This window comes from Mariniphaga anaerophila (assembly GCF_900129025.1).
GTDB lineage: Bacteria > Bacteroidota > Bacteroidia > Bacteroidales > Prolixibacteraceae > Mariniphaga > Mariniphaga anaerophila.
Genome location: NZ_FQUM01000002.1, coordinates 115,343 through 346,028 on the forward strand (window position 1 = coordinate 115,343; position 230,686 = coordinate 346,028).

Consider the following 230,686-nt stretch of genomic DNA (forward strand, 5'->3'; position numbering starts at 1 on the left):
GGTTGGTAAAATGAAACTTATCGGCAACCAGAAATATTTTTTGATGCGGAAGGTTGAGCTGTACTGTTGCCTTTTTCCCTGCATTGGTGTGTCTAAAGCTTTTTGTTACTTCTTCAAAAAAATGTTCGAGTTCGATTTTTTCCAGGTTCAGAAATACTTTGCTTTTTTCCAGAGAAGCCAGGTTCAATACTTTTTCTACATTTTTGGACATGCGGGCGTTCTGATCCTGGATTATCCGGGCGTATTCAAAAAGTCGTTTTGGGGTTTTCAGAATTTGCTCATCGGAAATTACTTTGGCCGAAAGTGCAATGGAAGAAATTGGCGTTTTGAGCTCGTGTGTTAAATTATTGATGAAATTTTTTTGAATTTGAGACAGTTGCCGCTGGCGGATAATTACCGAAAGGGTGTACCCGAAAAACAGGATGACAACAACCAGCAATCCTGTAAAAAGGTACCACACCGAAAGCCTGGAATGGAAATACGGAGAACGGTCGGGAAAGTGAACCGCGAAATAGAAAGTGTCCGGGTTTTTTCCTTCCGGAAATGTGTAGTTCGAAGGTTGTTCTTCCCCCCGCGCGGTAATCAGTGTTTTTTGTTCCAGGTGTCCGGTAACCGGGTTGTTTACGGCAAATTCAAAATCGGTATAAATCTGATGTTTTTTCAGCTCTTCCATCAGGTGGAATTTGAGCAATTCAAAATCAATCAGCGCATCGGTGGTAACCACATAATAGCTGTTGGTAATCAGCTCTACCGGCGCAATACTATCGAAATTAGCCACAGCACCGTTGGCCGCCAGTAGCTGCCAGGCAACCTCTTTCAGGGCAATGGTTGTGCTTTCCCTGAATTGTTTTTCCGAATTGTCGTAAGAGTTCCGCAGGAAAAAAAACTGCAGCGCCAGCACCCCTGCCACAGTAATTGTTGCAAGAAGAACAATATATTTTAAGGTTTTTCCTTTCATGGATGCTTCGATTTCCGGTTAGAAATATTGCGGTTACTCAGCTTTTTTGAAGCAATTAACACTTCGTTAACAAAATATTAAGCCTGATTAACACCGCAGCGGCCAATGCTTGCTTACATTTGCTCAACAAAATAAGCGATTAATTCCATAATATTAAAAATAAACAAATATGAAACAGATGTTACGCCTGATTTTCGCATTTGGTTTCGTTGCTCTGACTTTGTCTGTCATGGCACAAAAACCGCAAATAGTTTTTGAAAATCTGGAGCACGATTTCGGGTCGTTTAAAGAAGCTGATGGCGTTCAGACCACCACCTTTAAGTTTACAAATAAGGGCGATGTTCCGTTGGTTTTAAGCAATGTAAGGGCTTCGTGCGGATGCACTACTCCGAAATGGACACGCGAGCCGGTTGCTCCAAACGGTACCGGACAAATTGATGTCAGCTACAATCCAAAAAACAGGCCCGGTTCATTTAACAAAACAGTAATGGTAAGTTCCAATGCCGAAAACGGAACTACTGTTTTGCGTATTACCGGTCGTGTTGAAGAACGCGAAAGAACACTTGCCGAATTGTATCCGCGTGAAGTTGGAAGCCTTCGGGTAAAAACCAACCACATTTCGTTTGCCCGGATAAAAGAAAATGAAGAAAAAACACAGGATCTGGAGTTGGTGAACGATACCGACAAACCAATAAAGGTTGGTTTCCGTACCGTGCCACCTCACCTTACCGCTAAAGTTGAGCCCGAAACAATTCCGGCACACAGTAAAGGGAAACTTTTTGTAACATATGATGCAAAAAAAGCCGGCACCTACGGATTTGCATCACATCGTCTTTACCTGACTTTGGACGGAAGTAACGACTACAGGGCTTCTATTGGTGTTAGTGCAACCATCGAAGAAGATTTCTCTGCCCTTTCTGCAGACCAGCTTGCAAAAGCGCCGGTGGCAAAATTTTCAGAATCATCACACGATTTTGGAGAAATGAAACAAGGAGATAAAAAGGATCATACCTTTACTTTAACCAACGACGGTAAAACGGATCTGATTATTCGTAACGTTCGTTCCTCATGCGGTTGTACTGCGGTTGCCCCAAGTAAAAAAGTTATTGCACCCGGAGAATCTGCTCCAATTAAAGTAACTTTTGACTCACGGGGAAAACGTGGCCGCCAGAGCAAATCGGTTACTGTAATTACAAACGACCCAAAAACACCTACCAGTATGTTGCGTATTTCCTGCAATATTACAACCTGATTCGAAAGTTATAAATGTCAATAATAGAAAGTGTCGCAGGTTGTACTTGCGGCACTTTTTTTTGCCCCAAACAGAATAAATATGATACTTTTGTGAGAAATCTCTACAAGCAGAAAAAATGGCAAACCAAGATAAACATATTGAAAATAGCCCAGAATTTAAAGGATTGAAGGTAAATGAAGGGATCGCGCATCCCGGAGCATACAGCGACAATTCAGTCCGGCGTTTTTTGCAGAAGAAAAGAAAGCTTTTATCGGTAGACGAATATGTAGATGGAATCCTTTCTGGTAATATTACCCTGTTAAGTAAAGCCGTTACTTTGGTAGAGAGCGCCAAGCCCGAACACATGGAAATTGCCCAGGAAATTATTGTGAGATGTCTTCCTCACAGCGGAAACTCCATCAGAATTGGAATAACCGGTGTTCCAGGAGTTGGAAAAAGTACATTTATTGAAGCACTCGGAAGTTATATAACAGGGCGCGGAAATAAGCTCGCCGTGCTGGCAATCGACCCAAGCAGCGAGCGTTCCAAAGGCAGTATTTTAGGCGATAAAACCCGCATGGAAGAACTTTCGGGGAATAAGAACGCATACATCAGACCAAGTCCCTCAGCCGGTTCTCTGGGCGGAGTGGCGCGAAAAACCCGCGAAACCATAATATTGTGCGAAGCCGCCGGGTTCGATCATGTTTTTATTGAAACAGTTGGCGTGGGACAAAGTGAAACCGCAGTTCATTCCATGTCCGATTTTTTCCTTTTACTCATGCTTGCCGGCGCGGGCGACGAGCTTCAGGGAATTAAACGGGGTATTATGGAAATGGCAGATTTGATTGCCATTAACAAAGCCGACGGAAGTAATCGCGAAAAAGCACAAATGGCAAGAGTACAGTACCGAAACGCATTGCACCTTTTTCCACAAAAAGATTCAGGCTGGGATCCCGAGGTGCTTACCTGTTCTGCAATCAGCAAAACAGGAGTGACAGAAATCTGGGATAAAATTGAAACGTACAGAAACCTGACGGTTGAAAACGGATATTTCGCCAGACGACGGAGTGCCCAGTCAACATTTTGGATGCACGAAACAATTCAGGAACAACTGAAACAGAAGTTTTATAATCATCCCGAAATGAAGGGACAGATAAAGGATTTTGAACAACTGGTGCTAAACAATAAGATGAGTTCTTTTGTGGCTGCCGGCAAGTTGCTCGAAAACTATTCGAAATTGAAATAAAAGATTCATTAATTTTGGAAGATTAATCTTTGAAAACTTTTCAGGCACAGCCCTGTTTAAATTAGATTAAAATCAACATTAAAAATAATAGTATGGATTACGATGTATTAGTTATAGGGAGTGGTCCGGGAGGATATGTTGCCGCTATCAGAGCATCGCAGCTTGGCTTGAAATCAGCTGTGGTCGAAAAAGAAAACGTTGGCGGAATATGTTTGAACTGGGGATGTATCCCAACAAAATCACTTTTAAAAAGTGCACAGGCTTACGAATATGCAAAACATGCTGCCGATTACGGTGTGGCCATCAACGGTGAAGTAAAGGCTGATTATCCGGCCATGGTAAAACGCAGTCGCGACGTGGCAGCCGGAATGAGCAAAGGAGTTCAGTTTCTTTTTAAAAAGAATAAAATCGAAACCATTTCAGGTTTTGGAAAACTTGCGGGCAAAAACACCGTGGAAGTGACCGACGATGCCGGAAAGAAAACTACATACAAAGCAAAACACATTATTCTGGCAACCGGGGCTCGGTCGCGCGAGTTGCCTAATTTGAATATCGATGGCAAAAAAGTAATCGGTTACAGAAAAGCAATGACTTTGGACAAGCAGCCCGAAAGTATGGTGGTTGTGGGTTCGGGTGCTATTGGCAGCGAGTTCGCTTATTTTTATCAATCTATCGGTACAAAAGTTACACTGGTGGAATTTATGCCAACAGTAGTTCCTAACGAAGATGTAGAAGTAGCCAAACAACTGGAGCGTTCTTTCAAAAAAATGAAAATGAAAGTAATGACCGGCTCCACTGTAGAAAAAGTGGATACATCTGGCGAGAAATGTAAAGTGACCATTAAAACCAAGAAAGGCGAAGAAATTGTTGAAGCCGATATTGTTCTTTCTGCCGTGGGAATTGCACCCAACACCGAAAACATCGGGCTGGAAGAAATGGGTATTAAAACCGAAAAAGGCCGTGTAAAAGTTGACGAATTCTACCGTACAAATGTTGAAGGTGTTTATGCCATCGGCGATATTCTGGAAGGACCTGCACTGGCACATGTTGCTTCGGCCGAAGGAATTGCCTGTGTCGAAAAAATCGCAGGGAAAAATCCTGATCCGATTGACTACAGTAATATCCCCGGATGTACTTACACCAACCCCGAAGTGTCGTCGGTTGGGTTAACAGAGGCCAAAGCAAAAGAAGCCGGCTACGAATTAAAAATTGGTAAATTCCCGTATTCAGCCAGCGGAAAGGCGAGTGCTTCCGGGCAAAAAGACGGATTTGTGAAGTTGATTTTTGATGCCAAATACGGCGAATTGCTGGGCGCACACATGATTGGAGGCAACGTTACCGAAATGATTGCCGAGATGGTAGTTGCAAAAAAACTGGAAATTACCGGACATGAACTGATAAAAACCATTCATCCTCACCCAACAATGAGCGAGGCTGTTATGGAAGCAGCAGCTGCTGCCTACGACGAGGTAATTCATATTTAGATTTTCACGATTTATTTGAATAAGACAGGAAAGCCCGGGGGAGAAATCTTCCGGGTTTTTTATGTTGTGTTGAAAATCGAAAAAAACATCTATCTGTTCTAAAATTCTATAAAAGATTGAAAATCAATAAGAATGTTTTGTTGTAATATTTTTAATTTTAAATTTGCTCCCCGAATTCAGCTACAAAACCGATGATTTTCCTGTTTTGAACAATATATTAGAGAGATACACTAAAATCGAATTTCAAATTTTATTTAAATGAAGAAATCAATATTTTTTGCAGCATTCTTTATGCTTGCTCAACTGGCTTTCGCCGGAGGATTGTTAACCAACACAAACCAAAGTGCACAGTTTGTCCGCATGCTTTCGAGGAATGCCTCAACCGACATAGATGCGGTTTATTTTAACCCGGCCGGATTAATTAAAATGGAAGACGGGTGGCATTTCGCAGTGTATAGTCAGACCATTTTTCAGACGAAACCGGTAGACAGTGAGTTTCCTTTGCTAAACGACGGCTATTATGAGGGAGCAGTTAATGTGCCTGTTTTTCCAACGGCATTTGCAGTGTATAAAATGGATAATTGGGCATTTTCGTTGGGATTAGGTCCGAATGCCGGCGGTGGCTCTGCTACTTTCGACAGGGGACTTCCTTCGTTCGAAATTCCAATTACAAAAGTAGTCCCTGGCCTGGCCGGTCTGACTCAGATTGATCCGGCATTAAACGTTACCGGCTACAGTGCCGACCTTTCTTTTGACGGAAGTTCGGTTTTTTGGGGAATACAGTTAGGTGCAACTTATCGTGTAAGCGATATGTTTTCGGTCTACGGAGGAGTGCGTTATCTCCCTTCCAGAAATTCTTACAATGGAACTATTCAAAATGTACAGTTAAAAGTTAACGATGAATATTATCCCGCTGCTGAGTGGATTACAGGAGCAGCAGGAACCGTTAGCGGAGTTGCTGCTCAGGCTACTGCTGCTGCTACCACTGCTACCGGGTTGTCTGGTCAGGTTACTGCAGCCATTAATGGGGGTTTGGTAAACGGAAACGACCCTGTTTCTGACCCTCAGTTGATTGGCGCTTTGCAACAATTCGGGATTGACCCGACTGGATTTACATATTCAGTTGCAGCCGGCGCTTTTTCGCAAGTGGCAACTACGCTGAATGGTCAGGCTGAAACATTGAACGCGACAGCAGAAACTCTTAATGGTACCGCAGGACAGCTTGGCGATAAAGAGGTTGACACAGAACAAACCGGTGCAGGTTTCACGCCAATGATTGGAATTAATTTTTCTCCGGTTGAAAACCTGAATATTGCTTTGAAATACGAAATGAAAACGATTTTGGAGCTTACAAATAAGACTAAGGTTGATGATATGGGATTATTCCCCGACGGAGCGAAGTCGCGCAGCGACATTCCCGCAATTTTGGGCGTTGGCGTAGGCTACGAATTCGGAATGGTTGAAGCACAACTTTCCTACAATCACTATTTCAATAAAGGTGTTGCCTGGGGACCAAATATTAGAGATTTGTCCACATGGAAATCGGTTGACCCTTCTCAAATTCGTACTCGTGAGATTGATCGCAACGGGATGGAGCTCGGACTTGGCCTGCAGTTCAATGTGCTGGATAATTTCGGATTCAGCGTAGGCGGATTAGTAGGGCACATGGGTATTGCAGACAGTTACCAGAGCGACTTTAGCTACAGTAACCCGTCGATTACTGCTGGCGCCGGTATTGAATGGAAACTAACTGATGCACTGACTCTGGATGCAGGTGTTCTGAATACATTCTACCAGGATCAGAAAGTGAGCTTTACTGACCCGGATATAGGAGCATATAACGAAACACTCGGGAAAACAACCTTGAATTTTGCTGTTGGAATTTCTTACAGCATTTTCTAACGATATAAAGAAATAATTTAGAAAGCTGTCCTTTTCTCAGGGCAGCTTTTTTTTATTTCAGTGCAAAAGCAAGTTGAGAGAATATTCTATTGAAATTCTGGTCGACCAGTTTCGATTCGCCGTTTTTCAGAATCGGAAACGGATTTTCGTGGGAATAAGTATAGGGAAAATCTTCCACACGGAGTGCCAGCTTTAGTTTCCCTTTTTGGTCAGCCAATGTTTCGGCAATACTTTTGGCTGGCATCACCTGGTCTTTTAAAAGCCCGATGGTGGTTACTTTTCCAGCAAGCTTTGAAAGTGCACGTTCTTTCAGTTTTCTGAAATCGGGTAGCGGAATCATCGCTTTAAACGACTGGATAACTTTGTGTAGCGGCGTTTTGCTCAGGTTTTCGTATCCGGGTATTTCAGTGTCTCCGAAATGCTGTAAGTAATATTCATTTAAATTTTTGTATGCCAGGTTGTCCATAATCAGCCGAGATGTTCCGAGCATGTGATTAAAAGTGGTTCCGCCACAGAAAAGCGCTGCTTTGGAGTTTTGTACTAAGTCACGCGGGTTGGCCATAAAGAAAATCTGTGTCAGAAATGCGCCAATGGAGTACCCCATAAAATTGACCTGGGCGTTTTTTGCAAGAAGCGGGTAGTCCCCACTTTTTATTTGTTCCAGTAAGCGAACCAAATCGTGAGAACATTGCAGCCCTGCACGGAAAAAGCGGTTTGGATCTTCGGTTAAACGGCTACTGAGTGCTGCGTTGGCAAATGTTAATTGAACAACATCGTTGTAATTGTCCTTTCTTTTATGAACAAGTTGGGTCATAGACCGTGGATTGCTCCAGTCTTTTTTCCCCCTGTTCATATGAAAAGCCAGAGGAAAAAGGATGACTGTCCGACGTGTTGTTTCCGCAAGGTAGTAGGCCCAGGTTAAATATTTCGACCAGTTTCGTTCGTTAAGCCCGTGTAATAACACAATAGCCTTGTCGTTTTTTTCTTTTCCGTATGCAAAAACGGGATAAGTAAAATTCCAGTTTTCCTGAATCCCCGCGTCTTCCTGCCTAAAATTAACATCAGCATTGCCGGTTATTGAATACTGCTGATAAAATATCGAATTAAATTCCAGATTGTGAATGGTTATTTGTGAGTCCGGAATAATACAAGCCTCTTCGTTTTTTGAGAAGAGTTCGTTAAGTAATTGGTATTGATACGAGTAATTCATCTGCGATATTTTTTTCACGAAAATAAGAGGCCGAAAAAACATCTGCAAAATATTGGTGTTACAGCCAAAAAACTGGGACAAGACTTTCTTTTGTGGGGGGATTTTCGCTATTTAGGGGTGAAATTTTACGGTCAGTTTTACGAATAAGGTTGTATTGTTTAACGTAAAACGTACTTTTGCACAAATTCTCTTTTATGCTGATTTGGGAAAAAAAGATACCTGAGTTTTTACTTTTCCGGAAGAACATTGTCAACCGGATTCTTTTTACCGCTGCATTTGCTTTGGTGTTTATTAATATTTATGCTCCGTTTGGAGTGAACACCTGGTTTAATGTAACTAAACTCGAGTTGTTCCTGTATTCCAGCGGACTTATTTTAACCGGTATTTTGGTAATGGTCATTAGCCGGATAATCATGTTCCAAATTAGCCGGAAAATGCGTTTGAATTATTTACAGTATGGTGTTTGGGAAATTGCCGAAATATCCATTATGGCATTGGTTTACACTTCGCTGAAAATATTTTTTCTGCACGAAAAAAATGATTTGGTTGATGACTTTGTCAACTCCCTTCAGATTACTGCTCTGGTTGTAATAATTCCTTATATTATTGCTGCGCTGTATTTCTCGTGGCAGGATAAAACCCGGAAACTGGAAAGCCTGGAACAACAAAAGGATGAAAATCCGGCAAAGGCTACTAAATTATTGCCATTTTTTGATGAAAAAGGGGTGATGCGTTTTTCGATGTTTCCCAGCGACATCTTTTATCTCGAAGCAGCCGATAACTATGTTACCATCTATTTCCTGAACAAACAAAAAGTTTCGCACTATTTAATTCGAAATAGTCTGAAAAATCTGGAAGAATACCTTTCTGAATATTCGTTTATTCGTTGTCATCGCTCATTTATTGTCAATTTTGAAAAAGTAAAACTCATTCGCAAAGAAAAGGACGGGTTAAAACTGGAAATTGATGCGCCCACCGAGATGATAATTCCGGTATCAAAAACATATTCGCAGGGTGTTTTGGATGAATTCGTAAAAAACGGCTGATGCCGTTGAATTTCAGACCACAAAACAGATATTTTAATTTTAAGGGCTGAAGCGTTTTAATGCCACTGCTTTGCATTAAAAAACCGCCTGAAATTGGCCAGACGGTTTTTAAAGAACTAACTGTTGCAGCAAAATCTGGAGATTTGGAAATTTTATTCTATATCAATTAATTTTAGATAAGTTTCACCGTTTGTGAGCAATGCTTTCAGGTAGAATTGCTTTGCTCCTTCGTCTTGCAGCGCCGATAAATCAAACTGCATCTCCCGGGTGAGCCACATCTCACACAAATCGTCTTTTGCGTCGTGCCGTATTTCCAGCACCGGAATGTTGTTCCCGTCCTGGTTTTCCTGATGAATTCGGGCCAGATTAACAACATGCTCGCGGCATCCCCCGCTAAACGAAAGTTTTAAATGCAGGCAACCTGCATTGGCAGTGGCTTCGTACACCTGAACCGGATCGTTGGCCAGGCTGTCGTAATTGTTAGCGTACAAGTCTGTCACCGGAGAGCCGCAAGTTAATTCCTGCACATTCAGAATATCGCAGGCCGTTCCTTTATCGCAAGTCGAAATAATGTTTGGAAGCATCACGTAATCTACCAGAATACGTTGTCCCTGAACAAATTCAAAATCTTTGGGATAGTTGTGCGGCTGAATTTTTGTTCCGTTGTCAAGTTCAATTACGAAACCGCAGTAATTCATTCCGGAATAGTCTACAACCACGCCGGTTTCCTGAAATGTCAGATCTTCCTCTTCCTGGCAACTGACAAAAAAGACGGTGAATAAAACGAATAATATAAATAAATTTCTCATGGCTTTCTTTTAAGAACGTTTTCTCTTTTCTATTATTTTTCCGTAGCGGAAAAATACTATGCTACTAGTTTTCAATATTGTTTTTATAATGCTCTGTTTTTAGTTGTATTCTGGGTTTTTTACCTCTCCGATAAATAAAATAGCGCCTGTATCTTTTTCTATAATGGCGTAAACAAAAGGCTTGTTCACATAAAATGGGACAGTAGGCGGCTCTGTGCCCATACTGGTGGTAGAAAATGTCATTCCGGTTACTGCTGCTGCTTCGGTTCCGGTTTCATTAACATCAATATATGATTTATGAATGGCGCTGCTGATGAATAATTCATCATCTGTAATACCTGAAAAATCAGCGGCGTCCGGATTAAATGCGTTTTGCATTCCCATTATCTGCAATACCTTATTCAGTTCGGTTTTGAAGGCGTATTTAAATCGGGGCATGGTAACCCGAACGCGTTCTGTCATTTCAAAGTTTTTCATCCAGCTTTCCCAGTTGGCCGACGACAGCTCGTCGATTACATCCTGCGAGTTGTTTTCTAGGGCTGGCAATAAAACCACCATGTTGTACTGGCCGTTTCCGTATGGCATTTTTATGGCACTGAAAAGGTTGTTTGAGGTGTAGGGCAAATTTTCCAGTTTGCTCATCATCGGAACTTGTTTAGTTGTGCCGTCGGTTTTATGAAACGGAAGATTGTGGGTTCCCTGTTCATCAAATTTATTGGTCCAGGTTCCATAAAAATAGACGGCATTCAGAAGTACCATCCTATCCATCGGGTTAAGCTGGTCAATAATTGTTTGAATTTTGTCGTGGGTTTTTTCAGCCACCCAGTTGTTAATGGATTCTACAGCAGTGGGAGAGCCAAAATTCAGTTCGCTGATTTCTGCCCCGTAGGTTGCTTCGTTAACAGAAACGAAACTTTTCTTTACCGAAAAACCTTCAGCATAAAAAATGGCATTGGCAATTTCAAGTGCCACTTCCTCGTCTAGCGACTGCAAAGCTCTGATAAACATTTTATAAGAAGCGTTTATGTTGTCCGCAGAAAGTCCGTTCAGCTTTAAAACGTTCTCCATTTCAGTTTTTGTGGCACCGTCGGCACCGTTATACGCCATGGCCAGCGCTATTGAAATACTCAGCGGCGAAACCATCAGGTTTTCTTCGCTGCTTTCTTCTCTGATTTTCTGAAAAAGTTCCACTCCGAAAGTATTATCGGCTTCCACCAGCCGGGCAGACTTTTCATCCAGTCTGATAACTTTGTTTTCGCCGTGGTTCAACTCGTTTTTGTGGCACGAATTAACTGACGTGAGTATAAATGCCAGGGGAAATAATAAAATAATTTTCATGTTCGTTTTTATAATGTCTTTAGTTTTCTGTTCTCGCTAATCATAAACCGGGTCGTTTTTTTAGTGGGCCTGCGGATTTTTTACTGTTCCCATAAACAAAATGGCACCTGTGTTTTTTTCAGTAATTGCGTACAAGAAGGGCCTGTTTACATTAAAAGGTATTTTGGTTGGGCCGCCAACGGTTGTGCGCTCAATGGCAACAATGGTAACTGCTGCCGCTTCAGTTCCTTCTTCGTTTACTTCAATAAACGACTTGTGTTTTACATAGTCGATGTTTAAGCGGCCATCCCGGTTAATGCCTGTAAAATCTGCAGCACGGGTAAAGGCAATTTTCATTCCCATTTCTGTTAAAACGTCGTTTAATGTAATTTCGTATTTGTATTTAAAGCGCGGAAGTTTTATGTCAATATTTCTGGTTTCGGTAAAACTTTTCATCCACGTATTCCAGTTCTCTTCGTTCAGTTCGTTTATTATTTCCTGCAAGTTTTTTCCCGTTTGAGGCAGAAAAACATACATGTTGTAATTTCCCTTTCCGTAGGAAAGCTGAATGGCGCTGAACAAATCGTTCGACGCGTAAGGTAAAGTATCGAGCCGCTGCATGGTTTCAGCCTGAATGCTTCCGCCGTTATCGAGATAAAAAGGAAGTTGTTCGGTGCTTTTTTCGTTAAACTCTTTTTGCCAGGCTCCTTTAAAATAGATGGCGTTCAGCAAAAACATCACATGGTCGCGGGAAATTTGTTCGATAATTTTATCGATTTTGTCGTGTGTTTTGTTTGCTACCCAGTTGTTAATTGTTTCCACGGCCTGAGGTGAACCAAAATCGAGAGGAGAAACTTCCGCATCGTAATAATTTTTATTGGTTGAAATAAAACTTTTTTCAACTGGAAAAACATCGCTGTAAAAAATGGAATTGGCAATCTCCAGCAGTACTTTTTGGTCGAGCGATTTGAGTGCATTCACCAGGTCGCGGTACGAAGTGTTGATGTCTTCCGGAGTCAATCCGTAAACTTTCAGCGTTTTTTCCATTGCCGTTTTTGTTTCGCCATCGGCGCCGTTGTATGTCATGGCCAGCGCCAGGCTCACACTCAATGGCGAAACCATAATATTTTCGTAGTCGGTTTCCGAGGCAAAAACATTCCGGTAGAGTTCAAATCCGAAGTTGTTTTCGGCTTTAATCAGGCTGGCTGTTTTTTCAGTAACTCTCAGTTCTTCATCGGGAGTGTTGTTGGGAAGGTCGCAGCCTGCAGTAAAAATGATTATTGAAAGAATAAGAATCGATATCGTTTTCATTGTTTGACTTTTAATTTGTCGCGCATTTTTTATTTAAGATGGCGTGCGAAATAAAAAGGTTGCGCAGAATTCAAAAAAAAAAAATTTGGGCCGACGCAACCTTTTTATTTCTTGTTCCATCTATCCAGTGTTTTCAATTGAAAAAAGTTGCGGAAACCAATTGGCAGCAAGTTAGAGATAAATGCAGGAAAGCGGAATTTATCTTTACTTTTGAAGGAACTTTTGCAGGCTTGATTTGGAAGAACTAAAAAATATTATAAACGAGTGTGCGTCGGGTAATGTACATGCGCAGGAAAAACTTTACCGGATGTTTGCGCCGAAAATGTTCGGGGTTTGTTTGCGCTATGCAAAAGACAGAACCGAAGCTGAAGACAATCTTCAGGACGGATTTATTAAGGTTTTTTCGAACGTTAAAAATTTTAGGCACGAAGGTTCTTTTGAAGGCTGGATGAGAAGAATTATGGTGAACGTTTCTTTGGGAAAATTCAGAAAACAGAATGTGTTGTACCCGGTGGAAGATATGACGAAATATGACTCTGCTGAGGTCTCGGACGATATTCTTGCAAAAATTGGAGCGGAAGATTTGCTCGAGCTGGTTCAGCAGTTGCCTCCGCGGTACCGGATGGTTTTCAACCTCTACGTAATGGAAGGAATGAACCACCAGGAGATAGGAGAAGAGATGAACATTTCGGTGGGAACATCGAAATCGAACCTTGCAAGGGCAAGGGATATTTTAAAACGTAAAGTACTTGAGCTTTACGGAGAAGTAGAATCAAATGCAAATTATCTTGCATAATGAAGGAAAACTTAAATATGGATAAAATTTTTCGGGAAAAGCTTGATGATTTCTCGAAAGAACCGCCTGCATTTTTGTGGGAAAATATTCAGGCAGAACTTGCCGGGCAGCGCCGTAAAAAACGGATGGCCTGGTATCGTTGGTCGGCAGCTGCCGTACTGCTTGCTCTGGCGTTTGTGTCGGGTTGGTATTTTAGCGAGAATGCAGAAGAAGTAGCACCTCGTGTAGTTAAATCTGAAACGGTAAAAACGGAGGACGAGCCCGAAAAAGTTCGGACGGAAGCCCCGGCTCAGTTGTTGCCCGACGTAGCAGCGGAAACAGACTCCCGCAAAAAAATGCCGCTGCTGGCAGATGCAACCGGCAAAAAAACTGTTCGGCAAAAAGAATTAGCAGGTTCGGATAAAGCAGAAACAGAAGAAAGAATTTTGCCGGCTGCTTCGGCAGATTTTTCTGAAATAGAACATATTGCATCGGTAAATGTGCGGGTATCGGATGAGGAGCAAAACGATGAATTAGTGCAAAACGAAGGACAGGAAATTGTGCCTGAATTTGTTTCGTGGGAACGGACTTTAATCGCTGAAAATGCTCGCGTTCATAATAATACTACCAAAAGCGATGACAGAGGCTGGAAGCTCGGGCTGAATGTTTCTCCCGGTTATTCGTCGTATTCTGTTAGCCACGGCTCGGGCTATGCCAGAAATATGACTTACCAGAGCGATGATGGAAATGCCAGCGTGGGAGGAGGAATTTCCGTTCAGTATAAAACCGGAAAAAGAATTAGTGTGGAAAGTGGTGTTTACTACGCGCAAAATGGACAGCGCACCGGAAGTACGCCGGGGCTTTTTTCCCAGTCGGCTCAAGCCGATTATGCCGCAGCACCGCCCGATCGTACTTACTTTAATACGGCGTTAAAAATGACGGGTGACAATTTATTTATGAATAGCACTGCCGGAATTATAGAGTTTAAAAATATGCCGAAAGGTGCAAATATTTCTGCCAACCTCGAGTCGGCGGGGGATTCACCCAATTCGCTGCTTACCCGCGGCGATTTGTCACAGGTTTTCGATTTTGTGGAAATTCCGCTTTATTTGCGTTACCTGGTTGTTGACCAGAAAATAGACCTGGAGCTGGTTGGCGGCATTAATGCCGGACTGGTGGTCGGGAACAGTGCTTACCTGAAAAATGAGTATGGTGTTCAGGACATCGGAAGAACGCGCGACATTTCCAAAGTAAATGTTTCGGGAACCCTTGGTGTTGGTGTAAATTATGCACTCGGAAAGCATTTGTCTGTTGCTGTTGAACCACGAATCAATTACTACTTGAATTCCATAAATCGTAATCCTGAAGTGGATTTCAGACCTTACCGGGTTGGTGTTTACACCGGACTGTATTATGCATTTTAAAGCCTGTTTTTGCAGTTTGTTTTGGAAATGAGACTGCTGCGATAATTTTTTTTGCGCATTACGCAACCTCCAAAACTTTTTTCGCTTCTAACCTGAAAACTTATACCTATGAGAAAATTGTGCCTGCTTTTGCCTGCCGTGTTTTTAGCCATTAATTGATATTTCTGACGTGGCTAACCCGAAAGAGGTGGAGCGCATCAACGGAGTTTTTCCTTATACAATTCCCGAGGCAAAAGACCCCGGCTTGCTCACTGCGGAAGTAGATGAAAAAAAAGGAGTGGTGGTTGACTGGAAGATTGATTATGCCCGCTTGAAAGTTGAGCGGAAAAGTTATCCCATTTATCGGAGCGGCTGGTACAAAAATGAGTACTTTACCGATGCGTATTCCAATGTGAGTTCAGGTTCGTCTTCTTCGCAAAGTATTGGTGGATATTCCAGTAGTACGCAGGGTAACTCGTTTGGCATTGGCGGCTCAATGGCAAGGTTCGGTCTGAATGGCGACTATTTGTACATAGTGGATTCCGAGAACTTCCATGTTTTTGATGTTACCGAGAGTGTGAAGCCGGTGCTGGTAAATAAGAAAGAGGCTGGCGAAGACATTGAAACCATGTTTGTGCACGACGACCATTTTTTTCTGGGAACAATGAGCGGCATGCTGGTTTATTCTCTTGCTGACCCAAAAAATCCTGAGCAAATACACAGTTACACTCATGTGCGCAGTTGCGATCCGGTTGTGGTTCAGAGCCACGTTGCTTACGTAACCTTAAGGGGAGGGAACGAGTGCGGCCGCACTGTAAGCAGACTTGATATTCTTGAATTGAGAGAGGATTACAAGAATTCTATTTTGTTGTATTCATATTCCATGCGCGAACCCTACGGGTTGGGAATTGATGACGAAATTCTTTTTGTGTGCGATGGAAAAGACGGATTACTTGTTTATGATGCTTCGGATCTGAAGTCAATCGGGAACAGAAAAATTGCACAATTTGGGAATATTAATGCGTTTGATGTAATCCCTTTTAGTGACTACCTTTTTATGATTGGAAAAGATGGTTTTTACCAGTACGATTATTCTGACTTGATGGATATCCGGCAGGTGAGCCACATTCCGGTACAGGAATAAAATATGTTTAAAATGGTTCTTCTTTTGTTGAACTACCCGGCTGTTTTGTCCGGTCTGAGTGGTTGCGGGTTGTACTGATGTTCAATTCGTTTAATATCCAGTTTTCGCTGGTTTAAAATATTTATGTATTCCTTGCAATTGTGTTCGTGCACTGCATTTTTTTGCCCGAAAACGTAGTAGGATTTTACGGCCCAGTCAACAGCAGCATCCAGCTGATTAAGCATTTCGCAGGCCAGTGCCATGTTAAACATACATTTAGCTGCAATTTTTTTGTTGGGGTTTTCTACATGCCGTTTCCATATTTCTGCTGCTTCCAGCCATTTTCCTTCGGCAACCAGTGCATTTGTTTGTTTTAGTTCGACCTGCCCGGAGATGTAATATAGCCGTTGAACGTCAACCCAGTGCGGCGTAATAAAGTTTGTGAAGTTGTTGCTCGCAATTTTTGCAGCTTCTTTTATGGCCTCTTCTCGGGGCGGATGTACAACTACTCCATCAACGTAATCCCAGGTAATTGTGTCCACCCGGTCGTAAAAATAAGTCAGTTGCAGGTTTTCGAGGTCGAAAAAATTCCAATACGAAACTACAAATACATCAAAAACCCCGATTGCCTCTTCGTTGCTTATTGCCAGTTCGTTTTCAGTTGTTGCAAAGTAATCCAGTGATAGAAGCATTTTTGCTCCAATTGAATCCCGCATCCGGGCTAATTCATCTTTTGTGTAAGTGGCCAGTTCAGGATCAATAGTTCTGATATCTGCGTGCTCTTTTTTAGGTTGAAAGTGACCGGCCAGCGACCAGAAGTTGGCAACCGGTGCGGTGATTAGATGAGTGTCAGAAGTTTCCAAAGAGTCATTCGGAACATCAGTTTCTGCCCTGAGGAGGGAGTCAGAAAAAAGAACGTTTGAATAATTTCCGCGCTCGATTTCAATAATTGAGTCGAAAAAGCGGCTGTTTTTTAACGATGAAAGAAAACTGTTGTAATAAATTTCAGAGGCAATGCTGTCTGTATTTTTGGTGTCGGTTACTAATTCATTATTTTGGTAATAACCGGCAAAGTTAGGATTGTACCCGGCATTAATATTATTGTAACGAATGGCAATTGTGTCGTATTTTTCCTGGAAAAAGATTTTTGCAGGTACGAAAATTTCGAGTTGGGTTGTTTTTGAACTGTAAAGAGTGTTGCATGCTGAAAAAAAAACTCCGAAAAAAGCCAGCACTGCCAGTTTAAGGGAGTTTTTCATCCTGACTGAATTTGAGTATTTTGCTTTGGCGGGCTGCTAGTACTTTCTTGTAGGCAAGAATCATTTTTAAATCACTTTTGCTGTTGTAACTTAAAGCCAGATCCAGAGCTGCCGTGAGCCATTTTTGTGCGGCTTCCAAATCATCTTTCATCTCATAAGCCAGCGCCAGGTTGTAACGCGCATGAATGGCCATTTTCCCGTTACTTTGGTCGGCATATTTTTCCCAAAGCTTAATGGACTCATCCCATTTTCCTTCTTCCAGGTATTGCGCTGCAGTTGAAAAATCCGGAAGCGGAGGCACAGAATACATGCGATTTACCGTTTGCCAGGAGGCATAAAAACGCTTGGCGTAATTTTCTCCGGCCAGTGCAGATGCAAGTTCCAGTGCTGTTAGCCGCGGCGGCGGATTGTAGCCTCTTTGGTAATTTCCTTCTGTGTCGTAACCGTTCCAAAAAACGGTGTCAATCATAGTTTTTCGGTCTATATTTGTTCTGCTTTCCGGGTCGTAAATTCCCCAAACAGCAACAGTGATCACTTCGTTTGATTTGGGTGTTTCGAATTCTTCGGGGTAGGTGGAGAAAAATGACGAAAAAGTTTCCAATACAATTAGCACGTCTGCATTTGATGCGCCTGCAACTTTTTCTGTCAGCTCCGGTGTCAGTTCTGACAGGTGTTTTGCAGAATGTTTGTCAAAAGTAGAGAACGGAAAAACGAAAAGCTTCTGGAAAGCATTGTTTGCTTTTAAATTTGCAGCCAGTTCGTTTAAACATGCAGTTACCAGAATGCTGTCGAGATTGGCCGGGTCATTTTTCGCCCTGAAAAGCTGATAGTTGCTTTTGTAGTAATGCTGAAGAGTGTCTTCTTCAAATTTAAAGTTACGATAGACAAGTGCCGCGCTTTTTGCCTCGGCAGGAACACTGGCTTCCCCGGGATTGTATATTTCAATGGGGTATTCCTTGTAAACCGTGCAGGAAGCAAACAACAGTACAAGAAAAATTACCGGGTAACTTTTTGCGTTCATTCTGTATTTTTTTGCTCTTTTTTTCTTCGTTTCAACGTTTCCAGATAGTCGTATGTCAACGGGCGGTACATTGTTTCGTACGATTTTAAAGCCCATTGAATAGCAGAATCTATGTCGCCTAATATTTCGTATCCTAGCGCAATATTAAGCTGAGCCTTGCTTTTTAGTGTTTTGGAACCTGCATTGCTGGCAACTTCCTTCCATTTTTCAACGGCAGACTGCCAGTTTCCCGAATCGGCAACCTGGGTAGCTTTCCGAAAATCTGAATTCCCTTTTATAAAATATGTTCTTCTTTCCGGCCGCCATCTAACGGCAATTCTGTCAGAAAGCTCGAGTGCAATTACAATTCCCGTTTCGTTAAGCGCCTGTTTTACCGTAGTAAAACGGTTGAATAAATTTCGGGTCGAAACATCGGCATCGTCCCAGTACAACGTATCTGTGATAAACTCACGGAACAAGATTTTTCGTTGTGCAGGATCGTAGGCTCTGAACAGTGCTTCGTAAGAAATTTTCATTTCTGCCCTTGATGCAGAGCTGAATCCGCCTTCAAAAGGATCGAAAAATGTTTCGTTATCGTAATCGGTAATCACTCTTGTTTTCAAATAATCGAGTGATATTACTGCATCGGTTTGAAAGGTGTCGCAGAGCGCTTCTACTTTTTCCCAGGGAATTTCTGTTGCCAGGAAAGATGTTCGGGGAGCTTCAAGAAATCGTTTTTCGGGAACTACGTAATCGTATCTTCCAGATTCAAAAAGCAATTCGCCAAGTGCTTTTACGGTGGTGTCGGCTACCTGAAAATCGTAAATAACCGTATCGAGATTGAAACGTTGTTTGTAGAAAATTTTCTGAAGGGAGTCTTCTTCCAAATTAGTGAATCTTCCGTCGACTGCCTGCGAAACAAGGGTGACGCTTTGTATGGATTGTGGCAGCTCGCTTGTTGCAGGTTGCGGGATATCCATTACCAGTGTGCGGGTTGAAATGCATGAAATTGCAAACAAGGTTACCAGTAAAAGAAGTCCCGGTTTTGCTATATTTTTGAATGTATTTTTCATCGGTTGAAAATCCTTTTAATAAATGCCCCAGTACTTTCTCAAAAACCATTCCACGCTTAACAGCACTAACACTACGAAAAACATCCAGCGCAGGTTTATTAATTCGGTAACCATTTCCTGAAAATGGCTTTGCGGTTTTAATTTATTGCTTTTTTTAATTTCTTCAATTGCCTGGTCGACCTGATTCGGGGTGAAAAACTTTCCACCGGTTTGGGAAGCAAGTTGATACAGCATTTGGTGGTTGGCCCGGGTTTCGATGTTTTCGATATTTACCGATGTTACTGCAAAATTGCCGGTTTCAGTATATTTATTGTTGCCGATGGTAACTTCCGCCACAAAACTGTAGTTGCCAACCGGCAGGTTTCCGGCGTTAAGGTGGTACCCGTTTCCGCGAATATCAAAAGTAAAATCCAGGTCATTGCCCTGCTCATTCCGAATAGCTATTGTTACTTCCTCCGTTGTTATTCGTTCAAAAACATCATTGTAAACTTCTGCGTTTAAAACTACCGGGTCAATTTCGGAATACACCGGGTTAAATTTCATAATAAAATTGTCCTCGTTTTCGCGCAGGGAAAGGTATTGTATCAGTTGCGAAATCAGCTCGTTAAACTGAGTGTGTGTTTGGTTTTGGAAGTAATTATTCAGCCTCCACCGCCAAATGCCTTCGCCAAAAATAAATCCGATTTTTTTCCCGTTTAATACTCCTGTGGCGATTAGCGGTTTTCCTGTTTCAATATTTTTTATTCGTTGATACAACAATGTATTGAATTCGGCTTCCAGCTGATAATTGGCAAACGGAACCATTAATGGCGGAAATTTTTCGGCCACTTCCCTGAAATTTTCGTTTAAACTGAAACTGGCGTAAGAAGGATTAAATTTAGCCTGTGCCTCTTCTGCCGAGCCAGCAAGCGGATTAATAACTGCTCCCTGTGCCAGTGCATTTAATTGTGGCAGGAATGTTTTGCTCCCTACAATAAAAAGCAAAGAAACACGCTGATTGGATTCGTTTTCGACAATGTTTGCCATCGATTTTCCTGAGGTTGGCAGCTGGTTCAGAATTACCAGATTGAAATCTGCAAAATTGGAAGGGTAAGGTTCTTCTGTAAACACCGAAACGTCATACGATTTTTGTTGTTCCAGGGTATTTTTTATGGCGCCAATATCTGGGTGATTACCATCTGAAAGGATTAATATTTTCTGCTTGTTATCCAGCACGTTCACAACAAAATGAGTGGTGTTGTTTCTGGTGTTTTGTTCGTTTTCTGCTACTTCAATTGTAACAGAAAAATGTTTGAGCCCAGGCTCTCCTGCATCCAGCGTAAATTGTTGAGATTGAAAGTAGTCGTTGTTCGAAGGCGTAATTACAGTCTGTGCAACTTCCTCTTTCCCTTCGTGCACGGTTAACCGCAACGCACGGCCTTTTAGTTTGGAAAAACGGGAGTCGATTTCCACCGGGAAACGGTTTCCGGAAAAGGAGGTTCGGTTTGCCCTCACTCCCTGAATGCGCGCATCAGTAATTTCAGTGGTGTCTCCCAATCCGATGGAGTACACCGGAAAAGCAATATCCTGCTGCAAGTTAACCGGGTTTTTTCCCTGATTGTAAATTCCGTCGCCTACCAGAATAAGTGCCCCTATATTTTCGTTGAAATGATTGTTGGTCAGCGTGAATATCAGGTTGCTGTAATCCGATTTTTTTTCAGCGAAATTCAGATTGCCGTTCAGCTCTGTTTTTTGCCCAAACGTGTAATCAAGTAGATGGTAGTCGCCTCCAAATTCTTTTGCCAGTTTTTCTTTTATGTCAACTACTTCGTTGGAAATCTGCACCGAATCGCTGTTTGCGGTGATCGAACCTGAGTTATCCCACGCAGCAATTATCAGTGGATTTTCGACCACTTTTTTCAGACTTTTCAGAAAAGGAGACAACAGAAAAAAAGCAATCAACAGAAACGAAGCAAAGCGCAGGAACATTAAAAATGCCCGTTGCCTGTTTGTTAATTCGCTGGTGTTTTTGTTTCTGAAATATAAAAAAAGTGTAACCAGAGCGGCCGAAACGAGGAGAATTAAAACGTATGCGAACCAATATTTTATTCCAAATGAGATCAATGTAATTTCCTTTAGCGTTAGCGGTCGTAAATATACACAACTCCTTTTTAAAACATCGAACGACCGAGGTAATTCCCTCGTTGCACAAACGCGGTAAAAGCAGCATTATATTGTGTTTCTGATAAAAGAGAGCTTAAGCAGAAATTACGTTTATTAAAACGAAAAGCGCTTAGATAAACCAATTGTAATACCTTGCCAGCGAAAATTTTCTCCATGTCCTTTTGTTTTTGAACCGAACCAGATGCGAAGGAATAAAAGAGAGTCCGATTGCAACAACAAAAACGAATAAAAACTGAAAGTTTATATCAAAGGCAAGACTGTCGAAAAGAAGAGCAAGCCCGATTAGCAAAATGTTTGAGCAGACCAAAATCATGGTTACTTTAAGGTGACTGGGATACAGTTCGAGCAGTCTGTGGTGTATGTGGTTTTTATCGGCGGAAAAAGGTGATTTCCCGTTTTTTATACGAATTGTCATAACCCTGAGCGTATCGATTAGCGGGACGATTACAATCGAAAAAGAAATAACCGGAGCAGCCCCGACGTTAAACGGCGATGTCCTTTCAATGTTGAATTCGTTAAACTTTATAATAAGCGCCGAAATAATGATACCTAAAACTAAAGAACCGGTGTCGCCCATAAACAGCTTGTTTTTGTTTCCAAATACATTGTAAAGGAAGAACCCGAATAAACTACCGGCAAGCGCATACGACATTATTGCATATCGGATATAGCCGGCCATGTAAAACCATGTACCGAAAGTAAAAGCAGCAAGAATTCCGAGTCCGGAAGCAAGCCCGTCGATCCCGTCAATCAGATTAAACGCATTAATAACAGATAACATTACAAAAAGGGTGATAATTCCGCCCACTACTCCGTTGATATGGTAGAACCCAAATAACCCATGTAAGTTCGAAAGATGAAAGCTCCCTAAACTGATAAGCAGCATTGAAGCAATAATCTGTACGATAAACTTTTTCCTGGCCGAGATGTTTAGCAAATCGTCTTTTAATCCGATGAAAGACATGATAACTACTGCAGCTATTATGTATTTAAGGGCTCCAAAAGAGTAACCTCCCGTTGAAATAATTGTACTTAAAATGAATCCGAGAAAAATCGCTATTCCGCCCAGCGGAGGAATGGTTTTCGTATGGATCTTCCGTTCGTTAAAAGAGTCGTATAATTTTTTTTCTTTGGCAATGTGAATAATGGTAGGAATAGTAAGTATTACTATCGAAAATCCAAGTGTAAATGCCAGTATGTCTAGAAAGAGTTCGGTAAATAACATTTCTTCGCAATTTAGGGTGCTTGCATGCGTAATTATAATTCTATGCTCCGGTTTTTAAACATTTTATTCAAAAATATGGAAAAATATGACAAATGTTTTATTCCGAATAAGAAAAATATGTCGTCGCGTCCAATAATCTGTTTTGCAAAATTATCAATTTTGTAGTGTCAGGTAAGACTTTCAACTCATTTTTTATATCTGACGGTTTTTGGGAAAATCCCGATTTTTCAGGCATTCTGGAAGGAATTGCAGGCTAGAGTGTTGTGAAAAGCAGCGATTTTTAAATGGTGTTTATTGGCTTGAAATTCAGTTTATTATTCTAACTTTGAGTTCTATTAAATTAATGTTAAATGACTAAATGTATTTTTATGCAGACTTATTCCGGTAGTTTAAAAGTGTTAATCCTTGTTTTGTCAGTTGTTGTTTCCGCATGCGGATCCGGATCAAAATCCAAACAGAACGTTGAAAAATCAGCCGTAGGCGAAAACACCGAAAATTGGATTCAGTTGTTCAACGGCAAGGATTTGAATAATTGGCAAATAAAGTTTAAAGGTTACGAATTGGGGTACAATCTGAACAACACCTTCAGGGTGGAAGACGGCTTGTTGCGTGTTAGCTACAACGATTGGGAGGATTGGAACAATCAGTTCGGCCATATTTTTTACGAAGGGGAATTTTCTCATTATCGGCTGCGGGTAGAATATCGTTTTGTTGGGGAGCAGGTAAAAGGCGGTCCCGGTTGGGCTTATCGGAATAATGGGCTGATGTTGCACGGGCAAAGTGCAGAGTCGATGGAACTCGATCAGGATTTTCCGGTTTCAATTGAGGTGCAGTTGTTGGGTGGAAACGGAAAAGACGAGCGATCAACCATGAATCTTTGTACTCCCGGAACCAATGTGGTGATGGATAACATACTGGTAGAACAGCATTGTATGAATTCGGGCTCAAAAACTTTTCATGGCGACCAGTGGGTGTCGGTAGAAGTGGAAGTTCATGGTGGAAAAATTATCCGGCATTTTGTTGAGGGAGAAGAGGTAATGAGTTATGAAAAACCACAACTTGATCCGCGCGATCAATATTACGAAAAACTGTTGTCGGAATATGGCGACATCATGATAACCAGCGGAACCATCTCTCTTCAGGCAGAAAGTCATCCGACTGATTTTAGAAAAATTGAGCTGCTAATCTTGGACGAGGAATAAAATTACAAATTATAACTTTCCATAGCCGGACCTCATTTCAGGTTCGGCTTTTTTATTGATTTCCGGTTGGTGTAGTTTAGCAGAATTAATGATGAGGCAATTACCAGCATTCCCAAAATTGATATAAGATCCGGTTCTTCGTCCTCTAAAATCATCCAGCTTAAAATTGCTCCGGAAACCGGAATGAGAAATTTCCAGACATTTAAAACGGAAACCTTTACTCCCGGTCGTCGCAATAGAATGTACCATATGGAAATTGCAGCCGCCGACAAAAAGCTGAGCCACGCCAAAGCCACATAATATTTAGGAGGAAATGGCCCGAGATTTATTCCTTCTACAGGAATAGAAATCAGCCCAAGTACTAATCCTCCAATCATTAACGTGGATGAACTGAGTACAAACGGAGAAATTTCTTTTGGTGATTTGGCAACAAGAACATTTGCATAGCCGGCAACCAGGTTGTTGATTAGCAGCAACCCGATTCCCAGAAGCTCCATCTCTCCGCGCATCTCAACTTTTGTACGCCCCAGAGTAATAATTGCAATCCCGATAACTCCGATGAGAATACTAAATGTTTTCGGGAGGGTCATTTTATCATTTTGGAAAGAAAAATGGGCAACAACGGCAATAAAAAGAGGAGAGGAGCCCACAAGCATTGCCCCCAGCGCCCCGGGAACCAGGTTTAATCCGCTGTAAAAAAGTGCATATTGTGCAGAAACCTGGATGAGGGAAACCCAAACCACCAACTTCAGGTTGGCTTTTACTTCCCGAATGAATTTTTTGAATTGGCCTAGAATAAGGAAAATAGAAACGCCGGAAATAAAAAAGCGAACCCCGGCAAACTGCAGCGGTGTTTGGTATTCTAATCCTATTTTTACTCCTACAAATGCGGTGGACCAAAGCCATGTGGCAACAATAGCCAGAAAAGTTGTGTTTTTTAGTAAGTTGTTCATTCTCGAATAAATCAGTTGCAAATGTGTGAAATAAATCGAAACAAACCGGGTTTGTTTAAGTTTGGAACACCAAGTGTTAATATTCGGAAGAAGCACCCGGAGATTTTCCGGAAATGTGTGTTACTTGGTTTTTTTCTTCTTCGATACAGTTAAAATAACGTTCTTTGCAGCGTTAAAATTCAAATTAATAATGGGACAGACAATCATTAATAGTTACGACGAATTTGCCGCTTTTCTTGGTAAAGAAATAGGTACATCCGAATATGTTCAAATAACCCAGGAACAAATTGACAAGTTTGCAGATGCCACGCTCGACTACCAGTGGATTCACACCGACCCGGAGCGGGCAGCCAATGAGTCTCCGTTTAAAAGCACAATAGCACACGGGTACCTTACTTTGTCGATGCTGACTTACCTGTGGTATTCGATAGTGGATGTTCGGAACGTAAAAATGATTGTTAACTATGGGATTGAAAACCTAAGGTTTCAGCAGCCGGTGCTGGTAAACGACAAAATTAGAGCAGTTGTTTCTTTGGAAGATATCCGCAACCTGCGGGGAATTGCGAAAATTCAGGTTAAAATTGTAGTGGAGATTGAAGGACAGAAAAAGCCGGCTTACGATGCCCTGGTGACCTTCCTTTATCATTTCGAAAATTAGGCGGACTCTTCTGTTTGTTCTGATTTTCGTCTATTGTTTCTGAATCTTTTTATTTCGTAATTTCGTGGCAAAATGGCGGAATCATGGAATATCTGAATCAGATTTTATTGTCGGATGAAATAACCTGGGAAACAGCACTGGCCAGGTTTCTTATTAGCTTTTTTCTGGGAACTCTTGTTGGCCTCGAACGCGAAACTCATAATCAGCCTGCGGGTTTGCGCACACATATTCTTATCAGTATCGGTTCAACAATGGTAATGCTTATTTCCATTTTTATTCCACAGACATTTACTGAATTTCAGAATGGTGACCCCGGACGAATTGCGGCGCAGGTTATTTCCGGAATTGGATTTTTGGGCGCGGGTGCAATTATGAAATTTGGTGCCAATGTGCGTGGGCTGACTACTGCCGCTTCCATTTGGGTGATGGCAGCTGTTGGGCTGGCTGTTGGTGCCGGAATGTACACCGTGAGCCTTATTGGAGTTACTGTGGTTCTTTTTGCGCTTACAGCAATGGATCTGTTTGAAAAGACATTCTTTAAAGAACGGACTTTACGCCGGATTGAGTTAACCGTGAAAAAGAAGCATTCCAAAATTCAGCCGGTTAACGATGTGCTGAAGAGAATGGATGTGCACGTCAGTTCCGTCGGCTTTGACAGAAATGTTAATGAAGCAACCGATAAACTGACTTTTTTGGTTGGCGTCACCCGGAAAATGGATATCCAGCAGCTGGTTGAACTGCTGGAACAATTACCGGGGACGGTTTCCGTTTCAGTGGAGATTATTCAATAAACATAAAAGCAGATTAGCTTTTCAATTTATCCAGTAATCCTTCGCACGAGTCCTCAAGCAGGTCGAGTACCAGTTCAAAACCTTCTTCGCCGCCGTAGTACGGATCGGGAACTTCATCGTAGTTCCACTCTTTTCTGAAGTCGGTCATTTTGTGGATTTTTTTGACGTCGCTGTTGTTTCTCGTCATGCTTTTCAGTGCATGTATATTTTCGTCGTCCATCCCAATAATAAAATCGAATTGGTCGAAATCAGTTTCCGGATTGAATTTTCGTGAAATACTGGTGAGATCGTATCCTCTTTCTACAGCGTGTTTTTGCATGCGTCTGTCGGCTTGTTCGCCCGCATGCCATCCGCCTGTTCCGGCAGAGTCTATTTCAAATTTGTTGTTCAGCCCTTTTTTGTTAACCATTCCTGTGAAAACGGCCTCTGCACTGGGCGAGCGACAAATATTTCCCAGGCAAACGAACAATACTTTTTTCTTCTCTTTCATGCTTTTATCGATTCCAGATTCCATAAGATTTGAGTGCTTGTTGCAACAACATTTCGTAACCGTTTTTTACTGCAGCCCCGTGTTCTTTACCTTTTTGCAAGAATTGTGTCATTTCAGGATTGTAAACCAGGTCGAATAACAAATGCTGTTCAGTTATATATTCGTATGGAATAGCAGGAAAAGTTTCTACTTTCGGATAGGTTCCCAGCGGCGTGGCGTTAATAATGAGTAACCTTTCTGACATGACTGCTTTGTCAATTTCGTCGTACCTGATTTCTTTTTCTTTCAACTCTTCAATTGTTGCCGAAATGAAATCAATTCCCAACTTATTCAGTACGTACTTAATTGCTTTGGAAGCACCGCCTGTTCCTAAAATCAACGCTTTTTTGTGCCGGCTTTTCAAAAAAGGTTTTAATGATGTTTCAAATCCCCACGTATCAGTATTAAATCCTTTTAAATGAGTTTTCCCCTCGCTGCGACTGATTCTTATTGTATTTACTGCTCCAACCTTTTCTGCTGCTTCGTCCAGTTCATCTAAAAATGGGATGACCTGTTGCTTGTAAGGAATGGTTACGTTCAGCCCAATCAGCTCCGGATTGTTTTGGATGATATCCGGGAATTTGGAGATATTTTCAATTTCAAAGTTTTCGTACGAAGACTCAATATTTTCCTGTTCGAATTTTTCCGTAAAAAAGCGTTTGGAAAAAGAGTGCGTGAGCGGGAATCCCACCAGACCGTATTTCTTCATTTTTTATTTTTTGTTAATCCTTCGACCACAAAAATAATTGCAAATCCTACCAATGCCAAAAGAATGGCGCCCAAAAGCCACGATTGGTGGCCTGAAATCTGTTCGTATGTGCCGGGCAAAATATTTGTTTCGGCAAGCGGCCTTACTTCGCCGTGGCGATCAACAAAAGTTTCTGTAACCTGTTTCCATGGCCATACTTTATTGAGCGAGCCTACCATAAAGCCCGAAAGCATAGCAATGGTGAGGTTGTGGAAGTTTTTGAGCAGCCACGAAAGTAAATTGGAGAAAATGATTATTCCGACTGCTGCACCAACCAAGAATACCAAAATTACGGGGATATTGAGATCGCCTACTGCCGATAGAATGAATTTGTACATGCCCAGCAGTACAAGTATAAAACTTCCCGAAATGCCTGGCAAAATCATGGCGCAAATAGCAATTGCCCCCGAAATAAAAATAAATGCCCAGGTGGTGTTGGCTTCAGCCGGAGAAATTACTGTAATGAAGTAGGCAACTACAATTCCGATGATGCCGGAGATAATAGTGCCGGCACTCCATTTTTTTATGGTGCGCGCCACGTAAATGGCCGAAGCCACAATTAGCCCGAAAAAGAAAGACCAGACTAAAATAGGGTAGTGGTGAAGCAGGTATTCGAGCCCTTTTGCCAGCGAAAAAACACTGATGCCGATTCCGAGCAAAACACTCAAGAGAAAGTTGGCATTTATTGTTTTCCAGAATAACGCAATTTTTCCGGAGAATAAAATTTTCAGCGCTTTCAGGTTGATGGACTTGATGGATTCAATCAACTCTTCGTAAATGCCGGTTATAAATGCTATTGTTCCGCCAGATACGCCGGGAACCACATCCGCGGCTCCCATTCCCATTCCTTTGAGCGTTAAAAGCAGGTAGTCATTTGTTTTTCTATTCATTTCTAATTTTTGAAAAATGTTTGTTATACGTTCGGATTTTGAATGTTCAGGCGGGTTAACAGCCGGAGCCGGAAAACTAGCGTCAGGAGAAAAAATGCCTGCTAATTAAATGAATAGCTGGCCGTTTACTGCCCGGTGTTTTCATCCTGTAAAACTCATAATCCGTATAATAATATGTTACGTTTTGTTTTTTACATGCCGTGCAAATATGGCAATTAATTCTGCATTTTCGGGTAACGAAAAATAAAACAATACAAATTTCAGAAGGCTGGTTTTCGATTACTACTCTCCTTGTGTATCATTTGTTTCCTTCCGAAAAACGGGCACGCCGATTATTCCCGGTTGGAATAGAAACGTTCCAGAATGGAGCCGTCGTTTGCTTCTTTCGATAACGATTCGATGGTGTTTTTAGGAACATCGTTTACGTCCAGAACAATCAACCCGTCGAGGCAATTGTTGAATTTGGGGTCAACGTTAAAAGCTATAATTTTTGCATTCAGTTTAATGTATTTTTTTAGTAACACCGGGAGCCCCGAATTCAACTCGTCCAGGTCGCCAATTGCTCTGTCCAGCCTGTTAATGTCGTGCTCCATGTTTTCCATCAGAACATTAAAATCCGGGTTATCGCTTTTAAATTTGTAACTGTTTCGTGGTTTAATAAACTGCGCCATTTTCCAGTTAAGGTGGTTCTGCATAATAAACCTTATAATAAGGTCTTTCGATATTTTCGAGTAATTATTGCTGATACTAACCGGTCCGATGAGGTAGCGGTACTCCGGATTTTTCAGCAAAAAGTACAGAATCCCTTTCCAAAGCAGGAACAATGGCATTGGTTTGCGTTGGTACTCTTTAATAACAAACGATCTGCCCAGCTCCAAACTCTCATTTAAAATCGGTTTAAAATCTTCGGAAATACGAAACAGCGAATGCAGGTAAAACCCTCGTTTGCCATACTGTTCAATAATTTCTTGTCCTTTCCCGATTCGGTAGGCGCCAACAATTTTTTCTTCCTCGTCGTCCCAGATAAACATCTGGTGGTAGTACAGGTCAAACTCGTCAATATCGATGCTGCGGTTTGTCCCTTCGCCTACTTCCCTGAATGTAATTTCGCGCAACCGGCCTATTTCGTTTAGAATGTTTGGAATTTCTTTTGCCGGCGCACAAAACGAAACGTAGTTTTTTAAGTTGAAAAGCGTGTATTCGTTTTTTATTTTCCGAATCTCCTCCAGAATTAATTCTTTTGAAATCGGGTCGATAATTTGTTCCGGTTTTGGCTGGGGTTTCAGGTTGTAGTTGAAAAAACGCTTTACTTCGATGGGCGAGCCCATTCCGTACGTTTTAGCTCTGATAAAACGGCCGAACTGGTACACGTCGGAAATTTTGTCCTGATCCGCCACTTTAATAGGAGCGCCAATTCGCATTTTAATGGTTTTGTGTTTTTTGCTCAACAGCTCAGATGGCAGCCTTACTTGCCGGAGCGACGGATGAATTTTTGCCATCAGGTGAAACAGCCGGCTGTTTGTTCCCTGAAAATATACAGGCAACACCGGAACCCGCGCATTTTTTACAAATTTCACCATCGGAAACTGCCAAACCTGATCGGTAATAGTTTCAAATGTATCGTAAGTGCTTAATTCTCCTGCCGGAAAAAGGCAGAGTATCCCGCCGTTTTCAAGGTGATTCAGAGCTGCTGTCGTTTCCGAACTATTCAACGTAATGTCGCTAATGAAATACTCTGAAACAGGGGCTACCTTTTGCATCAGAAAGTTGCCAATAACTTTAACATCCGGCCGTACAAGCGAAATGTATTTTATCAGCAATAATCCGTCGAATCCGCCAAACGGGTGGTTTGCCACAATAATCAGAGGCCCGGTTTCCGGAATTCTTTTTAATCCGGTTTCATCAAATTCTATCTTAAATTCGAGTGTTCGGATAATTTCATCGATGAATTCAATTCCCTTTTTCGATGCTATTTTTTCATAAATTTTATTCAACTTATGAAAACGCAGAATGTAGGTAAGAAACTTGGCAAAATATTCGCCTCCGAAGAGGGAAAGGGCGGGAGGAGCTTTAAAAATATCCTTCAGGTTAAGTATTTCCATTAATAATTTTTTAAGGTTTCAATTGAAAACCTGGCAAAACTCAAAACAAAATAAGGTGTTTTTTGTCAATTCAGGAAATTATTTGTTATTCTTGGCGAGATAAATGATGAAAATGCATCCGGATAATACAGAAAAATGGCTTCCCACTTCCAAAAAGGAGATGAAAGCACTGGGTTGGGAGCAACCCGATGTCATCCTTTTTACCGGGGATGCTTATATTGACCACCCTTCTTTTGGCGCAGCGGTTATCGGGCGAATATTGGAGGCTGAAGGGTTAAAAGTGGCTATTGTGCCGCAGCCCAACTGGCAGGACGATCTGCGCGATTTTAAGAAACTTGGCCGACCGCGGCTGTTCTTTTCGGTAACCGGCGGTAACATGGATTCTATGGTGAACCACTACACTGCCAACAAACGAAAAAGATCGAACGACGCTTACACTCCGGGTGGACGCACCGGGCAGCGGCCCGACTATGCAACTATTGTGTATTCAAATATACTGAAGGAACTGTTTCCCGATGTGCCACTTGTAATTGGCGGCATTGAAGCTTCATTAAGGCGCGTCACTCACTACGACTACTGGTCCGACAGGTTAATGCCGTCCATTCTGGTGGATTCGGGCGCTGATTTGTTGTTTTACGGGATGGGTGAAAAATCGATTGAAGAGTTTGTGCGGTTGATACAGCGTGGTGTTCCGGTGGAAAATCTTACTACAATTCCTCAAACCGCATTTTTAATCGGTAACGATGCAAAATATGCGACCAAAAAGGAGTGGGACGAATTTGAGCTTTCGTCGCACGAGGAGTGCTTAAAAGACAAGAAAAAGTTCGCGCGGAACTTTATGCATATTGAAGAAGAGTCGAACAAAATTGAAGCGAAAAAGCTGGTGCAGCAGGTCGGCAGCCAAAAAGTTGTGGTTAATCCGCCGTGGCCGGTTTTTTCTGAACGGGAAATCGACCGCGTATATGATTTGCCGTACACCAGGCTGCCTCACCCACGCTATAACGGAAAAGGCACCATTCCCGCCTACGAAATGATTCGGCATTCAATAAACATTCACCGAGGCTGTTTTGGCGGTTGTACGTTTTGTACCATTTCGGCGCATCAGGGAAAATTTATTGCCAGCCGCTCAGAGAAGTCGGTGTTAAAAGAGGTGGAAAAGGTAACTCAGATGCCCGATTTTAAAGGATATATTTCTGATTTGGGAGGGCCTTCTGCCAACATGTATAAAATGAAAGGTATTCATGAGGAAATCTGTCGGAAGTGCAAACGGCCGTCGTGTATTTTTCCTTCGATTTGTAAAAATCTGGATACCAGTCATAAGCCAATGCTCGATTTGTACCAGAAAGTCAGGCAGAACCCCAAGGTTAAAAAAGCATTTGTGGGAAGTGGTATCCGTTACGACATGATTCTTGAAAAAACAGGCAACAAAGAAACCGACCAGATAAACCGGCAATATTTGCGTGAAGTTATAAAACACCACGTGTCCGGGCGGCTGAAGGTGGCGCCCGAACATACATCGGACGAAGTGTTGAAATTTATGCGGAAGCCGTCTTTTAAATTATTTGAGGAACTGAATAAAGAGTTTAAAAAGATAAACAAAGAAGAAAAACTGGATCAACAACTGATTCCGTATTTTATTTCAAGCCATCCGGGCAGCAAATCGGAAGATATGGCAAACCTAGCCATTCAAACAAAAAATATGGATTTCAGGTTGGAGCAGGTGCAGGATTTTACGCCTACCCCGATGACGTTGGCAACGGTAATTTATTACTCCGGATATCATCCCTACACCATGGAAAAGGTATACACCGCCCGAAACCAGAATGACAAACGCGAGCAGCGTAAGTTTTTCTTCTGGTACAAACGCGAATACCGAAAATCAATCATTAGTGAGCTGAAAGCCAAAGGTCGGCAAGATATGATTGATAAATTGTTTAAATAGTTGTTACTTTATATAAAAATCAAAAAATGAAAATTCAACAATCCCTGAGCATTTTGCTACTGCTTTTTCTGTCGTCTTGTGCAGAAGTAATGCAAATTGCACAACAGGCACTCGACGAGGAACGGCCGCTCAATCAGACCGAAATAATTGCCGGGCTGAAAGAGGCGTTGGTGGTTGGCACTAACAAATCTGTTGACGTATTGGGCGTTACTGACGGTTATTACAAAGATGAGCTGGTGAAAATTCTTTTGCCGCCGGAAGCAGATGTAATCGTTAATAATATTGGCCGCGTTCCCGGTGGCGAGAAACTTCTGGAAGATGTTTTGCTGCGCATTAATCGTGCTGCAGAAGATGCCGTTTCTGAAGCCAAGCCAATTTTTGTGAACAGTATTAAAAGCATGACAATTACCGATGCCGTTGGTATTCTGCGGGGCGAAAATAATGCAGCCACTTCCTATTTGCATCGAACTACTTACAACGATTTGTTTCAGTTGTACCGGCCTAAAATTCAGGCTTCGCTGGATAAAAAGCTGGTTGGAAATGTTTCTACCTCTCAAAGTTGGAACACGCTTACTTCCAAGTGGAACGATGTGGCAGGCTCAATGGTTGGACAAATTGCCGGACTGAAACCGGTGGAAACAAAACTGGACGAATACCTAACCGGAAAAGCGCTGGACGGGCTTTTCACTAAAATTGAAACCGAAGAACAATTGATCAGGAAAGACCCGGCAGCGCGTGCAAGTGCCCTGCTGAAAAGAGTTTTTGGATCGGTTGACTCATAGAAAACAAAAAGAAGAAGTTTTATTCGGATACAGGTTGGGCAAGGCTTCTTCTTTTACTTTCGCTTTTTATTAATATGAACTATTAAGTGCTCTTCGGATTTTATTCCCCGGGCAAACTATATAAACCGTTAAAACTGAATAGAATGAAACTTGAATTTCAAAGAATCGAGGAAGCCAACGATCTGGTGAATCAGTTGATCGAACACCACCCCCAGGCAATATTTCTTACCGATCAAAATTTTAAGGTGAAATATTTCAACGATGCTTTTCGTAAGCTTTCGGAAAGCGACAAAGGAGATGTGCTGGAGCATGAGTTTTGTGAAATATTTGGCTGCACCCAACGTGGAAAAAAAATAGACGCCAAAGATAGTTTTTGCGCGCGTTGCCGGATTCGGGAGTTGTTGTCGGGCTCTAATTTGTCGGAGCTGGAACTGGTACGCGATTTTTATATCAATAATAGAATGGAAACCAAACATTTGCATTTCGATGCGCACCGCGTGGTAATGCAGGGTCTGAAATACCGGTTGGTGGTAGTGGACGACAGAACCCAAAAGCGTTAATCAGCAGAATCAAAATCATTAACAATAAAGACTCTGAGGTAGGTTCGCCGCCGGATTACTCAAGTAAAATTGAGCCCGGCGGCTTTTCCTTTTGCAGGCGTTTGGCTTTTTTAACTGCCGAATTTTTTGCCCTGCCAGGTGTCGCGTTCTTTCAACCTTTTTTCGACTTTGGCAACAAATTCAAAATTTTTTATCCCCCATTTTGGTGCAATTAGCATGTCGTCCGGAGCCTGGCTGACAAAGCGTTCCACAACAATTTTCGGGTTGAGCAGTTCGAGGTAATCCACCACAAGTTCAACATATTCTTCCGGCGTAAAAAGATGAAACTGTTCCGGATTTTCGGAGTATTGTTTTTCCATTACGGTTCCTTTGTGGATTTGCAGTTGGTGTAGTTTGAGGTTGTTTAACGGCAGCCGTGAAATTATTCGGGCCTGTTCGAGCCAGTCATTTCTGTCCTCGTCGGGAAGCCCCAGAATAAGGTGGGCACAATTGTTAATTCCTCGCATTGCGGTTTGTTCCAGCGCCCAAACAGATTTCGCAAAATTATGGCCTCTGTTCATGTTTGCAAGAGAAACGTCGAGGTGCGATTCAAGCCCGAATTCCACCATAATGTACACTTTTTTACTCAGCTCTGCCAGGTAGTCCAGGAGCTCTTCTGTTACGGCATCGGGCCGGGTGGAAATTACCAGTCCCACTATTTTTGGGTGTTGCAATGCTTCTTCGTACAACGGGATTAGATTTTCCAGCGGCGCCCAGGTGCTTGTGTACGCCTGAAAATAGGCAAGAAACCGCATGGCTTTATACTTCTTTTCAAAAAAGCGAATTCCTTCCTGCACTTGCTGGCCGACCGGACTTTTGAGGTTTGTGTAGGTCGGTTTAAACGTTTTGTTGTTGCAGTATGTGCATCCGCCGTATCCTGTTGTCCCGTCGCGGTTGGGGCACGAAAAACCGGCGTCAATCGAAACCTTTTGAACCCGTTCCGAAAACAGGTTCCGGAAATAGCTCGAAAAGTCGTTGTAGCGTTTTGTGTGTCCCCATGAAAAAATATGTTCTTGCATCTGTTTTTACGGAATTTTTTTGCTTGTCGCCTCTGATATTAACTTCTGTCAGCCTGAAGGAGTCAGTCTGAAATAGTTGCGGCCAAATTACAATATTCTTTTTTACACTTGTTAAAAAATAAATGAAAACTTTGATTTAACTAGGCGCTGAATAATTTTTAAAACGGAATCTTATTTCTATTTTTAAAATGGAATTAAAAAACGAAAAATATGTTTACTCACAAAGATAAAACTCAAATAGAACAGCGCGGAAGCCAGCTGGATGTGGTTCTGCAACAAATAGAAAATTTCAAAAAAGGATTCCCCTATTTGAATTTGACTGATGCAGCTACATTAAATAACGGGATAATAAAACTTGACGAAACAGGCATTCGGAAAAGTGGCGAAAGGTATGAAAAACAGGTCGGTGCCGGAGTTAAACCGCTTAAGTTTGTGCCCGCTTCGGGTGCTGCCAGCCGTATGTTTAAAGCACTGTTTGAAGCGCTGGATAAATGCAAAGACGATAAAAATCCGGAAATAGCGCTTGCTAAAAATGCTGCTGCCCGTAATTTCTTGATAAACAAAGAGAAGTTTGCTTTTTTTGATGAATTGAAAAAAGCAGTTGCGGGGAAAGATGTTGATAATGAGTTCTGTGGAAACTGGATTGAGTACCTGTTGTACGAAAAAGGGTTGAATTACGGTGCGCTTCCAAAAGGGTTGCTGAAATTTCATAAGTATGACGACGGCCAGCGGACTCCGTTTGAGGAACATCTGGTTGAAGGAGCCCGGTATGCGAAAGACAACGAAAATACAGCCCGCCTTCATTTTACCGTTTCCCCGGAGCATAAACAGGTTTTTCAGGAGCTTTTTGAAAAAGTAAAAGGAAGGTATGAGCAAACCTGGGGTGTTACGTTCGATGTATCGTTCAGCATACAAAAACCTTCTACCGATACCATTGCGGTTGATATGGAAAACGAGCCTTTTCGCGAAGCCGACGGCAGTCTGCTTTTTCGTCCTGCAGGGCACGGCGCACTTATCGAAAACCTGAATGATTTGGATGCCGACATCATTTTCATAAAAAACATTGATAATGTGGTTCCCGACCGCCTGAAAGATACAACAGTTGACTATAAAAAAGCTTTGGCAGGCGTGTTGCTGAAATATCAGGAAAAAGTATTTCAATATCAAAAAATATTAAACGAACGGCATCCGGTAAGTCTCGACAGCGCATTTCTTGCAGAAGCTGCCAACTTTTTGGAAAATACGTTAAACACACGGCCGCAGGAAAATCAGTATTACACAGAAAAGGAACAGTTGTATTATTATCTGAAAGAAAAGTATAACCGCCCGTTGCGGGTTTGTGGCATGGTGAAAAACGAAGGCGAACCGGGCGGCGGGCCTTTCTGGGCAACGAATCCGGACGGGACTGTTTCGTTGCAAATTGCCGAGAGTTCACAGATTGATCCGGACAACATGCAGCAGCAAACCATTGCTAAAAATGCAACGCATTTTAACCCGGTGGATTTGGTGTGTGCAGTAAAAAATTATAAAGGCGAAAAATATAACCTGACCCAGTTTACCGATCCGGCAACCGGTTTTATTTCAAAGAAATCGAAAGACGGAAAGGATTTAAAAGCGCAGGAATTGCCCGGTTTGTGGAATGGGGCAATGAGCAACTGGAATACGCTTTTTGTGGAGGTTCCGATTGAAACCTTTAACCCGGTTAAAACCGTAAACGATTTGTTAAGGGAGCAACATCAATAACGGGCGCGTATTTCTTTATTCGGAGTGAATTGCTAATTTCGCGGTTTGATTTTTATTGCTTGAATGAACAGAGAAGAACGAAATTATTTAGACGAAGAGAATTTTAGCGAGGCACTGAGCCGTTTTAAACGGTCACTTGTTTCAGGCCGGAAAAGTTATTTTGACGTTTCTGAGTTTGAGGGAATTGTGGAGTCTTTGCTAGATGAGGGAGACATTAATGCTTCTGAGATTGCAGCACGCCAGGGAATGCAGATTCACCCCGGAGCAGTGCCTCTTCAACTTAAATATGCTCAGGTTTTACTTAGTAAAGGAAAATATCAGAATGCGTTAAAATACCTTGGTCTGGCAGAGCAGCTCGAGCCCGGTAATCCGGATGTGTTTTTGATAAAAGGTTCGGCTTGCCTGATGCTGGGCGACAACTACGAAGCAGATAAATCATTTCGTAATGCTATAAAAAATGCCGGTGGAGAAAAAGACGATATTCTTTACCATGTTGGTTCTTCTTATGTGCAATCGGGCGAAATAAAAAAGGCCATCGGGTATTTCGAGCAGTCTCTTCAGGTGAACCCCGAAAATGAAATGGCGCTTTACGATCTTGGCTTTTTTAGTGACCAGGAAGGGGAGTATCAGAAAAGTATAGATTATTATAATCGGTACCTCGATATCGACCCGTTCAATTTTTCCATCTGGTTTAACCTGGGAGTTTCCTACAACAAATCCGGGAATTTTGAAAAGGCTGTTGAAGCTTATGAATTTGCACTGGCTTTAAATGATGAGTTTGACCAGTCGTTGTTTAATATTGGCAACGCGTATGCCAATGCCGGAAAATACAGGGAGGCGATTTCCAAATATATTGAGTACCTGGAGCTCGAGCCCGAAAACGATGATGCTTGGTGTTACATTGGTGAGTGCTATCTCAATCTTGATGAACATGCAAAAGCTGAGTCGTATTACCAGAAAGCCATCAAATTGAATAAAGAAAACGATGCTGCCTGGTTTGGAGTCGGGCTGATAATGTGGTTGGAGAAAAAGTGGGAAGAAAGTATCGTTTTCATCAAAAAGGCTTTAAAAATTGACGATTCAAACTCTGAATACTGGGTTACACTTGCAAAGGTTTACAACGATTATAACAGCCCCAAAAAGGCGGAGAGCGCACTGAAGAAAGCTGCCGAACTTGAGTCAGATAACACCGAGATTTGGCTGACCTGGGTAGAGGTTTTTCTGAAAGAAGGAAATCAGGAAAATGCGCTTAAAGTTTTAAAATCGGGCATAAAGAAAAACGACGACCCGCTGTTGAAATACCGCATGGTGAGCCTTTTGCTTGAAAATAAACGGGAGAAGGAAGCCGTTAAAATGCTTAAAACCGCCATGGAGCAGGATTTTATGCAAATCAATTACCTCTTTGATGTTTACCCAAAGGCAATAAAAAACGCCAATCTGCAAAAAGCAGTTGACGATTTCAAAGCAAAGAACAACCTGTAATCGGGTTGTTTTTCTTCGCCATATTATTCGGTCAGTTCAAGAAACCAGCCAATGGAATAAAGCCCGGCAGGTACAATGCCGTCGATGTGATCCACATTTGGAATTGGAATGAACTCTACATTTTGCGCGCCTTTTGAGACGAAATCCTGTTGAATACTGTTTGAAACCTGAGCAGGAACAAATGTATCTGCTGTTCCGTGTATTATCTTTGTGGGAACAGATGTATTCCAGGCTTCAATACTGTTCGCCTCCAACATTGTAATTAATGAAGAATAACTTTCATCGGTGTTGAAATTCGTCCGGTAGTTTTCGGTAAAAAGCTCTGAAATGTTGGTCGAAAGTTCGGCGTTGATTTCTACTCCCGACTTGGTGCCGTCGTAAAGAGTCGGAATTTTTGCGGCGTAAGGTTCGTTGAATATTTCTTCAATGGGAGTGGTCATCTCTTCGAAGTGCGAATAACTGTCGAACATATAACCCACAAAATATGGCATCGGGTAGGTGCTCTGGCCTAAAATGTATTGGTTAACAAAGTTCAAATCGTATGGGCCTGCGCCGGGGGCACTTGCTTTTAGGTTGAATTCGCCTGAATAATTTTCTTCGATGGCTTTTTGTACCTGTAAAGTAGCCCAGCCTCCCTGCGAATAGCCGGCAAGATATAAATCTTTGTTCAGCGAGAAATTCCGGATATCGGCAAGTTCGTCCACAGCTCTTAGCATGTCAACAACTGTTTGAACGGTAGATTCTTTATGCAAATACGGGTGAAACATATTATCCGATGCTCCAAATCCCAGGTAATCAGGCAGCGAAACCACAAATCCTGTGGAAGCAACTGCTTCGAGCAAAAGGTACAGTTCGTAATTTGGATTTACCGAAGGGGCGTTGCTGTGCAATGTGTTTGTGCCGTTCTGATAACTCATTATGGGAAATGAACCTTCGCCGGTCGGCACACAAACCAATCCTGAAGCCAATTTAGACTCTCCGTTGAACGTGGTTTTGTATGAAATTTTGTAAATGATAATGCCGTGTTTTACCCGTTCCTGCACTACTGCCATTTCGGGATACAGTTTAACCATCTGGTCGAACATGGTTTCGACCATTACCGGCAAATAGGAACGTACCATTTCGTAGCCTACCAGATACGTGGTTTCCGGTTCTTCTTCTTCGTTATTAAACAGGTTGTGACAGGCCGAAAAACTAATCACTAAAAGAAAAATGATAACCCCGCGTAGGAGATTTTTTATTTGAATCTGCATAAAAATTTTTTCCCAAATGTACAAAAAATATGAATGTTTGTAGGAACGGTTAACAACCGTTCGGCATTACTGATCTATCTCGAGCACCTCTTTTGCGCCCGAGTATAACGATTTCCACCAGTAGTTCAGAATAGAACGTTCTTGGTTGCGGGAGTACTGAATTCGAACCGGAAGAAGTTCTTTCCCCTTGGGGTTTTTGGAATTGATAACCATTCTATTGGCCAGAAACGAAGCAAGTTTTGCTTTTCTGACTTCGTCGTTGTCGTAATGAAGCACAGCTATTTTTAAGTTGTCGTACGCAAAATTGAGTTCGCCTTGTGCCCGGTCTTTGTCGAAACTGATGTCAAATTCAAATTTGTTTAGCTGGCCATCTTCAATGGCAAACGGCGCTGATTTTGCAACCATTGTGTTGAGCACTTTTAATGGCATTGGCGACAAAAATCCCTTAACCGAATGGTTGTAGCCGGGGTCTGCAAGATTGAAACTAAATTGTGTTTTCAACCACGATTCGTTCAGAAGCCGGGCCTGTGCAGCCAGTTCAAAATTTTTGGTTCCTCTGATTTCCTTTTCGATATTCGAAATTCGTCCTCCTGAAAATGTTAAGTCGTTAAAAGTAATGTACCCGGGCTCGTTTGAAATGCCCAGCAATTCGCTGTATTTAATGTACGAAGGCATAAGTTTTACAGAGTCGAATACAAAATTCTGTTTAATGTTTTTTATTAAATCCTGTGGCCATGGTGGCCGTTGATTGTGGTTAAAAGGATACTTTTTGTTCCGGAAAATTTCCAGCGTTGAAGAGCCGATTTGTAACTTTTTTGCATCCAGAACATTTTCCTGGAGCCAACGTTTTTCATCGATGTTTTTAATTTCAATAAAATCGATTTTGGCCTCAACCACATCGGTTTGGAATCCTTTCATTTGAGGAAATTTCTCTTTTTCGCGCAAAGGAGTTACTGCAATATTTTTCAGCAAAACGTTGTGTCTGGCCGAGTTGTATATTAGTGAATCTGCCGAAAACTGGTACATGTCGTTTTTGTCTGTTTGCGCCAGATTGGTTGTCGAAATGCAAAATTCTCTCGAATTCAAAAGGTTGGACGGCGGTTGGTTTTCACTTAAAAGAATATCTTTAAAAGAGACATTCATTTCGTCTTTAAATAGTTTCTTTTCCAGCCAGTTAAAGTGCAAAAATGCGTTGTTGAGATTCAGTCGTTTCACCTTAATTTGATTAACAAACTCCTCTGCATAAGGGTACAGATCGAGCGTTTTGAGAAATTCAAGGGTGTCTTTTATCTGTTTTTTGATGTGAATGTCAACTTCCGGTTTGTTTATTTCAATCACGTCAAAATCAAAATTATTCTTATTGAAAGCGGTTTTCAGGTCAAAACCAGAAAAATTAATTTCGGGAGCCAGAATGGAAAAACTGTTCTGGTTGTTTGCAGAAGCTTCGGGTTTAACTTTTAATCGTTGTATTCCAATGGATTTTTGTTTTCGGTTGAAGTTGATTTTGTCGATTAAAATTGAATGAGCTTCGTTAATGGGCGCTCTGAAATCGGAAATGTTAAGCAGTATGTTTCTGCTTCGAACCCGGGCGTGGTGGTTGCTGTCGTTTTTCAAAACAATTCCCGGCACTGAAAAATCAAATCCGAAATTTGCTTTTTGCTCCTGCCCCTTTTCCGAAGTTTGATAAGTAGTTGCTTCTGCTGCTGTTATTTTTAGTTCGTTTAATCGGAATGACTCAACAAACGCCGGCATGGGAAAAATGTAGGCTTTCAATTCAAGCGATTTTGCGCTGCCTTTTCGGGTGTAAATCTGGAACCGCGGAGATACCAATTCCAGTAGGTCTATTTTTGGTTCCTGAGAGTACCACGCTTTCTGAAAATCAAATCCTTCGATATTTAATTCCGGGATAGCTATCTGGAAAGTGGTGCCCAGTGTTTTGTATTTCTTTGAAGTGATAAGCGGAAAAAGCAGCCCGTTTTTTAGGTGGATGGAGGATTTTGCGGACGATAGTTGTATCTCGTTTCCTTTCAGTACATGCACGCTGTCCGACAATCCGAACTCCTGGTCTCTGATGGTAATTTCAAAATCGTCAGAAAAAAGCAGTCGCTTTTTTGAGAGTTCCGCTTCATTCAGCCTGAAATTGTAAAGTGATGCAGAGAAGTCGTTGCCAAACGATGTGGTTTTCCCGCTGCGGGTGTGATTTATCCAGGCCAGGTTGCCGTTTGTTATGGCAAATTGCCTGATGTTAAAATCTTCGATATAACTAAAAATGAGTTGGTAAAATTCAGATATGTCGATTTTTTTCTTTTGGGTTCGGAGGGCGCCAAAGTTTTCGAAATAGATTTTTGGTTCGGATATGTTAAAATCAGAAATGCGAAGTGTTTTATTGAAAAAGGCCTTGCGTAAATCAACGCCTGTAATTTTTATTTTAGGTACTGAAATCCGGAACAGTTCCGAGCGGTTAAAACGTTTCATGTCGTCCATTGAAACATTTTTAATAACAGGCTGCAGTTTGAAATTGTCGACCTGCACCTGCCTGGTTAAACTCGAAATGACTACGCTGTCAGCCTGCAATTGGTGGAGGTCATCAATCAGCCGCATGTTGTAATCTGAAAATTGGAGGTCGAAATTGGTTGCATAGAAGAATTTGTCGGTTCGCTCCACACTGGCCGAGTCCAGACTGAAATCGGTAAGGCTGAAATTAAAACTGGTTTCAAAATAACCGTGCAGGTTTCCATTCAGGCTGTTTTCAATTTCCAACCTTCCTCCTTTTATATAAACGAGGTTGGAATAAACGCCCTTGAGGTAGTCGGTTACCAGTTCGAATAAAAGCCCCTGCTCTTCCTGCTTTTTTTGTTTCTGTTTTTCCATATGATAAAGCAGGTGCACTTCCGGCTCAATAACTTCGATTCGGGTTGACGGCATTGAACGGGTGTGGTACAGGTTTTTTAAAACGACTCCTTCGATGTTCAGCGCATCGCATTCCACATTTACTTCGGCCCGGCTGTTTGCCTTGCCTTTGTTTACAGGTTGAAGCTGAATTTTTTTAGCGCCAATCCGGTCCGAAAAAGTAGAAACATACAACGAGTCTGCCCTGAACAGGTGTTCGTCGTCGTCCAGTTTCAGACAGTACCCGGCAACTTTCATCTCCAACTCATCAGAGTGTAAAAGCTTTTCCCGGTTCCCGGCAGAAGTGGAATCAAGGTCAAAACCGTTCAGAATAATATCGATGGATTTAAATTGCTGTTGAAATGCGGTGGTGTCTGGTTGTCTGAATATTTCGAGCTGCGCGCCATGAAGGTAGAAGCTGTCTACCTGAAGCTTGTTAAAATGGTTCTGCACCAGTGAATACAGTTCAAAGCTGTTAATGTCTTCCAACTCCAGTTGTCGCGAATTTTCTTTTTCGAAAAATTTGATGTTGGGATGTTTAAACTCCAGGTAACTGATTTTAAGCGAATCGTCGAGCGCAAACCGGGCAATGCTGCGGCTTTTTACGTTCACCTCCGGCACGTTTACTTCAAACAGGTTTTTGTTTTTGGGGCGAAATCGGGGGTAAAGCTGGAACCCAAGTGCCTTAATATCTGTTGACTTCAGCGAATACAACAGGGTGTCTACAACCAGAATATGGATGCTGTCGCCCATGTCATTTTTGAAGTCATTTATCCGAATGAGCACGTCTTCTGTTTCAAAAAAACCGGTATTTTGTTTTATTATTTTTGAATTGGTTTTGAACCCGAGCACATCCACTGAAACTTTTTCGGCCTGCGAAATAAACCCGGTATCTCCGGGCGCTCCGTAAAAGCCGAAACTGGCGTCTTCCAGTCTGATCCTTTCTACACCAACTTCCTTAATCTCTTCGAAAAGCGGTCTGATGTCTGTCGTCAGGCTGGCGTTTATTTTTGCCGAATCGGTTTTCAGGAGTTCTTCGCCTTCCAGCTTAATGGTCGGGTTTTTTATTCGAATTTCCCGACAGAAGAATTTGCGCTGCCGAACAAAAGATTTCAGTTCAATTCCTTCCATTTCTATTTCGGATGCACCAAATGTGTAGAAGGTTTTTTCGTGGTAGTCTTCTTGTTTAACGGCCAGACTGTCGTTTGGCAGCAGGTGTACCCGGCTAAACTGAACCGAAAACGGGAAAGCCCGGAAATCAATTTTATCGATTGTCAGCGCGTAAATTCCGCCCGATTTTTTCTGGATAAATTCTGAAACACTGTTTTTTAAATAACCCGGAATGAAAACCCATGCTGCTGTGACGGCGGCCAGCAAAAGTACTGCAATAGCCAAAGCTGTCGCTGCTCCAATCTTCTGTATCCTTTTTCTTCCGGTCATTTGGTAAAAATGGGAATTTTTTACAAGATAAAGAATTCCACACGGACGTGGACTCAGCCTGTTTTTGAGCATACTTTTTTTGTGCAGGCGAGGGCGTTTTGCCGACGATATTGTTTTGTAAATCAATAAAATTCATATTTTTATGTATTCAAACTGCTAATGATTGTAACCATGAGACTAATTCTGGCCTTTGTCGTTACTTCTCTTCTTTTCTTCTCCCTGAATGCGCAACCTGTAAAAATTATGTTGGTTACCGGCGGACATTCGTTCGACACGTTGCAGTTTTTTCAGATGTTCGATGCACTGGAAGAAATTGAATACATCCACTTTGCACAACCCCGCGCAAATGATGTAATTTCACGGGGAATTGCCGACGATTTTGATGTACTGGTTTTTTACGACATGTGGAAAGAGATCTCCGAAAGGGAGCAAAACGCCTATATCGATTTAACAAAAAAGGGGAAGCCGATGCTTTTTTTACACCACGCTCTGGTTTCGTATCAAGACTGGCCTCAGTTTGAAAAATTTTTGGGAGGGCGGTACATTCAGAAGCGACAAGGGGTTCCCGAGGCAGAACTTTCCACATACGAACACGACGTTTGGGTTTACGTTCAGCCTGCCCGAAACCATCCGGTGACAAGCGGCTTGGGCAACCTTCGTTTTTTTGATGAAGTGTATGGAAACTATCGCGTTTCTGACAATGTAGTGCCTGTTTTAATAACTAACCATCCGCAGAGCAACCAGATAATAGGTTGGGAAAACCGGTTTAACAATTCCAGAATAATTTATCTCCAGCCGGGGCACGACAAACGTACCTACGAAACCCCCGACTACCGGCAATTGCTTTTACAGGCAATCCGGTACCTTGCTTCTGAAAATTGATTGTACACAGAAATATGGCATCAACTTAAATCAAAATAATTCTGATAACCAATTAAAAATTAATCAAATTATGGAAAATGTGAACAGAAAAAGACTGTTTATCGCAAGTTGCCTGGCCTTGTTGGTAACCGCAATTACTTTTGCCATTAGGGCACGTATCGAAGGTGTTTTTACTGATGATTACGGGTTGTCCAAAGAGGAAGTCGGACGTGCATTTGGACCGGCATTCTGGGGCTTTGCCGTGGCTATGTTTGCCGGTGGTTATTTTATCGATATTGTAAAAACAAAAACCGTGGTTTGGATGGCATTTGCCATGCACCTGGTTGGGATTGTTTTGCTGCTTATGGCAAAAGATTACACATCTCTGTTTATTGCCAACGTGTTTATCGGCCTGGGGAACGGAAGCGTGGAGGCTGCATGCAATCCGTTGGTGGCTACATTGTTTCCTGACAAGAAGACGAAAATGTTGAATCGGTTCCATGTGTGGTTCCCGGGCGGCATTGTAATCGGCGGCCTGTTGGCGTGGTTGCTGATGGATGCTTTGAACCTGCGTTGGGAAATCCTGGTTGGGTTGCTGTTTATCCCGCTGGCGATTTACGGATTTATGTTTCTCGGACAAAAAATTCCGGAGACTGAACGTGTTGCAAGTGGCGTTTCTTACAAAGAAATGATGCGCAATGTGGGCGCGCCTGTTACCATTACCGTTGCTGTAATTATTATGATTCTGGTAGCAACCGTTCCTTCGCTTTCAGTTTCGTTCGACAGCGCTTTACCGTTTATTATTGTAGCAGCAATTATTCTGTTGATTGTGGTGGAAGGGAGAGTGGTCAATAAAATTACATTGCTTTTTCCGCTGGTGTTTTTCTGCATGTTGTTAACTGCGTCAACAGAATTGGGAACTACCCAGTGGATTAACGCTTTACTTGCTGAGAACGGAATAAGCCCGATGATTATTTTGGTGGTGGTAACCGGAATTATGGCAGTTGGCCGGTTTTTCGCCGGTGGCCTGGTACACCGTCTGAATCCTACGGGAGTGCTGCTCGGCTCCGCAATTATTTCAACCGCCGGGTTGCTGCTTTTGAGTATTTCAACCGGTGCGGTAATGACGCTGTTGTCGGCAGCCGTATTTGCAGTTGGCGTTTGTTATTTCTGGCCTACCATGATTGGTGTGGCTTCTGAATATATTCCCAAAAGCGGTGCTTTGGGCATGTCGATACTTGGCGGAGCAGGTTTTGTTGCCACGTCAATGGTATTGCCGATTATGGGAAAATCAATTGAAACAGCAGGTGCTCATATTACCCTGCGCAACATGTCGGTTTTGCCGGTAATATTAATAGTGGCTTTTATCGCCCTCATTTTAATCGTGAAAAAGCACAACCAAAAAGCTGAATAAGATTCAGTTTGCACTATCAAAGGAAGCTGCTCTGAAACCCGCCGGAGTCATTATTTGCGGTTTTTGTAGCAGCTTCTTTTTTTTTTGAAGTGATGTTTTTGTAATTTGAAACAGAATTCAAAATAGCTAATTATGTTGTACGTTTTACTTGTTGGTTTGGTGGCGGGCGCCATTGCCGGGCTTATCGTCCGCGGAAAAGGATACGGCTGCCTGCTGAATATAGTAGTCGGGGTTATTGGAGCATGGTTTGGAAACTGGCTGCTTCATGAGCTGGGTATTTTTGTGAATAGCGGATTGTTTGGGAATTTGCTAACTGCCGTAATTGGAGCAGTGGCGTTACTTGGGTTGGTCGGGCTAATCAGAAAATTGGCAAACTGATTTGTTAGTAAAGGAATAGTACGTTAGGTGTCAAGGAAAAGCAACCTAATTCAGATCGAAAACATCTAATTGGAAAAACAAACACGATGAAAACCATAATTCCCAATTTAGTTGTTATTGTTATTTTATTGACAGGATGCGATAAAGACCAATTTGATACAGATAAAAATCTTACCGATGGATTTTGTATTGTATCAAATAACGAAGTCGTTTTGAATCATAATGATTTTGAATACTACGATTACTCAACTCATTTGATTTACTTAAAGGATAATAAATCGTTTGCCGATGATATTGAAAGTATTGGAGACTTTACTGTTTATGCCGGTGGAGATGAAATTTACAGCGGTCAGACTCTTCCCGGATATTCGTCGTTTTTGCCCTCCGGGCCGGTAATTGGGACACATCCTTCTTTTTATAACGATAATATTGTATCAATTGGATTTATTCTGTACCTCGACACATTGGGTAACTCTTTACCAGACCCGCGTGAAGATGAAAGAATTATTGATGTATTAAAAAGGTACAATCAATTTCATGCCGGATTGGGTTGTGAAATCAAATCAGTTCAATATTTGTCGAGAGCTAACGTAAAAGCAGAGCTGCTGCTAACAAATAATGACTCGTTCAATTATCACTATATAGATCCTGAAAAAACCGGAATTGGTCTGTTCCATTATTTCACAAATGGACTACTTCTCAGAAATTTCAATGCCAAGAAAACTTATACGCATAAAACAGATATAGTTTCAGCAGATCCCTGGAATACCTGGAGTAAGGATTGGTTATCAGTGATTAATGGAAATGAGAGTAAGGTAATAACACTGGTTTATGATAATTTTGAAGATGTTCCCAAAGGACAATACAGCGCAACTTTTGAATTTCCCGGACTAAGTTTTCAGGTTGACAAGAAGGATATTATTCAAAATAATGGCCAAATTTGGTTAGGAAAGCTGAATGTGATAAAGGAAATTGTGATTGAATAAAATTGTGAAAGCTTAAAAATATACTTCGTCATTTTAATATCGCCTTTTTGAACAGCAGCGTTTGAAATGCTCCCCTGGCAAACATAAAAAGTACCATGGCCAGCCACAATGCATGGTTTTCCCATACCGGATTCAGGAGAAAATACACAGGCGCAAAAACCAGCAATGTTGCAGCAATCAATGTGTTTCGCATTGCTGCCGAAGCAGTGGCGCCAATATAAATTCCATCCCAAATAAATGAACTGAAACTGGCCAGCGGAATAAAAATCACCCAGATAATAAATGGTTGCGCACTTTGAATAACATCTTCCTGCGAGGTTAACAGCCTTAAAATAAAATTGATACCGGCAAAATAGACAACCGTGAATGCCAGTGCGAGTCCCAGTCCCCACACAAAAAGCAGTTTTACTACCTTAATAAGTTTGTCTCTTTGTCTGGCTCCAAAAAATTTTCCGACCAAAGCTTCTCCTGCAAAGGCAAAGCCATCAATAAAAAACGAAAAGAAAAGCAGCATCTGAATAAGCAGCGAGTTAACAGCAAGTATTGTGTCGTTTGTGCTGGCCGATTTTGATGTGAAAAATGTAAACACCAGTATTATACAGAAACTTCGTATGAATATGTCGGTGTTTACTTTGAAGAACGAGGAAAACTGTTTTATTCCGAAAACCGTTTTAAGCTCGAGGCGGGGGAGGAGGCTTTTGTATTTTTTCAGGAAGAGGAAAATGGCAATCAATAATCCAATGTATTGCGAAAGCGCAGTTCCTAGCGCCACTCCTTCTGATTTCATGTTCAACCCGAAAACGAAAAGTACGCTCAACAGGATATTGGCCACATTGGCAGAAATGGCGATAATCATTGGGTAACGTGCATTTTGCATCCCCAAAAACCATCCGCTGAAAACAAAAAGGCTTAGCGCCGCCGGGGCAGCCCAAACTCTGATGAGAAAGTATTCGCGGGCAAGTAATTCCACCTCTTCACTTCCCCCAATTAGTTTGAAGCTGGCCCACGCAACGGGGAGCTGCAGCGCTAGAATAACCAGTCCGGTAAACATGGCAACCGCCAGTGCCCGTGCCAGAATATTTATGGTTTCGGTTTTGTTTTTTTCTCCAAATGCCTGTGCCGCAAACCCCGACGTACTCATACGTAAAAAACCAAATCCCCAGTAAATGAAATTGAATATTACACCGCCAATAGCAATGGCACCAATATATATTTCGGATCCCATGTGTCCCATTAATGCAAGGTCTATCAGGCCAAGCAACGGAACTGTAATGTTGCTGACAATATTGGGTACGGCAAGCCTGAGAATATCGCGGTTCATTGTTGAGTTTTTAGAAACGGCAAAGGTAAGAGAATTAGAAAGAATAAATTAATGCATTCTCTATGAACAATAGGGGAATTCAATATGTTTTTATCCTAAAATATTTGCAGGGGCAAAAAACGCACCCTATATTTGTATAAAAGACAAAAGAGTATTTTAATAATTTTAACAAGAGAAAATAAAAAGATATGGCATTTGAATTACCAAAATTAGGTTACGATTACGCAGCGCTGGAACCACATATTGATGCGCGCACAATGGAAATCCATCATACAAAACACCACGCAGCTTATACAAATAATTTGAATAATGCTATTGCAGGCAGTGCACTTGAAGGAAAAAGCATCGAAGAAATTCTGAAAGGAGTTTCAGAACACTCTACCGCTGTAAGAAATAACGGAGGAGGATATTATAATCATAATTTGTATTGGGAAGTGATAGCACCGGGCGGAGCAACTAATCCGGAAGGTGAACTTCTTAATGCACTTAACGAATCTTTTGGTTCAGTACAAAATTTCCAGGAATCATTTGTTCAGGCTGCGCTTACGCGGTTTGGATCAGGTTGGGCATGGTTGGTTCTTCAAAACAATAAACTGGTGGTTTCGTCTACGCCCAATCAGGATAATCCGTTGATGGATGTTGCCGATGTTCAGGGAACGCCCATTCTGGGTATCGACGTGTGGGAACATGCGTATTACCTGAATTATCAAAACAGACGTCCGGATTATGTAAATGCATTCTGGAATCTCATCAACTGGGATGAAGTCGCCAGGCGGTTTAAAGGTTAGTTGATTTTTGGTTTTTTTCCCCGGGATGAGGTCCCGGGGTTTTTCTTGCTTTTTTGTTTAATGTTATGTTAATAAGAGGTGCGTTTTTAGTTGGAATGTTTACATTTACATTTTAAATCCGGCAAAAAATGACACAGGATGGCAAGTTGAAAAATGATGAAAACCGCATAAGAGATTTAGAAACGCAGATTTCTGCTCAGAAATTTGAGTTGGAAAAATTGCGAACCCAACTGGCAGAGGAGCAGGAGAAGAGCAATTTTTATCAATTGGTTGCCGACTTTGCTTTTGACTGGGAATTGTGGTTCGAACCTTCCGGTAAAATTAAATACTGCTCGCCTTCGTGTAACGATCTGACCGGTTTTACTGCGAACCAGATAATTTCTGCCGGCTCTGTTGCTGAGCTGTTGGTTTTTGGCGCTGACCGTGAAAAATTTGATGAATTTCTTTCCGGAGCATTTCATCAGCTTTTGGTAAACCCTTCGCATGAATTCAGAATATTAACGCGGAGTCGCCAACTGAGGTGGTGTTCCATAAATGTGCGGGGCGTATACGACCGCAAAGGGAGATACCTGGGTATCCGTGCTGCAATCCATGACATCACCAAATTAAAAAAGGCATTGGGGCACATCAATGAATTAGCAACAGGGAATGAATTGGGAACCCGCAATCGCCAGTGGTTGAAATCTGAATTGGAGATTAAAGAGCGCGAACTGGTCGGGTTTTTATTGCAATTGTCGCAGAAAAATGAATTGATAAACAGGGTATCCCGGCAGTTGAAGGAGATGACAGCCGCGAATGCCAGTATCAGCAAAAAGAAGATTGAAAATGTGCTTGATCTTCTTCAGAAGTCGTCTGGCGATCTGGTAGACTGGAACATGGTAGAAGTTCAGTTGGAGAAAGTGTATCCCGGGTTTCTGAGCCGTTTGCAGTCCAGGCATCCTCAACTTACCCGGAACGACAATAAGCTTTCAGCATGTTTGCGGCTGGGGCTTACCAGCAGAGAAATTGCGGGTTTGAGAAACCACACACCGCAGAGTGTTGAAATTGCCCGGGTGAGGCTTCGAAAGAAGTTGAAATTACCTCATGAAATCAGATTGGTGAATTACCTTTCTGAAATTTAATGGTCCGGTAGAAACAAGCAGAGATCATAACCGATTCAGATTTTGGGTTATTGGAGAACGCAATCTCGGACAGGGAACAAGCATTTTGCAATGTTGATTCTCTCGGTATATTCACATAGATATTAGGTTTTTTGTTTGTGTTCTAAATTAATTGATAGGTCGATTGTGTATTTAAATAACTGTATATATTTATTTTAATAAATAGATGATGTGTTTTTGAGTATTTGTTTTATGTTTTTGTTAGGTATTAAAAACTTGATTTCCATTTCAATCACCGTATATTTGAAATCACAAAAACATTAAGATGACTCAAACATCAAAAAATGAATTTTACCGGCCTCTGCGGGATGACGAAATTGGACAACTGATTTACCAGGGATGTTCGTCTCCGGATTGGAACCTGGTAAAAGTTTCTCCCGAATTCAGTCCCGATCACATAAACGACGCTAAGTTTACCGGGCATGTTCGCCTGAATAGTTTTAATAAATCGGTTTGCCTGATAGGTGGCATTACCTGCCACACCGGAATTTCCAGCGCCTGGCTTCATAACTGTACGGTGGGGAAAGACGCGCTTATTCACAACGTGCGAAATTACATCGCCAATTACGAAATTGGAGACGGCGTTATTATTCACAATGTAACTACCATTGCGGTTGATGGCGAAACTGCTTTTGGAAACGGCGTTTTGGTTGAAGCCATAAACGAAGGCGGTGGCCGTGCCATTCCTATTTATGATTATTTGTCTACTCATGTGGCATATATTCTTGCCCTTTACAGGCACCGGCCTGCGTTGATTTCCGGAATAAAAAGTATGGTTGCAACTTATACTGCAAGCATTCTTTCGGGCACGGGAACAATTGGTGCCAATTCCAAAATACTGAATTGCAACACCGTGCTTAACGTAAAAGTGGGGCCGGCTGCGTTAATCGACGGAGCAAAAAAGTTACGTAACGGAAGTATAAACAGTACACACGAAGCTCCTGTAGTAATTGGCGAAGGCGTTATTATGGACGATTTTATTGTTTGCTCGGGAAGCCGGATTACCGACGCCACGCTTGTCTCCAAGTGTTTTGTAGGGCAGGGGTGTGTTCTCGACAAACACTATTCTGCCGTAAATTCTTTGTTTTTTGCCAACTGCCAGGGGTTTCATGGCGAGGCATGTTCCATATTTGCCGGGCCTTACACGGTAACACATCATAAATCGACGTTGCTCATTGCCGGAATGTTTTCTTTTTTAAATGCCGGCAGCGGGTCTAATCAGAGCAACCATCTGTATAAACTGGGGCCTATTCATCAGGGAATAATGGAGCGGGGCGCAAAAACCACCAGCGATTCGTATTTGCTTTGGCCGTCCCGAATTGGCGCTTTTTCCCTGGTAATGGGAAGGCACTACAAACATTGCGATACGGCTGACTTCCCTTTTTCTTATCTGGTGGAAAGTAAAGACGAAAGTATTCTGGTGCCAGGAATTAACCTGAAAAGCATTGGTACTGTCCGCGATTCGCAGAAATGGCCCCGGCGCGACACCCGGAAAGACTCCAACTTGCTCGACCTGATTAACTTTAATTTGTTAAGTCCGTACACCGTACAAAAAATGCTGAATGGCAGGCAAAAACTGATTGATATTCGAAAGTCGTCGGGGGAGTATGCCAGCGCGTACAGTTTTAATAAAATGAAAATTGAAAAACGAGCGCTCGACCGCGGCATTCTTATTTACGAAATGGCCATCTGGAAGTTCCTGGGCAATTCGTTAATTACACGCTTGCAGGGCAAAAACTTTGGTTCTGATGCCGAAATCAGGGAAACTCTGCAGCCCGATACTTCTGCAGGAAAAGGATATTGGGTTGATTTGTCCGGATTGATTTGCCCGTTTGAAGCGCTTGATAAATTGCTTAAATCCATTGAAACGGGCGAAATTTCTACGCTTGAAGAGGTGAACGCTGCGTTGTTGATGCTTCATAATAATTATTACAATTACGAGTGGACCTGGGCCGCCGATGTGCTGGGCCGTTTTTACGGCAAAACAATTGCCCGGTTTTCTGCTGCCGATGTAATTGCGGTTGTGGAAAAATGGAAAGAGAGTGTATTGGAGATAGACCGGTTGTTGTACGAAGATGCAAAAAAAGAGTTTTCGCTTACAAAAATGACCGGGTTTGGAGTGGACGGGCAGAACGGCGACAGGGAGCTCGATTTCGCCGAAGTGACCGGTGAGTTCGAGAAAAATGAAACGGTGAAAGCCATTCAAATACATATGCAGGCGAAAGAAAAGTTGGGCAATGAATTGATTGCGCGGATGAAACAGACTACAAATTCAAAAGTAAAAATGAACTAGAATTGTTTTGTGCAGGTTCATTTTATTAATCCGGCGTTTATTTCTATCCGGAAAAATCAAAATTGAAAAACAAAACCGATATGTGTGGAATAGTAGGATACATAGGAAACAGGGAAGCTTTTCCTGTTCTGATAAACGGGTTGAAAAAGCTTGAATACCGGGGGTACGATTCCGCCGGGGTGGCGTTATTAAATGGCTCCCTCGAAGTGTTTAAGCAAAAGGGAAAGGTAGCCGATTTGGAAAGTTTTGCCGCCGCTAAAAACCCCGCCGGAAGCATCGGGATTGGACATACCCGCTGGGCAACGCACGGAATCCCCAGCGATGAGAATTCTCATCCGCATCAATCGATGAACGGATATTTTACTGTAGTGCACAACGGAATTGTTGAAAATTATGCGCAGTTAAAAAGCGATTTGACGGCTCACGGATATCGGTTTGTGAGTGAGACGGACACTGAGGTTTTGGCCTGTTTGTTTGAATTTTTCTACACTCAAAATAGCGGAAATTCGGCCGAGGCAGCCGTTCAACTCGCTTTATCAAAAGTGGTGGGGGCTTACGGAATAGCCGTTTTGTGCAGCAGCGAAAAGGACAAAATAATTGCAGCCCGCAAAGGAAGTCCGTTGGTTATTGGCTTGGGAACCGGCGAATATTTTGTTGCGAGCGATGCTTCTCCAATCGCAGAGTTTACCAGCCATGTGGTTTACCTGAATGATTACGATTTAGTTGTTTTGCAGCGCAGCAACTTCACCCTGAAAAATATCGAAAACAACCCCGTTTCTCTTACTGTTTCCAGTCTGGAAGACAGAATTGGGGAAACAGAAAAAGGCGATTTTGACCATTTTATGCTCAAGGAAATTTTTGAGCAGCCGCAAACCATCGAAGAAACTTTTAAAGGAAGGCTCAACCCGGGATACTCAGAAATTGTGTTGGGTGGCCTGCAGAATGTTTTTCCGCGCATAGTTGACGCCCGTCGAATTATTATTATTGGTTGCGGAACTTCGTGGCATGCTGCGCTTATTGCAGAATACCTGCTGGAAGAGTACGCCCGCATTCCGGTTGAAGTGGAATATGCGTCAGAATTCAGGTATCGAAAACCTGTTATTTATAAAGATGATGTGGTGATTTTAATAAGCCAGAGCGGCGAAACGGCCGATACGCTGGCTGCCCTCAGGCTGGCAAAAAACGAAGGCGCACTGGTTTTGGGAATTTGCAACGTGGTTGGGTCATCTCTTGCGCGGGAAACCGAGGCCGGTGTTTATACGCACGCCGGAGTGGAAATAGGGGTGGCTTCTACCAAAGCTTTTACTGCTCAAATGACGGTTTTAACTCTGTTTGCCCTGAAACTGGCAAAAGAAAAGAGTACCATTTCGGCCAAAGAGTTTGATGTTCTGGTAAAAGAGTTGGCAGAAATTCCGGAGAAGGGGCGAGTTATTTTGCAACAAAATCATCGTATTCAGGAGATTGCAGCGAAGTATAAAGATGCTGTAAATGCACTGTATTTGGGACGAGGATGTCTTTTCCCGGTTGCGCTGGAAGGTGCGTTGAAGCTGAAAGAGATTTCTTACATTCACGCAGAAGGATATGCTGCCGGCGAAATGAAACACGGTCCAATTGCTTTGGTTGACGATAATTTGCCGGTTGTGGTAGTGGCGCCACAGGATGCTTTTTACGAAAAGATTGTCAGTAACATTCAGGAAATTAAAGCCCGAAAAGGAAATGTGATTGCGATTATAAGCGAAGGCGATTCGGGGTTGGGAGAACTGGCCGATGATTTGATCGAAATTCCGGGCTCGCAACCGGCTCTGGCTCCTTTGCTTGCGGTGCTGCCGCTTCAGTTGCTGGCGTACCATATTGCTGTTTTGCGCGGTTGCAATGTTGATCAGCCCCGAAATCTGGCAAAATCGGTTACCGTGGAGTAGGAGAGAAGTGGGTGAAAGTTCCTTTTTGTTTGATGGTTTTTCTCTGTCGTTTATTGGTGCCGGTGGCTATTCCCGGGAGGAATTTTTAGGATAAAAAAGATATCAGGATGAAAAGCATTTTAGCGTAAATGGTTATTCTGCTGCTGAAAAACTTTGAACTCAGAATCTGGTTTTTGTTTGAATTGTTGAAAAAAGTCCTATTTTTAAACGGTAATCCATAAGCCACATTGAACGAACAAGTTAAAATAACGCTCAGTCCAGCAATTCATCGTAACCAAGCCGTTGTGAAGATTGAATTCCTTTTTAACAGGGAAGTAATTGACGCGTTACGAGCAAGAACCAATGCCCGCTGGAGCGCAACGATGAGTTGCTGGTATATTTTCAGAAACAGTTTTGTGCTGGAAGAATTTTTTAAGACAATGAGCTCATTGGCTTATCTCGATTATTCTGCATTGAAAAGTAAAAATGCGGTACAGGTTCATTCCGATACGGGCAAAAAATACAGCGCAATTTCGATGAAAGGACAGATGAAGGCGGAAGCCAGGCGCGAAATCAGTGCTTTTAAAAAGTGGCTCGAACAGGCTCGTTACGGAGAAAATACGGTGAAAACTTACATTCATCAACTGGAAATTTTTTTCGGATATTACACTGATAAAATCCCGAAAGAAATAACAGTAGCAGACATGACTGCATTTAATAGTGAGTTTATTTTGAAAAATGGGCTGAGCGCTACGTTCCAAAATCAGACGATCAGCGCATTGAAAAAGTTTTATTCAAATCGTTTCAATCGTGATTTGGATATGGAAAATATTGTGCGCCCCCGAAAAACGCGCCCCTTGCCGAAGGTGATGGACCGGAAGGATGTGAAAAAGTTTTTTGAAAGTATAAAGAACCTGAAACACAAAATGGCCTTTGAAACCATTTATGCCTACGGATTGCGAAGGGGCGAGTTGCTTAACCTCAAGTTGCAGCACATAGATACTAAACGGGGTATGATTTCGGTGGTAAATGCAAAAGGAAAGAAAGACAGGTCGCTTCCCATTAGCAAGCGTTGGCTGGAGAATGTGAAGGTTTATTACCGGATTTACAGACCGGAAACATTTTTTATTGAAGGGCAGTTTCCGGGGCGAAGCATTACCGCAGCAAGTTTGCAAAAGGTGTTTTCGAGAGCACTTGCTGTAAGTTCGATACGCAAGCCGTTTACCATACATTGCTTAAGACACAGTTTTGCAACTCATCTGTTGGAAAATGGTACCGATTTAAGATACATTCAGGAATTGCTGGGGCACAAGTCGTCACGCACCACAGAAATATACACCCATGTAAGTAATGAGAGTTTAAAGAACATTAAAAACCCGTTTGACGATCTGGAACTATAAAACACAAAGGTTGACAAAACAACGGTTAGTGCAAGTGGAGTGCGGGATTTTGAAACGGTGTCCAGCCAAATCTGCCACTGAGCCAAGCCGGCTTTTAATTAAACATCATTTTTTAACCGTCATCCGTCAAAGACGGATTGGCGGTGGTTGAACAGGGCGCTTACGCTTGAATACTGCGCCCGCCCGCATTACATTTGCATATTGTTGTGCGTAGTATTTTAATTTTTAGTCAAATAATTCTTTTAAAGTTTTAGTTGCAATAAACATTTTTTTACTATCAGGAAGTTCAATAAAATCATATTTTTCGTAAAAATTTTTTGCTTCATTGTCAATGGGGTCAACAACTATTCCGAAAGAACCAATTTCTGTAGATATATGGTAACATCTTTTTAATGCATCAATTAATAAAATTTTTCCTATTCCTTTTCCCTGGTATTTTTTGTCAATTGCCAATCTACCGAGAAGAGTAGTAGGAATTGATTTATATGATTTGGAAAGTTTTTTTCTAATTTGTTCTGAAAAGCTACTTAAAGGAATACTATAATTTGAAAGTGTATAAAATCCTTGAATTAAATTTGTTTCATTGTCAACCAAAACAAAACAAGCAGACAATTTGCGTTTAACATCCTGTCCTGCTTGGTTTTTTAAATAATTGTTTAATAGTTCTTTTCCGCAATCAAATTCCTTACGATTATGTTTTTTGTCTAAAAGCTCAATCATGTTATTTTGAATTTGCGATAAAAGAATTGTAATCATTTAAAGCATTCTTTAAAGTTTCTGAAGGTTTTTTCGGATTTGTTATTGCATCAAAAAATATTTGGCTATCTCTTTCTGAAGCAATGACTTGTTCTTTTTCTTTTATTATTTCTTTTGCTTTTTCTTGGACTACCCGAATTACAAAATCAGTAAGATTTCTATAACCCCCTAAATACGCAGCTTTCTCAAAGAATTGTTTTTGTTCTTTTGGAAGTCTGGCATCAAATCTTGCTTGTTCTATTGTCGTTGTACTCATAATTTTATGTTTTTTACAAATGTACGTAAATTATCCGTAATGAATTTGTTTTTGTACTGTAAATTTCCGTACGAAAGTTCGATTTAATATTACGCACAACAACCGAATATATGTGATGTTGTATGCCCTTTTTATATGCTGTTTAAAGTCAAAATTTACCGGATAAATTTCTCTTAAAATATCATTCCTTTCTTTTTCAGTCAACGATATTTCAATGTTTATTTGGGTTTCTTTTCCGCCCTATTGGGCGGAAAAGAGAAACTATTTGCCGTAATTGAGAATTGCTTTTACGCAGCGCTGTGCGGTTTGTCCGTCCCACAGCTCGGGGCGTTGCGGAACTCTTCCGGTTTGCAGGGCTGTTTGATACTCTTCCCGGATGCGGCTGATGTTGTTGCCTACCAACACGCTGGCGCCTCCGTGTTCTTTTAATGTAACAGGGCGTTCGGTGTTCCACCGCAGGGTGAGGCAGGGTGTTCCCAGCACGCAGCACTCTTCCTGAAGGCCGCCGCTGTCGGTTAGCATAATGGCAGCGCCCATGTTTAAACGCAGCATTTCGTGGTACCCGATTGGGTAGAGGAGAACCAGGTTTTCTGCGTTTACAGCCTTCTCCCACAACCCGAATTTTTGCAGCATTTTTTGTGTGCGCGGGTGAATGGGCCAGATTACAGGCATATCTTTAGAGACCTCTTCAGTGAGGAAATTGAGAATTGGTTCCAGTATTTCTTTCTGATCAACATTGGAAGGGCGATGCATGGTGAGCACGGCATAACGGCTGTCTGAATCGAGCTTCGGAGCCGGTTTCTTTTGCTGCTCATCTAACCGGTTTTTCTCCAGGATAGCGGCAATACTTAGCCCCGCAACTTTTTCGCGGTTGGCCTCCAGTGTGTCAATCATTATGTTACCAACAAACTCTATTTTTTCCGGGGGGACACCTTCTTTCTTCAGGTTTTCGTTGGAAAGCCTGTCCGGCGTGAGCAGTAAATCGCTGAGGCGATCGGTCACCAGGCGGTTTATCTCTTCGGGCATGGCCATGTCGCCGCTACGAAGCCCCGCCTCGATGTGACATACTTTTATGTTCAGCTTTTTGGCGGTTACCGAGCAGGCCAGCGTGGCATTTACATCGCCTAGCACCACCACCCAGTCGGGTTTTTCCGTTATACATATTTTCTCGAAAGCGATCATGGTGTGGCCCACCTGTTCGGCGTGGGTTCCCGAACCAATTTCCAGGTTAATGTCAGGATTTGGAATTCCCAACGACCGGAAAAAGGATTCGCTCATGCGCACATCGTAGTGTTGGCCGGTGTGCACAAGCAGGTGTTTAACAGGCTGCGACCCCGATGGCTCAAGCTTTTCGTTGTGTTTTTTTATGGCGTTGATAAACGGGGCAATCTTCATAAAATTGGGCCGCGCGCCCACTACCGAGATGATTTTCATGATTTTGTGTTTGTTTTTTGTTTTGTACAACAAAGTAACGGTTTTTTATTCATTTTTTGAAGTTGCCAGGAGCTGCGCACGCTGACAAGTCTGAGGAAGTTGGGAACCTGTCAGCATCGTTAGACCTGACAGCGTTTAGCTGGTTTTCTGGAGGGAAGCCCAGGATACAAGCGACTTCTGCAAGGGCAGATTCATTTTTAATTTGTTGTTGCACTTTTGCCTTGATGCAAAAGTTCCAAAAAATCAAGGCTGTGGCTCTGTTTGTTTGACGTTGTCAGGAGCTGCGCACGCTGACAAGTCGGAAGAGGTTGCGAACCTGTCAGCGTTTAGCTGGTTTTCTGGACGGAAAGCCCAGGATATAAGCTCCTTCCGAAAGGGCAGATTCATTTTTAATTTGTTGTTGCACTTTTGCGTTGATGCAAGAATATTTTTTATTTCAGGTTGAATATTTCAAAACAACCATACTTGCTGTTATTGACAAATGCTGTAATCTCTTTGTGGTAGTCAACCAGGATGTTAACGATGAATTGTGTTTTCAAATTCCTGTCCGTATCCAAATTATTTTGGGCGGAAATCCATATAAGGAGTTTATATCATTAAAATCTGAATCCTGAGTTACGATGATAAACTTATTTGTTTTTGCAAACTCCCAAATTTCTTTGTCTGGGGAATTAGTCAGCCCTTCCTGCTTAACCGTGGTAGAACCGGAATAATTTTCAGGTAGTAATTTCAAAATTCGGTGTGAGATGTTTTGATCGAACAGAAATCTCATACTGCAAGTTGATATATTTTGTTTTCCCTGTCTGCAGCATAACTCAACGCCGCAAAAATATCAGTTTCTGTCAGTTCATTAAAGTCGGCTAAGATATCCTGAATGGTCATTCCTGCTGCGAGCCAGCCAAGTATATCGCTAACTGTAATTCTCATACCTCTAATGCAGGCTTTTCCTCCACGCTTGCCGGGTTCTATGGTTATTATCTGTTTATAATCAATCATGTTGCAATTGTTTTTATAAAGATACGATTTTTCCATTCTTCGAAATAATGCCTTTTGGGTTTTAGTTCAAGTTGACTACTTCTTATCCGGGCGTAAATACAGTATTTAGTATCTCTTTTTTCTTTAGACGTTGTCAGGAGCTGCGCACGCTGACAAGTCGGAAGAGGTTGCGAACCTGTCAGCGTTTAGCTGGTTTTCTGGAGGGAAGCCCAGGATATAAACGCCTTCCGCAAGGGCAGATTAATGTTTTGTGTTGTTGTCGCACTTTTGCCTTTTGATGCAAAAGTTCCAAAAAATCAAGGCTGTGGCTCTGTTCATTCGACGTTGTCAGGAGCTGCGCACGCAGACAAGTCTGAGTAAGTTGCAGCCTGTCAGTGTATTTAGACCTGACAGCGTTTTGATGGTTTTCGGGGAGGGAAGCCCAGGATATAAGCGCCTTCTGCAAGGGCAGATTCATTTTTAATTTGATGGTGTATTTTTATCTTGATGCAAGAGTTCCAAAAAAGCAAGGCTGTGGCTGTGTTTGTTTGACGTTGTCAGGAGCTGCGCACGCTGACAAGTCAGAAGAGGTTGCAAACCTGTCAGCATCGTTAGACCTGACAGCGTTTAGCTGGTTTTCGGGGAGGGAAGCCCAGGATATAAGCGCCTTCTGCAAGGGCAGATTCATTTTTAATTTGTTGTCGCACTTTAGCCTTGATGCAAAAGTTTCAAAAAATCAAGGCTGTGGCTCTGTTCATTCGACGTTGCCAGGAGCTGCGCACGCTGACAAGTCGGAAGAGGTTGCAGCCTGTCAGTGTCGATAGGCCTGTCAGCGTTTAGCTGGTTTTCTGGAGGGAAGCCCAGGATACAAGCGTATTCTGCAAAGGCAGATTCATTTTTAATTTGATGACGCACTTTTGCCTTGATGCAAAAGTTCCAAAAAAGCAAGGCTGTGGCTCTGTTCGTTAGACGTTGTCAGGAGCTGCGCACGCTGACAAGTTTGAAGAGGTTGCGAACCTGTCGAAAGTGATCAGACTTATCGATATTACGCAGTATTTTTTGTCGTTTTCGGGTTGAGGCATGGACGATAAATCTATTCCGGGAAAGCGTAGTTTTTATAACTGCTTGATTTTTATGTGAATATTTTGTAATTTGAAGATTGACAAAGACACAGACATTCGCCCTGCACGATTAAAAGCAGCCCCGGCACAATGCCTTTTTGTTTTTATACCCAAACGCAAGGTGGACAAAATATACGGTATGCTGTATGGCCTGCCGGTGTGTTAGTTTTTTCCCGCACGACGGGTTATGTTTCATCTTTTAAAATTGAAAATTATGTCTTACTCAGATGATTTCGCACAATGGAGCGATGAAATTCAAAATGTTCCAACAGACACGATTAAGCTGCCTAATCTTCCGGTGGATGATTTTGTGGCGCGTACCGAAACCCTGGCTGTTAATGCCAACGAAGACCGCGACGCACTGGCCGGTGCAGGCATGGATATGTCGCTTATTGATGAGCTAACGTCTCTCAGTGGCGCATTGCGCTATTGCCAGGCACAGTGGATGAGTATTTTCAGGGCACGCGAAGAAGCCCAGATACAATGGAAAGAGCAATCGCCGCAGGCCTATGAATTCCGTGACGAACTGTTGCATAGTCTTTCTTTTGCTTATCGTAATATGGACGATGTGAAAAGAAAAGTGATGCGCATCCGCGAGGGAAACACGAATGCCGACATGGTGCAGGATTTGTTAGAACTCGCCATTTTGGGTGAAAAATACCCGGAACCGCTTGTTGCCATTAATTTTGACGCCGGAAAACTTACAGAGGCACGCGCTCTGTCGCACAGTATGTCGGAGTTGCTGGCTGCTGCCAACGGTGCTGCCGGCGAAGGCAACGAGACCAAGGTGTTGCGCGACAAGGCCTTTACCTTGCTGGCTGAAAAAGACGGCATCGTTCGTGAATATGGCCGTTATGTGTTCTGGAAAGACGAAGCCAAACGCGAAAGGTATTACAAGTAGTAAGCTCAAAATGCTTGATTTTAAAGGCCCCCCGGCAGGGTTACCCCTTCCCGCGGGGCTTTTTTATTCCCATTGGCATGCCATACCTTCCCCTTGTTCATTTTTTGGTCCCAACCGGATAAATTTCGGTCCCATCGGCAATATTTTTGAGGTCATCGGGCATCCGAAGCCGCCCATCACCTGTTTTTTTGAGTTAATCGGTTACCGGAAGCCGTCCCCCGGCTGATTCTTACTTCCCCCGGGTATATTTTAGCTGTTCCCTTCGGACGCGGAGCATTTTTGTTTGATGTAGGTTTCAACGCTATGTGCATGCGGTATAAATTTACATCAGTGCGGGTATTATGTATTATTGTGTTAGACGTTGTCAGGAGCTGCGCACGCTGACAAGTATGAGGAAGTTGCGAACCTGTCAGCGTTTAGCCGGTTTTCTGGAGGGAAGCGCAGGACATAAGCGCCTTCTGCAATGGGCAGATTCATTTTTAATTTGTTGTCGCACTTTAGCCTTGATGCAAAAGTTTCAAAAAATCAAGGCTGTGGCTCTGTTTGTTTGACGTTGTCAGGAGCTGCGCACGCTGACAAGTCTGAAGAGGTTGCGAACCTGTCAGCGTTTAGCCGGTTTTCCGGTGTTTTTTGTAGCAATAGTATCGATAGCTGTGTAGTAGGGCTTTTCGTTAAATCCGGTTGAGCAGCAGAATCCATAAAAATTTTACCAGGTGAATCTGACGTTTTATTCGGGCAGGTTGTTTTACCAGGCGATAGGCCCATTCGAGGTTGTTTCTGAGCCACCATTGGGGGGCACGTTCCACATTGCCCACATATACATCGAAACTGCCTCCCAGTCCTTGATAAATTGCGGTGTGGTGTTGCTGCATCTCCTGCATAAGCATCTCCTGTTTTGGGGAGCCCATGGCCACAAAAACAACATCGGGCTTTTGATTGGCTATAGTTTGAATGAGTTGTTGTTGCTCTTCGTCGGTTTTGATGTATCCGTTACGGTAGCCGAGGATATTAATTCCCGGAAATTCCTGTTGAAGTTTCTTAACTGTGGCGGTAACTACCTCCTCTTTTGAACCGACCAGGTAAAAAGATTTTGTTTGATAAAAGGCTTTCACAATATCCAGCCACAGCTCACAGCCCGGGATTTTTATAACTCCTTTAAACCCTTTCTTTTTCAGCGCCCAAACTGCCCCAATACCATCAGAATAGCCAATGTTCTGATTGATTAAGGAGCGGGTTTGCTCGTTGGCGTGCAATATTTTTTCGGCGTTAATGGCAATCAGGCTTTTTTTCTGTTTTTCGGCAAAATCTATTAGCTCTTTTCGTGATGAAAAAGAATAGACTTTGACCTTGTTAATCAGGGTGTCATTCATTGGAAGCTGTATTTATTAAATAAAACGATAGGGCATAAAACATAAAAGCGTTGCTCCAACGCATATATGGTATTTTGGAGCTAATGCTTTTTTTTAATTTAATAATTGTCCAAAACGTTTTGTATGAATATCCGTTTTGATAATTTTTGCAGGGTTACCTGCAACTATTGAATTTGAGGGGACATCTTTTGTGACAATTGATCCTGAACCAACGATTACTTCATTACCAATTTTAATACCAGGCAATATAATTACATTGACTCCAATAAAGCATTTTTTACCAATATAAGTATCTGTGTGTATATTTCTAGAAAAATCATGACTTAGCATAACAACACCTGATGCTAAATAGCTTTCATCATCAATATGTATCCCCTTGGCATAAGTTTTATCCAATTTTGTACCAAAAGAAATCCTTGCTGATTTTGAAATATCCATACCATATACTAATGTGAAAAACATGTGTTTGGTATAAATAATTATAAGTCTGGCAATTTCTCTAATTCTCTTCATTTTTTGTGACAATTTAGATTTATCATAGTGTATAATTAAAGTTATGACTCCTTTAGGTGTTAATCGAGTTTTATGAATATTGGTGTTTTCTCGTTCCCATTTTTATATATTCTCGAATTTACGGATATTCCGATTTTCTTAATAAATCTCTTATTAAAAGCATCATTATATTTTGTCTGGTAATATTTTATATCTTCTTTATCTGATATTATGTTTACATTAATAATATTAAATTTCTCTGAAACTTGAAATTGAATAATTGTTTCGTCTTTATTGAAAAGGTGAGAGAAGAACTCTGTGTGTATTCTGTTCCCGTTAGAATCAGTAATGTAGCTATTAACCCTTCCTGATATGCTCGATATTTTTGGCAGGGAGCTTCCACATTTACATTTCTCATAAATTATTTCGTTTGAGTTAGATACATCACCCACTTCATACCGAATGAACGGGAAAGATAAATTTGTTAAGTCTGTAAGTATTATCTTGTGGGCAATTATTTCAACATAAGTTCTTTCGTATGATATATGGTACCCGTTGTGTTCTTGACATTCAAATGCACATATCCCTCCATCATTGGCTCCATAGATATCGAAGACATCACAATTGCAGTATGTTTTTGCCAATGTTCTGATTTTTGGGATAAATGTTTCGCTTGTTGAAAATATGCCTCTTAGGTCTAAGTATAAATTGTTTTTCTCAAGATGCCTTAAAAAAATCAATATCGCAGATGTGTATCCATATATTCCTTTTATGTTCTTTTGTTTAATTATATCATAGGTATTCTGAAGTTTATCTGTATTTAAGTCAAAAGCAGAAATTACTGTAAAACGATTTATCCAATCAAAGATTTTTCTTGGTATGCTCCTATTGTTGTATAAAGATGGGCCGGCAATCATTATTATTGGGGTACATGGCTTAATTCCACATGTATTAAAGGCACGCCACAGATTTGGCCAAAGAGAGCTAACAGATTCTCTTGATAAAGAATATTTAAATGGTGTACCAGTTGTACCCCCCGTATGATATATTTGATGTATAAATTTTTCAATAAATGGATGGATAACTAAAAGATCCTTTTTATTAATTATCGGTATTTCGTCAAATTCAATTTTTTTAGTTAAATCAATACCTTTCGAAATCAACCATTCTCTATAGTTTTTATTATGCTTAATATGATGTTGTAAGATTTTTTCTTTTGCGTTATTTTGATATGCTATTATGCTATCTTCAGTTTTTTTGAATTGATTTTCAATAAAAGAATTATAAAGATTATTTTGATTCGTTTTGCGAACCAAGTCAAGTATTTTAATTCTAAAGTTCATTAATATTAATTTATAGTTGATGTATTATAATTTAGAATATAGGTTTGTCAAACATGATTCAACCTGCGTGGGTAGGTATGGTTCTACTTTGTTGAATGATTGATTTCCCATAGCATTAATAGAATTCTTGTTTCCCCCAATAAAATATTTAATTGCATCATATAGTTGTTTTTGATTTCCTGGTTCTATAAGAATCCCATTGCTATTATCAACTATGTCTGGAATTCCTCCAACTCTTGTTGATATTATAGGTAGAGAGTGTGACATTGCTTCTAAAATCGATATAGGTAGACCTTCGTTGTATGATGGTAGTATGAAAATATCTGCCCCATTAAAATACATCTGTTTGTCTTCATTAGACACCCAACCAATGAAACTTACTATATCTTCCAATTGATATCTTCTGATTAATTCCTGTAGTTTTTTTATTTCGCCATTTCCTCCTAAATAAAACTTTGCTTTACCCTTCAAATGAACCTTATAATTAGAAAGGGTTTCCAATAAGAACCAAATACCTTTATTAGTACCAATCAAGCCTAAAAATAAAAAAGACACTATTCCCTTTTCGTTTAACCGAATATCTTTTATTGTGGGTGTTGTTATTATGTTAGGAATAGTTAGTATATGTCTAGGTTCAAAGTTTTCTGTAAAGAATTTTTCCCATCTAGAGGATAGACATACAACAGTATCTGAATTATTAATAAAATCAGATATTTTGTCTTTCAAACTTAACTTAGCATTATAATAGAATTCATGAAACATTCCACCATGAATATGGACTATAACCTTTTTATTAAATTTCTTAGCAATTTTAAAATATATATACTTGCGTTTAAAACTATTTCTAGATGCGCTATGTATATGAACGATTCTAATGCAAGGGTGAATAAACAATAAAAATATAAAGCGTATAAGTCCTAAAACCAAACTAATTAGTTTTGAAAAATAATTAGCAGGTACATTTGATGCCACAAAATAAGCATCTGGGAAGAGTTTTTTATACTCGCTTAAAACAAAAGCTACACCACCTTTGGGCGTTTTTGAATATGGACCGATGAAAAGTATATTTTTTGTGTTGTACATAGTTTTACTAATAATTATTCAAATATTTTTCAGATGTGCTTTCAATTGAAAAGTTAGCAAAGCAATAATTATATGCTTTTAGCGTAGTAATTTTTTGGAATTCATACTTCTTTATAATTCGCTCTATTTTATCTGCACAATCATCAATCTTTTCAGATTTAAAATAAGCTCCATATTCCCCGTTCCCAATAATTTCCATAGGCCCATTAATATTGGAAACCAACACCGGAACTTTTGCTGCCATTGCCTCAGCAACGGTTAAGCCAAATCCTTCGAATAGTGATGGTTGTACAAGTAAATCGTATTTGTGAAGATTCTGGTAAACAAATGATCGCGTTTGATTTCCCCAAAAGCGAATGTTTTGACTTAAGTCGTTTTTATCGACTAATTTTTTTAAATAATCAAGAGATTCTCCTTCTCCTATAAAATCTGCAGTAAATTGAAGTTTCGGATTATTCTTTTTGATAAGAGACAGCGCCTCAATTAATATATGTTGCCCTTTTTGGGTATGGTTGAGTCGACTAACCTGAATAATTTTAAATGGTGCATCAGGCTTAAAATGTTTCTTTTGTGTTATTAATTCGGTATGAATACCATTGTATACCACTTGTACTTTATAATTTCCTTTGGATAGAATATCCTTTTTTACGCTTTCAGATATTGCAAATAGTTTATCATATTTATTAAAATTTACAATAGGGTAATTCAACGCATGAACAGTAAGATACTTTACTCCTTTTAATGGCCATTTTATAAGATTAATTAGAGTATGATTATGGCAATGTATAACATCAGGATTTATTTCTTTTAACAACAGATTAAACTTAACCAACTTTAATGGATTTCTACTACCTGGTTCTCGTTCAATTCTGTATGTTTTTATACCGTCATGAAATTTGCCAGCAATATATTCGTTGATACTTTTATTAACTATGATTACCGACACATCTTCTGTTTTTGCCTGCTCGTTGGCAATATCAACCAGCATGGTTTCTGTTCCGCCTGTATTTAAGGAGTATATAATGTGGGTTATTTTCATTTGTTTTATTTTAATGATTTTTTTTTGCGTATAGCCTATAGCTTATAATTCTTGAGTGAGTTCTGATTGTTTGCACTAGAATATAGGAGTGGAAGTATGAAAAAATCAGAATATGCAATGATGGCATTTCCAAAGGATAAAAAGAGTAAGTTCATGAGCATATAAGAAGCCAGCACCAGAGAAAGCTTGTCGTTTTTAGCATATTTTTTTAACTGACGATACGTTTTTATATAAAAAAATAAAAATACAATTATACCTAATGCTCCCAAACGTAAAATTAGTATTGACCAAGCAATATCAGCTGTATTTAGCTGTGCCATTTTGCCTGTCGTTTGGTCGGGTTGTCCCAAGGCAAAAACAGTTTTGTTGAAGTTTTGCTCAGAAACACTTCCAATCCCAAATACTGCTGTTTGTGGTTTTTGAATGCAATAAATTAAACGCTCATAGAAATGAAGAATTCTGTATGAAAAATTTCCATCAACTTCGCCCTGTTTAATGCCTTGAGTTTGTTGTGTCGTTTCTAAAAACCTTGTTTTTAGTACCGGACTGGAATAGAAAATGCCAAGAGCTAATACTGCCACTACAGCTGAAGTATATGCTAATTTTTTTAGACTGATTTTTAACCGAAGAGCAATGAATGCACATCCTAAAATAATTGCAACGGTGTAACTTATTTTTAATGATAGTATTACAGGTAGAAATAGAATGAAAATTAAAACAATGCGTATTTTTTTATTTTTATTGTTATAATTTCCAAACAGTAGCATAATTGCTGAAATTACATATACGGGCGGCTTAACCCCACGGTTAATTATCGTGCCATCCATATTGTAAATCCTGCTGGCGCCAATCAGGTGTATTCCTGTAATATGTTGGAAGCTTAGCACCAAGCACATGAGAATTGTTACCCATATAATAGTGTTTATTGCTTTTTTTATTGTATCCTTTCCAATATATTTCCCAATTAAAATGATGCTCAAGTATAACCAATGCCGTAATTGACGAATTACATCACCAATAGTATAATGATTTATAAAAATATCAATGCAACTGCTGATTAGGAGAAATAGTAAAAACCATCCAATAAAAGGCAAAACAGGGCTTTTCAAAACACGTAAGCTGTTTTTAACCAGAATTGAAATAAAGAATAAAAAATACAGCACTAATCCTGAGTCGCTGACATTGTGAGGAAAAGGGAAAGTCGACAATCCCCCGTTTTCGAGTGCCAGTTGTAAGTACGACGAAGCAAGGATAATAATAATGGCAATAACTAAGTGCTGCTTGTTAAAAAATAAACAGCCAATGCCAATTAATAGAAGAAGGATATCCAATGGTTATTGTTTTTTTAATGATTGCTCAAGGAAATGGATTGATTTTTTACGTAGTACCACCAGGTTGGCATCAACGTTTTTATAATTAATAGAACTGTGCCAAAGTTTAGAGGTAAACAAATCATCGGGATTTATCAAAAAACGGTTTTCAATTCCAAGTTCCGTTAATAAATTAATAATACGTGTGTATCTTTTGCCATGCCCAGGTAATACAATAAACGGGCGGTGGAACAATATTGCAAATGCCATGCAATGAAAAGAATCAGTTATAACGAGTTCTGCGTTTTTTATAGATGAAAGCCATCCTCTCACCGAAGGGAAAGGCCGATAAATGAATCCTTTTTTTAGCCTGTTTGCATTCAAAGCAACTGGCCTTAATTTTAGTTGCTCCGCAATTCTTTTTACATCTTTTTCTATTTTGGCATTCGATAAAAATTTGAAGTAGATTAATTCGTTGGTTTTATGTTTTTTAATTTTCAGCTCATCGTATGATTCTATAAGCAATGTAGGGTCGAGTACAACATTAGCCTCTAATTCAAATTTCTCCTTACATATTTTAGCTCCGGATTTTTCACGTACACTAATTGCCGTAAATTTTGTTAGTAGTGCTTTGGTAGTTTGTAGGTCTGTTCCTTTCCACTCAGGAGAACCAAAACTTGCAGCATAAGCTATTCTCTTTACCTTGTCGGGTAAAAAATTAAAAAAGAAGATGTGCTCGTCGTTTTTAGTTAGTTCTGCATTCCAAACCTGATCGCTGCCTACAATACAAAAGTCACTGTTTTTTGTTGCATTGGCAAGTTCTTTTGGGGTGTTGCACTCTTTCGTAAAATATGGTAAAAACTTTTTCCGAAAACAATAGAAATGAAAAGTGCTTACTATCTGTGCTAATCTTCCAGGCAAACTAATTTTTTTTGTTTTAAGCTTAAAGTTAAAAACATGAACCGTATGCCCCATCGTTTTTAAAATTTTCGAAAGCGCATACAATTGTAGGTGAGCTCCGAAATTATTAACCTTAACAAAGGTGAGGATTTTAATGTTAAGCATTTTTTTGTTGTAGTTGTATCAAAGATTTTTTAATATTTTTCATTAAAAGTATCTGCCCCAATTTATAGCTGATGTAATTGAATATTTTGTAGGGAAGCCAGAGCACGTTTTTTCCTGAAATATTTCCTGCATATATTTTAGTGAGTGTTTGGTACTTTAAGTTTTTAAATAAAAATGGCATAAAAATTCGTGCAGGGTGTATCCTGTGAAAAGGTCGTTTGCCATATATTATTCTAGGGTTATAAGGAATACATTTTTTCCACGCTGTTTTGTGAAAAGTAATATTGCTATTGGCTAAAAGTTGTTTCCCCTCTACAGAGTGTGTTATAGCCAGCGATACTCCTTTGTAATGTTCTTCCGGATAATCTTTTAACCCCCAGAAATCGGCAAGGGTGATATCAGATTTTCGGTTATGATGTGAATATCTACATTGAGAGCAGCTGTCGCGGTTGGTTAAAGCAGAACTAAAACCTTTTATTATTAAATTATTTTTGTCGCTACAACTATTTTTATCAGAGTAAAATGTAAGTTCATAACGATAATTTTTACTATGCCAACCATTTTTTTTGTTTCTATAAGAAATTATTTTTTCAACATTTGGGTGAGACTTTATAAATGAATCTACAAGTAAAAAAGAAGGGACTCCACCACAGACCATGTCAACAGTAAAAAGTTTGCCACTAAATTTTTTATTTTTTAAATAGTTAAGTATACCTGCAACCTGGCATGGAACTCCTGAAAATAGTACTGTTTTTTCTCTTTTTAAATAATTGAATGTGTCGCGGTAAATCCCGACAGTATTGCTTTGCTGGTATTTTGAGCCTTGTAATCTTTCTATGTCTTCAATATTATCGATTAGAATATGTTTAACATTTAAACCATCCATGGTTGCACCAGCTACAACCCCGCCTTCTTTTATAATTGCCTCCGCAATGGCAGCAAATACTCCTCCAGATGCGCTATTTATGCGAATTTCATCATTCTTTGCCCATGCTGCAAATGGTTTAGAGATATCCTTTTCGCTTTTGTATTCGAAGTTTGAAACGACAGGACAAGCTTTTGTGCAAAGGCCACATTGTGTACAAATATCTGTGTTTATTTTGGGATAATAATGGCCATCTTTTTGTAGCTTGATATCAATTGCATCGAAATTGCAAGCGTCGGCACATACCATGCACCCGGTACACTCTGATTTACTCGCTAGTATGGGTTTTTTATTTTTCACTCTACTTTTTCTTTTTTATTTTTTCGAAAATGAATTTCAATATGTTCATGTTCATTTTATGCTTAAGCTCGTAGTTTATCCAAAATGCATGTGCCAGCAGCAAGATAATGCCTAAAATAATACTCCCTGCATTAGGAAAAATATTCGAGAACAAGAATGCCAAGCCGATAAATGCATAAGAAATACCAATAATTTTTTTTAATAGGGCTGAGAACTTAAATTGATAAATGTATTTGCAGGCAATTAAACTCATTAGAAAATAAGCGATATACCCAATAAAATAATTAATTCCCAATCCATCAAATCCAAACATATTAGAGAATAGTATTAAAAGGAAATATTCTCCTATCCAGAATACAGCCTGAATCGTTATATAAATTATCGCCTTTCCCCTCACCATTATAGCATACGAGAATGGGAACGCAAGTACCCTTAAACTTACACCCAATACTTGCCAACGAATAATATTTGTACCTGCTATAAATTCGGAAGAATACAATACATTCATTATAATTGGTGAAAATATAAGAATTCCGACCACTCCAATACTGGCAATCAGCATTCCTAATTCCATTTGTTCATTTATTAATTTTCTTATCTGAAAATTATTGTCTGCAACTTTCATTAGCCGGGGCATTAAATCGACTCCCATTGCTGTTAATATTGTACCAACATAAATATTTGAAATTGTCCAGCTTGCCTGGTATATTCCCACTGTTTCAATATCAAAATACTTGGTTAAGAATATTCTTGATAATAATGTCATTATTGTTGCTACAATGCCAGCTATGCTAAATGCTAACCCAATTTCAAGTAGTTGTTTTAACTCTTTTTTTGCTTCGTTGATAGTTGGTATCAGCACTTTAATATTCATTTTTTTTACAAACCATCCGGTTGTAATTGCAGCAATTAACGGTATTGCTAAAACATACCAAGCTATTCCCTGAATGTTAAAAAGATAAACACATAATATCGCTATAAGTGAACCTGCTATTGCTCCAATAATCTGACTTATGGCGAGTTCTTTTATATACCGAAACCCATTTAATATGGCATATTGTCCTCTAGATATTCCATGAAAAAGAATGGCAAATGATACTATTTTAATTCCTGTTGTATATTTATTCGTTTCAAAAATAAATTCACTGATTTGTTCCGATAAAATAAAGGATAATGCGGTAAAAAGGATACTTAATATAAGAATTGAGTATTTTAGAATAAAAATAGTTTTTGCGACAACTTCCTTTTGCTCTGCATTTTGGGCGATTTGTCTTACTCCACTTTGATCAAGACCTAACAACGATATTTTGGTGGCCATGTCAATGTAGTTTTTGTAGAGTCCCCAGATTCCAACTCCTTGTGTTCCTACAATGATAGCCAATACTTTGTTGCGTATTAAACCAAATACCATCTGGAAAATTTGCACAAATCCAATTAATCCAGTGGTTTTAACAATTGTTTTATATGAATTATTACTCACTCGTTTATACCTTGTTTAAAATGTATCCGGAGGAACCTTTGTATGAAATTATTTTTGCCGGAATTCCAACGGCTACGGCATTATCGGGTATGTCTTTTGTAACTACTGCATTGGCTCCAATGGCTACATTATTACCAATAACAACTTTTCCTACAATTTTTGCTCCAGGCCCTATGTAAACACTTTCGCCAATTATTGCCGCACCTTTTTTGGAACCTCTGCTGGCCATTCCAATTGTAACTCCTTGCGATATATTGACATTTTTTCTAATAATTGCACGTGGCGATATTATAATGGTTGAAAAATGGCCAATATAAAATCCTTCTCCAATTTCAGTAGAATAAGTAATGTCGATGCCGTATTTATAGGAATAGTGTCGTAGTCTTAATCGACAATAGACAAATAAAGGAAGGTGTTTCTTTTTTTTTGCAAAGGTTTTTGTAGTTCGGAACCAAAACATATATCTAAAACCAGGTATTGAAAAATAGGCTTTTAAGTATTTAGTAAATGATCTGTTTTGCCCAATGTGTCTGGTTAAATCATTTTGAATGGATTTTAACATAGTCATTTCATGTGTATTACTATTTGGAAAGACTTATTCTGTAATGATAACTTCCAAAGTTTCTTTATATTGATAATCACGAATATTACTTATTATTTTTTTGCTTCGATAATCTTCCATGATGCCATCCATAAACCTTGTCCATGGCTTCATAATTGCCTGTTATTCAGCGTTGGCTCAGATTTGTAATCTGTGCCTTGTTTTGAAAAAACAAAAGCTTTTTATCTCTTATTGATTACCCCTCCGTTTGCTATCTGGGGTATAAAAATTTGCATTTTCTACTCATTGTTCAAACAACGTAGCTTTTTTTAGCCTTTCGGCTGAGGTACGGATTACAAATCCGCACCGGCGAAGGTTCCGTTAACGCTGTCTAGTCTGCCGACGTTGACAGGTTGGGAGTTCCAACCACTTGTCAGCGTGCGCAGCACCTGACAACGTCAATTACAATAGACTGATTATTTGCTTTTTGTTTGCTCCAGTTTTGCGAGTATTTGTTGTGCATCAAGTTTTATCTTCGAGAATGCGAACCACTTTTTGCCCAGATCTTTCAGCGATGCTCCAATGTGATACACCGTTGTTTGGTCAATAATAAGAAACCGGTCGTGTGCCTTATTAAATTTATGTACGACAATGGGTGGATACTGGGCATTAAACCGTTTCGAATCGAGTTTTAATTGTTCGGAAATATTCGCTGTGTATATGTTAACACAAACGTCTGGCGATTTTTTCGAGAGTAAAATGAATACACTTTCATCAATATAATTATCGATCAGCACAATTGACCTGGTAGCTGATTTTATGAGTTCTGAAACAAATTTGTGGGCATCAAATATTTGGCCGTCAAAGAATATTCCTTCGCTGGGAGGTAAATTTGTTCTAATATGGAAATCAAATTCATCTACTTTCCTTTTTAACTGGTGAACATCGCTTTCTATTCTTTCAATGCGTTGATTGGTCGTATAACCTTTTAATAAATACTCTTTTAATATTCTGTTTGCCCAAATTCTAAATTGAATACCCCGCTTTGATTTCACCCGATATCCAATAGAGATAATCATGTCTAAATTGTAATGTTCAACCTGGTATACCTTTCCATCGGATGCAGTTGTCGCAAATTTTGCGACAACTGCAATGTCCTGCAATTCTTCTTTTAATGCATTTGAAACGTGTTTTCCAATGGTTTTAATATCTCTGTTGAACAGCAACGCAATTTGATGACGATTAAGCCAAACTGTTTCGCCGTCAACACGCACGTCAAGCTGAAAATCGGCATGGTCTGTCTCTTTGTATATAACTATCTCTCCGTTGGCGCAGATTTGCAATCTGTGCCTTGTTTTGAAAAAACAAAAGTTTTTTGTCTCTTATCGATTAACCTTCTGTTTGCCATCCAGGTTATAAAACTTGTAATTCCTACTCATTATTCAGCCAACGTATTTTCTTTTCAGCCTTTCGGCTGAGGTACGGATTACAAATCCGCACCAGCGAAGGTCAAGTTTATCGACGTTGACAGGTTGTGCTTCCTCCGACTTGTCAGCGTGCGCAGCCCACCGTTGGCGCAGATTTGCAATCTGTGCCTTGTTTTGAAAAAACAAATGCTTTTTGTCTCTTATCGATTAACCCTGTGTTTGCCATCCGGGTTTAAAAATTTGTAATTCCTACTCATTATTGAAACAACGTAGTTTTTTTCAGTCTTTCGGCTGAGGTACGGACTACAAATCCGCACCAGCGATGGGTTCCAAAGAATAATTCAATTTTGTATTGCTTCCGTCAACGCTGTCAAGTCTATCGACGTTGACAGGTTGTGCTTCCTCCGACTTGTCAGCGTGCGCAGCACCTGTTGGCGCGGATTTGTATTCTGTGCCTTGTTTTGAAACAACAAAAGCTTTTTGTCTCTTATTGATTAACCTTCTGTTTGCCATCCGGGTTTAAAAATTTGTAATTCCTACTCATTATTGAAACAAGGTATTTTTTTTTCAGCCTTTCGGCTGAGGTACGGATTACAAATCCGCACCAGCGAAGGTCAAGTCTGTCGACGTTGACAGGTTTTGTGCTTCCTCTGACTTGTCAGCGTGCGCAGCACCTGACAACGTCAAGTATAAAGGGAAAAAAGTTTTTAGTTTAGTCGTTTAAGCGTGTATTCTTTTAGTCTAAGCCAAATGGCTGATATTTTTTTGATTTCATCGGGTAACAAATTTAATTCTTCAATCTGAATTTCCTGGTAAAATGGATATTCATGCGAAACGGCGTTCCGCGTTTGCCTGAGTTTTATCCAGTCCCGCGCACTATCTATGAGGTTTAGTTTTTCCATTCTGGAAAGAACATCAATAAAAGGAAGTCCTGAAACATCTTCTTCGAGAACCTCCAGGAGTTGATTAAATAATCGGTTTCCCATACTGTCCTGAAGCTTGGAAAATCGATAAATTAACTGGTCAAACAACGCTAGATCTATCGGGGATATTTGATTGAACCCGGACATTGTTAATGGCAAATGCCTGGCAATATTATTATAAGCAAACATCATCCGCTGGTGGTGTAATTCGCAAATAGAAAGCGTCTCATTCAATTTGTCTTTCAGTTCGTCGGTCAGCATAATTGTATTCCTGTTTTATGAATCGTTTTAAAGAAATACGAATTTCTGAAAGCAGGGTTATCCAGCACCACGTCGATTTTTTGTTCCCCGATTTTGAGAATGAGATCGGTAATGAAGTTGATTTTTTCACCTGTTTTTAGTTGCGTCCCATTGAGGTTACTAATGAACAAGTCGATGTCACCTCCGCGTTCCTGATTATTCGTTCTGGAACCGAACAGGAAGACCTGAACATCGTTTCCAAAATGATGTTTTGCCAGGGTTTTAATACTTGATATTTCAAAATCGCTAAGCCGCATATTCAAAAATAGTTATTAGTTGTGACTTCTGAATATTGATTGTGTAAATTAACATAGAATCAATAGAGTTGATGTTTTTTATCCACCTGATTGTTGCTCCGGTTGGCGCAGATTTGTAATCTGTGCCTTGTTTTGAAAAAACAAAAGTTTTTTGTCTCTTATTGATTAACCCTGTGTTTGCCATCCGGGTTTAAAAATTTGTAATTCCTATTCATTACTTAAACAACGTTTTTTTTTCAGCCTTTCGGCTGAGGTACGGATTACAAATCCGCACCAGCGATGTGTTCCAAAGAATAATTCAATTTTGCATTGCTTCCGTCAACGCTGTCAAGTCTATCGACGTTGACAGGTTGTGCTTCCTCCGACTTGTCCACCGTTGGCGCAGATTTGCAATCTGTGCCATTGCTGACAGACAATACTATTTTATTACGATTACATCCAATAACCCTTTTCCTCCGGCATAATCGGCAGCGCTGCTGTACAAGTAATCTTCAGCCCTGAAAACGATACCTTCTTCTACCGGGTTTTTATGGACGTAATCAATTTTCTGGTCAATCACTTTGTTGTTCCACAGTTCTACTGGTTTGTTATCGCTTCTCCAAAATCGATATCCTTCAGAAGTTTTAAATTGCTGCATTAACCATTCTTTTCTGCTTTCCTGAATATTTTCTTCAATAGCTTTTATTATGGTTTTGCTGGTATACTTCTTGAAATCACGAAGAATATCTTGCAATAGATATCCATCTTTCGCCCGTATAATTAAATGGATATGATTGGTCATTATACACCAGGCAAAAATCTCTAATCCTTTATGCTGTTGACAGTATTTTAAGTTATCAACTAAAATATTTTTATACTTGTTTCGAGTAAAAACATCAATCCATCCTTGGACCGCAAAGGAAACGAAGTAAACACCATCTGGGTTATAAAATTTGTATTTCCTACTCATTATTTAAACAGCGTAGTTTTTTCAGCCTTTCGGCTGAGGTACGGATTACAAATCCGCACCAGCGAAGGGGCTTCCTCCGACTTGTCAGCGTGCGCAGCACCTGATAACGTCGAATGAATCCGGAAAAACGAACGGTAAATCTAATCAACTCAGCGGCAACAGTTCAACCGGTTTTTACAGTTTATACACGTTTTCGGCACTTTCCTTAATCATATTTCGCATGTCGACAACCATTTTTGCATGTTGCTGAATGAATTTCACATCGAATGCCGAGTGGTTTGTGGTTAAAACCACGGCGTCGGCAGCTTCCAATGTTTGGGCGTTTAAATCTACCGATTCAAACCGGTTGCCTTCGTTGGTTTTAACCGAGGGGATAAATGGGTCGTGGTACGAAACAACTCCTCCTTTGTGGAGCACGGTGTCCATAATTTCCAGTGCGGGCGACTCGCGCTCGTCGTTGATGTTTGGTTTGTAAGCTACCCCCAGAAACAAGATGCTGCTTCCGTTAACTGCTTTTTTGTGGCGGTTAAGGGCAGTGGCAATTTTAATGTACATGTAGTGGGGCATTCGCATATTAATGTGCCCCGCCGCGTGAATCATGGAGAGGTCGAAATCGTATTTTTTGGCAATGTGTTCCAGGTAAAACGGGTCGAGCGGAATGCAGTGGCCTCCGATTCCCGGCCCCGGATAAAACGCCTGAAACCCGAATGGCTTTGTTTTGGCGGCATCAATCACTTCCCAAATATTGATGTCCATTTTTCCGGCCAGCAGTGCCAACTCGTTAATTAAACTAATGTTGACCAGCCGGTAAGTATTTTCCAGAATTTTTACCATCTCGGCAACGCGTGGCGAGCTTACCGGGTAAATATGGTCGATGGCTCTTTTGTAAAGCGCTTCTCCTATTTCCAGCCCTTCGGGCGACAGGGCGCCCAGTACCTTTGGCGTGTTGCGGGTATGAAACGATTTGTTGCCCGGGTCAACCCGTTCGGGAGAGTAGGCAAGCCAGAAATCATCGCCGTGTTTCAGCCCGCTCTCTTTTTCGATAATAGGAAGCATGAAACCCTCTGTTGTTGTGGGGTAGGTGGTGCTTTCCAGGCTGATGAATGTTCCCGCTTTCATGTGGCGCCCTATTTCGATGCAGGCACTTTCGATGTAACTCATGTCGGGTTTTCTAAAGCGGTCGAGCGGCGTGGGAACGCAAATGAGCAATGCGTCGCATTCGGCCATCCGGCTGAAATCGGTGGTAGCGCAGAGCGCCACTTTTTCAACAACCTCTCTGAGTACGGCATCGCGAATGTCGTCGATGTAGTTTTTTCCGTGGTTGATGCTGTCTACCTTTGCGGGATTTTTGTCGAACCCGATGGTTTTAACCCCGGCTTCGGCAAAGTTAACTGCCAGAGGAAGGCCTACGTATCCGAGGCCGATTATACCGACAACTTCTTGGTTCTCGGCTATTTTATTCAGAATTTGTGATTTGTAGTCCATAACAATATTGTTCTGTTTTTAAATTTTTTTTCTCCTTATTTCTGAGAAAATATTTTGATAAAGGATTTGTTTACTGTTTGTTTTTTGTTGTAGTAAGTTACAGCATTTTTTTATGGGATGCAACGCTTTTTATTTCGTCCAGATAAGCAGCGCGGGCTTGTCTTTGTAAAAATAGCTCATCTCGTTTTTGGTGAATGTGAGGTACATAATTTTGCGGTTAATAAGTTGCTCGGCCTTTTTTACCAGTCCGTCGATGTATTTTTTATCCAGGTCGTTTCCTATTAATGCAAGTTCTACCGTTTCCGCGTCGGCCCCTTTGGCAAAGTTGCCGGTAATGTAGGCTTCTTCCAGGTCGCCAACATGGTTGATAATTCGTTCCACAATCTGGTCAATCCCCACTGTTTTACGCACAATCCGCTTCAGGTCGGAGTACAGAGGGTGTTTCTGATTGGCCATGTAAAGACGTTTCTTCCCTTCAAATTCAGAAGTCAGCAATCCGGCATCAATAAACCTGTTCAGTTCCACCCTAATGGCGTTGGTGGACTCATTAAACTCCCTTTCCATGCTTCGGAGGTAATCTTTGTTTCCATCGAACAGAAAAAACTTGATGAGGAGTTTAATGCGGGTTTTTGACGAAATAATAATATCGAGCATAAATTAAATAAGCTAAAAAAGTATAATTGAAAAAGAGTGAGTTCGTTTTTTCGGTTGCTGTTCTTTTAATGTTTTCGGTTGCAATTTGTGCCATTGTTTTTCTTTTGGGAATAACCACGGGTTTAGCGGAAGTAATGTTTTCCGGAATGTGAGGTTAACCTGTAGTAACTGTTGTTTACATGATTTTTTTCGTGTGAACTTAAAATGGCCAGAACAAGGGGATGAGTAAAACGCTTAAAATGAATGCAATAATTTGCATGGGAGCCCCAATGCGCAAAAAATCTGCCGCTGAGTATTTCCCGATGGCTTTAATAACCAGGTTGGCGCGGTATCCGCGAGCTGTCATAAAGCTGGAAGCCCCGGCAATTGCAATGGCTACGAAAAATGGCCGGGCATCAACACCCAGCAGTTGTGCGGCAACGGCTGCCACCGGAAAAACCAGTGCTACCGCAGCATTATTGGTGATAATTTCGGTTAGAACAGAAGTTATCAGCCAGATGATTGCCAATACTCCCACCGGCCCAATGGAGCGTACCACATTAATGGTATCTTCGGCCAGCATGTTGGCTACTCCTGAGTTTTGAATGGCTTTGCTAATGGCAAATGCCGACGCAATGGAAATTATCAGATCCCAACTCACCGACTTGGTATAATTTTGCTGAGGCAGAATTTTCAGCCAGATAAGCAACAGCGCGGCAAAAGCCACATAAAAGAAAATGTTGAGCCGCATACCGAATCCGTAAGAAACAATTTCGTTAACAACAATGGCAATTACCATGGCCAGCAGAATAATCAGCGCCATCCATTTTACGCGGGGGCCTTTGTCGTGATGCAGGTCGCGCAGGTAGTTTACCAGGTAAAACATTTGCGATGAGCCCCATGTCTGGTAGAAATTTTCGGTTGCCAGCAGCACTACATTATCGCCCACCTTCAGGCGCAGGTTGTTGAGGTTGTCGGTAATACGTTCGCCGTTACGATGAATGGCCAGCACCACGGCATGAAACTGTTCGAAAAAACTAAACTGGGTAACGGTTTGTCCCAGCCACGGGAAACGGGGCGAAAGCACCACTTCGTACTGTTTCAGGTTTTCAGGCTTTACATGCCCAAGGTATTCCATCCCTTTGAGCTTTATTTCTTTATGAAAAAGAATATAGTTGAGCCTGTCGGAACTGCCTGTTACCAGAATGTCATCGTCGGGCTGCAACCGGATGCCGTGTTTGCCGGGAGTCAGTATTTTATTGTTGCGCGCCACTGAATTAACGTATAATCCTGTAAGGCCTTCAATTTTATTGTTGACAACCTGTTTGCCAATCAACTGGCTGTTTTCCACCAGTTGGAGGTTGTAGTTGTAGTCTTTGCCTTCGGAAGGCTTCCCTGCAAATTTTATTTTTTCGCCGGGCAGCAGCCAGTTGCCGAAAACGGCCATGTAAACAAATCCGAAGAATGCCACAAAAAGGCCAATTTTCCCCAGTTCAAACAAATGAAATCCTTGGTTGCCACTGTCGAGCATCAACCCGTGCACTACCAGGTTCGACGAGGTGCCGATGAGCGTACACATCCCACCCAGAATAGCAGCATACGAAAGCGGAATCAGGAATTTCTTGTACGAGAGTTTCATGATTTCCGACCACCGGATGAGGATGGGGGCGAAGTTGACAACAATGGGCAGGTTATTTAAAAACGCCGAAAAAAATGCTACCGGAATCATTATCCGGGGCAGCATAAATGCCATCGGATTTCGTTTGTGCGGCAGGTAGCGCCTGGCCAGCAACGCCATCAGCCCCGATTGCCGGATGCCTTCGTTCACCAAAAACAGCACGGCAATGGTAACCAGCCCGTCGTTTGAAAAACCGGCAATTAATTCCCTGTCGGTAATGATGCCGGTTGCCATAAAAATAACCGCGGCGCTCAGCAGAATGAGTCCCGGGCGCATTGCCTCGGTTAAAAAGGCAACCACCAGAAATACAAAAACAATCAGTACAATCCAGGCTTCAAATGTCATGAATTAAAAATACAAATCTGATTTAAACTGAAGAAAGAAACCGTTGAAAAAAGTTTCTGCTTTGCACAGCTCCGCTTCCTCAGTTACATTGGAAATGTTCTGTGTTTGAAAAAAACGACGAATAATAATTGAGCATTTATTTTACTCAATAATTATTTGCAAATATATAAATCAATTGGCGTAAAAGTGCAAGGTTGTACTTTAATTTTTCCTAAAAAAAAGGTTTGCCGGGGAATGCTTTTTGTCGTCTGTTGATGGCTGTATTTGCCTGAATGAATAGTGCTTGCGAGTATAAAATGCGAAGTTTTTCTCCGTTGTTCTTCTTTTCTGTGAGTGCAGAAAAGGCTGACTGATAGCGAAATGGCGTTCATTATAAAAAAGGTGCATTTTCTAATAAAATTAATGAAATTTCCAGAAAGTATTGCGTTGGATATTTTCTGAATCCTTTGGCTGCGTTATGTTTTAAGAACTTTATGGGGGTTAGAGTTGTTAAAGGGGTTCTGTTTTATTTAGAATATTAAAAAAATTGTATAGATGAAAAAGCTTTTAATAAACACCCTTCCTCTTGCCAATGTAAATTTTGCTTTGTTGCTTTTGCGTGCAGGAGTCGCATTAATGATGCTAACACACGGTTACCCCAAGTTGATGCATTTGCTCTCGGGTGAACCGATTACTTTTCCGGCGGTTCCGGGGCTGGGCGTTACGTTGTCGTTTGTACTTACCGTGTTTGCAGAATTTTTGTGTTCTATTTTAGTGTTGCTGGGCCTGGGCACCAGGTTGTCGGCTATTCCGCTGGCTATAACCATGGCAGTGGCTGCATTTTATGCCCATGGCAGCGACCCGTTTGCCAGCAAAGAGATGGCCTTGCTGTACCTTACTATTTTTGTGGTGCTGGCGTTAACCGGAGGCGGCAAATATTCTGTGGATCACGTTCTGGCAAGGAGTTCTTCTAAACGATAATTAAGTTTTTATTTTGATTGTTAAGGGGAGAAGTAAAAAGGGAAAAGCAAGTGCCTTTCCCTTTTTTTATTTGTTATGAAAAAAGCTATACGGTGTAAGTAGACGAAGCAGTGTTGCCTCCGCGGCCGGTCCAGTTGGTGTGGAAAAATTCGCCACGCGGTTTGTCTGTACGTTCGTAAGTGTGCGCACCAAAGTAGTCGCGCTGTGCCTGCAACAGATTTGCGGGCAACCTTTCGGTACGGAATCCGTCGAAATAGCAAAGTGCCGATGTAATTGCCGGAACCGGAATGCCGTTTGAAAGTGCTGCAGCACTAACCCTGCGCCAACCTGCCTGTGCACCTTCAATTTTTTCTTTGAAGAAAGGATCGAGCAACAGGTTCGGGAGTTCCGGGTTGTTTTCAAATGCTTTTTTGATATCGCCGAGGAATGCCGACCGGATGATGCATCCGCCACGCCACATCAGCGCAATTCCGCCGTAGTTCAGGTTCCATCCGAACTCTTTGGCAGCTTCCATCATCAGGTTATAGCCCTGAGCGTAGGAGATGATTTTTGCACCGTAGAGCGCCATTTTTAAATCATCGAGGAATTTTTCGCGGTCGCCGTCAAACTGTGGTTTCGGGCCGTTAAGCACTTTCGATGCCTGTACACGCAGGTCTTTTTGAGCCGAAAGGCATCTTGCAAATACCGATTCGCCGATAAGTGTAAGCGGAATACCCAGGTCGAGAGCAGAAATTCCGGTCCATTTTCCGGTTCCTTTTTGTCCGGCTGTATCTAAAATAAAGTTGACAGTTTCTTCGCCATTTTCATCTTTGTAACCCAGTATGTCGCGGGTAATTTCGATGAGGTAGCTGTCGAGTTCTTCTTCATTCCATTTTGCAAACACTTCGTGCATTTCCTGGTTTGTCATTCCCAGCAGGTCTTTCATCAACTGGTAAGCTTCGGTAATGATTTGCATGTCGCCGTATTCAATTCCGTTGTGTACCATTTTTACAAAGTGTCCGGCACCGCCTTCGCCAACCCAGTCGCAGCAGGCTTCGCCATCAACTTTAGCAGAAACAGCCTGAAAAATTTCTTTAACGTGTGGCCAGGCAGCCGGAGAACCTCCAGGCATAATTGACGGGCCTTTTAAAGCGCCTTCTTCGCCGCCCGAAACACCGGTTCCGATGTACAAAAGCCCTTTGCTTTCCACATATTTGGTACGGCGGATGGTGTCCGGAAAATGAGAGTTTCCGCCATCAATAATAATATCGCCGGGTTCGAGGTGCGGAATAACCATTTCGATGAAATCGTCAACCGGTTTTCCTGCTTTTACCAGCATCATTACTTTGCGTGGTTTTTCCAGAGAAGCCACAAATTCTTCAATGGAGTGCGCCCCGATGAAATTTTTGCCGGCACCGCGTCCGTTGACAAATTTGTCCACCTTTTCCACTGTCCGGTTAAAAACCGCAACGGTGTAGCCTTTACTCTCCATGTTTAACACCAGGTTTTCGCCCATTACGGCTAACCCGATTAATCCAATGTCAGCTAATTTTTTCATTTTATTATTTTTTAAGTTTGTTTATACCGCCGGGTCGCAAAGACGCAAAAGACGTTTGACCTGAAGTATTTGCGCCTGTAGCCTTTGCGGCCTCTATTCTGTTAATATGTTAAATTTCAATTCTTCCAGCTTGTCGGCTGTTTCGTTGTCTACATTTTTCGTTTTTACCAGGTAGGTAGGAAACTCTCTTCTGACGGGGTAGTCGCCCCTCAGTTTTTCAAATTGCGCTGGATCTTTCCTCAATGCATTGTTGTCGCTTTCGATGCTGTAGGTTGCAAGAACCGCCTCTTGCAGGACGGAAAACCCGCTTCGCCTGCTGCCGTCGATTTCAATCACGGTTTCGTCGGGGAGTTCCACGTTTTCGGGTTCCCAGTTGTCAATTCCCAGCTTAAAAAAACGGCTGATGGCCTGAACACTCATTTTTGTGCCGTTGGCTTTTCCGTCTTTCGAATAACCTGCAATGTGCGGCGTTGCGAAAGCTGCCATGCTTAACAGTTCCGGATCGATTTGGGGCTCGTTTTCCCAGCAGTCGATAATTACATCAGAAACTGCTTCTGTTTTTAAGCCGGTTTTTACCGCTTTTGTGTCGAATACTTCGCCCCGGCACGAGTTAATAAGCAAAGGTTTTTTCTGCAGATTCCCGATAAACTCGTCGTTTACCAGATGAAATGTTGCATCTTCGCCTTTCATATTCAGCGGCACATGAAAGGTAATCATGTCGGCCTTTTCCTGTATTTTTTTTAACGATGCAAATTTTTCCGGGCCCTCAACACGCTCGCGGGGAGGGTCGTTCAGCAGCACTTTCATGCCAATGGTTTGGCACAACCGTGCAACTTTTGAACCGACGTGCCCCACGCCTACAACCCCAATGGTTTTGCCGCTGAGTTCGAATTTGTTTTTTTGTGCATAAGAAAAGAGCGCTGAGGCGATGTACTGGTTTACGCTTTCGGCATTGCAGCCGGGGGCGTTTGTCCATTCAATGCCGGCCTCGCGGCAATAGTCGGTATCAATGTGATCGAAACCGATTGTTGCCGTTGCAATAAACTTCACTTTCGAACCTTCCAGTAATCCGCGGTTGCATTTTGTCCGGGTTCTGGTAACAATGGCATCTGCATCTTTTACAACGTCAGGAGTTGTTTTGCTTCCGGGCAGATAAACTACTTCGGCAAAGGGCTCAAATGCCCCCCGAATGTATGGTATCTTATCGTCAATTACTATTTTCATGTTTTTCGTATTACTTATGGAACTTCGTTTTCCGGTGGAAAGAATGTTCCGGCTAAGTATAATAATTTTTTACCATCTCGTCCAACACCCGGCTGGCCATAGCTGCTGAGCTGCCGGTGCTCGGGCACTTACCGGTGCCTCTGAGTTCGTTTACAACCATCTGTATCAGGTTCTGCGAAATATGTCCGGGGTTATCAAATTTCATTTCGGTAACTCCGTTTTCGTTTATCAGTTTCACGGCTTCGTGCGTAAAACTCGGGATAATAATTTCGCCTTTTTCGCCGGTAATTGTAATGGCGTCGGCAGCCGAAGATTTGTCGGCGACAAAACACCAGCTTCCCGAACCGGTGACCCCTGATTCGTGCTTCCAGCTTCCTACAACCGTGTCTTCGGCAGGGTAGAGGCCGGCTCTGTTTGCTGCAATGCCGTGAACTTCTGTAACCGGGCCAAAAACAAAATTGAGGTAATCGAACTGGTGCGAGGCCAAATCGAAAAAATATCCGCCGCCGCTTATTTCGGGATATACGTGCCAACTCTGCTCTTTTTTTACTAAATCGTTCTGGCGTGGCGGTTTATGAAGTTTTACGTTTACCGTTAATGGTTTTCCGATGGTTCCGTTATTTACCATTTCCTTCACTTTCAGAAAAGCGGGTAACGACCTTCTGTAATAAGCCACCCAGATCGGCATTCCTGTTTCTTCCGAAACTTCCAGCATTTTAAGGCATTCGGCAAAGTTTTTTGCCATTGGCTTTTCCACATAAACCGGTTTCCCGGCGCGCATCACTTCAATGGCATATTTTGCATGCGAATCGGGCGGGGTAGCAATGTAGACGGCATCCACTTCCGGATCGTTAATGAGTTCGGTTGCATTGTTGTACCATTTCGGAACATGGTGGCGTTTGGCGTAATCGGCAGCTTTTTCTGCATTACGGCGCATTACCGCCACAAGCTTCGAGTGTTCTGCTTTATTGAATGCCGGACCACTTTTCATCTCAGTAACATTTCCTACCCCGATAATTCCCCAGCGGACGGTATCAAATTTTTTCATTCTGAATGCTTTAACCGGTTTGTTTGTTGTTAATACGCAAATCTGTCTTTGTAGGCCCACAGCCCGATTGCCGGATTGGAAATGTAGAAAATTTCTTCACCGTCGGGCATGGTGTTAAACCCGTCTTTTAATGTTTCCGGATTGTATTTTTTGGTGACTTCATCAATGTCAGCAAAATTAAACCCAACGCTTTCAATTTCTTCTTTTGTGAGGTTTTTTTCTCCTTTCCCCGGGCAATATGTAATACTGAACCTGCCTTCTGACGACCCGTGGATTAAGTGCGCTGCAGCTCCGAGGTTGGAACGCAACTCTTCGTTTTCTGCCACCATTTTTAAGGTGTGAGGTGTGCCAAAATATCCGTATTTGCGAATGAGCCCGTCGATTTGCTTGTCTTCGCCAAACTCAACCAGGGCAGGGGCCAGAACAATAAGTTCGCCTTCGTCGGCCAGTGCCATGCGCGTACGGTAAATGCTTTTGTTGCCCAGCCAGGTGCTTTTAAATTCGGTAGGATCGAGCCAAACCACTACTTTTTTCAACGGCTTGTCAACCATTTCAAAATTTACCTGCAACGAGAGTTTTGCCGCTTTGTCGAATACGCTGAAATCATCGCCCACAAACAGTCCGTATGTTTGCAGTTTGCCTGTTGCCTTGTTCAGCCCAACAACTGTTTGAACGTAAACAATGGGGAGGTGTGCCGAAAAATGTTCCGATGCGTAGTTGAAAACCTTCCGGACGGGAGTGTCGGCGCGCCCCATCATTTTTTCCATTCCGTATGCTGCGCCAATAAAATGGCTTTTGTTGATTCCTTCCGAACCACCGGTGCCCACAAAAATATTTTTGTTGTAGTTGGCCATTCCAACCACTTCGTGCGGAACAACCTGCCCAATGGAAAGAATCAGGTCGAATCCTCCCTCAACAAGCAGTTTGTTTACCTGTGCCGGCCATGGATAAACCACCGCGCCCTCCGAAACTTCTTTTACAAATTCTTCGGGAACCGTTCCCAGGGTAACCACGTCGTTTCTCCAGTCATGATCGCGAAACAGATGGCGGGGCGTTTTACCAAACATGTGGCTGATTTGTTGGTCAGTCATTGGGGTGTGGGTTCCCAGAGCCGGTAAAACGTCGGTAAGCTTTTCTCCGAAATATTGCCAGGCAAACTCAGTTAATTCGCCCGCATGCGATGGTAGCCGTGTGTAATCGGGAGGAATAGCCAATACTTTTTTCTTTTCCCCCATCTTCGACAAAGCTTCAAATAAACCCTGTTTCAGATCTTCGGCCGAGAGGCTGGTATCTTTAGAGCCGATTTCGTAATAAATCATAACCGTATTTTTTAGGCGAAGGTAAAATACATGAACGAAAAATCCATGAATCTACCTTCGCATTATATTTTTAATGAGAAGAAAAAACAATACAAAGTTGCTTTGTTCTTCTTTTTCAATAACAAACCTGTGCGCGAAAAATTACCGTTTTACCCGCGCGTTTCCTTTCCAGATGCTCCAAACCATGTCTTCGTCGGCCGGTTGTGCATAATCGGTAAGGAATGTTGTGGCCATTGCACCGGTTGCCCAGCCAAACTGCGGCCATTTTTCCGAATCCCATCCTTTCAGAATTCCGTAAAGCAATCCGCCTACAAATCCGTCGCCTCCACCAATTCGGTCGAGCACAACAATGGGGCGGGGTTCTATCACGTGCCAGTTTTCTCCTTCGAGCACAATGGCTCCCCAGAGGTGACTGTTAACGCTGATGACTTCGCGAAGGGTGTTTGCAAAAACCGAGGCGTTTGGGAAGGTTTCTTTTACCTTCGTAATTAATCCTTTAAAGCCTTCAATTTTTGCTTTAATGCCTTCTCCGCCTGCTGCAGGGCCTTCAATGCCAAAGCAAAGCTGGAAATCTTCTTCGTTTCCGATGAGGATATCGGCAACCGAAGCAATTTCGGTAAAGTTTTCCCGAAGTTCTTTTTCGCGGCCTTTCCAGAAGGATGCCCTGTGGTTTAAGTCGAACGAAATTTTTGTGCCGTGTTTTTTTGCAGCGCGTGCAATTTCGAGGCAGAACTGGCTGGTTTCAGGAGAAAGCGCGCCAATTAGCCCGGAGAGGTGCACAATTTGAACGCCTTCTTCTCCGAATATTTTTTCCAGATCAAAATCTTTTGCGTTGAGGGTGCGGCCAACTTCACCGGCCCTGTCGTTAAAAACCCTGGGGCCGCGCAGTCCGTATCCGCTGTCGGCAATATTTATCTGATGACGGTATCCCCACGGATCGCCCTGTTCTACTTCGGGCCCTTCGTAATCCATGTGGCGGCTCTTCAGGTTGCTTTTAATGAATTGCGCAATTGGGCTGCCTTTTACAAATGTGGTAAGCACTTTTACGGGTAATCCGAGGTAAGATGCAATGCTTGCAACGTTTGTTTCTGCACTTGTTGCATACATGGTAAACTTGTCGCTTGCATGAACCGGCTGGCCGTTATCCGGGATAATCCGAATCCCCATACTTGTTGGAACCAGCATGGCGTATTTCGCGTCTTTTTTCAATTCTAAATTCATATCAATTAATTTTAAAGTTATTAGTTGCTGTATACTGCGCCGCTTCTTTCAATTCCCAACTCCAGCCCGCGAAGCTCAGCCATTCCGCGAAGGAGTCCGATGGCGGAGTAGCCGGGATTGGTTTTTTTCTTCAGGTCGTCGAGAATGGTGTGCCCGTGGTCGGCGCGCATCGGGATTTTGTGGTCGGGGCGGTAGACACTTTGCCTTTTTTTCTGCTCTTTTAAAATAGCCAGCATTACTTTGTACATGTCCACATCTCCGCGCAAGTGGCCGGCTTCATGAAAACCGTTGTATTCGTCGCGCTGGGTGCTGCGAAGGTGGGCAAAATTCAGTTTTGCACCGTGCCTGATGACAATCCCTTCCAGGTCGTTGTCGGGCCTTACGCCCAAAGAACCTGTACAAAGTGTAAAACCGTTGTAAATGCTGTCGTAAATATTCAAAATGAACTCGATATCTTTTTCAGTACTGACAACCCGCGGCAACCCAAAAAGCGAAAACGGCGGATCGTCGGGATGAATGGCCAGTTTTACGCCGCTCTCTTCGGCCACCGGAGCTACTTTTTTTAGGAAGTACTCCAGGTTGGTGCGGTACTGTTTGTCGTCTATGTATTTGTATTCGTCCAGTTTTTGCTGAAACTGTTTCAGTGTCCACGACTCTTCAGAACCCGGCAGACCTGCAAGAATGGTGTGTTCAATTTCGTACCGTTGTTCGCTGCTCATGGCTTCGAACCTGTGCTCTGCTTTTTTCAGCAGCTGGGCGTCGTAAGTCAGTTCCGCACCTTTCCGGCGCAGGATGAACACGTCGAATGCGATAAAATCAATCATATCAAAGGCCAGTGCACGTGCCCCGTCTTCCAGCTTAAGGTTCAGGTTGGTACGGGTCCAGTCGACCACCGGCATGAAGTTGTAACACAATACCGGAATTCCGGCTTTTCCCATGTTACGTACACTTTCAATATAATTTTCGATGTATTCGTCGCGTGAAGGCTTGCCTTGTTTGATGTCTTCGTGAACGGGAATGCTTTCAACTACCGACCAGGTAAGGCCGCGGGGCTTTGGCACCGGTTGATTGTCATCCCACTCGATGAATCGTTTTCGTTCTTCAATAGTTTTTAAATCCCATACTTTTCCGTTGGGAATTTCGTGTAACGCAGTAACAATGCCCGTTGCGCCGGCCTGCCTGATGTCTTGCAGGGTAACCGGGTCGGTGGGACCATACCATCTCCATGTTTGTTCCAGTGACATTTTTTCTATTTTGAGTTAATAATCACAATTTCGTTTGCGTTCACGGTTGCGGTCTGAAAAGAAGGGGAATTTGAAACCATTCCCCTTTCGTTTCTTTTAAACTCCTCTTGTAGGGTGAGGAACAATATCTGTTAGTTCTTCAATTTTTACCGGACGTTTTTCTTCAATGGACTTTCTTGCTGCGATACCGATGAGGCACGACATGGCTCCGTCGCGGGTGCCGGCCGAGTGTTTGTACGGATCAGCCATGTTCGGGTCGCGGAATATTTTATCCTGTAACCGCGAGTCGCCTCCTCCGTGTCCTCCGCGCGCTGCTTCCACTTTTAGAATATCATAGTCGCGGTCGAAATTTTTCATCATAAAAATTTCATCGTACCGGGTTGCATCGCCACCACTCTGGTTCATTTCAGCAGCGTGGAGTTGCGCCTGGTTGATTTTTTCCTGCCTGCGCCATGGTATGTCTTCCCACGATTCGATGCGCCCTTCTTTTCCGTTAAAAGCAATGCGCCAGCCTTCGTATGGCGAGTATGTTGTAAGCGAATAGTTTACAATTACGTTGTTGGCATATCTGATTTGTGCCGACATTTTATCGTAAATGTCAACCTCTTCTCTCCACAGGCAATTGTCGCGAATATACCCGTCGTATTTTTCGTTTTTCACATACAAATCCATCGAATGCTTGTCCTTGGTAATATCCCAGAAATAGTCGCATTTGTCGGTGTAAGCACAGTTGCGGCAGTTGGCGCCCCTGAATTTGTTGTTTTTTCCGTAGTGTTCCAGAGCACCGTAGGCAACAACTTCCACAGGGTCAGAATCGATAAGCCAGTTCAGCAAATCGAAGTGATGCGTGGCTTTGTGCACCCAAAGAGTGCCGCCTTTGTCGCGTTCGCCGTGCCAGCGCCGGAAATAAGAAGCACCGTGATACACGTTCAGATACCAGTGGAAATCAACCGAAGTGATTTCTCCAAACGGCTTTTTAACCAACTGCTCTTTAATGGCAGTGGGAAGCGTGGCGTAGCGGTAATTAAACCCGACCGTACATTTTTTGCCGGTGCGTTTTTCCGCGTCCAGAATGGCCTGGCATTTTACTTCGTCGGTGGTCATTGGCTTTTCGGTGAGAACGTCTGCTCCCAGCTCCATCGCCCTGATAATGTACTCGTGATGTGTGGCATCTACCGTTGTTACAATCACCATGTCGGGTTTGGCTTCATCCATCATTTTGTCGAAGTCGGTGTAAACCGGGCACTTCACATCCATGTACGATTTTGCCAGCTCCAGTCTTCCTGGATTGATGTCGCAAAGGGCTACAAATTCAACAATGTCGCTGTAGTTGTCTACCACCCGTTTTCCCCAGAATCCTATTCCTCTGACTCCGGTTCCCACCATTGCCAGCCTTTTTTTCTTTTGGCCGGCAACAGCAGCGCCTACCGGACTGGAAAGTAAAGATGCTCCGGCAGCTACACCGGCAGTCGTTGTAAGAAAGTCTCTTCGTTTCATCGTATTTTAGTTTTTAGTTTTAAGTTGCAGTTTTTGGATCACACGCCGCCGTAAGCGCTGTAGCCTCCGTCAACCGGAATTACAATTCCTGTAATAAAGTTTGAAATATCAGACAGAAGGAAAAGTGTAGCACCCTGCAGATCTTCGGGCTCGCCAAATTTTCCCATGGGCGTATTGTCCACAATTTTCTGGCCGCGGGGTGAGAAATTTCCGGTTTTTTCGTCCATTACCAGGAAGCGATTCTGGTGGGTGATGAAAAATCCGGGGGCAATTGCATTTACCCTGATACCGACTTTTGCCAGGTGAACAGAAAGCCATTCCGTAAAATTGTTGACGGAAGATTTGGCTGCAGAATATGCCGGAATTTTAGTTAACGGTTTGTACGAATTCATGGAAGAAATATTCAGTACAACCCCTTTTTTGTTCTTTAACATATCCTGTGTGAAAACCATTGTGGGGAGCACGGTTCCTTTAAAGTTGAGTGCAAAAACCTTGTCGAAACCTTCCATCTGCAATCCGTAAAATGTGTCGGCCAGGTTGTCGAGGTCACTTTCCTGCATTTGCTCAACTTTTGTGGTAGCCTGCGGGCTGTTTCCGCCTGCACCGTTCACCAGAATTTCGATGTCACCAAGCTTCTGGTTAATTTCTTTTTTTGCCTGCTCCAACGATGCTTTGTCGAGTACGTTGGCAGCAATTCCTACTACCTGAGCACCGGTTTCGCCGGAAATTTCAGCGGCTACTTTATCGGCCACTTCTTTGTTAATATCGGCAATGGCAATCTTCATTCCCACCGACGCCATAGAGCGTACCATAGCGCTGCCCAAAACTCCGGCACCGCCTGTAATAACACAGACTTTACCTTTTAAATCGTCAAATGACATTGGCTTCATCATATTTCTTTTTTAAATTCTTTATAATAATCAACGTTTTCTTTTGTTACAATATCAATGGATGTGTACTGCTTTGCGGCAGTATTTCTTTTCTGAACCACGTACCTGAATATTTTATCGATGGCGCTGTAACCCTGTTCTTCGGGGCGCTGGCAAATTAAAAACTGAACGATGTCCTTTTTCAGGTAGGCAACATTTTCTTTTAACAGGTCGTGCCCAATTACTTTCAATCCGAATAAATTGTGCTTTTCGATAAGCCGGCCTACATTAAAAACCTTTGAGTTGGTGGCGAAAATTCCTTTTATGTTTTTATCACGAATGATTTTTGCTACCCTGTCCATCCATTTTTCGTCTGATGTATCGGGCACTTCGGTGGTAAAAAGCTGGTGAATTTCGCGTTTGTTTTTGTGGTACCAATCGTAAAATCCTTTTTCGCGCTGCACCAGGTGGTTCTGGTTATCCATTTCTTTGGCAAAATGAATAACAAGTATATTTCCTTCGGGAAGAATAAGATCGAGCAACTTGCCTGAAACCAGGCCGCTTTGATAGGAGTTTTGCCCAATGTATCCCAGTTGCCCTTCATCTTTAATTTCTGAATCGATGAAAACAAACGGGATATCCAGCTCCTTCAGGTTGTTGATGAATTCAACCGATTCCTTTTTAAAGAAAGGGGCAAACACCACTCCGTCGGGTTTCAGCTCGATAATTTTCCGGGAATTTTCGACAAAACACTTTGGATCGGTCTGGCTAAAGGTAAATGGCTGAACCTGGATTCCGTACTGACGAAGTTCAGAAACCCTCCTTTTTACGCCGATTACCGGCCTTGTCCAGTAGCCGTCGGGCGAAGGGGGTTCGGGAAGCAGGGTTGCAAACAGTGCCGATTTTTTAGAGGCCAGTGTACTGGCTAAAATATTTGGGTGATAGTTTAAATCTTTTACGATTTGTAAAATCTTCTTTTTGGTTGTTTCAGCTACTTCACCCCGGTTGTGCAACACGCGGTCAACCGTCCCGATGGATACTTTTGCTTTTTCTGCTATATCCTTAATCCGTATTTGTTTATTGTTTTCTATAATAGCCTGATTTTAAATAGGTTTATAATAAATTCAATACTAAATAAATACAAAGCTAAAGAAAAAAATTAAATTTTCGTGTTCGTACACGGAAATTTTATGCAAAACGCTCAGTGTTGTGTTTGGGGGCGTATGTTTATTTTTATTCGGGCTTAATGTCGAGCAATTCGGGTTGCCTTGCCAGTTTGCGGATGTACCTGAATAGTTTTCCTCCATGTGAGCCGTCGACCACTCTGTGGTCGATTGTTGCGGACAGGTTTAAAATTTTACGAATTACAATTTCGTCGTTGACCACCACCGGTTTTTTATAAACTTTTCCCATAATAAGTACGATGGATACGTTGGAGGAGGGGAGTAGTGCGCCAAACCCGCTGTCGAGCCCCAGCGTGCCTATGTTGGAAATAACATAAGAGCCAAAGCTGTCGGACGAGAGATTAACCCATGGGAATGAAATTCCCCAGTCGATGGTTACCACTTTGTATATATTGAATAACCAGGAACGAAAAGGCCACGGCACTGATGACAACATGTGCTTGGATTGCATTGCACTGTTTTCTTTTCCCGATCTCGACTCGTTTATTTTTTTTGTGATGCTTTCCGTTAATTCAGCAACAGTAAGCCGGTCGGCATCCGGGATTCTTACCGAGCCCATTTCTCCTCCCTTCAGGAGTACGCTCACCATGGCATCTACGCTTTTTCTGCCTACCACTTTTCCGCGCCGTATGTATGCGTTTAGTTCGGGAACTTCTTCGCTAAAAGCCCTGCCCACAATAAGTGTCATCAGGTGAGTGAGGGTGGTTTTTATGCCCGCTTTTCGTTTTTTTGCAACAAAGTTTTCCAGCTCTGTAACATCTACTTCTACTGAACCATAAATTTTGGAATCGCGTGGTTTGCGGTAAATTGATGAGGCGACCTTACGCCAGTCTGTATTGAATTCTATGGATGAATTGTCCATTATTTTGGGTATTATTTTTTGAGTTTTTGTTCTTAAAGAATTGTGAGCAAAAGTAATTTTTTTTGACGAAACATGCCATTTTGGTTGGCAGAAGGTGCGGATAATAGGGAGGCCCCGGAAATGTTAGCGCGTGTGTTTGTACAAAAAGGATTTTACGCCAGCGGGGAACTTTGTGTCGTATTTTTGCAAAAAGAGGCTGAACCATTACGGACAGCCTCTTTGCTTATTCTGTGTTCTTTTTATCGTCTGTTTAATACAATCGCTTTTTTGTGTAATAGAGAATTGTCGGTTGTATCTTTTTTATGAATTTATTTCCCAGACCTATCCGAATCATTATTCTGCGCTGAACAGTTGTTTTGCGTTTACTCGCCTTATTTTACCGTGATTTTGCTCAATCTGTTTGGTATCTATTAATTTACGGTCGCCGGTAATGATAATGGTTATCGGTTTGTCTTTAATTTTTTGTTCGTAAAAGTTTTGGATCTGCTCAAAAGTGAGGTTGTTTATTTTTTCCATATTCACTTTGGCCGGATCATCGGTGTACCCGAGTTTTTCCCAATCGGCAAAACGCTGACTTTTTAACCTGAAAGTTGGCTTAGTTGTCAAGGCGCTCTGTTTCAGGTAAGTTTTGATGTTGTCAATGCGTTCCGGATGTAGTGGCATTTTTTTTAGCAATTCCATGTAAAGGTCAACAGCATCGGCAACCTTGTCGGGTTGCGTGCCTACGTATCCGAGGAAGTAGGTGTTTTTATTTTGAACCGGCGGCGTTGAAACATACCCAACTGCAGTATAAGCCATTGAGTTGTTTTCGCGAATTTCATTCATTACCAATCCGTTGAATCCTCCGCTGAAGTATTGGTTAAATGCGTCTATCTCTACTTCGTCGGCAATGTTGTAATCGAAACCTTCTACATAGAAATAAATTTTTGCCTGCTGCACATCAGAATTAGGAAGGAAATAGATTGTCTGTTTATCATACTTTACCCGGTCTTGAATAACAGGCGATTCACTGTCTTTTACTCCCTCTTTTAGTGGCAGGTTTGCCTTTAGTACTTCTGTAATTTCTGCTGCCGGCCGTTTCCCTACATAGTGGATATCCAGCGTGTAGTCTGTTGCCCTGATTATTTCGCCGGTGAGTTCACTTATCGTCAGATAGAACACCTCTTCCAGCGTTAAACGATCAATGTAATCCGATTCTTTTTCGTACAATGCATATTCCAGCAAAGCGTTACCAAGTATGTCAGCACTTTTTGCTTCAAACATCAGACGGCTGGATATTTCGTTCCCGGCCACCCGGTTTAACTGTTTTTCATCAAGTTTTGGCATTAATGTCTGACGGGTCATCAATTGACAAATTTCCTCTAAATTAGACTCCAGTCCCAACAGGTTGATGTAGAAATAATCGTCGGTAACCCGGTATGTGCACGTGGCATTTAGTTTACTGAATTCGCGGCGCACGGATTGAGCATCCATGTCGGGCATAATTCCGGCAGAGTTCATCAAACTGGTAGCGTATTTGAGCTTGGGCATTTTTTTCGTTCCCACGCCATATTTCAACGTAACGGAGAAATAGTCGTTCATGGGGTTTTCCGAACAATGGAGTTTTACCTTGTCGTACAAATTCACGGTTTTTACGTCCGCGAAGTCATTATAAATTTCAGGTACCGGTTTTACAGGAATTGCTTTCAGGTATTCTGCATAAGCAGATGTTTTTCCCTTGGGCTGTTCAATAGGTTTAATATCCGGTTTTTTCAGCTTGTTTTTCTTCGGAGTTCCTACTTCAATGGAAACAGTAAGGTGCCCTGCGTCGATATATTTTTTTGCAATTTGCTGGATATCTGCTTTTGTAATGGCTTTAATTTTTTCGGGCATTTTGGTGAAGTAATCCAACGGCAGGTTGTAGATAAACATCATCCTCAACATTGCAACTTTGCTGGTCGGGTTCTCCATAGTCAATTCGTAATTTCTCAGTTCTGCATTTTTAACCGATTCAATCAACCAGTCTTCAATATCGCCGGCTTTCAGCTTATTTACCTGTTCCATTACTATTTTTTCGGTGGCTTTGTCCGAATCGTATCTTCTCTGGTTGGCATCATAATATGGTACCGCCTGAATAAGGAAACGCCCCTGGTCGCGCCGCGAATCGACAGATGCACCAGCGTACTGAACATCGCCATCGAGTGTCACTTTATCGAGCAATCCGGTATTCATGGAGTTGGATAACAGGCTTGCGCAGAAGTCGAGGAGGAGTTCATCCTGATGTCCCACCGGTACTCCTTTATATCCCCAAATTACAGAAGGCGAATAGCCCAGTTTTGCTTTATGGGTCGGATTTCCCGAAAAATCTGTTTCGGGATAGGAGGGACGTTCGGGTATCTCTTTTGTTTCCAGCCGGCCAAATTTCTCTTCAATCAGTGGCTTTGCACTTTCTGCATCAAAATTACCTACCAGTATCAATGCCATGTTTGATGGAACATACCAGGTGTTGTAGAATTCGATGAGTTTACTTAACCGCGGATTTTTCAGGTCGTCGGATGTGCCAATGATATCGCGTTCGTAAGGATGGCCCTTGTATAAATTGGAAAATAAAAACTGGCTGATGTGCGTGTTGTTATTGTCCTGGTACATGTTATACTCTTCGAAAACATTTTCCAACTCAGCCTGGAAAGAGCGGAAAATGGGGTTGATCATGCGTTCAGAGTACAAATCGAGCCATTTCTCCAATTGAAAAGTTGGGAAGTTGTTGTAGTAAAAAGTCATGTCGTAAGAAGTTCCGGCATTCAGGCCTTCGCCTCCCATTCCTTCCACCAGGTTTGAAAATTCGCTGGTATTGGCATATTGAGCTGCCAGCAGCGATTCTTCGTTTATTTTTGTTTCCAACTCAACGCGAACAGCCGGATCGGTAGCTTCAGCATATTCGTCGTAAAGTTTAATTATCTGGTCGTAATGTGGTTTTTCTTTTTCCCAGTCTAATGCGCCGATTTTATGAGTTCCTTTAAACAACACATGTTCCAGGTAGTGAGCCAGCCCGGTATATTCTGCGGGTTCGTCTATTGACCCGGCACGCACTGCCACAACGCCTGTTACATCCGGTTGGTTGGAGTCCGGCCATAAATAAACCGTTAACCCGTTATCCAACTTATAGGTTTTAAACTCTTGTGAAAAAAGGCTGTTTGAGAACAGGCAAAACAGAGAAAATAAAAAGAGAACAGTTGTTTTTTTCATTTCTAATTTTTTAAAAATTAGTGGATACTCAATAAAAATAATTACATGTTAAGATCTATTTTCCCCATTTCAGCGAAAAGAGCATTGTTTTACTCATTACGTTGTCTGTCGGGGCAATAACGTATGCAAAATCGACTGCAATTCCGGAGAAATGTATACCACAACCGGCAGTTGCGTAGGAAGCGCCGATTTTTTCATCTTCGAAATGATAGCCTGTTCGCAGAGAAAGCAAATTGTTGTATTCGTATTCAGCACCAATACCACCTGCAATTCCGGTATTGTTAGATGATAATTGGTAAGCTGCGTCTAAAACTCCAGTGAACGAGTGCTTGTCTGAAACTGTGTAATGGTAGCCAAAACCTGTTTTAGCGCGTGTTGGCAAGTTGTATGTTGAGTTGCCATAATCTGGTTTTGTTCCCAGGTTAGAAAGTCCTACTCCTACACTTACGCTCCTTTTGTTGTATAAGACTGACAAATCAGTAGCTACTGCCGATGCTTTGCTTGTGCCCCCCAAATCGGAGCCGAGGTAGCGTACGGCAACTCCAGCCACTATTTCAGTATTAATTTTATATCCGAAACCAAGCTCCAGCGCGTATTCAGAAGGAGTAAAGGAGCCGGTTACATTTCCGTTGTCGCTGGTTTTTTCTACTTCCGGCATATTATTGAAATGTACGCCGGCTGCAATGGCTAATTTATTGAATGTGGTGTAGCCGCCAATATTTATAAGTTTATTGTTTGCGTCCTCCGGCTGCCACAACAGGTACGAAGCCGATATGGCAACCGGGTGCAGCGTGTCTTGAAATATTGCAGCAGTATTGCGCTGAGCTGCAAAAGCCGACTGTAAAACATATCCTGCATTTCCCATTGCCGCTGTCCGGGTGTCTGACATGTAGTTTAAAAACGGAACTGCCTGTCCGAATGACAGGGTAGCAAAAGTTGTTAAAAACAGAATGCTGATAAAAAATCTTTTCCTCATAACTTGATTATCTGTTTTTTTATTTCTTTTTCGTCATATTTTATGTGCACATTATAAACGCCGCCACTAAAAGCAGACACATCAATTTTGGCCGGTTCAAACGGAGAAATATCCATTTCGGCCTCGAATACTTTGGCGCCGGAATTACTGTTGATTGTTACCTGTGCGCGCTGGGCTTCACCTGTGCGCAGCCAAATGAAATCTTTTGCCGGGTTGGGATAGACGTCTACAATCTGGTTGTCGTCGCGTACCAGAACACTAAACTCCTGAACGGCTGATTTTCCCATGGCATCAGTTGCGGTTATTGTTACCTGTGACAGGCCGTAAGCCATTGATACCACATATAAAGTTCCATTGTTTTCGTTTACATTAACTACACCAGGTGCGGTGTTGGTAAACGAGTATCGCAGTATCTCGTTGTCCTGATCGGTGAAATAGTCGGCAATTGCAAATGATTTTTGCTGTCCGATTGCCCCGAGGTGTAAATTTTCAATTTCACTCACAATTTCGGGATCGTGATTCGGGAAAATTTTGTAGCTGATTGTTTCTGTGGTTGCTGCACCATATTTATCTGCCAGCGTAAGAACCATAGTGTATGCTCCTGCTTCTACTTTTGTTCCGGTGATGGTAACCTGAGCTTTTCCGCTGCCCAAATCAACAAGTTCTACTCCATCGTTTGCCGGTTCCAGGCTCCAGTTTAATTCGTGGCCGTCGGGGTCGCTCCCCGAAAAACGTAAAGCAACTGTTTGGTGTTGTTGCATTGTAACGTCAACACCGTCTTCCGCAATAATCAGAGGGGTGTTGTTTGCCTGGGTGGTTTGAGTTACCTGTGCCGACAGCGGAGAAAAGTTGCCCGAAAAATCGAAAGCATTTACTGCCAAGTAATATTGAGTGCTAAACTCCAGATCTTCTATTTCTGCTTCGTATGTATCGCCGGCATTCAGGTTGCCCGTGGAAAAGCTGCTAATCATTACGTCTTCCGGCGGGTTGTTTACATTGATTCCTGTTATCGGTGCTTTTCTATAATACACGTTGAAGCCTGAAGCCTTTCCGTCGTCAGGATCAGAAGGAACAGTCCAGCGAAGAGTGACTGTGTTGGAATATACATCGCCGGTCACTTTTCCTACGCCAGAAGGAGGGGTGGTACTGCCGCTGGCAAGTGCTGCCACTGCATCTACAAGTTTTCCCAGTTTTCCTCTGTAACTTGAATTGTAGTCATCGATATTAACAGCGCTGTTTTCTAACCGCGCCCGCAACATGTCTGCATTATATCCACTGCGTTTAAACTGGGAAAGCACCAACGCTGCAACTCCCGAAACGTGAGGACATGCCATGGAGGTTCCTTGGTTGTATCCGTAGCCGCCTACCACAGTGCTGAGTATGCTGTTGCCCGGTGCAGCCAGGTCAACCCATTCACCATAATTTGAATAGCTTGCTTTGCGAAAATCTCTCGCGAGTGCTGAAACTGCTACTACCTTTTCGTAATTGGCAGGCGGTGCTTCTGCTCTGTTTTCATTTCCTGCAGCAAAAATTACAATACCGCCTCGCATGGCGCCTGTTTGCCGTCCATTTTCGTCAATCCCTGCATATTCAATAAAATAGTCAATTGCAGCTTTGTCGGAACCTGGGATTACAGTGAGTGTTTCGTAACCCCAACTGTTTTGACAAATAACCGCACCATTGTCGGCTGCGTATTTAATAGCCTGTGCTCCTTTGCTTCCGGTATTTCCTACATAAGGGTCATCCTCGGCCACAAAAATCTGGCACGACATGAGCCTGACTCCCGAATTGCTTTGTCCGTTTCCTCCGGCAACACCGGCAACACCCTTTCCGTTGTTATTAACTGCAGCAACGGTTCCGGCTACGTGAGTGCCGTGATTGTGCGGAACCAGTTTTCCGACGTCGGAAACAAAATTATATCCATGGATATCATCTTTAAAACCATTTCTGTCATCGTCGAGTCCCGAAGTTCCGTTTTTTTCGGCTTCATTAATCCACATGTTGGCAGCTAAATCTTCGTGCTCGTAGTCAATTCCGCCGTCAATCACAGCCACTACAACATCGGGTGAGCCTGTTGTATATTCCCAGGCTCCAAAAAGATTGATGCTGGAATAGCCGTCCTCGTTTTGGTAGTGCCATTGTTCAGGCAGTCGTGGGTCGTTGAAAGGAACTGCGGCTGTAGCTGATTTGGTTATATTGTTTGTAATTTCATTAGCGATTTCTGTTGTATTATCGTCCCGAAACCAGGTGGCGACCGGACGGTATTCTACTTTTTTTACCCCTTGAATGCCCGATAAATTCTGCCGGGCTTCGCCGAGTGGCACCTCTGTATCGAACTCTACATCGTACCACAGATGCAGCCCTGCTTTTCTGGTTCGCGCTTCAAATCGGCCTGCTTCGGGGAAGGTGCGTTTCATTGAGCGTATTTTTGTTTTTGTGACGACCTCCTTGGAAGGTAGTGCATCCAGTTGCCTTTTTCCGCTGCGAACCGCAGTTTCTACTTTGTCGGAAAGCCCTTCCGTTAAAAGAATGCGGACATGACCCTGTGTGTACATTTTGCTTTGTTGCTGTTGTTCGGGCAGATCGGCCAATGCCGGCTCTACTTCTTCACTTTGCAACAACACGTCGTTTGTGCAGGAGAAAAGCAAAATCGCTAAAAGCGGTAAATAATAATATTTCATGCGGTATTAATGGTTTTTAAAGAAATTCAGAAGCAACACCAGTGAGTCGGGTTGTTTCCACTTTATTTTATTCTGTTTTACAAATTGTTTAAACGCCGCCTTTTGGTTTGGTTCCAGTTGCGATTCGATGCCTTTACGCGTTGCGGGGTATTCTTTGCCGTTAGCAACAATAAAATATTTCCGTGTTAACGGAAGGAGGGTTCCGGCATCTTTTTTTTCTTTTAGCTCCATGTGGTTGACGATGCTTACACCGCCAATATCCATTGATGTTACTTTGCGGGTTGCCTGTACGTTTGACGAAGAACCATAGGCGCCGCCGCTTTCTTTCGCTGCACTGAAGTCTGCCACAACCAGTTCTGCCAGAAATTTTGTGCTATCGCCGCTGATAACATGCATCAACTGTTTATCGGATACATAATATTGAGTTCTTCCAATATGTACCGATTCGATATCGCCTGAGTCAGCTTCTTTAATTTTGTCTTTTTCCAGATAGTGCAACGTACTTTTTACCAGGTGTACGTTAAGTGGTGCCTGTAGTGATTTGTGATCTTTAAAATAAACTGTGCCTTCCTGAAAATCGGGATAGATGTAGGGCCACATTGTTGTTACACTTTGAGCCTGACTTGTAAATGCACAGAACAGTGCGACGATGCTGAAAATGAGTTTCTGTTTCATGACCTTTATTTTTGATAAATATCAAACAAATTTGCAATTTATTTTAAGACAATTGTTTGGTTTTTTGTTAGAGTTTAGAGAATTAAAAAAGGGCGTCCGGGAAAGAACGCCCTTTTTATAGGATAGTCAAAAAAATCTTGCGATTATTTACTGAATACTTTTTTCTCTTTCAGTATAGGAAAATCTGTTTCGGGTAAAACCTGCCCCCTGATGGTTGCAGATTTTGAATCAGTGCGGACGAAAGTGGATGAAGGATCATACCATCTCAATGCTCCATATGCTGTTTCATCTTTTGCTAAATAATACCCCCAAACATCGTTGGCTGATGTTACTGTGCCGGGTTGCGGTACAGCAAAGATGATAGCCGGAGAGTTATAAGTAGAGAAAAAAATGTCTGCAGGAGTTCCTACCGACGGATGTATCCAGTCAACTGCCAGAACTTGCCAGTCGGGAACAGTTAATGTTCCGCCTACCGGGTCAAAAATTGCTGCAACTGTTGTCTCTTCTATTCCGAAAAGATTCATGCCCAGTCCTTTGATGAGCACTGCGTTTTCGTCGTCACTTTCTTCGTCTGCTACAATAGTAATATCATTTTCGACGATTGGTGCTCCGGTGCTGGCATTATATCCGTCAAGGCGGTAGGTACCAACTATATCGTCCAGCGTGTAACCGTAGCTGTACAGGTAGTTGTCCTGAATGTCTAAAGCAATGTTTGTGTTGCCATAAACGTCTTCGAATGCGTTAGCCGGTATGGCGATATCAACAGTTGCTCCACGGGCAGGTTCTTCGGGCAGTAAGAAAACGGGAACGCCGTTCATTAAACCCCACATTGCAACATCCAGCGTAACTACTTTCCCGGGTTGTTTGTATACAACTGTAGGGATTGCGTCGGCTACTTTTTTCGCTACCACAATTCCTTCGTCGGTCAAAGCAGGAATTACCAAGTCTTCCCATTCGGCAAAAGTTGCTACAGTATCGGGATTGAGATCTTCAAATTCGCTGCGCAGATTCCATGCTTTTACTGCTACACGTGTAGTGAGCCCACGCGACGGTGCGCCGCTGATTAAAGTATCAGCTTTGGCTGTGTATGCGCTGCTTCCGTTGCCTTCGAGGTCGAGAACAGCACCTTCTTCGTAAGTAATACTGGCATAAGCGCCAGCAGGTGCATTGGGCAGTTCAATCATTAAATCGTTACCGCTTACAGACAGGCCTTCTGCAGGTATTTCAATATCCTGCGGATTGAACTCTTCATATCCGGGTTCAATCACCAGCGGCTTGTCGCCAGAAACTGTATTTTTAGCAAAGTAAGAAACAAAAACCTTCCCTGTTCCCAGGTTTAACGGTTCGTGGAAAGTAAGCGTAACTGTAGTGTCAGCAACTGCTATTTTTTGCGGGGTAGGTTTGCTGCCGTCGTCCAGAGTTCTGAACTGAGCATTTTTAACTTCCCCATCTACTCCGTCAACGCTTGATGCAACGGCATAAATCTGGTATATGGTAAAGGGAGTAAGCTTTTCAACAGTAACAGATGTTTCGGCTGCTTTAGCATACTCGGTAATACCTGTTTTTACTCCGGTTACTTGTTGTTTTAAAACACGGTCAGGAGCTTCAAGTATTGTTGTGTCAACCTTTTCGGATTCAATAATTACCCACGAGTAGTAACCTGCTGTTCCGGCAGGTTTAACTGTGAATGTAACATCATCGCCTTTGTCTCCGGGAGTGATGCCGGTAATCTCAACTGCCGGAGCTCCAGGAAGGGTCAATTGGGTTTCCTCCCCAAAATCGGTACACCCCGCGGCAACAAGCATTACGCAAGCTATTATATATGCAAAATATTTTTTCATTTCTTTGAAATTAATTTACAGTTATCAATTTATTTTTTAACAAGCACTGCGTCAGCCTGGAAAATATTATACCAGCCGGCAGAGTTTGTTGTTCCTTTTGTAAAAGCCTGACTTCCAAATTCATCCTGAATGTGAATGGTTCCGTCGGGATCGATTAAGCCGGTAATTGCTCCGCCATCCTCGATTCCTGTTTCACCATCAGGCCCATAGAATCCTTTAAGAAGGACATCATACGTATCACTTAGAACTGTAACCTGACCAACAGGAATTTTTATTTCTGTTTGTTCTTCGTTGACAATACCGTAGACTGGAGATTTGGCGCTAGAGCCACGATTTACCAGGTTGGTTATCCAGACTTTATTTACGTCTGAAATGTCTTTGTCCAGAGTAACTGTCCATTCTTCTTTGTCGTTGAAATAACTTGTAGCAGTAGCGGTAAATTCACCCAGAATAAAAGCCAGAGGGTGGTCGAGGTCTGCAATGGTTACCCACATGGTATCGATGCTTCCGGCATTTACGCTGCCAGAGCTGGTAATGCGAACACCGAATTTCATATCGCCTGTAAATACTCCGTTATGGTTTACAATATCGACTTCAATATTTTGTACCGCTTCATTCCCGTCGAAATTCAGTACCGAGGCACCACCTTTCAAGCTATAGTCGCGGCCTTTTACTGCAGTACTGTCTATAAAATCAAAAGAAACAGTTGACGATAACCCCGACAACGAGGTCAACCGCACCGGAATTTCCAGTGTGCCTGCATCTTCAGTAACCGTCATATTTTCTGAACTGAATGCTACAAATGCCTCGGCATCGTCGAATTTAGGATAATCATTCAGTTCGCACGCGCTGAAGAAAAGGACAATGCCTGCTAAAACGCTGATATAGATTGTTATTTTTTTCATTTCTATTTTATTTTACGCATTAATCTATCAATTGTCGTATCCGGGATTCTGAACCAAATTTTCATTTACATCCATCTCGCGTTTATTAATTGGTAGAGCCCAGTATTTGCTGTCTGATGGTACATTCTGGTTGGTTACTGAACCGCTGAAGTGGGTACGGGTAATGCTGCCGCCGGTGCGAGCCAGGTCGTACCAGAAGTGTCCTTCCCATGCGAGTTCGAGGCGGCGCTCAAACATAACGTCTACTTGCGACGGATTGTCGTAAGGAGTAGCACCACGATTTTCACGAATAGTGTTGATGTCAGCCATTGGTGTAGTTCCTGCTATAGAAGCCCCGCGCGACATTGCTTCGGCACGGTTAAGGTACATTTCACTCAGGCGGAGTACAATGGTATTGCTCACGTCCGGATTCCCTTTGTCTTTACCTGCATATTTTGTTGTCCAGTAAGTAGTTGGAGCTTTGTCAGGATTATTCATAAACATTTCTCCTCTTACATCGCCTTCGTCGTAAAGAGATATCAGGTCGTTGCTGGCAGCACAGTCGGAGTACCCGTCAGGATCCGTCATGTAACTAATGCCATCCCAATACCCGTCATATTCATTGCTTTTTAAGCCGTAAACTTCAAAAATCACTTCGCCTCCTTCGCGGGTGTCTTCTTTAAAAGCTGCGGCATATTTATCGGCTGTCCACATTGAAAACTCACCACTGTTAATTACAGTTGTGGCGTAGTCGGCGGCTTTTTGCCATTCGCCCATGTACAAATAAACGCGTGAAAGCAGAGCCTGAATAGCCAATTTGCTAACTACCGATTTTGAGTTGGCTACTCCGTCTCGGGTGTAGTTGGCTGCAATGAGTTTTTCTGCATCGGTAAGATCTTTTTCGATGTTGTTATATACGGTTTCCACATTGTCGCGTTCCGGTTTCCCGGCAGGGTCGGTTACAAAAAGGTAAGGAACCCCAAGCGCGGTTTTATCAATAGTGTATTGTTTGCCGTATGTACGTACCAGGTCGAAATGGGCAAATGCGCGCAAAAACATACATTCAGCCTTAAGGTTGTTCACCTGTTCCTGGGTAACGCCATCTTTTCCTGCTTTATCGTCGAGGTTTGCCAACACGTTGTTTACCGCAGAAATCGTATAATAGGCAGTTCCCCAAAGAGCCGGGGTAGCTGTAGATGTATAATTCAGGTCGTAAGGTACAGTGTAACGTCCCGAATTTTTATTTACATCTCGGTATCCGTTACCGCTGCGCATTTCAGCATCGAGTACAAAGGATGCTCCATACCAGTTTACCGAAACAAGCGGGGAATAGGCTCCAAACGTAGCATTGTTCAACCCGTCGAAGCTGGCAAGAGTAAGTTCCGTACTTTGCGACATAACGGGTTCCTCTGTAAGAAAATCCGTACAATTCGTAAACAACAGGGTTGCTGCTACAAAACTTAATATGAGTAATTTTTTCATTTTCATTGTTTTTCAAGTGTTAAACTGATTATGATTAAAACGACAGTTCAATTCCACCTGTCACTGCTTTAGTCATAGGATAAATTCCGTATCCGATACCGTCGGTACCGCGTTCAGGATCCCACCAGTCCACATCGTGGAAAGTAAAAATATTCTGTGCGCTCACATAAAACTTCATCCCGCCAATTTTTGCTTTCTCAACTAATTTTGAAGAGAGGTTGTACGATAATGTAACGTCTTTCACACGCAGATAGTCGCCCTTCTGCAGGAAGCGGGTAGAACTGAAGCTGTTGCTGTTGGTTCCGTTTCCGGCAACAGGTTTTGGGTTTACTCCCGTATCTCCCGGCTCTTTCCAGTAGTTCATTGCTTCTCTTAACTGATTTAAGTTCATTGATGCACCGTCTGATGAAAGATAACGTTTTTCAATCAGCAGTACATGGTTGCCACCTTTGAATTCAAAGAAAGCTCCAAGGCTAAACCCTTTCCATGCAAGGTCGGTATTGAAACCACCTGTGAATTTTGGTTCCGGGGAATAGTCATAAGTGTAGCCTGCTTTGTTGTAGTCATTAGAGATGTTTCCGGCATCGTCGCGCCATAAAGCTTCGCCGTTGGTTGGGTCAACTCCAACATAATCAAACAAGCGATATGTGAAAAGCGATTTGCCAACTATATGGCGTAACCGACCATCATCAGCATAAGCGATTTCTTCGTTGTCTCCCAGCTCCAGAATTTTGGTTTTGTTGAAAGAAATGTTTCCACCTACACTCCAAACCAGGTCGCGGGTATTCAGTATTTTATAATCCAACTGAAGTTCGATTCCCCTGTTGTCGAGCGATCCGATATTCAGGAAGTTGGAAGAAAAACCGGTGGTTTGCGGTACGTTTTTATCCAGAAGCATATCGGTAGTTTTACGCTTATAAACATCGATATTACCATCTAAGTTTTCAAAGAGGGTAAAATCAAGACCAAGGTTCCATGAACTGTTCTTTTCCCACGACAGGTTTGGATTTTCGGGGCGCGAGGGGCGCATACCTGTTGTTCCGTTGTATGCTGAACTTGCATAAACACCGAAAGCTCTGTAAGCGCTAATATTGTTGTTTCCGCTAAGTCCGTAACTTCCGCGCAGTTTTAACAGGTCAACAAATGAAAGTCCATCCATAAAACCTTCGTTGTGTATGTTCCAGGATGCACCTACCGAATAGAAAGTACCCCATTGGGTATTGCTGCCAAAAAGCGAACTTCCGTCCATACGAATGGATGCCTGTAAAAAATATTTGTCGGAATAATTGTAGTCTAACATTCCGAAAAATGAAAGCAGCGTGCGAGCTCCGTACCCTTGTTCTGCTTCAATGGATCCGGGTGTTCCTGTCTGAACATAAGGAATATCCATGGATACGCCGGGAGCATAAACGTACTGATATGAACTCGTGTGTTTCATTGCTTCTTGTCCTGCCAACACACGCACACTGTGGTCGTTTAACAATACATCTTTGTATTCGATGGTGTTGGATGTTGTCAGCCGCTGGTATTTACTCATGGTTGTTTGCAGCGTTGCACCCGAGGATCTTGTTTCGGCTGACCAGAAGCGGCGGCCTTCGCCATGAATGGTTTCGATGGCGTTGGTAGTTCTCATGGTTACCTGCTTTAGAGGTTTCCATTGCAAATAGATATTTCCCATCAACTGGTAGTTTTTACCCCATTGATCATCGTATTCTGCCGTTGCTCTCGGGTTTTGATTACTGTTTTCAGCAATTTCCCAATTGTGTTTACCCTCGTCGGTGTATGCAGGAGTCCATGGCAAAATTGTCATCCCGGCAAAAGCAGGGTTCGAATAGTAAAGACTTTGCATTGGTACGTCCATTCCTTCAAGATAAGAGAGGTTTACGCGGCCTCCGCTTTCCAGAGCATCTGTCAGTTTGTAATCTGCATTGAGTCGCCCTGTGATTTTATCTAAACCTACACCATAAAATACCCCGTCGGTATTGTTGTAGTTTAGCGAGGTGTAATATTTCCCTTTGGCGTTACTGCCGGTTGCGTTAACTTCATATTCCTGAATTGTTCCGTAACGTGTCATATGATCCATCCAGTTGGTAAGCGGACGGCTCAGTAATTCTTTGGGACGGTAGTAACTGTCCATCGGATCGTCAGGGTTTTTGCCTGCGTTGACAATAGCATCCCTTTGGTATTGAAGGAGCTGATCCGCGCTCATAATCCCGAAGTCGTTGTCGTTTGCCAGCCACGACGTACCAAATTTTGCACGTGCGGTAAAACTGGTTTTTCCGTCTTTTCCGCTTTTTGTAGTAATAAGAACTACACCGTTGGCAGCGCGGCTTCCGTAAATAGAAGCTGCAGCAGCATCTTTCAGCACAGTTATGCTTTCGATATCGTTAGGGTTTAACGAAGCCAAAGCGTTACCTGTGTTCAAAAAGTCGTTAGCATTGCCAGTAACTACCGGAATACCGTCAACTACCCATAATGGATTGTTGCCTGCGTTAATCGATGATGTTCCGCGGATACGGATATCAGAGTGTGCGCCCGGCTGACCTGAATTGGATGTTACCGAAACACCGGCGATTTTTCCGTTCAGAGCCTTGTCTACCGAAACAACGGGAGCTTCGGCAATTTGTGCGCCGGTAACTGTCCCTACTGCACCGGTTTTGGCTTCTCTGTTAGTTGTACCGTAAGCCGTAACAATTACTTCACCAACGCCAATCGTTTCTGATTGCAATTGTACGTTTACTGAAGTTTGATTACCAATAGCAACTTCCTCCATTTTCATTCCCACAAACGAGAATACCAAAATTTTGGCATTTTCTGGTACCTGTAAAGAGTAGTTACCATCCATATCGGAAACAGTACCTAGTGTAGTACCCTGTACCGAAATCGAAACTCCCGGGATTGGCATGTCGTCCTCAGCCGAAGTAACCTTACCGGTTATCACCTTCGTCTGGGCGTTTAATGCTTGCGTTCCCATGAAAAGGAGAATCGATAAAAAAAACGCAATCTTCTTCATAGAAATAGTTTTAAAATTATTAATTAAACAGCTAAAAATTAAGTCTTTATTATATGTTTACGCGCATTACTTTTTCCCCAAAAATAATGGTCTGTAAAAATGTATCATAAAATATGTTCATAATAACTAAAATATGTTAAAATTACCCAGTAGGCGCAAATTTATAAAAAGAATCGATTTTCAAAAGGTAATCTGAAATGAATACTGTATTTTTTACATTAAATTGAAAGTTTCAAAAACGCCAGGAGGAGATGTAAAATCTACGAAGGGTAATTGTAAAAATAAGAAGAGTGAGTTCCTCCTGGCTTAGATATCTTTCAAAATGTATGCTGAATTATCCCGATTCTTAATTCTATATTAAATAAAAATCTTCCTTATGAAAATGGTTCTGTGTTAGTTGATGGATAGCCTTTGTCTTTTACTTCTTTTATGTTTCTTCTTTCAATAATCAACTTATGGTTCATAATTATGATTAGTTTTATCAAATATTCCTCAAATATAAATAAATATATAATCAGCCTTAAAAAAATGTTAAAAAAATAAAATAATGCTTAGTGGCAAATGCGATAAATCATGTTTTTTGTTCTCAAAAAAAAAGTGGAACGTTAATGCTGGTTTTTCGTCGTCTGTTTTTAAGGGAGATTATTGTCGTGTATTCCGTTTTTGTTCAGGGAAAGATTGAGAACCCGCATTGCTATTTTATTGTTAATGATTTTTTGAAATCAGGTATTGGTGTTTTGAAAGAGGTGAAATGTGTGGGGTGGGTGTTGTTCGTGTGGCTGTTTTTGTTTTGATGTTTCAGTCTCTTTCTATTGATTTGATTGAAGGAAGAGCTTGTTTTATTTGCGCTTTAAAATTCTTGTTGCTGAAAATAGAAAACGGGAATTTTTTTTTTTTTTTTTGATGGCGTGGTGTGATGCCGAGTGTATAATAAAAATACCGGGGATTTTACCCCGGTATTTTCATCTGCGCAACTTATGAGTTAGCGTTATCGTAATTCAATTTTATGTTTAGCTCACTTTTAATTTTTTGTAAAGACAAAATCAAAAGCTCCCCAACTTCCTTGGTCGATACCGATAGTGAATGTCATTGTATAGGTTCCGTCGCAGGTGTTGAGTTCTCCAAATCCCTGATAGTTGTATCCTGTATATGGCAACCCCCATGGGGCAACATCAGGAGCTAGTACTGATTTTTCGGCAATAATTGAAAAGTTATCTTCATTTACTACCATTTTAAGAGAACCTGTTTCGTTAAGTCCTTCGATGGCAGCCAGGCCGGATACATATAAAATGAATTCATTTTCCGGATCTGAAGTGATGGTAACATTGCCGTCAAGTCCCCAGCCTTCGCTTACCGCATGGAAGCTGCCCGTTGCAATATTAACATCATATCCGCAAACTACTCCTGCTCTAAATGCTGCAGAAGAGAAATAGGATTCGCTTCCCTGGACGGTTATTAATTCTATTGTGATGACATCTGCTGCTTTGATGGACATTAATTCCATTCCCATTTTTGAAGCTACTTCCGATAAAGGTAAGTTAACAACCGACGGGAAGCTGCTTAATCTGGCAACCTCAGTCCTTTTGTTGTCTCCGTTGTAGGAGGCAACTACAATAACTTCGCTTATACGTGAGTCTTCTGCTCCAACTGTAAATTGAATAAATGTATTTTCCAGATCGTTGGAGTCGTATACGGCCGGTTTCAAATCCTTTATTTCCGGGATTACCCCTTTGTCGCGAGGACCTGCAGGGTCTTCGACCTTTGTTTCACAAGAAGCAAAGGCGAGAGCCAGAATAGCGATAAGTCCAAATATTTTAATTTTTTTCATATCTCTTTAAATTAATTTTTGATTGTACCTTTTTTACTACCTGGTGCCACCAGCCCACCATACCTTTTCGCTGTAAATATATTCGCCGTTTCCGTATGCGTTTCGTACGTTTTCGTTGGTGGTTACATCGCTGTTTCCGTAGGTGAATCTCTGCGGAAACTGATTTGCTGCATTCTTTGGGTTGTCTAACTTTATTACATTGTTTCCCATTGCAGTAAGACGGCGGTAGTCGCAGTATGCCTCCACGGCTTCTTCTTCAAAAAACGCGATGTATTTCTGGTTCATTACTTCAGAAAGTGGATTTATTCCGAACTTGGGCAAAACCTCATCGGTAAAGTAAGTTTCCGCATCTTCTTCGGTAAGTCCAATGTTGTCTTTTTGGAACGCAGCGATAAGTGCATTTTTTAGTGCATCTTCTGCTTCGTCTAGTTTGTTTAACCTTACGTAGGCTTCGGCTTTCAGGAATTCAATCTCGTGGTAACTCATCAAATACGTGGGTGCTGTTGAATTGCTAATTGCTGAAACGGCGTAAGTTCCCTGAACCTGAACCGGTGTTCCGTTAGGGGCAAACATGAATTCATCGCCTTTCGGGTTGATTTTCCAAAATATTTCATCCCTAGGATCGTTTCTGTCAGCCAGTTTTTCGTGTAGACTGTTGCTGGCACCAAAATAGTCTCTGTCTGTGAAGAACTTGAAAAATGGACTAATTGAAGTGCTTCCATTGTAATTGAACTGGGCTTGTTCGTCGCTCGATTTAAAAGAGTTGTCTGCAAAGCTAATTACGTCATTGTATGCAGGAGTTTTTAGAGATAATCGCATTGCGTAACGTGCTTTTAATCCATATGCAAATTTCTGCCACATTTCAATGTCTCCTTCGTAAATAAAATCCTGGGTTCCTAGCGCGGCAAAATCGCTTTCTTTTCCAAAGTTTGCAATTGCGTCATCAAGCAATCTTTTTACTTCTGTGTAAATCGATTCCTGGCTGTCAAGGATGGGTTTATAAATGATGCCTGGCTGGAGTGCTTCGGTCCATGGTACATCGCCCATTAAATCGGTAAGAGTGGCCAGGTTATGGGCTGTAAGAACTTGTGCAATTCCTAATGTGTGGTAATTTCCTTCTTCAGCGCCACCCTCGGAACATTTATCGATAATGATTTTTAAATTGTATAAATTCTGATAAATCGAATTCCATGAATTATTGTAAGTGGTAGCGCTTGTAGGTTCACCAGACCGGATTTCTGCGTTATAGCTTTGGTTCCAGATGCCCACATTGTGTTCAATGTATACTGAAGCATAAAATGCCAAATCGCTTCCGGTAATGCTGAATGCAGAAGTTACTATCGCGTCGGTTATGATTAGGTGAGAACCCACATCGGTAGGATCGTTGACATTTTTGTTGATGTCATCCATGATATCTTCTGAACACGACCAGGCTCCAAAAAACAGCAGGCTGGTCAACAGAATATTTAATATCTTTCTCATAATTTTTACTTTTTAAAATTAGAATGTTATATCAAAGCCAAATCCATAGCTGGTGGTTTGCGGCAACGAAAACCGTTCAAAAGAGCCACCCATATTATTGTTCCCCTGAGAAGTTTCCGGATCCAGATTGCGTAAAGCAGTCCAAAGCAATATGTTTCTTGAGTAAAGAGAAACTCCAACGTTCAGTGTTTTGTATATCGGTTTGGCAAATTTGTATCTCAAAGACAATTCGCGCAATTTGACGAATGAGTTCTCGTGAATGTAGTATTCATCGATGTTGGAAAGTACATTGGTGTATAGATCCTGCAATGCGTCGGGATCAGTTGCTCCACCTCTGACGATGTCATTCGGTGTTCCGTCTGGTTTCACACCTTTAAAAATAAATGTAGATTGCCTGTCTTCAGTGACTTTTGATACTCCGTAAAGGTCGATTAGTCCGTTGGAGCCTGAGTACATTTCGCCGCCGTTCTTCCATTCAAAAACAGCACTTAACGAAACGTTTTTGTAAGAGAAGGTGTTGGTGGCTCCCAAAATGAAATCGGGAGAAACTTCTCCGATTACGCCAGGTTCTCCTGTTTTTGGCATACCATGATTCCATGCTCCCGGATTGTCTTCAACGATAATATTACCGGCATCGTCCTTTGCAAAAGATACCCCGTATATTACAGGATAGGTATTCCCGATGCCTGCTCGAACCTGGGGTGTTACAAAACCACCAAGGAAGATGCTTTCAACGCCTTCGGCCAATTCAATTACGTTGTTTTTAACAGAAGCAAAATTGAAGCTCATGTCCCACTGGAAGTCTCTGGTTCTAACAGGGGTGATGTACATCATAATTTCGTGAGATTCAGTTTTAACTGCCCCGCCGTTCATTACGAGGGATGAAGCACCGGTTGAGCCGGCAAGCGGAACTGCGAAAATCTGATCTGTAACTTCCTGTTGTGAATATGTGTAGTCGATGCCGAACCTGTTGTTGAAAAATTTCAAATCTGCACCCAGTTCGTATGACTGTGTGTTCTGTGGTTTTAGATTCGGGTCGTATTGTGTGGTATTCGGTACATAAGAATTTATGCCTTCGATGGGGTATTGTACAGGATCTGAAAGCCAGAACCCACCACCGTAGGAAGGTGTGGCGTAATAGTTTTGATAATAGCGCCCGGCTTGTCCTACTTCTGCGTAGGATGCTCTGATTTTTGCAAATGAAAGCCATTCCGCATTTTTAACAGATTCCAGTTCTGTTAATACAAATCCTAGAGATACTGAAGGGTAAAAGAAAGAACGATTTCCACGCGGCATTTGCGAAACAATATCGTTTCTTCCTGTTGCATTCAAAAACAGCATCGATCTCCAGGAGAAAGATAAACTGCCAAATACGCCTACGTCGCGGTAAGAGTTTTGGGATTCATTTCCGGTAACGATATTGGCATTTCCAATGTGGTTCCAGCCGCCAAAATTGAAATCAGTACCTGTTTGGCTATAGGTTTTGGATGTGCTGTGATTGAGTTCGTTACCCAGCATGGCGTTGAATTCCATTTCGTCGTTGATGATCCAGTCGAAATTGGCTGTTGCGGTTGAGTTGAACAAGGCGTAAGTAGTTCCGTAATTGTCAATTACACCTTTTGAGTTTCCGCGGCTTCCATAACCGAAAATATCCTGAAGATGTGTTGTGTATGTATCTGTACCTGCCTGGTAGCGCAAGCTAAGGTTCATTCCGTCGCTCAGGGTTGTAATGAAATTAACATAGCCATTCCCAAAGAAACGTTCGTTTTTTTCGTTAAAAGTATTGTTGTCGGGAATCCAATATGAGTTGTCGAATGAGCCTCCACGAAAATATATCTGTCTGTAGGGGTTTCCCGGATAATGATATGGGGTTCCTTTTAGGTCGTAGCTGCGTGGGGCAGCAAGTACACCTGTTAATGAACCGTCGTTAGCACCGGATAGTTTGTCAATATTACTTTTGGAATAGTTAGCGCTATAACCTACTTTGAAATTCTTATTCAGATTTCTTTCGCCTGCAGCTTTGGCGTTATAGCGTGTCATTCCGGTAGATAAAGCAATCCCGCTTTGATCGGTGACGCTAAGTCCTAATGCGAAATTTCCTTCCTTGGTGGCCTGTGATACATTTATATTATTCGAATTTGTGTATCCTGTTTGAAAATAGTCATCCCAGCTGTTATAAACCTGAGGGGTTTTCCATGGATTCAGGCCCGCCTGAGCTAGCTGTGGTACGTAAAATTTTCCTTCTTGTTTTCCCCACTCTGCAGTGTATTGGTTGTCTGTGTTACCGCCTCGTGCAGGATCGTTGGGAAGCTCGCTGATTTTTGGTCCCCAGGAAAAAGAAGCAGTAGGCGAATACACTCCGTAACTGCCCTGAGCCCATGTTGTTTGGTAGTCTGGAGTGCGAGAAACCACGTCGAAACTGCTATTGTGGTTAATTGTAACAACCGGTTTCCCGACTGCCATTCCGCGGCCGCTTTTTGTTGTTATTAAAATTACGCCGTTTGAGGCGCGAATTCCGTAAAGTGCGGCGGCTGACTGGCCTTTGAGAATGTCGATGCTCTCAATGTCTGCCGGATTAATATCTAAGGCGCGGTTGGCAACATCTGCTCCTGTGACACTGCTTCCGGTAGAGTACGGGGAAGTTGATGCGATGGGCATGCCATCTACAACATAAAGAGGGGTGTTGTTTCCGGTAAACGATCGGGCTCCCCTGATTACTAATTGTGATGATGCACCCGGCATGCCGCTTGATGGTTTAATGTCTACTCCGGCAATTTTTCCTTGCATTGCTCCGAGTAGATTGGAGTTGCCGGTGCGCACCAGGTCTTCTTCTGCTATTGCTTGGACGGAGTATCCGAGGGCTTTTTTGTCTTTTCTGATACCTAATGCAGTAACAACAACCTCATCAACCCCGATTGATTGTGGTTGAAGTACAACGTTGATGACTGCTCTTCCGTTGATGGCGACATCTTGTGTTGACATTCCTACAAATGAAAACACCAGAACCTGGGCACTTTCAGGAACCTGAAGTGAGTAATTACCGTCTATGTCGGTGACGGACCCGAGGGTGGTTCCTTGTACCAGAATCGAAACTCCCGGGATTGGCATGTCGTCCTCGCCCGAGGTTACCTTGCCGGTAATTATCCTCGTTTGAGCGTTGACTGCCGAAAGTCCCATGAAAAGGAGAATCGAGAAATAAAACGCAATCTTTTTCATAGAAATAGTTTTAAGTTATTAATTAAACAGCTAAAAATTAAGTTCTTCTTTTTGTTGTTGCTTTTATCATTTCTCCCCAAAAATGATTGTCCTGTAAGTTGTTTGTGTGAAAAAGTGTTCGTAAAACCCGGTAGTTGTTAAAATCTCCCGGTAAGTGAATCCCTCTAAATAAAATCGACTTTCGTAAACTGAGCTGAAACTGATTTTTTTTATTTGTTATTCGAATTAGAAAGTTTTAAAAAGCCAGGAGGATATGTAAAATCTATGAAGGGTAATTGTAAAAATAAGAAGAGTGAGTTCCTCCTGGCTTGAAATACTTTCTAGATATTTTCTAAATTTTTCTAATTATTAAATTAATGTTAAATAGAGGTGCTTTCTGCGCAAATAGCTCCGTTTGGCCGCGAAATGATCTTTTTATCTTTTATCATATCTGTGTTTGTTCTTATAAAATTAAGTTTATATTCCATAATTATAGTTAATTTTAATAAAAAACAATGTTGCTATAAATAAAATTGTAAGAAGCATTAATTTTTTGTTAAAAAACATTAAACACAAATTTTAAAAAAAGAATTGAATAAAAAAAGAAAAATATTTCTTTTCGTCGGTAAAAAAAACAAGAGTTGTGCTGCTTGAAAGCTAGAGGATGTGTCTTAGTTCGTTTAACAGGCAAACTGAATATGCCTGAGGTGTTTGTATTTTTTTTTCAATAAGTTTTGTTTCCAGATTATCGCCTGAGGGGTTCAGCCAGACCGCGTCAATTCCGTATCTGAGTGCGCCGATAATGTCTGTTTGAAAATCGTCCCCAATCATCAGGCTTGATTTTTTGGGTGCGTTGGATGATTTTATCGCATGCTCAAATATTCCGGGTAGCGGCTTCGGGCATTTTACGTTTTCGGAGATATAAATTTTAGAGAAGTATTTGCTTAGTCCGGTTTGTTCGGTTTTTTTTAACTGAACCTCGCTGAATCCGTTGGTGATAATTGCTAGATTGTAGCTTTTTGCTTTTAGGTAGTCGAGTAGTTCAATTGCTCCGCTTACCAGTCTTTTTTGCAGCGGCATTTCTGTGAGATAGAACGAGCTCATTTCATCGGGAGCGATGCCGGACAATAACAGCTCGTCAAACGTCAATTGAAATCGTAATAATTTTAAGTCTCTTTTTATTACGTTTCCTTTTCTGTATTCACTCCAGAGATGGTCGTTGTGTTTTGAATAGACCCGAAAGAAGTCCTCAAAATCAACGCCTTGTTTTTCAAGATGAAAATGAGAGAAGGTATTTTGCATTGCATAAAAAGAATTCTTTTCAAAATCCCAGAGGGTGTTATCCAGATCGAAAAACAGGTGAGTATATTTTTTTTTCAGCATAAAATATGTCTCAGACTTTCAGAAAAGAAATATTCTTTTTTCGTGCGCTGTTGAGTCGATTTAATTTTCTTGTTGCTCCTTTGATTTTTTTGTGTGGCCTTCCACAACAATCACAATTTCCCCCTTGGGTTGGTTTTCAGTATAATATTGTTCGAGTTCGGCAACAGTTCCTCTTTTTACTTCTTCGAAAAATTTTGAAAGCTCCCGGCAAACGCATGCATTGCGGTCTTCTCCAAAAAAATCTGCAAATTGCCCGAGCGCTTTTACCAATCGAAAAGGTGATTCGTAAAAAACAATGGTACGCGTTTCATCAACAAGCTCTTTCAGACGTTTTTGTCTGCCCTTTTTTTGTGGTAAAAAGCCCTCGAACACAAACCTTTCTGTGGGCAAGCCCGAAACGGCAAGTGCCGGAATTAATGCTGTTGCCCCCGGCAGGCATTCCACGCGGATGTCTTTTTCGGCGCACGCCCGCACGAGCAGAAATCCGGGGTCTGAAATTCCCGGAGTGCCGGCATCTGAAATTAGTGCCACGGTGTTTCCTTCTTCCAGCCTGGAAATTACCATTCCAAGGGTTTTGTGCTCGTTGAATTTGTGGTGCGGAATCAGTTTTTTCTCAATGCCGAGGTGGCTCATTAATTTGAAAGAAACACGGGTGTCTTCTGCCAGAATAACATCAGCATCTTTTAACGTGTTAATGGCGCGCAGCGTAATATCGTCGAGGTTTCCAATGGGGGTGGGAACCAAAATTAATTTACCGGAGTCAGTCATTTGAGAATCTACGTTTTACCAGGTTTACAAATTTGAGGCTGGTTTCGTTCTTTTTCCATTTAAAATTGGTGCGCAGGTATTCTACCGCCTCTTTTCCGTTTTGTCTGGAGTCGAGCGTTTTTACCGCTTCCTGAAATTTTTGACTGTCGCCGTCAAACAATTCACGGATATACTGAAATCGGTCGTTAATGCCAATGGCAGACTGAATGCTGCTTACCGGGCGGTTCGATAATTTGAACTCAAGATTGGCATGGTCGGGAATTATGTCATTCAGCGATTTTCCTTTCAGAAAGCTGTCGCCCAACCTCGAAATCACTTCCTTCTTTTCAATGTCGTCTTCCAGTACGTCGTCATCGTCGTCTTCTATGTCGTTTGTGCGTGCAGAAATTTTTGCTTCTTCCGGAACTGCTATTTCCGGAGTCTCCGGTTTTTGTTCTTTTTTTTCCTCTTTTTGAACTGTGGTTTCAATTTCAGTTTCCTGTTGAGCCGATTCTGGTTGCATCGGTTTGCTTACCTGGATTTGTTCTGTAATTTCTTTTTCGGTTTCTGCTTTTGTTTCAGAAATTTCTATTTCAGAAACTTCTGTTTCGACCTGTTTTTCAGGCTCTTTTTTTTCTGCGCTCGCAGTTGGTTGGAGTTCAGTATGCGCTGCTTCGTCTCGTTTGTCGAGCAGTTGTAACAGCTGCAAAATTCCTTTGGCGCGAGTGTGGACAAATTCCATTTCAAGGTCGTCGAACTGCCTGTTTGCTTTTATTTCCGCAATCAGATCTTCCAGTTCAAACATATCCTTTATTAATATTTTTATGAGTTTTTTATTTTCCATTTCTTTGCCCGGCTATTCTTATTTTTAAAGATTAATTTTGTAAAAGTACTAATTTTAATTTCTTATTCATCGAACGCTAAATGTTTATTGAAAGAGATGTAAACAGCCATAAAAAACAGGGGAGTATTGAGGTGGTAACCGGCTCCATGTTTTCAGGAAAAACGGAAGAATTGATTCGCCGTTTGAAGCGGGCTAAATTCGCAAAACAGAAAGTTGAAATATATAAACCTGCAATTGATGTGCGTTATTCCGAAACAGAAGTGGTGTCGCATGACGAGAATGCCATTCGTTCTACTCCGGTTGAGAATTCTGCAAATATTTTACTCCTGTCAGGGAATGTAGATGTGGTTGGAATTGACGAAGCGCAGTTTTTCGATAAAGGACTGACAGACGTAGTTGTAAAGCTGGCCAATATGGGTGTGCGAGTAATTGTTGCTGGGTTGGACATGAATTTTAAAGGCGAACCGTTTGGCCCCATGCCGGAAATTATGTCTGTGGCCGACTACGTATCAAAAGTACACGCCATTTGCATGCGTTGCGGCAGTATTGCCCAGTTTTCGCACCGTACCTCCGAAAAAGAACAAGTAGTGTTGCTGGGCGAGAAAGAAGTGTACGAACCCCTCTGCCGCAGTTGCTATTTAAAAACAAAAAAAGCACAATGACAAAACTTTCTATAAAAGAAGCCGCAGAAATTGTTCATGGAAAACTTTTTCTGCCGGACGCATTTTCTGCGTTAAAAATTAAACACATTGTAACCGATAGTCGCACCTTTTTTGGAGACGACGACAATCTGTTTTTTGCATTAAAAGGGCCGCGGAACAACGGTCACGAATACATTACTGAACTGCAAAACAGAGGAATTAAAGCTTTTGTGGTTTCTGAATCTGAAGTTGTTTCCGGCAAAGCTGCTTTTATATTGGTGAAAGACACCACCAAAGCACTGCAAAAACTGGCAGCTCACAATCGCGCCGGGTTTCATTATCCGGTTGTCGGAATTACCGGAAGTAACGGAAAAACCATTGTAAAAGAGTGGTTGTACGAGTTGCTTTCTGAAGAGTTTAGAATTGTACACAGCCCCAAAAGTTACAACTCGCAGGTTGGGGTGCCACTCTCTGTTTTGTTGATGGAGAACAATTACACGCTGGGCATTTTTGAAGCAGGAATTTCACAGCCCGGAGAAATGGATAAACTGGCCCCGGTTATTTCTCCCGAGGTTGGCATTTTAACCAATATTGGTGATGCCCATCAGGAAAATTTTCAATCGAAACAGCAAAAAACAGCGGAAAAACTGAAATTGTTCCGAAACTCAAAAAAACTGATTTTTTGTTCCGATGACGAAAATACAGCCGGCCTTGTAAGGGAGTTTTGTATACAATATAATATAGATCCGGTAAGCTGGTCGATGAAAAACCGCGATGCGTTTGCCTGTTTCAGTAAAACTGCAGAAAATGGAACAACACGGCTGAAAGCTTCTGTTAATGGAGAGTCCGCTGAATTTGATGTTCCGTTTACCGATGATTCTTCCATTGAAAATGTTTGTCACTGTTTTGCTGCGGTGTGGACACTCTCAAAGCATCCGGAAAAAATACTGCCCCGCTTTAGTCAGCTTGCTCCGGTTGCCATGCGCCTCGAAATAAAAAGAGGCATCAATAATTGCCTGTTAATTAACGACTATTACAATTCTGATTTGGCATCGTTGTCCATTGCTCTTTCGGTATTGCATCATCAGGCGCAAAAAAGCCATCTCAAAAAAGTTGTTGTTCTTTCTGATATCCGGCAGACCGGACTTCCCTCAGGCGAACTTTACAGACAGGTAAATCAGCTTTTGGAACAATGGAAAGTCAGCCAACTGATTGGCGTCGGAAAAGAAATTTCTGCACATCCCGAACTTTTCTCCGCAGAAAAGAAGTTTTTCCTGTCGACCAAAGCTTTCGAAAAAAGTTTTATGCGGAATGATTTTAAAAATTCTGCTGTTTTGATAAAAGGAGCTCGCACGTTTACCTTCGAAAAAATTTCTGATTTGTTGCAGAAAAAAGCGCATCAAACCGTGCTCGAAATTAATTTGAATGCACTCATTAACAATCTTAATGTTTTTAGGAGCAGGCTCAATCCGGCAACAAAAATAACGGCAATGGTAAAAGCATTTTCTTATGGAAGCGGAGATGTGGAAATTGCCAAATTGTTGCAGTTTCAGAATGTGGATTACCTGGCTGTTGCCGTGGCCGACGAGGGGGTGGATCTCCGTCAGGCAGGAGTTCAAACTCCGGTAGTTGTGATGAATCCTGAAAAGCACAGCTTTCAGAATATGATTGACTTCAGGCTGGAACCCAACATTTACAGCAAGGATTTAATGAAAGCTTTTGAGAAAGCTGTTGCCGAAAATGCGCTTACAGCATTTCCTGTTCATATAAAACTGGATACCGGAATGAACCGGCTGGGGTTTAAAACCGCAGAAGAAGTAGAAGAGGTGGTTGCATTTTTGCAAAAAACAGATCGGCTGAAAGTTGCTTCAACTTTTTCGCATCTGGCTGCCTGCGACGACCCGCAAATGGATGCATTTACACAACAACAGTTTAGTCGTTTTGAAATGCTCTCGCGCATAATAACCGAAGGTTTTCCGTACAAAATAATCAGGCACATATTAAATTCTGCAGGGATTGAGCGCTTTCCCGAAAAACAGTTTGAAATGGCGCGGCTGGGAATCGGCCTTTACGGTATTTCTTTAACCAACCTGCCTTTGCAAACTATCAGTACGTTTAAAAGTATTATTTCGCAGGTGAAAAAATTAAAACCCGGAGAAACGGTTGGCTACAATTGCAGAGGAAAAATTACGTCTGATGCTGAAATTGCCATAGTTCCTGTGGGATATGCCGACGGAATGGATCGGAAACTCGGAAACGGAAACGGGGAAGCTTTTGTGAAAGGGAAACGCGTTCCGGTAATCGGGAATATTTGTATGGACATGCTTATGCTGGATGTAACCGGACTGGAGGTTCAGCCCGGTAACGAGGTGGAATTTTTTGGCCAGAACATATCAATCCTCGAAGTCGCAGAAAAAGTAGGAACTATTCCATACGAAATATTAACGGGGATTTCGCAACGGGTGAAGAGGATATATATTCACGAATAATCAGCCCAGCTTGCTGATTCTGTCCAGTCTGTTGGAATCGAGAATTTTGATTTTCCTTCCGTCGATGGCAATCACTTTTTCGTTGGCAAAAGTTGAAAGGGTACGAATGGCGTTTGATGTTGTCATGTTCGACAAATTGGCAATATCCTCACGCGAAAGGTACACTTTCAACGTGGTTCCATCGTGCTCAAATCCATATTTGTCCTTCAGTAAAAGTAAGGACTCTGCCAGTCTTCCGCGAATATGTTTTTGTGTTAAAGTAACCGTGCGGGCATTTGAAAAGCCCAGTTCCTTCGAAAGTTTACGGATGATATTTAATGAAAAATGATTGTTCTTTAATGCTTTGTTCAGTACAAAATCGGGACTGATGGTACAAATCATCGATTCTTCGATGGTAACTGCCGAGGCAATGTGGTTTTCTTCGGCAAACAGGGCCCGGTACCCAATTATTCCAAGTGGCCGGGCCATTCGGATAATTTGTTCCCGACCTCCAACTCCTTCTTTAAAAATTTTTACTTTGCCACTTACGAGCATCATAAAACCGGTTGGTCTGTCTCCTTCTTTAAAAACAAACTCATTTTTTTTGTAGTGAGCCAGCGAAATGTGTTGCTCCAGCTCTTCTTTTTCTTCCCGGTTCAACAGACAAAAAATGGAGTTTGGATTGTCAAGAATATCTTTAATTCCCATCTCTGAATTTAACATATATGCCTTATAACATGTTTTACAGCATCAAAGTTATAAATTTTAAGAAATACGCCTTCAATTTTCGCTTTTATTTTGTACTCAGACTGCTTCTGTCGGGTTTTCCGGGCTCATTTTCTTTTTATTCTCAACCAACATTGCCGGAATGCAGAAAAACGGTTGATAAGGCAAAATATTCGTTATTTAAAATCCCGGGACGGAAATAGTTCACCTTGCACAGCTTTTTCTGAAAATTGTTTTTCATTTTCTATTGAGCTGTTTTGTTTGTCGCTTCCGGTTTTTTTCATGGCCCCAATATTACGTCCTTCTGTTTCCATTCTCATCAAATTATTCAGGTTGAAGCAAGCGTTAGCCACCACGTGAATTACTTCGCCTTCTATTTGTAATTTTCCGGACACCATAAGCAGTCGCGATTGCAGAATTACCTTGCGGTATTTTTCGAAAGTGTTGCCCCAAACTACCAGGTTTGCAAAACCGGTTTCGTCTTCGATGGTGATAAATAATACTCCTTTTGCTGTTCCGGGGCGCTGCCGGACGGTAATTAATCCACATACTTTTACAGCCTGGCCGTTTTTCATTTTTTTTAGCGCAGAAGCCGGCACAATTTGCAGGTTCTCCAATTGTTGCCGAAGAAAACTAACCGGATGGGCTTTTAACGATAATGCAGTGCTGTGATAATCTTGTATTACGTGTTCGCTGTCTGTCATTGCGGGCAGCTCAACAATTTGTTCTTTGGGCAAAGGCGTTCCGGTGAACATGCCGGTAGGATGATCGTACAATGCCGATACTTCCCATAATGCCTGCCGGCGGTCGAGGCCTACAGAACGGAAAGCATCGGCATCGGCAAGTCGCTCAAGCGATGAGGCGGAGACTCCGGCGTCCAGCAGGTTGTTCACATTTTTGTATGGCGTAATCCGGCCGGATACCAACGCCTGCATGTCGTCTTCGCGAATTCCTTTTACCTGTCTGAACCCTAGTCGCATTGCGCAGTAGTAGCCGTTTTTTTCTTCGAGGGTGTTGTCCCAATGCGAAAAATTGATGTCAACAGGGCGGACGATAACTCCATGTTTTCGTGCATCTGTAACAATTTGTGCCGGTTGGTAAAACCCCATGGGCTGACTGTTGAGCAAAGCTGCCGAAAATACATCCGGGTAATAACACTTTATCCACGAAGAAATATAAACCAGCAGCGCAAAACTGGCGGCGTGGCTTTCCGGAAATCCGTAACTCCCAAATCCTTCTATCTGTCGGAACACGCGTTCTGCAAATTCCTGCTTGTACCCTTTTTTTATCATTCCACCAATTAACTTGTCACGGTACCAGCTCACTTTTCCTTTGGATTTGAATGTAGCCATACTCCGGCGAAGTCCGTCGGCTTCGGCAGGGGTAAATCCGGCAGCAACAATGGCAATTTCCATGGCCTGCTCCTGAAACAACGGAACCCCCAAGGTGCGCCCAAGAATGGCCTCCAGCTCTTTCGACGGAAAATTTACCGGTTCTTCGCCATTGCGTCGTTTTAAATACGGGTGCACCATGTCGCCCTGAATGGGGCCGGGACGCACAATGGCCACTTCAATTACCAGGTCGTAAAAATTGCGGGGCTTCAGTCGCGGCAGCATCGACATTTGTGCCCGGCTTTCAATCTGAAATACGCCCAGAGTGTCGGCGTGTCCAATCATTTCATAAACTTTCGGGTCGTCCTGCGGAATGTTGGCCAGAGTCAGGTTCAGGTTGTAATGCTGCTTTGCCAGATCGAAAGCTTTTCGAATACAGGTAAGCATCCCCAGCGCCAATACGTCAACTTTCATAAACCCCAGCGCCTCAATGTCGTCTTTGTTCCATTCGATGCAGGTTCTGTTTTCCATGCGTGCGTTTAGAACGGGGCACAGTTCGTGCAGTTTTCCGCGTGTAATTACAAAGCCGCCTGTGTGCTGCCCCAGTTGCCGCGGAAACCCGATGTATTGCATGGTTAGTTCCAGTGTTTTTCGCAGGTGCGGATCGTTGGCGTTGAACCCTGCTGCCAGCAATTTTTTGCCTTCGAACCACTCTTCTGTAAACTCCCAGCCGGATTTTGAAAGTACGTTAATGGCATCAGTCGAAAGTCCCATGGCTTTTCCCACATCGCGCACAGCACCCTTCCAGTGTACTTCGGTAACGGTGGCAACAATTCCTGCCCGATCGCGCCCGTATTTTTTGTAGATGTACTGCATGATTTCTTCCCGGCGTTCATGTTCAAAATCCACATCAATGTCTGGTGGTTCGTTGCGCTCGTCGCTCATAAAACGGGCAAATAGCAGTTTAAATTTAGACGGGTTGACAGACGTAATTCCCAAACAGTAGCAAACTACCGAATTGGCAGCTGAACCACGCCCCTGACAGAGAATGCCCCGCGACCGGGCTTCCCGTACATAATCGTACACCGTCAGAAAATAGGACGCGTAATCTTTTCTTGAGATGAATTCCAGTTCCATTTCAATGGTTTCCTTTACTTTTTGTGGAATGGCGCCGTTAAAACGTTCGTTGGCTCCTTTCCAGGTAAGATGCACCAGTTCTTCGGTAGGGGTTCGTCCTTTGCTGGTAATTTCTTCGGGATAGAGGTATTTTAGTTCATCTAAAGAAAAATGACAGGCATCTGCTATTTCGCAGGCATGGCGAATTGCTTCGGGGTATTGCCGGAAAAGCCGTTGCATTTCCCTGCCTGATTTCAGATGGCGCTCAGCATTCTGGCAAAGTCTGAACCCGGCAGACTGAATTGTGCATTTTTCCCGGATGCAGGTTAGTACATCCTGCAACTCGCGGCGTTCCGGGGTGTGGTAATGCACATTGTTGGTTGCCGCCAGAGGAATTCCCAGTTGGGCAAGCCGAAATAGTTTTTTCTGGTCGTCGCCCTGGTACGAAAAACTTGCAGCAAGGTACAGGTTGTTTCCGAGCACTTCTTTGTATTCTTTTAGCGCGGTAATAATTTCAGGTTGAACATTTAAATCAGGATTAAGCGATGTTGGGGGAACTGCAATAAACTTTATTCCGCTCGCGTGGTTGAAAACATCGGCCCGGTAAATGTGGCATTGCCCTTTTTCTGCCCGGAGGTTGCCCTCGGTTAATAATGCCGATAAATTGGCATAAGCAGCCTGCGTTGTCGGGTAAGCCAGCAAACTTGGCCCGTCCAGTAAATAGAGGCGACAGGCGGGAATAAAACGAATATTTTTTCCGCGGGCTGCCACGTGGGCGCGGACAATTCCGGCAAGGGTATTTCTATCTGTAATGGCAATGGCTTTGTGCCCCAGTTCAGCGGCGCGTTCAACCAGTTCTTCGGGGTGGGAGCCACCTCTTAAAAAGGTGAAGTTTGATGTTACCTGTAACTCTGCATACTGCATTTGAAAAGTAGTTTGGATTAAACAAAAAAACCATGCAGAAACCATTGCGGCCTGTCTTTGTCGTACAGCCCCAACCGGAAAAGCCAGTAGCGTGCACCGTCTTCTGATTCAACACGATAATAGTCTCTTGGCGGGCCACTCTGGAGCCACCATTCCTGTTCTATTCGTTCCGGACCATCTGCCCGGCTGACCGAAATAATTTCCCCATTGTAAATAAAATGTAACGGCGGGTAATCGGGCAATGCACCCATTACTTCCACCGGCTCTGGTTTAGGCAACAGTAGGAGAGGGCGTGGTTTGTTGGTACGCCATTGGGTTTCGGGCTGTTCTTCCAGCGAAATTACTTCTTTTACCGAACGTTCAGGCCAGTAATGTTCCTGTGGCAGGTAGCGGTGGATGGCTTGCGCGCCCAGCTTTCCGGCAATATTGTCGAGCAGCTCGGCAATTGCCGTTTGGTTATTGCTTCTTATGCTCCATAACGTTTCCTGAGATTCGCTGACATCTTCGACCAGCGCGGCTTCGAGGGTAAACAATTCTATTCCAAGTGCCGGCTCCAGTTCTGGTATTTTTAATTCGAAAAGTTTGAACAGATGTGTTACATGGCGAGAGGCCCGGTTGGTGCCAATGCTGATTTGTACAATTTCTCCATCGATGCGGTACCCTTTAAAAATGCCGGTTCGCATGCCTTTCCCTTCCCTGAAAAATCGTTCACACAGTGTTTCGAGCAGTCGCTCCAGCGCAATTTTAATGCCTTTTGCCGTTCGGATGGGCTCGGGGCAGGGGAGTCGTTCCAGGTAAACCGGCGTAGGTTGAACCGAGATTAGCTGTTCTCTTTCTGTTCCCAGCGCCTGTCCTAATTTTGAAAGTAAGTTGGTGCCAAAGCGCCGGCGCAGGTTGGTGTGCGGAATGGAAATGAGTTGGCTGATTTGCCTGAATCCGAGTTTGTTCAGGCGCTGAAGAGTGTTTTTTTCTAACCGCAATGCTGCCGGAGGAAGGGAAAGAAGAGCCTCTTGTTGTTGCCCCGGTTTTACAATAAGCTGGCTCCCGTAGCGAGATACAGCCCAGGCTGCACCGATGGTGTCGGCAATGGCAGCACGCACTGAGTAACCGCCTCTGAATAACCGTTTGGTTATGGTTTTAATGTAAGGGAGTTCTCCTCCCCAAAGGTGCGCACATCCGGAAATGTTGAGCACCAAGCCGTCAGGTAAATCGGTGGCAACAACCGGAGTGTAACGGAAGCACCATTCTGCCAGATTATTCAGCAGCTTTTTGTCTGCTTCTGGTTCTGACGGAAAAACGGCCACTTCGGGAAAGATGGCACGCACATCGGCCAGCACCATGCCGGATGTAATTCCTTCTTTTTGCAAGGCCGGGTTTACTGCCCTGACTACCACTCGCCCGTGTTCGGGGGCATGCAGCAAGAACGGTTTACTCCGGAGTTCCGGATTGATTTTAGCCATTCTGTCGGTTGCCAGCCATTGAAACCAGATATACAGATATCGTTTATGCATATTTAGGCTTTTGAGGGATTGAAGAGGAAGCATGATTGCTTTGTTTTTGACTAGCAACGGGAGTGAATTTTCCGTTTTGCCACTCGAACTGCCAGACTCCAGGGCGGCCGCCGTGAATTTTTTCCAGCTCTACTTCCACGCGAGGAAATCCAACGCCGGGAAGTCCGTTGTTTGCCCGGCTCGGGAGTGGCCTTATTTTCCAGCGCGAAATGCAGGCCAAAGCGCCTTTTGTGAGAGGCCGAATACGATGCAGAAAACCGGTTGCCCCACTGTTCTCAACAGCAAGTTGCAGGCGGCGTGATTCGGCAAAACTCACTTCACGCAATTCGGCCACAACCACCGACAAGGCTTTGTTTTTTAGACCTTGTTCCATTGCCCAAAGCACTTCTTTGGGGTGTTTTACATCAATAAAAATAACCCGGTGTGGTTTGATGTTAAAAAAGCTGAGTGCAGGAGGGAATATTTGGCGTTTGGGGCTAATCCACAAACAGAAGCCGTCTCTGCCCATAAATGTACTTACCAAAAATGAAAGAAATCCACTTGCTGCAGCGGCACAGCTTTCGGTAGTGCTAACAAATTCGTGAATTGTTCCAACCGGGAACGCCCCTCCGGGAAAAGCTTCGTTTACCGACCCCAGGCCAAAATCGCCAAGCCGGTTGTCTTGCTTTTTGCTGAGCCCCTCCATTAAAAGAATCTTCTTTTTCAGCTGATTAATAACTTCTTTCTTTTTCGCAATTTCTCCCATAACTCAAAAATATTCTTAACTTTGTTATGAATAGTAACAATGTGATGTTTTTAAATATAACAAATGAGTCAGGGATTTCAAAAAATATTTTTTGCACAAAACATTAAATTCCTTCGTGAGCGCAGAAAAATGAGTCAGGAGATGTTGGCTGCAAAACTGGGGCTTACCCGTGCCAAACTGGCTGCGTTGGAAGCCGGTAATACAAAGTCTCCCCAGCCGGAAGATTACATCAATTATTCAGGCTTTTTCAAAATCAGCATTGATACGTTATTGAAAATAGATTTGTCGAAACTGGGGGAGTTGAAAATACGTGATTTGGAAGCCGGGAATGATGTGTACATCAGGGGAGGAAACCTGAGGGTGCTGGCCATTTCGGTAGACCGTTCGAACAACGAAAATGTGGAGTATGTGCCGGTGAAAGCAAAAGCCGGGTATATGGCCGGATATAATGATCCGGAATTTATTGCGGCATTGCCAAAATATTCGATTCCGAATTTACCAAAGCAGGGGACTTTTCGCATTTTTCCATCAACGGGAGACTCGATGCTGCCGGTTCCTGAAGGCAGCGATATTGTTGCGCAATATGTACCGGACTGGACTGCTTTAAAGCCGGATACTCCCTGCATTGTTATTTTGAGAGGTCAGCAGGATTTTGTTTTTAAAATGGTTACGCTGAACGCTGAGGGTGCTGTTCTTCTGAAATCGCTTAATACTGAGTATAACCCTTACTCTGTTGAAGCGGGGGAGGTGATGGAGATCTGGCGTTTTTATGCATACACGAGCCGTAAGTTTCCGGAAGCCCGCCCAGAGATGGCCACGATATTGGAGGCAATTCGAAAGCTGGAAGGAAAAGTCAGGCAAATTTCGAAGAATTCCGGCGGAGAATAGCAGCAATGTTTGGGCTGTTTGCGATTGTGTCTGTCAGCTTAAAACCAACTTTTCGCGAGGGTCAAAAATCAAAATCCAGCTTTTTTTGCGGGTCTTTTGGCTTTTTGTTTATAAAGTCAGAAACCAGCTGGTCAATTTCGGGAAGGCAGCGGCCGCACGACGTGCCGGCAAGGGTCAGCTTCTGGATTTCTCCGGTGCTTGTTGCCCCTTTTTTTAAAGCCGCTTCAATCTCTTTTTTATCGACCCAGTTACACAGGCATACAATTCTGGCCATTATTTTTCGGTTTCAATAACTGTTACAACAATTTTTCGTTCCTTTCTGGGACCATCAAATTCGCACAAAAAAATATTTTGCCAGGTCGAAAGTCCCATTTTCCCATTAATAATCGGAATGGTTTCGCCCGGGCCAACAATGCCTGCTTTCAGGTGAGAATCGCCGTTGTTATCCTGAGCATCATGTTCCCATACTCCGGAAGGGACTAATTTATTGAACAGCGAAACCACATCGTTTTGTACCGATTCATCCCAGTTTTCCTGAATCATAATTCCGGCAGTAGCTCCCTGTACATAAACGTTTACAAGTCCGGTAGTAACATTGGCGAGGCGAACAATTTCTTTCACCTGCTCTGTTACATCAACCAAAACATTGTGTTTGTGTGTGGAAACTTTAATTGTATTCTGCATTAACCTACAACTTTGTTCTCAGAATAAACTTTTACTGTTCGGTAAATTTGTATTACGGTATCGTTTTTCGATAACGTGGCATAAATTTTTTCGGGGAATCGTTTCCCCATAAGTATTTTAAAAGAGGGTTTAAAGTTGAGATCGAACACCCACGAAAGCTGCATGATTTTAATGTCGAGTTCGCTTTCAACCAGCTCTTTGTCGACCAGTTTGCCGGCAATGATTTGTTTTGCAACAGCGGGCGAAACAACAGATCCCCTAGGTAAATCCCAGGTTAGTGTATGATTGGGCTCTGCTTTGGGATTGCCATAGTAATCGGTAATTACTTTTAGTATGTCCAGCTTGTCGGCATCTCTTAATAATTTGGCGTAATCCAGTGCATTTCCGGCAAGAGAGCCGGGCAGTTCCCGTTTGTTGTGGTATAAAATAGCATCCAGAATACCGGCTTGCTGTTCTTCTGAAAAGCTATTTAAAAAGCCTTTTTCTTGTAACACTTCCACAGAGTACTGCGCATGGTCAACCGATTGAGTATCGTTAAAAGAGCCAAATTCCACCAGTTGCTTAAAGCGCCCAATGTCGTGAAACAAGCCTGTTATATAAGCAATGTTCTGGCTGTCTTCTTCCCATCCCAATTCTTCAGCTATTGATTGGCACAATTGGGCAACTCGCAAAGAATGTTCGTATTTAATTTCGAAGTTTTTCCGTTGCTGCTCTGTTAATTCTGAAAATGAACTATAGTATGCACTAAAGTCTGACTGTGCCTGGTTAACCTTTTCTACCATATATCCCTCCGCTTTAATAGGTGCAAATGTAACTCAAACTACAGGTCGGATGCATTCCATACCTTCAATTTTTATTAACATCTTAACAAAAAGGTGCTTTTTCGCCATTATTTGCTCAGAAAGCAGAAGCCTTTATTTAATGAACTGAAATATTTGTTTTCGAATTATAGAATTTTGTTATTTTTGCAGCCGAATCTGGTCCCCTAGTTCAATGGATAGAATTTCAGATTCCGGTTCTGACGATATGGGTTCGAATCCCGTGGGGATCACAAAAAGAAGAAGCCTCGTAATTATAGTTATTGCGGGGCTTTTGTGTGTTCGATGTAAAGATAGAACCGTTTTGAGAAAAGGAATTGGGTGACAGTTTTTTACATCTAGTTATTCAATAATTGATTAACAAATTAACCCCCGCAATGGGGTGTTTATCTGTTTTTATATTTCCTGCAAAGTAAATATGTAGTTAGGGCAATGGATATGTGCTAACAAACATGCATGCAAAGTCTGAATTGTGTTGAAAAACAATGTTTTTGCGGATATGTTTTACGTTGTTGATTATACTCATAAGTAAAATTTAAAAGTTTCTTGGAACATACACGTGTGTATGTTATATTTGTGATATGAAAATTTCTAAAAGCGAGATAACCAAAAAATCACTTATTAATTCTGCACTTAATGTTTTGTGCAAAACATCATATAAGGGTGCAAAATTGCAAGATGTTGCAAATGAAGTTGGGTTATCAAGAGGAGCTATTTATTGGAATTTTAAAAACAAATTTGATCTATATGATCAGGTTTTAAAGGAATCTTTTGATACTGGGATGCATGATATTTACGCTATATTAGATTCTAATGAACCTGTTGTAAATACTATAAAAAAAGTCATTAACTATCTTTTAGATGATCGTTTTAATATTAATTATAAATCAGCCTTGCTTTATAACGGTCTGGTAATTGAGCACCCGGAAGAAATGCAGCCAATCATTACGCGAGTTGATAAATTGTTTAACGAATTGTTTAAGCGGCACAACGCTTTATTAAAAAGAGGAATACAAACCGGTGAGTTAAAATCTGATATTAATACTGAACTGGAAGCAAGAGTAATGTATAATTTCATTTGGGGATATTATACGAATAAAATACGTTTTTTTTCAAAACAAAATAGGATGGAAATAAAGGATTATGTATACAAAAAATTTGTGTTGCAATTGGCGACATAATTTTTTTGCACCAAAACATACACATGTGTATGTTTTGGTGCTGATATAAATGGATACAATATACTTATCAACAATAATTGATTATGAATTCAACTAAAAACTTAGACAAAAAAATTACGAGAAGAGATGCAATTAAAATTGGATCTCTTACAACAGCGGTGGTTGCTGCAACAGCAATTGTTTCTCCTAAAGAAACACTCGCTCAAACCTTAAACAAAAGCGTTGAAGGTAGCAGCGCAAAAAGACATGCCACTATTGATGACATCTACAAAATAGATCCAAATATGAGACGATTTGATCAAGCAAATACAGCTTTTTGCAAATCAGTTCTCAATGATTTTGGAATAAAACCATTAAACCCAGATGATAATCCACAATTAAAGAATGCTTTTATGAATGTGGTTTTTTCGTCTGATGGTTTTAATCCCATTTCTGGTCTGGAAAATCCGCATTTGAAAGAACAAAAGCCCGGGCACACAGATCTTGATCTTGCATTAGATACAGGAGCACTTGGTATGGAAAACTTCACCAGTTCTGCATTTGCCAGAATTATGGCCAATGAGAGTGGTACGGCTATATCACTGCCGGATGGAACTTTAATGCCTCTGTCTCTTTACAAACAAGATGTTCCGTTACCAGGTCAATTTAAAAAATTTCCAAAAAAATATAAATTCGAGACAACTGATGATGCTGCATATGCTATTAAGAAAGCAGCTAAATTATACGGGGCCGATTTAGTTGGGATTGCACCTTTCGAAGAACGTTGGGTATATAATACAGAAGCATATATACCATTTGATGTTAATGGGCAGCCAATTAAAGAAGAAGTTAATATATTCAGAAAAGTAGAATTCGATTTTGAGCCTAAATCAGTTATTGTTTTGGGCTTTGAAATGGATTATGAATCATACAAAACACAACCATCTGCTATTGGTGCCGCAGCAACCAGTATGGGATATTCTAAAATGATGGAAACATCTGTGAGATTAGCTTTTATGTTAAGACGACTTGGTTATAATACAGTTCATGCAGGCAACGCAGTTGGAGTTAGTGTACCTTTAGCAATTCAGGCTGGGTTAGGAGAATCGTCTCGTATGGGGCTTTTAATAACTGAAGAATTTGGCCCGAGAGTAAGGTTGGCAAAAGTTTATACTGATTTGGATATTACAACTGATGCTCCGAAAACATTTGGCGTAAAACAATTTTGTGAAATTTGTCGAAAATGCGCAGATGCATGCCCAAGCAAAGCCATTTCTAAAGCTGTTAAAACTACCGATCCGGAGAATAAACCCATGAACGATTGTAATGGAAAAGGAATTGATAAATGGTATAACGACCATCAGAAATGTCTATCATTTTGGGGAGAAAACTGGGGCGAATGTGCGGTATGTATTTCCGTTTGCCCATACAATAAAATTGATATGTGGCACCATGAAGCTGCCCGGTCAATAACAAAAATACCAGGGTTAAGAAATTTGGCGCGGTCATTCGATGAAATCTTTGGATATGGTCAGGCTGGAAGTGAAAAATTAATGAAATCTTATTGGAAAAGGAGGATATAATCATGAATATAAATTTAATGCTATTGATGTTTTTTTTACTTGGTTTTTTGAGTTGCCTCGCTGTTATTCAGATTTTAAAACTGAAGAAAAAATATACGTTCAAACTACCGGCGCGTTTGCTTATTGTTGTTGGTATATGTTTGTTGGTTTTTGCTGTAGCATGGACTATAAGTTCTTTGATTGAATTTGAGAACCAGGCAGCCGGAGTTGGAATGCTCTTTTTTGGAGGAAGTTCATTGGTATGCTTCTCTATCGCTACCAGGTTTACTACAAAAAAAACAGGTGAAGTTCAAAAATAAATGAGCTCCAACAAAAAATTAAGATCTTCTGATATTTTAATAATATGATTAAAATTAATGCTTTAAAGCGGGTAAGCTATTCACGCTTATCCGCAATTTTGGCAATTCTTATACTTGTTATTGTATATATAGCAGGGCTAAAAAGACAAGAGCAACAATTAAAAAGTATCGTTGCTACATCTTTTCCAGAGTTGAAGGATTTGCAACCTCTCAAAACAAATCCATTGTTATATGAAATTAAGAACCATGAACATGAAGTTGACCATTATTTGATTTTTAAAAAAGGGATGGGGTGGGGAGGTCCTTTTATTGTAATGGCAGAACTTGATACTGCAATAAAAATTAATAAAATTGAGGTGTTAGATCATTGCGAAACACCATCTTACATGTTAAAACTTCAAAAAAACGAATTTTTTAAACAATTTAATTTTTTACCTGCTACGTCAGCATTTACACTGGGGAATGATTTGAGCGCAGTTACAGGCGCAACAATTTCATCAACTGGTTTTACCAATGCTATCAAAGAAGGTATGCAAGAAGCTGCTTTTTTTGTTTTGGGCAATGAAAAACAAACGAGCACCGCAGCTTTTTCTTTTGGCGCAAAAGAAATTATTCTGTTTTGTATTTTTTTACTTGCATTGATTGGAAGCTATTTGAGGTTTAAAAAATTAAGGTATTTAACTCTTGGAATTAGTTTGATTGCCATTGGGTTTGTTTATAACTTCCCATTTAGTATATCTCATTTTACATCTATATTTCTTGGGTATGTACCTGGTATTTATACAAATGCTGCCTGGTGGGTGGTTGTTGGTGGTGCATTGGCTTTAATTTTTATTACTGGAAAAAATCTTTATTGTTCTTCGATCTGCCCATTTGGAGCGATGCAGGAATTAATTGCCAAGATTAGTGGATTTAAACTTCCTATTCATCCTATGGTTCTAAAATACGGCCCTAAAATTCTTTATCTCTTAACCTTTTTTGCCGTCGTTACAATGGTCTATTTTCGAAATACTTCGAGTGGAAATTATGAACCATTTGCAGCATTATTTAATTTAGATGGTTATGGCTTAATATGGTTCATACTTCCTGTGGTACTGTTCAGCTCATTCTTTTGGAAACGCTTTTATTGTCGCTTTTTGTGTCCGGCTGGTACAGCACTTAACTTAACAAATCGATTCAGAAACTGGATTAAGCATAAAATAAAAAACTCCACTAAAAACAAGTCACAATGCAAAAAGATGAATCAAAAATGTCAATCATTTCATTGATTATATATGTGTCAATAGTTATTGTTATACTCATGCACATCGCAAATTTTTGGCTGGAGCGATAAATAGGAAGACAAGCTATTTTGTTTAAAAACCAATCGCTTTTGCCCAATTGGGTAAACCCGTTTCGATAGCACCAATGTCGGGAGATTTTCCATGCATCTCATTTTTAATGTAAAAATGCTCGTTTTTGTGAGTGAATTCTGAAATTCCACGATCTATTAACGGGCTTTTCTCGGATAAACTATAGTCAGTATTCAGCATCGGATTTAAACTTAGTATTGTATTCTCAACCAGGTTACATTCAGAAAAAGGTATTTCGGCAATATATACATTTTGGTATGCAACAATCGATTTTTGATTGATTCCTTTCAGTGCGATATGCTGAATATTTGAAATGGAGTTATTCAGCACAATGGAGTTTCCTCCACCGCAAATTCCATAAGAGCAACTAGCTATTGTATTGTTGTAAATGTAAATACGCTCGGTTAATGGCGCGGCCTCAAAATTCTCTTTTGTGTTGCCGTCAGACATACAGCCAATTGCCGCCATGCTGATGTTTGCAATAATGTTGTTTTGTATTGTGATTACGCGGGCCGACTCTTCCGGATAGCCAATCAGTTGGATGCCGTCTTCGCCATTATTAACAATCAGGTTGTGACTGATTTCATAATTCAGCGTATCTCCGGAATAGTGCTGCAAGCGTATTTCAATGCCATCATCTTTATTGGTTCTGATAATGTTTCTTTCGATAACAATATCAACATCGTCATCCAAATCGATACCATCATCGCTGTTTAGCTCAAAAATGTTGTTTTGGCACAATCCGCCGCTGTTACTTTCATAATCCAATCCGTCGCTGCAATGTCTGACAATGTTGTGTGTGAAATTCATTTTTTCCCTCACGGAAACACCATCACTGCCATTTTCAATAGTAAATCCTGTAATGGTTGTATTTGGTCCGGTAACATTAATAACGTAATCGTTTTTACTGCCATTTATTACTGTATTACGTATGTCTTGCTTGTTGTTCGAAAAAATATAATTTGAGGTAAGTGTAAGGTCTTTTTGTGCTATTTCAAAATTTTCGTGATAAACACCATTCGCCACCAACACGGTATCTCCTTGGGTTGCTGCTTTAACTGCTTCTTGTATTGTTTTGTATTGTTCCGGAACTTTTAAAATAGAGGAATACCCCGTTTTAAAAAGTACAATGTTCAGGAAAAGAATAATTGTAAATGTTTTAGTGCCAGTCATTATTTGCTTTTTTTATATGTGAAAATGAGGCTGCCAAATTGTTGAAGCAGCCTCATTTTTGTTGAATTATTTTAGTTGTCTTTTTCTTCGGAAAAAATTACACCTTGCTCATCAATTTTAAGCTCATACTCTTCATCTCCTTTTTCGAGATCGACATCGTAATAAATTGAGGCGTCTTTTCCTTCCCGGATACTCACTTTATCAATTTTAAAACCCGGGTATTTTTCCAACACCTTCTTTTTGATATCCAACGGAAGCTCGTCAAAATAAGAAATAGTGTTGTTATGATATCTTGCCGCTATTGCTTCATCTTTGAGGTCGACAAAAGTATTGGGACCTTTTTTATTTTTGATCAAGTTAAAAGCGTCGTATAAATCGCCGGTAGCCGTGTACGATTTATAGTGAATGGTATCTTTATTTACGGTTACTACCTGAACCAGTTGAGTGTTTTCTCCATCGCGATTTTGTTCTGCGCCCCAGTTTTTCCACCCATTTTTGCGCAGCCGATACATTTTTCCTCCACTTACAGAAACTACGTAAACAGTACCTGTCTGGTCGCGTTTATTAACTCCGGAAGTGAGGTTGTATTCTTTGGGAGAAACACGGCCTCTGGCATACGTGTGGTCGTGTCCTTGCAAAACAAGGTCTACATGATATTTATCGAAAATGGGCTTCAGCAGCTCTCTCCAGCTCTTGTTGTCACGCCCCTCTGATGCTGAATAAAGAGGGTGGTGGAAAGTAACCACAGTCCATTGATTGGGGTTGTCGGCCAGTACTTTTTCCAGCCATTCTGCCTGTTCTTCACGATGTTCGCTCGAATTTAATCCGATCATCCGAACTCCTTGAAAGTCCATGTAATAGACTGTCTCCTTTAACTCATCGATATTGTTTAATCCGTTTTCGGGCAATGTGAATTGCGGCCTCCACTGAATGCTGAGTTTTTCCAGATCATCGTCTTGTCCTTCGTATAGCGGCTCGTATTCATGATTTCCGGGAACCGGGAAAGAAGCAATCATACCATGAATAAAACTTCCGGCTTTAAACCATTCTTCCCATTGTTGTTCGCTGTGAGCTGTGCTAACCAGGTCGCCTGCATGAACAATAAAACGGGCGTTTGGTGCCTGTAAAAATCCCTGGCGAATTAAGCGGGACCAAAGTTCCAGAATATAGTTCTGGGCATCGCCAACATACAAAAAAGAAAATTTGTCGTTTGAGTCGGATGCCGTTTTAAACTGAATCCATTCGCTCCAGTGTTCTCCGTCGCCTACCCGGTATCCGTAGAGCGTATTTGGTTCGAGATTTTTGAATGTTACCGAGTGATAGTTTGCAACAATGCCGGCGTCTTTTACTTTGCTTCCATCCAGCAATTCTGTGTTTGCGGCAAAACGTTCGCTGGTGCGCCAAAATTTTGGAGCTGCTGTAGCTTTTGCAATTTCAGCATAAGCGGTTTTTACATCTGCACTCGTTCTCCAGGTAACACTTGCCGTTGTTCGCGGGTCGGCGCCGTAATTCAGTATTATCCGGTCTGGATGTACAGTTGGTTGCATCCATTCTTTTTCGTATTTGGGCGTTTTATAAACAATACTTTTGTGCTGTGCCATGCTAACGTTAAAACACAAGCTTAATAGTAGTGACGCCAAAATGCTTTGTAATTTCATTTTTGTAAAATTTTAGTTTTTTAAGGAATCGGATGGAATTCATACCAATATTTAGCCATCGCTTTTGGTGTGAATTCCATCGTCATGCTTTTTAAAATTGTAGCCGGCCGGGCTAATAAATGTTGAGTTTCAGTCCAACCTGAAAGCGTGCTCCATTTTCCAATGCCGAATATGTATATTGTGGCTTCCACTGGTAAGTACGTTGTATCTCGTTTAAAAGATTGTTGGCAGAGGCAAAAAGAACAATTTTTTTGCTGATAAATATATCGATGTTTGCATCAAGGTAAGAAACTTTGTCGTAGTAAACATTGGTGAATTCAGTTGAGCCGTTGCTTGTCAGAAAATCAGAAGTATAATTGTATGAAACCCTTGCGCTGAGTCTCTTATTGTCGTATGCCAGCGATGCATTAATAATGTCTTCTGCAGTGCCGGATAACTGGTGTTCTTTATCTTTATTGTCTACCCAGTTGTGCGTGTAGTTGGTATAAACACTGAAGTTACGCAAAAAACCGGGAAGGAAATCCAGGCGTTTCTGAAAAGCCAGTTCAATACCAATCAGGTTAGCGTCGCCACCGTTTCCGGGAGTAAAACTTTCAAAATCGTGTCCTTCAGCTTTATTGTACCTTTTAATATAGTCTTCTTTCTGATCTTCGGTTATGTCTGTGCGGGCGCTTATCTGCTCCGGCGAAGGAACATACTGAACAACGTCTTCCCAGGGAAGAACTTCCATCATTGTTGTTTCAAAGTCTTTGATGTTTTTATAATATAACCCTGCAGATATAAGTCCGGTAGAACCAATATAGTACTCGCCCAGTAAATCGAAATTATGCGCTAATGTTGGTTTGATGTCCGGATTTCCGAATTCAATTTCGTCATCTTTAATATCACATTTTACATAGGGAACAATGTCCCGATAGTTAGGACGACTGATTGTTTTGGTATAGGCCAACCTGAAAACACTCCTTTTTGTTGGCATGTATTTCAAATGCACGCCTGGCAGTAAAGTGGTATAATTTTGCGATGCACTTACTTCTTCAAATACTTCAGCCCGTTCAAAATATTCCCATCCATGGTAGTCGATTTTTGTTTGTTCAACACGAAGACCACCCATCAGGCTTAATTTTTCACCAAACTTTTGGGTTGACATTAAATAGGCTGCATACACATCTTCTGAGGCAGTGTAACCGTCTGCAATTTCTTTGTTGTACCCGTTATTTACCATCCAATGGTCGGTTGTGTTGTTAAAGTCGGTAACTTGCGAGCCTACCCACTGTGCCGTAACCGATTGGCCTACATTGTAATTTGAGTTGTTGAAGTTGGAACTAACATCTTCCATGTTCTGTGCAAATTCGTTCCACATCCAACCCCAGTTAAACGTTTCCGGAGATTCCGGGTCATTTTGAGCAGGTTTCCATTTTACACGGCCAAGAAGTTTTTTGCTTTTGCTCATTGTTTTGGCTTTAGCTCCAAACTTGATTTTATTCTCAAATTTCCCATCGATTAACGGCAATTCAAAATTTGCAGAATAGAGAAACTGATCCACATTCGACCGGCTGTCTTTACCTTTAAAACCGTCCAACTCCCATGTGTCAACCCTGTTTTCGTCAATATCAGCTGAGGTTCTTCCTGCAATTTCCTGGGCCACGTTGTCTATTCCAAATCCTTTATCCAACCCGAGGTATCTGGGATTGGAGAAATCCATAAGCACAGTTTTTTCGTTGTAGCTTTGTAACTCAAAATCACGTGAGTCGGGTTGATTTTCGATAGATTTTACATACGCAAAATCCCAATCAAATTTCAGCGCGCCAAATACATGGTCTCCTTCAAATGCCCAGTTAAATATTTTTTTATGCGTTAAATCTCCGCCTTTGTCGTTTCCTCCGGCCAAAACATGCCTTTCCAATTCCGGATGGAACGACGGATGCAGGGGATCGTAGTCAACATACATGTTTCCGGTGTTGTCGTCAATCCCGTCGTTGTTTTCGTCAAGAACGATGTAGACTTCTCCTGTGCTGTCGTTTACCCCATCTCCATCGGCATCGATGTCTCCGTCAATTTCATCTGCAAAATCTTCCGGGTCATCAAAAACCTGTTCAAACCATTTTATGCCTGAATAGTCGTCTTTCATTTTCCAGTTGCCTTTATATCCGCCGCCAATATCGTCTATACGCAAAGTGTAGGTTTCTCGCCAGTCTTTGTAGTCATTAAAAATTCCGGTAAAGGCAATGCTGTGTTTTTGGTTGAACTTGAAATCAAGCCCCAGTGTATAGCTCTGGCGCAATCTTTCCATAAGCGTCTGTTCGATATTCAGATATTTGGGAACAAAATACTCATCGGTTCCGACCATGGTAGTTTCCCATGATGAGTTGTGACGGTTAGAACCTAACTTCTGTTCGTATATTGATGCTGACCCAATTACGCCAAACTTGTTGTTGAAGTAACGATCACCAAAAATAATGTTCCCGTTAAATTGTGGCTTTTGGGTAAGTGCACTATAACCTGTGGCGCCCGAAATAGAAAGCCTTTTGCTGTAAGGAGCTTTTCTGGTAACCAGGTTTACTGCACCACCAATTGCATCGCCGTCCATATCAGGTGTAATGGCCTTGCTTACTTCTATGGCCTGCACCATGTCTGCCGGAATGGCATCTACACCAACGGCACGGTCGTTACCGGTACCCGGCATTGCAGCACCATTAATAGAGATAGTACTTTTAGACGGATCTGTTCCGCGAATACTTATCAGTTTTGCTTCGCCCTGGTCGTACTGAACATGGATGCCCGGAATACGTTTAAGAGCATCTCCAATGTTAGGGTCCGGGAAACTCCCCACCTGATCAGAGGAAATTACATTCATAATGCTTGGTGCAGTGAGTTGCTGGTTTAGCGCTTTTAATACGCCACCGGCATTTCCCTTAACTACAACTTCGTCTAAAATTTCATTTTCAGAAAGTTGAAAATCAAGCGAAACTGAGCCACCATCAGTTACTGTAACGTTTTTTTCAATTTTTTTGTATCCCACATAAGATACCTGAACAAGATATTCTCCGGCGTCGATGCCGACAATAGTATAGTAGCCATCAACATTGGTAACGGTTCCTTTATTTATTGATGAAATGTAAACTGTGGCACCAGGTAAAGGAAAGTTTTCGGAGTCGATTATTCGACCAGTGATGATTCCATTTTTCTCTGCATCTTCATCATCTCCCACACAAAATCCAATCGTTGGAAAAAGGACGAAAAGTGCAAATAGTAAATAAGTAAGTTTCTTCATTTGTAATTTGTTTTTGATTTAAAAATAAATGAGCGTTAGTTTGTTATTGTTAAAATAAAAGTGTCGTACCTGAATCTTGCTGATGTCATATCATTCTCAAATTCAATTTGTTTAAGCCGATTAATTCCTTTTTGTGTTTTGCGGAAAACAACCGGTTTATTTTTAGGGGATGGTTGAAATAAATCATCGTTGGCAGGGCTGTTGGCAGAACCCCGGTTCCGGAAAAGGTTGCAATGCCCGGCGTTACTGTGCATGTTGTTTGCTCCGTTCATGGCATTTGTTAGGTTTCCGGAACGCCATCTCTGGTACCGGGAAATAACGCGTTAAAACTGATTTTTTGTGGATTTGCTCAAGGCTTAGCGCATCCGTTGTGTTTCTGATTTTTAATAAAGTCTGTGCAGAAAACGGGTTCTTTTGTTTTATTCCATCCCAACCCCGATGTGTCTGGTATTTTAGTTGGGGCAAAAGATAGCTGTCGTGGAATAAACAAACTTTTTTAGAGTAGTGTTTTTTCCCGATTTTTACAAAAATGTTCTGTGCAATGTTTCCTGCATCAGCCTGACCGGTGTGTAGGCAAGCCGTAACCAATAAACTTTGACTATGCACGCCAAAGCTTTGATTTAAGTCTTTTTTGTGTTTTAATATTGCTGGAATACTCTCCAAATTTTCATTTTTTTGAGAGCTCAATATTAGATGGATTGGGTTACGCTACAGTGAACAATCGATTAAAAAAAAATTACTTTTCGTTTCTGTGTTTTTCGTTGTTTTTTATGATCTGGTGTCTTTTTTTCAAGCCTGAGATTGGTTTTTTTTGCACCTTATTTTAGTGCTTGACGGCATTTTTGCTGGTATGTTTTTTATCCTTCTTTTTCAACAGAAACCTGTTGGGCTATAATATTATCAGATGTGTTGCTGCCCTTTTGGCGAGAGGTTTTGTAGTTGTATAAATTCGTTCGGGCAGTGTTTGAACCATCAATTTTTATCACCATCAGCAAGTACCCGAAAGCAGTTTAAAACTTCCACAGCGGGTATTCCAGTTTCAGGAAAACTTCCCGGTGCCAGCCTTTAACCTCTATGCGCTATTTCCTGCTAATTTTGTAATGATTGTGAACCCAATTTCGGAGCAGTTTTTCTAATAAGTATCCTCGTGATAGCGTTGCTGTTCTATAAGTTCGTGGAATGTTATGGTTGAAGCAGAATGATTATTAAGTACTTTTTCGATTGCCGTTTTTGTGCCTTCGGCCATGTTGATGCTACCACACACAAATACGTGCGCACCCTTGTTCATCCATCTTATAAAATCCGATTCGTTTTGTTCCACCAGATGTTGAACATAAACTTTTGGGTTGCCGTCCCTTGAAAACGCTGTATCCAGTTTAGTTAAGCTGTTTTTTTCTTTAAAATCAAGGAGCTCTTTTTCATACAAAAAATCGTTTTCTCTGTTTTTGTCTCCCCATATTAACCAGATTTCCCGATTGGAATTGTCGAATTCGTTCTGCTGCAGAAATGCTCTGAACGGCGCAATGCCGGTACCAATGCCAATTAGTATTAGCGGGGCATTTGTGTTTTCCGGCAGTCGAAATTCCAGGTTTGGATAATGCCTGAATCGAATGGTATCGCCGGCAACTAGGTTGTTGGTCAGCTCAATCGAGCCTGCACCTTCGTGCTTTCGCGATTGAAAAGTATACCGAATTGTTTTTACGGTTAAATGTATTTCGTTGGGGAAATATGCCGTGCTCGAAGCAGCCGAATATAACCGTCCTTTTTTCCCGGGTACTGTTTCCTTTAGCTGCTTTTCGGTTATTGCCGCAGGAAAATCAACAATCAGATCATGAAAATTTGCTTTTGCCAGGTATTTTCTCAGCGAGGCGCCATCGTTTAAAAGCCGGGTAAGATTTCGGTTCTCTGCAAAGTAGTTGTACTTTTCAATGGTTGTTTTATTGAGCGTAGTAATTTCACATTCATTCAACAACCAGTCCCTTACTTTTTTGTTCGACGGTAATTGCAGCGCATTAAGTATGTTGGTTACCAGCCACTCCGGGTTTTGCGGAAATATTTCAATGGAATCGCCCGGCTTTATGGAACTCAGGTTTTCATCGGATTGAAGAACAATATGATAGCATGGCTTCTGCAAATTTCCGTTGCTGAGTTTGGCGATTTCTTTTACTTGTAATTGCCTGAATTCTTTTTTTGTTATTTCGACGTTGGTTTTTAACTCTTTAGTAAGCTCAATTTTTTCGTTTAGTAAAACGGCCCTGATGCTTTGGTTGATCCATTTTGTTGAGGGCTCCGAAAAATCAGCATCGCAGTCCACGCGTTGAATAATAGAGTTTGCTCCTTTATTTCGAAGATATTTATCCAGATTTTTTCCGGCTTGGCAAAATGCGTCATAGGCCGAATCGCCCAATGCACAAACCGAATAATTTAAACTATTCAGCAGATAATCGGAGTTTTTGAGTTCTGTAAAAATATTTTTTGCTGATGGCGGAGGAATTCCGTTGCCGTCGGTGCTGATGGCAATAAACAAATATTTAATGCTTTTTAGCTGTGCTGAGGTAAGTGTTGAAATATTTCGGGTTTTTACAGGTAGTCCCAGCCGTTTGAATTGCGCCTGTAAAGTTGTGGCTATCATTTTTGCATTGCCCGAGCGGGTGGCGTACACAATCAGCCAGTTGTCTGTATTCATTTCAGCAGCATCGGGTATGCTAATTGGCCGGGTGCCGGTTTTTCGCTTGAACTTTAACCGGGCGCGTTTTCGTTTAGCCCACAATATGGTGCCCGTAACGGGAAGTGAAGTACCGGTTAAACTCACAATAAAATAGAGAATTAAGCTGGGCCATCCCAATATTTCTCCGGTGTGAAGCGGTAACGATAAAGCCACAAATTTTTGATCGGGAGTTTTATTTTCGAATAGTTTTTTTGCTGTTATTTGGCCTTGCTTGTTAAACTCAAGTTCGTCAAAAACAATGGCTCTCACCCAGTTGTTTCGATTTATTTTCCGAACTTTTATCCACGAATTCTCGGCTGTGGGCAGGTTTATGGTTGTGATACCCGGGTAAGGCAATTCGTTATTTGTAATTGAAACAACGCTGTCTAAAGAAGCCATTTTTCCAGAATTAACTTCTTCTGATTTACTTGCCAGTTGCTTTTTTAGAAGGTTGGAGAACGAACTTGCCAGCTCTGCTTTTATTTTGGCTTCTTGTTTTTCCGAAGCTTTTGATAACACCGGGTTGCCGCCAAACGATACGATTAGCGCGCTTTTTACCCACGGATACGAAATGTACAACCCCATTACGGCAATGACGAATAACAGTGCGAGCGAATAAAATCCCGGAATTTTATGTAGATCGATTAATTTTACTGATTTCCGGTTGAAATGCAGTGCAGATAAAAACTCCCTCATTTTTCGGGGAAGCCACAGCACAAAGCCGGAAAAGAGCATGAAAACGAAAATTAGCACAGACGCTCCAACCACTTGTTTGCCGGTGTTGCTGAGCAATAAGTTTTTGTGGAGCGCAAGGATAAACTCAAAGGCCGGACTGAGTGTCGTGTTCCTTTTTCCCAGTATTTTGCCAGAATACGGATTTACGTAGAACGTTCCCGCATCGGAGCCGTCGGTTGCTGTGAAACCGATTTCGTGGCTTCTGTTTGGCTTTCCGTAAATAGTTATGGTGTTTATTGTAAACCCCTGTAACGCCAGCCTGTTTTGGATACTGTCGAGTAAAACAAACGGCTTTTTTTCGTCTTCAACAAAAACCGTTTTATAATTGATGCTGTTTTCTATTGGCGCACGAAAAACGTATAAACTTCCGGTCAGGCATACAATAAAAATTACTGTTCCCGAGAGTAATCCTGCCCATAAGTGAAGCAATCGGACACTTTTTTTAAACCAACCTGTCATTTTTTTTTACTGTTTATTGAGGAATAGAATAGGGGCGCTCTTTTTTTAGTTTAAAGTTTTTCCGTTTGTAATCGTTGTACAACCACTCCATCCCGTGTATAAAAGCAATCAAAAAAATGGAATGATGGTTTTCGTCGGTAAACACCTCTCTTTTGTAATTATCGATTGGCGTTTTATCCAGCGTCTCGCCAAATGATTTTACCTGCTGGAAATGAAAATCAGGATTTTGTTGATACGCCAGAAACACCGATAATTTGTTTTTTGAAATGCCATTCTGTAGTTGTTTTGTAGCTTCCCCTTCGGCATACCAAACGCTGGGATCGTACAGCTGAACGGCTTGAAATGAGTGTGGTAGCGAAAGCATGTAAGACGCAAAATAGCCTGAAAGCGAATGCCCGCACAAAATATTGAACCCCGTTGTGGCATACGCAGAATCGACGAAAGGAATCAGTTCTTTGTTCAGAAAATCCAGAAACCGATACCCTCCGCCGCAATTTTGTCGGTTAAAAAACGGTGGCAGAATTTTGTCGCCGTAGGGGTTTACTTTCGATAAACTGAATGTCAGGTCTTTAATGCGTTCTTTCTCTTTGTTTACATGCGGTATTCCAACCACAATGTGTTCAGGAATTTTTTTGCTGTTCGATAAACTGTTTTCCAATCCCTGAATCAGCTTAAAATGTGTTTCGGCATCTAAAACATACAATACCGGATAGGATTTGCGGCTGTCGTATTTCTCGGGCAGTGATACCCATATTTGGCGATTCTGACCAAGAAACGTAGACTGAATTATTGGCGTTACCACCTGGTTACATTGACCAGTGGCCATTGCAGGTAATAATGCAACAGCCACAGTCAACATAAAATATACTTGTTTAAACCTAATCAATTTATTTCCCTTTTCCGTGTTCCCCTTTAAAGCGTACATCCTTTGTTATCTCAAGGAATTTTTGGTATTCCTCTTCACTGAATGCCTCTTTTAAAGCAGCATTCCGGTTGTTGTTAAATTCAGTCCAATAGGATTTTGCTGCTTCGGCATTTCCGTGGTAATTATCGTGTGCTCCCGAGTAAGCCTCTATAAATGCTTCGTTTACTGCATCAACAATGGCGGCTTTATCGTCTGTAAGGTTGAGGTTGGTTTTTATCTTTTCGATAAGTTCTGGCGACCAACCTATTCGTCCCGGAATGTTGTGTTCAATCCATTCGGTGTACACTGCAAACTGCTCATCGTTTAACAGCGGTTTTACTTCTGCTGCCTGTTTTTCAAAAAGATTCCTCATTTTGGCAAGCATTGCTTCCCGGTTCATTTTTCCGCCGGCTCTTGCAGCGGCAAATTCTTCAGCCCTGATTTTGTTGTACCGAAGCGTGATTTCATCGAATTGTTTTTCCTGTTTCGACGTGAGGCTTAACTCCGGTTTCAGGTTTTCGTACGGAGGGCCGTTGTGCTTTTGCTGCTCTGAGCAGGCTGCGGCCAAAACTGTAACAAAAAATAGCAATAATAATTGTCTCATTTCTTTTTAGTTAGAAGAGCCTCCGGTGGTTGCCGGAGGCCTGTGATAAAGGAATTTGTTCATTTGTATATTAATACACGCCCTCAACGATTACGTTTCCGCCATCGAGCTTTAATCCCCGGGTAAAACCGGTGGCGCCGGCCGACTCGGGGGCAAATTCGTAAACATAAGATTCGCCGCCAATTGGACTAATGGCCATGTAGAATTTGCCATCGGCAACTATCCCGTTTTCGTAGCTGAACAATCCGGACAGTGGTAAGTCCAGTTTAACTGCTGTTTTGTTGTAGATGTCGATTTTGGCAACTGTCCAGGTATTTGCACCGCTGTATGCACCTTCGTCCTCCAGGTAAATGGGCATGTATCCAATTCCGTTTCCAACATAAAACCATCCGTTTGCTCCGATGTTGGTATCCAGGCCCAATGTTTCCGAAATGTTGAACAGATAGGAAGCATCGTAAGTCCCGTTTTTTAGGCGGGTGATAACGGTTTTGTCGCCACTGGACAGGTCAAATGAATTGCCGGAAATGAACCAGTTTACCTGGTAAACATCGCCTTTTTCGTCGACATGCATTGATGGTGCGCGATAACCACCTGTGTGGCCTGCTGCTGCGTCCGATTCGATAATGGTGCCGTTTTCAAACGAAGGATAATCAAATACCAGCGTTTCCAAACCGGTTTGTTTGGGCTTGCGGAACGGGGGAGGAGTGGTTGGGTCGGACATGTCGAGATGCATGAGCCCGAAATAAACTTTGTTGCCTGCAATAACGGGCCCGTCAACCCGCATAGGATGATAACCGATGGTGGCGCCTTGTTTGGCATTTTCGGTTTGCGGAATTACAAATTCGGTCAGACTCGAGATTGTGAGCGAAGGAATACTAACAGAGGTCAGGCGCAGTGTACAAACATTATCAACAATGTCGGTGTTCGTTTCGTTATAAACAGGTTCAACCACAACATTGTACACCATAATTGTATTTTCGTCGGCCAGTTTATAGCGGGGGCGGTTTGTACCTACCGACAGACCGGCGTTAATTTCATTTACCGCATCGTAACCGCCGGAGCTGTTTGCTTCGAGCTGTGTTAACAGTCCGGTGCCATAATCCAGCGAATAGAGGTAGTCTCCGGCTGAAATTATGCGAGCCGCCTGGTCGGCGTCGAGCTGAGTTCCGTTGTTTACAAAACTTAGCGTTCCTTCGCTTAAACTTTCTGCCTGTGCCAGGTAATACGCATTGTCGATTACTCCCAATACAGAGTAGTTACTGGTTTTTTCGGGAGTTGGAGTCGGGTCATCGTTTTTTGAACAAGAAGAGAAAAGAATTACAAGTGCAAGGGCCAATAGCCCGGAATAATGGGTTTTCATAACTATTTCACTTTTAAATTAATATTCATTTTTAGAAAATTTTGTATGTCAGTTTTAAGTAAAAAGCCCTTCCCGGTTTCTGCACCGCATAATTATCGAAAGCCTGGGCGTTGAATAAATTATTGATTGCTCCGCTGGCGGTGAGGTTAGTTTTAGGAAACGTGTATCCGGTGCCAACGCTGTGAATGTTTTGTGCCGGAATGTGATCCTTGTTTTCGCTCCCGTATTTTTCTGAATGCCGGTAAAAAGAACCAACATGACCGTATCGCCAATAGACAAAAACAGCGGGTTTGTTCTGCAACAAGTTTCCAAAATTTAAACGCGCTTCTGAATTGGCCTGGAAAAACGGAGTGTTGGGCATGCGCGTATTATCCAGTCCATTGTTGTTGCCAAATTCATCGCTGTCTGTTTTTATAACAGGGTGCAGAAATGCCAATGACTGAAAAATGCTGAGGAACTCTTTATAGTAATATTGAATTCGTCCGTCGATGCCGGACATTTGAACTTTATCGAAATTTACCACCTGCAACAGAGCCGGGTCGCTGGCCGTTACCAATTTCATTTTCTGTTTTACATCTCGGAAAAATACGTTGCCGTTTATTCGCACACGGGAATTGCGCTGTTCGGACAGGCTCACATCAATCCCAAGGTTTGTATTCAGACTCGATTCTGCCTTTAGATTGGGGTTTGCCAAAACATTTAATCCATCGCCTAAAATCTCATTGGCTTCGGGCAAGCGGCTGGCCTGTTCCACCGAAAAGCTCAGGGTTATTTTCTTCGCCGGCGTGTACGAAATGGCAAATCCCAATCCGTTACTTTTTTCTTTGGCCGAAACTGTTTCGTAGTTTGTTTCTCCGGCAACGGTTTCTGCCAGTTTAATTGCTGCCGAGTAGTTGTAACGCTTGTAAAACAGTGTCGTTTGCAATTTGTGCTGAAACCACAAATTCTCCCATGAAACTCCCAGAACACTTTTGTTAAAAAACTGTGGCGCGTAATATCCTTCGGTTTTTTGAGTAACCAGCGGGTCGCTGTCGGTTCTGGTAAGGTCGGTGTAAACGTGGTTAACAACCAGTTTGTGCATCGAAGAAAATGTGTAATTCAGATTTACCCGGTTCATCCACACTTCTTCTTTTAACTTGTTCAGCGTTCTTTTTTGCTCGCCTCCAAGTACGCGCTGCACCGGTTCAATTTCGCCCAGCCAGTTGTAAATGTTTTTTGAAGTATCTACCCGGGCGCGGTTTAATCCCGAATAGGAGGTAAACAGTTTTACCTTCAGCTTTTGTTTTAACAGTTGCCGGTTTGAATAGTCGAGATACGGCATTAGCAAGTTCTGACTGTAAGTGGCTTCACCAAACGGGACAATCATTGTTGCGCCGTGCTGAATTTCTTTGTCCATAGAAGACGTTAGCAACCCCACAAAAAAATGATCTGCCCACGTTTTGTTGGTTACCCCAAAATCGGTCTTTATTGCTTTTGATTGGTATGCATCGTGGAAGCGTTCTGCTGTAATTCCCCGCATTACTTCAAACGTTTCGGGGTTGGTAACCGAAATATCGCTGCCCCAGACTTTGTAGTTATTGTCTGAATAATTGTAAAATGCAGAAACCTTTGCCGTAAGGCCGTTGTTGGCGCGTCCGTAGCCGGAGGCCGAAACTTTGTGGGTATTAAAAGAGCCGTAGGTGTAATCAATTTCGAGCGTGTTTTTTAAATTTTTTTTGGTAACCAGGTTAATGGCGCCGCCCAAAGCATCGCTTCCCAGTTCTACCGGAACCACGCCCTTGAATATGTCGATTCGGTTAATTTGCGAAACAGGAATGGTGCTAACCGAGTAAGAAGAACCAAAATAATCCAGCGGAATGCCATCCAGAAAAAATCGGACAGCACTTCCTTCCAGTCCGTTAATGCTGTAGTTAACCCGCGAGCCCAATCCTCCCTGCTCCCGAACCACAATTCCGGCACTTTGGTTAAGTACCTGGTTGAGTTCCACAGATTGGCTTTGCAATTCTTTTATCGGAATAGAAGTGGCAACAAACCCTTGCTGTTCAATTTTTGTTGCAACGCTTTTCCCGCCCACAAGTACTTCGTTTAAGTGATGTTCTTTGGGCTTAAGTTGAAAAACAAGATTGCGCGCGTTTGAAAAATCTTCAATGGTAACCTCTTTGGTGGTATATCCCAGGTAAGAAATAAGCAGCACCGCTTTATTTGGGGAGTTGGTTTTCAACATGAATTCGCCCTGCTCATTGCTGGTGGTTCCGTTTGATGTATTTTTTTCAGAAATATTTGAAAAAGGCAATGCATTTCCATTGCTGTCCAGAACAGTGCCGCTAATTGTTTTTTGGTTGCTTTGTGCCACTGATTTACCCACGAAGCACAAACACAATGCAATAACTATAATGATAATTTTTTCCACCCTGCCTTTGTCTTATTTTTATTTAAACTAAATAAGTTGCAAAATTAAATGTGCTGCAAGGAGTGACAATCCCTATATGTTGGGATTTTGGCAAAGTGGCCCGGCACAAAAGGAACTGCCTGCTGAAGGCGCGACTCACCCGGAGGACTCAGATGAGCTTTTTGGGGAAAGTGCAGTTGCTGTTTAATTTGATTGCCTTTTGGTGTCAGTGAGGCTTTTGAAGGCTTTTTTTGTCTGACCACAGGGTGTTCTCAGTTCGTGTTGAAATTTGAAATGTAATCCCAACGGGGTATGCCACAGTAAAATAAGTGGTGAATCTTATTCGGCTTTTTTGCCCTGTACTTATTTTTTTTAATTATTTTTAAATCATAGTAATCCGTAACATATACAAATGACAACGGTTTTTAATTTTTAAAACTCACATCCAAATGCCAAAAATGTCGTGCAAATACATGAGAAAAACATCATTCTTAATCATTGTTTCGGTCTTTTTTTCGATAAGCGTTTTTGCACAGCCCAATGAAGGCTTTACAGAAAAACAACGAGTTGCACAGTATAACATAGGGCGCGATGGGTTAGCGATAGACGGTTATGACCCTGTTTGTTATTTTACTCAGAATAAGGCGGTAAAAGGGAAGCTTGCAATTTATTATAAATACAAAGGCGTGCTCTACAACTTTGCCAATCAGGAAAACAGAGAAAAGTTTGTGGCTTCTCCCGAAAAATGGGAACCCCAATATGGGGGTTGGTGTGCATACGCTCTCGGGGACAGCGGCGAGAAAGTAAAAATTAATCCCGAAACATTTAAAATCGTTAATGGTAAACTCTACCTCTTCTATGACTTTCTTTTTAATAATACTAAAACCAAATGGGATAAAGATGAACAAAACCTGTTAAGGCAGGCAAATGTCAATTGGGACAAAATAATTGAAAACTAATACTATGTTGAAAGCTATACGATTTTCCGGACTGCCAGTCGATTTTATAATGCAATACACAAAAAGTTGAGCATGAAAGAAACTTTGCAAATCGGTCGGGAATTTGAAATGGCTCCCGGTTTTGAAATTTGGGGATGGAAATATTTTCATTTGAAAAAAATTGCGGGCTTAACGTAATATCTGAATCTAATCAGCCTTTAAGAGGAGTTAACCAGTGTTAAGGAAGATAATAAAGAACAAGGATGAAATTAGCTCTAAATAGCAATAATGTAATTACTGAGGCCATCACAAAATGGATTTTAAAACAATTGTTTCTAATATTATTTTTTGTGGGAATAGTTTTTTCTGTTGATGCGCAAGAATTTAAGAATGTAGGCTCCAAAACATTTTCACAGTTAATAAAAACGGATGCCGGAATAATTTTGGATGTAAGAACGCCCGATGAATTTTCGAGGGGACATATTGAAGGGGCTACAAATATGGATAGTGAAAGTAGAGAACTCAAAAAAAAGCTTCTGCTACTGTCCAAAGAAGTACCCATTTATATTTATTGTCTTTCGGGAGATCGAAGCCGTGATGTCGCTCGTGTACTAACCCAAAATGGTTATGCCAAAGTTTACAACTTAAGGCGTGGAACAATTGAATGGAGGCTGTTAGGTTACCCGCTCATAAAAGAAAAAAATGCAAAAAAAATAACGGACATAATTTATTCGACCGACGATTTTGATAAAATTCTTAAAGAACATAATATCGTTTTTGTCGATTTTTTTGCACCGTGGTGTGCTCCCTGCAAGAAAATGATGCCGGATATCGAAAAACTGGAAAAGGAATATGCCGGAAAAGTAAAAATAGTAAAGGCTAATTTAGAAGCCAATAATGCTTTGGCACACAGGTATCATGTTGAGTCTGTTCCTACTCTTATGTTATTCAGTAGTGGAGTGAATGTTTTTAAGAAAGAGGGAATTATGGCGTATGGTAAAATAAAAGAACTCCTGGATGAAAGTATTCAGTAACACTTGAGTTTTTCAAAAAGCCATTGCCTGTTTGTGGTAAAAAAAGCAAATACCGATTGGAAAAAATAACTAAACTAAAGTTTAATTAAAATAGAGAACCATGAAGTACATCAGTTTTATTTTACGTTTAGCCATTGCCGTTATTTTAGTGCAAACCCTGTATTTTAAGTTTACCGGTCATGCAGAAGCGGTGCATATTTTTACCGTTTTGGGAGCTGAGCCCGTTGGCCGGATTTTCGTTGGTATCATGGAACTTGTAACAGCCGTTTTATTGCTTTTGCCACGCACCTCGCTGCACGGTGCATTGTTAACCATCGGACTAATGATTGGAGCAATCGGGTCGCATCTGTTCACTCCGCTGGGCATAGTTGTTCAGTGGGGTGGTAACAGCGATGGCGGATTGCTGTTTACTCTGGCATTAAGTTCATTTCTAATGGCTGTTGTTTATGTTATTTTGTTTCATAGAAATACAAGTAAAATTATCCCTACTCTTCTATTTAAAAAGCAATGAACATTTTTGCCAATTTTCCGAAACAGGCAGATGAGCTTGCAAATAAACACAATCTTGATTTTGTTGTGATTATGAAATTGAACCACAATACAATGGAAGAACAATAGTTCGAAAGGAAAACACTAAATAAAGTTTTGTGGATAGGGAAGTAGAAAATACATACCAATGTAATTGTAGCCGCGACGCCTTCTGCTCCTATGTTATGGGGCGTGAGGATATAGCTGCATCAGAAAAAGACAGGCTGGCACAACTGGTTTTAAACAATCATCTGGCATTTTCTCTTTACGTGTGTGTGTCGCTTACGTTCTGGAGCATTTTTGTTTTTTGGATAGATCTTATTGCAATGCCGGGGCTTACAATTTATGTTGGTTACGTTACAAATAGTTTAAAAATAGCGGCGCTTATTCCGGTTTTATTTTTCGTATTAAACTTTATCGCGAAATTTGTTTATATCTATTGTCGGCTAAATCGGCTAATCCCTTTGTGGGCAATTACGGCTGCTGCATTGCCTTATGTCGGGTTTGTTTTTATCCTCAGAGAACAATTCCGAAAAGACCCCGAATTAAAATCAATAGTTATTGATTATCTGAAATTCAAAAAAGAAATTAAAACCAGAGAACTGAAACAATATGTAGCAAGGTTTATTGGAAGGAAGAGTTAAAGAATGGATGTCATTTTAATTAGATTATGAATAAAAAGCGACTGAAAGCAATCAGCGAATTTGAGTTTTGGCCGATGTGGCTATTCTATTTGCCTGCTGTACTATATAGTTTTATACTGGTTATTAGATCGGGGTTCCGAATTGTCTATTTTTCAGCAACTAACCCCGGAATGAAATTCGGAGGAGCTTTCCACCTTTCCAAACACAGCTATTCAGATTTTATTCCCGAAAAATACAGGCCTCAAACTTTTTTTGTTGATTCCGGCTTATCTCCCGAAAAAGCATTAAAAAGCATTGACCAGTGCAGGTTTCCTCTGCCTTTTATTGTGAAACCCGATGTGGGCGAGCGCGGAATCGGGGTAGAGCTTATTCGCTCAAAAAAAGAGTTGGTTGAATATATTTATACTCATCAACACTCCCCGTTGCTTATTCAGGAGTACATCGATTACCCTCTGGAATACGGTGTGTTTTATTACCGGATGCCTGGAACCGAAAACCCTGTTATTTCCTCAATAACTTCCAAAGAGTTTTTTTATGCAGAGGGTGATGGTCGGCAAACGTTGGCCGAGTTACTGAGTAATAATCGCCGTATAAATCATCGAAAAGACTATTTGCAACAACGCTTTGCCGATAAATGGAATAGTGTGTTACCTAAAGGAGAAAAGCTTTTAATCGAGCCGGTGGGAAATCACAACAGGGGTACAATCTTCAGGAATAGTAATTACCTGGTTTGTGATGAAATTGCAAATACATTCGACCAAATTGCCCGCTCATATCCCGGGTTTTATTATGGCCGATTCGATGTTAAGGTGCATACTCCCAGTGATTTGAAGAGTGGTAACAATATGAAAATTATAGAGATAAACGGCGTTAATTCTGAACCGACCCATATTTACGACCCCGAATACAATTTGCGACAAGCCTATCGGGATGTGTTTAGGCACATGAACATTATTTTTGAAATAAGCCGGAGAAACAGAAGAAACGGTGCAAAAACCGATTCTGCGTGGCGGTTTGCTATTGCCGGTTTAAAACACACACGCAGTCGACAGCACTAAATTTTATTAGAACTCAGAAAAAGTGTTTTATAGGAACTTTAAATGACATATATTATGAATTTCCAATCGATTATTGAAAATTTCGCTGATTTAAAAGCTGTGGCAGAGCAACTGTCGGATAAAGATTATGCGCAACCGGTTCCTAATTTGGGTGGCGCTACAATTGGTCAGCATATGCGGCACATTATCGAACTTTACGAGTGTTTGCTCAAAGGTTATAACAGTGGTACTGTTAATTACGACGATCGGCCTCGGGATTTGTCAATTGAAGAACATGTTGAACAAGCCGTTAAACATCTGGATATTTTAATAGGCTCTGTTCAGGAGGAAGATAAACTGCTGGTGTTGAAACATACCATTTCGGGTGAAGTAACCATGTTGCAAAGCAGTTATTTTCGTGAGTTGTTGTACAACCTGGAACACTCCATTCATCACCAGGCGCTAATAAGAGTTGCATTGTACAGCTTTCCGTTTGTTAAGTACAACAGCAGGTTTGGAGTTGCCCCTGCTACCATCGAATACCGGAAAAAATGTGCACAGTAAGTTATATAAATACGGGCGGGCAGGTAATTATTACATCAAACCGCGACGAAACACAGTTGCGTTCCAAAGCCCTTTTACCCATGCCTTATACTATTAACGGAAAAGAAGTGTTTTTTCCGAAAGATTCGCATGCGGGTGGCACATGGTTCGCTTACCGTAAAACAGGGCAGATGGTAGTTTTGCTAAACGGTGCAAAGGTAAAGCATCAGGTAAAGCCATTTTACCGGCGTAGTCGCGGGCTGATAGTTCTCGACATTATTAGCAGCGATAATTGCATTAACACATGGGAGGAACTTGATTTAGCCGATATTCAACCCTTTACTCTTGTTGTTTTTAATCGTGGAGAACTATACGAGTTAATTTGGGACGGATTGCAAAAATCAACAAACAAACTCAATGCTCTGGGTAACTATATTTGGTCGTCGGTAACGCTTTATCCCGAAATTATTCGTCAATACAAAAAGGAGGCTTTTCATAAGTTTATTGATAAGTACAAAAAGCCAGGTGCCGCTGATGTAATTGATTTTCATGCCAGCCATAAAATTGATGATCTGGATGTCGCTTATATAGAAGAATACCAGCGGGATATTATCACCCAAAGCATTAGTCAGCTAAGCGTGAATCCTTCGGGGAAAGCCGCCGTAATACACCTTGATTTAGTCGAAAACAAAAAATATAGCTGCGAGTTTACTATTTAATTTGCAGGTTGCATCTGTTCCGAACAAAGTGAAAGTAGTTGCCGTTTGTTTTGCATTCAGAGGGGCACATTCGCCGCTTCCTCAAAAACCATGAATTCATACTCGGAGCTTTTGAGAAAAGCTTCTTTCATGTCCTGTTTTACCGAGGCAGATTCTTGCTGTCCGTATTTTTCAATGAGTTGAATAAACCGAACCGTAACATTATCGTAGGTATCTCCGGCGTAGGTATCAATAAACATCTGGTACGGATTATCAGGCGTCTGATGTTTTATGACGTGCTGTCCAACTTCGCCGTAAAGCCAGAAACATGGCAACAGCGCAGCTAAAGCAACAGGGTAGGGGGAGTGTTGCGCCGAAGCAAGTACAAAACGCCCGTATCCGTCAAATACCGGCGACTGTTTTTCGGCTTCCCGAATGTTAAAATGTACCAGATATTCGTTTTGCATAGCCTGTTCCACTGCAATTCCATCTATAGCCAACTGCCGGAAAAAGTCCTTTTCAGTTTCGTTGGGTGCCCGTTGTGATAAAAGCTTCAGCGCTTCATTATCCTGTCGCAAATAAAGCACATCCTGCGACAGGTAATGAGCAAAACATTTTAGCGGAAGGGTGGCCCCGGCCAGCTCCGTAATAAACCGGCTGTTTATAATTTGTTGGAAAACAGGAACCGTGGCTTTCCATAATTCCTGTGTGAATTTGCCCTGTGCCGTAACCCGCATTATTTCCAAAATTGATAAAAATGATGAACGGGACCGTGCCCTTTTCCTATTTCATAGCCCGAACCTTCAACAATAGCCCGGTTGATGTAGTTTTTGGCGCTGCGTACAGCATCGTTCAGCGGCAACTGTTTGGCCAGAAATGATGCCACTGCCGAAGAAAATGTACAACCTGTTCCGTGCGTGTTTTTAGTTGTTACTCGGTTTGAACGCAGCTCAATAGTTTCATCTGTTTCGGCGTTGTAAAAAATATCTGTCAGCTCGTCTTCCGTTAAATGGCCGGCCTTAAGCAATACCGAAACAGTTCCGTTGCACGACAAATCTTTTACAACCGCCGGAAGGTCTGCCTGGCAGGAGATTTTTTTCCCGGAAAGTATTTCTGCTTCGGGAATGTTGGGCGTAATTACACGTGTTATGGGAATCAGCTCATTTTTGAGCGTTTCAATGGCTTCGTCCTGCAGAAGCTTATCGCCCGAGGTTGCCACCATTACCGGGTCAAAAACAATATTTCGGATTCCGTAGGGTTGCAATGCATTTTTTACTGCCCGAATCAACTCCGAAGAGTGCAACATGCCTATTTTTACTGCATCGGCGCCAATATCGTCGAGCACCGATTTGATTTGTCCTTTTACAAAATCGATGGGAATTGGATGTACTCCGAAAACCCCAACAGTATTTTCGTCAACAACAGCAGTAATGGCAGTTGCGGCGTAGCAACCGCATGCTGATATGGCTTTTAAATCGGCCTGAATACCGGCGCCTCCGCTGGGGTCGCTTCCGGCAATGCTTAAAACACGATTGTAGTTCATTCTTATTTTTTATTCTTGAAAATGATTGAATCCGGCTTTTGAAAAAGCCACTTTTTGTCCGTTTTTGTACCACTGAATTACCGGCTCTCCGTTTTCTATTTCGCCGATAACATAAAAAGGTTTACCAACCCGGCTGCTAAATGCCTTTTGCAGATCATTTAATTGTTCAGGAGCCAGCGTGAAAAGCAGTTCATAATCTTCGCCTCCTCCCGAAGCCAGCTCTTCCGGGCTCCAGTTTTGCAATTCGCAAACCCGCTTAAGAGGATCGGATAAAGGCAATTTTTCCAAATTAATGTGTGCCGATTTTTTTGAGGCTTTCAGAATATGCACCAGATCCGAAGCAATGCCGTCGGAAATGTCCAGCATGGCATGAACACCGGAAAAACCAAGCAGGGTTTGCCCCGCTTTCATTTGCGGTTCGGGCAGATGGTGCCGTTGCAGCAAATACTCAATATCTTCGGAAGTTTTCAGTTGACTTAGCATGGATTGCAAACCGCCCGCAGAATCGCCCAGGTTTCCGGTCACACAAATTAAATCGCCTGTTTTGGCATTCCGGCGCAACCGGGCTTCTCCCTTTGGGCATTTCCCGATTGCGCACACATTAATTGCCAGGTGTTTTACAGACCGGGTGGTGTCGCCCCCGTAAAGCGGGGTTTCATAGTTATCGGAAATTGCATGGTACCCGTTCATAAATTCGTCGAGATATTCCACCGAAATGCCCGGCGGAATAGCAATGGATAAGAAAGTTCCCAGCGGCGTTCCACCCATTGCGGCAATGTCGCTCAGGTTTACTGCCACAGATTTATAGCCCAGTTGCCACGGCGTAATTTTATCGCGCAGAAAATGAATCTCCTCAATCAGCATGTCGGTTGTTACCAGCAAATCAGAATTTTCATTCATGGGTAAAATGGCACAATCGTCGCCAATGCCCATCACATTTTTAGATAACAGCGTTTTAAATTCAGGAGCAAAACGTTCGATAAAACCAAACTCGCCTATTTCCTTTAATTCCATTTTTTTTCGATTTAACTTACAAAGAAAACAAATTGGCGGCGTTTATACCAGCCATTTTCCCAATCCTCGTTTTGTGAAGAAGGCAGTGGACAAAACTGTGCCGCTAATTTTTGTGGTGTTATCCGGTCACTTCGTTTTTTAATGCTTCTGCTGCAAGCCGCGGGTTTTCGGCAGAAGAGATAGCCGAAACCACGGCAATTCCGTTTGCTCCCTGAGCCATAACCTGCGCTGCATTATTCATATTAATACCGCCAATTGCAACATTGGGATGGCGGGCAATAGAACTAACTGCTTTTACCCCCTCCAACCCAAAAGGTTGAAAAGTATCGGTTTTAGTTGGCGTGGCAAAAACCGGAGAAATGCCGATGTAATCGATGTCCAGCTTATTGGATTCCTCGGCCTGTTCCATCGTTTCTACTGACAGCCCTAATATTTTGTCTTTTCCCAACAGCCGGCGGGCAACTTCCCAGGGCAAGTCGCTTTGTCCGATGTGCAGTCCGTCGGCATCAACTGCCAGGGCAATATCAAGCCGGTCGTTAATAATAAGCGGAACAGCGTAGGGTTTAAGTAGCTTTTTCAACCGGATTCCCAGTTGGTAAAACTCCAGCGAGCTGCATGCTTTTTCGCGTAATTGCACCATGGTAACGCCGCCTTTTACTGCTTCTTCCACAATAAACTCCAGCGGGCGGCCAAGCGACAAGTCACGGTCTGTTACCAGGTACAAGCCTAAATCAAATGATTTCATTGTTCCTTCTTTTTAAGCAATAAACAGATCAGCAATATCTTTATCGGAAAGATTGTACAACGTGTCGATAAAGTGCATTTGTAAGCTTCCCGGACCTGCCGATTTTTTTGCGGCAATTTCTCCACAAATGCTCATTACTGCCATCCCGTGGGCTGCTGCCAGCAACGTGTTTTTGTTGATTGCTGCAAAAGCTCCCAATACAGCCGATGCAGTACATCCCATGCCGGTAACTTTGGGCATTAGCGGCGAACCATTTTTAATGGTAAGAACCTGTTTTCCGTCGGTAATGAAGTCTTCTGCACCACTGATTACAACAACAGCTCCAGTTTCAACGGCCAGATTTTTTGCGGCATCTAAAGCGGCATTGGCCGATACGGTGCTGTCTACACCTTTGGTAGCCACATTTTCTTTGGCCAGCGCCATTATTTCAGAAGCGTTTCCGCGAATTAGCGTGGGCTTGCATTTTTCAATAATTTGGGTGGCAACTTCGTTTCGGTAGGGCGTTGCTCCAACTCCCACCGGATCGAAAATTACAGGAATCCCTTTTGCCGTTGCCGCTATTCCGGCTTTTATCATTCCTTCTACCCACAAAGGATTTAAGGTGCCAATATTGATAACCAGTGCAGATGCGATGCCGGCCATGTCGGCCACCTCTTCAACAGCATGCGCCATTACCGGCGATGCTCCAATGGCCAGCAATGCGTTTGCCGTGTTATTCATTACCACAAAATTGGTAATGTTGTGCACCAACGGACTGTTGGCTCTCAATGCAGCTAAATCTGTCGAAATTGATTTTGCGTTTATCATTGTATTCGTTTTTTATCGTTCTGAATTTATTTCCGGGCGCAAATGGCTACGTAATCTCCGCGGTCGTACCCTTCGGTGGGTTCCTCTGCCGTGTTATTGGAATAAATGGGGTGCCGTGTTAGTGTTTGCGCAAATTCTAAATTGTGAAATCCTGAATTTTTTAGCATCTCCACTTTTTCTGCGGTGGTTCTCCAATTGGCTATTTTTACAAATTCAATGGGATAAGGGTCTTCCGGATGAACCCCTTCGAGTAATGGATGCTCCCAGGTGCCAACTGCTTTTGCGAGATTGTACAACAGTGCGTACGAACTTTCTTTAGGAACGTCAATTACTACAACTTTACCTCCCGGGCGGAGTGCTGCAAAAGCTTTGTTGAATGCAGCCTGCAAGTCGGTAATATAACTGGGGGTGCCGTTAAACAGCACGGTGTCGTATTTGTCGATGCCCAGGTCAGCTTGTTCTACAGGATTTATATCCACTGTCATTCCGCGTTTGCAGGCGATATTTGCCATTCCGGCTGACGGCTCCAGACCATTTTTTATGGAGATGCCAAAATCTTTTTCCAGAATCATTTCGAAAAGACCACTGCCGCAACCCACCGAAAAAACATCCTTCGAATTTTTAAGAAAATGCGCAACCAGCTTTACTTCGGAATACAACACATTTGTGTTTTTCATGAACCATGCATCGTATTCTGATGCATGTTCGTCGAACCCACTTTTCATACTTGTACTCATAATTTAATTTGCTTTAACAAAAAAGCCGCTTCGCAGTATAGCGAAACGGCTTGTATCCTAATTTATTATAAAATTCAAATGCACTCTTCGTTTCCCTCCGCTGTCATTATACATATCAGGTTTCAGGGTATAATCTCAGCCTGCTTTTTGCAACAGACACCCCTAACGAGAAGGTGTAAAAGTATTATTTTTTTGCGAAAGAAGAACAAAACCTCAGCAAAGAGGCCGGCGCATGTAAAGAATTTACGGTGTTGTATTCACAAAAAAGGAGTTCCCCGAAAAGAGAACTCCACCTTTTAATTGTATGAGATTTATTTGTTAACTACCTGATTTTTCAGGAGTAGTTAAGCTTCTCTATTGGAACGTAAATTCGAAAAAAACTAGTTTTCGCCTGCTTCTTGTTTTGCGGCATTAATCATGTCTTCGTTGGCAGTAATGGTGAATTCTACCCTGCGATTTTGCGCTTTTCCTTCTTTTGTATCGTTTGAAACCCGTGGTTCAGATTCGCCCATCCCCACAGAATTTAACCGTGCGTCTGCAATTCCGTTTGATGTTAAGAAGCGAACAACAGATGCCGCTCTTTTTTCTGACAATGTCTGGTTGTATGCTTCGCTGCCATCGCTGTCGGTATGTCCGCTGATCATTATGTCGGTATCGGCGTATCTGCTGAGTATTTCCACTAATTTATTGAGGTTGGTCTGGGCTTCGCTTGTTAAGTCAGAGCTGTCAAATTCGAAGCGGACATCGGCGTTTTCATCCAAAATCAACTGTATTCCTTCTTCGCTGCGTATTACTTCTGCTCCCGGCATAACCGTTTCAATTTCTTCGGCCTGCTTGTCCATTTTGTGCCCAATAATTGCACCTGCTCCACCACCAACAGCAGCGCCAACCAATGCTCCTGCGGCTCTGTTGTCTTTTCCGCCTATTAAATATCCCAATGCGGCTCCGGCAGCAGCGCCAATGCCGGTTCCTTTTTGTGAACTGTTTGCATTCTGAATGGATGTGCAACTATTTAAAAACAGGCTGGAAATGAACAGCCCAAGTACTAAAATTGTAATGTGTTTCATCTGTTTTAATTTTTAATGATAATTGCTATCATTTTTGTGTGATTTTTTTTCGTTTCGCTTCGTGAGTTATTCCTGATTTTTTACAAACTGATAATAAATAGTAATGGTACTGCCTTCTAATATGGCGTTCTGTGCCAAAAAGAATTCAGACTCCGATTCAGAAATCAGCTTTAATTCGTAGCCGGCTTTTACATCTTTGGCCTTCATTCCTTCCGGAATAAATTTCCATAGGAAGGAAATTTCGTCGCCATTGTCTTTCATAAACCATTTGATGGAATGAGTTGAGTCGTCGCAACTACCATTGTTAAAACGGTATGTCCCCGAATTGTTGTTGCTCACGAAGTTCCAACTGCTGTTTTCAAAACAACTTGGAGATGCCTGGTTAAACAAGGTTTTGATGGAAACAGTATTTCCACGGTCTGTTGAAACCGAGGAAAGAGTCCAACTTCCTTTGAGCCCTCTTTGTGAGGTTCGCACTTGTTTTGTTGTACTGCATGCCGCAAACATTAAGAACAGCGACAGAAGAATTAAGTTAATTTTCATTTTTAATTGTTTTAATTGTTTTTGTTTCTTGCTTTGTTTCCTTCTTATATAACAACGAACATCGTGCTCTGGTATTGAGCCGTCAGTAAATTGTTCAAACGCTTTTTTCTAGAAAATAGAGGTTAAATCAGAAAAGGGTCAATAAGTGTTTTGCCGGCAAATATACTGGATTTTCCCGGATACAACAATATAACTCAGCGGCATTAGGACGGGGAGTTCTTGTCTTGTTTTAATGTGTTTATATATAGAATGTTATAATTTTATCGGTTTGTTACGCCATTGTGAAAAATTATTTCTTTTAGCACCAGTCTGTGCTTAGCAGATTCAAATTACTCAACGCATGTTTGAAGAACCCAAGGCAACCCCGCTTTTATTGGAATTGCTTGGCGATTCTATAAAAGTAAGAAGCCGTTTCAAATTGTACTTCGAAACGGCTTCTTATTAAAAGTTCCGGCAATTGTATTTTACAATTCTACATCTACTTCTTTTTGGCCCGAAAACATTTGCAGAACACCGCTTGCATGGCGGTAATAGTGGCCGCGCAGGTCTTTTGAATATTCATTCAGAATCTGATTTCCAACGCCGTTAAAGTCGCCACATTTGTATAACGCCCGTCCCAGAATCAGCTCCCGCAACGAGTTGTTTCGGGTTGAAACATCGTTTTTATGAGCAGGAGTTAATCGTTTTGCTGTTTTTATATCGGGCATGGAATGCCCGCGAACGCCCGGCATTTCGAGAATTCTGAAAATTGGTTCAGCACCTCTGTGGTCGCCAATGGTTTCCAACGCAATGGCCACTGCCCTGAAATGAGAGAAGTGGCTTTCTGGCGTTAGTTTTTCCATCAGGCGGATCACAGCGGGCAATACCTCTTTTCGTTTTGTCCTTCCTGCTGCAATAATCAGGCTGTCGAGGTAACTGATGCTGCGCCCGAACTGTCCCATTCCGGTGTAATTCCATCCTTCGTCCCAGTCGTCGTATTCATTCAGTGCGTCAATTAGTTCCTGCCATCCCGTTGGTTCGCCCAACATTCCTAAAATACGCGCATAAACCAGTTTCTCCGCTTTGTTTTGTGTGAGGTGGAACTGGTCATTCAGCGCCGAAATTCCCCGTTCTTTATCCCAGAGTATGGTTTCCAGCCCGTCCAGATCGTTTACCACTGATTTTGCTGCCTGTTGAATTTTTTCGTACGAAGGCGGGTAATTGTCCACATCGGTTAGCACATGCTCGGGCAGACTGCCGATTTTCACCAGCTCTTTCTGGAGCGCTTTAATATCGACGTAACGTATTTTTTTGTTATCCAGTTTTGCCCAGGCTGCGGCAATTCCCACTGCGTAACCCTGATTTTGCAGGCAGGGTTGCATGCGGATAACCGGCATGGCATCGCGGTGAGCGCTGGCACCCAGTCCGGTAACTGCTATTCCTTCGAGCCCTTTGGGAAGCAGCGACCTGAACGGAACAAAAGCCAGAACATCTACTCCGCTGTGAGCCGGAGGTTTTAGTGAGAAGAACGGGTCTTCGGTAAAACCGTGTGTGTCGAAAGAACTCAAGTGGGCAGAAATGGTGTCAGGATAAGTACGGCCGTTGTACACGTCGAGCACTCCCACCGTAAAATCGCCAATCATGCGACGGCGTTCGCGGGTTTGTGGTATTTTTCCAATATCGTATTGGTCTTTGAACTTGTCTTTTGCAACAACAAAAGCGCGCCACACGTCCAGCAGGTCAGAATCGTCAATAAAGGTCCAGTCTGTGTTGTTGTAAAAGTCGTCCGGATTTTTGAACGGCAGCCCGGAACCCTGCATGGCAACAGAAAGCCCGTCGGCATAATGATATTGAGCACCTGCCGCAATGGCGATGTCTGCGCTTCCTGTGGAATCGATTACCGTGTGAGCCAGCACCACGCCTTTTCCTTCGGGAGTGGCTACTACCACGCCTTTAACCCGGCCGTTTTCGACATACGCGCCACTACCCAGTACACCAAACCAGATGTTTCCTCCGGCATTACGGATTTCTTTTCTGAAGTATTCTGTTTTCCAGTCGAATACCCATGCTGCCAGCGACTCTTTTTTCCGCGGATTATCGGGCCCCATGTTTTTAACTCCGAGGTCAACAATGTTGGTGTATCCTTCGCGGTATCCGTGGTAATATCGTCCAATCATTCCTAGGGTGCCCATACCACCCATGCCGTGCATGTAATCGAGCACCAGCGTTTTTGCACCCTGCTGTGCTGCTCCCACGGCAGCTGGTGCACCGGCAGTTCCGCCACCCATTACAACCACGTCGTATGTTCCCAGAACCGGCAGACTGGTTTCTTCTGCAACAACTTCTCCAATATTCATAGAAGGGCGCAATCCGTCCAGAATTTCACCAACATCTCCGGCAACGAGTTCGCCGCCGCTGATTCCTTTTATTTTTGCGTTTTTTGGTATTTCAAGGGTATTTGCCAGCGTGGCAATTTCTTTTCCTATTCGTTCTCCAATCCTAATCATTTTTCCCGGCTGAAGCAGAGTTTCTGCCGCTTCGTTGCTTAGGTTGGCGCTTCCGCCCAACACAAACAGGTTATCCAGTTTACGGGGCAGGAAAACTTTCAGATTGATATTTTCAGCATCAACATTTTCGTTGTTCCATCTTTTCTGGCCTACGAGTTTGTCAGGCGGATTTTGGAAAAGCAAGTCGGCCGATTCTACCTGGTCGGCATCCCAGGTTAAATCGCGCGCCACCTGTTCTGCCTCAGCAAAAGAGTCCCAGCTTCCGTCTTTCATATCTATCAGAATGGAATATTCGATGGCCTTGTAGCGGATGTCCGACTCGGAAAAACCACTTCCCTGCGTGGACCCGGTGGATGCAAATTTAATCTGAACCGGAGTTTTGTGAATCATTCCTGAGAGGCCGGGAGCTTCTTTCAGTTTATTCCCGACTACCGTAAATTTAAAGTCCTGTTTCCCTGAAGGATAATTGCCAAACTGGGCGCCGGTCATCCGGGCAACCATAGCCCGCGGTGTGGCATCAATAATTGTTTTGGCAATAACAGCCTGCCTGCCCGAACGGTTGGATATCACTACTCCGGCGGGCTGTCCGTTTTTGTCGCTTAGTACATCGGTTACATAGCTGGAGTACAGAAAATCGATATCGTTGTCGATTAGCGCATTGTCGAGTGTACGTTTTACGTGCATAGGCGTGGGAAGCCCGTTGCCGAATATCTCTTTGCCGAGTTTTGTATTGTAAATGCTCGTGTCGTCAGTCCACAGCCTGAACGTACCGCAAACATCTTCGCCCAAGTAGGGCTCCTGTGCTGCCAGGAATACTTTTGCACCGGCTTTTTTTGCTTCAACGGCAGCAGCCACCGCAGCCAATGAGCCGCCAATTACTACTACATCGACATTGTATGCTACCGGAATTTTTCGTTCTGATTGGTAGCAGAATTTATTCCGCTCGTTCATGGATTTTCCAAAGGCAAATGCCCCGGGAGTCATAAAAAGGGCAGACCCGGCTGCCGTGGTTTTTATAAAATTACGTCGTTTCATTTTATTGGTATTTTGTTTTCTACAATTCAATCATCGGGTGAGATGAGGGGAAAACAACACATTTATGGTAGTTCTTTTTTGCTGCTTCTGTCGTGGTAAATGCTATTATTTTATGGCGTCTGCCATTGTGAGAACCTGCCCTTTTTCGAGCAGCAGTTTTTTCAGTTTTTCATATTCTACGTCCTGCACGGCAATTTTTTCGTCGATGGCCATGCAGGCGGCAACAGCAGCCGATTGTCCTAAAATCATAAACACGGGTTCCATGCGGATGGAGCCAAAAGCAATGTGGCTGGCCGATGCACAGACAGGGACGAGCAGGTTTTTGCACTCCACTTTTTTGGGCACCAAAGATCCGTAAGCAATTTCGTACGGGCCGGGCAACCCAACTCCGATATCGCCTTCGTTGTGCACGTGCCCTTCTTTAGTAACGTATCGTTGCACATTGTGCGAATCGATGGTGTACGAACCCATCCCAACTGATTCGGGGGTCGGGGTGCGTTTCAGTAATTCATTTTCGGTCATAATAAATTTGCCCTTCATCCTTCGGGCTTCGCGAATGTACAGTTGGTGCGGCCAGTGTCCGTTATCAATGAACTCATCTTTTGGAAGACCCCATTTTTGCATTTCGGTTTGAATTTCTTCCGGCACCCGGGGATCGTTGGCCACAAACCACAGAAGTCCTTTTTGGTAGGTTTCATGTTCGTTGATGATCTCTTTCCGGCGTTCGTAGCTGGCTTCCGGGTAATCGTAGTTCATCCCGATGTTATCGCTACTAAACGGCCCGTGGTTGTTGGTATCGGTTTTCCGGTTGGGAATGATGTCGAATTTTTGGAACCACTCACGCCACCCGGCATCAAAAATGCGTACCAGCAACTCGTATTGAGTTGAATCGTACTTTTCGGGTTTTGGAAAAGGGATGCGGTTGTCGGGATGGTTGGTCATGCACACCCTGAAACAATAGGCCTGCACCCGGTGGTCTCCTTTTCCTTTTTCTCCCGGAGGATCGGGGCTGATGCGCGGAAGGAGTCCGCTGGAAGCATCTCCCGGAATCTTATACGGATCAACCGGTTTATCGAGCACCATAAAATGATGCCGGTGGTGATAAACTCCGGTCTGGATACCGTTCCATTCTTCGCCGTAAACGTCTGTCCCTTCGCGCCCTACGTGGTAACTAACACCGGCAGATGCCATTAAATCGCCTTCGTAAGTGGCATCCATAAAAACTTTCCCCTCAAATTTTTTTCCTGAAAGGGTAGCAAAAGCAGTGATTCTTCCTTCGGATTTTTCCACGCCTGCTTCACGGTCGAGCCATTCATCCCGGAACAAACGAATGTTGTTTTCCCTCACCAGTTCTTCAAAAACCTGCTCGGCAATGTGCGGTTCAAATATCCACATGGTGCGCATGTTGCCGTCTATCGCCGGAGTTCCCTGCCCGGTATTGCCATATTCTTCTTTTTTCATCCATTTCCATGCCTCTTGCTGCTGGTAATGGTTGTACACGCGGTGGTAAAAATTCCGGGCCAGTCCGCCAATGGTCTCTTTTTTTCCGGTGTCTGTCCAGCCCAATCCTCCGGCCGTGAGCCCGCCCAGGTGCGCGTCGGGAGAAACCATAATTACAGATTTGCCCGACTGTGCTACTTCCACGGCTGCAATAACAGCGGCAGAGGTGCCTCCGTAAATAACCACGTCGGCTTTGTAAACATTAGGTTGTTTTTTGCACCCCGCAAACAGCACTGCCGAAAGAACAGCAGCGAAAATAGCGGTGTACAAATATCGGGTAATAGGTTTTGTTTTCATTTTATTGGATTTGATAGTTGCTAAAATAGATTTACGGATTGTGGGTGAGTATCTGTTTGTCTTTCAGTAATCTTTCTTTAAGTGAATTGTAATTTAAGGAATGCACGTCTGTTTTGTTTTCGATGGCCAAAACTGCGGCAGTTGCAGCCGATTGTCCTAAAATCATAAACACGGGTTCCATACGGATGGATCCAAACGCAATGTGAGTTGAACTTACACAAACCGGAATCAGCAGATTGTTGCACTCATCCTTTTTCGGAACGATTGACCGGTAGCTGATAGGGTAGGGCGAAAATCCATGTGCTTCTACATTGCCTTCGTTCTGAACAAAACCGTTGGCATCTACATACCGCTGCACCTGGTGCGAGTCCATTCCGTAGGCAGCCAGACTTATGGGGTCGTCAACTACTTCAAGTCCCTCGCAGTTTTTTTGGGTCATCACATAATCGCTTATCATTCGCCTGGCTTCCCTGATGTAAAGCTGCTGTTGCCAGCCGTCTTTCCGTTCGTATTCGTCTTTACATGTTCCCCACTGCGAAACCACGTCTCTTACTTTTTCCGGAATACGCGGATGGTACGCAAGTGTCCACATTAATCCCTGCTGATAACTGCGGTGGCGCTCTATAATTTCTTCCCGCTCGTCGTACCCGGCTTCCGGATAATCGTAATTTTGCCCGATGAAGTCGGTTGAAAAGCCTTTTTGGTTGTTGGTGTCCGTTTTTCGGTTAGGCATTTGTGAATTGATCCACGGCACAAGCGGATCGCCGTAACTGTACATCTCTTCAATCGGTCCGTCGGCAGCTTCGTAATTTCTGAAAAGGAGTTCGTACTCCAGCTCGTTGTAATTGGCCGGCTTTTTAAACGGGATGCGATTTTCGGGATGGTCAGTCAGCGTCATGCGAAAACAGTAGGCCTGAATTCCTTTATCGGCGTGCCCGTCAATTCCGGGGCCGCCCTCAACAATAAACGGAAGTAATCCGCTGGACGGGTCGCCTTTAACAATGTACGGATCAACGCCATCAATAAAATTGTGATGAACGCTGTTCATGGAAACGGTTCTTTTTAAGGTAATTCCGATGTCGTTTGCCTGAACGCCGTTCAGCGTTTCGCCGTATTCTTTGTTCGACTCGCGGCCGTATGTGTAAGTCACGCCCGAAGTTGCCATTAAATCACCTTCGTAAGTGGCATCGATGAACATTTTTCCGCGGTATTTTTCTCCGCTTTCCATTTCAATTTCAACAATTTTTTGCCCTTGCTTTTTTACACCGGTTTTCCGGTTTAACCGTTGTTTGTATTCTACGTCAATTTCCTCGGCAGCCATCATCTGTTCGTAGACTTTCATTGCAGCCGACGGTTCAAATGTCCACATGGCATCTTCTTCTTTTCGGTTTCTGCTTTGCCGATACTCGTCCGGTTTTTGCCATTTCCAGTTCTCCGGATTTTCGTAATATTTTTTGATGTTTTGGTAGAACTCCCGGCTAATGCCGCCGATGGCCTGTTTGTTGCCAATGTCGGTTGCACCAAGGCCACCGGTTGTTAGCCCTCCTATACGCGAAGTTGGCTCAATTACCACTACCGATTTGCCCATGCGCGAACTTTGGATAGCGGCGGCAATCCCGGCTGATGTTCCTCCGTAAATTACAATGTCGTATTCCTTTGTTTGCCCCTGGGCATCAAGCTGAAATACTGATGATGCAATGAATGCAAGAATAATAGTCAGGAAATTTTTAGTAGAAAACATAGCAATATTTTATTCGTTAATAATGGTCTTTTCTTTTTTCGTTTCTGAAATAAATAATGAAAAGCAGGAGTGAAATAAGAGTTATTCCGAACCCGACGGTGTACGAAATTGCTTTTGAAAGATGAAATCCTTCTGGAGCAAGGAACAGGTAGGTTGAAATAACCGATGTCATGAATAACGCAGGGAGGAGCGTGATCCAAAAGTTTTTCCGGTATTTTACCAGGAAGACGGTGATTGTCCAAAGGACCACGGTTGCCAGTGTTTGGTTCGACCAGGCGAAATAACGCCAGATAACATCGAAGTTTATTTGCGTGAGGAAAAAACCAATGGCAAACAACGGAATACTAATGAAAAGCCGGTTTTTTAGCGGCCCCTGTTTCAGGTTGAGAAAGTCGGCCACAATTAGCCTTGCGCTGCGAAAAGCCGTGTCGCCCGAAGTAATGGGGGCAGCTACCACACCAAGAATAGCCAGAAAAGCCCCGAATTTACCCAGTAAAACGTTGGCTGTTTCGTTAACAACCCAGGCTGCATTTCCCTGGTGTTCGTTCATTACATCGTTCAACTCGCGTATTCCACCAAAAAAACTCATGCTAATGGTTGCCCAAATCATCGCTACCACAGCTTCGGTAATCATTGCGCCGTAAAACACCCGCCGTCCCAGTTTTTCGTTTTTTATGCACCGGGCCATCAGCGGCGACTGTGTTGCATGAAATCCGGAAATGGCACCACAGGCAATTGTGATAAACAGCATGGGAAAAATGGGAAACTCATCGGCGCTGCTGTGGAAGTTTTTTAAACTGTCGGTTGTGAGTTCAGGAACAGGATATCCTTTTACAAACAGTGCAATTATTAATCCTACGGCCATAAATAAAAGTGCAAACCCAAAAACCGGGTAGATGCGTCCGATTACTTTATTAATAGGAAGCAGTGTGGAAAGCACGTAATACGCAAAAACTATCCAAACCCAAAAAGTCATGCTGGCAAAATCGGGCGTTAGTCCAGCCAGAATTTTAGCCGGTCCCATAATAAATACCGCGCCAACAATAACCATAAGCAGCACAGTAAAACCGCGCATAATTTGTTTGGTAGCACTTCCCAGATAAATACCTGTGATTTCTGTAATGCTGAGTCCGTTGTGTTTAATGGAAAGCATTCCGGAAAAATAGTCGTGGACCGCACCGGCAAACACCGATCCCAGGATAATCCACAGGTATGCAACCGGCCCCCACATGGCTCCGGCCACCGCTCCGAAAATGGGTCCGAGCCCGGCGATGTTTAAAAACTGGATAAGGAAAATTTTCCACCATGGCATGGGAATATAGTCCACACCGTCAGTCATGGTAACTGCCGGCGTTGCCCGGCTTGCATCGGCACCAAAAACGCGTTCGATGTATTTGGAATAGACAAGGTATCCAACTACTAAAATGAATAAAGAGATGATTAAAGTATACATGTTTTTAAGAAAATTATTGTTTAAAATCAATGGTTTTCTAAACTACGATTTTCTGTTGAAAACGATACTCTTTCTTTTGATGAAATGTTTAGCATAAGTTCTTTATCAGTTTTTGATTTTCCCTGGTTCTCTTCTGTTTCTGCCTGGAAATCCGGTTAATTCGTCGCCGAGATCCTCGCGTGCATTTTCGGCAAGCTTTTTTAATTCTTCTACTATTTTGGGATATGTTTTGCTTACATCGTAGCGTTCTCCCGGGTCTCTGCGCAGATCGTACAATCCTCCCTCAAACTGATGATTTCCATCTACCTTTCCCGGCGCACCATCGTTTCCCGGCTGAAAATTTTCATACGTTCTCCCTGGATGTGGAAATACCAACTTCCATGTGTTATTCCTCACGGCTTCCAGGGCGTTTTTCCGATAGTAGTAATAAAACTCCTGACGAGGGTTGGCTTCAAAGTCACCTTTGAGAAGAGGCAAAAGACTTATCCCGTCAATTTTATTGTCAGGTAGTGGGGCGTCAGCAATTTCAGCAAGCGTTGGAAGAATATCAATTCCTGCAGCAAGGTTATTACAGATAGTCGCCTCGGGAATTACTCCTTTCCACATCATCAGGCAGGGAACACGCTGCCCTCCTTCAAAAGAGGTTCCTTTCCCTTCCCTTAGTCCGCCAGTGCTTCCTGCGTGGTTTCCGTAGTTGAGCCAGGGGCCGTTGTCTGATGTGAAAATAACAAGTGTATTTTCTATCAATCCGGTTTCTTCGAGTGTTTTTATGATTTGTCCTACACCCCAATCAATTTCCATTAAAACATCTCCGTATAGGCCCTGCTCTGATTTTCCTTTGAATTTATCTGAAACATACAACGGAACATGTGGCATTGGCTGAGGAAGATAGACGAAGAACGGACTGTTTTTATTTCGTTTGATGAAATCAATGGCACGTGAAGTAAATAATGTCGTGAATTGCGATTGGTCTTCCGGAGTTATTGCCGGGTTAGCTATATTTTCGTTTTCGAAAAGCGGCAACTCCGGATATGTTCCTGTGGGATGGAGAGGCCACATGTCGTTGGAATACGGAATACCACAAAATTCATCGAACCCGTGATTGGTAGGAAGAAATTGCTCTTGAAATCCGAGGTGCCATTTTCCGTATATTGCCGTTTTGTATCCTTTTTGTTTAAGTACACCGGCGATGGTTTTTTCGTCGCTTGAAATTCCGATTTCCGATTTGTGGCTTAACGCACCGGTTATTCCTATTCTATTCGGGTAGCAACCGGTAAGAAGCCCTGCTCTGGATGCAGAGCAAACCGCCTGGGGGGAGTAGAAGTGAGTAAAGAACATTCCGTTATTGGCTATTTTATCGATATTGGGCGTTTTGTACCCAGTTGATCCTGTAAGCGATAAATCTCCATATCCCATGTCGTCTAAGTATATTAATACAACATTGGGTGGATTGCTCTCCTGAGTATTTTTTTCCATTTTGCAGGAACCCAATATAAAAGTGATTCCAAGAAAAATTAAAGCCGGTAGTTTAGTTCTCATTTTCATCTCATTAAAATTGTACGTTTTCAAATGTATTTATCTCAAAAGTGCTCGATAGAGTTCGCAAGCTCATTTCGATGGAACTCCCATGATTTTAATTATGCTTGTTTGTGAACCAAAGCTACATGGTTGTTTCATAATTCATCAGTTAAAATTTTATTTGCATGCCGGATAAACAAACCTCTCAAATCTTTTTGATAGTTTTTCAGTATGCTTTCTCCAAGTCCGTTATAATCTCCGCATTCGTACAAAACCCGGGCTAATATAATTTCCCGTAAAGCTCTTGTCCGCTTTTCGTAGGATGAGTTTTTTACGGGATTTGGTCCTTTCCCGTCGTTGTCGAGTTCGGTAAGGGCATTGTCCAGGGACAGCATAGCGTGCCCTTGCATTCCCGGTTTCTTCAGTAATTTGGCGAGATGTACTGCAGCAGATTTATCTCCCATTTTTTCCAAAGCCAAAGCAATGGAGCGGTGGTGAGACAATGTAACGCTTGAGTCCAGCTTATCTGTTAAATCAAGAAGTTTCGGCAGTCCCGACTTGTCACCACTGTATCCGATGGCAAGAATTATTGCGTCAATGGGAGTCGGCAGGTGGGCATAATCTGCCATGGAGCCCTGGTAAATTTTTTCATCCCAGCCTGAGAAGTTTTCCAACTCTGCCAGAAGGGTGGGAACCGCTTCCTTTTCGCCACAAATGCCCAGAAAAAGTGCATAGCGAAGTTTGCTCCGGCCTGATGTGTTTTTATATTCTTTTTTCACCATTGGCAATGCTGTGTTTTTATGTGAAAGCATTATTGCCAGCGGTTTTCCTGCGGTTGTAGGGTTTGTCGCGTTTCCGTAAGCTTTTACCGCTTCTTTTATTTTTTCTGTTGGAAGAGGAAAGGAATCCTCAAGGGTTAGCACAGAGTCAGGCAGATTCCCTTTCTTTATCAGTATTTTTTGTAATTCTTTGATGTTAATGTTTCTGGGCTGAACTTCATTTGTAATTGCCAGCATCGCTGCAACTCCCGCTGCATAGCCCTGATTGGCCAAATCGAGCTGCATTCGAATCATTGCAGTGGCATCTCGTTCCATACTAATTCCAAGTCCGGTAACTATAATGCCATCAAAATTTTTGGGTAGTAAACATCGATATGGAGTAAAGCAAGTTCCCCCCGGAGCAGGCTGATTCATCTTTCTTGAAATACTGTCGTGCGGAAGCAGCGCAAAATAGGGCGAACTTGGGTATCCATGCGAATCGTAAGTACTGCTGGATATAACGATAACATCAGGGAATGTCCGTTCGGCAACCTGATCGAGATAGCTGATGATGTAATCGCCGACTATTCTTTTGCGTTCCCTGCTTTGGATGATGGGGACGGCATCGTAAATATTTTCGGAAGCCTTGATATTTTGCACGCTTACCAGCGAACGCCAAATATCTACCACGTCGGTTTCGTCGACCAAAAGGTAATCGCTGTTGTAGTAATTTCCTTCCAATGGTCTTGATGACATTCCGGTTCCCTGCAAGGCAATATGATTGGTTTCGATATCTCCAAACATATAATCTGCCCCTGCTGCAATAGCAACTTCTGCGCTTCCTGTGGCATCAATAACTACTTTTGCCCTGACAATTCCCCGTCCTTCGGGAGTACAAACCACCGCGCCTTTTACGGTGTTCCCTTCTGTGTATGCTCCGGAGCCTATTGCTCCAAGCCAAATATCACCACCTACTTTTTCTATTTGCGAGCGATACCACTCCATTTTGGGCTCTGCATTCCCGTCGGGAAAAGGAACCTCGGCAGCAAAACCGATGTTGTATCCGTGCCAGGGCTTGCCAATTAATCCAAGAGTTCCGATTCCTCCAAGCCCTTCCAGATACTCAACTACGAGCACTTTCATTCCCCACCATCCGGCAGCTATTGCCGCAGGTGCTCCGGTTGTTCCTCCACCGATAACAACTACATCGTAATCTGCCAGAACAGGGACGTCTGTGGCGTGACTTACTATTGTATTTGCCGGTTTATCAACAGGCCTTAACCCTTGTAATAATTCTTTTACATCGCCGGCTGATTTTTGAACCGGAGGTGTGCTTTTTATGGAAAGGGTTGACAGCGTGTTACTTTTTTGTTTTGCTTTTTCGGCTGCTTCTATACCAATTTCCTCTGCTATTTGAGCCATTGCTGCCGGTTTAAGAAGCGAATCGGCAACAGCACGGGGAATGTCGGCACAACCACTTAAAACGAAAAAGGTTTCCATTTTTTTGGGTTGGAAGTGGCGAAGGTCATTTCTTGCTTTTTCTTTCCATTTTTTTGCATCTTTTTCACAAATAATCGGATCAGGAGGAATGCAGAAAAGCGATTCAGAAGCCCTGAGCTGCCCCGAAGTATATGTGTTTTTTCGGGCGATTTGTTCTGCTCGGGCAAAAGAGGAAAAATGAAGGTTGGGCATAGGAATATTCAGTTTGTGCGTGACGTATTGGGGGGTGTTCTTTTCTTTGCCGGGCATAACAACGGTGCGTTGGAACTCAATTTCCTTTCCACTCCATTCATACGCCTCGGCCCCGGCCATCCTCGCTACCCAGGCCCGGTCTGTCGCATCAATCAAAACTTTTCCGGCAATTGCCTGCCGGCCTGCGCGGTTAGCAACGATAACCCCGGAAGGGTTGTTTTGTCCGTCTCGTAGAACATCTGTAACATAAGAGCTAAAAATGAAATCTACATTGGCGTCTACCAGCGCCTGATTCAAAATTGACTTTACTTTTAGAGGAGTAACTTCACTGGTATCTCCAAACAACTTCTTTTCAAGCGAGGAGTTAAGCTTCCTGTTTTTTTCTGTTTTGAGTTGGAGTGTGGCGCACATATCTTCGCCAAGGTATGGGCGGGGAGCAACTAGAAATACATCGGCTCCTTTTTTAGAAGCAGAAACAGCTGCGGCAACAGCAGATACTGTACCTCCAATGATTATAACATCAACAGACTTAACAACCTTTATTTCTCGTTGCGACTGCCAGACAAACTGCCGGTTGTTGGCAGAGGCATTTGTGATTAGCTGATTGATAAGAAGAAATACTGTTAGAATTATTTTTCCGCGCATATATTTTATCTGATTATTTTGTTAGATTCTCGTCATTTTTTTAGAAAGCCTTTTCTGAGGTAATATGGCACCTTCGTTTCTCAATGTTAAAACCAGAGTTTCGGTATTCAAATCGTTTGCCGGTTGCCCCGTTTTTATTGATTGTACAGCAGCTGTGCCGGCTGCCTGTCCCATCATTGATGCAGCCGGTTGTACCCTGATGGAGCCGTGGACTTTTATGTCGCTTGAGTTACAACATCCTGCAACCCATAAATTCGACCATCCTTTAGGAATTAAGATGGAGTAGGGTATGCCGAAGTGTTCGCCTTGTTTTAGCCGCCCTGTATTGTGATATTCTTCTTTAAAGCGGTTGAATTCTTCCAGCGAATCATTGTATGCATGTATATCTACAGATTTGTTGAAAATGCCGATTTGATCCGGGAATTCGCGCTTGGATATGTAGTCTTCAAAATTCAGTTCATACTCCCCAGTTATTCTTCTTGATTCGCGAATACCCATTACCGATGCTGTGGTTGCGTGTTCTGCATTTTCGAATCCCGGTACATATTTTTTGTAGAAAGACAGGTATTCTTTTGCAATTTTTCTTCCGAGCATCATCCCGTTTGTTAAGCTGTCGCATCTGAGCGCATTCAGGTTAAACACATGTCCGCCGTTTAGGTATCCGATTGTGTCACCAACCCGCGACAGCCCAGGCAAATGTCTGTCGGTTTGCGTAAAATGTCCGTCTTCAATAGCCTTCAGTAAAATCGGATGCTCAGTTCCAACCCTGATGCTATTTTCGAAGTCGATGTTGCAAAAATATGAGCAAAGCGTTGCCGGCATTATATTTTGAGTATCTCTGCCAGCTTCCCTGCAATCGGCACCACATAAATTTGCCATGATTGCATCTCCTGTACAATCAATAAAAGTTTTAGAAGGAATGAATTCGTATCCCTCGACGTTATTGATAATAACACCTTTTACTTTACCACTTTCTTTGTCGGCTTCAGCGTCGATTACTTTCGTGAAAAACCTTACTTCAACGCCCGCGTCAACCGCTTTTTCGTCGAGGAGAAGTTTGTATCCTTCAGCGTTGAAAGGTGTCCAGTGGTGATAAGCCTTGGTGAATATTTCAGGCTTTTCCTGAGGGCCGAGATAGCCATGTTTGTGCATGTCGAGAAGTATCTCTTTCATAAATCCACCAACCAAAAGATGTTCTCCGTTGGCCATTGGATCAAATGCTGTAACTAGCCCTGAAGTCCCCATTCCTCCCAAACATCCTGTTGCTTCAATTAACAGTACTTTAGCCCCGAGTCTGGCGCCGCAAATTGCGGCAGCAACACCAGCAGGGCCACCTCCGGCAACTACAATATCATATTTTTGGGAAACAGGTATTTCACGTTTTAGCGAGTATGTCTCTTTTGATTCTGAGAGTTCAGCCCCCCCCGATGTTTTAGCCATGTTGGTAAAAAGAGCAGAACCTGCCGCAGCAATTACTGTTTTCTCGATTGCTTTTCTTCTTGATATTTTCATTTTCTTTTTGTCCATATTGAATTAGCGTCAGTTTCTTTTTAAATGATATATCCTTAATCAATTCGGGTAAGTAACATCAGGCGAAAATCCATCACCTGGGAGCCGGGTATCTCCAGCGCTTTTAATATCAGGGTTCCTCTCCCTTTTGAGAGTTCGATATTGCCGAGCGTTGTTTGTTTGAAATCTTTTACATATGATTCTATTCGCGGAAAACGGTCGTACTCCATTCCTGTTAATGGCGGGTCGTGTGCTTCTACTATTTTGGCAGTAAGTCTATTGTCGTTAAAACTTAACTCAATGGTTGACCCCACGTCGGCCGTCGGGCAGGTATAAAACAATTCTACTTTATAAGTTCCGGTTTTGCCAATTTCGCAGTTCCATGTAATAGAGTCGTCAATACTCGTCCAATTATTGAAAAACGAGTCGTTGGGATAATGGTTGGACCGTTTTATATTCCCGTGTTCAAATCCGTCGCGGGCAGGTATTTGCGTGTGTTTTGCGTCGGGATGCCCAATAACGAACGGCCGTTTATCAAATTTTTTTCCGAATTTTTCGAGCATGTTTTTTCTGAAATCATCAGCAGTTTTCTGTAAGGTTTTAGTGAGCTCCGGTTTCAGGTTATTTATTGCTTTGGTTTGTCCCGGGTCATTATTCATATCATAGAGGTTGCCCGAATAATCCAGTCGATATTGCTGTGTTCGCACAGAAAGACGATTGTTCCAGTGTTGCACCAGTATTCGATCTTCCCAAATGTCATCATTTTCATACAGTAGGGGTGTCAGGCTAATTCCATCTAAAGGTTTGTTGTTGGCAATTTTAATTCCTGCCATGTCGGCCAAAGTGGGCATTAAATCCATTGCAGAACATATTTGCGGAATTTTAGTACCCGCTTCAATACCTGCTGGCCAACAGATAAACAATGGAGAACGTACACCCCCTTCATCGGTTGAGCCTTTTATTCCACGCATTCCACCGTTCCATCGATTGCCATTTGGACCATTGTCACTAAAATACACTACGATTGTATTATTCGCCAGTTTAAGTTCATCAAGTTTAGCGAGTAGACGCCCCACATTCCAGTCAATATTTTCGCACATAGCAAGTGCTGCACGCGTGTGGTTATCATCATTTCCTTTCGGGATTTTTACTTCCTCAAACTTATTCCACCAACGATCAGGAACCTGCATGGGTGAGTGTGGAGTGTTGAAAGGCAAGTAAATAAAGAAAGGTTCATGTTTGTGTTTTTCAATATAATTAAGGGCTTGTTCTGTAAAGTCGTCGATAATAAACCCATTGCCCTGGGTTATCTGCCCGTTGTGTTCGAGCATAGGACTGAAGTAGTTTCCCCAGTGCCCCGAACAAAATCCGTAAAATTCGTCAAACCCGCGGGCGTTAGGATGATACGGGTATTGCATGCCACTGTGCCATTTTCCGAATGCTGCTGTTCTGTATCCGGCACGTTTGAAAACTTCGGAAATCAATTTTTCATCAGCGTTAATACGTTCTCCTCCGGCAGACGTGCTGTACACTCCGCAGCGGAGGTGATGCCGTCCGGTCAGAAATTCAGCCCGCGTTGGAGAGCACACCGGACTTACAAAAAAGCGGTTAAAACTAACGCCACTACGCGCCAGGTTGTCGATGTTGGGCGTGTGCAATGCTGTATTTCCATTAATACTGAGATCGCCCCAGCCCTGATCATCAGCCAAAATAACGATGATATTCGGACGGTCGGTCGTCTTTCCTGCCAGAGTTGTTGACGCAAAAGAACTCTTCATAATGGCCACTTCCAACAGGCATATAATCGAAATTAATAGTCTTTTCACGCTGATTCCCTTCTTTTGTAGTTTAGACAAACTTTTTGCTCCCGTTATTCAGGCTAGTGTTGGAGTATCGCCTGAAAAAACATGGCCGAGTTCAACCAATAATGGATTACTTTACGAAATTTGTTATCAGAATTATTAAGAACTCAGTAAGCTTGCTTCTCCTTTTTGTCTCTTGTAATTTGCAGAGAATTAGGATTATACGAATCGCCTTGTGGTATCGTTTTAGATTTTTAAGCTCAAAATAAAATAGTTTACAAAAACAACTGATTTTGTCTTTTCCGCTGAAAATGGTATCAGCTACAATTTGATACTACCTGATTTTGTTATTAAGAAAAGAATCCCAGTGTAATATATACGACCGGGATTCTATCTAACTACACTAAACTAATAACCTGGATTTTGATCTGCCTGGTTTATGGCAGGATTGTTATTAATTTCGTTTTCAGGAATAGGCCACAACAAGCGTTCGTTAAGAACATTTCTGCCTGCTTTGGCATATATTTCCTGTACTTTTCCAATTCGTTTAACATCAAACCATCTTCTTCTTTCAATCATAAATTCATATGCTCTTTCCTGAATTACAGCATCTCTGAATTCAATTTGACTCATACCTGATTGATAATCAACAGGAGACGGTGATGTAGGGTCATATCCGTAAGCTCTTCTTTTTATCATGTTCAGCCTTTCCAAAGCCAGGTCAGAAGGACTTCCTTCTGCCATACATGAAGCTTCTGCGTAAAAGAGGAATGCTTCTGTGAACCGGTAAATTGGCACAGTAAATACTCTAAGCCCGTCGGTATTTGTGATAAATTTTTTGAATAGCACCGGCGCAGTAGAAGGCAATGAAATCCATTCTCCTTCGTCATTCTGATACTCTGTATAAAGGTTAAAACTTTTCCTGAAGTCGTTGTCGTCCCATGCCTTGCCAATCCAGGTCGTTGTGTCCGGAACCCATCCGAAGTAACCGCTTGTGCTATAGTTCCACGGCGGATTATTAGCCCTGTGAAGATACGTTGGAATGCTAGAACTCCTTGTGTCTGAATGATGATTTGAGAAGATGTCTTCAGAACTGGTTTCAGTAGCAAAAATTTTGTAAAAATCATTGGGCTCATCTACGGTTACTAAAGCAAAGGGGCCGCTGTTTATAACTTCATTCGCTTTACTTGCAGCCTTTTCCCATTCGCCGATTGTTAGATAAACGTGGGAGAGCAACATTTTAGCAGCCCATTTAGATGCTCGTCCGGTTTGTGCTCCTACTTCTCCCAGCCCGCTTTCTGCAGTTGTACAATCTGCGATTATCAAATCGTATACATCGCTTTCTGAAGCTCTGGGTGCTTCAACAGTATTTAAATCAATTGTTTCAGTCAATTTAATAGGAACAGGTCCCCATCCTCGCACCAGTTCGAAATAGCACAGGGCTCTAAGAAAATGCGCTTCTGCAATGATTTTGCTTTGAGTATCCGGATTAATATCCTCTATTTGAGGAACGTTATCCAGCACCGCATTTGCCCTGTTAATTGCACTATATAAAGTAGACCAGTTGGAAGCGCACCTGCCAATATTTGTTTGATCTAAAACCTGATTCCAAATAGTAATTGGCGCTTGTGACCCCCTGCCATTTAAAAAATCGCCATGTAATTCTACCATCAGGTAATAAGTAATGCCAAAGAAATCTGTTTGCAGCCCGCTATATGCTCCTGCTATTGCTCCTTCGGCATCAGACTCGTTTTGGTAATAATTGGTTTTTGAAACAAAACTTTTGGGGACCTCATCCAGCATGTTTTCACATGCAGATAAGAATATGATTGTTAAAAGAAATAGTGTTGTCTTTTTCATAATTGTTTTTCTTTAGGGTTAGAAACTAAGTTTTAAACCAATGGCATATACTTTTGCATTGGGATAACCATTCTGGTCAATTCCCATCCATAAACGGTTTGCTACATTACCACTGTCAGAACCCCTGGTGTTTACCTCAGGGTCAAGTCCCGAGTATTTAGTGATAGTAAAAAGGTTTGTTCCCGATACGTACAGTTGTGCAGCGTCGAAAAATCCCATTCCCATAGCAGTAACCGGGAGGTTATAAGCGAATCTGAGTGATTTCAATCTCAGGTAGCTTCCGTCTTCAATAAAGCGTTCAGACGCAGTGACCTGTGTTGCAGCACTGATTTTTGGATATTTGGCATTCGGGTCAGGATTCTCTTCTGTCCAGTAGTTGCCGATAATATCTTTAAACTGGTTATTCCCGCGTTGGAATGAATTCAGGTTTGTACCTTTTGTTGCATTGAAAATTTGGTTTCCGTAAACTCCTTCCAGAATAATGTTTAGTTCGAGATTTTTATACTTGAAATCTGAAGTGAAACCGTAGATGAAATCAGGATAATAACTTCCGAGAATAACCCTGTCTAACGCGTTGATAACACCGTCCGGTTCTCCGTCAGGCCCGCTAATGTCCTGATATTTGATGAAACCGTTTTCATCTAAGCCATCTTCAAGTAGTCCGTAAAAAGCACCCAACGGTTCACCAACGCGGGCAATATTTGTGCTCGGCCAGGCAGCTCCCTGTTCGGCACCAAAAATGTCGCTGTCTCCGGCAATTTTAATAACCTTGTTTCTGTTGGCAGATATTTGAGCTGAGGCAATCCATTTAAATTCTCGTTGAAGTACGTCAGCATTCACACTAAACTCGATTCCCTGGTTTTGAATTTCTCCCAGATTTTGCAGAATTGAACCAAATCCAACCGATGGAGGCAGCGGAACTGATGCCAGAAGATCTTTGGTGTTTTTCTTATAATAATCGAAAACAAATCGTAATCTGTTATTTACGATGTTCAGGTCAAATCCAACATCTAACTGCCCGGTGGACTCCCATTTTAGATTGCTGTTGGAAATACCTGTTGGAACAAAACCAATTACGTCGGCCTGGTTTGCATAAATGTATTTAACAGAAGATAACCGGTTTAACGATTGGTAAGCACTCAGTGCTGTATTTCCGGTAACACCGTAGCTAAATCTCAGTTTCAAACTGTTTATTGCAGTAACATCCTGCATAAAAGATTCTTCTGAAATACGCCAGGCGAGTGCCGCCGAAGGAAAGTATCCCCACTTGTGGTCGGCTCCAAAGCGTGATGATCCGTCCGCCCTGATGCTCGCAGTTACCATGTATTTATCCCTGTATGAGTAATTGGCCCTTCCGAGAAACGATGCCAGAGTCCATTCTGAAAAACTGGAACCGGGGTTCCCGATATTTTCAGCAGCACTAAGATCATAATTTTCTGTAGTATTGTTGGCGAAACCATTAACACTTATAGATGAGCTGCGATACATACTAGTCTGGTATGTGTATCCCCCGACTACATTCAGGTTATGAATATCATTGAATTTTTTTATGTAGCTCAGTGTATTTTCGTTAAGAAATGAGTTGGAGTACGAATTGCTTACGGAAGCAGAGCCTCTATCGCTGGAGTAAATTATTGGGGTGAAGTTATCTCCCAGACCATAAGAATACTGGACACCCAACAGCGTTCTGAACGATAGCTCAGGGGTGAATTTGATATTAAACGTTCCATTTCCCAAAACACTGTTAGAGAAGCTACGGCTTTTATTGGCTGCATATACCATTGGGTTTCTCATATCGGCAGAGCCAAAGTTGTATTCCTGTTCAATCTGATATGGTAATCCATCTTCGTCATAAACAGGTAAAGTTGGAGGAGCTGATGCTGCTGACGATAATAAACCCTGCCCACGATATCCGTTATCTGAATATACAGAGAATCTTTCACGTCTGGATAATTGCATGTTAACTCCCATGGTTAGCCAGTTGTTCATTTCGTGGTCGAGGTTGATTCTTGCAGAGCCTCTTTTTACGCCTGAATTTAGCAAAATTCCCTCCTGGTCGTAATAGTTCCCCGAGACAGAATATTGTGTTTTCTCTGAACTTCCTGTAAAAGTTATTGTATGGTTGTGAAGCGGAGCAGTTCTGAATACCACGTCCTGCCAGTCGGTGCCCGGGTTTTGTACCTGGTCTACATTGAAGTACTGTTCTAATCCCTGATTTTTAAGCCATTCGTTGGCAATTACAGCGTATTCTTTTGCGTTCAAAACATCGAACCTGTTAACTTCCTGTTGCATTCCGAGAAAGCTGTTCACCTCTATTTTGCTTTTTTGCCCTTGTCTGCCTCTTTTTGAGGTGATAATTACAACTCCGTTGGCACCTCTTGAACCGTAAATTGCAGTAGCAGAAGCATCTTTTAGTATGTCAACAGATTCTATGTCGGACGGATTTAGAAAGTCAATACCTCCTGTAACGGGAAATCCGTCGACTACATAAAGTGGTTGGTTGTCGCCAATCATGGAGTTTCCCCCCCGAATTCTTACTTCAATTCTTCCTCCCGGGATCCCTGAGTTTTGGGTGACCCGTATTCCTGCAGCACCTACTTTCAGTGCTTGTTCCATGTTGTACACAGGAACAGATTCCAGGGTTTCTGATTTTACCTGGGCAACAGAGCCGGTTAGGTCAGATTTTTTCATCGTACCGTATCCAACAGCAACAACTTCTTCAATTCCAATCACATCTTGCTGCATAACAACATTAATCGTTGAATTGCCGTTAACACTAACTTCCTGTGTGTGCATACCAATGAATGAGAAAACCAGAATCGCATTGTCGGGAATACTGGATAAGCTGTATTCTCCGTCCATGTTGGTTACTGTTCCTGTTGATGTCCCTTTGATAATTACCGTTACTCCCGGCAGAGGATTATTGTCGAGATCTGTTGCTTTTCCTTGCACCGAATTTGATTGCTGGCTTTCTGCCGGAATGATTACAATGAGGTTGTTCTCTGCAATTTTGTATGAAACCTTAGAGGTATCGAAAAGGCGATCCATAATCTCGAAAATTGTTTCGTTTTCGATATCAAATCCGACTTTTCGTTTCATATCCACAAAGTCTTCGTTGTAAAAAAAACGAAATTCGCTTTGGTTTTCAATGTCCCAAAGAACCTCTTTAACTGATTTATTCCGTGAATCAATAGACAGGCGCGTTTGTGAATACGCGCTGGCAAATGATTGTAACACCAGGAACACAGATAGAAATAATGTTAGTTTAGTCATAAGCAAGATCTTTTTAACGTCTCGTTTACAAGGAAGAGACAATCCCTTCAAATTTTTTTTCATACTTTTGAATCGTTAAGGTTGAAAATGTGTTGCATATACTGCCAATATGATGCAACATGAATTAACACGAGATTTTTGGGAGGTCTTTCTGGATCTCCCATTTTTTTGGTTTGATGTTTTTATTTCATAAGCAAGTGATTAAATTTCTCCATTTTTTGTTTGTCAGGCATTATATAAACTGTTTTTCCCTCAATTATATAGTTTATGGGAGAACTGGCTCGAATCGCATTCAGAACCTGTTCAAGCGTTTCATCCTCAAGTGTGCCACCAAATGAATAGTCTTTTAACAGTTCGTTGTCAAAAATGAAATTTACTGCATATCTGCGTTCCAGTTTTTTTGAAAGTGCTCCCAGCTTTTCATTGTTAATTATCCATCTTTCATCTTTCCACGAGATAATTGGAGAGGGATCAATTGACGTGACAATTTTAAATTCAGACTTGAGTTTCTGAGTAGTAGCACTTGCCATTGCCGATTTCTTATTCGTGTCAATTAGATCTATATCTTGATCGTGTTTCGTATATACTGCTTTTTCTTGTGCGGTAAGAATCACATCTTCTTTTAGTTTGAACGTATTCCCTTCCAGCTTTACCGAGCCTTCAACTAATGTTGTTTCAATGGTTTTTTCTTCGGCATAAGCTTTTACGTTAAATTGGGTGCCAAGTGCGGTAATATTAATGTCGCTTGTTTTTACAGTAAACGGAATATCGGGATTTTTCGCAATCTCGAAAAAAGCTTCTCCGGAAAGGTTAACTTCCCGGTTCTCTTCCCCAAAATTATTTTCATAAGCCAGCGTTGTTCCTGCATTCAGCCATATTTTGCTTCCATCAGGCATTTTTACGAATGAACGCGACCCCAGTGGCGCAACGTATTCAACAAGAAGAGGAGATTTTGTTGGTTCCGGCTTATTGTTAAAAAAGTAGTGCCCGGTGCCTCCTAAAAGAAAAGCCAGAATGAAAATGGCTGCCATTTTTATCCATTCGGGGAATACTATTCTTTTGGTGGTGGTGTCGACGGATTTTGATTGCAATTTTTGCTGTAATCTTCGCCACGCATCATTTGTAGCGTCAGAAGATGCCTGTGAGGACTGGTTGTCAGATATATACTTTTTGAATGAACAAAGATTTTTTTCTGACGAATTTATCCAGTCAATCAATATCGATTCCTGATCTTCTGTTAGTTTCCCATGAAGATACAGATGAAACAACTGTTGTTTATCAAGTTCGTCGTAGTTCATATTATTGGTTTCTGTATAGTAATACAATTGAGGGTGAAAATACCGCCCCCCTTTATTAAAAAATTAGAGTCCTTTCATCAGTGAGAATAAAGTAACAACCAGAAGATATGCAGAAGCAAAGTGTGTTTTGAATTGCCGTAATGCTTTTGTATTGTGCTTTTCGACTGTTCTTAAAGTGATATTTAGTTTTTCTGCAATCTCTTTGTTTTTTAATCCATCGAAACGCGAGAGTTGAAAAACTTTTCTGGTTTGTTCCGGCAATTGATTCATAACCGTTTCAATCTCTTTCTGAATTTCATTGTAGATTGTCAGCGAATGAGGATCATCAAAAAAGTCTGCGTAGTAAAGCATTTCTCCTTTAGTCGTTTTCCATGTTTCAATGCTGTGCCCGTTTACTATTTTTTGATGTTTAATGTGGTTAATGCAGGAATTACGGACAAGAGTAAATAAATAGGATTGAAAAGTGTCTGCTTTTATTTCGTTCCGCTTTTCCCAGATTTTCAGAAATGCTTCCTGAATAATATCTTCCACTTCAGTTTTGTCTGCTATAAATTTACCGGCAAAAGCCATCAGACGAGGAAAATATGCTTTGAAAACAAATTCAAACATTTTTTCATCGTCAAATAATAATTTATTTTCGATATATCTCCTATCTACAACTTTTGTCATCAAGTATGATCAATAGATCGTTTCAAAAGTACTTTTTTTTTCAAAAAAACGAAATCTGGTGTTTTTAGATAAGAGATTGCGGCTCATCTTCTTTAGTCCTGAATACAGTAGAAAATATGTACCGGAGACGATTTGTCGTGTCTCTCGTTGCATGTTCTGTAAACACTGATTTATGCTCAACAACATTTTTTGCAATGGAAACTAATTTCTAAATTGCAGCACAGTTCAGCACAGTCTTTCTGATGCATGTTCTAAAACTTTATACAAATATTAAATTCAATAAACAAATGGCTAACAGATTGATAGGGAGGCTCCCGAAAGTTGGAATTCGTCCGGTAATTGACGGAAGGGAAAGAGGCATACGCGAATCGCTCGAAGTACAAACCATGAACATGGCAAAAGCAGCTGCCAGTTTGATTGAAGAAAACCTGCGTTTTCCCGGAGGAGAAAAGGTTGAATGTGTGATTTCTGATACAACCATCGGCGGAGTTGCCGAAGCGGCAATGTGTGCCGATCAGTTTGAACGCGAAGGTGTAGCAGTTTCGTTAACCGTAACTCCGTGTTGGTGCTACGGTACAGAAGTGATGGATTCCAATCCGTCGATTCCAAAAGCTGTTTGGGGATTTAACGGCACGGAGCGCCCCGGAGCCGTCTATCTTGCTGCTGCGTTGGCAGGATATGCACAGAAAGGGTTGCCTGCATTCGGAATTTATGGCCGCAATGTGCAGGACGCCGGTGACGAAACCATCCCTGAAGATGTACAGGAAAAAATTATCCGCTTTGTAAAAGCTGCTTTGGCCGCTGCGCAAATGAAAGGCAAATCGTACCTTTCCATCGGATACACTTCAATGGGAATAGCAGGCTCAATGGTAAATCCCGACTTTTTTCAGGATTACCTGGGAATGCGTACTGAGTTTGTTGATATGGTTGAAGTGAAACGCCGTATCGATCAGGAAATTTACGACAAGGAAGAATATGAAAAGGCTTTGGCCTGGACTCGTGAGAATTGCGTGGAAGGAGAAGACCACAATGCTCCGGAAATGCAGAGCGACAGAGCTCGCAAAGACTGGGAATGGGAAACTGTGGTGAAAATGACCCTGATTTTCCGTGATTTGATGATTGGAAATCCAAAATTGAAAGAGGCCGGCTTTGGAGAAGAAGCATTAGGCAGAAATGCAATCGCCGGAGGTTTCCAGGGGCAGCGTCAGTGGACCGACTACTATCCCAACGGAGATTTTTCGGAAGTGTTTATGAATACGTCGTTCGATTGGAACGGGATTCGCGAAGCATTTGTTTTTGCAACTGAAAACGACAGTTTAAATGCTGTACCAATGCTGTTTGGGCATTTGCTTTCGAATACCGCCCAAATATTTTCAGATGTGCGAACCTTTTGGAGCGCGGAGGCAGTAAAACGTGTTACCGGAAAAGAGTTGACTGGCATCGCTAAAGATGGCATTATTCACCTGATAAATTCCGGAGCAACAACTCTCGACGCTACTGGGCAACACCTCGATAAAGACGGAAATTCTGTAATGAAACCCTTCTGGGAAATTGACGATGAAGATGTGAAACGCTGTTTGGATAATACGCGCTTTTGCCCCGGAAGTAAAGGCTATTTTAGAGGAGGCGGTTATTCAAGTCAGTTTAAAACTGCCGGACAAATGCCGGTAACCATGTCACGCCTTAATTTGGTAAAAGGGCAGGGGCCTGTGCTTCAGATTGCCGAAGGATACACCGCAGATATTGAAGATGCTGTTCATAAAGTACTGGACAAACGTACCGATCCAACCTGGCCAACTACCTGGTTTGTTCCCCGTTTGACAGGAAAAGGCGCTTTCAAAGACGTATATTCGGTTATGGCAAATTGGGGTGCCAACCACGGGGCAATCAGTTACGGGCATATTGGGGCCGACCTGATAACACTGGCTTCTATTCTTCGTATTCCCGTTTGCATGCATAATGTTGACGAAGACAAGATTTTCAGACCGAGTGTCTGGAATGCATTTGGCGAAGACAAAGAAGGAGCAGACTACCGTGCCTGCCAAAACTTTGGGCCGATGTATAAATAACAGAATATATTAAATATTAAGCCATACTTTTCCTGAAAACAAAGTATGGCTTTTTTTTCTGGGGTAATACATGTATTTTCGTCATCCTAAATTTTTTAAGCTTAGTAAGCCAGTTAAAATGAAAAATATAATCATTTTCATTTTTGCCAGTTTGGTTTTGGGATGTTCGAACATAAACAGGCAGAAAAATACAGATGGGGAAATTCAGCAGGAAGTAATTGAAATTGAAGCCCCAAAAGAAGAATCGTTGGAGAAGTATGAAAAAGGTACTTACGGATACGATGTTAATTTTCTTAAGAAATACCCTGCTACAGTCGAATTGAAAAACGGAAATTCAAAGTTGATTCTTTCCCTGAAATACCAGGGAAGGGTGATGACAAGTTCTTCTGACGGTTATGGAGGAAGAAGTTACGGATGGATTAATCACGATTTGATCTCCTCAGAAAAAACACTTTCCCAGTTTAATCCGGTAGGAGGAGAAGAACGTTTCTGGCTGGGGCCTGAAAGTGGTCAGTACTCTTTGTTTTTTGAACCCGGAAGCTCATTCGATTTTGAAAACTGGTCTACTCCTGCCTGCATTGACACTGACCCTTTTGAGGTTTTTTTGGCAACCGATTCGGTAGCTGTTTTTCTTAAATCGATGACCGTGAAGAACTACAGTAATTTTGAATTTAATTTCGATCTTACCCGTAAAGTGGAACTGATGGGCAAAGATCAGATTGCTGAAAAACTTGATATCTCGGTTCCGGAAAACATAAAATGGGTAGGATACGAAACAACCAACATGGTAAAAAATACCGGACAGGAGCCTTGGAAAAAGGAAACAGGGCTGGTTTCCATCTGGTTGCTTGGCATGTTTAACCCGTCGCCGTCGGTAACAATGATTATTCCATATAAAACAGGAGTAAATGGCCCGGTTGTAAAAGATGATTATTTCGGAAAGATTCCGGATGATCGGCTGAAAATAAGTGATGGCCTTATTTATTTTAAGGGCGATGGAAAACAGCGCGGCAAGTTGGGGATTCCTCCCCATCGGGCAATGCCTTTTATGGGAAGCTACGATTCAAAAAATAGAGTCTTTACGCTTGTGAAATGTGATGTGCCCCAGGGGGCTACAGATTATGTCAACTCGGCGTGGGAACACCAAAAATATCCTTACAAAGGAGATGCTGTAAATGCATACAACGACGGACCATTGGCTGATGGCGGACAGTTGGGGCCTTTTTACGAGCTGGAGTCTTCTTCGCCGGCATTGGCATTGGCTCCCGATTCTACCGGGCAGTACATTCAGTCAACGTATCATTTCGAAGGAACAGAAGAACAGCTTAATTCAATTTGCCAACAGATTTTTGATGTTTCGCTGGAGGAAGTAAAAAACGTTTTTTAGTGCCAAAAATTCCGTTAAAAAAAACAGACCAGTCAGGGCAAACAAAAATACAGCAACTGGTTTTTTCCATTACCGAAGCGATTGGTAATGGCACACTAAAAGACGGAGATTCTCTTCCTTCTGTAAACCAGTTGAGCCACGAAAGTGGTTTTTCGCGCGATACTGTTTTCAAAGCTTACCGGATATTAAAAAAGAGAGATATCATTGAATCGGCACCAACCCGGGGGTATTTTGTGAAAGGCAGCTTCTTCCGGATTTTTGTGTTGCTCGACGATTTTAGCGCTTTTAAAGAACAGTTGTATAAGTCTTTCCGGGAAAACCTTCCGCAGAATTTCACTGTCGATTTGCTGTTTCATCATTACAACCCCGATGTTTTTAATCAGCTTGTACAGAACAGTCTGGGACGATACAGCGCTTATGTTGTAATGAATATCAATCATGGCGGAACGGAGCCAGTGCTGGAGAAAATTGATCCCAAAAAACTGTTTATTCTGGATATGGGCCATCCTGCGTCTGACGAGGTGAGCTACGTAATTCAGGATTTTGACTTTGCCGTGGAAAAATGCCTGGAAGAAGGTGTGGAAAAACTTCAAAAATATGAAGAATTTATTTTGGTCTACGATGAATTGGAAACACCTCACCCTTCAGATACTGTTGCTGCAGTAAAAAGGTTTTGTAAGAAAACAAAGTTGCATTTCAGAAACGTAACAAATGTCTCCGGAGCACTACTTCAAAAAGGTCAGGTTTGGTTCACCATTCGCGATTCCGACCTGGTTGAAGTGATAAAACTCAGTCGCGACCGCGGGTTTATTCTCGGGAAAGATGTTGGCGTGCTTTCCTACAACGACACGCCCATGAAACAAATTGTTGGCAACGGAATTTCGGTGATAACCACCGACTTCTCGGAGATGGGGAGCCTGGCTGCTTCTTTTGCAAAAAACAGACAAAAAATAGCGAAGGTTTTGCCAACTTCTTTAATTTTGAGGGAATCGGTTTAAATCGTTTACAGGCATTTGTAATTATTGCTGAAGTAGACGAAACAAACCAATAAAACTATTCGCTATGAAGAAATATTGGTTTTTTGCAGCACTTTTCATTTTAATAAATGGCTCAATGCAGGCGCAACAAATGTTTCAAAACTATTCTGGTGTCGATGTGGGAAATCCGAAGCTGACCGGTAATTTTCAGTTTGATAAAAAGAATCAGCAGTTTATTTTGGAAGGAGCCGGATACAATACCTGGTTCGAGCGGGATGAATTTTATTTTGTTTCGCAGGAAGCAGAAGGTGATTTTATCCTTTCAGCTAATCTGAAATTTTTGGGAGAAGGAGCTGATCCTCACCGAAAAATAGGGTTGATGATTCGCAACTCGAAGAACGAAGACGCTGTTTATATGGATGGTGCAATTCATGGCGACGGGCTTGCTTCATTGCAATACCGGACGACTAAGGGCGGAGAAACCCGGGAGATTGCCTCTGCAATAGAAGCACCGCAGTTTGTGCAGGTAGAAAGGGCAGGGAACGAGTTTATTTTCAGAGTTTCGAACAATGGCCGGCCTCTGGTGGAGGTTGGAAGAGTAACGCTGGAAATGGCATCTTCGGTTTTTGCCGGAATGTTTATCTGTTCTCACAACGAAGACGTGATTGAAAAAGCAATGTTTTGGAATGTGCGCATTGAAAAACCAGCCCAAAAGGATGTCGATGGTTACCAGTCGCCTTCTCCCAGCCGCCTCGAAATACTTAATATTGAAACCGGTAATCGCAACGTGGTTTTCGAAACAAATCAACACATTGAAGCCCCCAATTGGTCGCGCAATGGAAATTTTCTGGTTTACAATTCGGATGGGAAATTGTACCATTTTGATTTGAAGAAGAGAGTGCCCAAAGAGATAGACACGGATTTTGCCTCTTCCAACAATAACGACCATGGCATTTCTTTCGACGGGAAAACGATGGCGATTAGTCACCACACAGAAGAAAACGGACGCCGGCAGTCGATTATTTACACCGTTCCTCTTGAAGGAGGAATTCCCCGGCGGATTACCCCGAACGGGCCTTCTTATTGGCACGGCTGGTCGCCCGATGATAAATGGCTGGTTTATTGTGCCGAGCGAAATGGAAATTACGATGTATACAAAATTTCGGCAGGAGGCGGAGAAGAGATTCGGCTGACCACAGCAGACGGATTGGACGATGGTCCGGAGTACTCACCTGACGGAAAGTACATTTATTTCAATTCGGTAAGAAGCGGCAAAATGGAGATTTGGCGAATGAACCCTGACGGAACAGGGCAGGAGCAGGTGACCAATGATGCGTTTCAGAATTGGTTTGCCCACCCGTCGCCCGACGGTAAGTGGTTGATTATGATTTCCTATCTGCCGGAAGTTCCTGCGGGGTCGCATCCACACAACCAGCGCGTAATGCTTCGGTTGATGCCTGCACGCGGTGGGGATATAAAAACTGTTGCATTTCTATACGGAGGGCAGGGCACCATTAATGTGCCTTCGTGGAGTCCCGATTCCAAAAAAGTGGCGTTTGTGAGTTACACTTATTGAAAGTTGTGGCTATTGAAAAATTGAATCATGAAGTACAATTGTGTTATTTTTGATAACGATGGCGTGCTGATAGACAGTGAAATCATTTCCAATAAAGTGATGGTTGAAATGGCAAAGGATTTGGGAGTTCTCATTGACCTGGATTATGCCATGGAACATTTTTCGGGAGAGTCGTTGAAAAGCATCATGGAATACATCGAAAAACAGGGCAGGTGTAATTTGCCCGAAGATTTTGAGAGGCATTTTCGCCAAAAAACATATAAAGCTTTTGAAACTGATTTGGCTCCGGTTAAAGGAGTCAAAGAAATATTAGAACGACTGACTGTTCCGTTTTGTGTGGCTTCAAGTGGTCCCAGGGAGAAGATTGAGCTGAGTTTAACAGCTACCAGGCTTATTGGCTTTTTTTCCGGTCGGATTTTTAGCTCGTACGATATTGGCAGCTGGAAACCCGACCCTGAAATCTTTTTGTATGCGGCACGTGAGATGGGTTTTAAACCGCACGAATGTGTGGTAATAGAAGATAGCATTGCCGGGGTAAAAGCAGCCAAAAATGGCGGATTCAATGTTTTCGCCTTTGCAAAAGAAAACAACCGGCGCGAGTTTGAAAAGTTGGAAGCAACAACATTTTTCAGCATGGAAAAACTTGCCATGCTGCTGCATTTGAATTCCTAAATTACTGTTTTTTCTTCTTCTTTGCTTTGCTAAATCCAATGGCTATTAAAATGTAAAAAATACCATTGATTAGTGTAAAGAAACTGATTGTTCGAATAGAAAACTCCCGCGAAAATCCTAAAATCACATTGTAAAGAATATAGAAGAAAAAGTTGCTGGAATAATTAATAAGTATGGCCGAATTTAGCCACACCACAGGTTCTTCATGGAGTTTCTTTATTTTTCCTTCCACCATTATTTTTGAGAACAGCAGTACCGAAAACGTAACCAGCAGCGTTGCTACAAAAGCTCCCGAAATACTTGGAAACGAGTGTGGACTTTGTAAAAAAAGAAAATTGAGAATAACTATGCTTTCGACAAAAACAATGAGCCCGATAGTTATTCCTTTTTTTATGAAAGTACCCAGTTCATACAGGTAAAATAAGCCCGTAAACAGGCAGGCGCCTGCAATGTATATATGTCCCACCGGCATTGTGTTTTTAATATCGAAAAAGTAAATGCCTACTTTTGAAGCTACTTCTGTGAGGGTTCCGAAAACTACAAAGAGGAAAAAAACCTTTAGCGACTTGTCAAATTTTCGATAATATAAACTGCCAATAAGAAGCGGAACAAAATTAACCAGCCAGATGTGTTTAATCAGAAACATTTTTTTCGGAACTGTAAATGCTTGATTCGTCACAAATAGGTGGGCACGGAGCGCTAAAATCAAAAACCATAGTTTGTTGGTTAGCAGCTCGTTCTTCCTCTACGGTGGGGTAAACCATTGCATTCATTGTTTTGGAAATGCCGAAACTAATTTGCGCTTCCTCTTTATTCTGCATGGTAAAAATTTCGTGCAGTTCGTATTTACTGAGCAGGTAAGCTTTGGGATAGATAAATTTTCTGAATCTGGCCCATTCATTTTGTTCGTCAAGCTCCCCTGAACGCCATTTTTGGTAACGTTTTATATTGTCAATAACAGTTTTTGTTTCAACGGATTTATTCTGATTTTCTTTTTGAAGTTTGAAAACCGGATTTTCATAATCTCTGAATACTTCTCCGCTGCCCATCAAAAAAGCTGAAACCGCGTATGCACATAAAACAAATTTACTGCCTTCTTTTTCCGGTTCGAGACCAAGGTAAACTCTGATTCTGTTTTCGTTTTCCCCGGTAAGAATTTTATAGGTTTCTTTCTGCAGCACAATCGGCGGAACCATCAGGTTAAAGGTGAGTTTTTCTTCTTCACCCATGTTTAAAACCCAGTTTTCTGCTTGCACCGGGGGAATCTGGTCTCGTTTTAAGTTTGAATTCATGCTTGTAATATATGTATCGTTTGGAATTATAAAAATAAGCAAATTTGGCTTAACGTAGCTAGTTTCAGGCTTTTTATTTTTTGCAGCCTGCCTTCACCTTCGGATCGGTTGTCTGCTTTCATCTTTTTTATTCGTTATAATATCGAATTCTGTTGTGCACAAAAAAATCAGTGCGGTATTAAAACATGCGTGTTAAATGTTTTGAATTCGGCACGGCAATAATACTTGTGAAATTTGTGCGGGTATGAAAGATAATAAATTGTTAGATGTCGATTTCATTTGTTTAAATATTAGATATATAGCTTCTATTTTATCGTTTTTTCTGAACACCAAACTGCTGTCTTCAAAATTGTAAAGTGTTTGCCAAGTCGAGGAAGTGCGAAGGTTGCTTGTAAAAATAGACTGACTATCAATCGGTTTAATTTTTTATTTTTCATTATTTCTCTATAATTTTGCCCCCCGAAAGAAATTTAGCGTGGGAAGAATTTTAGCGATTGATTATGGACGAAAGCGAGTAGGATTGGCAGTTTCTGATCCTCAGCAGATTATTGCCAATAAGCTGGCAACTGTTGCAACGCACACAATTTGGGATTTTCTTCAGACTTATTTTAAAAACGAAAAGGTAGATGAAGTGGTGATAGGTTATCCGTTGCAAATGAACAACACTGCCTCGGAAGCTGTTGTCTACATCAATCCGTTTATCAAAAAGTTTAAACAAAAATATCCTGAAATTCCGCTCGAAATGGCAGACGAAAGGTTTACTTCGAAACTGGCATTTCAGACTATGATTGATGGAGGTGTAAAAAAAGCGGGGCGAAGGAACAAAGCAATGGTGGATGCCATTAGTGCAACCATTATTTTGCAAAGTTATATGGAACAAAAACGCAACAGAATGTAGAAGCTGTTTAATTGTATTTTTGTTTTTGGGCGAATAAAAGAATAGATAATAGATATGAAATATCCGGTGACTGTGTACGGCGATCCGTTGTTGCGGAAAAAAGCCAAATCAATAGATAAAGACCATGAGGGCCTGAGTGAGATTATTGAAAATATGTGGGAAACCATGTACTATTCAGATGGGGTTGGACTTGCAGCCCCGCAAGTCGGAATGTCCATCAGACTTTTCGTTGTTGATGCTTCTTCTGGCGCCGACGAAGAACCTGAATTAAAAGACTTTAAAAAGGTTTTTATTAACCCCGAAATAATTGAAACCTTTGGCGAAGAGTGGGAAATGAACGAAGGTTGTCTTAGCCTCCCGGATATAAGAGAAAATGTAAGCCGTGCAGATGTTGTGAGAATAAAATACCAGGACGAAAACTTTGAACATCACGAAGAGGAATTCAAAGGCTATGCCGGGCGTATTATTCAGCACGAATATGATCATTTGGAAGGTGTGCTTTTTATTGATTATTTGTCGCCGCTAAGAAAAAGATTATTAAAAAGTAAGCTTCGGAATATCGCAACCGGAAAAGTAAAAACACATTACCGTATCAACGTTCCCGTAAAATAGGTGTAACCTTTCATCTGCTTTTCCGTTCATACAAGTCTAACCGGGCGTAAATAAGCGTTTTACGCCTCCAAAGCACGGGAAAGTTTGACGAAAATAGTTCAGAAAATACCCTTTTTGAGGCTGGTAACAGCTTTGTCTCTGGGGATTGTTTTGGGGAAATTTCTCCCGGAAATGCCTGTTGTTTTAATTATATTATTGATTATTCTGACAACAGTTGCATTTCTGGTTAATCGTAAAATCAGTTTTCGGGTCAATTCTTTTTTTGGGATGTTGATCCATTTGATTTTTGTTGGTATCGGCATAACGGTTTTTACGGTGTATAACCAAAAACCTGTTTTTTATAACCGGGGAGTTTTTTATGCTGAAATACTGGAAATTCTCCAAGAAAAACCAAACTCTTACCAATCGGTACTCAGTGTTCGTGCGGTAAAGAATGGCAAGTCAGTAGTTGAAACCGACGAAAAGGTGATGGCGTATTTCGGGAAAAACGAAAACGCGCAAAAGCTGGAGCCTGGTGAAACGATTCTCTTTCGTAAAATTCCTCAGTTAATAAAAAACAGAGGCAATCCTTTTGAGTTTGATTACCAGGGTTATTTAGCCGGAAGGAAAATTTACCGCCAGGTTTATCTTCCCGATGAAAGTTGGGAAAAGACAGACCGTAGAGCAAAATTTGCTTTTTCTGTTTTGGCAGAAAGAACGCGTTTGTACTTTCTGAGAGTATATGAGAAATATGATTTTGGAGAGGATGAGTTGCATGTTCTTTCGGCGCTGACGTTGGGATACAAGCGGGGCTTGGATCCTGAAATAAAGCGAATTTTTTCATCGGCCGGGGCAATGCATGTTTTGGCTGTGTCTGGCTTGCATGTAGGGATTGTATTTTTGGTTCTTTCGTTTTTACTTCGTTTCCTGACATTACACAAAACCGGACGTGTAATTTATGTTTTTATTGTTATTCTGGCGCTTTGGTGTTTTGCGTTTATCACCGGGTTATCACCTTCGGTACAGCGGGCGGCTACCATGTTTTCTTTTGTTGTTGTGGGCGAAAATATCAAGCGGCAATCGAGTATTTACAATACGCTCGCTTCTTCGGCTTTCTTTCTGTTGTTGCTGAACCCGAATAATTTGTTCGAAGCAGGGTTTCAACTCTCTTATGCTGCGGTTTTCGGAATTGTTTTTTTGCAGCCAAAGTTGGTTCAGCTATTTCATTTTAAAGAGAAAGTTTTTCAATATGGTTGGGAATTGCTTACTGTTTCTGTTGCTGCCCAGGTAGCCACGTTTCCGCTAACTGCGTTTTATTTTGGGCAGTTCCCGTCTTACTTTTGGTTGACAAATTTAGTGGTAATTCCTGCGGTTATGTTTCTTATTCCGTTGGGTCTGACATTACTCATTTTTCATTGGGTGCCTGTGCTTTCTGAACTTTTGGCAGGTGTGGCCGGTTGCACAGTAAATACTGTTATTCGGTTTTTACGCCTTGTTGAAGAAATGCCATGGTCGGTTGCTGAATTTTCGATGTCTGTTTCGGGCGTGGTGATTTTAACTGCAGCGTTGTTTGCCCTTTCCTTTTTTATGGAAACGAAGCTGAAAAAATATTTTAAATTAACACTTCTGATCTTCGCTGTGTTTGCAGCCTTTTCATTCATCGCCGGGGTAACCGGTTTTACCCGAAAAGAAATAATCGTTTACAACCAGCCAGACTTTGCGTTGGCTCATTTTATTAATGGTAAAAAAAATTATGTTGTTTCTGACCGGGAATTAAATGAAGCGACATTTGCTCTGAATTTAATACAGAATACAGTACAAAAAATGAGGCTGGAAGAACCTGTATTTTTGGTTTCAATAGATAATTTTCACGACAGTTTTTTCTATCTGAAAAACGGGAGGATAGTGTTTAACGGAAAGGTTATTGCATTTAAGGTTGCACCTGGCAGTTTCCCTGAAACGGCTTCGCCTGAAATCGCAATAGATTCTGATTTTAACGGGGTCGCAGGACGCCGGGGAAAAGCGGCAGGAGTAATAGTTTCGTCGGAACGTTATTCTGAAAACCACATGGCCGAAGATTTCAATGTTTTTTATCTTAACAAAGAAGGCGCATTTCGTAAAAAATGGTAATTTTAGTTAATCGGAATTTTAGAAACGTTCCAATTTGGATGAAAATGGATGATTAGTGCTGGAAATCGGGTTGGAATACCTTACTTTGCACACGTTTTAAAAATTAATTGGAGAGAAATGAAAGTTGTAATCGCCGGGGCAGGAGAAGTTGGAACCCATTTGGCTCGTATGTTGAGTAGTGAGAACCATGATATAGTGCTACTTGACGATTCACCTGAAAAACTCGCAAAAATTAGTGGAGAGGTAGATTTGCTGACGGTTACCGGTTCTGCTCATTCTTTTCAGGATTTGAAAAAAACCGGACTGGCAAAAGCGGATCTGTTTATTGCTGTTACTCCATTCGAAGAAAGAAATGTTCTGGCGTGTGCCATGGCTTCTTATTTGGGGGTAGGACGCACAATCGCCCGTATTAATAATTCAGAGTACCTGCAACCAAGCTATCGGGCAAAATTGAATAACATGGGAATCCATGAGCTTATTTATCCTGAAAGCTTGGCCGCAAAAGAGGTTATTGCTTCCATTAAACAAACGGGAACCCGGCAACTCATCGAATTTTCGCAAGGAAAATTGCTTTTGCTTGGCGTGAAAGTACGCGGAAATGCACCAATTCTGAATAAAAGTTTTGAGCAACTGGCAAAAGAGAATGAGAATATCCTGGTTGTGGCAATTAACCGCGACAGCCGCACCATTATTCCAAAGGGCTCTGATTGTATTATGGATGGCGACATCGTATTTTTTGTGACTACCCGAAGAGAACAACAACGCGTTTTTGAGCTTACTGCTAAAAAAACATTCGAAGTAAAAAATATTATGTTTTTGGGTGGAAGTCGCATTGCCCAAAAAGCAATTGAGAAACTGGGCGACCAGTACCGTATTAAAGTTGTTGAAGAAGACATTGAAAGGTGCCAGCAGGTTGCTGAGAACCACGAGAATGTTTTGGTTATAAATGGCGACTGCCGAAACTTGAAATTGCTTAAGGATGAAGGACTGGAAAAAATGGATGCAGTGATTGCTACTACCGGAAATTCTGAGACGAATATTTTGGGCTGTCACCTGGCAAAAACATTAGGTGTAAGACGAACTGTTGCTGAAGTGGAAAATCTTGCTTTTATGGGGCTTGCCGAGAATATGAACATCGGAAGTATTGTAAACAAAAAGCTTATTGCTGCAAGTTACATTTACCGGTTTACACTAAATGCAGCCATTTCAAAAGTTAAATGCCTCACTGCTTCCGATGCCGAAGTTTTTGAATTTATTGCCAAAGCCGATGCTAAAATTACCCAAAAACCAATTAAAGCGTTTGATTTTCCGGATGAGGCTAAAATAGGCGGAATAATCAGAGGCGAAGATGGATACATAGCCCACGGAGACACCCAGATTCAGGAGGGTGATAAAGTTGTTGTATTTACTCTTCCGTCGGCAATAAAGAAACTTGAAAAGTTCTTTAAATAGCCTGACCAAAATTTTATCGAGAGAATGAATTTTAAAATAGTTTTCAGGGTGCTGGGCTTGCTGCTTTTAATTGAAGGAGTAGCCATGTTACTGGCCCTGCTGGTTGCAATTTTGTACCAGGAGTATGATCAATCTGCTTTTTTAATAGCTTCCGGGATTAATATTTTGCTCGGAGGATCAATTTTGTACTTTACCCGAAAAGCCAGACGAGACATCGGACGCCACGAAGGTTATCTGATTGTATCGTCGGTTTGGATTGTTTTTTCGTTGTTCGGAAGTCTGCCTTATGTTATTAGCGGCGCTATTCCCAGTTTTACAAATGCTTTTTTCGAAACCATTTCCGGGTTTACAACAACAGGCTCGTCGATTTTGGCAGATATTGAATCTTTACCTCACGGAATTTTGTTTTGGAGAAGCATGACTCAATGGCTGGGCGGTATGGGAATTATTGTGTTGTCGTTGGCAATTTTGCCGGTGTTTGGAATTGGAGGTATGCAGCTTTTTATGGCAGAAGTACCCGGCCCAACCCCCGACCGGATAAGCCCGCGGATTAGGCAAACTGCAAAAACGCTTTGGGGAATTTACCTGATTTTTACCGTTGCTGAAACCTTGTTGTTGTGGGTGGCCGGAATGAGCTTATATGATTCTGTTTGTCACTCTTTTACCACAATGGCTACCGGCGGATTTTCTACCAAACAGGCTAGTGTTGCCTATTGGTCGTCGCCCGCAGTGCAGTATATAATTACTATTTTTATGTTTCTGGCAGGAACCAATTTTACGCTTTCTTACATGGCCATGAAAGGGAATTTTCGTCATGTTTTTGCTGATGAGGAATTCAAATATTACGGATTGTTTGTCATTGGTTTTACCTTGTTCATATTTGCCGGACTCCTGATTTCGTCAAACATTGGAGTTGAGAAAGCATTTCGCGATTCGTTATTTCAGGTGGTGTCAATAATTACCACAACCGGTTTTGCTACGGCTGATTATTTACTGTGGCCCCCCATTTTAGTGGTTATTATTTTCCTGCTGTTCTTTTTTGGCGGCTCGGCCGGTTCAACAGGAGGCGGCATCAAAATTATGCGTATTGTACTGCTTTTGAAAAACAGTTATTACGAACTCCGTCGGATGGTGCATCCGCACGCTATTATTCCCGTTAAGTTTAATAAGCGCTCTATCGACCCTAAAATAATTACCAATGTACTGGCATTTTTCATGTTTTACTTTGTGATTTTCGGATTCAGCACAGTAATTTTTTCGATTATTGAACCCGATATGGAATCTGCAATGGGAGCGGTAGCAACTTCATTGGGAAATATTGGTCCCGGACTTGGCAATGTTGGTCCGGCAGAAAATTTCCTGCACATTAAACCTTTGGGGAAATGGTTCTTGTCCTTTTTAATGCTTCTGGGAAGGTTGGAGCTTTTTACGGTTCTTGTTCTGTTTTCTCCTTCTTTTTGGAAAGAGTAAATGTGCTGTTTTTTCCGGAGAGTGAAAATTAGTAATCCAAAACGCCTTTCCCTTTTCTGATAATTTCAATGGTATCGCCGGTGCAGTCAATAACCGTGGAGGGGATTAGTTCTCCGTAACCACCATCAATAACGATGTCGGCAATATCCTGGTATTTTTCGTAAATGAGCTCCGGATCGGTAGTGTATTCAACTATTTCATCTTCATCTCTGATGGACGTAGATAAAATCGGATTTCCCAATTCTGCAACTATCTCACGGATAATGTTATTGTTGGGAACCCTGATTCCAACCGTTTTCTTTTTTCCTTTAAAATAGCGGGGAACGTTATTGTTGGCATCTAGAATAAACGTAAAAGGGCCGGGCAGGTTTTTTTTGATGAGTTTGAAAACACTGTTGGAGATGGGTCTGGTGTAATCGGATAAATGGCTCAGATCGCTGCAAATAAAAGAGAAATTGGATTTTTCAATATTAATGCCCTTGAACCGTGCCACTTTTTCAACTGCTTTTACACTGGTAATATCACATCCCAAACCATAAACTGTATCGGTCGGGTAAATAATAATTCCGCCGTCATGGAGAACATCCACTATTTTTCGGATGTCGCGGGGATTTGGATTTTCATTGTAAAGACGAATAAACATATGCTAATTTTGTGTTGTAAATTTATCAAATTAGTTTCATTTTCCAGTATTTCTGAACAATTTTGGGGCATGAATCCAATATTAAAAAATACAGGCGATGGTTCGGCAACATTATTCGTTCCGGAGATGAACGAGCAGTACCACTCAATGAATGGTGCTATTACCGAATCGAACCACGTTTATCTTGGCAACGGGTTTAATTACCATGCTTCGGCAAACCCTGTTGTTTTTGAAGTGGGTTTTGGCACAGGGTTAAACTGCTTGTTAACTGCGGTTCAGGCACAAAAGCAAAACCGGCCGACTTTTTACATTAGCATCGAAAAATTTCCGCTTGAACAGGAGTTGATTAATCAACTGAATTATGGCGAATTAGTTGGAGAGAACGGCAGTACGCTTTTCGAGAAAATTCATAGTTGCACATGGAATATCCCAACGGAAATTATTCCCGGATTTAAACTACTGAAATTAAGGGCTGATTTCAATACAGAAAACTGGGCTTTGCCAGAAAAATGCGACGTGATTTATTTCGATGCTTTTGGCCCCGATAAGCAACCCGAAATGTGGTCGCAGGAGAATCTCCAAAGGCTTTATAATTTCAGTTCCGATAATGGCGTTTTTGTAACTTACAGTGCAAAAGGAGAAGTGAGAAGACGTTTGAAAACTGCCGGTTACAATGTTGAGCGGCTTCCCGGTCCTCCCGGAAAAATGGAAATGCTGAGGGGAATAAAAGTGCTTTCAAAAATTTAATTGAGAAAAAATTAAGTTATCTTCGCATCTTTTAAATGAACAAATAAAACGTAATGACGGAAAAGAAATTGACCGGTGAATTGGAGCGTTTTAGCTATGCGTTAGGCATGAGTGTTGCGTCCAATCTCATTAAGTCTGGAGTAAAAACAATAAATCCGGAAGCATTTGTAAAAGCGATTAATGACACCTTTGTGGGCGAAATGCCTTTGCTTATGCCCGATGAGGCCAATGGAATTTTGGAGAGTTTTTTGGAAAATGCAAGTCAGGAAGAGGCAAAAAACAACCTGGAATCAGGGCTTGAATTTCTAAAAGAAAATCGTTCGAAAGAAGGTGTTACCGAACTCCCCAGCGGACTTCAATACCGGGTTATTAACGAAGGCGATGGGGAATTACCCTCATTAACCGATCAGGTAAAATGCCATTACCACGGAACTTTGATTGACGGAACTGTTTTTGATAGCTCGGTTGATCGCGGACAGCCTGCTGTTTTCCCGGTAAACGGGGTTATTCAGGGATGGGTAGAAGCGCTGCAACTTATGCCGGTCGGCTCCAAATGGCAGCTTTACGTTCCGTCGGAGTTGGGTTACGGACAGCAGGGCGCAGGCGGCGTAATTGGTCCTAACGCAACCCTCGTTTTCGATGTCGAATTATTGGAAATCGTATAAATATTTATTAGTTATTTTATTATGAGAAAAAGCTTAATCTATTTACCGGTGGTGTTATTGGTAATCATCGGTATGAGTTGCCAGCAATCTGGTTCGGTAAAAAATGTAAAACTCGAAACTGAAGCAGACTCAGCAGGCTATGCAATTGGTATTTTGGTTGGAACAAACAACAAACAACAAGTACAAAATGCACCCGGTGGTGCAGATATCAATTTGGAAGCAATGGTTGCTGCTTTTAACGCTGCAACAAACGACGAAGAAGGTGTTATGACAGTAGAAGAAGCCGATCAGATGATCAGAAGGTATTTTGAAGCTGCCGGAAAAAAAGAAGGACAGAAAAACCTCGAAGAAGGTAACGCTTTCCTGGAACAAAATAAATCACGCGAAGGAGTGCAGACTACTGACAGTGGTTTACAGTACGAAATTATTACAGAAGGCGACGGCCCGAAACCAACAGCAGAAGACAGAGTTCGTGTACATTACCACGGAACTTTAATCGACGGAACTGTTTTCGATAGTTCTGTAGATCGTGGCGAACCTGCAGTTTTTGGCGTTGGCCAGGTTATTCCGGGTTGGACAGAAGCTTTGCAGCTTATGCCGGTTGGTTCAAAATGGAAAGTTTTTATTCCTGCTAATCTTGCGTATGGCGAACGCGGTGCCGGTGGCGACATTGGCCCGAACTCAGCTTTGATTTTCGAAGTAGAACTTCTGGAAATTGTAAAAGAATAAAAGTTGATATTATTTGGATAAAAAACCCTTTGCAATTTCTCTGCAAAGGGTTTCTTTTTTTTATTTTCGCCACATGAGTTTACAGGTAAAAGGAAAAATAGAACAGATACTCCAGCCCGAGTCAGGAGTTAGCAGGGCTGGCAAAGAATGGAAGAAACAGGAGTTTGTAATCGAAACTGAAGACCAGTTTCCTAAAAAAGTGTGTTTCACGCTTTTTAACGACAAAAATTCGCTGCTGGAAAAAGTAAAAGAAGGAGACGAAGTGGAAGTTTCTTTTAACCTCGAATCGAGGGAGTTTAACGGAAGGTGGTACCACAATATCAATGCCTGGAAAATTGATAAAGTTTCAGACCAGGGAAATTTCCAGGATGCGCCGCCAGAATTCAGGGCTGAAGATATTCCGCCGGAACCCGAAAACGATGGAAGCGACGGATTGCCGTTTTAGGCACGGAAAACCATTTAAAAAACCTTTAAAATATTATTTCCTATGAGTTTTTCCAGAAGAAGTTTTCTAAGTCGCTCTGCAGCAGGAGCAGCTGCATTGGCAAGTATTCCTGCCATTGTTTCAGCATGTGTTTCGCCTGAAAAAGAAGAAAAGCAGAAAAACTATTCCCTTTTTCAAAAAGGAAATACTGTCCTTTTTCAGGGAGATTCTATTACTGATGCAGGCCGCGAAAAAGAAAAGGAGCTGCCTAATACTGCGCGGTCATTCGGTTTTGGATACGCATTTTTGGCTGCCTCTGAATTGTTGAATGAGCTGGCCGGATTGGATCTGAAAATTTACAACCGCGGAATCAGCGGCAATAAAGTTTATCAGCTGGCCGACCGCTGGCAGAAAGATTGTTTCGATTTGAAGCCCGACGTGCTGAGCATTCTTATCGGAGTAAATGATTACTGGCACATGCGTAACGGAAAATACGACGGCACTATCGAAGTTTACGAAAACGATTTTAGGGCGCTGTTGCAACGTACGTTAAAAGAGTTGCCCAATGTAAAACTGGTAATTTGCCAGCCGTTTTACGTTTTAAATACTTCGGCAGTTGACGAAACCTGGGTTGAACCGATGAAGAAATACCAGGCGGTTGCCAAAAAGCTTGCCGACGAGTTTAATACCATTTGGGTACCGTTTCAGGATGTTTTTGATGAAGCGATAAAATACGCTCCGGAAACCTATTGGACAGGCGACGGAGTTCATCCTTCAATGGCTGGAGCCCAACTTATGGCCGAGGCCTGGTTGAGGGCAGTTGAATAAGAAAGAGGCAGTCGGTAAAATCTGACTGCCTCTTTTCGTATAATCCGGGAATTAAGCCCAATACATACCATCGTAATAACCGGGCTGCATCCAGGGCAGATTTTTGTTCCGGTAAAACGGATCCAGTTCTACGCGGAGTTCCTGCATCCGTTCATCAGAAAGCGGCTTAAACGATTGCAGCGTCGCAATATTTTTGTTGAGCACCTCAACGCTGTCGTGTCCGATAACTGCCGCTGTAATATTTTTCAGACTTAAAGCATATTTGACCAGATCGTCGGCGGAAAGGCTGGTTACGGTTTCTCGTGGCCTGATGACTTTCATTCCCAATACTCCCATTCCTTTTTTTGCCGCAAAAGGCACCGGCTGCTCTTCAAAAGGTTGTTTGCCTTTTTCCTGATGATTCAGTGCGATAAGCATTGTATCGAAATCGTACATCTCGGCAGCAAGTTTCATTGCTTTTGCTGATTTATGGCCGGTAAACCCGATGTACTTTATCACACCTTCTTCCTGGTATTTCCGCAAAACCGGAAGCACACCGTCCGTTGCTCCAAATTGTCGAACTTCTTCTTCGTTTGTAACGCTATGTATTTGGTACAAATCGATATAGTCGGTTTGCAGTTGTTTTAAGCTGTTTTCGATGGTTCGTTTGGCATCATCGGCATTTCGTTCGCTTACTTTGGTTGAAAGGAAAACCCTGTTTCTGACTGATTTCAGAATTTTACCAAGCCGTTCTTCGCTGGTCTGTTCAGCATTTTTGTACGAAGCGGCAGTGTCCCAGTAATACAATCCGCGGGAGAGTGCCGTTTCTAAGATTTCCAATCCTTTTTCTTCGTCAACTGCCATAAAACGGCTTCCAAGTCCCATTATAAGGCGGGGAATGCGAACTCCGGTTTTTCCGAGCAGGGCAGTGGGCAATCCTTTTGCATCGTAAGGGGAAGAAGAACATGCGGCAGAAGGGGCAAGAACAGCGCCGGCAGTAATTGCTCCGGTTGTTTTTATAAAATCCCTCCGTGTGAAATCTTTCTTTTTCATGCTGAATTGTTTTATTGAAGAATGTTATTAGTTGCTAATTTACAACCATTTCTGTGAAATGCAATCCCGAATTCAGCCTGTTCTGTTTTTCTTTTATTGCTTTAAATAATTCAAATAGTTCTGGTTTACATTAACGCCCAACTGTATCGCGCGTTCCGCATCTTTCAGCGCATTTGTTTTATCGCCGAGGGCATTCAGCGCCAGCGAGCGGTTTGCAAAAAATACTCCTTTTGACGGGTCAATGCGGATCGACCGGTTGAATTCTTCCAACGCTTTTTCATTGTTTTTCATTCTGAAATGGCACAATCCAATGGTGTTAATCACTTCAGCGTTGTTTGGATGAATAACTAAATATCTATTGAAATCGGCAATCGATTTTTCGTATTCGCCTTCCTGAAACCAAATAAATGCCCGGTTTGAAAGCGCGTTGGAATGTTGCGGATTGAGCTGGAGCGCTTTGTTTAAATCTTTCAGGGCTTTTTTCCATTGCCGTGTAGACCCTAAAGCAGCTCCCCTGTTGGCCAAAGCGCTTACATTATTCGGTTCAATTTCAATGCATTTGTTATAATCTGCCAGCGCCTTATCCATTTCTCCCCGGTCGAAATAAATTTTTCCCCGGTTGTTGTACGGCTGTGCTTTTTCGGGGGCCAGTTGAATGGCACGATTGTAATTTTCGAGTGCTCTTTCAGGTTGATTTTGCTGGCGCAGGTAATGCCCCAAATTGTTGTACGGCAGCGGAGTATTGGGATATTTCTCAATGACATCCGTCCAGAGCGTTTCGCTGTTTTGCCACACTTTCATTTGGTTGAACGTAACTGTAGCCAATAAAACCAGGTAAACCACAACAATGGTGTAAACAAACGAACGCTTTGTCGAATATTTTTCGGTAGCACCTTCTACCAGTTTGGCCAGTATTAAAAATAAGCCGATGTACGGAATGTAGGTAAAACGGTCGGCCAGAAAACCCTGCCCGGCGCCAACAACCTGCAACAGAAAAGCAATATTGAACAGGAAAAACAGAATTCCAAAGGTGAGATTTTTATTCTTTTTAAACCTGGAAAGAGGAATGGCAACAACAGCAATTGCCGGAATCATGCTCAGATAAAAAACAGTTGAAATTTGTTCGGGGTAGGGGTAGGCGGCCGACATTTCCCAGGGCACAACCGATTTAATGAGGTAAATGACAAAAGAATAGCTTCCAATAAACAGGCGTTGTAATAAAGGAAAATGAGTGCCGGAATGGAGCGATCCCTGCTGCTTTAAAAACCAGATTCCTGCGACACCGGTAATCAGCGCCAGAATAAAATATGGTACTTTTTCCAAAATGAGTTTCCTGTCAATCTTCCGGGAGAACCAGTAGTCGATTAAAAGAAGTGTGGGAGCCAGGGCAACTGCCTGAATTTTGGATAACAGTGAAAGTGTAAAAGCGCCCAGCGATAACACGTAAAACAGGCTTCTTCTTTTTTCTAAATAGGTGGTATAAAAAAGAAGCGACAGTAAAAAGAACGTTCCGAAAAGAACATCTTTTCGTTCGGTAACCCACACCACTGATTCAATTCGCATAGGATGAATTCCAAAAAGCAGGGCGACTAAAAATGAAACTAAAAATGAAAGCCCCATTTTTCGCATCAGCAGGAAAACCAGCAGAGTACACAAAACGTGCAGAAGCAGATTATTAAAGTGGTATAAAAACGGTTTGTCGCCAACCAACTGGTATTCGAGTGCAAAAGTTAAATTTGACAATGGGTTGTAATTGCCAATTACATGCTCGGTAAAAATACCTTTTATATTTAGGTCAGTAACGTTTTTGTTTTCGTAAATATTTACGTCGTCGTCCCAATTGACAAAATCGTATTTTAACGACGGAGAAAAAAGCAAAAACGTGAAAACAGCCAGTACTACTCCTCCCCAAAGCCATTTTTTGTTGGGTGCGCCTGGCTTATTTGTTTTCTTTTTGTCGAATTTTTTTTTGTTCCGGTTCATCTGTTTATTAATAGTTAGCTAATTGAGCTCCAGTCAAATTCGGTATGTTTTGTCGCTTTTAAAGTTGTCAGCAACTCCCGGTTTTCCTCTTTTTGAAGGAACGGGTCTCCCGCCAAAATATCCTGGGCAACATCGCGGGCCAGTTTCAGAATTTCGCCGTCTTTTCCCAGGTTGGCTATTTTCAGGTCGAATCCCACTCCGCTTTGTTGAGTCCCTTCCAGGTCGCCCGGGCCGCGGAGTTTCATGTCCACTTCGGCAATTTCAAATCCGTCGTTGGTGCGCACCATTGTGGCCAGCCGTTTGCGGCTTTCGGTGCTTATTTTGTATGACGACATGAGAATGCAGTACGACTGTTCCGCACCTCGACCTACGCGTCCGCGCAACTGGTGCAGTTGAGACAACCCAAACCGTTCGGCACTTTCTATTACCATTACCGATGCGTTAGGAACATCCACGCCAACCTCGATTACCGTTGTGGCAACCATTATTCGTGTTTCGCCCTGTTTAAATTGTTGCATGGCGTTCTCTTTTTCGGCCGGTTTCATTCGCCCGTGCACCATTCCTACTTTTACATCAGGAAAAGCTTCGGATATTTGCCGGAATCCCTCTTCCAGATTTTTTAAATCCATTTTTTCCGACTCGGTTATTAGCGGGTAAACAATATAAATTTGTCGTCCTTTCTCCATCTGCTGTTGCAGAAAATTATTAAGCTGTTTTCTGCGGTTTTCAAAAAAATGATGCGTTTCTATGGGTTTGCGGCCGGGGGGCAGTTCGTCGATAACCGACACGTCCAAATCGCCATAAACCGTCATGGCCAGGGTTCGTGGAATGGGAGTGGCCGTCATTACCAGAACATGCGGAGGAATGAGATCGTTTTTTTGCCACAGTTTTGCCCGCTGTGCCACTCCAAACCGGTGTTGCTCATCAATTACCACCAGGCCAAGATTTTGAAATACTACCGTGTCTTCAATCAACGCATGCGTTCCAATCAGTATCTGCATTTGCCCTTCTTCCAGCGCTTTGTGCAATACTTTACGTTCTTTTGTTTTGGTTGAACCGGTTAGTAGTCCAACTTTAATTCCCATTCCGCTTAAAAAATTAGAAATGGATTGAAAATGCTGTTGAGCCAGAATTTCGGTAGGCGCCATCAGGCAACTCTGGTAACCGTTATCTAGCGCCAAAAGCATTGTCATTAAGGCAACAAGGGTTTTTCCACTTCCCACATCGCCTTGTAGTAACCGGTTCATTTGCACGTTGCGATTAACGTCGCGCCTTATTTCTTTCAACACCTTCTTTTGGGCGTTGGTGAGTTCAAACGGTAAAAAATCATTGTAAAATTTGTTGAAGCTGAACCCCACTTCTGCAAAACGAAAGCCTTTGAATTTGTTTTCCCGGTTGTGTTTCAGCGCAAGTATTTTTAGCTGAATAATAAAAAGTTCTTCAAACTTCAGTCTGAAACGGGCATTTCGTAAATCGGTAGTGTTCTCGGGTTTGTGAATAATGGTGAGCGCTTCTTCCAGCGAAACAAGTTTCAGTCGGTTGATAATATGAGCGGGGAGGGTTTCGCGTATTTTTCCCTTGCCCAGCTGAATGAGGGTTAATTGAAACTTGTTGATGATTTTGGAGTGCAGGTACTTTTTCTTCATGTTTTCGGAGGTCACATAAAAAGCCTGAAAAAGTCCCGACGGTTTCAACTGCTTTTCCTCTTCGGTTTCCATGTCGGGATGCACTACGTTAATGTGCCCGCTAAACTCAGACGGTTTCCCGAAAACAATGTAATCTTTGTTCAGTACAAGGTGCTCTTTTTGCCACTTTACTCCCTGAAACCACACCAGCTCCAGACTTCCCGAATCATCGTAAAAACGCGCAGTTAGCCGTTGCTTGTGGCCTGTGCCCACTGTCTCCATTGAACGGATTTTGCCTTTGATTTGAATGTAAGGCATTTGGGCATGAACTTCTGATATTTTGTGAAATTTGGTGCGATCGATGTACTTGTACGGAAAGTAATAAACCAGATCGCCAAAGGTTTTTATTTTCAGCTCTTTTGCCAGCAATTCGGCACGTTTGGGCCCAACGCCGGGTAAAAATTTAATATCCTGATCCAAAAAAACGGCCATGAAACAAAGATAACTATTCTGAAAAAAGAACGCCCAAAATGTTAAGCAGCGGATTTATGAAATTAAAAATTGAAAACGGATTAGAATTTCACGGTAAGCTTCAGATTAATTTTTCGGTTGGTAAGGTAGTTGGGTACCGCAAATTCATCTCCGTAAATGCTCGAGACCCAAAAGTAAGAAATTGTATTATTTATGTTCAGTAAGTTGAAAACATCGAGACTCACCCACATGTCGTTAATGTGACTGAATATTTTGCTTTCCGCTTTTCTGGAAGAACTGATGAGTACTTTTGAAAAACCCAGATCTATTCTGCGGTAGGGCGGCATTCGGTAAATATCCTGAAAACGTTCTGAATTAGGCGGGCCAACCGGCAGGCGAGCGCCATAAAATCCTGAAAGCTGCATTTTCCAGGAAGGATTTCCGGGCAGGTAATCCTGAAAAAAGAGGCTAAAATTCATCCATTGGTCGGTCGGCCGCGGAATATATCCGTGCCCGTCGCCCAGAATATCTTCTTTGGTTTTCATTAACGAAAGGCTTGCCCACGATTGAACGCCGCTCACAAATTCACCATTTATTTTCATGTCAATTCCGGTGGCGTAGCCCACGGCTTCCTGCTCTCCGATGTATCGTATTCTTACGTTGTCAACCTGGTAAGGAATCAACCTTTTCATGTATTTGTAATACGCTTCGGCACTGAACCGGAAGGGGCGATCCCAGGCTGTAAAAAGGTAATCGCTCCCGGCAACTACCTGGTACGATCGCTGCGCTTTTGCATCATAATTTATGGAGCCGTCGCGTTTTTTTAGCTCTTTAAAGAATGGCGACTGGTGGTACATTCCTCCGGAAAGGCTGAACGAAATTTTGTTTTCCCATTCAGGATAATAGCTTAAGGAAACCCGCGGGCTGACCAGAAACTCGTCGTTGAAATCCCAGTAGTTGAACCTGATTCCCCCTGAAAAATACAAATCGCCACTGGTTACAGGCACGCTCCATGTATCCTGAAAATGCCCGGTAATCCGGTTCGAGCTTATTTTATTGCGGCTGTTCAGGGTGTAATAAAGCAACACTTCGCTATCGGAGTAAGGCAGCGAATAACCTGTGGAGTCGCGGTAAATCCATTCATTTACTTTGTCGTTAAACTGTTCGTGCTGAAATTTTATTCCCCAGTTCAGCAGGTGATTATCGGAGTTGTAAGCTCCTTTGTGTGAAAAGCTGTAAACATTGGCATCGAGGTAGTTGCGGGCATGATTTAAAAAAGAACCAACACCCAGGTTCAGCACGCTGTCGCCAAATTCTTCAGACGACATATTCCGTTCCAACTGATTCAGGTAGTACTGCCCCAAAATATCGTATGCTTCTTTTTCTGATGTGTTAAAAGCAGACAGAATAAATTTCAGATTCAGGTTCAGGTTGGGGTGGTAGTTTCCCGACAAAGCCCCGAGGTAAGTTTTAAAATTATCAACTTCCTGTCCCTGAAAATAGATTTTTGTACTCAGCGGAGTTTGCCAGGTGCCAAAGGTTGTTTCCCTGGTTTGCGGAATAAACCGGTATTGGTTTTGGGCAATATTTCCCAGAAACGAGAGGTCAAATTTTTCAGAAAAACGATAAGTAATGTATGTCTGAAAATCGGTGAATTTCGGATCGTATTCTCCTTTCTCGTCAAGACCGCTAAGCATGTAGCTGTTGGTTTTGTATCTGATTCCCGAAATGTGAGCCAGCCTTCCGTTGAATGCAACATCTTCGAAATGAGCAGTTGCTCCGAGCAGACTCATGGAAGCAGAACCTCTGAAAATACTGGGTTTTCGGTATTTTATGTCGAGCACCGAAGACATTTTGTCCCCATATCGGGCATCGAAACCACCGGCAGAAAAATCGATGGTTGAAACCATGTCGCTGTTAATGAAGCTCAACCCTTCCTGTTGCCCTGCACGAATGAGAAACGGCCGGTAAATTTCGATGTCGTTTACATAAACCATGTTTTCGTCGAAATTACCTCCGCGCACGGTGTATTGCGAACTTAGCTCGTTGTTTGTTGAAACGCCCGGCAGTGTTTTAATGAGCGCTTCCACACCACCGGTGGCTGCGTCCGGAATTACCTCCATAAAACGCGGGTCAATGCGGGTAACGTTTCCGCCAATGCGGCGTTGCTCTGTTACCACAATTTCAGCGAGTTCTAAATCGGTTGCCGGCAATTCAATTTCAAGAGAAATGCTCTCTTCCGGTTTCGCGTTCAGCGTGTCTGCAAAAGTTGCATAGCCCAACGAGGAGAAAACGACTACAATTTTTTTTTCAGCAGGAATACGTAACAGAAATTTCCCTTCCCGGTTGGAGCTTGTTCCCAACGGATAGTCTTTTAGGGCAACATTTACCATGTCAAGCGGTTGCCCGCTTTTGTCGCGCACCACACCTCTGAGGGTTGCGTTGTTGCTTTGGGAGAAGCCATGCAGAAAGGCAACAATCAGGAAAGCAAAAATGAGTAGTCTTTTTATCATCGGCACAAAACTAACAAACCAATTTTAGTATCAACTTTTTGTTGATAAATAAATTGTGATGAAGGTTGTTTTTATTTTAGCATTTTCGGGGTGATTCTAAATGCTATCTGTCCGATGCGAGCCTCAACTTCGTTCCATGAATTTACATTAAAATCGATGCCTACAGTTGAGCAGGTTGGCATTTCATTTACATTGTGTTCCGACAGGTTATTAACAAGGTAATGGAAGCCCGGGTTATGGCCGAAAAAGAAGACCGATTCCGTGTTTTCCGACAATGAATAGATGAGATCCAAAAAATCGGAAGTGGTGAGCCCGTCGTAAATTTCATCAATTTGGCGTATCCGGTTTCTGTCAATTTTCAGGTTGTCGGCAAAAATACGAGCCGTTTTTAATGCCCGTTTTGCCGGGCTCGAAATAATGTTGTCCGGTACAATATTTCTTTTTCTTAACTCCCCGCTTACAAGAGCTGCATCATCTTTTCCGCGCTCAGTTAAATCGCGGGTAAAATCATCATCGTATCCGTACGGAACGGCTTTGGCATGCCGCACAATCACTACTCTTTTCATTTTTCTGATTTTAATTTTACCTCTTTGCTAATCCCATTTCCCAACAAATTTAGTTTAATTTGAAGGAACAAATTACAGATTTGAAACTCTTTTTATGAAGCGCATTGGATTATTGTCAGACACTCATGGTTTTGTACACGAACGGCTTTTCTCTTTTTTCGATAAGGTTGATGAAATTTGGCATGCCGGCGATTTTGGTTCAATTGAAGTGGCCGACGAACTGGCTGCTTTTAAACCGTTAAAAGGTGTTTACGGAAATATCGACGGGCAGGATGTTCGTGTAGTTTATCCGCAGCACCAGCGTTTTATGTGCGAGGAAGTGGATGTTTGGATGACGCATATTGGAGGTTACCCCGGGCGGTACGAGCGCTACGTAAAACCCGAAATATTTCGGAATCCTCCGGGGCTGTTTATCAGCGGGCATTCGCATATTTTAAAAGTAATTTACGATAAGAAACTGCAATTGCTTCACATAAATCCCGGCGCCGCTGGTTACAAAGGGTTTCATAAAGTGTGTACCGCAGTCAGGTTTACCATCGATAAAAAAAATATCAGCGATTTGGAAGTATGGGAAATTCCGCGGGAATCGTGCTTCCCCCAAAATAAATAGTTCTGTTACTTTTTTGCAATAAAAGTTTAATCAAAAAACAGGATAAAAAGAAGCAACCTTTTTCCTTTAGTCGCATCTTTAAAACGACCTTGTTGCTGAAACAGGCACGATTTTAACGCAACAATTAACAACGAAAGTGCGCGTTTTAGTGAATGCCGTTGATAATACTTAATTCTAATTATATGGAACGAACATGAATTTTCTTCATTCAAAATTCACAAAAAGAAATGATTAAACTATGCGAGTTGCATATGATACCTTAATAAACAAACAATTTTAATGAGATGAAAAAACTACTGCCGTATTCATTCCTATTACTGATTATTTTTGCCGCTGTGGTGGGGTTTGATGTTTTGCCCCCAAGTGGATACGAACCGGTTTTTATGCTGCGTTCGGAAATGGAAAAAAACGTTCAGCTTGATGAGCCCCGAAGTGTTAAAAATCCCGGAAAGATTTACCTGAAAGACCATTTGATTTTTATCAACGAAAAGTACAAAGGGATTCACGTTATTGACAATTCGAATCCTGAAAATCCTGAAAATGTAGCGTTTGTGAAAATTGATGGCTGCATCGACATCGCCGTGAAAAACAATGTGTTGTACGCCGATAATGCGGTGGATTTAATTGCATTGAAATTTGATGAAAACCTGACTGCCGTTAATGTGGTAAAAAGAGTGAAAAATGTTTTTCCCGAACCGGTTTCGCCCGACGGAAGGGGGCTGAGCTGGCAAGAAAAGCAGGCCGTGCCCGACGATGCAATTGTTGTTAGATGGGAACATAGATAAAACCTGAATATGAAACGAACATGAATTTTCTTCATTCAAGATTCACAAACAGGAATGATTAAAATTTATGTGAGTTCCTGAATGTCTTCAAATTTTTTGAACATTCAGAAATCAAAAAAAATTATACAGATGAAAAATAATTTATTGAAATACATGCTTTCGGTTGGGCTGTTTTTCTTTTGGAGCGCTTGCAGCTACGAAGATTCCGACTTTGGCAGCAGCAATGCAGATAGTGGAACGGGCGGCTCCATGGCGCGTTTTACCATTGTTGGCGATCACTTGTTTACGGTTGACCATGAAAACCTGAATGTTTTTGATATTTCATCGGTTGAGGATCCCGAATTTGCTAGGGAGAGTCATGTGGGGTTCGGTGTTGAAACCATTTTCCCGTTGGGGAATAAACTCTTTTTGGGCACCAGTTCAGGAATGTACATCTATAATATTAATGACAATGGTGTTCCCGAAAAACTTTCGTTTTACGAACATGTTATTGCTTGCGACCCGGTGGTTTCGGATGGTAATTATGCGTACGTTACGCTGAGTACCGGCAGATCCGGTTGCTGGCGTTCCATCAACGAACTCCAGATTATTGATTTGCAGGATTTGAGAAATCCGAAGCTGCTGAGGGGGTATTCAATGGAAAATCCGAGAGGTCTGGCTGTGAGAAACGACACATTGTGGGTGTGCGACAACGGATTGAAGGTTTTCGATATTTCCGAGAAAGAAAATATTCAGCAACTCTATCAATTTAACGATTTGGTGGCGTACGATATTATTCTGGATGAAGATCGTGCCTTGGTAATCGGAGAATCGGGGTTTGTGCAATACAAACTTGAAAATGGTACAATAAAGAAACTTAGCGAGATAAATGTCGAATCTGAACAATTGAAATAAGATGAAAAATATTTTAGTCCTTTTTTTATTTTTCCCGTTGCTGATTTCGGCTCAGAATATAACGGAAGAGAAAACCAAGCAGTTAACTTTTGGTGTGGGAGTTGTGCCGCAGTACGCAATTTTAAACGGAATGCGCATCGACTTCGATTATAAACTGAATGATAAAAACCAATGGCTGGTGGTTGCTCCGCAGGTTTACCTGAGCAGCGATCCGAATTTTACCTGGGATTATAACAGCATGACTGGTTTCGGAATTGAACTTCAACACAAGGTTTTTCTGAATAAAGAATTCAAAACGGTGAATCCCTATTTTGCCTACGGTCCTACGTTTAATTATTTTTCGGTGCAGGACGACGGGCTAACGGCTCGTTCATACAACGAAGACGGAGGAAATTATATTGGGCTTGTTGAGGACGAAATGACCACCCGAATTTTTAAATTTGGTGGCAACATTATTTTGGGGCTTCACTACTTTTTGTTCGATAACCTTTACATGGATGCTTACGTTGGAACCGGCATCCGGTTCAGTTACGATAATCAAACCTCCGGGCTGCACGGGTATTACAACGACTGGTGGGCAGATTTAGGCTATTCCGGAACCTTAATGGTCGGAGGAATAAGATTTGGCGTAATGTTTTGAAAAAGGTTTTACGGCTTTTCGAAAATGCCGACTACCCAGTTTTTTTTCTCCAGGTTACTAGCGAAGTTTAAGCCCGTTTCGCGGGCTTTGCTTTTTATGTCGTCCAGGTCGTTCAAATAGAACCCGCTCATAAAAAGTTTTCCTCCGGGATTCAGCGATGCGCTGTACGAAGGCAAATCCTGCAGTAGAATGTTTTTGTGAATGTTGGCAAAAATGATGTCGTACTTTTTTGTGCCCAGCAACGAAGCGTCGCCCTTAAAAACGTTCAGGTTTTTAATGTTGTTCCGTGCCGAATTTTCCTGTGTGCCTGATACCGACCATTCATCGATGTCAATTGCCGTAATTTGTGCGGCTCCTTTCATCGAAGCCAAAATGCCCAAAATACCTGTTCCGCATCCCATGTCCAGAACTTCTTTGCCGGAAACATCTTCGTTCAGGATGGCTTCCAGCATCATGGATGTTGTTTCGTGGTTTCCTGTTCCAAAAGCCATGTTCGGCTCAATAACAATTTCGTATTTGCAGTTGGGGTAATCTGTATGAAATGGCGCTCTGACCAGGCACTCGCCAGCAACAACCAGCGGTTTAAAATAGTTCTTTTCCCACACCTCATTCCAGTTCTGATTTTTTATAACTTCCTTTTTTATCCGGAAAGAGAAATGCTCGTTAAACGAGTTGAGTTGTTTGGTTAATTCTGTTTCGTTGAAATTTTCAACCGGGATAAATGCTTCCAGACCGGTTTCGGTTTCAATAAAGCTTTCAAAACCAATTTCTCCCAGTTGAGCTGTTAAAACGTCGCGCAGCCACTCTTCGAAAGGGGTAATTTCAATTTCAATTTTATAATAATCCATCGGGAAAAAATTAAGGGTTGTTTTTAAGGGAAAAGAAAAAGCTTTTTGAAAAGATAGTTGCCCACGACAAACTATGAATTTTCAAAAAGCCTTTAAATAAAAAGAACGCTATTTTAGAATCCTTTAATAATTCCAAGGAAATCTTCGGCTTTGAGCGCTGCTCCGCCAATCAAACCTCCGTCAACGTCTTTGTTTGCAAAAAGTTCTTTAGCATTTCCGGGTTTGCAGCTTCCGCCGTAAAGTATTGAAGTTTCTTCAGCTACATCGTTGCCAAATTTTTCAGCAATAATTGAGCGGATAAATGCATGAATTTCCTGTGCTTGTTCAGAAGAGGCAGTTTTGCCGGTTCCGATTGCCCAGATTGGTTCGTAAGCGAGAATCAGTTTTTTGAATTCGTCAACCGGTAAATTGAAAATTGTTTCTGTCAGCTGTTTTTTTACGAATTCGTTTTGAGCTTCAGCTTCGCGTACTTCCAGTGGTTCGCCGCAGCAGTAGATTGGAGTTAATCCGTTTTCCAGTGCCAGTGCCAGCTTTTTGTTCAGAATTTCGCTGGTTTCGCCATAATATTCGCGCCTTTCGGAGTGACCCAAAATAACATATTTGGCGCCAGTAGATTTTACCATTTCGGCAGAAACCTCACCTGTAAAAGCACCTTTAGCTTCGGCTGCGCAGTTTTGGGCAGAAACACCAATACGGTTTGTGTTTACCGTTTCAGCTACTTTTGTAAGGTGGGTGAACGGAACTCCCAAAACAACTACTACATCGTCGGCAGCTTCTTTTGCCACAAGTGTATCAACTGCTTTGGCCAGTTCAACCCCTTCTTGTAAATTGGTGTTGCATTTCCAGTTTCCTGCTACTATTTTCTTTCTCATTTTTCTGGTATTTAGTTTTTTACGATAAATCTCTTTTACAAAATTAATTGCTTCTGCCGGATAACCAGCATCGCTTTTTGGTGCTCAATTATAATTAACTATTTATTGATGAATTCCTGTTGAAATGTTTCAGCCGAAGGAATATCATTGTAATGATATTTGGCCACGATGGTTCCGTCTTTTACCACCAACAAACCCGGATTTGAGCGGATTATGGTTTTTAACGTAATTTCGTCGGCATTGAAAAATTCGTAAGGCGCTTTGCGTGTGATGGCAAAAGCATCGGTGTCGTCCTGCAACGACGAAGTCAGGCAAATAAAAGGCATTCCGTTTTCCAGTGCCCAGTCAGCCAGTTTATTAATTCTTTCCTGCGGTTTTATGCTGGACTTTTTTAAATCGTAAGCAATCAGCATAAAAACGTAATTATCGTCGTACAGAAAAAAGTCAACAATATTTTCGCCTTCGGGAGTTTCTATGGTGAAATCGTGAATAGGCGGTTCGTAACCTTTTTCTACAAGAGTCGATTTTGTATCGTGAAACTCATAATTAATGGTGTCTTGCCATGGGTAGTTTTCTTCGGTAAATTGTTCGATTTTACCTGTTTTTTTATTCTTGTAAAAGAAAGTGTTTTCATAAACATCTTGCGGCGCATCGGCGGGCATTGCCATTGCTTCGGGAATATTTACCCCAACTTTGTACGGCCTGAAATCGAAAACCGGCAGGTGATTGTAAGAATGAATAACAAAACCCGAGTATGCCACAACCGCCACTAGCGAAAGAGCAAAACCTGCTTTTTTGCCCGGCGCTCCTGTCATGTTGTTCCGATAAATAAATACAATTAGCGCAAGTACAATTAAAACCAGGTTTTTATAAAAAGTTTCCCAGTTTGTAATAACCAGCGCATCGCCAAAGCAACCGCAGTCGGTTACCGGGTTTTCAATGGCAATCCACAACGTCAGCCCGGTAAAAAATACCATAAACAGTAGCGAGAGCCACGAGAAAAAACGAAGAAAAGTATTGAAAAGCAGTGCTACGCCAATTGCAAACTCCGTAAATGCCAGCAAAACGCCCAGCGGAAATGCTGCCCACAACAACCAGTCGAGGTGCATGGCATTAAAATAGTCGGTGAATTTGTATGCCGAACCCCACGGGTCTATTCCTTTTACAAAACCTGAAAATATAAATGTAAGTCCAACCAGTATCCGGGCAAGATGTTTTACAATTTTCATAGAGATGCCGTTATTTTGAATTTTCGAAATCGATTTTGATCAGGGCAAAAACAGCGTAATTAATCATGTCGAGGTAATTGGCGTCAATTCCTTCCGACACCTCTGTTTTTCCGTCATGATCTTCAATTTGCTTGGTTCGTTTCAACTTCATTAAAATCAGGTCGGTGTACGAACTGATGCGCATTTTTCGCCAGGCCTCGCCGTAATCGTGGTTTTTGTTTTGCATCAGTTCTTTTGCAGTTTGAAAATACGTGTCGTAAAGCCCGAGCGTGCTTTCTTTATCCAGTTCAGTTTCTGAAGGTTCGAGTTCCAGCTGAATCAAACCCATGATTGCATAATTAATAATGCCAATAAACTCCGGCCTTATTCCTTCATCTATTTTGGAAACGCCTTTTTCTTCTATGCTTCTGATTCGGCGTGCTTTTATGTAAATCTGATCCGTAATTGAAGTTGTCCTCAATACTCGCCACGCAGTTCCGTAGTCATTCATTTTTTTTTCGAAAACCGAACGGCAGGTAATAATAACATTGTCGTATTGTTGATTTGTCTTTTCCATGCTAGTTTTAAAAAGAGGGATAAAAATAGGAAAAATTGAGGAACTTGCAGGGTTTTGTTATACATTTGTAGGACTGAATTGTTTAACCATAAAACATTTTGCTTATGCTGATTACCCAGTCGGCGGGTAAGTTCCTCAAAAGGAAAAACTCTATTAATCTGGACGGCAAATTGATAGATTTTTCTGAACCGGTGGTTATGGGGATTATAAATGTCACACCCGACTCTTTCTACGATGGTGGAAAACTTACAGATGAAAAAGTGTTGCTTACGTCCGTTGAAAAGATGGTAAAGGAGGGCGTGTCGTTTATCGATGTGGGGGGCATTTCGACAAAACCAAAGGCGAAAATTGTTTCTACAAAAACAGAGCTTGAACGTTTATTGCCGGCCGTTCACGCCATCCGAAAAAATTTCCCCGAGATCCCGCTTTCTATAGATACTTTCAGAAGTTGGGTGGCTGTTCGGATAATTGATGAAATAGGGCCGATTATTGTTAACGATGTTTCCGGAGGAACTCTGGACTCAAAAATGTTTGAAACTATCGGCAAAATGAATGTTCCGTACGTACTCACCCATATCCAGGGAACCCCGCAAAATATGCAGGAAGACCCGCATTACGATGATGTTGTAAAAGACGTTTCCTCGTGGTTGAGCGAGCGCGTGAAACGGCTTACGAAGTATGGAGTAAAGGACATAATTATTGATCCCGGCTTTGGCTTTGGGAAAACGATAGAACATAATTATGATTTACTGAACAGACTCGATTCATTTAAGGTATTTCAGTTGCCGGTGATGGTTGGGGTAAGCCGTAAATCAATGGTCTGGAAATATTTGGGTACTAACCCGCAAGAAGCTCTTAACGGAACTACTGTTTTAAACACTATGGCGTTGCTCGGAGGAGCAGATATTCTGAGGGTGCACGACGTGAAGGAGGCAGTGGAAGCCGTTAAAATTTTGAAGGTTTTAAAATCGACAGTAGTCTAATGTTAACTTTTATTACGATAAGGTTCCTGGACATTCTCGATATCTTACTGGTGGCATTATTACTTTATCAGCTTTACCGGTTGATAAAGGGAACCATTGCGTTTAATATTGTGATTGGCCTTTTTTCGCTTTACCTGCTTTGGTTGATTGTGAAAGCGCTGAATATGCAGCTGCTGGGGTCAATAATGGGGCAGTTCATCGGGGTAGGTGTGCTGGCACTGATTGTGGTGTTTCACCCCGAAATCAGAAAATTTCTGGTGTTTATTGGAACCAATTACAATGTGAACAAGGTTTTATCCCTTGATAAACTGTTTGGGGTGAACCGTGTGAAATCGGTTGAAAACGAACAGATTGAAATTCTTGCAGATGCTTGTTTTTCAATGGGGAAATCAAAAACAGGAGCATTAATAGTAATTGCCCGGATGTCGGAATTGGCCGACCAGATTAAAACGGGTGAAATTATGAATGCTAAAATTTCTTCATCGCTTATTCGAACCATTTTTTTTAAAAATACCCCGTTGCACGACGGCGCTGTTATTATTAAAGATAACATGATTGTTGCTGCCGGCTGCATTTTGCCGCTAACACAACGCGAAGTGGATAAAGCACTTGGGCTGAGGCACCGGGCTGCTATTGGCATTACAGAAAATACCGATGCTGTAACAATTGTTGTTTCAGAAGAGCGTGGCTCGGTTTCATTCGTTGCTGCCGGAAAAATAAAGCAGCGGGTTTCAAGGGAAACACTCATCGGATTGCTTAAAGAAAGTTTGAACCTGCAAAACTGATTTTGCCACACTTCATTTCGTCAACAGAAAAACTCAGGTTTTATGAATCGAATTTGTGACTTATTTGACATTCGTTATCCAATTATTCAGGGAGGAATGGTTTGGTGTTCGGGCTGGCGACTGGCTTCGGCCGTGAGTAATTGCGGAGGTTTGGGATTGCTCGGTGCAGGCTCCATGCACCCCGAAATGCTGGAAGAGCATATTTTGAAAACACAGGCCGCAACCGAAAAACCTTTTGGGGTGAATGTTCCGCTGCTTTATCCGGAGATAGATAAGATTATGGATGTCGTAGCAAGGCTTGGGGTGAAAATTGTGTTTACTTCGGCAGGCAGCCCCAAAAAGTGGACGGGCTGGCTGAAAGAACGAGGAATAACCGTTGTTCATGTGGTTTCCAGTTCGATATTCGCAGAAAAATGTGAGGCCGCCGGGGTCGACGCCGTTGTTGCAGAAGGGTTTGAAGCCGGAGGCCACAATGGAAGGGAGGAAACTACCACATTTGCGTTGATTCCTTCTGTGAGAAAAGCAACCGGGTTGCCATTGCTTGCGGCAGGTGGCATCAGCTCGGGCGAAGCAATACACGCGGCCATGGTGCTTGGTGCCGATGGCGTTCAGATTGGGTCGGGATTTGCCATTTCTGAAGAATCTTCTGCACATCCGGCATTTAAACAGCTTGTTTCCGGGTTGGGAGAGGGGGGAACCAAGCTGGCACTGAAAAAACTGGCGCCGGTTCGTTTAATTAAAAATGCCTTTTTTGAATCGGTTGATGAGGCAGAAAAGCGCGGTGCACAGGCAGAGGAGTTAAAAACTTTGTTGGGAAAAGGCAGGGCAAAAAAGGGAATTTTTGAAGGTGATTTGGAAGACGGCGAATTGGAAATAGGACAGGTCTCTGCCCAGATTAAAGAAATTCTGCCGGTAGAAAAAATTATGGAAAATTTCATTTCCGGATACAAAGCAAGTATTGCCGCTGTTTCCGGAAATAGTAAATTTGATTTCTAAGACCGGCAATTTCGTCCGAAAACTCAAATGTTAATTAGGAAAAGCTAATCGAAAGTCTTTTCGTCAATCAGGTATTTATTTCGGTCTGATGAGCTGCGTGAGATGAGTTCTCCTAAAAATCCAGCAAGAAAAAACTGCGCCCCGATTATCATGCCGGTAAGTGCGATGTAGAAATAAGGGCTGTCGGTAATCAGGTTGCCCACAATGCCGTGTTTCAACTGAATTATTTTTTGTATCCCCAGCCAAACTGCTGCTGCCAGGCCAATCAAAACCATTAATATTCCCAGAATCCCGAAAAAGTGCATCGGGCGCTTTACAAACCGCGAAATAAACATCACAGAAAGCAAGTCGAGCGGTCCCCTGATGAAGCGTTCCAATCCGAATTTTGTTACGCCGTATTTTCGTTCTGAGTGTACCACCACCTTCTCGCCAATGTTGTTAAACCCGGCCCATTTAGCAAGTACCGGAATGTATCGGTGCATCTCCCCGTAAACTTCAATGCTTTTTATTACGTTTTTTCGGTAAGCTTTTAAGCCGCAATTCATGTCGTGGAGTTTAATGCCACTCATTCGTCTTACAGTCCAGTTGTAAAGTTTGCTTGGGAGATTTTTGGTTAGCACCGGATCATGACGTTTCTTTTTCCAGCCAGAAACCAGGTCGTACCCTTCTTCTTTTATCATTCTGTACAATTCCGGAATTTCGTCGGGGCTGTCTTGCAAATCAGCATCCATTGTAATTACCACATCTCCCTGTACAACATCAAAACCACAAAAAAGAGCTGCAGACTTTCCGTAGTTACGTCTGAACTTGATTCCTTTTATATTCGGATTTTCACTTTTTAGTTTTTCGATTACGTGCCACGAATCATCCTTACTTCCGTCGTCTACCATAACAACTTCATAAGAAAACTGGTGTTGGTCCATTACTTTTCGGATCCAATCCACCAGTTCTGGCAATGATTCTTCTTCATTAAACAGAGGGACAACTACGGAGATATCCATTTTCTAAATTAAATTTCTGTGCTGAATTCTTCTTTTTTCTTTACGATTGCTGCGGTAATAAGTGATAGGATAACTCCTGAAATTAATCCTGAAACGATGCCTTGTCTCAACGTATCCCACAAAGAAGGTAAATCTTCAAACTTTTCAATTGCTTTATCAATCTGGGTTTCCGGTACACCTGCATTTTCCATATACGTTATGGTTTTTTGCTGCATCACCATCATTATATTTTTTGTGTATTCCGGATCAATTAGAGTATGAAAAATGTAATTATATACCGTTGAAAGAATTACTGAGAACAAAATAGCAAGCAATCCAAACTGAAAAGCATCAGAAAAACTAATGTAACCCCCCATTTCTTTGCGGTAATTTTTTGAGAATATCAGCAGAAATACGAATGTAAGCACCAGCGAAGCGATGCCAATTAATGCAGTTCCCATCAATCCGAGCTTCTCAATAAGGCCCGTAATGTAAATTATTACTGAAAGAAGGATTGAAATTAGTCCCAGATAAATTCCATATGTAAGTGATGATTTCCAGAGAGATACGGGTTTTTGTTCCATGATGAATTGTTTTTGTTAACGGTAAAGAATGATGCAAATATATGTTTATTTGACCGTAAATTTGTTGGGAAACGAAAATTTTCTACTTTTGCAGCCGGGTAAGTCCTGTGCGACCAGCTCCTGCTGAATTCCCCCAGGGTCGGAAGGCAGCAAGGGTAGGCGGTTGTAGCGGTGCGACACAGGTAGCTTACCCACTTTTTTTGAAAGAAAAAAAAGGTGTGAAAGATTGAAAAAAGTTTTGCAGAATTAAAAATTAATTCCTTTCTTTGCGCCGCTGTTTTAAACAAGCAAACGTTCTAGAGATATTGAAAAATAAGCCGAATTAGCTCAGTTGGCCAGAGCACGTGATTTGTAATCTCGGGGTCCTCAGTTCGAATCTGAGATTCGGCTCAAAATATTGGGAAGATACCGAAGCGGTCAAACGGGGCAGACTGTAAATCTGTTGGCTACGCCTTCGTAGGTTCGAATCCTGCTCTTCCCACAGTTTAAGGGTTAAGTTGTATCAAATCAGCTTAATCCTTTTTTTTGTCCATACTTCTCCTTTGTTTTTTTTCTTTTAACGTTTAAATTTCGCTAACTTTCAGCATCTAATATGCTGATATGATGTCTTGTAAGATCAATCATTTTAGTCACGGCGGTTTTATTGAGTTTGATAAAGGTAGTTTTGATAACTGGTGCGTTTTTGTAACACGGGCAAACGGAGATCGGTTTGCTCCGACTGATGTTCAATATTTTTCGCGCTTGAAGAATTTAGCCAAAATTTATGGGGCTCGCACAATTTATAATGATTTTGTAGTGATATATAACCGCACCGGCGCTGAAGTCGATAAAAACGTTCTGGCGGTCATTTCAGCATTGAGCAGGCATTACGAAGACGATTCACTTGAAATGGAAATCTGGTTGAATGTTTTGTACGCAGGAATGGTTGCAGAAGAGAACAAGGAAAATGCTGTGTTGAAAAAAAGAATTAAGCGGCTTGGAATGTTTCAACTGCTGATAGAAAACGCAGAACCGGAAGATGCTGCAGTTTTTAGCAAAGGAAAGAAGTGGAAAGAGTTGGATGAAATAATGAAAGCAAGCGGGTTCTGACTGCTCCTAAAGGTCAAAATCAACCGGAATGGAATCCATGAATCGTGTAACTGTAAATACCGGCATTTTACATCCGTGTATTATTTCAGAAACGAATTTGCCAATTTCAACTCCCGTTAAGCTGGATTCCTGGTGCGTTCGTAAAATAACCATCCCCGGATTTTCCTTTTCAATATAATCCAGAATGGCAACATGCTTTTGTTGTCCCGATGCTCTCAAAATTTTTACTTCGCATTTAATTCCACGCTGTACGAGCATGTATTTTAGCTTTTCTGCATTTCGCCAAGCAAGGCTTTGTTTTGTTTTGATGTTAATGCCCAGCGCAGAAACAACAGTTATTTTTGCATTGAATTTTTTAGCGAAATAGGTTGCCCACAGTAGCTTTTTTTTGGTCGATTGTGAAATATCAACCGGAATAACAATTTTGTTTATTTTTTTGATTTGATGCCCCGGCTCAAATGCCATTACCGGGCAGCAGGAACGGCTGATTAGTTTGTCCAGATCGTCGGCATCCATGCCACTGTTGTTTTCATTTTTGCCAACAATTAAAAACTCGTAACCGCAGTTTTTTGACTGCTTCAGCAGAACGGGCAACGGAGAGCCTTCCTTTATCCGGTAGGTTATGTGTTGCAGGTTTTCTGTATCGGTAATTCCCTCAACAAAATTTTGAAGTGTGTTCTGGTAGTCGTGCTTTCTGTTTTTTAGTTTTTTGGGAGCAATCAGTTTTTTCAAAAATGAAGGTTTGTCAATAATATTGTAAATGAAAAGTCGCATTCCGAGGTGCTGCCTGAAAAAGAGAGCCTGCTGCAAAATTGACTTTCCTTCTTCGGTAGGAGGAATCAGGGTTAGAATGTTATTAGACCTGTATCTCATTGGCGCGTTGATTTTGATCTTTCCCGCTATAATATACGGAAATTAAGCTGTGCTGGTTTACATATATATTGTAAAACATATAAACCGGGACAAATTGTCCTCAACGCAACCAGATGTTTGTGAGTGGCGGTTTAAAATTGGCGTTCAGCTAAAAAAATAAATTAGCTTTTTGTTACCCTCGAAGCTCCTTCAGCGCGTTTGTTGTGCGTGCCAGGTAGTTGTCGATCTGTTTGTTTTCCTCAAAACCGATAATCATCATATCTACAGTTTCCAACCCAAGTACAAACCGCAGTGCATGATCTATTTTGTCGCTCTGATCGCGCAATTTTCCGTTGCCTACCAGCTTCATTCCGATAACTCCTTTGCCGGCGCTGTGAAGTTTGTTAATCACTTTTACTACCTGCTCTGGTTCCGGCTTGTCCATGGCAATTCCGTACGGATTAATTCTTACGTGAATAACATCTACCCACGGACTGTTGGCCGCATCTTCCATCGCCTCCAGCGAATGCACCGAAACTCCGTGTGCTTTAATAATTCCTTTCGCTTTCAGGTTTTCCAAAATATCCATTTGCTTTTTCTGGGTTTCTGTCCAGTTTTCTTCAACCATACAGTGGATTTGCACCAAATCGATGTAGTCGGTATTCAGTTCTTTCCGAAAACGGTCAACCACAATGTCGGCATCAGGGCGTTCCGGCTCCGGAATTCCGCCGCCTCGTACCCATATTTTCGAAGAGAGCGTGATTTGTTCGCGATCCATTTTTTTCATGGCTTCTGCCACAATTCCGTGCGTTCCGTACGAATCGGCACAGTCAAAAAAACGAATGCCTTTGTGGTAAGTGTGATAAAGAAGATCTAGGCTTTTGTTTTTGTCCTGACGGGTTAAAAATGCAGTGCGGTTTCCTGCATGAACGCCGGTTCCGATTCCCAAAAGTGTGGTTTCCAAACCGGATTTTCCCAGTTTAACTTTTTGCAGCGGGTTGGAGCTTGCGTATCTCGATTGCCCGGCATAAAGCGTGTTAGAAAAAAGTAAGTGGGCTGTTCCCAGGGAAAGGGCACGGACAAAATTCCGGCGGTGCATATTCATTTTCCTGTCTTCCATAACCATTTTATTTTAAGGAGAACAACAGAACCAACGTTCGTGTTTGTGCCTCCGGAGTTTTTTACCGGAGATTGTTTAGTAATTCTCCTCTAAAATAGTAATAAATTGAATTCAAGAAAGTTGTTTTCTCTAAAAGTGTTGTGGGGAAGAAAATTCAGTGCGTTGGCAGATAAAACACTTCGAAAAGTGAATGAATCTGCGGCAGGAAAAGAAAATAGGATTCAGATTCTGTTTGATTCTTTAATTGTGATCTGGGTGCTTGTGGTTTCCTGCTTTTCTGCCTCGTCGCTTTTTTGTACTTCTGTGTCTTCTTTTTCCGAATCGTTAAACAGGGGAAGCGCTTGTACCGGCTTTGTTTGAATTATTTTGTTGGTAATAATGGTGTCAACAGCCTGTGCTTTTCCACGAAGGTCTATAAAACTGCTTATTTTTAATCCTAAAAGAAAAAAGATGGAAGAAAAGGCAACAATTGTTTTCATGTTTTTGAATTTCTGTTTTCAACTTTTAAAACTAAGTAATAAATCATCAGCAAATTATGACTTTTAGAACAAACGGAGAAATATTATCTGTAAACGGTATCGTTTTTTCGGTAAACGTTTTTATTTTTCTTCCGAACTGTGTTTTTCTGTTGTCTCTTTTTTAACAGCCGATGGCCGACGTTTATTTGTCAAACGCAATTTTCTTTTATTTGTTTGCTTTCCTTTCGTAAAAAACAAATCCGTTTTTCCTGCCTGTCTCTTTTATGTCTTTGTATTTTTCGAGTAACGGTGCTCTGTGAATTTTGGTCACAAAACATACATCTTTATCGATGTCGCCGGAAAGCAGCCAGTTTTCATCGTAATACCCTGGATTTTCAGGCGGCTGTATTTCGCCGTAAAACCAGGTGGCGTATGATTTGAAATAGATGTTTTTTACGTAAACATTCTTACCTGCTTTCGATTTGAAAAATTCGATGAGGGCATTTTGCGAATATTTTTCAATGCGCGGAACCATTATCAGAACAACAGAAAGTGTAAATAACATGGTGGTTCCCCACAAAATAACTGCCCGTTTCAGCGGTTCGCTTTTTTTTGTGAGGGAAAACAGCAGAACAACTGCCAGCAGGAAAAGCAGTCCGGGCAAGAATTCGAAACCGATCCAGTTGGCTTCTGCTTTCAGGTTTTCAACGGCAAATGCATCGTGAATCAGGTTGCTGTTAATAATTTCATTTTTGTACTTGTCAACAAATTGCAGCAACATTACCGGCAGCGCAATTAGTACCGACAATGAAATAATTGTAGCTGACATCCATTTGCTCCATTTTTCCCGGTTCTGATGTGCCCGGTAAACAAACGCGGCTGCCAGAAACGTAAGGGGAAAATAGGCCAGGGAAGAGTAGTGGACGATTTTTGTTTTTACAATGGAAAACAGAATGAGCACCACCCAAAAAAGAATAACCATCCATTTTTTCATGAACGAATAAGATGCTTCATCTGAAGGCTCTTTCCCGAAGGCTTTCAGCGCCAGAATGGATGAAGGGAAAACCCCGAAAAACAGCACCACAAAATGGTATCCGAAAAATCCTCCGTGCCCGGCATCCTTTGTTTGGAACAGTCGAATTTGATAAACAATAAACTCAACAACCATATCAAAATGGCCGGCCAGAATTTGCACGATAAACCACGAGCCTCCCACCAGCGCCAGCACTGCAAAGTAGGTCACTACATCCACTACACGTACTTTTACTCTGAATTTTACCCAGATTAAAAATACGCCGCCGGTAAGGGCAATCAACAGAAAACCCACGGGACCTTTGGTTAAAACAGCCAGTCCTGCAAACGTTGCTGAAAGAACTATGTTCCTTATTTTTTGGTTGTTCTCTGGAAAAGCGTAAAGCATTAAAAAGTAGATGCCGAGAAAAATGAACAGGTTAAACCATGGGTCAATAATTCCCGATTTGAAATAGAAAAACGGCAAAACCGACCCGACATATGCCAGCACCCAAAGCAGTCCAAACAGGTTATTTCTGATTTTTCGGCCAATGTTGAAAATAACCAGCAGCGAAATAATTCCGCAAATGGCGTTGGGAAAACGGGCTGCAAACTCGTTTATTCCGAAGAGTTTCATGGAGAGTACCTGCATCCAGATAAAAAGAGGCGGTTTTTCCCAGAATGTTTGAAAATTAATCTGCACAGTCAGGTAATCTCCGCTTACAATCATTTCGCGAGCCGATTCGGCAAAGTTAATTTCGTCCCAGTCGAATAAATGCACTGCACCTAAAAACGGAATAAACAGCAAGGCCGCAACAACTGCAATAAAAATTCGGATGACAACAGTGTTCATCCGGTTAATTTTTTCGTTCATTTCGATTGTGTGTGTGTTGTTAAAACAGAATTGTCGAGCCAGGGTTTGTGCCATCTTTGCACCCAGTAAAAGGCGGCCAGCATCAGAACCACAGAAATAATCGAGCCCACCGTAATGTCTTCCATAAAATGCTGCGAAATGTAAACCCGCGAGTAAGCTACCACAACTGCCCCGAAGAAAAGCAACAATTTTCCGACGTTACTTTTTGTTACCAGCGCCAGCATTAAAAATACGCTGAAAGCCGTTGCTGTGTGCCCCGAGGGGAAACTTTGCAAACTATGCAGTTTAACCCCTTCCACCAGGTGAAGTTTGTACGATTCAAACAACTCGAAATATTTCGACGGGCGGTACATATCGTGCGTCAACACTTTTTTGAAAATGTTTACAACAATGGCTGCCGGTATACTCCCCAGCAGAAAAGCAATGGCGCTCCGGAATTTTATAAAAAGAAAAACAACACCGAGAACGCCAATCATGGTTCCGTCTCCCAGGTGGGTGATGTTTTTAAAAAAGAAATCGAAAAAAGGAGCGTTTGCTTTATTCAGCAAAATGTGCAAATCGGGTTTGGAATATATTGAAAGCAAGATGATGCACGTTGTGAAAAAAATTGAATACGAGAGCAAAAACCAACGGTTTTTCAGAATCAGTTTCTTCATCAGAGTTATTCATTTTTGATGCCGTAAAAATCAACAAAAATATTGGAACCAGCAATTTTTGACCGCTATTGTATGAATTCATAAAGCTTTTTTTCCGTTCCTGCTTTAAACCTTTTTTTTGAATTCCGGTCAAAAAAGGCGTTGAACAATGCAACACTTGTGTTGCGTTTTTTACATAGGTGGAGTCCCGGTTATTGAGCCGGGACTTTTTTCTTTTTTGAAAAATAATTTCGTTTTTATTCTGCTATCCATTCTTTATCTTCGGGGAAAATTTAAGAAATGGAACGTTTTCTCGCCCGGTGCGCTGACTATATTTATAAAAAACACGGTAATAAGCTGAATAAACTTTGCCTGGTTTTTCCGAACAGGAGGGCCGGCACTTTTTTTATTTCTTACTTGCAAAAGCAAATTTCACAGCCGGTTATCGGGCCGCAGATAAAAACCATAAACGAGCTTATTTCTGAATATTCCAGCCTTCATCAGGGAGAAAAGCTTCATCTGATTTCCATTTTGTACGATATTTTTAAAAAGCACACCCACTCGGCAGAAAGTTTCGACGAATTTTATTTTTGGGGGGAAGTGTTGCTGGCAGACTTCAACGATATTGATCGTTACCTTGTAAATGCGAAAGATCTGTTCACCAACCTGGCCGATTTAAAGGAAATAGAACAGCTGTTTGATTACCTTACGCCTGAGCAAAAAACTGCAATTGAGCGGTTTTGGGGAAGCCTTTCAGGCCCGGGACAGAAAGCGCACCAGGAAAAGTTCATCTCCATCTGGCAAAATCTTTACCCTGTTTATTCTGAGTTTAGAAGTTATTTAAGTGAACGCGGACTTGCATACGGAGGAATGAGTGACCGCCGGGTAATTGAAAAATTCAGGGATGAAGATCCGGTTTTTGAATTCGAAAAATATTACATAATCGGGCTGAACGCGCTGAACAACTGCGAGAAAAGATTTTTTAAACTGTTGGATCAACAACAGAAAGCTGTGTTTTTGTGGGATTACGATCGGTTTTACCTCGACGACAATAAAAATGAAGCCGGCCGTTTTATTCGCGAAAACCTGCTGCAATTTCCGTCGCCCGGTGATTTTGATTTCAACACCGAACAGTTTGCTGAAAAACAAAAAAAAATACGCCTGGTTGCCGTTTCGTCCAATTACGGGCAGGCCCAGGAAATTCCACAGTTTCTGGAAGAAATCAGGAGCAGTTACAAAAATAAATTTGACAACACTGCAGTTGTTCTGGCCGACGAATCGTTGCTTTACCCGGCGCTGGGTGCTATTCCCCAGAATTTCGGAACCGTAAATGTTACCATGGGATATCCGGTTAAGAATTCGGTGGTGTACGGATTTTTGCTGCTTCTTGTAAATCTTTTGAAAAACAGACGGCAGAACGACAAAGGCGAAACGGTAGTTTATCATCGTTTCGTAACCGATGTGTTAAACCACCAGTTGCTTGGAAATATTGAACCCCAAAAAACGGCCGAATTTCTTGCTGATATTAAAGAAAACAACCGCATTACCGTACCTTTAAAAGAGGTTGACTTTTCGGAATTTCACCGGCTTGTTTTTTCGCTGCCGGAGAAGGTGGAACAGTACAGCATCTGGTTTCTTGAAATATTGGGATATTTTTACGACACCGTAAAAAAAGACCGGAACAACCAACTTTTGAGCGAGTTAATTTATTCGGTTTATCAGTCTGTGGAAAAACTGGGCGCTGTGGTTACCGATGTTGTTGCAGTTCAGGGGCGCGAAATCAGTAATGCTGTTTACTTCAGGTTGTTTGGCCAGTACATCGGTCAGGTTTCTGTTTCGTTTGAAGGAGAACCACTTAGCGGGATGCAGGTGATGGGAATTCTGGAAACCCGCTGTCTCGATTTCAAAAACCTGATTGTTTTGGGGCTGAATGAGAACAAGTGGCCACGAACTTTTACGGCGCCGTCGTTTATTCCTTACAATCTTCGCAAGGGTTTTGGCCTGCCGGGTATCGACGAGCAGGACGCCATGTACGCTTACTATTTTTACCGGTTGATACAGCGGGCCGAAACAATTACGGCAACTTACAGCACATTAAAAGAGGGAATTGGAACCGGCGAACTGAGCCGGTACGGTTTTCAACTGCTTTACGACTCGGGGTTGGATGTGCGGAACACTACGCTCGATTTTAAATTTTCAAATGAGCCGGTGCCGCCTGTCGAAGTTCAGGGTTCTTCCGATAAAACAAAAATTCTATTGGAACGCGTTTCCGGCAGTAGCCCGCTTTCTCCAACGGCAATAAATACCTGGTTAATGTGCAGCCTGCGGTTTTATTTCCGCTACATTTTGCATTTGCCCGAGCCCGATGAGATGAAGGACGAAATTGACAGTCCGGTGTTTGGGAGCATTTTTCACGAGGTGATTGAAAATTTGTACAAACCTTTTGAAGGGAAAACGATAAACCCGGAGGATTTAAAAGGAATTGCAAAAAACAAGGTGCTCATTGAAAATGAAATACGCAAGGCCATCGGAAAACACTATTTCAGGCAAAAAGATC

Annotated in this window: 186 protein-coding genes, 3 tRNA genes, 1 other RNA gene and 1 riboswitch (2 of these 191 cut by a window edge); of the genes, 69 read left to right on the forward strand and 121 right to left on the reverse strand. The window is 42.1% G+C overall.

Translation table 11 applies throughout. The features are described 5' to 3' along the window. Positions 1–958 carry the 5' portion of a sensor histidine kinase gene (locus BUB08_RS03645; protein ID WP_072999054.1) on the reverse strand. Its footprint begins 317 nt before the window's first position, so the window shows 958 of its 1,275 coding nt (coding positions 1–958); the start codon lies at positions 956–958; the stop codon falls past the left edge of the window. 169 nt (positions 959–1,127) lie between these two features. Here BUB08_RS03645 and BUB08_RS03650 point away from each other — a divergent pair, with 169 nt between their 5' ends. The 4 genes from BUB08_RS03650 to BUB08_RS03665 all read left to right on the forward strand — a co-directional run bounded on the left by BUB08_RS03650 (position 1,128) and on the right by BUB08_RS03665 (position 6,824). Then, on the forward strand, positions 1,128–2,210 hold the full coding sequence (locus tag BUB08_RS03650; RefSeq protein WP_083570567.1) for a DUF1573 domain-containing protein: 1,083 nt from the start codon (positions 1,128–1,130) through the stop codon (positions 2,208–2,210). A gap of 118 nt (positions 2,211–2,328) precedes the next feature. Beyond that, positions 2,329–3,438 carry a methylmalonyl Co-A mutase-associated GTPase MeaB gene (meaB, locus tag BUB08_RS03655; RefSeq protein ID WP_072999056.1) on the forward strand — a complete coding sequence of 370 codons (1,110 nt, stop codon included), beginning with the start codon at positions 2,329–2,331 and terminating at the stop codon, positions 3,436–3,438. A gap of 92 nt (positions 3,439–3,530) precedes the next feature. Next, positions 3,531–4,922, forward strand: coding sequence for a dihydrolipoyl dehydrogenase (lpdA, locus tag BUB08_RS03660; protein WP_072999057.1), 1,392 nt, complete (start codon positions 3,531–3,533; stop codon positions 4,920–4,922). Between the two features lie 258 nt (positions 4,923–5,180). Next, entirely contained in the window at positions 5,181–6,824 is a 1,644-nt protein-coding gene (locus BUB08_RS03665) for a hypothetical protein (protein WP_072999058.1), read from the forward strand. 52 nt (positions 6,825–6,876) lie between these two features. Here BUB08_RS03665 and BUB08_RS03670 read toward each other — a convergent pair whose 3' ends face one another. Then, a complete protein-coding gene (locus tag BUB08_RS03670) occupies positions 6,877–8,034 on the reverse strand; it encodes a DUF6051 family protein (protein WP_072999060.1) in 1,158 nt (385 codons plus the stop codon). 194 nt (positions 8,035–8,228) lie between these two features. Here BUB08_RS03670 and BUB08_RS03675 point away from each other — a divergent pair, with 194 nt between their 5' ends. Continuing rightward, on the forward strand, positions 8,229–9,080 hold the full coding sequence (locus BUB08_RS03675; RefSeq protein ID WP_072999061.1) for a LytR/AlgR family response regulator transcription factor: 852 nt from the start codon (positions 8,229–8,231) through the stop codon (positions 9,078–9,080). Between the two features lie 152 nt (positions 9,081–9,232). Here the strand turns inward: BUB08_RS03675 and BUB08_RS03680 are convergent, their stop codons facing one another. The 3 genes from BUB08_RS03680 to BUB08_RS03690 form a co-directional block, all read right to left on the reverse strand. Beyond that, complete coding sequence (locus BUB08_RS03680; RefSeq protein WP_072999063.1) at positions 9,233–9,889, reverse strand: NigD1/NigD2 family lipoprotein; 657 nt, start codon at positions 9,887–9,889, stop codon at positions 9,233–9,235. Between the two features lie 99 nt (positions 9,890–9,988). Then, a complete protein-coding gene (locus BUB08_RS03685) occupies positions 9,989–11,227 on the reverse strand; it encodes a serpin family protein (protein WP_072999064.1) in 1,239 nt (412 codons plus the stop codon). 60 nt (positions 11,228–11,287) lie between these two features. Further along, complete coding sequence (locus BUB08_RS03690) at positions 11,288–12,517, reverse strand: serpin family protein (RefSeq protein ID WP_072999066.1); 1,230 nt, start codon at positions 12,515–12,517, stop codon at positions 11,288–11,290. A 235-nt stretch (positions 12,518–12,752) separates the two neighbouring features. Here BUB08_RS03690 and BUB08_RS03700 point away from each other — a divergent pair, with 235 nt between their 5' ends. The 3 genes from BUB08_RS03700 (at position 12,753) to BUB08_RS03710 (ending at position 15,839) form a co-directional block, all read left to right on the forward strand. Continuing rightward, positions 12,753–13,313, forward strand: a complete 561-nt coding sequence (locus BUB08_RS03700; protein WP_072999069.1) for an RNA polymerase sigma factor — start codon at positions 12,753–12,755, stop codon at positions 13,311–13,313. Positions 13,314–13,330: 17 nt separating this feature from the next. Continuing rightward, positions 13,331–14,716, forward strand: coding sequence for an outer membrane beta-barrel protein (locus BUB08_RS03705; protein ID WP_175549939.1), 1,386 nt, complete (start codon positions 13,331–13,333; stop codon positions 14,714–14,716). A gap of 169 nt (positions 14,717–14,885) precedes the next feature. Then, a complete protein-coding gene (locus tag BUB08_RS03710; RefSeq protein WP_072999082.1) occupies positions 14,886–15,839 on the forward strand; it encodes an LVIVD repeat-containing protein in 954 nt (317 codons plus the stop codon). A gap of 32 nt (positions 15,840–15,871) precedes the next feature. On the opposite strand, the gene BUB08_RS03715 is transcribed toward BUB08_RS03710, so the two are convergent. The 5 genes from BUB08_RS03715 to BUB08_RS03735 all read right to left on the reverse strand — a co-directional run bounded on the left by BUB08_RS03715 (position 15,872) and on the right by BUB08_RS03735 (position 22,538). Further along, complete coding sequence (locus BUB08_RS03715; protein ID WP_072999084.1) at positions 15,872–17,077, reverse strand: DUF6340 family protein; 1,206 nt, start codon at positions 17,075–17,077, stop codon at positions 15,872–15,874. Next, positions 17,061–18,098 (reverse strand): DUF6340 family protein, encoded by a 1,038-nt coding sequence (locus tag BUB08_RS03720; protein WP_072999086.1) that lies wholly within the window; start codon positions 18,096–18,098, stop codon positions 17,061–17,063. The genes BUB08_RS03715 and BUB08_RS03720 overlap by 17 nt, the downstream gene beginning before the upstream one ends. Beyond that, a complete protein-coding gene (locus BUB08_RS03725; RefSeq protein ID WP_072999088.1) occupies positions 18,095–19,150 on the reverse strand; it encodes a DUF6340 family protein in 1,056 nt (351 codons plus the stop codon). The genes BUB08_RS03720 and BUB08_RS03725 overlap by 4 nt, the downstream gene beginning before the upstream one ends. 15 nt (positions 19,151–19,165) lie before the next feature. Further along, complete coding sequence (locus BUB08_RS03730; RefSeq protein WP_139249609.1) at positions 19,166–21,043, reverse strand: hypothetical protein; 1,878 nt, start codon at positions 21,041–21,043, stop codon at positions 19,166–19,168. Positions 21,044–21,422: 379 nt separating this feature from the next. Continuing rightward, complete coding sequence (locus tag BUB08_RS03735; RefSeq protein WP_083570568.1) at positions 21,423–22,538, reverse strand: MraY family glycosyltransferase; 1,116 nt, start codon at positions 22,536–22,538, stop codon at positions 21,423–21,425. A gap of 350 nt (positions 22,539–22,888) precedes the next feature. Here BUB08_RS03735 and BUB08_RS03740 point away from each other — a divergent pair, with 350 nt between their 5' ends. After that, entirely contained in the window at positions 22,889–23,740 is an 852-nt protein-coding gene (locus tag BUB08_RS03740) for a 3-keto-disaccharide hydrolase (RefSeq protein WP_083570569.1), read from the forward strand. Positions 23,741–23,772: 32 nt separating this feature from the next. On the opposite strand, the gene BUB08_RS03745 is transcribed toward BUB08_RS03740, so the two are convergent. Further along, positions 23,773–24,693: a DMT family transporter gene (locus tag BUB08_RS03745; RefSeq protein ID WP_072999094.1), complete on the reverse strand. Its 921-nt coding sequence runs from the start codon at positions 24,691–24,693 to the stop codon at positions 23,773–23,775. 190 nt (positions 24,694–24,883) lie between these two features. Here BUB08_RS03745 and BUB08_RS03750 point away from each other — a divergent pair, with 190 nt between their 5' ends. Further along, a complete protein-coding gene (locus BUB08_RS03750) occupies positions 24,884–25,351 on the forward strand; it encodes a MaoC family dehydratase (RefSeq protein ID WP_072999831.1) in 468 nt (155 codons plus the stop codon). Between the two features lie 83 nt (positions 25,352–25,434). Next, on the forward strand, positions 25,435–26,142 hold the full coding sequence (locus BUB08_RS03755; RefSeq protein WP_083570570.1) for an MgtC/SapB family protein: 708 nt from the start codon (positions 25,435–25,437) through the stop codon (positions 26,140–26,142). A 13-nt stretch (positions 26,143–26,155) separates the two neighbouring features. On the opposite strand, the gene BUB08_RS03760 is transcribed toward BUB08_RS03755, so the two are convergent. From BUB08_RS03760 to BUB08_RS03775, 4 genes are all read right to left on the reverse strand, one after another. Next, positions 26,156–26,632 carry a low molecular weight protein-tyrosine-phosphatase gene (locus BUB08_RS03760; RefSeq protein WP_175549940.1) on the reverse strand — a complete coding sequence of 159 codons (477 nt, stop codon included), beginning with the start codon at positions 26,630–26,632 and terminating at the stop codon, positions 26,156–26,158. Positions 26,633–26,636: 4 nt separating this feature from the next. Then, the gene (locus BUB08_RS03765; RefSeq protein ID WP_072999099.1) at positions 26,637–27,380 is read right to left on the reverse strand and encodes a shikimate dehydrogenase family protein; all 744 of its coding nucleotides are present in this window, start codon (positions 27,378–27,380) and stop codon (positions 26,637–26,639) included. Beyond that, positions 27,377–28,309, reverse strand: coding sequence for a polyprenyl-phosphate transporter (locus tag BUB08_RS03770; RefSeq protein WP_072999101.1), 933 nt, complete (start codon positions 28,307–28,309; stop codon positions 27,377–27,379). The genes BUB08_RS03765 and BUB08_RS03770 overlap by 4 nt, the downstream gene beginning before the upstream one ends. 332 nt (positions 28,310–28,641) lie before the next feature. Then, a complete protein-coding gene (locus tag BUB08_RS03775; RefSeq protein WP_072999103.1) occupies positions 28,642–30,411 on the reverse strand; it encodes a GNAT family N-acyltransferase in 1,770 nt (589 codons plus the stop codon). 103 nt (positions 30,412–30,514) lie between these two features. On the opposite strand from BUB08_RS03775, the gene BUB08_RS03780 reads away from it, so the two are divergent. The 3 genes from BUB08_RS03780 (at position 30,515) to BUB08_RS03790 (ending at position 33,695) form a co-directional block, all read left to right on the forward strand. Further along, positions 30,515–32,353, forward strand: coding sequence for a YgiQ family radical SAM protein (locus tag BUB08_RS03780; protein WP_245820166.1), 1,839 nt, complete (start codon positions 30,515–30,517; stop codon positions 32,351–32,353). 26 nt (positions 32,354–32,379) lie between these two features. Next, positions 32,380–33,135, forward strand: coding sequence for a DUF4197 domain-containing protein (locus BUB08_RS03785; RefSeq protein WP_072999105.1), 756 nt, complete (start codon positions 32,380–32,382; stop codon positions 33,133–33,135). A 143-nt stretch (positions 33,136–33,278) separates the two neighbouring features. Beyond that, complete coding sequence (locus BUB08_RS03790; RefSeq protein WP_139249610.1) at positions 33,279–33,695, forward strand: PAS domain-containing protein; 417 nt, start codon at positions 33,279–33,281, stop codon at positions 33,693–33,695. 110 nt (positions 33,696–33,805) lie between these two features. Here BUB08_RS03790 and BUB08_RS03795 read toward each other — a convergent pair whose 3' ends face one another. After that, positions 33,806–34,753, reverse strand: coding sequence for a tRNA modification radical SAM protein MnmL/YtqA (locus BUB08_RS03795; protein ID WP_072999109.1), 948 nt, complete (start codon positions 34,751–34,753; stop codon positions 33,806–33,808). A gap of 210 nt (positions 34,754–34,963) precedes the next feature. On the opposite strand from BUB08_RS03795, the gene BUB08_RS03800 reads away from it, so the two are divergent. Both BUB08_RS03800 and BUB08_RS03805 read left to right on the forward strand, forming a co-directional pair. Beyond that, on the forward strand, positions 34,964–36,496 hold the full coding sequence (locus tag BUB08_RS03800; RefSeq protein ID WP_072999111.1) for a DUF4301 family protein: 1,533 nt from the start codon (positions 34,964–34,966) through the stop codon (positions 36,494–36,496). A gap of 63 nt (positions 36,497–36,559) precedes the next feature. Beyond that, positions 36,560–37,978 (forward strand): tetratricopeptide repeat protein, encoded by a 1,419-nt coding sequence (locus BUB08_RS03805; RefSeq protein ID WP_072999113.1) that lies wholly within the window; start codon positions 36,560–36,562, stop codon positions 37,976–37,978. A 23-nt stretch (positions 37,979–38,001) separates the two neighbouring features. On the opposite strand, the gene BUB08_RS03810 is transcribed toward BUB08_RS03805, so the two are convergent. Both BUB08_RS03810 and BUB08_RS03815 read right to left on the reverse strand, forming a co-directional pair. After that, positions 38,002–39,231 (reverse strand): alpha/beta hydrolase family protein, encoded by a 1,230-nt coding sequence (locus BUB08_RS03810; protein WP_072999115.1) that lies wholly within the window; start codon positions 39,229–39,231, stop codon positions 38,002–38,004. Between the two features lie 66 nt (positions 39,232–39,297). After that, entirely contained in the window at positions 39,298–43,632 is a 4,335-nt protein-coding gene (locus BUB08_RS03815; protein WP_139249611.1) for a hypothetical protein, read from the reverse strand. A gap of 99 nt (positions 43,633–43,731) precedes the next feature. On the opposite strand from BUB08_RS03815, the gene BUB08_RS03820 reads away from it, so the two are divergent. From BUB08_RS03820 to BUB08_RS03835, 4 genes are all read left to right on the forward strand, one after another. Continuing rightward, positions 43,732–44,442: a ThuA domain-containing protein gene (locus BUB08_RS03820; protein WP_072999834.1), complete on the forward strand. Its 711-nt coding sequence runs from the start codon at positions 43,732–43,734 to the stop codon at positions 44,440–44,442. 79 nt (positions 44,443–44,521) lie between these two features. Further along, on the forward strand, positions 44,522–45,835 hold the full coding sequence (locus BUB08_RS03825) for an MFS transporter (protein ID WP_217651551.1): 1,314 nt from the start codon (positions 44,522–44,524) through the stop codon (positions 45,833–45,835). 132 nt (positions 45,836–45,967) lie between these two features. Then, the gene (locus tag BUB08_RS03830) at positions 45,968–46,213 is read left to right on the forward strand and encodes a GlsB/YeaQ/YmgE family stress response membrane protein (RefSeq protein WP_072999119.1); all 246 of its coding nucleotides are present in this window, start codon (positions 45,968–45,970) and stop codon (positions 46,211–46,213) included. A gap of 86 nt (positions 46,214–46,299) precedes the next feature. Next, positions 46,300–47,199 carry a hypothetical protein gene (locus tag BUB08_RS03835; RefSeq protein ID WP_072999121.1) on the forward strand — a complete coding sequence of 300 codons (900 nt, stop codon included), beginning with the start codon at positions 46,300–46,302 and terminating at the stop codon, positions 47,197–47,199. 28 nt (positions 47,200–47,227) lie between these two features. Here BUB08_RS03835 and BUB08_RS03840 read toward each other — a convergent pair whose 3' ends face one another. Beyond that, positions 47,228–48,520, reverse strand: coding sequence for an MATE family efflux transporter (locus tag BUB08_RS03840; protein WP_072999122.1), 1,293 nt, complete (start codon positions 48,518–48,520; stop codon positions 47,228–47,230). Positions 48,521–48,708: 188 nt separating this feature from the next. Between BUB08_RS03840 and BUB08_RS03845 the strand changes: the two genes are divergently transcribed. From BUB08_RS03845 to BUB08_RS03865, 5 genes are all read left to right on the forward strand, one after another. After that, positions 48,709–49,308: a superoxide dismutase gene (locus tag BUB08_RS03845; protein WP_072999123.1), complete on the forward strand. Its 600-nt coding sequence runs from the start codon at positions 48,709–48,711 to the stop codon at positions 49,306–49,308. A gap of 128 nt (positions 49,309–49,436) precedes the next feature. Further along, positions 49,437–50,429 (forward strand): PAS domain-containing protein, encoded by a 993-nt coding sequence (locus BUB08_RS03850; RefSeq protein ID WP_072999125.1) that lies wholly within the window; start codon positions 49,437–49,439, stop codon positions 50,427–50,429. A gap of 304 nt (positions 50,430–50,733) precedes the next feature. Further along, on the forward strand, positions 50,734–52,761 hold the full coding sequence (locus tag BUB08_RS03855; protein ID WP_072999127.1) for a DUF4954 family protein: 2,028 nt from the start codon (positions 50,734–50,736) through the stop codon (positions 52,759–52,761). An 80-nt stretch (positions 52,762–52,841) separates the two neighbouring features. Next, positions 52,842–54,680: a glutamine--fructose-6-phosphate transaminase (isomerizing) gene (gene glmS, locus BUB08_RS03860; RefSeq protein WP_072999838.1), complete on the forward strand. Its 1,839-nt coding sequence runs from the start codon at positions 52,842–52,844 to the stop codon at positions 54,678–54,680. A gap of 284 nt (positions 54,681–54,964) precedes the next feature. After that, a complete protein-coding gene (locus tag BUB08_RS03865) occupies positions 54,965–56,059 on the forward strand; it encodes a tyrosine-type recombinase/integrase (RefSeq protein WP_139249612.1) in 1,095 nt (364 codons plus the stop codon). 225 nt (positions 56,060–56,284) lie between these two features. Here the strand turns inward: BUB08_RS03865 and BUB08_RS03870 are convergent, their stop codons facing one another. The 6 genes from BUB08_RS03870 to BUB08_RS20225 all read right to left on the reverse strand — a co-directional run bounded on the left by BUB08_RS03870 (position 56,285) and on the right by BUB08_RS20225 (position 60,168). Then, entirely contained in the window at positions 56,285–56,815 is a 531-nt protein-coding gene (locus tag BUB08_RS03870; RefSeq protein WP_245820167.1) for a GNAT family N-acetyltransferase, read from the reverse strand. Then, the gene (locus BUB08_RS03875; RefSeq protein WP_072999131.1) at positions 56,781–57,071 is read right to left on the reverse strand and encodes a type II toxin-antitoxin system TacA family antitoxin; all 291 of its coding nucleotides are present in this window, start codon (positions 57,069–57,071) and stop codon (positions 56,781–56,783) included. The genes BUB08_RS03870 and BUB08_RS03875 overlap by 35 nt, the downstream gene beginning before the upstream one ends. Positions 57,072–57,332: 261 nt before the next feature. Further along, positions 57,333–58,505, reverse strand: coding sequence for a non-hydrolyzing UDP-N-acetylglucosamine 2-epimerase (gene wecB / locus BUB08_RS03880; protein ID WP_072999132.1), 1,173 nt, complete (start codon positions 58,503–58,505; stop codon positions 57,333–57,335). A gap of 535 nt (positions 58,506–59,040) precedes the next feature. Next, positions 59,041–59,277, reverse strand: a complete 237-nt coding sequence (locus BUB08_RS20760) for a DUF5615 family PIN-like protein (protein ID WP_175549941.1) — start codon at positions 59,275–59,277, stop codon at positions 59,041–59,043. Further along, positions 59,274–59,501, reverse strand: coding sequence for a DUF433 domain-containing protein (locus tag BUB08_RS03890; RefSeq protein ID WP_217651552.1), 228 nt, complete (start codon positions 59,499–59,501; stop codon positions 59,274–59,276). Before BUB08_RS03890 ends, BUB08_RS20760 begins: the two co-directional genes overlap by 4 nt. A 478-nt stretch (positions 59,502–59,979) precedes the next feature. Beyond that, entirely contained in the window at positions 59,980–60,168 is a 189-nt protein-coding gene (locus tag BUB08_RS20225; RefSeq protein ID WP_139249613.1) for a hypothetical protein, read from the reverse strand. 647 nt (positions 60,169–60,815) lie between these two features. On the opposite strand from BUB08_RS20225, the gene BUB08_RS03905 reads away from it, so the two are divergent. Then, entirely contained in the window at positions 60,816–61,502 is a 687-nt protein-coding gene (locus BUB08_RS03905; protein ID WP_139249614.1) for a hypothetical protein, read from the forward strand. Positions 61,503–62,173: 671 nt separating this feature from the next. On the opposite strand, the gene BUB08_RS03915 is transcribed toward BUB08_RS03905, so the two are convergent. From BUB08_RS03915 to BUB08_RS04005, 18 genes are all read right to left on the reverse strand, one after another. Continuing rightward, positions 62,174–62,872, reverse strand: a complete 699-nt coding sequence (locus tag BUB08_RS03915; protein WP_072999141.1) for a WecB/TagA/CpsF family glycosyltransferase — start codon at positions 62,870–62,872, stop codon at positions 62,174–62,176. A 93-nt stretch (positions 62,873–62,965) separates the two neighbouring features. After that, entirely contained in the window at positions 62,966–63,385 is a 420-nt protein-coding gene (locus BUB08_RS03920; protein ID WP_072999143.1) for an acyltransferase, read from the reverse strand. Between the two features lie 59 nt (positions 63,386–63,444). Further along, complete coding sequence (locus tag BUB08_RS03925) at positions 63,445–64,707, reverse strand: phenylacetate--CoA ligase family protein (protein ID WP_072999145.1); 1,263 nt, start codon at positions 64,705–64,707, stop codon at positions 63,445–63,447. Between the two features lie 24 nt (positions 64,708–64,731). Next, positions 64,732–65,790, reverse strand: coding sequence for a glycosyltransferase family 4 protein (locus tag BUB08_RS03930; RefSeq protein ID WP_072999147.1), 1,059 nt, complete (start codon positions 65,788–65,790; stop codon positions 64,732–64,734). A 7-nt stretch (positions 65,791–65,797) separates the two neighbouring features. Next, complete coding sequence (locus BUB08_RS03935) at positions 65,798–66,829, reverse strand: glycosyltransferase family 4 protein (RefSeq protein ID WP_072999148.1); 1,032 nt, start codon at positions 66,827–66,829, stop codon at positions 65,798–65,800. Positions 66,830–66,864: 35 nt separating this feature from the next. Next, positions 66,865–68,160: a hypothetical protein gene (locus BUB08_RS03940; RefSeq protein WP_072999150.1), complete on the reverse strand. Its 1,296-nt coding sequence runs from the start codon at positions 68,158–68,160 to the stop codon at positions 66,865–66,867. Between the two features lie 3 nt (positions 68,161–68,163). Next, positions 68,164–69,204 (reverse strand): polysaccharide pyruvyl transferase family protein, encoded by a 1,041-nt coding sequence (locus tag BUB08_RS03945; RefSeq protein WP_072999152.1) that lies wholly within the window; start codon positions 69,202–69,204, stop codon positions 68,164–68,166. Next, on the reverse strand, positions 69,197–70,429 hold the full coding sequence (locus BUB08_RS03950) for a Coenzyme F420 hydrogenase/dehydrogenase, beta subunit C-terminal domain (protein ID WP_072999153.1): 1,233 nt from the start codon (positions 70,427–70,429) through the stop codon (positions 69,197–69,199). The genes BUB08_RS03945 and BUB08_RS03950 overlap by 8 nt, the downstream gene beginning before the upstream one ends. Position 70,430: 1 nt before the next feature. Continuing rightward, positions 70,431–71,909 (reverse strand): O-antigen translocase, encoded by a 1,479-nt coding sequence (locus BUB08_RS03955; protein ID WP_072999155.1) that lies wholly within the window; start codon positions 71,907–71,909, stop codon positions 70,431–70,433. A 4-nt stretch (positions 71,910–71,913) separates the two neighbouring features. After that, a complete protein-coding gene (locus BUB08_RS03960; protein WP_072999156.1) occupies positions 71,914–72,477 on the reverse strand; it encodes a serine O-acetyltransferase in 564 nt (187 codons plus the stop codon). A gap of 449 nt (positions 72,478–72,926) precedes the next feature. Then, positions 72,927–73,793: a RhuM family protein gene (gene rhuM, locus BUB08_RS03965; RefSeq protein WP_245820168.1), complete on the reverse strand. Its 867-nt coding sequence runs from the start codon at positions 73,791–73,793 to the stop codon at positions 72,927–72,929. Positions 73,794–74,180: 387 nt separating this feature from the next. Continuing rightward, positions 74,181–74,390 carry a hypothetical protein gene (locus tag BUB08_RS03970; protein ID WP_072999158.1) on the reverse strand — a complete coding sequence of 70 codons (210 nt, stop codon included), beginning with the start codon at positions 74,388–74,390 and terminating at the stop codon, positions 74,181–74,183. A gap of 194 nt (positions 74,391–74,584) precedes the next feature. Then, a complete protein-coding gene (locus BUB08_RS03975; RefSeq protein WP_072999160.1) occupies positions 74,585–75,061 on the reverse strand; it encodes a hypothetical protein in 477 nt (158 codons plus the stop codon). Then, positions 75,055–75,357: a nucleotidyltransferase domain-containing protein gene (locus BUB08_RS03980; RefSeq protein ID WP_072999161.1), complete on the reverse strand. Its 303-nt coding sequence runs from the start codon at positions 75,355–75,357 to the stop codon at positions 75,055–75,057. Before BUB08_RS03980 ends, BUB08_RS03975 begins: the two co-directional genes overlap by 7 nt. A gap of 418 nt (positions 75,358–75,775) precedes the next feature. After that, positions 75,776–76,306: an REP-associated tyrosine transposase gene (locus BUB08_RS03990; RefSeq protein ID WP_072999164.1), complete on the reverse strand. Its 531-nt coding sequence runs from the start codon at positions 76,304–76,306 to the stop codon at positions 75,776–75,778. Positions 76,307–76,480: 174 nt separating this feature from the next. Further along, positions 76,481–77,791, reverse strand: a complete 1,311-nt coding sequence (locus BUB08_RS03995; RefSeq protein ID WP_072999166.1) for a nucleotide sugar dehydrogenase — start codon at positions 77,789–77,791, stop codon at positions 76,481–76,483. Between the two features lie 129 nt (positions 77,792–77,920). Beyond that, the gene (locus tag BUB08_RS04000; protein WP_072999168.1) at positions 77,921–78,445 is read right to left on the reverse strand and encodes a hypothetical protein; all 525 of its coding nucleotides are present in this window, start codon (positions 78,443–78,445) and stop codon (positions 77,921–77,923) included. A 199-nt stretch (positions 78,446–78,644) separates the two neighbouring features. Continuing rightward, positions 78,645–80,447: an SLC13 family permease gene (locus BUB08_RS04005; protein WP_072999169.1), complete on the reverse strand. Its 1,803-nt coding sequence runs from the start codon at positions 80,445–80,447 to the stop codon at positions 78,645–78,647. A gap of 534 nt (positions 80,448–80,981) precedes the next feature. Here BUB08_RS04005 and BUB08_RS04010 point away from each other — a divergent pair. Beyond that, the gene (locus BUB08_RS04010) at positions 80,982–81,407 is read left to right on the forward strand and encodes a DoxX family protein (RefSeq protein ID WP_072999171.1); all 426 of its coding nucleotides are present in this window, start codon (positions 80,982–80,984) and stop codon (positions 81,405–81,407) included. A gap of 85 nt (positions 81,408–81,492) precedes the next feature. On the opposite strand, the gene gnd is transcribed toward BUB08_RS04010, so the two are convergent. From gnd to BUB08_RS04140, 24 genes are all read right to left on the reverse strand, one after another. Beyond that, on the reverse strand, positions 81,493–82,944 hold the full coding sequence (gene gnd / locus BUB08_RS04015) for a decarboxylating NADP(+)-dependent phosphogluconate dehydrogenase (protein ID WP_072999172.1): 1,452 nt from the start codon (positions 82,942–82,944) through the stop codon (positions 81,493–81,495). Between the two features lie 93 nt (positions 82,945–83,037). Beyond that, the gene (pdxB, locus tag BUB08_RS04020) at positions 83,038–84,168 is read right to left on the reverse strand and encodes a 4-phosphoerythronate dehydrogenase PdxB (protein ID WP_072999174.1); all 1,131 of its coding nucleotides are present in this window, start codon (positions 84,166–84,168) and stop codon (positions 83,038–83,040) included. Between the two features lie 52 nt (positions 84,169–84,220). Continuing rightward, a complete protein-coding gene (locus BUB08_RS04025; RefSeq protein WP_072999845.1) occupies positions 84,221–85,216 on the reverse strand; it encodes a Gfo/Idh/MocA family protein in 996 nt (331 codons plus the stop codon). Between the two features lie 29 nt (positions 85,217–85,245). After that, positions 85,246–86,535: a nickel-dependent putative hexonate epimerase gene (locus BUB08_RS04030; RefSeq protein WP_072999175.1), complete on the reverse strand. Its 1,290-nt coding sequence runs from the start codon at positions 86,533–86,535 to the stop codon at positions 85,246–85,248. A gap of 141 nt (positions 86,536–86,676) precedes the next feature. Beyond that, positions 86,677–87,756 (reverse strand): sugar kinase, encoded by a 1,080-nt coding sequence (locus BUB08_RS04035; protein WP_072999177.1) that lies wholly within the window; start codon positions 87,754–87,756, stop codon positions 86,677–86,679. Between the two features lie 20 nt (positions 87,757–87,776). Continuing rightward, positions 87,777–89,000 (reverse strand): mannonate dehydratase, encoded by a 1,224-nt coding sequence (uxuA, locus tag BUB08_RS04040; RefSeq protein WP_217651553.1) that lies wholly within the window; start codon positions 88,998–89,000, stop codon positions 87,777–87,779. 96 nt (positions 89,001–89,096) lie between these two features. Further along, entirely contained in the window at positions 89,097–90,497 is a 1,401-nt protein-coding gene (locus BUB08_RS04045; protein WP_072999178.1) for a Gfo/Idh/MocA family protein, read from the reverse strand. Between the two features lie 38 nt (positions 90,498–90,535). Then, positions 90,536–91,390, reverse strand: a complete 855-nt coding sequence (locus BUB08_RS04050) for an SDR family oxidoreductase (RefSeq protein ID WP_072999180.1) — start codon at positions 91,388–91,390, stop codon at positions 90,536–90,538. Beyond that, positions 91,387–92,460, reverse strand: a complete 1,074-nt coding sequence (locus BUB08_RS04055; RefSeq protein WP_072999182.1) for a substrate-binding domain-containing protein — start codon at positions 92,458–92,460, stop codon at positions 91,387–91,389. The genes BUB08_RS04050 and BUB08_RS04055 overlap by 4 nt, the downstream gene beginning before the upstream one ends. Before the next feature lie 139 nt (positions 92,461–92,599). Next, complete coding sequence (locus BUB08_RS04060) at positions 92,600–93,412, reverse strand: 2-oxo acid dehydrogenase subunit E2 (protein WP_072999184.1); 813 nt, start codon at positions 93,410–93,412, stop codon at positions 92,600–92,602. A 333-nt stretch (positions 93,413–93,745) separates the two neighbouring features. Then, a complete protein-coding gene (locus tag BUB08_RS04070; RefSeq protein ID WP_072999187.1) occupies positions 93,746–96,637 on the reverse strand; it encodes a M16 family metallopeptidase in 2,892 nt (963 codons plus the stop codon). A gap of 55 nt (positions 96,638–96,692) precedes the next feature. Beyond that, positions 96,693–97,613 (reverse strand): PorV/PorQ family protein, encoded by a 921-nt coding sequence (locus tag BUB08_RS04075; RefSeq protein ID WP_072999188.1) that lies wholly within the window; start codon positions 97,611–97,613, stop codon positions 96,693–96,695. After that, positions 97,610–100,294, reverse strand: a complete 2,685-nt coding sequence (locus tag BUB08_RS04080) for a S8 family serine peptidase (protein ID WP_072999190.1) — start codon at positions 100,292–100,294, stop codon at positions 97,610–97,612. The genes BUB08_RS04075 and BUB08_RS04080 overlap by 4 nt, the downstream gene beginning before the upstream one ends. A gap of 6 nt (positions 100,295–100,300) precedes the next feature. After that, positions 100,301–100,969, reverse strand: coding sequence for a hypothetical protein (locus tag BUB08_RS04085; protein WP_072999192.1), 669 nt, complete (start codon positions 100,967–100,969; stop codon positions 100,301–100,303). 143 nt (positions 100,970–101,112) lie between these two features. After that, positions 101,113–102,810, reverse strand: a complete 1,698-nt coding sequence (locus BUB08_RS04090; protein WP_072999193.1) for a hypothetical protein — start codon at positions 102,808–102,810, stop codon at positions 101,113–101,115. A 29-nt stretch (positions 102,811–102,839) separates the two neighbouring features. Continuing rightward, the gene (locus BUB08_RS04095; protein ID WP_072999195.1) at positions 102,840–103,715 is read right to left on the reverse strand and encodes a Calx-beta domain-containing protein; all 876 of its coding nucleotides are present in this window, start codon (positions 103,713–103,715) and stop codon (positions 102,840–102,842) included. Positions 103,716–103,742: 27 nt separating this feature from the next. Then, positions 103,743–105,176, reverse strand: a complete 1,434-nt coding sequence (locus tag BUB08_RS04100) for a RagB/SusD family nutrient uptake outer membrane protein (protein ID WP_175549943.1) — start codon at positions 105,174–105,176, stop codon at positions 103,743–103,745. 34 nt (positions 105,177–105,210) lie between these two features. Then, complete coding sequence (locus BUB08_RS04105) at positions 105,211–108,189, reverse strand: SusC/RagA family TonB-linked outer membrane protein (RefSeq protein WP_072999199.1); 2,979 nt, start codon at positions 108,187–108,189, stop codon at positions 105,211–105,213. 1,021 nt (positions 108,190–109,210) lie between these two features. Further along, positions 109,211–110,017: a hypothetical protein gene (locus BUB08_RS04115; protein WP_072999203.1), complete on the reverse strand. Its 807-nt coding sequence runs from the start codon at positions 110,015–110,017 to the stop codon at positions 109,211–109,213. 36 nt (positions 110,018–110,053) lie between these two features. Continuing rightward, positions 110,054–111,499, reverse strand: coding sequence for a SusD/RagB family nutrient-binding outer membrane lipoprotein (locus tag BUB08_RS04120; protein WP_072999204.1), 1,446 nt, complete (start codon positions 111,497–111,499; stop codon positions 110,054–110,056). An 18-nt stretch (positions 111,500–111,517) separates the two neighbouring features. Then, on the reverse strand, positions 111,518–114,715 hold the full coding sequence (locus BUB08_RS04125) for a SusC/RagA family TonB-linked outer membrane protein (protein WP_072999206.1): 3,198 nt from the start codon (positions 114,713–114,715) through the stop codon (positions 111,518–111,520). Between the two features lie 636 nt (positions 114,716–115,351). After that, on the reverse strand, positions 115,352–116,077 hold the full coding sequence (locus tag BUB08_RS04130) for a YjjG family noncanonical pyrimidine nucleotidase (RefSeq protein ID WP_072999208.1): 726 nt from the start codon (positions 116,075–116,077) through the stop codon (positions 115,352–115,354). Positions 116,078–116,137: 60 nt separating this feature from the next. Beyond that, the gene (gene rsmI / locus BUB08_RS04135) at positions 116,138–116,845 is read right to left on the reverse strand and encodes a 16S rRNA (cytidine(1402)-2'-O)-methyltransferase (protein WP_072999210.1); all 708 of its coding nucleotides are present in this window, start codon (positions 116,843–116,845) and stop codon (positions 116,138–116,140) included. Then, complete coding sequence (locus tag BUB08_RS04140; protein ID WP_072999211.1) at positions 116,838–117,668, reverse strand: hypothetical protein; 831 nt, start codon at positions 117,666–117,668, stop codon at positions 116,838–116,840. The genes rsmI and BUB08_RS04140 overlap by 8 nt, the downstream gene beginning before the upstream one ends. Before the next feature lie 80 nt (positions 117,669–117,748). Here BUB08_RS04140 and BUB08_RS04145 point away from each other — a divergent pair, with 80 nt between their 5' ends. Both BUB08_RS04145 and BUB08_RS04150 read left to right on the forward strand, forming a co-directional pair. After that, positions 117,749–118,330, forward strand: a complete 582-nt coding sequence (locus BUB08_RS04145) for a thymidine kinase (RefSeq protein ID WP_072999213.1) — start codon at positions 117,749–117,751, stop codon at positions 118,328–118,330. Next, on the forward strand, positions 118,327–120,798 hold the full coding sequence (locus tag BUB08_RS04150) for a bifunctional UDP-N-acetylmuramoyl-tripeptide:D-alanyl-D-alanine ligase/alanine racemase (RefSeq protein ID WP_072999215.1): 2,472 nt from the start codon (positions 118,327–118,329) through the stop codon (positions 120,796–120,798). The genes BUB08_RS04145 and BUB08_RS04150 overlap by 4 nt, the downstream gene beginning before the upstream one ends. Here the strand turns inward: BUB08_RS04150 and BUB08_RS04155 are convergent, their stop codons facing one another. The 4 genes from BUB08_RS04155 to BUB08_RS04175 all read right to left on the reverse strand — a co-directional run bounded on the left by BUB08_RS04155 (position 120,799) and on the right by BUB08_RS04175 (position 127,130). Next, positions 120,799–121,485, reverse strand: coding sequence for a Crp/Fnr family transcriptional regulator (locus BUB08_RS04155; RefSeq protein WP_245820169.1), 687 nt, complete (start codon positions 121,483–121,485; stop codon positions 120,799–120,801). Between the two features lie 194 nt (positions 121,486–121,679). Further along, the gene (locus tag BUB08_RS04165) at positions 121,680–124,874 is read right to left on the reverse strand and encodes an error-prone DNA polymerase (RefSeq protein WP_072999848.1); all 3,195 of its coding nucleotides are present in this window, start codon (positions 124,872–124,874) and stop codon (positions 121,680–121,682) included. Positions 124,875–124,891: 17 nt separating this feature from the next. Then, a complete protein-coding gene (locus BUB08_RS04170; RefSeq protein WP_072999220.1) occupies positions 124,892–126,385 on the reverse strand; it encodes a Y-family DNA polymerase in 1,494 nt (497 codons plus the stop codon). Beyond that, entirely contained in the window at positions 126,378–127,130 is a 753-nt protein-coding gene (locus tag BUB08_RS04175) for an ImuA family protein (RefSeq protein WP_072999222.1), read from the reverse strand. The genes BUB08_RS04170 and BUB08_RS04175 overlap by 8 nt, the downstream gene beginning before the upstream one ends. A gap of 63 nt (positions 127,131–127,193) precedes the next feature. Between BUB08_RS04175 and BUB08_RS04180 the strand changes: the two genes are divergently transcribed. Then, positions 127,194–128,018: an XRE family transcriptional regulator gene (locus BUB08_RS04180; protein ID WP_072999224.1), complete on the forward strand. Its 825-nt coding sequence runs from the start codon at positions 127,194–127,196 to the stop codon at positions 128,016–128,018. Positions 128,019–128,079: 61 nt separating this feature from the next. Here the strand turns inward: BUB08_RS04180 and BUB08_RS04185 are convergent, their stop codons facing one another. The 3 genes from BUB08_RS04185 to BUB08_RS04195 are packed head-to-tail and all read right to left on the reverse strand — an operon-like array spanning position 128,080 to position 129,484. Continuing rightward, the gene (locus BUB08_RS04185; RefSeq protein WP_072999226.1) at positions 128,080–128,292 is read right to left on the reverse strand and encodes a (2Fe-2S)-binding protein; all 213 of its coding nucleotides are present in this window, start codon (positions 128,290–128,292) and stop codon (positions 128,080–128,082) included. Continuing rightward, positions 128,292–128,702, reverse strand: a complete 411-nt coding sequence (locus tag BUB08_RS04190) for a secondary thiamine-phosphate synthase enzyme YjbQ (protein ID WP_072999228.1) — start codon at positions 128,700–128,702, stop codon at positions 128,292–128,294. The genes BUB08_RS04185 and BUB08_RS04190 overlap by 1 nt, the downstream gene beginning before the upstream one ends. Next, positions 128,702–129,484: an HD domain-containing protein gene (locus BUB08_RS04195; protein ID WP_072999230.1), complete on the reverse strand. Its 783-nt coding sequence runs from the start codon at positions 129,482–129,484 to the stop codon at positions 128,702–128,704. Before BUB08_RS04195 ends, BUB08_RS04190 begins: the two co-directional genes overlap by 1 nt. 197 nt (positions 129,485–129,681) lie before the next feature. Here BUB08_RS04195 and BUB08_RS04200 point away from each other — a divergent pair. The 5 genes from BUB08_RS04200 to BUB08_RS04220 all read left to right on the forward strand — a co-directional run bounded on the left by BUB08_RS04200 (position 129,682) and on the right by BUB08_RS04220 (position 133,830). Beyond that, a tRNA-Arg gene (locus BUB08_RS04200) sits at positions 129,682–129,753 on the forward strand. A 348-nt stretch (positions 129,754–130,101) separates the two neighbouring features. Then, positions 130,102–130,701, forward strand: coding sequence for a TetR/AcrR family transcriptional regulator (locus tag BUB08_RS04205; RefSeq protein WP_072999231.1), 600 nt, complete (start codon positions 130,102–130,104; stop codon positions 130,699–130,701). A gap of 83 nt (positions 130,702–130,784) precedes the next feature. Next, on the forward strand, positions 130,785–132,263 hold the full coding sequence (locus BUB08_RS04210) for a reductive dehalogenase (RefSeq protein WP_072999233.1): 1,479 nt from the start codon (positions 130,785–130,787) through the stop codon (positions 132,261–132,263). A 2-nt stretch (positions 132,264–132,265) separates the two neighbouring features. Beyond that, complete coding sequence (locus tag BUB08_RS04215; RefSeq protein WP_072999234.1) at positions 132,266–132,562, forward strand: hypothetical protein; 297 nt, start codon at positions 132,266–132,268, stop codon at positions 132,560–132,562. Between the two features lie 44 nt (positions 132,563–132,606). Next, a complete protein-coding gene (locus BUB08_RS04220; protein ID WP_072999236.1) occupies positions 132,607–133,830 on the forward strand; it encodes a 4Fe-4S binding protein in 1,224 nt (407 codons plus the stop codon). Between the two features lie 87 nt (positions 133,831–133,917). Here BUB08_RS04220 and BUB08_RS04225 read toward each other — a convergent pair whose 3' ends face one another. The 8 genes from BUB08_RS04225 to BUB08_RS04270 form a co-directional block, all read right to left on the reverse strand. Next, positions 133,918–135,087 (reverse strand): right-handed parallel beta-helix repeat-containing protein, encoded by a 1,170-nt coding sequence (locus BUB08_RS04225; RefSeq protein WP_072999238.1) that lies wholly within the window; start codon positions 135,085–135,087, stop codon positions 133,918–133,920. A gap of 71 nt (positions 135,088–135,158) precedes the next feature. Further along, on the reverse strand, positions 135,159–136,745 hold the full coding sequence (locus tag BUB08_RS04230) for a purple acid phosphatase family protein (protein ID WP_072999240.1): 1,587 nt from the start codon (positions 136,743–136,745) through the stop codon (positions 135,159–135,161). A gap of 112 nt (positions 136,746–136,857) precedes the next feature. After that, entirely contained in the window at positions 136,858–140,016 is a 3,159-nt protein-coding gene (locus tag BUB08_RS04235; RefSeq protein ID WP_083570576.1) for a TonB-dependent receptor, read from the reverse strand. 1,132 nt (positions 140,017–141,148) lie between these two features. Further along, positions 141,149–143,917, reverse strand: a complete 2,769-nt coding sequence (locus tag BUB08_RS04250; RefSeq protein WP_072999246.1) for a sulfite reductase flavoprotein subunit alpha — start codon at positions 143,915–143,917, stop codon at positions 141,149–141,151. 13 nt (positions 143,918–143,930) lie between these two features. Beyond that, positions 143,931–144,776, reverse strand: a complete 846-nt coding sequence (locus BUB08_RS04255) for an alpha/beta hydrolase (protein ID WP_175549944.1) — start codon at positions 144,774–144,776, stop codon at positions 143,931–143,933. A 28-nt stretch (positions 144,777–144,804) separates the two neighbouring features. Then, complete coding sequence (locus BUB08_RS04260; RefSeq protein WP_139249615.1) at positions 144,805–145,425, reverse strand: hypothetical protein; 621 nt, start codon at positions 145,423–145,425, stop codon at positions 144,805–144,807. A 70-nt stretch (positions 145,426–145,495) separates the two neighbouring features. Next, positions 145,496–146,785 carry a DUF4374 domain-containing protein gene (locus BUB08_RS04265; protein ID WP_072999251.1) on the reverse strand — a complete coding sequence of 430 codons (1,290 nt, stop codon included), beginning with the start codon at positions 146,783–146,785 and terminating at the stop codon, positions 145,496–145,498. Between the two features lie 31 nt (positions 146,786–146,816). After that, positions 146,817–149,195, reverse strand: coding sequence for a TonB-dependent receptor (locus BUB08_RS04270; RefSeq protein ID WP_072999253.1), 2,379 nt, complete (start codon positions 149,193–149,195; stop codon positions 146,817–146,819). A gap of 452 nt (positions 149,196–149,647) precedes the next feature. On the opposite strand from BUB08_RS04270, the gene BUB08_RS04275 reads away from it, so the two are divergent. The 7 genes from BUB08_RS04275 to BUB08_RS04305 all read left to right on the forward strand — a co-directional run bounded on the left by BUB08_RS04275 (position 149,648) and on the right by BUB08_RS04305 (position 154,617). Continuing rightward, a complete protein-coding gene (locus tag BUB08_RS04275; protein ID WP_072999850.1) occupies positions 149,648–150,133 on the forward strand; it encodes a YHS domain-containing (seleno)protein in 486 nt (161 codons plus the stop codon). Between the two features lie 242 nt (positions 150,134–150,375). Next, entirely contained in the window at positions 150,376–151,146 is a 771-nt protein-coding gene (locus tag BUB08_RS04280) for a thioredoxin domain-containing protein (protein WP_072999255.1), read from the forward strand. 100 nt (positions 151,147–151,246) lie between these two features. Then, positions 151,247–151,657, forward strand: a complete 411-nt coding sequence (locus BUB08_RS04285) for a DoxX family protein (protein ID WP_072999256.1) — start codon at positions 151,247–151,249, stop codon at positions 151,655–151,657. A gap of 136 nt (positions 151,658–151,793) precedes the next feature. Then, positions 151,794–152,318: a hypothetical protein gene (locus tag BUB08_RS04290; RefSeq protein ID WP_139249616.1), complete on the forward strand. Its 525-nt coding sequence runs from the start codon at positions 151,794–151,796 to the stop codon at positions 152,316–152,318. 26 nt (positions 152,319–152,344) lie between these two features. Continuing rightward, entirely contained in the window at positions 152,345–153,376 is a 1,032-nt protein-coding gene (locus BUB08_RS04295) for an ATP-grasp domain-containing protein (protein ID WP_072999260.1), read from the forward strand. A 54-nt stretch (positions 153,377–153,430) separates the two neighbouring features. Continuing rightward, on the forward strand, positions 153,431–153,919 hold the full coding sequence (locus tag BUB08_RS04300; RefSeq protein WP_072999261.1) for a DinB family protein: 489 nt from the start codon (positions 153,431–153,433) through the stop codon (positions 153,917–153,919). Continuing rightward, positions 153,907–154,617, forward strand: coding sequence for an NRDE family protein (locus BUB08_RS04305; RefSeq protein WP_072999263.1), 711 nt, complete (start codon positions 153,907–153,909; stop codon positions 154,615–154,617). Before BUB08_RS04300 ends, BUB08_RS04305 begins: the two co-directional genes overlap by 13 nt. 56 nt (positions 154,618–154,673) lie before the next feature. Here BUB08_RS04305 and BUB08_RS04310 read toward each other — a convergent pair whose 3' ends face one another. The 20 genes from BUB08_RS04310 to BUB08_RS04405 all read right to left on the reverse strand — a co-directional run bounded on the left by BUB08_RS04310 (position 154,674) and on the right by BUB08_RS04405 (position 184,588). Then, positions 154,674–155,333: a TenA family protein gene (locus BUB08_RS04310; RefSeq protein WP_072999267.1), complete on the reverse strand. Its 660-nt coding sequence runs from the start codon at positions 155,331–155,333 to the stop codon at positions 154,674–154,676. Beyond that, positions 155,333–156,139 (reverse strand): bifunctional hydroxymethylpyrimidine kinase/phosphomethylpyrimidine kinase, encoded by an 807-nt coding sequence (gene thiD, locus BUB08_RS04315; RefSeq protein ID WP_072999271.1) that lies wholly within the window; start codon positions 156,137–156,139, stop codon positions 155,333–155,335. Before thiD ends, BUB08_RS04310 begins: the two co-directional genes overlap by 1 nt. Before the next feature lie 9 nt (positions 156,140–156,148). Further along, the gene (gene thiL, locus BUB08_RS04320; RefSeq protein ID WP_072999273.1) at positions 156,149–157,153 is read right to left on the reverse strand and encodes a thiamine-phosphate kinase; all 1,005 of its coding nucleotides are present in this window, start codon (positions 157,151–157,153) and stop codon (positions 156,149–156,151) included. Between the two features lie 118 nt (positions 157,154–157,271). Next, positions 157,272–157,898 (reverse strand): thiamine phosphate synthase, encoded by a 627-nt coding sequence (gene thiE, locus BUB08_RS04325; RefSeq protein ID WP_072999275.1) that lies wholly within the window; start codon positions 157,896–157,898, stop codon positions 157,272–157,274. Between the two features lie 12 nt (positions 157,899–157,910). After that, the gene (thiM, locus tag BUB08_RS04330; protein ID WP_072999277.1) at positions 157,911–158,705 is read right to left on the reverse strand and encodes a hydroxyethylthiazole kinase; all 795 of its coding nucleotides are present in this window, start codon (positions 158,703–158,705) and stop codon (positions 157,911–157,913) included. Between the two features lie 26 nt (positions 158,706–158,731). After that, on the reverse strand, positions 158,732–159,442 hold the full coding sequence (locus tag BUB08_RS04335) for a class I SAM-dependent DNA methyltransferase (RefSeq protein ID WP_217651554.1): 711 nt from the start codon (positions 159,440–159,442) through the stop codon (positions 158,732–158,734). A 75-nt stretch (positions 159,443–159,517) separates the two neighbouring features. Continuing rightward, positions 159,518–159,616, reverse strand: a riboswitch (TPP riboswitch). Positions 159,617–159,822: 206 nt separating this feature from the next. Next, a complete protein-coding gene (locus BUB08_RS04340; protein WP_072999281.1) occupies positions 159,823–160,509 on the reverse strand; it encodes a YiaD family glycine zipper/OmpA-like lipoprotein in 687 nt (228 codons plus the stop codon). 66 nt (positions 160,510–160,575) lie between these two features. Beyond that, positions 160,576–161,052, reverse strand: a complete 477-nt coding sequence (locus tag BUB08_RS04345) for a lipocalin family protein (protein ID WP_072999283.1) — start codon at positions 161,050–161,052, stop codon at positions 160,576–160,578. A gap of 464 nt (positions 161,053–161,516) precedes the next feature. Beyond that, positions 161,517–164,573 (reverse strand): FAD-dependent oxidoreductase, encoded by a 3,057-nt coding sequence (locus tag BUB08_RS04350; protein ID WP_072999285.1) that lies wholly within the window; start codon positions 164,571–164,573, stop codon positions 161,517–161,519. Positions 164,574–164,678: 105 nt separating this feature from the next. After that, positions 164,679–166,370 carry an FAD-dependent oxidoreductase gene (locus BUB08_RS04355; protein WP_072999287.1) on the reverse strand — a complete coding sequence of 564 codons (1,692 nt, stop codon included), beginning with the start codon at positions 166,368–166,370 and terminating at the stop codon, positions 164,679–164,681. Between the two features lie 31 nt (positions 166,371–166,401). After that, entirely contained in the window at positions 166,402–168,111 is a 1,710-nt protein-coding gene (locus BUB08_RS04360) for an FAD-dependent oxidoreductase (RefSeq protein WP_072999288.1), read from the reverse strand. A 16-nt stretch (positions 168,112–168,127) separates the two neighbouring features. Further along, the gene (locus BUB08_RS04365; protein ID WP_072999290.1) at positions 168,128–169,564 is read right to left on the reverse strand and encodes a carbon starvation CstA family protein; all 1,437 of its coding nucleotides are present in this window, start codon (positions 169,562–169,564) and stop codon (positions 168,128–168,130) included. 105 nt (positions 169,565–169,669) lie between these two features. After that, positions 169,670–171,040 (reverse strand): sulfatase family protein, encoded by a 1,371-nt coding sequence (locus BUB08_RS04370; protein ID WP_072999852.1) that lies wholly within the window; start codon positions 171,038–171,040, stop codon positions 169,670–169,672. Positions 171,041–171,237: 197 nt separating this feature from the next. Then, on the reverse strand, positions 171,238–174,177 hold the full coding sequence (locus tag BUB08_RS04375) for an FAD-dependent oxidoreductase (RefSeq protein WP_072999292.1): 2,940 nt from the start codon (positions 174,175–174,177) through the stop codon (positions 171,238–171,240). Between the two features lie 21 nt (positions 174,178–174,198). Beyond that, complete coding sequence (locus BUB08_RS04380; protein ID WP_217651556.1) at positions 174,199–175,689, reverse strand: FAD-dependent oxidoreductase; 1,491 nt, start codon at positions 175,687–175,689, stop codon at positions 174,199–174,201. A 53-nt stretch (positions 175,690–175,742) separates the two neighbouring features. Continuing rightward, positions 175,743–177,512 carry an arylsulfatase gene (locus BUB08_RS04385; RefSeq protein WP_217651557.1) on the reverse strand — a complete coding sequence of 590 codons (1,770 nt, stop codon included), beginning with the start codon at positions 177,510–177,512 and terminating at the stop codon, positions 175,743–175,745. Positions 177,513–177,896: 384 nt separating this feature from the next. Then, entirely contained in the window at positions 177,897–179,348 is a 1,452-nt protein-coding gene (locus BUB08_RS04390; protein ID WP_083570579.1) for a RagB/SusD family nutrient uptake outer membrane protein, read from the reverse strand. 18 nt (positions 179,349–179,366) lie between these two features. Continuing rightward, on the reverse strand, positions 179,367–182,621 hold the full coding sequence (locus BUB08_RS04395) for a TonB-dependent receptor (RefSeq protein WP_072999856.1): 3,255 nt from the start codon (positions 182,619–182,621) through the stop codon (positions 179,367–179,369). A 182-nt stretch (positions 182,622–182,803) separates the two neighbouring features. Further along, a complete protein-coding gene (locus BUB08_RS04400) occupies positions 182,804–183,919 on the reverse strand; it encodes a FecR family protein (RefSeq protein WP_139249617.1) in 1,116 nt (371 codons plus the stop codon). 63 nt (positions 183,920–183,982) lie between these two features. Further along, entirely contained in the window at positions 183,983–184,588 is a 606-nt protein-coding gene (locus BUB08_RS04405) for an RNA polymerase sigma-70 factor (RefSeq protein WP_072999300.1), read from the reverse strand. Positions 184,589–184,875: 287 nt separating this feature from the next. Here BUB08_RS04405 and BUB08_RS04410 point away from each other — a divergent pair, with 287 nt between their 5' ends. The 5 genes from BUB08_RS04410 (at position 184,876) to BUB08_RS04430 (ending at position 191,269) form a co-directional block, all read left to right on the forward strand. Next, entirely contained in the window at positions 184,876–186,657 is a 1,782-nt protein-coding gene (locus tag BUB08_RS04410; protein ID WP_139249618.1) for an L-fucose isomerase, read from the forward strand. A gap of 118 nt (positions 186,658–186,775) precedes the next feature. Beyond that, a complete protein-coding gene (locus BUB08_RS04415) occupies positions 186,776–188,044 on the forward strand; it encodes a DUF6786 family protein (protein WP_083570581.1) in 1,269 nt (422 codons plus the stop codon). Further along, on the forward strand, positions 188,044–189,042 hold the full coding sequence (locus BUB08_RS04420) for a GntR family transcriptional regulator (RefSeq protein WP_083570582.1): 999 nt from the start codon (positions 188,044–188,046) through the stop codon (positions 189,040–189,042). The genes BUB08_RS04415 and BUB08_RS04420 overlap by 1 nt, the downstream gene beginning before the upstream one ends. A 64-nt stretch (positions 189,043–189,106) precedes the next feature. Next, on the forward strand, positions 189,107–190,597 hold the full coding sequence (locus BUB08_RS04425; RefSeq protein WP_072999301.1) for a TolB family protein: 1,491 nt from the start codon (positions 189,107–189,109) through the stop codon (positions 190,595–190,597). Positions 190,598–190,624: 27 nt separating this feature from the next. Further along, on the forward strand, positions 190,625–191,269 hold the full coding sequence (locus BUB08_RS04430; RefSeq protein WP_217651558.1) for an HAD family hydrolase: 645 nt from the start codon (positions 190,625–190,627) through the stop codon (positions 191,267–191,269). 1 nt (position 191,270) lies between these two features. Here the strand turns inward: BUB08_RS04430 and BUB08_RS04435 are convergent, their stop codons facing one another. Then, complete coding sequence (locus tag BUB08_RS04435; protein WP_072999305.1) at positions 191,271–191,915, reverse strand: hypothetical protein; 645 nt, start codon at positions 191,913–191,915, stop codon at positions 191,271–191,273. Continuing rightward, positions 191,902–192,561 (reverse strand): hypothetical protein, encoded by a 660-nt coding sequence (locus tag BUB08_RS04440; RefSeq protein WP_072999307.1) that lies wholly within the window; start codon positions 192,559–192,561, stop codon positions 191,902–191,904. Before BUB08_RS04440 ends, BUB08_RS04435 begins: the two co-directional genes overlap by 14 nt. A gap of 475 nt (positions 192,562–193,036) precedes the next feature. Between BUB08_RS04440 and ruvX the strand changes: the two genes are divergently transcribed. From ruvX to BUB08_RS04465, 5 genes are all read left to right on the forward strand, one after another. Beyond that, positions 193,037–193,459 carry a Holliday junction resolvase RuvX gene (ruvX, locus tag BUB08_RS04445; protein WP_072999309.1) on the forward strand — a complete coding sequence of 141 codons (423 nt, stop codon included), beginning with the start codon at positions 193,037–193,039 and terminating at the stop codon, positions 193,457–193,459. 54 nt (positions 193,460–193,513) lie between these two features. Beyond that, positions 193,514–194,071 carry a peptide deformylase gene (def, locus tag BUB08_RS04450; protein WP_072999310.1) on the forward strand — a complete coding sequence of 186 codons (558 nt, stop codon included), beginning with the start codon at positions 193,514–193,516 and terminating at the stop codon, positions 194,069–194,071. Between the two features lie 114 nt (positions 194,072–194,185). Further along, entirely contained in the window at positions 194,186–196,180 is a 1,995-nt protein-coding gene (locus tag BUB08_RS04455) for a ComEC/Rec2 family competence protein (protein WP_139249619.1), read from the forward strand. Positions 196,181–196,297: 117 nt separating this feature from the next. Next, a complete protein-coding gene (trkA, locus tag BUB08_RS04460) occupies positions 196,298–197,632 on the forward strand; it encodes a Trk system potassium transporter TrkA (RefSeq protein ID WP_072999864.1) in 1,335 nt (444 codons plus the stop codon). A 24-nt stretch (positions 197,633–197,656) separates the two neighbouring features. Further along, the gene (locus BUB08_RS04465) at positions 197,657–199,102 is read left to right on the forward strand and encodes a TrkH family potassium uptake protein (protein ID WP_072999314.1); all 1,446 of its coding nucleotides are present in this window, start codon (positions 197,657–197,659) and stop codon (positions 199,100–199,102) included. Positions 199,103–199,130: 28 nt separating this feature from the next. Here BUB08_RS04465 and BUB08_RS04470 read toward each other — a convergent pair whose 3' ends face one another. Then, positions 199,131–199,745, reverse strand: a complete 615-nt coding sequence (locus BUB08_RS04470) for an L-threonylcarbamoyladenylate synthase (RefSeq protein WP_072999316.1) — start codon at positions 199,743–199,745, stop codon at positions 199,131–199,133. A gap of 69 nt (positions 199,746–199,814) precedes the next feature. Between BUB08_RS04470 and mnmD the strand changes: the two genes are divergently transcribed. From mnmD to BUB08_RS04495, 5 genes are all read left to right on the forward strand, one after another. Then, positions 199,815–200,492 (forward strand): tRNA (5-methylaminomethyl-2-thiouridine)(34)-methyltransferase MnmC2, encoded by a 678-nt coding sequence (gene mnmD / locus BUB08_RS04475; protein ID WP_072999865.1) that lies wholly within the window; start codon positions 199,815–199,817, stop codon positions 200,490–200,492. A 53-nt stretch (positions 200,493–200,545) separates the two neighbouring features. Further along, positions 200,546–201,157 (forward strand): BamJ family beta-barrel-assembly machinery protein, encoded by a 612-nt coding sequence (locus BUB08_RS04480; RefSeq protein ID WP_072999318.1) that lies wholly within the window; start codon positions 200,546–200,548, stop codon positions 201,155–201,157. 21 nt (positions 201,158–201,178) lie between these two features. Further along, complete coding sequence (locus BUB08_RS04485; protein WP_072999320.1) at positions 201,179–201,886, forward strand: BamJ family beta-barrel-assembly machinery protein; 708 nt, start codon at positions 201,179–201,181, stop codon at positions 201,884–201,886. Positions 201,887–201,959: 73 nt separating this feature from the next. Next, positions 201,960–202,331 carry a DUF3127 domain-containing protein gene (locus BUB08_RS04490; protein WP_072999867.1) on the forward strand — a complete coding sequence of 124 codons (372 nt, stop codon included), beginning with the start codon at positions 201,960–201,962 and terminating at the stop codon, positions 202,329–202,331. Between the two features lie 42 nt (positions 202,332–202,373). Next, on the forward strand, positions 202,374–203,138 hold the full coding sequence (locus BUB08_RS04495; protein WP_072999322.1) for an SGNH/GDSL hydrolase family protein: 765 nt from the start codon (positions 202,374–202,376) through the stop codon (positions 203,136–203,138). A 51-nt stretch (positions 203,139–203,189) separates the two neighbouring features. On the opposite strand, the gene BUB08_RS04500 is transcribed toward BUB08_RS04495, so the two are convergent. From BUB08_RS04500 to BUB08_RS04520, 5 genes are all read right to left on the reverse strand, one after another. Next, complete coding sequence (locus BUB08_RS04500; protein ID WP_072999324.1) at positions 203,190–204,170, reverse strand: aldo/keto reductase; 981 nt, start codon at positions 204,168–204,170, stop codon at positions 203,190–203,192. Positions 204,171–204,263: 93 nt separating this feature from the next. Then, positions 204,264–206,153, reverse strand: coding sequence for a tetratricopeptide repeat protein (locus BUB08_RS04505; RefSeq protein ID WP_072999326.1), 1,890 nt, complete (start codon positions 206,151–206,153; stop codon positions 204,264–204,266). Positions 206,154–206,167: 14 nt separating this feature from the next. Further along, complete coding sequence (recG, locus tag BUB08_RS04510) at positions 206,168–208,270, reverse strand: ATP-dependent DNA helicase RecG (protein WP_072999328.1); 2,103 nt, start codon at positions 208,268–208,270, stop codon at positions 206,168–206,170. An 80-nt stretch (positions 208,271–208,350) separates the two neighbouring features. After that, complete coding sequence (locus BUB08_RS04515; protein ID WP_072999330.1) at positions 208,351–210,762, reverse strand: TonB-dependent receptor; 2,412 nt, start codon at positions 210,760–210,762, stop codon at positions 208,351–208,353. A 71-nt stretch (positions 210,763–210,833) separates the two neighbouring features. Further along, positions 210,834–211,328: a SixA phosphatase family protein gene (locus BUB08_RS04520; RefSeq protein ID WP_072999332.1), complete on the reverse strand. Its 495-nt coding sequence runs from the start codon at positions 211,326–211,328 to the stop codon at positions 210,834–210,836. 94 nt (positions 211,329–211,422) lie between these two features. Between BUB08_RS04520 and BUB08_RS04525 the strand changes: the two genes are divergently transcribed. The 4 genes from BUB08_RS04525 to BUB08_RS04540 all read left to right on the forward strand — a co-directional run bounded on the left by BUB08_RS04525 (position 211,423) and on the right by BUB08_RS04540 (position 214,257). After that, positions 211,423–211,938, forward strand: a complete 516-nt coding sequence (locus BUB08_RS04525; RefSeq protein WP_072999333.1) for a metallophosphoesterase family protein — start codon at positions 211,423–211,425, stop codon at positions 211,936–211,938. 284 nt (positions 211,939–212,222) lie between these two features. Continuing rightward, entirely contained in the window at positions 212,223–212,723 is a 501-nt protein-coding gene (locus tag BUB08_RS04530; protein ID WP_072999335.1) for a hypothetical protein, read from the forward strand. A gap of 129 nt (positions 212,724–212,852) precedes the next feature. Beyond that, positions 212,853–213,617 (forward strand): LVIVD repeat-containing protein, encoded by a 765-nt coding sequence (locus BUB08_RS04535; RefSeq protein WP_072999869.1) that lies wholly within the window; start codon positions 212,853–212,855, stop codon positions 213,615–213,617. Between the two features lies 1 nt (position 213,618). Further along, on the forward strand, positions 213,619–214,257 hold the full coding sequence (locus BUB08_RS04540) for a hypothetical protein (RefSeq protein ID WP_072999337.1): 639 nt from the start codon (positions 213,619–213,621) through the stop codon (positions 214,255–214,257). An 8-nt stretch (positions 214,258–214,265) separates the two neighbouring features. Here the strand turns inward: BUB08_RS04540 and prmA are convergent, their stop codons facing one another. The 4 genes from prmA to BUB08_RS04560 all read right to left on the reverse strand — a co-directional run bounded on the left by prmA (position 214,266) and on the right by BUB08_RS04560 (position 217,762). After that, positions 214,266–215,105, reverse strand: a complete 840-nt coding sequence (prmA, locus tag BUB08_RS04545) for a 50S ribosomal protein L11 methyltransferase (RefSeq protein ID WP_072999339.1) — start codon at positions 215,103–215,105, stop codon at positions 214,266–214,268. Between the two features lie 113 nt (positions 215,106–215,218). Further along, positions 215,219–215,977 (reverse strand): triose-phosphate isomerase, encoded by a 759-nt coding sequence (gene tpiA, locus BUB08_RS04550; protein ID WP_072999340.1) that lies wholly within the window; start codon positions 215,975–215,977, stop codon positions 215,219–215,221. Positions 215,978–216,075: 98 nt separating this feature from the next. Further along, the gene (locus tag BUB08_RS04555; RefSeq protein WP_083570584.1) at positions 216,076–217,206 is read right to left on the reverse strand and encodes a BT_3928 family protein; all 1,131 of its coding nucleotides are present in this window, start codon (positions 217,204–217,206) and stop codon (positions 216,076–216,078) included. Between the two features lie 10 nt (positions 217,207–217,216). Then, positions 217,217–217,762: a DUF1599 domain-containing protein gene (locus tag BUB08_RS04560; protein ID WP_072999342.1), complete on the reverse strand. Its 546-nt coding sequence runs from the start codon at positions 217,760–217,762 to the stop codon at positions 217,217–217,219. A gap of 104 nt (positions 217,763–217,866) precedes the next feature. Between BUB08_RS04560 and folP the strand changes: the two genes are divergently transcribed. From folP to BUB08_RS04575, 3 genes are read left to right on the forward strand one after another with little or no spacing between them, the layout of a single operon-like run. Further along, the gene (folP, locus tag BUB08_RS04565) at positions 217,867–218,745 is read left to right on the forward strand and encodes a dihydropteroate synthase (protein ID WP_072999344.1); all 879 of its coding nucleotides are present in this window, start codon (positions 217,867–217,869) and stop codon (positions 218,743–218,745) included. Next, positions 218,745–219,530 carry a diadenylate cyclase CdaA gene (cdaA, locus tag BUB08_RS04570; RefSeq protein ID WP_072999345.1) on the forward strand — a complete coding sequence of 262 codons (786 nt, stop codon included), beginning with the start codon at positions 218,745–218,747 and terminating at the stop codon, positions 219,528–219,530. The genes folP and cdaA overlap by 1 nt, the downstream gene beginning before the upstream one ends. Before the next feature lie 42 nt (positions 219,531–219,572). Beyond that, on the forward strand, positions 219,573–220,526 hold the full coding sequence (locus BUB08_RS04575) for an NAD(P)H-dependent flavin oxidoreductase (protein ID WP_072999347.1): 954 nt from the start codon (positions 219,573–219,575) through the stop codon (positions 220,524–220,526). A 44-nt stretch (positions 220,527–220,570) separates the two neighbouring features. On the opposite strand, the gene BUB08_RS04580 is transcribed toward BUB08_RS04575, so the two are convergent. Continuing rightward, positions 220,571–221,527, reverse strand: coding sequence for a glycosyltransferase family 2 protein (locus BUB08_RS04580; protein ID WP_072999350.1), 957 nt, complete (start codon positions 221,525–221,527; stop codon positions 220,571–220,573). Positions 221,528–221,535: 8 nt separating this feature from the next. Then, complete coding sequence (locus tag BUB08_RS04585) at positions 221,536–222,090, reverse strand: DUF4199 domain-containing protein (protein WP_072999352.1); 555 nt, start codon at positions 222,088–222,090, stop codon at positions 221,536–221,538. Positions 222,091–222,186: 96 nt separating this feature from the next. Here BUB08_RS04585 and ffs point away from each other — a divergent pair. From ffs to BUB08_RS04605, 4 genes are all read left to right on the forward strand, one after another. Next, positions 222,187–222,286: signal recognition particle sRNA small type (gene ffs, locus BUB08_RS04590), an RNA gene on the forward strand. 120 nt (positions 222,287–222,406) lie between these two features. Further along, positions 222,407–222,480 (forward strand) — tRNA-Thr (locus tag BUB08_RS04595). A 9-nt stretch (positions 222,481–222,489) separates the two neighbouring features. After that, positions 222,490–222,571 (forward strand) — tRNA-Tyr (locus BUB08_RS04600). Positions 222,572–222,690: 119 nt separating this feature from the next. Continuing rightward, positions 222,691–223,179, forward strand: coding sequence for a DUF7004 family protein (locus tag BUB08_RS04605; RefSeq protein WP_217651559.1), 489 nt, complete (start codon positions 222,691–222,693; stop codon positions 223,177–223,179). A gap of 6 nt (positions 223,180–223,185) precedes the next feature. Here the strand turns inward: BUB08_RS04605 and BUB08_RS04610 are convergent, their stop codons facing one another. From BUB08_RS04610 to BUB08_RS04630, 5 genes are all read right to left on the reverse strand, one after another. Beyond that, positions 223,186–224,052 (reverse strand): universal stress protein, encoded by an 867-nt coding sequence (locus tag BUB08_RS04610; RefSeq protein ID WP_072999356.1) that lies wholly within the window; start codon positions 224,050–224,052, stop codon positions 223,186–223,188. 172 nt (positions 224,053–224,224) lie between these two features. Then, the gene (locus BUB08_RS04615; RefSeq protein ID WP_175549945.1) at positions 224,225–225,151 is read right to left on the reverse strand and encodes an aldo/keto reductase; all 927 of its coding nucleotides are present in this window, start codon (positions 225,149–225,151) and stop codon (positions 224,225–224,227) included. Between the two features lie 221 nt (positions 225,152–225,372). Next, complete coding sequence (locus BUB08_RS04620) at positions 225,373–225,630, reverse strand: hypothetical protein (RefSeq protein WP_072999360.1); 258 nt, start codon at positions 225,628–225,630, stop codon at positions 225,373–225,375. Positions 225,631–225,835: 205 nt separating this feature from the next. Next, complete coding sequence (locus BUB08_RS04625) at positions 225,836–227,494, reverse strand: ArnT family glycosyltransferase (RefSeq protein ID WP_072999361.1); 1,659 nt, start codon at positions 227,492–227,494, stop codon at positions 225,836–225,838. Further along, positions 227,491–228,150: a phosphatase PAP2 family protein gene (locus BUB08_RS04630; protein ID WP_083570586.1), complete on the reverse strand. Its 660-nt coding sequence runs from the start codon at positions 228,148–228,150 to the stop codon at positions 227,491–227,493. Before BUB08_RS04630 ends, BUB08_RS04625 begins: the two co-directional genes overlap by 4 nt. Before the next feature lie 279 nt (positions 228,151–228,429). Between BUB08_RS04630 and BUB08_RS04640 the strand changes: the two genes are divergently transcribed. Then, positions 228,430–230,686: the 5' portion of a PD-(D/E)XK nuclease family protein gene (locus BUB08_RS04640; RefSeq protein ID WP_072999367.1), read on the forward strand. It continues 611 nt past the right edge of the window; only the first 2,257 of its 2,868 coding nucleotides appear in the window; its start codon is at positions 228,430–228,432; its stop codon lies off the right edge, out of view.

What these genes read in the sequence shown, in the direction of transcription:
- BUB08_RS03650 (WP_083570567.1), top strand. Translation starts at nt 1,128, where the DNA reads ATGAAACAGATGTTACGCCTGATTTTCGCATTTGGTTTCGTTGCTCTG.
- meaB (WP_072999056.1), top strand. Translation starts at nt 2,329, where the DNA reads ATGGCAAACCAAGATAAACATATTGAAAATAGCCCAGAATTTAAAGGA.
- lpdA (WP_072999057.1), top strand. Translation starts at nt 3,531, where the DNA reads ATGGATTACGATGTATTAGTTATAGGGAGTGGTCCGGGAGGATATGTT.
- BUB08_RS03665 (WP_072999058.1), top strand. Translation starts at nt 5,181, where the DNA reads ATGAAGAAATCAATATTTTTTGCAGCATTCTTTATGCTTGCTCAACTG.
- BUB08_RS03670 (WP_072999060.1), bottom strand. Translation starts at nt 8,034, where the DNA reads ATGAATTACTCGTATCAATACCAATTACTTAACGAACTCTTCTCAAAA.
- BUB08_RS03675 (WP_072999061.1), top strand. Translation starts at nt 8,229, where the DNA reads ATGCTGATTTGGGAAAAAAAGATACCTGAGTTTTTACTTTTCCGGAAG.
- BUB08_RS03680 (WP_072999063.1), bottom strand. Translation starts at nt 9,889, where the DNA reads ATGAGAAATTTATTTATATTATTCGTTTTATTCACCGTCTTTTTTGTC.
- BUB08_RS03685 (WP_072999064.1), bottom strand. Translation starts at nt 11,227, where the DNA reads ATGAAAATTATTTTATTATTTCCCCTGGCATTTATACTCACGTCAGTT.
- BUB08_RS03690 (WP_072999066.1), bottom strand. Translation starts at nt 12,517, where the DNA reads ATGAAAACGATATCGATTCTTATTCTTTCAATAATCATTTTTACTGCA.
- BUB08_RS03705 (WP_175549939.1), top strand. Translation starts at nt 13,331, where the DNA reads ATGGATAAAATTTTTCGGGAAAAGCTTGATGATTTCTCGAAAGAACCG.
- BUB08_RS03715 (WP_072999084.1), bottom strand. Translation starts at nt 17,077, where the DNA reads ATGAAAAACTCCCTTAAACTGGCAGTGCTGGCTTTTTTCGGAGTTTTT.
- BUB08_RS03720 (WP_072999086.1), bottom strand. Translation starts at nt 18,098, where the DNA reads ATGAACGCAAAAAGTTACCCGGTAATTTTTCTTGTACTGTTGTTTGCT.
- BUB08_RS03725 (WP_072999088.1), bottom strand. Translation starts at nt 19,150, where the DNA reads ATGAAAAATACATTCAAAAATATAGCAAAACCGGGACTTCTTTTACTG.
- BUB08_RS03735 (WP_083570568.1), bottom strand. Translation starts at nt 22,538, where the DNA reads ATGTTATTTACCGAACTCTTTCTAGACATACTGGCATTTACACTTGGA.
- BUB08_RS03740 (WP_083570569.1), top strand. Translation starts at nt 22,889, where the DNA reads ATGACTAAATGTATTTTTATGCAGACTTATTCCGGTAGTTTAAAAGTG.
- BUB08_RS03745 (WP_072999094.1), bottom strand. Translation starts at nt 24,693, where the DNA reads ATGAACAACTTACTAAAAAACACAACTTTTCTGGCTATTGTTGCCACA.
- BUB08_RS03750 (WP_072999831.1), top strand. Translation starts at nt 24,884, where the DNA reads ATGGGACAGACAATCATTAATAGTTACGACGAATTTGCCGCTTTTCTT.
- BUB08_RS03755 (WP_083570570.1), top strand. Translation starts at nt 25,435, where the DNA reads ATGGAATATCTGAATCAGATTTTATTGTCGGATGAAATAACCTGGGAA.
- BUB08_RS03760 (WP_175549940.1), bottom strand. Translation starts at nt 26,632, where the DNA reads ATGAAAGAGAAGAAAAAAGTATTGTTCGTTTGCCTGGGAAATATTTGT.
- BUB08_RS03765 (WP_072999099.1), bottom strand. Translation starts at nt 27,380, where the DNA reads ATGAAGAAATACGGTCTGGTGGGATTCCCGCTCACGCACTCTTTTTCC.
- BUB08_RS03770 (WP_072999101.1), bottom strand. Translation starts at nt 28,309, where the DNA reads ATGAATAGAAAAACAAATGACTACCTGCTTTTAACGCTCAAAGGAATG.
- BUB08_RS03775 (WP_072999103.1), bottom strand. Translation starts at nt 30,411, where the DNA reads ATGGAAATACTTAACCTGAAGGATATTTTTAAAGCTCCTCCCGCCCTT.
- BUB08_RS03780 (WP_245820166.1), top strand. Translation starts at nt 30,515, where the DNA reads ATGATGAAAATGCATCCGGATAATACAGAAAAATGGCTTCCCACTTCC.
- BUB08_RS03785 (WP_072999105.1), top strand. Translation starts at nt 32,380, where the DNA reads ATGAAAATTCAACAATCCCTGAGCATTTTGCTACTGCTTTTTCTGTCG.
- BUB08_RS03790 (WP_139249610.1), top strand. Translation starts at nt 33,279, where the DNA reads ATGAAACTTGAATTTCAAAGAATCGAGGAAGCCAACGATCTGGTGAAT.
- BUB08_RS03795 (WP_072999109.1), bottom strand. Translation starts at nt 34,753, where the DNA reads ATGCAAGAACATATTTTTTCATGGGGACACACAAAACGCTACAACGAC.
- BUB08_RS03800 (WP_072999111.1), top strand. Translation starts at nt 34,964, where the DNA reads ATGTTTACTCACAAAGATAAAACTCAAATAGAACAGCGCGGAAGCCAG.
- BUB08_RS03805 (WP_072999113.1), top strand. Translation starts at nt 36,560, where the DNA reads ATGAACAGAGAAGAACGAAATTATTTAGACGAAGAGAATTTTAGCGAG.
- BUB08_RS03810 (WP_072999115.1), bottom strand. Translation starts at nt 39,231, where the DNA reads ATGCAGATTCAAATAAAAAATCTCCTACGCGGGGTTATCATTTTTCTT.
- BUB08_RS03815 (WP_139249611.1), bottom strand. Translation starts at nt 43,632, where the DNA reads ATGCTCAAAAACAGGCTGAGTCCACGTCCGTGTGGAATTCTTTATCTT.
- BUB08_RS03820 (WP_072999834.1), top strand. Translation starts at nt 43,732, where the DNA reads ATGAGACTAATTCTGGCCTTTGTCGTTACTTCTCTTCTTTTCTTCTCC.
- BUB08_RS03830 (WP_072999119.1), top strand. Translation starts at nt 45,968, where the DNA reads ATGTTGTACGTTTTACTTGTTGGTTTGGTGGCGGGCGCCATTGCCGGG.
- BUB08_RS03835 (WP_072999121.1), top strand. Translation starts at nt 46,300, where the DNA reads ATGAAAACCATAATTCCCAATTTAGTTGTTATTGTTATTTTATTGACA.
- BUB08_RS03840 (WP_072999122.1), bottom strand. Translation starts at nt 48,520, where the DNA reads ATGAACCGCGATATTCTCAGGCTTGCCGTACCCAATATTGTCAGCAAC.
- BUB08_RS03845 (WP_072999123.1), top strand. Translation starts at nt 48,709, where the DNA reads ATGGCATTTGAATTACCAAAATTAGGTTACGATTACGCAGCGCTGGAA.
- BUB08_RS03850 (WP_072999125.1), top strand. Translation starts at nt 49,437, where the DNA reads ATGACACAGGATGGCAAGTTGAAAAATGATGAAAACCGCATAAGAGAT.
- BUB08_RS03855 (WP_072999127.1), top strand. Translation starts at nt 50,734, where the DNA reads ATGACTCAAACATCAAAAAATGAATTTTACCGGCCTCTGCGGGATGAC.
- glmS (WP_072999838.1), top strand. Translation starts at nt 52,842, where the DNA reads ATGTGTGGAATAGTAGGATACATAGGAAACAGGGAAGCTTTTCCTGTT.
- BUB08_RS03870 (WP_245820167.1), bottom strand. Translation starts at nt 56,815, where the DNA reads ATGATTACAATTCTTTTATCGCAAATTCAAAATAACATGATTGAGCTT.
- BUB08_RS03875 (WP_072999131.1), bottom strand. Translation starts at nt 57,071, where the DNA reads ATGAGTACAACGACAATAGAACAAGCAAGATTTGATGCCAGACTTCCA.
- wecB (WP_072999132.1), bottom strand. Translation starts at nt 58,505, where the DNA reads ATGAAAATCATCTCGGTAGTGGGCGCGCGGCCCAATTTTATGAAGATT.
- BUB08_RS20760 (WP_175549941.1), bottom strand. Translation starts at nt 59,277, where the DNA reads ATGAGATTTCTGTTCGATCAAAACATCTCACACCGAATTTTGAAATTA.
- BUB08_RS03890 (WP_217651552.1), bottom strand. Translation starts at nt 59,501, where the DNA reads ATGATTGATTATAAACAGATAATAACCATAGAACCCGGCAAGCGTGGA.
- BUB08_RS20225 (WP_139249613.1), bottom strand. Translation starts at nt 60,168, where the DNA reads ATGAATCTGCCCTTGCAGAAGGCGCTTATATCCTGGGCTTCCCTCCCC.
- BUB08_RS03905 (WP_139249614.1), top strand. Translation starts at nt 60,816, where the DNA reads ATGTCTTACTCAGATGATTTCGCACAATGGAGCGATGAAATTCAAAAT.
- BUB08_RS03915 (WP_072999141.1), bottom strand. Translation starts at nt 62,872, where the DNA reads ATGAATGACACCCTGATTAACAAGGTCAAAGTCTATTCTTTTTCATCA.
- BUB08_RS03920 (WP_072999143.1), bottom strand. Translation starts at nt 63,385, where the DNA reads ATGAAGAGAATTAGAGAAATTGCCAGACTTATAATTATTTATACCAAA.
- BUB08_RS03925 (WP_072999145.1), bottom strand. Translation starts at nt 64,707, where the DNA reads ATGAACTTTAGAATTAAAATACTTGACTTGGTTCGCAAAACGAATCAA.
- BUB08_RS03930 (WP_072999147.1), bottom strand. Translation starts at nt 65,790, where the DNA reads ATGTACAACACAAAAAATATACTTTTCATCGGTCCATATTCAAAAACG.
- BUB08_RS03935 (WP_072999148.1), bottom strand. Translation starts at nt 66,829, where the DNA reads ATGAAAATAACCCACATTATATACTCCTTAAATACAGGCGGAACAGAA.
- BUB08_RS03945 (WP_072999152.1), bottom strand. Translation starts at nt 69,204, where the DNA reads ATGCTTAACATTAAAATCCTCACCTTTGTTAAGGTTAATAATTTCGGA.
- BUB08_RS03960 (WP_072999156.1), bottom strand. Translation starts at nt 72,477, where the DNA reads ATGACTATGTTAAAATCCATTCAAAATGATTTAACCAGACACATTGGG.
- BUB08_RS03970 (WP_072999158.1), bottom strand. Translation starts at nt 74,390, where the DNA reads ATGGCAAACAGAAGGTTAATCAATAAGAGACAAAAAGCTTTTGTTGTT.
- BUB08_RS03975 (WP_072999160.1), bottom strand. Translation starts at nt 75,061, where the DNA reads ATGCTGACCGACGAACTGAAAGACAAATTGAATGAGACGCTTTCTATT.
- BUB08_RS03980 (WP_072999161.1), bottom strand. Translation starts at nt 75,357, where the DNA reads ATGCGGCTTAGCGATTTTGAAATATCAAGTATTAAAACCCTGGCAAAA.
- BUB08_RS03990 (WP_072999164.1), bottom strand. Translation starts at nt 76,306, where the DNA reads ATGAGTAGGAAATACAAATTTTATAACCCAGATGGTGTTTACTTCGTT.
- BUB08_RS03995 (WP_072999166.1), bottom strand. Translation starts at nt 77,791, where the DNA reads ATGGACTACAAATCACAAATTCTGAATAAAATAGCCGAGAACCAAGAA.
- BUB08_RS04000 (WP_072999168.1), bottom strand. Translation starts at nt 78,445, where the DNA reads ATGCTCGATATTATTATTTCGTCAAAAACCCGCATTAAACTCCTCATC.
- BUB08_RS04005 (WP_072999169.1), bottom strand. Translation starts at nt 80,447, where the DNA reads ATGACATTTGAAGCCTGGATTGTACTGATTGTTTTTGTATTTCTGGTG.
- BUB08_RS04010 (WP_072999171.1), top strand. Translation starts at nt 80,982, where the DNA reads ATGAAAAAGCTTTTAATAAACACCCTTCCTCTTGCCAATGTAAATTTT.
- gnd (WP_072999172.1), bottom strand. Translation starts at nt 82,944, where the DNA reads ATGAAAAAATTAGCTGACATTGGATTAATCGGGTTAGCCGTAATGGGC.
- pdxB (WP_072999174.1), bottom strand. Translation starts at nt 84,168, where the DNA reads ATGAAAATAGTAATTGACGATAAGATACCATACATTCGGGGGGCATTT.
- BUB08_RS04025 (WP_072999845.1), bottom strand. Translation starts at nt 85,216, where the DNA reads ATGAAAAAATTTGATACCGTCCGCTGGGGAATTATCGGGGTAGGAAAT.
- BUB08_RS04030 (WP_072999175.1), bottom strand. Translation starts at nt 86,535, where the DNA reads ATGATTTATTACGAAATCGGCTCTAAAGATACCAGCCTCTCGGCCGAA.
- BUB08_RS04035 (WP_072999177.1), bottom strand. Translation starts at nt 87,756, where the DNA reads ATGAATTTAGAATTGAAAAAAGACGCGAAATACGCCATGCTGGTTCCA.
- uxuA (WP_217651553.1), bottom strand. Translation starts at nt 89,000, where the DNA reads ATGTCACTGGAACAAACATGGAGATGGTATGGTCCCACCGACCCGGTT.
- BUB08_RS04045 (WP_072999178.1), bottom strand. Translation starts at nt 90,497, where the DNA reads ATGAAACGAAGAGACTTTCTTACAACGACTGCCGGTGTAGCTGCCGGA.
- BUB08_RS04050 (WP_072999180.1), bottom strand. Translation starts at nt 91,390, where the DNA reads ATGATGAAGCCAATGTCATTTGACGATTTAAAAGGTAAAGTCTGTGTT.
- BUB08_RS04060 (WP_072999184.1), bottom strand. Translation starts at nt 93,412, where the DNA reads ATGGACAATTCATCCATAGAATTCAATACAGACTGGCGTAAGGTCGCC.
- BUB08_RS04070 (WP_072999187.1), bottom strand. Translation starts at nt 96,637, where the DNA reads ATGAAAAAAACAACTGTTCTCTTTTTATTTTCTCTGTTTTGCCTGTTC.
- BUB08_RS04075 (WP_072999188.1), bottom strand. Translation starts at nt 97,613, where the DNA reads ATGAGGAAAAGATTTTTTATCAGCATTCTGTTTTTAACAACTTTTGCT.
- BUB08_RS04080 (WP_072999190.1), bottom strand. Translation starts at nt 100,294, where the DNA reads ATGAAATATTATTATTTACCGCTTTTAGCGATTTTGCTTTTCTCCTGC.
- BUB08_RS04085 (WP_072999192.1), bottom strand. Translation starts at nt 100,969, where the DNA reads ATGAAACAGAAACTCATTTTCAGCATCGTCGCACTGTTCTGTGCATTT.
- BUB08_RS04090 (WP_072999193.1), bottom strand. Translation starts at nt 102,810, where the DNA reads ATGAAAAAATATTTTGCATATATAATAGCTTGCGTAATGCTTGTTGCC.
- BUB08_RS04095 (WP_072999195.1), bottom strand. Translation starts at nt 103,715, where the DNA reads ATGAAAAAAATAACAATCTATATCAGCGTTTTAGCAGGCATTGTCCTT.
- BUB08_RS04100 (WP_175549943.1), bottom strand. Translation starts at nt 105,176, where the DNA reads ATGAAAAAATTACTCATATTAAGTTTTGTAGCAGCAACCCTGTTGTTT.
- BUB08_RS04105 (WP_072999199.1), bottom strand. Translation starts at nt 108,189, where the DNA reads ATGAAGAAGATTGCGTTTTTTTTATCGATTCTCCTTTTCATGGGAACG.
- BUB08_RS04115 (WP_072999203.1), bottom strand. Translation starts at nt 110,017, where the DNA reads ATGAAAAAAATTAAAATATTTGGACTTATCGCTATTCTGGCTCTCGCC.
- BUB08_RS04120 (WP_072999204.1), bottom strand. Translation starts at nt 111,499, where the DNA reads ATGAGAAAGATATTAAATATTCTGTTGACCAGCCTGCTGTTTTTTGGA.
- BUB08_RS04125 (WP_072999206.1), bottom strand. Translation starts at nt 114,715, where the DNA reads ATGAAAAAGATTGCGTTTTATTTCTCGATTCTCCTTTTCATGGGACTT.
- BUB08_RS04130 (WP_072999208.1), bottom strand. Translation starts at nt 116,077, where the DNA reads ATGCTGAAAAAAAAATATACTCACCTGTTTTTCGATCTGGATAACACC.
- rsmI (WP_072999210.1), bottom strand. Translation starts at nt 116,845, where the DNA reads ATGACTGACTCCGGTAAATTAATTTTGGTTCCCACCCCCATTGGAAAC.
- BUB08_RS04140 (WP_072999211.1), bottom strand. Translation starts at nt 117,668, where the DNA reads ATGGAAAATAAAAAACTCATAAAAATATTAATAAAGGATATGTTTGAA.
- BUB08_RS04145 (WP_072999213.1), top strand. Translation starts at nt 117,749, where the DNA reads ATGTTTATTGAAAGAGATGTAAACAGCCATAAAAAACAGGGGAGTATT.
- BUB08_RS04150 (WP_072999215.1), top strand. Translation starts at nt 118,327, where the DNA reads ATGACAAAACTTTCTATAAAAGAAGCCGCAGAAATTGTTCATGGAAAA.
- BUB08_RS04155 (WP_245820169.1), bottom strand. Translation starts at nt 121,485, where the DNA reads ATGGGAATTAAAGATATTCTTGACAATCCAAACTCCATTTTTTGTCTG.
- BUB08_RS04165 (WP_072999848.1), bottom strand. Translation starts at nt 124,874, where the DNA reads ATGCAGTATGCAGAGTTACAGGTAACATCAAACTTCACCTTTTTAAGA.
- BUB08_RS04170 (WP_072999220.1), bottom strand. Translation starts at nt 126,385, where the DNA reads ATGCATAAACGATATCTGTATATCTGGTTTCAATGGCTGGCAACCGAC.
- BUB08_RS04175 (WP_072999222.1), bottom strand. Translation starts at nt 127,130, where the DNA reads ATGGGAGAAATTGCGAAAAAGAAAGAAGTTATTAATCAGCTGAAAAAG.
- BUB08_RS04180 (WP_072999224.1), top strand. Translation starts at nt 127,194, where the DNA reads ATGAGTCAGGGATTTCAAAAAATATTTTTTGCACAAAACATTAAATTC.
- BUB08_RS04185 (WP_072999226.1), bottom strand. Translation starts at nt 128,292, where the DNA reads ATGGCCAGAATTGTATGCCTGTGTAACTGGGTCGATAAAAAAGAGATT.
- BUB08_RS04190 (WP_072999228.1), bottom strand. Translation starts at nt 128,702, where the DNA reads ATGCAGAATACAATTAAAGTTTCCACACACAAACACAATGTTTTGGTT.
- BUB08_RS04195 (WP_072999230.1), bottom strand. Translation starts at nt 129,484, where the DNA reads ATGGTAGAAAAGGTTAACCAGGCACAGTCAGACTTTAGTGCATACTAT.
- BUB08_RS04205 (WP_072999231.1), top strand. Translation starts at nt 130,102, where the DNA reads ATGAAAATTTCTAAAAGCGAGATAACCAAAAAATCACTTATTAATTCT.
- BUB08_RS04210 (WP_072999233.1), top strand. Translation starts at nt 130,785, where the DNA reads ATGAATTCAACTAAAAACTTAGACAAAAAAATTACGAGAAGAGATGCA.
- BUB08_RS04215 (WP_072999234.1), top strand. Translation starts at nt 132,266, where the DNA reads ATGAATATAAATTTAATGCTATTGATGTTTTTTTTACTTGGTTTTTTG.
- BUB08_RS04220 (WP_072999236.1), top strand. Translation starts at nt 132,607, where the DNA reads ATGATTAAAATTAATGCTTTAAAGCGGGTAAGCTATTCACGCTTATCC.
- BUB08_RS04225 (WP_072999238.1), bottom strand. Translation starts at nt 135,087, where the DNA reads ATGACTGGCACTAAAACATTTACAATTATTCTTTTCCTGAACATTGTA.
- BUB08_RS04230 (WP_072999240.1), bottom strand. Translation starts at nt 136,745, where the DNA reads ATGAAATTACAAAGCATTTTGGCGTCACTACTATTAAGCTTGTGTTTT.
- BUB08_RS04235 (WP_083570576.1), bottom strand. Translation starts at nt 140,016, where the DNA reads ATGAAGAAACTTACTTATTTACTATTTGCACTTTTCGTCCTTTTTCCA.
- BUB08_RS04250 (WP_072999246.1), bottom strand. Translation starts at nt 143,917, where the DNA reads ATGACAGGTTGGTTTAAAAAAAGTGTCCGATTGCTTCACTTATGGGCA.
- BUB08_RS04255 (WP_175549944.1), bottom strand. Translation starts at nt 144,776, where the DNA reads ATGTTGACTGTGGCTGTTGCATTATTACCTGCAATGGCCACTGGTCAA.
- BUB08_RS04260 (WP_139249615.1), bottom strand. Translation starts at nt 145,425, where the DNA reads ATGAGACAATTATTATTGCTATTTTTTGTTACAGTTTTGGCCGCAGCC.
- BUB08_RS04265 (WP_072999251.1), bottom strand. Translation starts at nt 146,785, where the DNA reads ATGAAAACCCATTATTCCGGGCTATTGGCCCTTGCACTTGTAATTCTT.
- BUB08_RS04275 (WP_072999850.1), top strand. Translation starts at nt 149,648, where the DNA reads ATGAGAAAAACATCATTCTTAATCATTGTTTCGGTCTTTTTTTCGATA.
- BUB08_RS04280 (WP_072999255.1), top strand. Translation starts at nt 150,376, where the DNA reads ATGAAATTAGCTCTAAATAGCAATAATGTAATTACTGAGGCCATCACA.
- BUB08_RS04285 (WP_072999256.1), top strand. Translation starts at nt 151,247, where the DNA reads ATGAAGTACATCAGTTTTATTTTACGTTTAGCCATTGCCGTTATTTTA.
- BUB08_RS04295 (WP_072999260.1), top strand. Translation starts at nt 152,345, where the DNA reads ATGAATAAAAAGCGACTGAAAGCAATCAGCGAATTTGAGTTTTGGCCG.
- BUB08_RS04300 (WP_072999261.1), top strand. Translation starts at nt 153,431, where the DNA reads ATGAATTTCCAATCGATTATTGAAAATTTCGCTGATTTAAAAGCTGTG.
- BUB08_RS04305 (WP_072999263.1), top strand. Translation starts at nt 153,907, where the DNA reads ATGTGCACAGTAAGTTATATAAATACGGGCGGGCAGGTAATTATTACA.
- BUB08_RS04310 (WP_072999267.1), bottom strand. Translation starts at nt 155,333, where the DNA reads ATGCGGGTTACGGCACAGGGCAAATTCACACAGGAATTATGGAAAGCC.
- thiD (WP_072999271.1), bottom strand. Translation starts at nt 156,139, where the DNA reads ATGAACTACAATCGTGTTTTAAGCATTGCCGGAAGCGACCCCAGCGGA.
- thiL (WP_072999273.1), bottom strand. Translation starts at nt 157,153, where the DNA reads ATGGAATTAAAGGAAATAGGCGAGTTTGGTTTTATCGAACGTTTTGCT.
- thiE (WP_072999275.1), bottom strand. Translation starts at nt 157,898, where the DNA reads ATGAAATCATTTGATTTAGGCTTGTACCTGGTAACAGACCGTGACTTG.
- thiM (WP_072999277.1), bottom strand. Translation starts at nt 158,705, where the DNA reads ATGATAAACGCAAAATCAATTTCGACAGATTTAGCTGCATTGAGAGCC.
- BUB08_RS04335 (WP_217651554.1), bottom strand. Translation starts at nt 159,442, where the DNA reads ATGAGTACAAGTATGAAAAGTGGGTTCGACGAACATGCATCAGAATAC.
- BUB08_RS04340 (WP_072999281.1), bottom strand. Translation starts at nt 160,509, where the DNA reads ATGAAACACATTACAATTTTAGTACTTGGGCTGTTCATTTCCAGCCTG.
- BUB08_RS04345 (WP_072999283.1), bottom strand. Translation starts at nt 161,052, where the DNA reads ATGAAAATTAACTTAATTCTTCTGTCGCTGTTCTTAATGTTTGCGGCA.
- BUB08_RS04350 (WP_072999285.1), bottom strand. Translation starts at nt 164,573, where the DNA reads ATGAAACGACGTAATTTTATAAAAACCACGGCAGCCGGGTCTGCCCTT.
- BUB08_RS04355 (WP_072999287.1), bottom strand. Translation starts at nt 166,370, where the DNA reads ATGAAAACAAAACCTATTACCCGATATTTGTACACCGCTATTTTCGCT.
- BUB08_RS04360 (WP_072999288.1), bottom strand. Translation starts at nt 168,111, where the DNA reads ATGTTTTCTACTAAAAATTTCCTGACTATTATTCTTGCATTCATTGCA.
- BUB08_RS04365 (WP_072999290.1), bottom strand. Translation starts at nt 169,564, where the DNA reads ATGTATACTTTAATCATCTCTTTATTCATTTTAGTAGTTGGATACCTT.
- BUB08_RS04370 (WP_072999852.1), bottom strand. Translation starts at nt 171,040, where the DNA reads ATGGAAAAAAATACTCAGGAGAGCAATCCACCCAATGTTGTATTAATA.
- BUB08_RS04375 (WP_072999292.1), bottom strand. Translation starts at nt 174,177, where the DNA reads ATGCGCGGAAAAATAATTCTAACAGTATTTCTTCTTATCAATCAGCTA.
- BUB08_RS04380 (WP_217651556.1), bottom strand. Translation starts at nt 175,689, where the DNA reads ATGAAAATATCAAGAAGAAAAGCAATCGAGAAAACAGTAATTGCTGCG.
- BUB08_RS04390 (WP_083570579.1), bottom strand. Translation starts at nt 179,348, where the DNA reads ATGAAAAAGACAACACTATTTCTTTTAACAATCATATTCTTATCTGCA.
- BUB08_RS04395 (WP_072999856.1), bottom strand. Translation starts at nt 182,621, where the DNA reads ATGACTAAACTAACATTATTTCTATCTGTGTTCCTGGTGTTACAATCA.
- BUB08_RS04400 (WP_139249617.1), bottom strand. Translation starts at nt 183,919, where the DNA reads ATGAACTACGACGAACTTGATAAACAACAGTTGTTTCATCTGTATCTT.
- BUB08_RS04405 (WP_072999300.1), bottom strand. Translation starts at nt 184,588, where the DNA reads ATGACAAAAGTTGTAGATAGGAGATATATCGAAAATAAATTATTATTT.
- BUB08_RS04410 (WP_139249618.1), top strand. Translation starts at nt 184,876, where the DNA reads ATGGCTAACAGATTGATAGGGAGGCTCCCGAAAGTTGGAATTCGTCCG.
- BUB08_RS04415 (WP_083570581.1), top strand. Translation starts at nt 186,776, where the DNA reads ATGAAAAATATAATCATTTTCATTTTTGCCAGTTTGGTTTTGGGATGT.
- BUB08_RS04425 (WP_072999301.1), top strand. Translation starts at nt 189,107, where the DNA reads ATGAAGAAATATTGGTTTTTTGCAGCACTTTTCATTTTAATAAATGGC.
- BUB08_RS04430 (WP_217651558.1), top strand. Translation starts at nt 190,625, where the DNA reads ATGAAGTACAATTGTGTTATTTTTGATAACGATGGCGTGCTGATAGAC.
- BUB08_RS04435 (WP_072999305.1), bottom strand. Translation starts at nt 191,915, where the DNA reads ATGTTTCTGATTAAACACATCTGGCTGGTTAATTTTGTTCCGCTTCTT.
- BUB08_RS04440 (WP_072999307.1), bottom strand. Translation starts at nt 192,561, where the DNA reads ATGAATTCAAACTTAAAACGAGACCAGATTCCCCCGGTGCAAGCAGAA.
- def (WP_072999310.1), top strand. Translation starts at nt 193,514, where the DNA reads ATGAAATATCCGGTGACTGTGTACGGCGATCCGTTGTTGCGGAAAAAA.
- trkA (WP_072999864.1), top strand. Translation starts at nt 196,298, where the DNA reads ATGAAAGTTGTAATCGCCGGGGCAGGAGAAGTTGGAACCCATTTGGCT.
- BUB08_RS04465 (WP_072999314.1), top strand. Translation starts at nt 197,657, where the DNA reads ATGAATTTTAAAATAGTTTTCAGGGTGCTGGGCTTGCTGCTTTTAATT.
- BUB08_RS04470 (WP_072999316.1), bottom strand. Translation starts at nt 199,745, where the DNA reads ATGTTTATTCGTCTTTACAATGAAAATCCAAATCCCCGCGACATCCGA.
- mnmD (WP_072999865.1), top strand. Translation starts at nt 199,815, where the DNA reads ATGAATCCAATATTAAAAAATACAGGCGATGGTTCGGCAACATTATTC.
- BUB08_RS04480 (WP_072999318.1), top strand. Translation starts at nt 200,546, where the DNA reads ATGACGGAAAAGAAATTGACCGGTGAATTGGAGCGTTTTAGCTATGCG.
- BUB08_RS04485 (WP_072999320.1), top strand. Translation starts at nt 201,179, where the DNA reads ATGAGAAAAAGCTTAATCTATTTACCGGTGGTGTTATTGGTAATCATC.
- BUB08_RS04490 (WP_072999867.1), top strand. Translation starts at nt 201,960, where the DNA reads ATGAGTTTACAGGTAAAAGGAAAAATAGAACAGATACTCCAGCCCGAG.
- BUB08_RS04495 (WP_072999322.1), top strand. Translation starts at nt 202,374, where the DNA reads ATGAGTTTTTCCAGAAGAAGTTTTCTAAGTCGCTCTGCAGCAGGAGCA.
- BUB08_RS04500 (WP_072999324.1), bottom strand. Translation starts at nt 204,170, where the DNA reads ATGAAAAAGAAAGATTTCACACGGAGGGATTTTATAAAAACAACCGGA.
- BUB08_RS04505 (WP_072999326.1), bottom strand. Translation starts at nt 206,153, where the DNA reads ATGAACCGGAACAAAAAAAAATTCGACAAAAAGAAAACAAATAAGCCA.
- recG (WP_072999328.1), bottom strand. Translation starts at nt 208,270, where the DNA reads ATGGCCGTTTTTTTGGATCAGGATATTAAATTTTTACCCGGCGTTGGG.
- BUB08_RS04515 (WP_072999330.1), bottom strand. Translation starts at nt 210,762, where the DNA reads ATGATAAAAAGACTACTCATTTTTGCTTTCCTGATTGTTGCCTTTCTG.
- BUB08_RS04520 (WP_072999332.1), bottom strand. Translation starts at nt 211,328, where the DNA reads ATGAAAAGAGTAGTGATTGTGCGGCATGCCAAAGCCGTTCCGTACGGA.
- BUB08_RS04525 (WP_072999333.1), top strand. Translation starts at nt 211,423, where the DNA reads ATGAAGCGCATTGGATTATTGTCAGACACTCATGGTTTTGTACACGAA.
- BUB08_RS04530 (WP_072999335.1), top strand. Translation starts at nt 212,223, where the DNA reads ATGAAAAAACTACTGCCGTATTCATTCCTATTACTGATTATTTTTGCC.
- BUB08_RS04535 (WP_072999869.1), top strand. Translation starts at nt 212,853, where the DNA reads ATGAAAAATAATTTATTGAAATACATGCTTTCGGTTGGGCTGTTTTTC.
- BUB08_RS04540 (WP_072999337.1), top strand. Translation starts at nt 213,619, where the DNA reads ATGAAAAATATTTTAGTCCTTTTTTTATTTTTCCCGTTGCTGATTTCG.
- prmA (WP_072999339.1), bottom strand. Translation starts at nt 215,105, where the DNA reads ATGGATTATTATAAAATTGAAATTGAAATTACCCCTTTCGAAGAGTGG.
- tpiA (WP_072999340.1), bottom strand. Translation starts at nt 215,977, where the DNA reads ATGAGAAAGAAAATAGTAGCAGGAAACTGGAAATGCAACACCAATTTA.
- BUB08_RS04555 (WP_083570584.1), bottom strand. Translation starts at nt 217,206, where the DNA reads ATGAAAATTGTAAAACATCTTGCCCGGATACTGGTTGGACTTACATTT.
- BUB08_RS04560 (WP_072999342.1), bottom strand. Translation starts at nt 217,762, where the DNA reads ATGGAAAAGACAAATCAACAATACGACAATGTTATTATTACCTGCCGT.
- folP (WP_072999344.1), top strand. Translation starts at nt 217,867, where the DNA reads ATGCTGATTACCCAGTCGGCGGGTAAGTTCCTCAAAAGGAAAAACTCT.
- cdaA (WP_072999345.1), top strand. Translation starts at nt 218,745, where the DNA reads ATGTTAACTTTTATTACGATAAGGTTCCTGGACATTCTCGATATCTTA.
- BUB08_RS04575 (WP_072999347.1), top strand. Translation starts at nt 219,573, where the DNA reads ATGAATCGAATTTGTGACTTATTTGACATTCGTTATCCAATTATTCAG.
- BUB08_RS04580 (WP_072999350.1), bottom strand. Translation starts at nt 221,527, where the DNA reads ATGGATATCTCCGTAGTTGTCCCTCTGTTTAATGAAGAAGAATCATTG.
- BUB08_RS04585 (WP_072999352.1), bottom strand. Translation starts at nt 222,090, where the DNA reads ATGGAACAAAAACCCGTATCTCTCTGGAAATCATCACTTACATATGGA.
- BUB08_RS04605 (WP_217651559.1), top strand. Translation starts at nt 222,691, where the DNA reads ATGATGTCTTGTAAGATCAATCATTTTAGTCACGGCGGTTTTATTGAG.
- BUB08_RS04610 (WP_072999356.1), bottom strand. Translation starts at nt 224,052, where the DNA reads ATGAGATACAGGTCTAATAACATTCTAACCCTGATTCCTCCTACCGAA.
- BUB08_RS04615 (WP_175549945.1), bottom strand. Translation starts at nt 225,151, where the DNA reads ATGGAAGACAGGAAAATGAATATGCACCGCCGGAATTTTGTCCGTGCC.
- BUB08_RS04620 (WP_072999360.1), bottom strand. Translation starts at nt 225,630, where the DNA reads ATGAAAACAATTGTTGCCTTTTCTTCCATCTTTTTTCTTTTAGGATTA.
- BUB08_RS04625 (WP_072999361.1), bottom strand. Translation starts at nt 227,494, where the DNA reads ATGAACGAAAAAATTAACCGGATGAACACTGTTGTCATCCGAATTTTT.
- BUB08_RS04630 (WP_083570586.1), bottom strand. Translation starts at nt 228,150, where the DNA reads ATGAAGAAACTGATTCTGAAAAACCGTTGGTTTTTGCTCTCGTATTCA.